This is a genomic window from Streptomyces sp. NPDC018947 (genome assembly GCF_044390505.1).
Lineage (GTDB): Bacteria > Actinomycetota > Actinomycetes > Streptomycetales > Streptomycetaceae > Streptomyces.
Genome location: NZ_JBIRZD010000008.1, coordinates 54623 through 283682 on the forward strand (window position 1 = coordinate 54623; position 229060 = coordinate 283682).

The following is a 229060-nucleotide window of genomic DNA, read 5'->3' on the forward strand; positions in this document are numbered from 1 at the left end:
GAGGCGGCCCGCCGCCTCGGGGCGTCCGCGGCGGACTGCGTGGTCGTCGAGGACGCCGCTCCCGGGGCCGCCGCCGCGCACGCGGCCGGGATGCGCTGCATCGCGGTCCCGTACGTCGCCGCGCAGGCCGACGCCCCCGAGTTCGCCACCGCCGGGCTGCTGGTGCGCGGCGGGCAGGCGGAGTTCACCGCGCGGGCGGCGTACGACTGGCTCGCGGGGGCGACGCGGTCGTCCTGAGCGGGGCCGCGGTCCGGGCGAGGCGGTTGCCCGCTCGGGTGGCCGTCTCCCCGGTCCTGCCCCTGAACGCGCTCGCCTCGGGGCGGGGGCCGTGGACGCGCCGCGTGCGCTACTTGCGGCGGGGCCTGCCGCGTCGGCCGCCCTTGGCGGTGCCGCCCGAGCCGCGCCGTGCGCCGCCGCCGGTCGGTTTGCCGGGGGCCTGCTTCCTCCCCGCCGCCCGGGTGCTCCGCGCCGGCGTCGCGCGCTCGTCCTTCGCCTGCGCGGGGGCGGGCCGCCGGCCCCGGGTGCTGTTGACGGTCCGGCCGCGGACGATCCCGATGAACTCCTCCACCAGGTCGGTGTGCGCGTCCTCGGGCCACGACAGCGCCACCGCGGAGCCGGGTGCGTCGGTGACCGGCCGGTAGGTGAGGTCCTTGCGGTGGTGCAGGCGGGCCAGGGAGAGGGGGACGACGAGGACACCGATGCCCGCCGCCACCAGTTCGACGGCGTCGGCGGTGGTGGCCGGGCGCTCGAAGGCGGGCTTGCCCGGCGGCCGCTCCCAGCCCAGTACGTCGTCCAGGGGGTGCAGCGCGATCTCGTCGGCCAGGTCCCCGAGGGTCACCTCGTCGGCGGCGGTCACCAGATGGTCCTTGGGGACGACCACGACCGTGGTCTCGGTGTAGAGGGGGATCGCGCTGAGGACGGTCCGGTCGACGGGCAGCCGCACCAGTGCGGCGTCCGCGTCGCCGCCCAGCAGGACACCGCTCGCCTCGGCGGCGGGAACCTGGGTCAGGGAGAGCGGGACGTCTGGCTGCCGCTCGTTCCAGATGCGCACCCACTTGTCGGGCGTCACCCCCGGAACGTACGCGAGCCGGAACGAGGGGGAGTCTTCCGAGCCTGTCACCGGGCCAGGTTACCGGGCGTGGTCGGGAGCCGCTCACACGCTCGATACCCTTGAGACCATGACGTCGCACCAGAACACCCAGACCATGAAGCCCGCGACCGCGGCGAAGAAGCTGGGTGTGTACCTCGAGGCCACACCCGCCGAGTTCCGGGAGGGCGTCGTCACGCGCGCCGAGCTGAACGCGCTCCAGGCCGACCCGCCGGCGTGGCTGCGCGACCTGCGGCGCGACGGCCCGCACCCGCGGCCGGTGGTCGCGGCCAAGCTGGGCGTCTCCATCGCGGGCCTGCGCCGTGCCGGGATCGACGAGGCGCTCACCACGGCCCGGATCGAGGAACTGAAGCAGGAGCGGCCCGAGTGGCTGGAGCGCGAGCAGGCGGTCCAGGCCGACGTGCGCAAGGAGGCCGCCCGCGTGAAGCAGCTCCACGCCGAGCGCGCCGAACGCGCCGAGCGCGCGGAGCGGTAGCGCGCGGCGGGCCGTGAGGCGGTGCCGCGACGGGCCGTGAGGCGGTGCCGCTGCGGGCCGTGAGGTCGTGCCGCGGCGGGCAGCGGGGGGGGTTCCGGGCGCGCCCGGGTCACTCCTCGGCCTTCTGCTCCGTCATGCTCCAGGCGTACTGCAGCCAGTCCGACACCGCCACGGCGGTCAGGCCCGCGCACACCAGCCGGGCCGCGCGCGGGGCGACGGCGTAGGTACCGACGAGGCCTCCCGCCACCCAGGCCGAGGTGCAGAACGGGCAGGAGACCAGGTCGCCGACCGCGTGGCGCAGCCCGCCGCCGCGCGGGGCGTCCATCACCTCGTTGGCGTTGCTGTCACGCTCCCGCCGGGTGAACGGCGCCCGCAGGAAGCTGGTGACCTTGTCCTTGGTCAGCAGCCGGGACGCCTTGAACGTCGCCGCCCCCAGCAGGGCCACGTCCCAGGCCGGCACGGTGTCGGGCAGTCGCAGACCCCGGCGCCGCGCCACCGCGGCGAAGACGCCCGCTCCCGCCGCGAAGGTCGTCGCGAGCACCGCGTATCCCGCGAGCGGAGTGTCGTCCTCGGCGCCGTAGCCCTGCTCACCGTCCGTCATGGATGCCTCCTCCTCGCGGCCGCCGTTGTGGGGGCCGCCTCGTCGACCGGGGGCGGGTGCCCTGTTCGGGCCGCCTCCAACGCGCGGGGACGGGCGTCTCGACGCATGCGTGCGCCGTCGCCGTCAGCCGGTCGGTCGCCGTCAGCCGGTCGCCGGCCCGCCGAAGAGGTCGGCGCAGTCCGTCGTCAGTGCGGCGCGCAGGCTGTCGGCCCGGTCGCGGGGCACGGCTTCGGCGAGGGTGGAGAGCACCGCGCCCGCGTCCCACTCGGCAGTGCGCGGGCGGGCGCCGGTCTGCTGGGCCACGCGCCGCAGGAACTCCTCGCGTCCGAAGGCCTCGGGGCGTCCCCGCTCCAGGCGCAGCGCGTCGTCGAGGGGCGCCGGGAGGTGCGCGGCCAGGGCTGCGGCCTCCTCCGGTTCGACACGGGAGGCGATCACCCACAGCACGGCCGTGCTGACCTGTTCCGCCTCCTCGTCGCTGTGGTACTCCCCGCGTTCACGGACCCGGGTCAGGAACTCGTCCAGCCGCACCGCGCCGCCTCCTTCCGCCGGTTGCCGCCCGGCCACGGGTGCCCCCGGCCTGCCGGGGGAAACGACCCGGTGTCGACGGCTCACCGGCGTGCGCGCACCGCGTCGGCGGCGTCGGTCACCCGCGTCACCGCGTCGTCCGTGAACAGCGCGCGTCCGGCGGCGATCCGCCGCCGCCGGTCCGGGCCGGGGGCGGTCAGCCGCCGCAGCGCGCCGAGCAGCGCGGTGTCGTCCTCGGCCGGCTCCGAGACGCCCAGCGCCGCCATCCGCCGGACGCCGTCCGCGCCGTGGCCCGGTATCGGACGGTGCCCGACGACCGGCAGTCCGGCGGCGAGCGCCTGGACGGCGGTCTGGCCCGCGGCGTTGTCCACCAGGGCGCGCACGGCGTGCAGCAGGCCGGGCATGTCCGTCACCCAGCCGAGGGCGAGCACGCCCGGTACGGCCGTCAGTTCGCGGCGCAACCGGGCGTTGTCCCCGCACAGCACGACGGGGAGGAAGCCGCCGCCGGCCAGTGTGCGAACGGTGGCCGGGAGGCGCGAGCCGACCCCCCAGGCACCGGCGGACAGCAGGACCGGAGTCCGTCCGGGACCGTGCCGGTCGAACAGCCGGCGCCACTCGTCGGCTCCGGGGGCGTCGGCGAAGAACTCGGGGGCCACCACCGGGCCGCAGGTGCCCGCGGGCCTGCCGGTGCTCCGCCGCACCTCGCGCGCCGCGTCGTCGGTGAGGCACAGACAGTGGTCGTTGCCGGGATGGAGCCACTGGCGGTGCACGGCGAAGTCGATCACGAGCACCACGCTGGGCACGCCCAGCAGACCGCGGGCGCGCAGATGTCCGGTGAGCTGGGCGCCGAGGTGGAAGACGGGCACCACCACGTCCGCGCCCATGCGGTCGGCCAGCTCCCTCAGCCGGTCCCCGGCGAGCCGGGCCAGGGGCGTCCCGCTGGGCCGGCGCCCGGGGCCGGGGCGCAGGAACAGGCCGTACAGGGCGGCGTACGCCCAGGGGAAGTGGCGTACCGAGCCGCGGTAGAAGAGCCGCAGGGCGCCGCCGAGGCCGTAGGGCAGGAGCGTGAGGACGTCCACGATCCGGGCCTCGCCGCCGCGCTCGCGGACCCGGCGGGCCAGCTCCTCGGCCACGGTGTCGTGCCCGGCGCCCATGCTCGCGCTGACCAGCAGGACACGGCGGGCGTCCCGTGGGGCGCGCGGGGGCCCGGTCCGGCGGGGCGCGGATGAGCTGCGACGATGCACGGCGCTTCAGGTTGCCCGGCCGTCGGGTTCCAAACCGGAACGGAGCGGGGCGTTTCGGGCCCTCCCTCCGGGATACTCCTTGACCGCCCGTCCGGCCGGACGCCGGAGGTCCCCCGACCCGCCGGTCGGCGGCTTCCCGGTGTCCGCCCCGAGCCAAGGTGGTCCCCATGGTCGATGCGTTCTCCCGCACCCGGTCCGCCCCCGGACCGGGGCTCTTCGCTCCCGACGCGGACCGCGCGAGGCCACGGACGCCCGCGGGTGAGCGGGGCACGAGGACCCGTACGGCCCTGGTGACCGGAGCCTCCTCGGGGATCGGCGCGGCCGTGGCCCGGCGGCTGGCCGACGAGGGCGACTGGCGGCTGGTGCTCACCGGGCGCGATCCGTCCCGGCTGCGCGAGGTGGCGGAGGACGCGTCCGCCACCGCCTTCGCCGCCGACCTGACGCTGCCCGGCGCCGAACGGAAGCTCGCCGACTTCGCGCTGGCCACGGCGGGTCGGGTGGACCTCCTGGTGGCCGGTGCCGGGATCGGCTGGGCCGGAGAGTTCCGCGACATGCCCCCGCACGCCATCGACGAGGTCTTCGACATCGACGTGCTCGCCACGCTGCGGCTGGTGCGGCTGCTGCTGCCGGGCATGATCGAGGCGGGCTCGGGCCGGGTGGTGCTCATCGGCTCGCTGGCGGGCTGCGTGGGAGTGCGCGACGAGGCCGTGTACTCCGCCGCCAAGGCCGCGCTCGGCGCCTTCGCGGACGCCCTGCGCTACGAACTGCGCGGCACGGGTGTCGGGGTGACCCATGTGGTGCCCGGTGTCGTCGACACGCCCTTCTTCGAACGGCGCGGTGCGCCCTACCGGCGGTCCAGGCCGCGTCCGGTGCCGGCGGAACGGGTCGCCGACGCGGTGCGCAGGGCCGCGGCGCGGGGCCGCGACGAGGTGTACGTGCCGGGCTGGCTCCGGTTGCCGTGCCGGGTCCGCGGCGCGGCACCCGGCCTCTACCGGCGGATGGCCGCCCGGTTCGGATGAGCTGGAGCCCGCCGCGGTGAGTGTCCTCACCGTCGTCCTCGCCCTGCTCGCGGCGCTGTCCAACGCCGCGGCGTCGGTACTGCAGCGCCGGGCCGCAGCACAGGACGAGGACCGCGCGGGCGCCGTCCACACGGTGGTGCGCTCGCTGCTGCGGCTGGTCCGCGACCGGTACTGGGTCGGGGGCGCGGCGCTGCTCGCCCTGACGACGGTGCTTCAGGCGGCCGCGCTGGCGGTGGGCAGCCTGGCCGTCGTCCAGCCGCTGATGGCGACCGAACTGCTGTTCACCCTGGTCGTCGGGAGCGTGGTCTTCCACCGGCGCCCCGACCTGCGGACCTGGCTGGCCTTCGTGGCGCTGGCCGTGGGGCTGGCGTTGTTCCTGGGCGCCGCCTCCCCGGCGGCCGGGCACGACACGGCGACGCCGGGGCGGTGGGGCTGGGCGGGCCTGGCGCTGTTCTGCGTGGTGACGGGCTTCGCCGCCGTCGGCAGCGCGGTGCGCGGCGCGCCCCGTGCCGCCCTGTTCGGGTCGGCGTCCGCGGTGGCGTTCGGAGGTACGGCGGCGCTGCTCAAGGAGGTCACCGGGCGGTTCCCGCAGGGGGTGGGCGCCGTGCTGACGCAGTGGCCGCTGTACGCCACGGGCGTCGTCGGCGTGATCGGCTTCCTGCTCCTCCAGAGCGCGCTGCGGGCCGGGACGCTCGCCGCGTCGCAGCCCGCGCTGACCCTCGGGGACGCGCTGACCAGTGTGGCCCTCGGCTGGGCCCTCTTCGGCGAGGAGATCGTCCTCGGGGTGCGGGTCCTGCCCGAGCTGATCGGCATCGCGCTGATCGGCCTCGGCAGCGTGGGCCTGGCCCGGGCCCCCTCGGTCCACGGCACCTGGGACACCGCACCCGCGGCGCGTGACGGCCCGGGGAAGGGGCGGCGGCAGGAGCAGGAGCAGAAGCAGACGTGATGACGGGGGCCCGGTGGGGCGGGGGCGGGTGGCTGACGGGGCTTGGACTTTCGGGCTGTGCGGTGAGGGGCCGCACGACGGGTTGGGGCGGCACGACCGGTGGGGGGCAGCCGGCCTGCGGGACACAGGGGTGGTGCGGGACGGCCGGTGAAGGGCGGGGCCACACCGCCGGTGCCGGACGGCCGGGGCGGGGCGGGGCGGGGTCACACTGCCGGGGCCACAGGCCGGGGTGGGACCGCTGGGGCAGGAGGGGGCCACACGGCCGGAGTGGTACGGCAGGGGCGGGGGCGGCCCGGACGGGGGCAGGGACTGCCCTGGACGGCCGACGGACCGCACGACCGGCACCGGACGACCCGCACGTCCCGCACGACCGGTGGGGACCCGCGCATCGGCCCGACGGCCCCCGGGCCGATGCGGCACCGCGTGGACTGGCGGAAAGTGGAGACGATCCCCCGGGCGTCTCGGGGAGACGGGAGGCAGAACCGATGGGGACCCGACCCCGAACCGCGGCCGGGCGGGCGGCGTGCGCCGTCGTGCCGGTCGCCGCCGCGCTGGCCCACATCGGTCCGGCCGCGACCTGGCTGCCGGAGCTGCGCCGGCGCCGGTTCCCGGAGCTGTCCGGGCTGGGCCGGGCCGGCCATGTCGCCCTCACCTTCGACGACGGCCCGCACCCGACGTCCACGCCCCGCTTCCTGGACGCGCTGGACGGCCTCGGCGTGCGGGCGACGTTCTTCGTCCTCGGCGAGAACGTCGCCCGGCACCCCGCGACCGCCCGCGAGCTGGTGCGCCGAGGCCATGAACTCGCCGTCCACGGCTGGTCGCACGACCGTCCCTGGCTGCCCTCGCCGTTACGGGACGCCCGCGAGCTGCTGCGGGCCGCCGAAGCGGTCGGCGAACTCATCGGCGGCGCGCCGCTCTGGTACCGGCCGCCCTACGGCATCCTCACCTCCGGCCGGTGGGCGGCCGCCCGGCGGGCGGGACTGCGCCCGGTCCTGTGGACGGCGTGGGGCAAGGACTGGCGGGCCGACGCCACGCCGGCCTCCGTGCGGGCGACCCTCGCGGCGGACCTGCGTGGTGGCGGCACGGTCCTCCTCCACGACACCGACCACGCCTCGGCACCGGGAAGCTGGCGGTCTGCCCTCGGCGCGCTCCCGGGCCTCGTCGCCGACTGCCGCACGGCGGGCCTGACCGTGGGGCCACTGGCCGAGCACGGGGTGGGCGGGGGCCTCGACCGGCGCGGTGGGGCCGCGGTCGCTGCCGCGCCGACCACCGGGGCCCGCCGCGGCCGCGGGGTGCCTTCCCCCACCGCCGAACGGTGACGCGCGTCCCGGTGACGTCGGGGACCGCACCGTTTCGGCCCCCGGCGCCGGGAAAGCCGTAGCGCATGAGCCACCGTGCCGACCCGCCCGAGCGGGCGCCGGACGCGTCGTCCACTCCGCCGTGGGTGCTGCGGGAGTACGCCGTGATCGCCGACGGGGAACGGGGCGCGGTCCTGGATCCCGACGGTCGGATCGTGTGGCTGTGCGCGCCGCGCTGGCACGACGACGCCGTGTTCTCCTCGCTCATCGGCGGCCCCGGGCACTTCACGCTCCGGCCGGCCGACCCGTGGCACGTCTGGGGCGGCTACTACGAGGAGGGCTCCCTCATCCGGGTCAGCCGCTGGGTGACCTCCGGCTGCCTGGTCGAGTGCCGCGAGGCCCTGGCCATGCCGGCCCGCACGGACCGGCTCGTCCTGCTGCGCCGGATGCGGGCGGTACGCGGGGAGCCGCGCCTGCGCCTGACGCTGGACGCGCGGCCGGGCTTCGGCATCGGGCGGATGCAAGACCCCCGCCGCCAGGACGGCGTGTGGTCGGCCGGCGCCGAGGGACTGCGGATGCGGCTCCTCGGGGCGCCGGACGCCGTGTGGCGGCCCGAGGAGGGGCTGACCGGCGAGTTCCGGCTGCGCGAGGGCGAGTCGCACGACCTCGTGCTGGAGCTGTCCGTGACACCGAGGGCGGAGCCGCTCGACGCGGACGCGCTGTGGCGGGCCACCGAACGGGAGTGGCAGCGGGCGGTCCCCGACTGCTCGCGGCTGATCGCCCCGCGCGACGCCCGGCACGCCTACGCCGTGCTGCGCGGGCTGACCAGCGTCTCCGGCGGCATGGTCGCCGCCGCCACCACGTCCCTGCCGGAGCGGGCCAACAGCGGGCGCAACTACGACTACCGGTTCGCCTGGCTGCGCGACCAGTGCTACGCCGGTCTCGCCGTCGCCGCGCACGGACCCCACCCTCTGCTGGACGACGCGGTGCGCTTCGCCGCCGAACGCCTCCTCGAGGACGGCGACGGACTCCACCCCGCCTACACGGTCGACGGCGACCGGGTCGGCGCCGCACGCTCCCTGCGGCTGCCGGGCTATCCCGGCGGTACCGACCACATCGGCAACGACGCGGGCGCCCAGTTCCAGTTGGACACCTTCGGAGAGGCACTGCAGCTCTTCGCCGCGGCGGACGCGCACGACCGGCTGACCGAGGACGCGGAACGGGCCGCGGCGGTCGCCGTGGACGCCGTGGAACGGCAGTGGCAGCGGCCCGACGCCGGACTGTGGGAGCTGGAGGAGCGGTGGTGGACCCACTCCCGGCTGAGCGTGGTGTGCGGTCTGCGGCGGATGGCGGACGTGCTGCCCGGCAGCGCGGGGCGGCGCTGCGGCGACCTCGCGGACACGGTGCTGCGGGAGACCCGGCGCCGTTGTCTGCGCCCCGACGGACGCTGGCGCCGGGCCGCCGACGACGACGGTCCGGAGGCCGCCCTGCTGGTGCCGATCGCCCGCGGCTGCGAGTCCGACGACGACGGCGCCGCCACGCGCGAGTACATCGAGTCCCGGCTCACCGAGGACGGCTACCTGTACCGCTTCGAGCACCCGGGCAAGCCGCTCGGCGAGGCGGAGGGGGCCTTCCTGCTGTGCGGGTTCACCATGGCGCTCGCCGCCCACCGGCTCGACGACCGCCTCGGCGCGTTCCGCTGGTTCGAACGCACCCGGGCGGCCTGCGGACCGTCGGGCCTGTTCGCCGAGGAGTACGACGTGCGCCGGCGCCAGCTCCGCGGCAACCTCCCCCAGGCCTTCGTGCACGCCGTAATGCTGGAGTCCGCGGTGCGCCTGGCCGGGGTGGCGACGGTGCCGTGAACCGGAGTGCCGGCCCCGGCCGTCGGGCCGCCACCCCGGGCAGTGCCTCCGCCGACGGACAAGACGTCGACGACGGTGACGACGGTGACGACGACGGACTACCGGCCTTCCTCGGCCCAGCGGTGGCGTTCGCCGGCGATGTCAGGCATCCGCCGCTCCCCCGCCGGGCACCGGTGCCGTCAGGACGCGGTCCGGCCGGATCGGCAGGGCGCGGTGGCGTACGCCCGTCGCGTGCCAGACGGCGTTGGCCACGGCCGCCGCGGCGCCGACGATGCCGATCTCGCCGATGCCCTTGATGCCGACCGGGTCGTCCGGGTCGGGGTCGTCGATCCAGTCCGCCTCGATGTCCGCCACGTCGGCGTGCGTGGCGACGTGGTAGCCGGCGAGGTCGGGGCCGTACAGGGCGCCGGTGGACCGGTCCCGGACCGCCTCCTCGTGCAGGGCCATGGACAGGCCCCAGATCATGCCGCCGACGAGCTGGTTCCGGGCGGTGAGCGGGTTGACGATGCGGCCCGCGGCGAAGATGCCTAGCATGCGGCGCACCCGTACCTCGCCGGTGGCGGTGTCCACGGCGACCTCGGCGAACTGCGCCCCGAAGGAGTGCCGTTCCTTTCGCGTGAGCGCGCGCAGGGCGGCAGTGGTGTCGGAGCGCACCGTGATGCCCTCGGGCGGGATGCCGGTGCCGAGCGTGAGCCGTTCGCGCAGGTCGGCGGCCGCGGCCGTGATCGCCCAGGCCCAGGAGCGGGTGCCCATGGAGCCACCGGCGATCATCGCCGGTCCGAAGTCGCTGTCCCCGATGCGGACACGCACCCGCTCGGGCGCCACCTCCAGGGCGTCGGCGGCGATCAGGGTGAGGGCGGTGCGGGCGCCGGTGCCGATGTCGGCGGCGGCGATCCGCACGGTGAAGCGGCCGTCGGCCTCCGCGGTGAGCAGGGCCGTGGAGGGCCCGGCGCCCGCGGGGAACGAGGCGGCGGCCGTGCCGGTGCCCAGCAGCCAGCGTCCGTCGCGGCGCGTGCCGGGGCGCGGGTCGCGGTCCGCCCAGCCGAAGCGGCGGGCGCCCTCGCGGAAGCAGGCGGCCAGGTTGCGGCTGCTGAACGGCTGCCCGGAGACCGGCCCCGCCTCGGGCTCGTTGCGCAGGCGCAGCTCGATCGGGTCGACGCCGCAGCGCTCGGCGAGTTCGTCGAGGGCCGCCTCGATGGCGAACGAGCCCGGAGCCTCGCCCGGCGCGCGCATGAAGGTCGGGGACGGCACGTCGAGGCGGACGACATGGTTGGCGGTGCGGTGGGCGTCGGCGTCGTACATCACCCGGGCCACGGCGGCCCCGGGTTCGACGAACTCGTACACCCGCGAGGTCTGGTTCAGCGAGCGGTGTTCCAGGGCGCGGAGCGTGCCGTCGGCGTCGGCGCCGAGCCGGACGCGCTGCGCGGTGGGGCTGCGGTATCCGCCGAGGGTGAACATCTGGCGGCGGGTCAGGACGACGCGCACCGGGCGCTGCAGCACGGTCGCGGCCATCACGGCGGACACCTGGTGCGCGCGCAGGCCCTTGCTGCCGAAGCCGCCGCCGACGTGCTCGGAGCGCACCCGGACCGCGGACTCGTCGAGGGAGAACATCTTCGCCAGCTCGGTCCGCACCCAGGTGGTGCCCTGGTTGGAGTCGACGACCTCGAGACGGCCGCCGTCCCAGAGCGCGGTCGCCGCGTGCGGCTCCATCATGTTGTGGTGCTCTTCGGGCGTGGTGTACCGCTCGTCCACGACGACCGCGGACGCGGCGAGCCGGGCCTCCAGGTCGCCCTTCTCGGTCTCGGCCGGCATGTGGCCCTGCGCGGGGTAGGCGTCGGGGTGGCCGGGGTCGAGGGTGACGTCGTGCGGTTCCTCGTCGTAGGTGACGGTCAGGGATTCGGCGGCCTCGCGGGCCTGCTCGGGTGTCTCGGCGACGACGAGGGCGACGGGCCAGCCGGAGTGCGGTACCCGGTCGTTCTGGAAGACGGCGGCGGTCGGGTCCGGCGGGCCGCCCAGAAAGCCGATGTAGTCGGTCTCGAGGCGCGGGGCGTTGCCGTGGTGGAGGACGGCGAGCACCCCCGGCATGCCGAGGACGCGGTCGGTGTCGAGGGAGCGGATACGGCCGCGCGTGACGGTGGACAGCACGAGCCAGCCGTGGGCGAGGTCGGCGAAGGGGATCTCACCGGCGTAGCGGGCCGCCCCGGTGACCTTGTCGCGGCCCTCCACGCGGGTGTGCGCGGTGCCGACCGCGCCCTGTACCGGCGTACGGCCGGGCGTGGCGGTGCTCATCGGGTGGCCTCCTCGGCGAGTTCGGTCAGCACGGCGACCACGAGATTGCGCATGAGGGTCACCTTGTAGGCGTTGCCGGGCAGGGGCCGGGCGGCTGCCAGTTCGGCGTCGGCTGCCGCGGCGAAGGTGTCGCCGCTGGCGGGTGCGCCCGTCAGCACGGCCTCGGCGGCGCGGGCCCGCCAGGGACGGGAGGCGACGGCGCCGAGGGCGAGCCGCGCCTCGCGGACGACGCCGTCCTCGATGTCGAGCGCGGCGGCGACGGAGCCGATGGCGAAGGCGTACGAGGCACGCTCGCGCACCTTGCGGTAGCGGGAGCGGGCTGCGACGGGGGCGGGAGGCAGGGTGACGCCCGTGATCAGCGCGCCGGGCGGCAGCGCGGTCTCGCGGTGCGGGGTGTCGCCGACGGGCAGGTAGAGGTCGGTGAGCGGCAACGCGCCGGGTCCGTCTGCGCCTTCGTAGGTGACGACCGCGTCGAAGGCGGTCAGGGGGACGCCCATGTCCGAGGGGTGCACGGCGACGCAGTGGTCGGAGGCGCCCAGCACGGCGTGGTTGTGGTGCTCGCCGGTGACGGCGGGGCAGCCGCTGCCGGGGACGCGCTTGTTGCACGGCTTGGCGACGTCGGTGAAGTAGCCGCAGCGGGTGCGCTGGAGCAGGTTCCCGCCGACGGTGGCCATGTTGCGGAGCTGCCCGGAGGCGCCGGCCAGGACGGCCTGGCTCAACGCCGGGTAGCGGCGGCGGACTTCGGGGTGCGCGGCGAGGTCGCTGTTGGTGACGGTGGCGCCGACGGCGAGTCCGCCGTCACCGGTCGCTTCGATGCCGTCCAGCGGGAGCTCGCGGACGTCGACGAGGAAGGCGGGGCGTTCGACGCCGGCCTTCATCAGGTCGACGAGGTTGGTGCCGCCGCCCAGGAACCGGGCGTCGGGGTCCGCGGCGAGCAGGGCCACGGCCCCGGTGACGTCGTCGGCGCGGCGGTAGCCGAATTCCCTCATGCCGCACCCTCCTCGGCTTCGGTCGCGGTCGTCCCGTGGGTGCCGGCCGCGCGGGCGACGGCCTGGAGGATCGAGACGTAGGCCCCGCAGCGGCACAGGTTGCCGCTCATCCGCTCGCGGATCTCCTCGGGTGTCAGGGGCGGCGGACCGGCCTCGGGCCGTACGTCGTCGGTGACGGCGCTCGGCCAGCCGGCCGCGTGCTCCTCGATCACGGCGACGGCCGAGCAGATCTGGCCGGGGGTGCAGTAGCCGCACTGATAGCCGTCGAGGTCGAGGAAGGCCTGCTGGACGGGGTGCAGCCGGTCGCCCTCGGCCATGCCCTCGATGGTGGTGATCTCGCGTCCTTCGGCCGCGACGGCGAGGTGCAGACAGGCGACGGCGCGCCGCCCGTCGATCAGCACGGTGCAGGCGCCGCACTGGCCCTGGTCGCAGCCCTTCTTGGTGCCGGTCATGTCGAGGCGTTCGCGCAGGGCGTCGAGCAGGGTGGTGCGGTGGTCGACGGTCAACTGGTGCTTCTGGCCGTTGACGTTCAGGATGACGGCACTGGACGTCGACGTGGGCGCTGGGGCCATGGTCAGCCTTCTTTGGTGTCCGATGACGGTTGACGGGTGCCGAGCCGGAGGAGGCCGTGCGCTTGCGGTGCGGTCGGTGAGGTACGCGGTGCGGTCGGCGGCGGGCGGATGCGGACAGGGGGGCGCACCGGGGGCGACCGTCTGGTCGCGCCGGCAGCGTCCACCGCTATGGTGAAGGGACAACCGGACAACTGTCCGCTCGGAAAACGTAACGGACAGCTGTCCGCTTAGCAAGGATGAGATTCGGCCATGCCCCGGAAGGAGGACGAGTTGCCGCAGCCGAAGAAGGACGCCCCCCTGCGCTCGGACGCCCAGCGCAACCGCGAGCGCATCCTGAAAGTGGCCACGGAGGAGCTGACACGCTGCGCGGACGCGCCGTTGAGCGCGATCGCCAAGAAGGCGGGTGTCGGCCAGGGGACGTTCTACCGCAACTTCCCCCACCGCGAGGCACTCGTTCTGGAGGTCTACCGCTACGAGATGCAGCAGGTGGCCGACGCCGCCCCGGAGTTGCTCCGGACCCGGGACCCGGAGCAGGCCCTGCGCGAGTGGATGGACCGTCTCGCCCGGTTCGCCATGACCAAGGCCGGCCTGGCGGACGCGATCCGGCTCGTCACCCGTGCGCCCGGCGGCCCGGCCAAGCCGCGGCCCACCCCGGTGACGGAGGCGGCGGCGCTCCTGCTGCGGGCGAACGAGGAGGCGGGCACGATCCGTCCCGGTGTGAGCGCGGACGACTTCTTCCTCGCCATCGCCGGGGTGTGGCAGGTCGACCCCGACGACGACTGGCAGCCGAGGATCGCCCGGCTCCTGGACTTCGTCATGGACGGACTGCACGCGGGCGCGCCCGGCCGGTGACCCGCGCCCCGCGCACGCGCTAGGCGCCCGTCTCCCCGCCGGCCGGGCCGAGCCCGGCGGGCCGGCCGCGGAAGCGGTACCGGCGTTCGGGGCGGCCCGCCACTCCGTAGCGCAGGGAGACGTCCGCGCTGCCGACGGTGTGGAAGTACTCCAGGTAACGGCGGGCGCTGACGCGCGAGACGCCGGTCAGCGCGGCGCACTCGCTGGCGGACAGCGTGCCCTCGGCCTCGCGCAGGGTGCGTTCGACCAGTTCGGCGGTCTCCACGCTCATGCCCTTGGGCAGCGCCGGGACGGGGACGGCCGGTGCCGCCGCCCCCGCCAGTACGCGGTCCACGTCGGCCTGGCTGCGCACGACGGTGCCGAGCATCCGGCCCCGCTGGACGGCGTAGCGCTCCAGGCGGGACCGCAGGTCCTCGAAGTCGAAGGGTTTGAGCAGGTAGTCGACGACGCCGTGACGAACGGCGCCGCGCACCGCGTCCGACTCCCGGGCCGCGCTGATGACCATGACGTCGCAGTCGTGGCCGGCGGCGCGCAGCCGCGGGATGACGTCCAGGCCGAACAGGTCGGGCAGGTAGAGGTCGAGCAGGACCAGATCGGGGCGCAGCTCGTCGACGGCGGCGAGGGCCTGTTCGCCCGTCCCGGCGACGCCGACGACCCGGAACGGCTCGACGCGTTCGACGAAGGCCCGGTGGACGCGGGCCACCATGAAGTCGTCGTCGACGACGAGCACACCGATCGCGCCGGCGGGACGGTCCTGGTGGGCGCTCGGGGTCGTTCCCGTCGTAGCGGCCGTGCCGCCCGTACCCCTCATCGTGCTGCTCCTTCCGCCACCGCGTCCGTGAGGTGGCTGACGGTCATGCGTGCGGTGAACACGGCCCCCTCGGGGGTGTTGGTCACCGAGATCTCGCCGCCGTGGCGTTCGCAGACGAGCCGGGTCAGCGCCAGGCCGATGCCGCGCTCCCCCTGCCGGGCGGCCTTGGTGGTGAAGCCGTGGGAGAAGACCTCGCGGGCCAGTTCGGGCGCCACCCCGGGGCCCGAGTCGCGCACCACGATCTCCACGCTCGAGGCGTCCTGCCGCAGCTCGACCTCGACCCAGGCCGCGTCGGCGTCCCCGTGGGCCGCGGCGGCCTCCACGGCGTTGTCGACGAGGTTGCCGACGACGGTCGCCACGTCGGCGGCGTCCCCCGGTGCGAGCCGGTCCAGCGCGGTGCTCTCGGAGATGCGCAGGGCGACCCTCCGCTCGGCGGCGAGCGAGGACTTGGCCATGAGCAGCGCGGCGACGGCCGTGTCGCGCACCCGGCGGCTCAGGGTGACGTCGAGGGACTGGCGGCGCTGGGTGAGCGCGCGGATGTAGCGCACCACCTCCTCCTGCTCGCCGATCTGGATCAGCCCGGAGATGGTGTGGAGCTGGTTGGCGAACTCGTGGGCCTGGGCGCGCAGCAGCTCGGAGGTGCTGCGGAAAGCGCCGATCTCCCGTTCCAGCCGGGCCAGTTCGGTGCGGTCGCGCAGGGTGGTGACCGAGCCGAGCGGTCGGCCGTCCTTGGCGACGGTCATGCGGTTCATCACGAGGACCCGGCCGTGGCGGACGACGACCTCGTCCCGCCGGCCGGCCGTGCCCGCCTCCGCTCCCGTGCCGGCCAGCACGTCGCGCAGCCGGCCGTCGATCCCCAGGCCGTCCAGGCTCTGGCCGACGCAGTCCTCGGGAAGGCCGAGCAGGCGCCGGCCCATCTCGTTGACCAGGGTGACCCGGTGCTGCGGATCGAGGGCGACGACACCCTCCGCGATGCCGTACAGCATCGCCTCCCGGTGCTCGGCGAGTCCCGCGATCTCGCGGGGCTCCAGGCCGAGGGTCTGCCGTTTGACGCGCCGCGCGAGCAGCCAGGAGCCGGCCGCACCGAGAGCGCTGGCGATGCCGAGGTAGGCGGGCAGGTACGAGGAGGCCCCGCCGAGCCGCTGCCACAGGGTCGGGTCGGCCTCCCCGACCATCACCGTGCCCAGCGGCCGGCCGAGGGTCTGCCGGGTGTCCCCGAGCACCGGCACCTGGGCGACGAGTTCGCGGCTGCCGCGCAGCGTCAGCGGTCCGGACCAGCCGCGACCCCGGACGGCGCCCTCTCCGAGGGGCAGCGCGGTGCCGATCATCGTCGGGTCGGTGGAGCTGACGACACGGCCGGCGGCGTCGGCCACCGTCACCGACGTGACCCCGGACTGGGTGAGGGTGGAGTTGACGAGCGGGGCGAGGGCTTCCTGCGGTACGGGGCGCCGGAGCTGGCTGCGGACCAGCGGGGTGGCCGCCAGTTGTTCGGCGAGCGCGGTGACCCGGCGGCCCTCGACGCGGTTGAACGTGGCCTTCGACTGGGCGAGCGAGACGGCGGCCACCGCGAGCAGCACCACGACGACGATGGCGAGCTGGAGGACCAGCGTCTCGCCCGCGAGGGACTGGCGGCGGAAGGTGGGGGCCACGGCGTACTCGATCTCGGCTGAGGGGTGTGGGGGCGGGGTGCCGGGTCGCCATCATGGCGCCGGCCTGCGGTGAAGGAAAGGGATGTGCCGTCTTCGCAATGAACCGGCGACGCGGATGCGATGTACTGACGGGGCGTCGGCCGCTCACCTGCGGCGCGCGGGCGTGCCGCGCGGCGTGACCGGCCGGTGCCGTCCGCGCCGTGACCGCAAAGACCACAACCTCCCTTGGTTCCGCAAGGAAGACACGCCACCGGGGCGCGGGCACCATGTGGCCCACCTCACCCTCCCCACAGGGTCCCCGTACCGCTCTACCCAACCGACAGGTGGTGGCATTCGTGCGCCTGCGCACCCCCCTTGCTCTGCTCGGGGCCGCCGTGCTCGTCCTCGCCGGTCCCCCGCTGCTCTCCACGGGCAGCGAGTCCGAGACCGGCACGCAGATCCCCGGCCTGCGCTTCATGGTCCCCAACACGCCCGGCGGTGGCTACGACATCACCGCCCGCACCGCGGCGAAGAACGCCGAGGACGCCGGCCTCACGCACAACATCGAGGTGTTCAACCTGCCCGGCGCCGGAGGCACCGTCGGCCTCAGCCGGCTGGTGAGCGAGCACGGCAACGGCAAGCTCGCCATGTCCATGGGGCTCGGTGTCGTGGGGGCCGTCCGCTCCAACCACGCGCCCAAGACCCTCGCCGACACCACGCCGATCGCGCGGCTCACCGAGGAGCAGGACGTGGTCGTGGTCGCCAAGGACTCCCCGTACCGGACGATCGACGAGCTGATCACCGCCTGGAAGAAGGACCCGGGCAAGATCCCCGTCGGCGGCGGTTCGTCGCCCGGCGGGCCCGACCACCTCGCGCCGATGCTGATGGCGAAGGCCGCCGGGATCTCCCCGAAGTCGGTCAACTACATCCCCTTCGACGGCGGCGGCGAGCTGCTCGCCTCGATCCTCGGCAACAAGGTCGGCTTCGGCGTCTCCGGCGTCGGCGAGTACCTGGACCAGATCAGGGCGGGCGAACTGAGAGTGCTCGCGGTGACCGGCCCGGAGCGCGTCGACGACCTGAAGGACGCGCCGACGCTCAAGGAGTCCGGCTACGACGTGGACTTCACCAACTGGCGCGGCATCGTGGCCCCGCCCGGCCTGTCCGACGCGGAGCGCGACAAGCTGATCCGCCTGGCCGAGAAGCTGCACGACTCCCCCGAGTGGCGCACCTCCATGGAGCAGAACGGCTGGGACGACGCCTTCCTGACGGGCGAGGAGTTCGGCGCGTTCCTGGACGCCCAGGACAAGCGCGTGGTGTCGGTGCTGAAGGAGCTGGGACTGTGACGACGACGCGGACCGAGACGCCCGCCGAGCCGGCCGCCGGGCGGCGTTCCTGGCTGCGCGACCACTCCGAACTCGGTGTGTGCGTGCTGCTGCTGGCGCTCGGCGTGCTGGTCCTGACCGACGCGCTGACCATGGACGTCGACATCACCCAGCGCGGGCCGGTCGGCCCGAAGACGGTTCCGGTCGTGGTCGGCGCGGGCCTGCTGGTGATCGCCGCGCTGCTCGCCGTGGACGTCCTGCGGGGTGGCCGGGGCCAGGCGGAGGGCGGCGAGGACGTCGACCTGTCCGAGCCGGCCGACTGGCGCACCGTACTGCTGCTCGCCGGGATCTTCCTCGGCGCGGCCGTGCTGATCGAGCCGGCCGGCTTCCCCGTCGCGGGGGCACTGCTGTTCTGGGGCGCGGCCTTCGCCCTCGGCAGCCGCCGCGTGGACCGCGATCCGCTGATCGCCGCGGTGCTGTCCCTGATCACCTACGTCGTCTTCGACAAGCTTCTCGGAGTGCCGCTGCCCGGCGGTCCGCTGATGGGAGTGCTGTGACATGAACGCCCTGAACTCCCTCCTGGACGGCTTCGGCACGGCCCTCACCCCGCTCAACCTGCTCTGGGCCGCCCTCGGCGTCCTGCTGGGCACGGCCATCGGCGTGCTGCCCGGCATCGGCCCGGCGATGGCGGTCGCCCTGCTGCTCCCGGTGACGTACGGACTGGACCCGGTCGCCGCGTTCATCATGTTCGCGGGCATCTACTACGGCGCCATGTTCGGCGGTTCGACGACCTCCATCCTGCTCAACACCCCCGGCGAGAGCGCGGCCGTGGTCGCGGCGATGGAGGGCAACCCCATGGCCAAGGCGGGGCGCGGCGCGCAGGCGCTGGCGGCCGCCGCCATCGGTCACTTCGCCGGCGGCATGATCGGCACCGTCCTGCTGGTGGCGCTGGCGCCGACGGTGGCCGACCTGGCGGTGGACATCGGCGCGCCGGACTACTTCGCCATCATGGTGCTGGCGTTCATCGCCGTGACGTCGGTGCTGGGCTCGTCGCGGATCAGGGGTCTGGCCTCGCTGCTGATCGGCCTGACGATCGGGCTGGTGGGCCTGGACCAGATGACCGGCCAGCAGCGTCTGACCTTCGGTTCGCTGCAACTCGCCGACGGCATCGACGTGGTGATCGTCGCGGTCGGCCTCTTCGCCATCGGCGAGGCGCTGTGGGTCGCGGCCCATCTGCGGCGCGGGGCGGCCGAGCCGATCCCGGTGGGACGCCCGTGGCTGGGGCGCGGGGATGTCCGGCGGACCTGGAAGTCGTGGCTGCGCGGCCCGTTCATCGGGTTCCCGTTCGGCGCGATCCCGGCGGGCGGCGCCGAGATCCCCACCTTCCTGTCCTACGTGACGGAGAAGCGGCTGTCCAAGCACAAGGACGAGTGGGGCAAGGGCGCCATCGAGGGCGTGGCCGGCCCGGAGTCGGCGGCCTCCGCCTCGGCGGCGGGCACGCTGGTGTCCATGCTGACGCTCGGCCTGCCGACCACCGCGGTCGCCGCGGTCATGCTGGCCGCCTTCCAGCAGTACGGCATCCAGCCGGGTCCCCTGCTGTTCGAGCGCGAACCCGAGCTGGTGTGGGGCCTGATCGCCTCCCTGTTCGTCGGCATGGTGCTGCTCCTCGCGCTCAACCTGCCGCTGGCCCCGCTGTGGGCCAAGCTGCTGCGCATCCCGCGGCCCTACCTGTACGCGGGCATCATGTTCTTCGCGGCGGTCGGCGCGTACGCCGTCGGCGGCGAGGTCGTCGACCTGGTGATCCTGCTGGCCATCGGCCTGGTCGGCTTCGGCATGCGCCGCTACGGTCTGCCGGTCCTTCCCGCCGTGCTCGGCGTCATCCTCGGCCCCAACGCCGAGCAGCAGTTGCGCCGCGCCCTCCAGATCAGCGACGGCAGCGTCACGGGCCTGGTGAACACGCCGTTCGCGGTGACGGTGTACGCGGTGATCGTGCTGCTGCTGGCGTGGCCGCTGCTGAGGCGGGCGGTGGTGCGCGGGCGGGAGCGTGCCGAGGCCTGACCACGCCCCCCTGGAGGCGGGGTCGGGCGAGGCCGGGGACGCCGGGTGGCACGGCGTCCCCGGCCCGCTGTCAGTGGCCGGTACCACAATGGGCCCATGATCGAGAGCGGCCTCAACTGGCAACAGTTCCTGCGGCGTTGGCAGGACGAGTGGATCCCGGACACGGACGAGGCGGAGGACCTGGAGGCGGGCGGCCTCACCCTCTCCGATCTCGCGCTCGCCGCACCGCCCGCGACGGAGGAGGAGATCGTCGCGGCGGAGGAGCGCCTGGGCACCCGGCTGCCTCCGTCCTACCGAAACTTCCTCAAGGCCAGCAACGGCTGGCGGGTCGGCGCTCCGGTGTCCATATACCAGTTGGGCGCGGTTCACGAGATCGACTGGTTCGGGGATCCGTCCGGCATGGGCGAGATCTGCCGGCGGGCGCTGACCGACCGGTCGACCGAGCAGGAGGTGCTGCTGGCCGGCATGTGGGACCGGGCCCTGCGGCTGGAGACAGACTCGGACATGTCGCACGCCCTGCTGGACCCGGGCGACACCGACGAGGACGGCGAGTGGGCGCTGTACCTGTACCAGGGGTGGAGCGGCGAGCTCCCGGAGCGGTACCCGTCGTTCCGCACCTACATGGAGGAGACCTACCGGGAATTCCACGCGGACCGCGCGGGCATCCCCGGCTTCGTGAACGACACCACGCGCGCCCTGGACGCCGACGTCGAGCGCGCGCGGCGGGAAGCGCTGGGCGGACGGTGGGAGACCGCCCGCGAGCTGCTGGCCGAGGCGCGGCGCTACGGACGGCCGTCCGCGCACGGCCTGCTGCGGCAGATCGAGACGCTGTCGCACAGGGGCGGCGGGCTCGGCTTCGGTGACCTCGTGGCCGATCCGCGCTATACGGACGATCTGGTGCCGGCGACGGCCGCCGCCCACCTGGCGCAGCACCGCCACGGTGACTTCCCCGACCGGCCGGCACTGGGTGCCGAGACCGGCGAGGCCGTGCGGGCCGCCGCCGACGCGGTCTTCGCCCGGGTGCGCGACCGCTCCTACCGCTACGAGCCGAGCGGGGCCTTCGGGCGGGCGGTGGACGAGGCACGGGAGGCGGCCCGGTGGGGGGACACGGACGGGGCCTGGCGGGTGATCCGCGCCGCGCTGCCGTCGTGGTCGCCACCGGGACCGGATCTGCTGGCACCTCTCGGGCTGCTCGCGGATCCCGTACTGGGGCCCGTGGTGACGCCGGAGCGCGGCAGGGAATTGCTGGCCACGCCGCGAGCGGGCCGGCCGGGCGCCCTGCCGGAACCGGTGCCGGACCTGGATCCGCCCGGGCTGTGCTGGCTGACGGACACGCCCCGGTTCAACGCGCCGTACGACTCCTACCGGTGCCTGTGGGCCGAGGGCGTGGAGCCGCAGGCGCTGCCGTCCCTGATCGGGGAGGACGGGAGCGCGGGACTGACCGCTCCGCCCGGCCGCCGGGACCCGTGGACCCACCGCGGTCCCCGGCCGCGGGACGAAGCGGCGCCGTGGGAGGACCGGGCCGTGCTGTCCGTGGGCCGGACGGGCACCGGGTGGGCGTTCGGCTTCGACATGGCTCCGCGCATGTCGCCCGTCGGAACCTTCTTCGTCTCCCCGGCCGCGGCCGCCTCGCGCGACGGACGCGCGGTGGTGCTGTGGGCACGCAGGGCACGGACCGGCGGCCTGTCGGTGTTCCACCTGTCGGTCGCCCGGCACGGCGAGGAGCTGTACGCCTTCACGCTGCGCGGCACCGACGTCACGCGCTCAGGGCCGGTCCCCGGGACGCTCGATCCGGAACGGCTCCTCGACGGCGTCGGCGAGGAGGCGCACGAACAGCGCCTGCTGGCCGCCGTGGAGGCCGAGTTCGGCCTCGCCCTCCCCCGGCTCGCCCTGGCCGAGGGCATCCTGCCCGAACTGACCACCCGCTCCTGGAACCGCGCACCGCGGCGGGGCGAGGCGTACGCCTACGCCACGGTCCGCGTCGGACCACGCACGCGGCCGAGGCCGCACACCACCGGGTGAGGGCGCGGCCTCCCCGCCGGGCCGGGCGGGGAGGCCGACGGGCCCGGTGGGTCCGTCAGACGGCGCGCAGGTCCTGCGACCACGCCGTGATCACCGCGACGACGGCCGGCTCGCCGTCGGCGGAGCGCCCCAGCCAGACCGGCCAGGTCCCGTCGCCTTCCGTGCAGAAGGAGACGAGGTCGCTGCCGCTGTCGTCGTCGGTGACCCGCACGCAGCCGTCGGACAGGCACTCGGCCACTCCCTCCGCCTGGTCCCTGAAGTAGCTCAGGAACCTCTCGGACAGCACCGGCCAGGCGGCGGCGTCCGAGAAGCAGCCGGTCGCGCCGTCGGTGCCGAAACCGTAGGCGTGCCCGTCGAGGAGCAGCCGTGGGTCGTCGTCCGCGCTGAGCCCCATCTCCCAACTGACCACCGGTTCGTCGCGGACGACCAGGCGCACGACGGGTTCTTCGACGGCGGCGACCCGCTCGCCCATGAACTCGTACTCCCCGACGAGCACGGTGGTCTCCAGGGGGTACTCACCGGGGGGTATGCGCTCGGTGAGCTCTCTCGGGTCGTCGGGTTCCATGCCGTCCGCGACGACGAGCCTGCCGCTCGGGACCCGGAGGGTCGCGATGTGCCGGACCCGGTCGACGGTCAGCTCGCCGATGTGGTCGGAAACGAACCGCTCGCCGGGCCGGAACAGCGCGTCCAGGTCCAGTCCCGGACGACCCGGGCGGGGCGGCCTCCACACGTCCCCGCGGGCCGCGGGCATCTCGCCGGCCATGCCGTTCGCCGTCGGTACGTCGGCGGGAGCGGGCGCGGCCCCCCGCGCACGGTGCGCCCGCACGCCGAAACGCGACCGCGGATACCAGCGCCTCCCCTCCGGCACGTCGGCGACCGTGTGATACGAACCGCCGCCCTCTCCGCGCTCCTCGAGGATCTTGCCTCCCTTTCCGCCCGGGTACAGATCCAGCGTCATCCGCCAGGCGTCGGGCGCGCGGTCGGGCTGCTCCGGGGAGGCGTACCGCCGCTCCACGTACTGCCGCAGGAACAGCCGGTCGGGTTCGAGGAGCCGCAGGTCCACCTCACGGGTCCGGCGCCCCCATTCGTCGTAGACCCACTGCCCGACGTAGGAGTCGCGCCAGGCGACGAGGTGGACCTCGGTCGGCACCGCGCGGCCGGCCTCGCGGAGGACCACCACGTACGGCTCGCCGTCGCGGTCGCGTGCCGTCGCCTCCTCGGGTGTCAACAGCCCGAACTCGACGCGGGCGCCCGCGTCCCAGCCCTCCGCGTACGAAACATCCCCGACGGCCACGTGCGGCCCCCCGTCCCGGTCGATCCGATGAAGGGCACCGTAGCGGTCCCCTCTGACACCGGCCCCGGCCCGCCCGTGCGGCGGCACGCGTGCTCCCAGCAGGTCGCGCAGCAGCTCACGGCTTGCGATCGTTCCGGTCGGCGCACAGCGCTTGCACTAGATCACCACGGTCCGGGCCGTCCGGAAGACGACCGACGACGTCGCTCCGTTGTCGTTCGGGCCACCCACCTGGCTTACCCAGGAACTTCACTCGCAGCCCGGCGTGAAGCGGCGGTTGCTGCCGTCGTCACCGTCGCACCCGCCGCTCTTTCCTCACTCAGTCGCGGCCACGACCGGTGTAGAGCTCCAGTTCTCCGTCGAGTTCTACGGCGAGGACGGTGCAGTGCGGGGCGATGTCGGCCTGCGGGGGCGCGTCCATCCACAGCACGCCGGGGACGTCGTGCAGGCCGCCGGTGACCCGGTGGGCGAGTTCGGTCCCGGTCCCCAGCACACTGACCCGGCGTACCGCGTTGCGCAGTCCGCGCACGGAGACCGTCTCGCTCGGCGGATCGAAGCAGGCCAGGTACAGCGTGCGGCGGTCCGGGGACAAGGTACTCGGGCCGTAGTGGTGCCCCGGCGGCAGTCCGGCGACGCTGCCGTGGACGGCCGCGGAGTGGCGCCGAATCCAGTCGCCGAGCCCTTCGAGCCGCCGGGCCTGCTCCACCGGGATGGTGCCGTCCGCTCGCGGGCCGACGCCGAGCAGCAGGTTGCCTCCCATGCCGATCGTCTCTGCGAAGTACCGCACAAGCTGTCCCACCGTCTTGTGGTTGCCGTCCTGCGGCCGGTACCCCCAGGAGTCGTTCACGGTCAGGCACAGCTCCCAGGCGGTGACCGGCGCGGACATGGGCAGTCCTTGCTCGGGGGTGGCGTAGTCCCCGTGGCCGAGCAGGCGGGCGTTGCACACCGTGTCCGGCGACAGGTCGCGGATCGTCCGGGCCAGTTCGGACATCCGCCACTGTTCCGCGGAGCGTTCCCACTCACCGTCGAACCAGAGCAGGTCCGGCCTGAATCGGGTCAGCAGTTCCCGCACCTGCCCGTCCCGGTAGTCGAGGTAGCGGTTCCAGGCGCGCGAGTCCTCGGCCCCCGGGGCCGGGGAGACGTAGGGGCTGTCGACCAGCTCGGGGTGCGGCGGCCGGGGGTGCCGCACGGTGGCGTAGTCGGGATGGCTCCAGTCGGAGTGCGAGTAGTAGAGGCCGGCCTTCAGACCCTCTTCGCGCATCGCGTTCACGTATTCGGCGACCAGGTCGCGGCCCGCGGGTGTACGGCGGACCACGCTGAGATCACCGAACCCCGTGTCCCACAAGGACACTCCGTCGTGGTGGCGAGCCGTCAGGACGGCGTAGCCGGCACCGGCGCGGGCAAAGAGCCGTGCCCAGGCGCCGGCGTCGAAGGCGGAGGCGGTGAAGCCGTCGAGCTGGCGCATGTACTGCTCGTGCGGCATGACGGAGTCGAAGAAGGCCCAGGATTCGGGCACTCCCTCGACCGCGTAGATGCCGTAGTGCACGAAGACGCCCAGTTTGGCCTCGGTGAACCAGGGCTGCATGGTCATGGAACCGTTCCTCGCAGATCTTGGGGAAGACATCGTGCCGACGAGCCCGGCCGGCGGCCGCACAGGTGTCCCGGGTTCCGTGCGCCCGCGGGGGCTCACTCCGATGGACTTCGCACGCACCTGGCGGGATCGCCTTCAGAGCGTGGCTACCTCTCAGCCTCTTGCTGCACGGCGACGACCTCGGTGGGCGCGGCTTCGGGCCCGATGCCGGTGAGGCCGTCCATGCGTCGGGGCGAAGAAGGCGTGCGTTGGCTTGGGAGGACTCCTCGTCCGTCAGGTGGCCCTCGGTGTGCCAAGAAGCAAGCTGTGCCAGTTCCTGTGCGACCCCGCTGGTGCCTGGGGCGTCAGCCGGGGACTGACCGTCGATCGTGGGCTGGTGGGCGGCAGCGCGGCACGCCACCGGCCCACCGGCCCCGTGCGCTTCGAGGGTTACGGCAGTTGCACGAACGGCGACAGGAAGGCGCGCGCTCCCGGAGTGTCCAGCCGGTAGGTGACATTGGTGGCGTAGCACGGGCCGTCGCCGGTGATGGTCGTCGCCGCGAGGACGCGCTTGCCGCCGATGACGGCGAAGTTGGGTCCGCCCGAATCGCCGTAGCAGGCACCTCCGTTGCCCTGCGGCGCCGTCATGGCGAGGCGCACCCAGGCGTCGTTGAGGGAGTCGAAGCTCACCGGCGCCTTCATCCTGACACCGCCACCCGGGTGAGTGTGGCCACCCGGTCCCTTCACTGCCTCCTGGGTGCCGTATCCGGCGACGACCCAGTCGGTGGAGTTGAGCTTCTTCGAGCCGAGTGCGGCGAGCTGGTTGGCGGTCGGCAACGCGGCCGGGGTGAAGGACCAGCGTGACTTCATCTGCGCGGCGGGGAGTTCGACGACCGAGATGTCGTGCGTGTCGGCGGCGGGTCCCGGGTAGTCGGGATGGCTGTGGGCCGTGCCCTGGACGGCGACGGCTCTCGCCTGGGCGGCGGGGTCACCGGGGTACTTCTTCGCGGCGGCGTCCAGGCCGGCCTGGACGTCCTGGTCGAGAGAGACGTGGAATCGTACGTTGTCCGGCCAGTCGGTGGTGCAGTGAGCGGCCGTCAGGAATGTGTCCGCGTCGATCATCGTGCCCGAACAGACCCAGTCGACGCGGTCCGGGGTGGCCGGGTCACCGTCGTCGTCCCAGGTGGCCACGAGGGCGCCGACCTCGGTGCGCTCGGGGGCGGGGGTCGCGTTGTAGGAATTGATCGCGGACGAGGGCGACGCGATGGCGAGCACGGTGGCGCAGGCGGCCGCGGTGACGGCGGTGGCACGTATGGCGGTCAAGGAGAAGCCCTTCGCTGGGTATGAATCGGGTGTTCCTTCTGTGGAGGGTGGGGGCATTGAAGCGCTTGTGATCGTCTACGGCAAGACAGTCCGCGGGTCCACCCGGATCGGCAGGCCGATCCGGCCTCTCCGGCCGGACAGTGCGCAGGAGATGGCGTGAGCGCCACTCCGGCCGGCCGTCGAGGGCACTGTCCACCAGCCCCGCAACACCAGCAGTCCGCGGCGCGCGGTTCGGAGGCCGGCCCGGCGGCCGAGCTGGGCAGCGGTGGATCGATGCCGCCGCCGAAGGCGCGCTCGCGCGTGGAGTGCAGGGCGTTCCGGGTGCCAGGAGTCGCTTCCCCCGCCGGACACGGGACGAGCGGGCGGGCGCCGCATGCGGGGCGGGTGCGGGTCGCTCACTGTGGTCACGGCGGGGCTCACTCGGCGGTGATGTGGGTCAGGTCGGCGAGAATCTCGGAGGCGACGACGGGGTCGATCTCGCCGAGACGGTGCGGGTACGTGTGGTTGCGCCAGTAGTCGCCGGGGGTGGTGTCGATCCATATCGTCTCGAGGGTCTGGTCGGGGAACTCGTCGACCATGCCGACGGCGATGCCGCCGTCGAGGGCGATGACGAGATGGCGGTCGCGGGCGATCGGGCGGGAGAACCAGCGTTCCACGCCGTTGTCCTGGGGCGTGCCGCGTTCCCAGCCGCGCTTGGTGAGGCCGAGGAGTTTGCCGACGGGGACGGTGACGCCCTCGAAGCGGGTCAGCCGGTGGCCGGTGGCCTCCTCGTCGGTGAAGGCGTGCACGGGGCGCCCGAGCTGCGGGAAGGGCTGGAGGATCTCGTAGTCGGCGAAGAGGTCGGCCCAGGCCTCGAGTTCGTCTCCCAGACGGAGGGGGTGGGCGAGGCGCACGGTGGCGTCGGCGGGGAGGGTCCATGCGTCGTCGTGGACGTCGGCGAGGGTGAGGTCCTCGGCGACACGGAACGCGGTCACCATGCCGTCACCGTCACCGAGCCAGACCAGACGGCGCACCAAGTGGCGCAGAAGGGGGTGTTCGACGAGCAGTTCGCGGAACTCGGCGGCGGTCCAGGAGCGGCCGGTGATCATGGCGGACTCCAGGCGGCGCAGCTGGTCGGAGGCAATGGTTCGGACCTCCTTCTTGAGGGCGGCGAACCGCTTGCGCTCGGCGGGGGCGAGTTCCGGGTCGTCCTTGACGCCCGGGGCCGGCAGGGCCTTGCGGAGCTTGCCGGTCTCGTCGCGGACACAGGGGCGGAGCTGTTCGTCGAAGGTGACGGTGAAGCGGCGCGGGCCGTAGTCGATGACGGTGCTGCCGTCGTCGGCGAGGCCGAGGTCGGGGACCAGCCGGTCGGCGAGCTGGTCGGTGGTGAGGCCGATTCCTTCGGCGACCTCGTCGATCTTCTCCCGGGCTCGCTTCTTGAGGGCCTTGAACGGCACACGCTGGGAGATGCCGTGCAGATGACGCAGGGCGGTGTCGGTGCCGATCGCAGCGAGGACGGTGAGGCCCTCGACCGCCCGGTGGTGGGCGTTCTCACCGGGCCAGGCACGCACGAGGGGGGTGAGACGGCGGACGGTCTCGTCGTCGCCGAGGAGGCCGAGGGCGTGGAGGGCCCAGCTGTCCTTGGCCGGCATGCCGTGGAACCGCCACGTCGTGAAGAGGGCCCAGGCGAACTCGGCGAGGGAGTCGGCGTCGCAGTGCTCGGTGACGGTGGCGACGCCGGGGTAGACGTCACCGGGCTTGGAGATCTGCAGCATGGTCGTCACGTGGCGGACGGCGTCGGCGGGCAGGGCGCCGCGGCCGCCGGTGAGCCGGATCTGCGGGAACAGGGCGGGGTCGGCCCAGGTGCAGGGGGAAGGCATTTTCGCCGGGAGGGCGGCCTCCAGCGGATCGCCGGCGAGGAGGTCGGCGACGATCACCTCGGCCTCGGCGCCGCAGCCGGCGGCGATCTCCCGCACGGCCTCGGCGCCCAGCTCTACGGCGAGTTGCCGCAGGGCGTGTTCGGCGTGGGTGCGGGGCGTGCCCGCCGGGCCGACGGCGTCGGGAACGAGGAGGGCGGCCGCGGCCCGGCCGTGGCGGCGGAGCCAGGCGAGAACCGTGGGCCTCAGCGACTGGCGGCGCACCAGCCACTCGGCCATCTGCCGGGCCACCTCGACGCTGCGGTACGGCAGCAGCAGGCCGCAGGCGGTGGCCGGGTAGCGAGCGGCGAGTCGGCTCAGCATCGGCAGGGCGTGCAGGCCGTGGCGGGCGGCGACGGGCCTGAGGTGGCTCTCGGTGTCCCAGACGTGCTCGGGGGCGAAGGCGTCGAGCAGTGGGCGTACGACGTCCTCGGGGCCGGTGACGAAGAGGCGGGCGGCGTGGATGTTGCCCCGCCACGTCCCCTGCTGCATCTGCTGGATCTCGCGGGACCAGTCGTGCTCGCGCCACCAGGGGGTTTCGGCGACGACGGTGGCCGCCCAGGCCTCCTGCTCCCCGGGCTTCCAGGCCACCTCGGCCTGCGGCGCCCCGGGGAGGTCGCGGGCCACGCGGGCCTTGCGGCTGGTGCGCTTCCGGGTCCACGGCGGGGCGACCAGCAAGGCGGGGAGCGCCTCCGCAGGTGCTTCCGCGTCCCGTTCGCCCCGCTCCAGCAGCGGGGCGACGACGGCTGCGGACGCCTCGGGCAGGGAGGGCAACATCTCCGTCGTGAGCTCCAGGTGGGTCACCACGTGCAGGGGCAGCAGCATCCGGGAGAGGGACGCCTGTTCGCTGTCGCCCGCCGCGGCGGCGGAGAGCAGCCGCAGGGCCCGCCGCGGGTAGCGGTTCATGGCGTCGAGCAGGGCGGGGCGCACATTGCGGTCGCCGCCCTTCTTCAGCAGCAGGCGGAAGGCGTCGTCGGTGGGCAGTTCGGCGGCCCAGCCCGCGACCTCCCGGTGTCCGTCGGATCCGTAGGCTCGGTCGAACGCGTCCTCCAGCAGGGACCCGACGGCGGGACCGAGCCGGTTCGCGAGGGTGGCGAGCAGTTGGAGGTTCCAGCCGTTCCAGCCGAGTCGTGCTCCTTCGCCGATGCGGGCGATCTGCTCCGGCCGGTACAGGGAGAGCAGGAGCATGCGCCGCAGGACGGAGTCGTTCGGTATCGGGCCGTCGCAGCATTCGTCGACCCAGGCATGCTCCTCGGGTACCAGGTAGGAGACCACGATGCGGCGCTCGGTGCTGTCCCGGAGGCCGGCGAGGGCCTCGACGGTCCGCCGTCGGGTCTCCTCGTCGACCGCCGCGAGCAGGTCCCGGACACGGGCGGCGGTCTCCCACACGTAGTGGGTCTGGTAGCCGGTCGCTCTCCGCAGCGCCGCGTCGTACCGTCGGGAACCTGCCTGCATGTAATGGGGATTGACGCATCCCAGCTCCACGACGGCACGGGCGGCGAACGGCAGGCCGTGTTCGGTCACGCAGGCGTCGACGAGCACGTCCACCATCGTGCAGTGCCAGCCAACGGCGATCTCCACGGCGGCTCCGAGCGGGGAGGGACTGCCCTCCCGGTGGGCCCGGCCCTCCTTCACCAGCTCCGGGTCGCTGCCGGAGGAGGAGAACATCTCCTCGAACCAGGCCGCCTCCTGCGCGTAGCGGCGAGCGGCCTTCTCCACCGCGTCCTCGGCCGGCTTCGCGCCGGCCCGGAGCACGGGCAGGGCCCGCAGCCAGGCGGCGGGCATCTCGAACCGGTCCTCGTCGGCGATTTCCTGGTGCATGGCGCTGTTCCTCCCCGTCACCCGTTGCACGGGGACCTCATGAGCAGTTACCGATCACGCTAGACCTCGGCACTGACAACGGTCGGGCCCGTGCGCGCCCGGGCGGCGGCACCTCCGCATCGCAGTAGACGGGCTCGTCGGAGCAGGTCTTGGTCCATTCGACGGTGAGGGTGTCGGTGCTCGGCCGAAGCGGAGGAAGGTTCTCTCCCGCCGCAGCGATGCCCGGGGTGGCGGCGAGCAGCACGGCTGCCAACCCCGTGGCCGGGACGGCCGTTCTGGCTCGCGCGTACGGAATCCGCGTGCGCTCGTCGGGCGGCTCAACCGCGCTGAGCGCGGATGAGGTCGCGGTACCACGCGAAAGACGCCTTCGGGGTGCGGACCTGGGTGTCGTGGTCGACGTGGACGAGACCGAAGCGCTGGTGGAAGCCCTCGGCCCATTCGAAGTTGTCCATCAGGGTCCAGGTGAAGTAGCCGCGCACGTCCACGCCGTGGGCCACGGCCGCGTCGACGGCCCGGAGGTGGGTGTCGAGGTAGTCGATGCGGTCGAGGTCGAGGACGGTGCCGTCCGCGTCGACGACGTCCTCGACCGAGCAGCCGTTCTCCGTGATGTACACCGGCGGGAGTGCCGGGTATCGCTCCTTGAGGCCGACGAGCAGTTCCCGTAGACCGTCGGGGACGACGGGCCAGTCGAAGGCGGTGCGACGGTAGCCCTCGATGGGGGCCTCTTCGAACGGCAGCCCGTCGGACACCGGCGCCTGGATCCGGGTGGGGTTGTAGTAGTTGATGCCGAGCGCGTCCAGGGGGGCCGAGATCAGTTCGAGATCGCCGTCCCGGACGGAGCCGCCGAGGGTGGCGTCCGCTCCGAAGGCCGACAGGTCGGGGTAGGCGCCCGTGAGGATCGGGTCGTTGAACAGGCAGTTGTGCAGGTTGTCATAGGCTCGCGCCGCGGCGCGGTCGGCGGCGGCGTCCGAGGCGGGCCAGACCGGGGTGCAGTTGTTGGCGATCATCACCTGGAGGCCGCGTGCCCGCAGCTCCCTCAGCGCCAGGCCATGGCCGAGCATCTGGTGATGGGCGACCGGCAGGCAGTCCAGGAACAGGGTGCGGCCCGGTGCGTGGGTGCCGAGGCCATAGCCCCAGACCATGTGGATGAACGGCTCGTTGAGGGTGATCCACTTCTGGACGCGGTCGCCCAGACTGTCGGCCATGACGGCGGCGTACTCGGCGAAGCGGTGCGCGGTGTCGCGGTTCAGCCAGCCGCCGTCGTCCTCGAGGCCCTGGGGGATGTCCCAGTGGAACAGGGTCGGGACAGGTTCGATGCCGCGTGCGAGCAGACCGTCGACCAGCCGGTCATAGAAGTCCCGGCCCTGGAGGTTGACCTCGCCCTTGCCGGTCGGCTGGATCCGGGGCCAGGCGATGGAGAATCGGTAGCCGGTGAGGCCCAGCTCAGCCATCAGCGCGAGGTCCTCCTCGTACCGGTGGTAGTGGTCGCAGGCCACGTCACCGGTGTGCCCGTCGCGGATCACGCCGGGGCGGGAGGTGAAGGTGTCCCATACCGACGGTCCGCGACCGTCCTCCTCGGTGGCGCCCTCGATCTGATACGACGCCGTCGAGGCGCCCCAGATGAAGTTCGCGGGCAGATGGTCCAGTGTCACGTCCAACCTCCTGAAACATGAGCAAGGCTCACGTTAGCCCGTTCGGTGGGATGATGGAAGCGTGAATCAAGACCGCACTGCAGGGACCCTTCGCCGGCTGCCGGTCCAGAAGCGCAGCGCCGAACGCTTCGAACGGCTGCTGGACGCCTGCGCCGAACTCCTGGACGAGGTCGGCTATGCCGCACTGACCACCAAAGAGGTGGCACGCAGAGCCGGGGTGCCCATCGGCACCCTCTACCAGTTCTTCTCCGACAGGGAGGGGCTGATCAGCGCGCTCGCCGCCCGCAATCTGGAGGCGTTCCTGGGGTGTGTCGCGGCCCGTTTGGAGCGCGAGGCGCCCGACGGCATCTCGGGCATGGTGGATGTGACCGTCGACGAGTTCGTCGCCATGCGCCGGACGATCACCGGTTTCGGTGTGGTCGACTTCGGCGCGGCGGGACAGGACCACATCCTGGAGCCGCTCCTGGACAACAACGCCGCGGTCGCCGGACGGCTGCGCTCACTGACCGCCTCCCTGACCGGTGTCCAGGACGACGCCGACCTCGAGATCGCTGTGCGGGTGGCTCTGGAGTGCGCGGACAGCGTGCTGAAACTGGCCTTCCGTACCGATCCGCAGGGCGACCCCCAACTGATCGCCGAGTGCAAACACGTCCTCAACAGCTACCTGAACGGCCGGCTCCGGTGACCGGCAACCAGCTTTAGTCGAGGCGTGCTTCGCGGCCGACGGCGCGAACGGCTGGAGCCGCTCGGACGCTGTCGCTGCTCACGTCGAGCCATGCCCTGGATCTGCCCCGACAACGTCCAGCCCTTGGCCTCCACGGAAAGCACCGGCGCCTCCGTCACCGACGTGCTGCCGGAGGACACCGTCACCCTCCTGAGCGCTAACGAACGCCTTTGACCTTCCAGACCAATACCGCGCCCAGAGCGGACATGGCCGCGGAGCAGAGGAACAGTGAGCGGTAGCCCCCCAGACTGCCGAGCACAGCCGAGGCGATCGGCGGAACCAGAACGTACGGCAGGGAAGTCATCAGGTTGGCCAGGGCCATGTCCTTGCCGCGGTCCGCCGAGGAAGGGAGCACCTCGGTGACCAGGGCGGTGTCGACGGCCAGGTAGACACCGTAGCCCAGGCCAAGGATGACGGCCGCGACCAGCGTCATGGCCCACGTGGGCGACAGTGCGAGCGGGACCGCGGCGACGGCCATCGTGACACCGCCGAGGAAGACGAGCATGCGGCGCTTGCCCAGCCTGTCGGAGAGCCAGCCGGTGAGTACGACCGTCGAGATCGTGGCCAGGCAGTTGACGCCGATCACGATGAGCAGGCCGTCCCGGGTGGACCGGCCGGGAAACAACCGCTCGTAGTGCAGTACGTCGTCCAGGAAGTAGGGCATGTAGAGCGTGCCCATTCCGTAGCCCAGCCCCATGATGAACCGGGAGCTCATCGCCCAGACGAAGTCGGGGTGCTCGCGCGGGCTGATCCGGTAACCGTCCAGGAAGGTACGCAGCGAGAACGGCTCACGGTGGCGGAGGGGAAGGGGCGGGTCCTTCATGGTGGTCGCGAACAGCAACACCAGCAGCAGCAACGCGGCCATCATCATGTACTGCGCGGAGAAGCCCGCGACCAGCCCGAGCAGCAGGCCGCCCGCGATCATGCCGCCGGCCTGCGGAACCATGGCCCAGCCCAGCACCACACCGCGCTGCTCGACCGGGACCTGGTCGGGCACCACCGGGGAGAGTCCGGCACCGATGATCATGAAGGCCGCGGACAGCACGAGAGAGCCGATCGCGACACCGGCGACCGTCGTCTGGATCCCGATGCAGACCAGTGCTGCCATGCAGGCCAGCGAGCCGAGGATCAGCCACGGCCGACGGCGGCCGAACCGGCTGGTGGTGCGGTCGCTGAGGGCGCCGGCCAGTGGCGCGAGGACGATTCCCGAGATCGCTCCCATCATGCTGACCCAGGCGTAGCTGCCGACCTTTCCCGCCGGGTCGATCCGGGCGATCTGCTCGGGTATCAGGAACGTGGTCGGCGCCTGCATCGGGATGAACATCCCGACATTGGCCAGGACGTACAGGGCGACCCAGCCGGAGCCGACCTTGCGGACGGGCTCGGCGAGAGCCTCTGGGCTCCCGGCGCGCTCGAGGGCGGGGCTCATCGGGGCACTCTCCTGAGGTGGAGGAGCTCGCTCGTCCAGTCGAAGGTCAGCAGCGGCGGGAGACCGTGGCTGAGCAGGACGGCGCCCTCGTGGACCGCGCCGGTGGCCTCGTCCCGGTAGCGGGAATCGGGGTCGAGTCCCTTCAGCCGGGTGCGGGCGACCGAGCGGGTCAACGCGGACGGCTGGAACCGGAAGACGACGACCTCGTCCTCGGTGAGGTATTGCACGGCGTCGTGCTCCAGGCGGTACTGGACGCCGCCGTGCACCACGGGCCGGATCCGCTTGTACTGCCCGACCAGCATCCGGGCCCAGGCCAGATCCTCCTTGCTCCAGTCCCGCAGGTTGCCGCCGATGCCCATCGCCCCCGCCATCGAGACATGGAAGCGGTAAAGGATCGAGGTCGGGCGGGCGGTGAAGCTGTGCGGGCTGTCGGTGACCCAGGCACCCATGGTCCGGGCGGGCAGCATCTGGCCGTGGCCGCGCTGGATGGCGACCCGGTCGGCGGCGTCGGTGTTGTCCGACGTCCAGATCTGGTCGGCGCGGGCCAGCACGCCCAGGTCGGCCCGGCCGCCACCGCCCGCGCACGACTCCAGGTACAGGCCGGGACGGGCGGCGCGCAGCCGGTCCATCACCTCGTAGACCCCGCGCGTGTGCTCGATCCAGACCCGGTCGGAGTCGGCGGCCCCTGGCTGCCCCGCCTCGCTGAAGGGCCGGTTCATGTCCCATTTGAGGAAGACCACGTCCAGCTCGGTGACGGTCCTGACCAGCCATTCGACCGCCCATTCGCGGACGTCGCGGCGGGCGAAGTTCAGCACGTGCTGGTTGCGACGCTGCGTGCGGGTACGGCCGTCCTGGCAGAGGATCCAGTCGGGGTGCGCACGGAAGAGGTCGCTGTCGGGGTTGACCGCCTCGGGCTCCACCCACAGGCCGAAGCCCATGCCCAGCGCGCGGACGTGGTCGGCGAGCGGGCCCAGACCGTTCGGGAAGCGGTCGGGATTGGGCCACCAGTCGCCCAGCCCGGCCATGTCGCTGGTGCGGGTGCCGAACCAGGCGTCGTCCACGACGAAGACCTCGACGCCGAGACCCGCGGCCAGCTCGGCCAGCTCCGTCTGCTGCCTCTCGCCTATGTCGAACCCGGTCGCCTCCCAGGAATTGAAGATCAGCGGGCGTTCGGCAGGACGAGTGGGAAGCACCTCGCGTTCGACGTAGGCGTGCCAGCGGCGGCTGGTGCCGCCGAAGCCGTCGGGGGCATACAGCCCGGTGAAGACCGGGGTCTCCAGACGCTCGCCGACGCCCAGCTTCCAGACCAGCCCCTCGTGTCCGAACCCGCCGGTCCACGAGGCGCGGCCGTAGGGGTCGCGGCGCAGGGTGATCCGGCGGCTGCCGCTCCAGGCCAGGGCCGCGCTCCAGACCTCGCCGTGCTCCTCGGCGGCGTCCCGCGCGTCGAGCATCAGCCAGGGTCCGGCGTGCTGTCCCGTGATGCCGAGGCGGCTGGTGAACACGGTCTCCCCGACGGGCACCCGGTCGCGCTGGAGCTGGAACTCCCGGCCCCACTCCCCCACCACATGACTGACCCGGTAGTCGTCGCGAGCGGGAAGCGTCCAGGCGGCGGAGTCGAACCGCAGGACGTCCACCGGCTCGTCCGCGGTGAGGACGGCCCAGCGCTCGATCTGGTCATGGCCTTCCCGGATCCGGTAGTTCAGGTCGAGCGCGAGGGAGCGGACCCGATCGGTGAAGGAGAGCGTGAGCCGGCCGTCGTCGGCCGTGTGCGAGACGAACCGCCACTCGAAGCCGCGGACACCGTCGTCGAACCGGACGGTCAGCGACGGCGCCCCGAAGCGCAGGCCGCCCTCGACGACGTACTCCTCGCCCCCGGGGTCGTCGCCGCCCGGGTCCCCTTCGGGCAGGTCGGCCGCGATGACGACGGCCTGCTCCAGGGTCAGCGGCCGGCCCCAGTGCACGTGCCGGGGGACGTCGTCGGCGTCCAGCCGGAAGGTGTAGGAGGTGCCGGGAGTGCTCAGAAGCCAGAGGCGGGCTGCGGGGTCGTGAGTGATCACTCGAATCCTCGAAGGTGAGTCGGGCGCATGTCGTACTCATCCACCGGGGCGGGCCGGATCAGGTGAGCCGATCCGGCCGGCCCCGTGCCTCAGTCGGCGTAGACGCCGACCTCACGGAGTGAGTAGCCCCACTGGGTGCCGCGCTCCAGCCCCTTGACGCGTACGTGGCGCGCCTGAGTTCCGGGGAAACGTGCCGTGTCCAGACCGCCGTCACCGGAGGCTGTTGACCACACCGTTCTCCAGTTCGTGCCGTCTTCCGACAGCTCGACGCGGTACGACTTCGCGTACGCCCGCTCCCAGTCGAGGGTGACGCGCTTGACCGGCTTCGCGGATCCGAGGTCGATCCGCAGCCACTGGTCGTTGTTCCACTCGCTGGCCCAGCGGGTGCCCGTGTCGCCGTCCACCGCCTTGCCGGGCCTGAAGCTGACGACCGGGTTCCACCACTCCGACGAGGACGCCGTGGCGGCCGCGCCCGCGGCGAGGTTCGTCCCGGTCTCGTACTTCTCGGTGTTCGCCCAGGTGCGCAGGTAGGACTCGGCTCCTGAGAAGAGGTCGTCGACGATCCCCTGGCCTCCGACGATCCGGATGTCCTCGATCCAGTCCGGGACCATGCCGTAGTGCGCACCGCCGTCGGTGTTGAAGTCCCACGTGCGTTCGCCGGTGGTCTGCTTGTCGATCACGGAGCCGCCGTCCGTGCTGCGGAAGGGGTACTTCACCGGGTTCGGGGTGTCCGCGCCCCGTGGCGCCGGCCAGCCTCCGACACCGTTCATGTCGGTCCCGTAGCCGTAGCCGACCTTGTACTTCGCGCGCAGCGCCTCCGTGCGCCCGGCCTCCGCGCTGAACGCCTCGGAGCCGCTCATGTACTGGGCGGCGAAGCCGCCGAGCTTGTAGAGGCGTTCGGTCCAGCCCAGGTCCATCCAGCTGTGCGAGGAGATGGCGCCCGGGTACGACTCGGACTCGAGGATGTCGAAGGCTTGATCCGCGGCCTTGACGCTCATGTGGTCGAGTTCCAGCATCATGTGGCGTTTCATCATGCCGCGCACCGCGTACGCACCCAGGTCGGTCAGCCCGCGGGTGTTGCACTGCGCACCCGAGGCGTACGAGGGGACGGCCACGCCCTTCGGGAGCTGCTTCTCCGCCTCCGGTGCCGCCGCGTTGCCGATGGGGTTGTCGTGCTGCGGGCCACGGCAGTTCTCCGTCTTCCAGAACGTGCCGGTCGACAGGAACTGGCCCACGTTGATGGCCGTGCCGAGCGCGCCGGAGTCGTAGCGCACCCCGCACAGGGCGTTGTCGAACTTGTGGCACAGGAACATGCTGCTGACGCCCAGTTCCTTCAGCTCGTCCAGGCCCCGGTCGATGTCCGCCTCGCTGCACTGCGCGACGTCCAGGATCTGCTTGCAGCCGAACGGCTCCGAGGTCTCGACGCCAAGGACGACGGCCAACTTGCCCTGCTCGACGACCTCTCGGGCCTGCGCGCTGTCCGTGACGATCCGGAACCAGCCCTTGCCCGGGCCGCCGTACATCTTGTCGACGAAGGCCTGCATGTCGTACGTCTTCTTCGCCTCGAGACGAATGGCGGTCATCTCGTCGCAGCTGCGGTCCTTGAAGAAGTAGACCGAGCAGATCACGCCGTTGGTGACCAGGTCGTTGACCAGCACCCGCTGGCCGCCGCGCCATGCCCGCTCGATCCAGGCGTAGTAGTTCTGCTGGTGGGTCAGCGAGTCGTGGGCGGGCCAGTCCTTGAACGTGGGCCAGCCGACCGGGTCGTGCTTGCCGTCGCCCTTGGTGACGAAGTCGAAGATGGCGAGCGAGCCGTCGGGGTAGTGCTCGGGGCAGTCCTTGAGCGCGTCGGCAACGCCCTGCTCCGAGAACGGCTTGCCGCAGATCAGCCGGCCGCCGAAGCCCTCGTTGGACATGATGTGGTCGTGGGCGTCGACGAAGCCCCTGACGCGCCCCTGGGAGTCGGTGCCCTTGAAGGGCTCGCCCGTGACGTTGATCTGCGCGTCGGGCATGGGCCGCGCGGTCGGGGACCACCAGTCGGTCCCCGCCGCGGAGCTGGGCAGCGGGGCGAGTACGAGGGCCATCACGGCGAGGAGCAGTGACGCCACCGTGAGAGATCCGAGTCTGCGGCGCTGAGGTTGAACCATGGTCATCGCATGGATCCTTAAATGTGAGCAGGGCTCATGTTTCGCTCTTACGTTAGAGACGCGAGCTCGCAACGCCAACCCCCTGACGGGGGGCTGTCGAAGATCGCTCCACCGGGGGCCCTCATGCCCGAGAAGGCGCGGGCGGCGAACACGCCGGAAAGTCAGCCGGGGCGCCCCGTCGGGCCAGGGTGATCAGCCTCTGGGCGAGGAAACGAGCCTTCGGGTGTGAGGCACTTGTTCGGGGGTGGCGGCCACCAGCACGGACGGGGCCGGTGCGAGGCCGGCGTACGCGTGCGGGGCGAGAGGCGTGCCGGCTGTCGGCGCGGCCTGGGACCCGGTTCCGGCCCCTGCCATGACCGCCCTCGGCGGCGCGCCCCATGAGGAGGTCACCCTTGACCGCTTGGTGGATGAACTTTCAGGGCGCTCGCAGGAAGGCTCTGTCCGCCACCCGACCACGCAGAGTCCTGGCCCGGCACGGTCGTTCGGCGCGGCCGGACCTCACCGATACGGTCCCACCGAAGCGAATCCCTAGCCGAGGAAGCTCAGCCGCACCTGCCGCCTCGGGTTGTCCCTGTTCGTGTCCACGAGGCACACCGACTGCCAGGTGCCGAGTTCCAGGCGGCCGCCGATCACCGGCAGGGTGGCGTGCGGGGGGACGAAGGCGGGCAGGACGTGGTCGCGGCCGTGGCCGGGGCTGCCGTGGCGGTGCTGCCAGCGGTCGTCGGCCGGAAGCAGGGTGTGCAGGGCGGCGAGCAGGTCGTCGTCGCTGCCCGCGCCGGTCTCGATGATCGCGATTCCCGCGGTGGCGTGCGGGACGAAGACGCTGAGGAGGCCGTCGCGGCCGGCCGCCGCCTCGCGCAGGAAGGACTCGCACTCGCCGGTGATGTCGGCGACGCGCTCCGCGGAGCCGGTGGCGAGGTTGATGACGCGGGTGGTGAAGGCATCTGGCATGGCCCCATCCTGACGCACCCGGCGCGTGACCGGTGGGAGCCCCGGGCCGGGACTCCGGCCGTCGGGAAGATCGGGAGCGTACGCACCGTTGGTAGAAATGTGAACAACACACGCGAGGTCGAGGTCGTCGTCATCGGTGCCGGTCAGGCGGGGCTTGCCGGGGCCTACCACCTGCGGCGCACCGGGTTCGAGCCCGAGCGCGACTTCGTGGTGCTCGACCACTCCCCCGGCCCCGGCGGCGCCTGGCAGTACCGCTGGCCGTCGCTGACGTACGGCAAGGTGCACGGCATGCACGCCCTGCCCGGCATGGAGCTGACCGGCGCCGATCCGGGGCGGCCGTCCTCCGCGGTCGTCTCCGAGTACTTCGCCGCGTACGAGCGCACGTTCGACCTGCGGGTACGACGCCCCGTCGATGTGCGCGCCGTGCGCGAGGGGGGCGACGGGCGGCTGCTCGTGGAGACCTCGGACGGCACCTGGTCGGCGCGGGCGCTGATCAACGCGACCGGCACCTGGGACCGCCCCTTCTGGCCCCGCTACCCGGGTCAGGAGACCTTCCGCGGACGCCAGTTGCACACCGCGCAGTACGCCGGGCCCGAGGAGTTCGCCGGGCAGCGCGTGGTCGTGGTGGGCGGGGGCGCCTCGGGTACGCAGCACCTGCTGGAGATCGCCCCGTACGCCGCCTCCACCACGTGGGTGACCAGGCGGCCCCCCGTGTTCCGCGAGGGGCCCTTCGACGAGGACGCCGGCCGCGCCGCCGTGGCGCTCGTGGAGGAGCGGGTGCGCCAGGGGCTGCCGCCGAAGAGCGTGGTGTCGGTGACCGGGCTGCCGCTCAACGACGCGATCCGGGAGGGCCTCGCGTCCGGCGTGCTGGACCGGCGGCCCGTGTTCGACCGGGTCGTCCCCGACGGGGTCGAGTGGAGCGACGGCCGGCGGGTGGCCGCCGACGTCATTCTGTGGGCCACCGGGTTCCGGGCCGCCATCGACCATCTGAGGCCGCTGCGGCTGCGCGAGCCGGGCGGCGGCATCCGCGTCGAGGGGACACGCGCGGTCGCCGACCCGCGGATCCATCTCGTCGGCTACGGGCCGTCGGCCAGCACCATCGGCGCCAACCGGGCCGGGCGCGCGGCCGTACGGGACATCAGGCGGCTGCTGGCCGAGGCGGAGCCGGCCGCCGCGTGACGCCCCGCCGGGTCACCCCGCCGCGGCCTTGGCCGCCGCCGCCGAGGCGCTCTGCCGGTTGCGGTTGAACTCGGCCACATTGCGCTGGTGCTCGGCGTAGTCGGCCGTGAAGCGGGTGTCGCCCGGCTTGACGGTGACGAAGTACAGCCAGTCGCCCGGCGTCGGGGCGATCGCGGCCCGCAACGCGTCGTCGCCCGGATTGTCGATGGGCGTGGGCGGCAGCCCCATCCGCTGGTACGAGTTGTAGGGGCTCTCGATCCGGGTGTCCTCGGTGGTCGTCGCGAGGGTGGAACGGCCCAGGGCGTAGTTGATGGTGGAGTCCATCTGCAGCGGCATCCCCCGCTCCATGCGGTTGAAGATCACCCGGGCCACCTTGCCCATGTCGTCCTTGGTCGCGGCCTCCGCCTGGACGATGCTGGCGATGGTGACCGCCTGGTAGACGTTCAGCGCGTTGCGCTGGGCGCCGGCGGCGACCGGGGCGCCGTGGAACTTCCTGTTCGCCGTCTCGACCATGGCCGCCAGAAGCTTCTCCGGGGTCGGCTGCTCTCCGAGCGGATAGGTCGCCGGGTAGAGATAGCCCTCGGGGTTGCCCTCGGCGTCGTTCGGCAGTTTCAGCTCGGCCCTGGCCAGGGACTTCTTGGTGGTGCCCGCGGGCAGGGCGAGGGTCTTGTCGACCGCCTCGTAGACCTGTGCCGCGCGCCAGCCCTCCGGGATCACCAAGGACGTGGGCCGGGATTCGCCCTCGTCGTCCGTCATCAGCAGCGGCACCGCCACGGCGGTGCCGGCCACGACCGCTCCGGCGGCGATCAGTGCGACGCGACCCCGGCGGGTGAGGCGCACCGCGCCTCTGGGGGGTCTGGGGCTTCTCGGGATCCTCGCCCGTGACGGAGTGTTCATGTGCATGCGGGCACGGTAACCTTCATATCACCGCAAACCCGGCATATTTTCATCTCGTCGGCTCAAGTCGGGCGTCCCGCCGCACGAGGGCCGCGTAGCGCCCGTCCTCCTTCAGCAGCTCCTCGTGCGTGCCCTGTTCCGCCAGGCGCCCGGCGTCGAGGACGACGATGCGGTCGGCGCCCCGGACGGTGGACAGGCGGTGCGCGATGGTGATGGTGGTGCGGTTGGCGGACAGGGCGTCGATGGCGTCCTGCACGGCGGCCTCGGTGCGGGTGTCCAGGGCGCTGGTCGCCTCGTCGAGGACGAGGACGGGCGGGTCGCGCAGGATCGTGCGGGCGATGGCCAGGCGCTGCTTCTCACCGCCGGAGAAGCGGTGGCCGCGCTCGCCGACCACGGTGTCGTAGCCGTCGGGCAGGGCCGCGATGTGGTCGTGGATCTGGGCCGCCCGCGCCGCCGCCTCGAGTTCCTCGTCGGTGGCGTCGGGCTTGGCGAAGCGCAGGTTCTCGGCGACCGAGGCGTGGAAGAGGTAGGTCTCCTGCGAGACGACGCCCACCGCCCGGGCGAGGGTGTCGAAGTCGAGGTCGCGCACGTCGACGCCGTCCAGGGTGACCCGGCCGCCCGTCACGTCGTACAACCGCGGCACCAGGTGGCCGAGCGTGGACTTGCCGGCGCCGGTCGGCCCGACGACGGCGAGGCTGCTGCCCGCGGGCACGGCGATGTCGACGCCGTCGAGGATCGGGCCGCTCTTGCCGTCGTAGCGGAACTCGACGTTCTCGAACCTGATCTCGCCCTTGATCTGGTCGAGGTGGACGGGCTCGTCGCGCTCGGTGATGTCGATCGGCAGGTCGAGGTACTCGAAGATGCGCTGGAAGAGGGCGAGGGAGCTCTGGATCTGGACGCCGGTGGACAGCAGGCTCACCGTCGGGCGGAACAGGCCCTGCTGGAGCGAGACGAACGCGACGATCGTGCCGAGGGAGACCTCGGGGCCGCCGAACTGGAGGGCGATGCCCGCGGTCCAGTAGATGACGGCCGGCATGGCGGCCATGACGATCGTGATGACGGCCATGCGCCAGCGGCCCGCCATGTTCGACCTCACCTCCAGGTCGACCAGGCTCTCGGACTCGTCGGAGAAGGCACGGGTGAGCGAGTCGGAGCGGCCCATGGTGCGGCCGAGCAGGATGCCGCTGACGGAGAGCGACTCCGTGACCGTCGCGGCCATGGCGGCCATCTGCTTCTGGCGCCGAGTGGTGATCTTCCGGCGCTCCCGGCCGACCCGGCGGCTGATCCACACGAACACCGGCAGCAGCAGGAGGGAGACGACGGTCAGACGCCAGTCGAGGACGACCATGGCCACGATCGTGGCGACCACGCTGGTCAGGTTGGAGACCAGGGAGGTCGCGGTGGAGGTGACGGTGGCCTGCATGCCTCCGATGTCGTTGGCGATGCGGGACTGGACCTCACCGGTGCGGGTGCGGGTGAAGAAGGCGAGGGACATGCGCTGCAGGCGGTCGTAGACGGCGGTGCGCAGGTCGTGCATGACGCGCTGGCCGACCGTCGTGGAGATCAGCGTCTGCAGCACGCCGAAGACGCTGGTGAGGACGGCGCCGAGGATCATGCCGAGGGCGAGCAGGCTCAGCAGGCCGGTGCGCCCCTCGGGGATCGCCACGTCCAGGATCTCCCTGAGCAGGAAGGGCGTGGCCACGGAGACCAGCGACGCCGCGCCGACGAGCAGTCCGACGACCGCGAGCCGGCCCCGGTAGGGACGGAAGAGCCTGAGGATGCGGCGCACCTGCCGGGGCTGTTCCCCAGCGCCTGCGGGCGGCGTCCAGATGGGTGCGCGGTCGGGATGCATGAGCCTCCTACGGGTCGGCGAACGGGAGGTCGGCGGGGCGGACGGGAAGGCCGGGGGGCTCCTCGGATCGCCAGCCCGACGGACCATAGCTCATTGTTACCTATACTCACAATGAACGTCGTGCTGTTATTGTTCCCGCATGACCGCCCCCGATCCCGACGGCCCGCTCGCCGAGCAGTTGCTGCGCCTCACCCGCAGGGTGCACCGCATCCAGAAGCGCCACCTCGAACGCCGCGCCCTCGGCATCACTCCGGCGCAGTCCCGGCTGCTGCGCACCCTGGCGCACTACGGCTCGCCGCCCCGGATGGCCGATCTGGCCGAGCGCCTGGAGGTCGTGCCGCGGGCGGTGACGACGCTGGTCGACGGGCTGGAGGCGGCCGGGAAGGTACGCCGGGCACCCGATCCGGCCAATCGCCGGGTGATCCGGATCGAACTCACGGACGACGGGCGCGCGACCCTGCGGGAGGTGCACCGCGCCCGCAGGCTGGCGGCGGAGGAGATCCTCGCCCCGCTGACCGAGGAGCAGCGCACGGTGCTCGGCGGGCTGCTGGACACGCTGGTCGACGGGCCGGAGGCCGGGCGCGGCGGGCACGATCAGGGCGGGTGCGGGGCCGGTCAGGCCGAGTGCGGCGCCGGTCGGTGACCGGGGCGGGCGCGGCGCCGGTCGGTGACCGGGGCGGGCGCGGCGCCGGTCGGTGACCGGGGCGGGCGCGGCGCCGGTCGGTGACCGGGGCGGGCCGGATCAGGCCCTCAGGTCCGCCCGGTCCCCCATGACCACCACGGGGTGCTGGTCCGGCTCCAGCGTGCGCAGCAGGTACTCCATCCCCGCCTTGGGGAGGCTCACGCAGGCGGACGTGCCGCTGCCGTGGTCCATGTGCAGCCAGATCCCCCCGCCCTTGGCGGCGCCCTCGGGCCGGGTGGGGTCGTTCGGCGGGGTTCCCTGGACCCGGTTGTAGTCGATGGCGATGACGTAGTCGAAGTCGTGCCAGTACGGCTTCGCCCACCAGCGCGGCGCCGCGAAGGACGGGGAGCGGGTGTAGGGCAGTCCCGTACCGGGGCCGGGCGCCGGGTCGGGGAGCACGCCGCCCGCGTCGCTGAGCGTGAAGACACCGACGGGGCTGCGGTCGTCGTTCTCGTGGTGGTCGGTGGACCACCCCTTCTTCCCGTTGTGCCCCGCCCAGCTCCGGTCGCGGTGCCAGGCGGAGCCGTGCTTCGTGTACAGCACGACCGTGGACGCGGCCGAGTCCTTGCCCTCGCCGTACACCGCGACGACCTGACGGGACTCGGCGGGGATGCGCTCCCGCAGCCGGTCGCCGACGCCGGGGATCTCCGTGGGGTCCGCCGACGGGGCCGCGGACCGGGGTGCGCCGCCGTCCGCACCGTGCCCCGAGGGGCCGCCGCCGCAGGCGGACAGCGCCGTCAGAAGGGACGCGACGGCCACCGTCACCACCGCCGTACGCCTGACTCCACCGCTTCGCATCCGTCCATGGTCGCACTCGCCGCCCCGAACCCTCCCTCCCGCGTCGGGGGTTGCCCGGCCAGACGGTCGGCGGCACCTGTAGCCGGATCCGCACCCCGGACGGAAAAACCGCTTGATTTTGGGCATGTGGCGACGCGAACCTTTCACGGTTTGCAGCCTGTTGATGCCGTGTGTGCGCGGCATCCCCCTGACACGAGCCACTGGGACGCCATGCAGATCCAAGACCTTCCGTATCCCGACCCGGGTGTGCCCGACGCACGCTCGGGCCCCCGATTCCTGTGGTGGTTGTTCCGGAACCAGCTCGGTGGCCAGCTCAAGTCGCTGGCCTGGGGCCTGCTGCACTTCGCCTCCGTCTCCGCCCTGCCGTTCTGCGTCGGCCTCGCCGTCCAGGCCGTCGTCGACGGCTCCGGCAGCAGGCTCGCCGTCGCGGGCGGGCTGATGGCCCTGTGCTGTGCCGGCAACGCGCTCGGCGACACCTTCCTGCACCGCACCGCCGTCACCAACTGGATCACCGCCGCGGCCCGCGTCCAGCAACTGCTGGCCCGCAAGACCGCGATGCTCGGCTCGGCACTGACCCGCCGCGTCGCCGCCGGTGAGGTCGTCGCGGTGTCCACGGGCGACGTCGAGAAGATCGGCTGGTTCGTCGAGGCAGTGTCCCGCTTCACCGCGGCCGCGGTGACCGTCGTGCTGGTCTGCGTCGGCCTCGTCGTCTACGAACCCTCCCTCGGGGCCGTCGTCGCCGTGGGCCTGCCGGTACTGGCCCTCGCCGTACTGCCCCTGCTCCCCCGGGCCACCCGCCGGGCCGACGTCCAGCGCGAGAAGGCGGGACGCGCCACCGAACTGGCCTCGGACACCGTCGCCGGGCTGCGCGTGCTGCGCGGCATCGGCGGCGAGGAACTCTTCCTCGACCGCTACCGGGGCGCCTCCCAGGAGGTGCGCCACGCCGCCGTCCGCAGCGCCCGCATGTGGTCCCTGATCTCCGCGATCCAGGTCCTTCTGCCGGGGCTGCTGCTGATCGCGGCCGTCTGGCACGGCGTTCACCTGGCCCGCGAGGGCCGCATCGGCGTCGGCGAACTGGTCACCGTCTACAGCTCCGTCATGATCCTCACCTATCCGCTGCGGCACTTCGAGGAGATCGCCATGGCGTACTCCTTCTCCCGGCCCTCGGCCAAGCGGGCCGCGCGGGTGCTGGCGCTGGAGCGGGCCACGGACACGGCGGGTTCCCGCGCCGCCGAGGCACCGGCCGGCGACCTGTACGACCCCGGCACCGGGCTGCTCGCTCCGGCGGGGCTGCTCACCGCGGTGGTGTGCGGCGACCCCGACGCGGCCGGCCGCCTGGCGGAACGGCTCGGCGGACACCCCTCCCAGGAGGGCACCTCGGCCCTGCTGGGCGGCGTACCGCTGGACGAGCTGCCGCTGGACTGCGCCCGCACCGCCGTGCTCGTCCAGGACAAGGACCCGGTGCTGCTCTCCGGCACCCTGCGCGAACTGCTCGACGTGCCCGCGTCCGGCGCCGTCGCCGCCGGGGACGCGCTGGACGCCGCCCAGTGCCGGGACGTGCTGGCGGCGCTCTCGCAGGGCTCGCTGGACGCAGACGACCCCATGGACGCCCGCATCACCGAACGGGGCCGTTCCCTCTCCGGCGGACAGCGCCAGCGGCTCGCACTGGCCCGGTCCCTGATCACCGACCCCGAGGTGCTGGTCCTGGACGAGCCGACCTCCGCCGTGGACTCGCACACCGAGGCGCGCATCGCGGAGGGCGTGCGCAGGCTGCGGGCGGGGCGCACGACGGTGGTGTTCACCTCCTCGCCGCTGCTGCTGGACCGCGCGGAGCACGTCGTGTTCCTGCACGACGACAAGGTGGCCGCCGTGGGCACCCACCGGGACCTGCTGAGCGGCGAGCCCGGGTACCGCGCCGTCGTCACCCGGGAGACCGACGAGGAGACGGCCGCGCGGCACGGCGGGGACGGCGCCGGAAGCCCGCAGGACCGCGAAGTCCTCGGCGAAGGCGTCCCGCACCAGGACGGCGTACGGCACCCGGACGACGACCCGGACGAGCACGGTGTGCTGCGCCGGGGCGACGACCCGTACCGGCTGGAAGAGATCGAGGAGACGGCATGATCGGCGTGGCCCCACCGTCGTACGACCCGGCGGCCCCCACGACGGCGAGCACCCTGCCCGTCGGGGCCCCCGCGACCGTACGCGCCTACGCGGGGGAACTGCTGCGCCGGCACCGCCGGGCCTTCCTCCTGCTCGTCACCGTCAACACCGTCGCCGTGATCGCCTCCATGGCGGGCCCCTACCTGCTGGGCGGGCTCGTGGAGCGCGTCTCGGACGGCACCCGCGAGCTGCGTCTGGAACTCACCGTCACGCTCTTCGTCCTCGCGCTCGTCGTGCAGGCCGTGTTCGTACGGGAGGTGCGGCTGCGCGGTGCCGTGCTCGGCGAGCGGATGCTGGCCGACCTGCGCGAGGACTTCCTCGTACGGTCGGTCGGATTGCCGCCGGGCGTACTGGAGCGGGCCGGGACCGGCGACCTGCTGTCCCGGATCACGACCGACATCGACCGGCTCGCCAACGCCATGCGCGAGGCCGTGCCCCAGCTCGCCATCGGCGTGGTGTGGGTGGTGCTGCTGCTGGGCGGACTGGTGGTCACCGCACCGCCGCTCGCGCCGGCCGTGCTGCTCGCCGTACCGCTGCTGGTGATCGGCTGCCGCTGGTACTTCCGTCGCGCGCCCTCCGCCTACCGCTCGGAGGCCGCCGGGTACGCCGCCGTGGCCGCCGCGCTCGCCGAGACCGTGGACGCGGGGCGCACCGTGGAGGCCCACCGCCTCGGCGCCCGCCGCATCGAACTGTCGGAGCGCCGGATCAAGGAGTGGACCGCGTGGGAGCGGTACACGCTCTGGCTGCGGTCGGTGCTGTTCCCGGTCATCAACGTCACCCATGTGACCGTGCTCGCCTCCGTCCTGCTCATCGGCGGTGTGTTCGTCCTGCAGGGCTGGATCGGGGTCGGCCAGCTCACCACGGCCGCGTTGATCGCCCAGATGCTCGTCGACCCGGTCGGGCTGATCCTGCGCTGGTACGACGAGCTCCAGGTCGCCCAGGTGTCGCTGGGCCGGCTGGTGGGCGTGCGCGACATCGAGCCGGACGCCGGCGACCCGGCACTGGAGCCCGAGGGCCGGCACGTGCGCGCCGACCGGGTGCACTTCGGCTACCTGGAGGGCGTGGACGTCCTGCGCAAGGTGTCGCTGGAGGTCGCCCCCGGCACCCGGGTGGCGCTGGTGGGGCCCTCGGGCGCGGGCAAGTCCACGCTGGGCAGGCTGCTCGCCGGCATCTACGGTCCCCGGGACGGCAGCATCACCCTGGGCGGCGCGGAGCTGTCCCGCATGTCCGCCGAGGGGGTCCGCTCGCACGTCGCCCTCGTCAACCAGGAGCACCACGTCTTCGTGGGCTCCCTGCGCGACAACCTCCGTCTCGCCCGCACCGGTGCCACCGACGCCGAACTGTGGGCGGCGCTGGGGGCGGTCGACGCGGACGGCTGGGCCCGGGCTCTCGAGGAGGGCCTGGACACGGAGGTCGGCTCCGGCGGATCCGCACTCACTCCGGCGCAGGCCCAGCAGATCGCGCTCGCCCGGCTGGTGCTGGCCGACCCGCACACCCTGGTGCTGGACGAGGCGACGTCCCTGCTCGACCCGCGGGCCGCGCGGCACCTCGAACGGTCCCTGGCCCGGGTGCTGGACGGCCGCACCGTGATCGCGATCGCCCACCGCCTGCACACCGCCCACGACGCGGACGTCATCGCCGTCGTGGAGAACGGCCGGATCACCGAGCTGGGCAGCCACGACGAGCTGGTCGCGGCGGACGGCGCCTACGCGGCGCTGTGGCGGTCCTGGCACGGCTGACGGGGTCCGCGCCGTCGGGCCGCTCCGCTCGGTCGGCCGGGCGGGGTGACCCGGCCGAAGCAGGGGCGGAACGCGGGGCCGGCCCGGTGGTTCGGCCCCCCGCGTACCACCGGGCGACGCGGGGACCGGTCGTGAGATCGGCGCGGCCGGGCCGGGGCGGGTCCGCGGGAGCCGTACCCGGCCGGGGGCCCGGTGAGGACGCCGGGCCCCCGGCCGGGGTCCGTGGCGTTGCGCGGTGCCGAACGGGGGTGGAAGGCTGGGAGGAGGCACCGGCTCGGGGAAGACCCGGGAACCGTGTGGTTCGGCGACGGGTCAGGCCTGTGCCCCGTGCAGCGGCGGCCCGCCGCCTTCCACGGTGAGAAGGGGTCCGCCCCCACCCCCTGGAGGTACCCGTGAACAGCGCCGACGGATGGGGAGATGACGTCTACCAGCCCGACGCTTCCGAGCAGAGGGAGGACACCGGGCTGCTCGACGCGGAGGACACCCTCGAGTACGACGGTGTCGACGACCCCCTCGACCGGGGCTGGTCCCCGCCCGAGCGCCCCTGGGCGGTGGAGCACACCGGCGTGACGGCCGAGGAGCGCCACCGGGGCGAAACGCTGGACCAGCGGCTCGCCGAGGAGCAGCCGGATGTGCCCGCTCGCGACGGCGACGGGCTCGGTGACTCCGAGGACACCGACGGAGAGCTGCTGGACGACGAGGTGGGCGCGGACCGCTCGGGGCGGCTCGTCGCCCCCGACGAGGGCGCGCACGAGGACGAGGAGCCCGCGCTGGTCGCCACGGACGTGGGCATCGACGGCGCGGCGGCGTCCGCCGAGGAGGCCGCGATGCACGTCGTCGACGAGGATTCCCTGCCCGGCTGACGCCACCGGCCCCCGGCCTCCGGCCGCCGTGTCCCGATGATCCGTGCCGTACAAGGAGCAGCGATGCAGCAGGACAAGCACCCCGACTACCGGCCCGTCGTCTTCCGGGACCGTGCCGCCGGGTACGCCTTCCTCACCCGGTCCACCGCGACGAGCGACCAGACGATCGAGTGGGACGACGGCGAGACGTACCCGGTGGTGGACGTGGAGATCTCCTCGGAGAGCCACCCCTTCTACACCGGCAAGGCACGGACGGTGGACTCGGAGGGGCGGGTCGCCCGTTTCGAGCGGCGCTACGGGGGCGGTGAGGGACAGGACGCCGGCGGAACCGGCTGAGCGCCCCGAGCCCGCGTCCGGGGCGCCGTGCCTCGTCCGGGACGCCCACGGCTCCGGGCCCGCGGGCCGGCCGGGCTCCGGGCCCGCGGGCCGCTCAGATGAAGTTGAGCGCCGACGCGCAGCCCACTCCGCCGAGCACCATGAAGGCCGGCATCAGGACCTTCAGCTCCACCCAGCTCCCCGCCCGGAACCGCATGGCCTTCGGCGGACCGACGGGGTACCAGCGCTTGCGGCCCACCGGTATGGGCCACAGGATCGGGCAGCCGGAGACGGTCAGGGCGTCGCCGATGTCGTGGACCAGCGCTCCCAGCACGATCGGCAGGCCCAGCCACAGGTACTCCTGGCCGGGCGCGGTGAACAGCCAGTCGGCTCCGCCGGCCGTCCGGTCCAGGGTGCCGGCGATGATCCACGCGCTGGTTGCGGCGAGCAGCCAGACCAGCACGTCGGCGCTGGAGCCGCGGGTCGCCCGCCACAGCAGGCCCTCGATGGCCAGCACCATGTGCACGAAGAGGATCCCGAGGACCGCCCAGCGGCCGCCCGTGACGGCCAGGGCCGAGGTCCCCGCGCCGATCAGCACCGCCCACAGCCAGGTGTGCGTCAGGGTGCGGTGCCCGCCGGAGCGGCGCGGGTCGCCCTGCTTCTTCGTCGCCTTGTAGACGGCGTACGACAGCTTGTCGACGATCTCGCACAGCCAACGGGAGACGGGTCCGAAGGCCCGGGAGATGGTGGCCGCCTTGTGGTCCAGGTCCGGGGCGAGGGCGGCACCGGCGCAGATCAGGGCCCCGGCGAGCAGCACCGGCCAGGGCATCGGGTGTCCGGCCGCGGCGGTCGCCGCCCCGACGCCGAGCCAGGCAGCGGCGCCCGACAGTGAGTGTGCTGGTCCCATCATCGCCGTTGCCCGCCCCATTCCTCTTGTGCCGCTGTCCAGTTGTCCGGCTCCGCTGATGTGCCGTCGGCGACCCAGCGTAGCGGTCATGATCTTCGTGACGGCAGCCGATTCCCGCATCCCGGCCCGGGCCGGGCAAGATGGGGGCGTGACCCTCATCGACCAGCTCCCGCCGAACGCCGATCCCGACGCCCTGTACGAAGCCTTCGAGTCGTGGGCCCAGGAGCGCGGTCTCACGCTCTATCCCCACCAGGAGGAGGCGCTGATCGAGGTGGTCTCCGGGGCGAACGTGATCGTGTCGACGCCCACCGGCTCCGGCAAGAGCATGATCGCCGCCGGCGCCCACTTCGCCGCCCTGGCCCGGGACGAGGTCACCTTCTACACGGCTCCCATCAAGGCGCTGGTGTCGGAGAAGTTCTTCGAGCTGTGCAAGCTGTTCGGCACCGAGAACGTCGGCATGCTCACCGGCGACGCCTCGGTGAACGCCGACGCCCCCGTGATCTGCTGCACCGCGGAGGTGCTGGCCTCGATCGCGCTGCGCGACGGCAAGCACGCGGACATCGGCCAGGTCGTCATGGACGAGTTCCACTTCTACGCGGAGCCGGACCGGGGCTGGGCCTGGCAGATCCCGCTGCTGGAACTGCCGCAGGCGCAGTTCGTCCTGATGTCGGCCACGCTCGGTGACGTCTCGTTCTTCGAGAAGGACCTCACGCGCCGCACCGGCCGCCCCACGGCGGTGGTCCGCTCCGCGACCCGCCCGGTGCCGCTGTCCTACGAGTACCGCTACACGCCGCTGACCGAGACGCTCACCGACCTGCTGGACACCCGGCAGGCGCCCGTCTACATCGTGCACTTCACGCAGGCCCAGGCCGTGGAGCGGGCGCAGGCGCTGATGAGCATCAACATGTGCACGCGCGAGGAGAAGGAGAAGATCGCCGATCTGATCGGCAGCTTCCGCTTCACCACCAAGTTCGGCCGCAATCTCTCCCGCTACGTACGGCACGGCATCGGCGTCCATCACGCCGGCATGCTTCCCAAGTACCGGCGCCTGGTGGAGAAGCTGGCGCAGGCCGGTCTGCTGAAGGTGATCTGCGGGACCGACACGCTCGGCGTGGGGGTCAACGTCCCGATCCGCACGGTGCTGTTCACGGCCCTGACCAAGTACGACGGCAGCCGTGTGCGCACACTGCGGGCCCGCGAGTTCCACCAGATCGCCGGCCGGGCCGGGCGCGCGGGCTTCGACACGGAGGGCTTCGTCGTCGCCCAGGCGCCCGAGCACGTCATCGAGAACGAGAAGGCGCTCGCGAAGGCCGGAGACGACCCCAAGAAGCGGCGGAAGGTCGTCCGGAAGAAGGCCCCCGAAGGGTTCGTGGCCTGGTCGGAGAGCACGTTCGAGAAGCTCATCGCCTCCGAGCCGGAGCCGCTGACCTCCCGTTTCCGGGTGACCCACACGATGCTGCTGTCGGTGATCGCCCGGCCCGGCAACGCCTTCGCCGCGATGCGGCACCTGCTGGAGGACAACCACGAGCCGCGCAAGCAGCAACTGCGGCACATCCGGCGAGCGATCGCCATCTACCGGTCGCTGCTGGACGGCGGCATCGTCGAGAAGCTCGACCAGCCCGACGCCGAGGGCCGCATCGTCCGGCTGACCGTGGACCTCCAGCAGGACTTCGCGCTGAACCAGCCGCTGTCCACCTTCGCGCTCGCCGCGTTCGAGCTGCTGGACCCCGAATCGCCGTCCTACGCCCTGGACATGGTGTCCGTCGTGGAGTCCACGCTGGACGACCCGCGGCAGATCCTCGCCGCCCAGCAGAACAAGGCGCGCGGTGAGGCCGTGGCCGCGATGAAGGCGGACGGCGTCGAGTACGAGGAGCGCATGGAGCGTCTCCAGGACATCACGTACCCGAAGCCGCTGGAGGAACTGCTCTTCCACGCCTACGACACCTACCGGCGCAGCCACCCCTGGGTCGGTGACCATCCGCTGTCGCCGAAGTCGGTCATCCGCGACATGTACGAGCGGGCGCTGACCTTCACGGAGCTGGTCTCGCACTACGAGCTGGCCCGCACCGAGGGCATCGTGCTGCGCTACCTCGCGAGCGCCTACAAGGCCCTCGACCACACCGTCCCGGACGACCTCAAGTCCGACGACCTCCAGGATCTGGTGGAGTGGCTGGGCGAGATGGTGCGCCAGGTCGACTCCAGTCTGCTCGACGAGTGGGAGCAGCTCGCCAACCCCGAGGTGATGACGGCCGAGGAGGCCCAGGAGAAGGCCGACCAGGTGCGGCCCGTCACCGCCAACGCGCGTGCCTTCCGCGTCCTCGTGCGCAACGCGATGTTCCGCCGTGTCGAGCTGGCGGCCCTCGACCAGGTGGAGGAGCTGGGCGAGATGGACGGCGACGCCGGGTGGGACGCGGACGCCTGGGGCGAGGCCATGGACGCGTACTGGGACGCGTACGACGACCTCGGCACCGGTCCCGACGCCCGCGGCCCGAAGCTGCTGGTGATCGAGGAGGAGCCGAAGAACGGTCTGTGGCGCGTGCGGCAGATCTTCGACGACCCCGACGACGACCACGACTGGGGCATCAGTGCCGAGGTCGATCTCGCGGCCTCGGACGCCGAGGGCCGTGCGGTCGTCCGCGTCACCGATGTCGGCCAGCTCTGACCACAGGAGAACCCCACCGATGACGAATCCGGCCGAGAGCCTCGTCGCCCTGCTCGACCTGGAGCAGATCGAGGTCAACATCTTCCGCGGCCGCAGCCCCGAGGAGTCGCTGCAGCGGGTGTTCGGCGGCCAGGTGGCCGGGCAGGCCCTGGTCGCCGCCGGGCGTACCACGGAGGGCGACCGCCCGGTGCACTCGCTGCACGCGTACTTCCTGCGCCCGGGTCGCCCGGGCGTGCCGATCGTGTACCAGGTCGAACGGGACCGGGACGGGCGGTCGTTCACGACCCGCCGGGTCACCGCCGTGCAGCAGGGCCGCACGATCTTCACGCTCACCGCCTCCTTCCACAAGCCTGAACAGGGGAGCTTCGAGCACCAGTTGCCGCCGGCGCGCAAGGTTCCGGACCCGGATTCGCTGCCGACGGTCGCTGAGGAGATCCGGGAGCACCTGGGTGCGCTGCCGGAGCAGTTGGAGCGGATGGCCCGCCGCCAGCCCTTCGACATCCGCTACGTCGACCGGCTGCGCTGGACCGCCGAGGAGGTCGAGGGCGCCGAGCCGCGCAGCGCGGTGTGGATGCGCGCCGTCGGACCGCTCGGCGACGATCCGCTCGTGCACACCTGCGCGCTGACCTACGCCAGCGACATGACCCTCCTGGACGCCGTGCGCATCCCGGTGGAGCCGCTGTGGGGGCCGCGGGGCTTCGACATGGCGTCGCTCGACCACGCCATGTGGTTCCACCGGCCGTTCCGCGCCGACGAGTGGTTCCTGTACGACCAGGAGTCCCCGATCGCGACCGGCGGGCGGGGACTCGCCCGCGGGCGGATCTACGACGTGGAGGGACGCCTGCTGGTCTCGGTCGTCCAGGAAGGGCTGTTCCGGGCCCTGTAGGTCACGCTTCCGCGCGCCGGAGCCGGCCGAGCAGCCCGCGGAAACGTCCGCGTTCCTCGGCCGGTTGCCGTCGCGGCCCCGGGCCGGGTGCCTCCGCCACCGGGTGGGGGGCACGCCGCCGGGCCGGCCGTTCCGGGTGAGCCGCCGGGTACGGGAGGGCCGCACCGCGACCCGGGTGCGTGGACCGGTGACGCGCCGGATGCCGTCCGGGGGGCGGCGGGGGGCGGTGCCCGGCTTCTGCCGAGGCCGTGACCGTCCTCGAGCCGTGTCCCTCTCCCCTCGGTGCTCCCGGCCCCGGACTCTGCCCGAGCGATGCCCTCGCGACCTCGGCGGACGGGGAACGCCCCCACAGGACCGGGCGGGGTGCCGGACGGTGTTCGCGGGCGGTTTCCACCGCGCGCGCCAACTCCGCCCGGAGGCGTCCGGTTTCGTCAGGGCCGGTCGCTGTCACGAGCCTTTCGGCGATCTCCGCTGCCGGGGAGCCCGGTGAGCCGTGGCGCGGCACGGCCGGGCGGAACCGGCTCAGGTGGGAGCGCTCGTAGGGGTCCCCGACCGTCTGCGAGACGTCGTCCGCGGTGAGCAGCGAGGCCACGGCGGCGGCCCGGGCCCACGGATCGTCCGCCTGGCGGAGCAGCGACTCCAGGTACCGGCCCCGCCAGTTGCGCGCCCGCAGGTCCAGTTCCTCCGTCAACTGGTCCCTCAGTCCCTCCGGCATGCGCCCCTTCAGCAGCGGCGTGTTCCGCTCGTCGGCCGCGAACCGGCGCAGGTCGTCGGCGAGATACAGCCACACGACGGCCCGATAGCGGTTGAGGTAGAACTTCGCGGGCACCAGCAGGCCCAGCCTGGCCAGGCGTGTGAACCGCGCCTTCGTCACGTCCATGAGGGCAGCGCCCTCGGTCGTCCCCACCGTCCGCACGGCGGCCCGCAGGGTGCCGGGAAATCCCTCGCCCGCGCGGATCCGCTCGATCTCGGCGCGTGGCACGCGCCGGCCGCCTCCGCCGTCGTCGGGCGCGGTGCGGATGCGTCCCAGCCGTACCGCGATGGCGAACTCGGCGCGCTTCAGCCCGAGTTCCCGGGCCGCCCGGCTCGGCGCGACCGAGGACTCCCGGTCGCCGGCGACGCGGCCGGCGGTGGGCGTGGCTTCGTGCGTGACGGTCTTCCCGGACATGCTCGTCTCCCCCGTGGAGTGTGCGGGCGGACGCCGTTTGCGCCCGCCTGACACAAGACCGTAGCCGCTGCCGGATCATCCCGTGCGGGCCTGTGGACAACGTCGCCCGCACCGCTTCCACCTGTGGAAACGCCAGGTCAGAGCTCCGTCGACGGGTTCCGGCCGGGCTGTCGGGCATCGACGTCGAGGTGCTCGCCGACCCGGTTGACGAGCAGCGTCATCTCGTAGGCGATCTGTCCGATGTCGGACTCCGCGCCGCTGAGCACGCACAGGCAGCTTCCCGAGCCCGCGGCCGTGACGAACAGCACCGCGTCGTCGAACTCGATCACCGTCTGCCGCACCCCGCCGGCGCCGAAGTGGCGTCCCGAGCCCTTGGCCAGGCTGTGGAGTCCCGACGAGACGGCCGCGAGATGCTCGGCGTCCTCCCGCCGCAGCCCCGTGCTCGCGCCGGTCACAAGCCCGTCGTTGGACAGGACCAGCGCGTGCCGTACGTGGTCCACGCGCTCGGTCAGGTCGTCCAGCAGCCAGCCGAGCCCCTGCTTCTGCGCCATGATCCGTTCTCCCCCTGTTGTCCCCGTATGCATTCGTCTCCCCCTGCCCGGGGGATCTGCCCGCCAGCCTTCACCACACCCGTGCCCCGGGCAAGCAGGATGGGTTCATGGCACAGAAGATGACCGACGATGAGTGGCGGGCGTTCGTCTCGGAGGGCACCCGCACGGCGAAGCTCTGCACCGTTCGCGCGGACGGCAGCCCGCACGTGGCACCGATCTGGTTCCTGCTGGACGGGGACGAGGTGGTGTTCAACACCGGGAAGGAGACGGTGAAGGGGCGCAATCTGGCCAGGGACGGCCGGGTGGCGCTGTGCGTGGACGACGACCGGCCGCCGTTCTCCTTCGTCGTGCTGCACGGTCGCGCGCGGCTTTCGGAGGACCTCGGCGAACTCCGGCACTGGGCCGCGCGGATCGGGGGCCGCTACATGGGCGAGGAGCGCGCCGAGGAGTTCGGAGCCCGGAACGGCGTACCGGGCGAGCTCCTGGTCCGCGTCACCGTCGACAAGGTGCTGGCGCACCGGGACGTCGCGGAGTGAGACCACCGCCCGGTGAACCGCTACGCCGCCCCCGGAGCGGGGCCACGGGGGCGGCGGGGCGCTCAGCGCACGGAGTCCAGCAGCCGGGCGGTGTGCATCCGCCCGGCGTACTCGACCAGCCGGATCAGTACCTCCTTGCCCGAGTCGCGTTCCCGTGCGTCGCACAGCACCACGGGTGTCCCGCCGTCGAGGTCGAGGGCGCGCAGGACGTCCCGGGCGTCGTGGCGGTGGGCGCCCGTGAAGCAGTTGACGGCCACCACGAAGGGGATGTGCCGGTGCTCGAAGTAGTCGACCGCCGGGAAGCAGTCCTCGAGGCGCCGGGTGTCCGCGAGCACGACCGCGCCAAGGGCGCCCTGGGCGAGCTCGTCCCACAGGAACCAGAAGCGGTCCTGGCCGGGCGTGCCGAAGAGGTACAGGGAGAGCCCGGACCGGATGGTGATGCGGCCGAAGTCCATGGCGACGGTCGTGGTGACCTTCTTGTCGACACCGCCGGTGTCGTCCACCCGTTGACCGGCCTCACTGAGCAGTTCCTCCGTGCGCAGCGGCCTGATCTCGCTGACCGCGCCGACCAGGGTGGTCTTGCCCACGCCGAATCCTCCGGCGACGAGGATCTTCAGCGCCAGCGCGGTCGGGTCGACGCCGGTGGCGTCGCAGTGTTCGGAGACCATCGATCACTTCTCTCGGGAGTCGCGGCGACGGACGGCGGCCGCGGGTGTGTGCGGCGGTGCCGGCGTGCGCGGGCGAGTTCTGCGGGTGGGCGGTTCGTCGGGAACGTTGGTCGCGGTCGGGGGGCTTCGGCCCGCTCCCGGGCCGGGGGCTCTACAGGGCGCGCAGCCCGTTGATCACCTCGCGCAGGATCCGTTCGTCGGGAAGCTGCGCGGGCGGCACGGGGCGGGTGACGGTCACGGCGCCGCGTTCGACCAGGTCGCCGAGGAGGACGCGGACGACGCCCACGGGCAGGTCCGCCTCGGCCGCGAGTTCGGCGACCGACTGGGTCTCGGCGCACAGCTCGACCAGGGCCCGGTGCTCCGGTCCGAGCGCGGTCCGGTCGGCCCCCGACGCGCCCGGGGCCGCCGTCACGAGGGCGATCACGTCGAACCGCACCCCCACGGCACCGGGCCGGGTGCGGCCGCCCGTCATCGCGTAGGGGCGGACGAGAGGCCCGGCCTCGTTGTCGTACCAGTGGCTGCCCGGCGGGTGGGGGGCGCCGTCCGTCATGTCGTCGGTCATCTGCGCGTACCGCCCTGGCGGGTCATCCGGCGGCGGGCGGCCGGGCCGTCGAGCGCGGCGCGGTGTAGAGGTGTTCGCCGACGCGCCTGACCAGCCGCGCCATCTCGTAGGCGACCAGACCGATGTCGGCGGTGACGGCGGTGAGGAGGGCGAGGCAGGAGCCGTCGCCCGCGGCGGCCACGAACAGGAAGGCGTCGTCCATCTCGACCATGGTCTGGCGCACGCCCCCGGCGCCGAAGTGCCGCCCCGCGCCCTTGGCGAGGCTGTGGAAACCGGAGGAGACGGCGGCCAGATGCTCGGCGTCCGCACGTCCGAGACCTGATGACGCGCCCACGGCGAGCCCGTCGTTCGACAGCACCACGGCGTGCCGCACCTCGCTCACGCGCACGACCAGGTCGTCCAGCAGCCAGTCGAGTTCACCGGTCCGCCGGTCGGGCGTCGTGCGGGGGTCCTGGATCATGCGGGGTCTCCTTCGCTGGTGACGTGGCTGGTCTCCGCGCCGGGCGGGGCACCGCGGCCGGGTTGCCCGCCGCCGCCGCGTGTCCAGCCGTCGCGGTAGGCGGCCATGCGGTCGCGTACGAGTTCGGGGGTGCGTTCGTCGTGGTCGTGCGGTGGGCGGGGTTGCCGGGGCTCCTGCGGCCGCCCGTCGCGCAGTTGGGGGGCGAGGCTGGCCTGGCGCACCCGGCGGGGAAGGGCGTCGGGCCCGGTGGAGCGGTCGGGTGACGGGGCGGAAGGGCCGTCGGGTGAGCGGTGCAGTCGCAAGGCGGAGACTCCTGTCGGCCGACTGGTCGTCGCGCTGTCCGCCGCCGGTGCGGCTGCCGGGGCCGGGACGGGGGTCACCGGCGCGGGGCGCCCGGCCGGGGCGGGGGCGGGCTCCTGGCGGGGGATGCCCGCGGGCACCCGCGCGTACCCGCCGTCCCCGTGCTGTCCGGCCTCCCCCGGCGTCCCCGGGGAGCGTCGTGCCTGCGTCCCGAGCGGCCGGGGCCCCTCGGGCAAGGGCCTCGCCTCGACGGGCGAGCGCCGGTCGCCCTCGGGGGAGGGTCCGGCCGCCGTGCCGTGCAGCAGGGCGGTGGGCAGCAGGACGACGGCGGTGGTGCCGCCGTAGGGCGAGGTTCTCAGGTGGACCTTGATGCCGTGCCGGGCCGCGAGCCGGCTGACCACGAACAGGCCCAGCCGGTCGCTGTCGAAGAGGTCGAGGGCCTCCGAGTGGGCGATGCGCCGGTTGGCCTCGGCGAGGGTCTCCGGGCCCATGCCGAGCCCGCGGTCCTCCACTTCGAGCGCGTAGCCGTTGCCGACGGGCTCGCCGGTGACCCTCACGCGCGTGTGGGGCGGCGAGAACTGCGCGGCGTTCTCGATGATCTCCGCGACGAGGTGGGTGAGGTCGGCGACGGCGGCACCGACGACGGACGCGTCGGGCAGTTGCCGCAACTCCACGCGCGCGTAGTCCTCGACCTCGGAGACGGCCGCACGGACCACGTCGGTCAGCGGGACCGGCATCCGCCAGGCCCGCCCCGGGGCCGCGCCCGAGAGGATGATCAGGCTCTCGGCGTGGCGCCGCATGCGGGTGGTGAGGTGGTCGAGACGGAACAGGTCGCTGAGTTCGTCGGGGTCCTCGGAGCGTCGCTCCATGCTGTCGAGGAGGGTGAGTTGGCGGTGGACGAGGATCTGGCTGCGGCGGGCGAGGTTGACGAAGACCCCGGAGATGCCGCTGGCGAGTTCGGCGCGTTCCACGGCGGCCCGCAGGGCGGCGCGGTGCACGGTGCCCAGGGCCTCGGCGACCTGGCCGGTCTCGTCCTCGGCGGGCGTTCCCGGCGGGGCCTCGGACCGGACGTCGATCTCCTCGCCGGCCCGCAGTCGGCGCATCGCCTCGGGAAGCTTGTGCCGGGCGATCTCCAGGGCGCGGTTGCGCAGGCTCACCAGCTCGACCACGAGCCCGCGGCCGATGCGCACGGAGATGACGAGCGACGCGGCGACGGCGAGGAGACCGAAGAGGACCGCGGCCCCTGCCGAGGTGAGCACGCCGCGGGTGAACGGGTCGGCACGGTCCGCGACGCCGCGACCCGCGTCCCGCTCGATCTCCCTCATGCCGTCCCGCACACGCGCGTGCGCGGTGTCCCAGACGTGCGGCGGGGCGGCCGCCCGGATCGCGCGGTCGTCGGTCGCGGCGTCGAGCAGCCGGTCCTCGGTGTCGCCCACCGTCGTGTAGGCGGGGCCGTCGGCGAGTCGGTGCCAGGCGGCGCGTTCCGAGCCCCGCAGGTCGGCGACGGCGGACTCGGTGAGGGCGCGGCGGACGCCGACGGCGCCGGTGAACAGCCGCCGGCGCTCCCCGTCCAGGCCGCCGCCGAGCCGGGCGGAGGCGAGTACGGCGTCCTCCTGGGCCAGGGCCTCGCCCGCGCGGGCGAACTCGACCAGCACGCGCGCGTCGCTGCCGAGATCCGCGTCCTGGACGTCGCTGAGCGCACCGCCCACCGTGAAGGCCGTCGCGATGGCCGCCGTGTACCGCCGGTACGTCTCCTCCCAGTCGGCTCGGCGGTCGAGCACGGCGGTGCGCAGGGGGCCGAGGCGTTCGGCGCCGGTGACGAACGCCTCCAGGCGCCGGGCCACTCCGGTGGGCAGTTCCTCGCTGTCGGCGACGGTGCTGTGCTCGCCGAGCCGGAGCCTGCCGACGGCACGGTCGGTGTGGGCGGACAACGCCTCGTAGTCGCCGGCCGGCACCGCGGACGGATCGGTGGCGCGGCGGACGGCCGCTGTCCGCTCCGCCTGCAGAGCGGCGACGGCGGCGCTCACGGGTGCCCTGACCTGGACGTCCACGCGCTGGATCTGCCGCAGCCCGGCGACGTCCTGGGCGGTGGTGACGGTGGCGTAGCCCCACAGGGCCAGGAGGGAGACGACCGGCACCATCAGCAGGCAGACGATCTTGGCGCGCACGGTGCGCGGACGCATGCGGCTGCGCCACGCGCGCGTGGCGGCGGCGTTCGGCGCCTCGCCCGCGGTGTCCGCCGGGCCCTCGTCGGCCGGCGGTCCGGCGTGCGCGCGACGGCCGCGCGCGGGAGGCGGGGACGACGCATCGGCGCCGGCCGCCCGGTCCGCGGGGGTGGTCGCGGGGCTCGTACGGGGTGTACGCATGGCCTCCTCGCTTCTGACTCGTTCGCTGCGGGGCATCAGGGCCGGGCCCCCGGTCCTCTGGTGCCGGGACCGCCGCTACCCTGCGGCGCTGCCGGCGGGCTGCTGCGCCGAGGCGGACGCCTCGCGCTCCCCCGCCGTCGGTGACAGTGCGACGAAGGCCGAGGTCAGGAAGAGGTAGGACCCGAGGCCGACGGCGAGGGGGAAGATGAACTGCATCGCCGTGGCCCCGGGCAGGGCCTCGCCGGACGGGGTGACCCGCACGCTCACCGCGAACATCCCGGTGTAGTGCATGCTGCTCACGGCCGCTCCCATGAGCAGGGAGGCGAGGGTGACCGCGAGGGGCGACCTGATGTTGAGCGCGGCCCACAGCGCCGCCGTGGCCGCGGCGACGGCGATCACGACGGAGAGGGCCACCCGTGTCGGGTCGTAGGCGACGTCGCCGTGCAGGCGTACGGCGGCCATGCCGAGGTAGTGCATGCTGGCGACGCCGAGGCCCGTGGTGAGTCCGCCGAGCAGCAGGGCCCGTGGGCGGTCGCGGCCGTAGCCGACCGCGAAGACTCCGGCGCAGACGACGGCCATGGCGACGAGCAGGCTCATGAGCGTGAGCGGGACGTCGTAGCGGATGTCGGTGCCGCCGACCCGGAAGCCGAGCATGGCGACGAAGTGCATCGTCCAGATGCCGGTGCCGATGGCCGTGGCGGCGGTGAGGAGCCAGTTGCGGCGCGAGCGTCCGGTGGCGCCGAGGGCGCGCACGGTGCAGCGCAGTCCGAGGGCGGCGCCGGTGCAGGCCATCGCGTACGACAGCGCGGGTGTCAGCCAGCCCAGGGCGGCGTGGTCCAGGTGTCCCATGGCTCAGGGACGCTAGACCCGGCGAGGGCGCCCAACGGGGGCTCATTTCGAAAGGTGTCGGAATATGACACCGAGATGTGCTGGAACGATCGCGTCAGGGTCGAACATGTGCGCAACGGTTGTCACCCGTGCCGGTGAGGGATCATGCGAAGCATGAGCGACGACCATACGCACGTCCAGGAGTTCTTCACCGCCCGCGCCGCCGACTGGGACCGCCGCTTCCCCGACGACGGCCCCGCCTTCGCGGCCGCCGTCGCCGAGCTGGGTCTGCGCCCGGGCGACCGGGTGCTCGACGCCGGATGCGGCACCGGGCGGGCCCTGACGCCGCTGCGGGCCGCCGTGGGCCCGTCCGGAACCGTCCTCGGGGCCGATCTGACCCCGGCGATGCTCCGGGCCGCCGTACGCGCCGGGAGGGACCGGGAAGGGCGGTTGCTGCTGGCCGACGTGGCGGCGCTGCCGCTGCGCGCGGGGTCTCTGGACGCCGTCTTCGCGGCGGGGCTGATCGCGCACCTGCCCGATCCGGCGGCGAACCTGCGGGAGTTGGCGCGGGTCGTGCGTCCCGGTGGTGTGCTGGCGCTGTTCCACCCGATCGGCAGGGCGGCGCTCGCGGCCCGGCAGGGACGGCGGATCACCCCGGACGACCTGCGTGCCGAGCCCAACCTCCGGCCGCTGCTGGCCGCTTCGGGCTGGCGCATGACGTCCTACGCCGACGAGGACACCCGGTTCCTCGCCCTGGCGGTCCGGGAGGGCTGACGCTCGACGCTCAGACCGCTCCCGCGACGGCCTCGGTGAACGCGTCGGGGTTGTCGAACATGACGTTGTGCCCGGCGTCCGGCACGGTCACCACCCGCACACCGGCGGCCTCCAGGGCTTCCCGGCCGTCCAGGTCGCCGCTGAGCGCGCCCTGCAGATACACCCGGTCGACGCTCAGCCCTTCGAGAAGGGTGCGCATCACGGGCCGCGATCCGTGACGGAGCCCGACGGCGGAGCGGTGCAGGGCACGCGGGTCGGCCAGCCTCATCGTGGCCGCCCACAGGGGGCCGACGCCGTCCAGCACGCGCGCGTGGCCGCCGTTCACGAAATCGTTCTCCGTGTGGGAGGCGATGCCGCTGCTGCCCGCGGTCGGCGGCGGGAAGGCGTCGAGGTTGGCCTCGGTGAGGACCAGGCGGGACACCAGATCCGGCCGCCGGTGGGCCAGGACGACGGCGACCGAGCCGCCCATGCTGTGCGCGATCAGTTCGGCACCGGTCACACCCGCCGCGTCCAACGCCGCCGCGAGCGCCCCGGCGTGGTCGTCGAGGGTGTAGCCGAAGTCCTGGGGACGGTCACTGAGGCCGTGGCCGGGCAGGTCGACGAAGAGGCTGCGCCGGCCAGCGAGTTCGGGCCGGGACGCGATGTGCGCGTGGTAGACGGACGACATCGCCCCGAGCCCGTGCACGTACACCCGCGCGGGTTCCTCCCCCGGCGTCTGCGTCCAGCGGATCCGGCTGCCCCTGCCGTCGAACTCGGCCTCTTCCATCTCACCCTCCCTCGTCGTGCGGGCATGACGTTTCCCGCACGCCAAGAGAATACATCGGCCTCGATGTATTGCCGTCCCGATGTAGCGAGGAGCAGATGTAGCGAGGAGCAGATGTACGAGGTGCTCGATGTACCGCGGTCGTGCGCGAGAATGCGGGCATGCTGGAGCTCGCCATCCTCGGTTTCCTCTACGACGCCCCGCTGCACGGCTACGAACTGCGCAAGCGGATCAGCGCGCTGACCGGACACGTGCGTCCCGTCGCCGAGAGCACGCTCTATCCCGCGATCAAGCGCCTGGAGAAGGCGGGGCTGCTCGCCCGCACCACGCAGCCGGGCTCGGTCGCCGCCCCGCGTCACGTCCTGACACTCACCGAGGAGGGCAGGCGGGAACTACGCCGCCGGCTCGCCGAGCCCGCGCGACGCGACATCACGGACGAGAACCGCTGGTTCACGGTGCTCGCCTTCCTCCGGCACCTGGACGACGCCCCCGCCCAGGCGGCCGTACTGCGCCGCAGGCTGGCCTTCCTCGAGGAGCCCGCGAGCTTCTTCTACGACGGCGACCGGCCGCTCGTCGCCGAGGAGCTGGACGATCCCTTCCGGCGCGGTGTCCTGACCATCGCCCGGGCGACGTCGCGGGCCGAACTCACCTGGCTGCGGGAGACGATCGACTCACTCGACGGGTGACGTGCCGCCCGGGCGGCGCACCGGGCAGCCTCCCGTGCCGGGGACCGGGCGAGTGCCCAGCTCCGCCAGCCGGTAGCCCTCGGGGTAGCCCTTGACCTCCCTGTTCTGCCGGGCGAAGTGCGGGGCGCGGCGCGGTGGCATCAGGCGGACCACGCGCCCCCGCAGCCGGACCGCGCGGCGCACGAGGGCGCGGGTGGCGGGAGCCGGCGGGGTGTAGCGGAAGGCGCGCAGAAGGGGCTCGTCGAGCAGGGCGAGTGTGCCGGTGCGCAACAGGGGTGCGAGGGGGCGCGGGTACCAGGAGGTCATGAGGTCGAGCGTGGCGTCGGCGACGCGGCGTCCGCCCTCGTCCCAGGCGAAGTGGGCCTCTTCGTAGGCGTCGAGGCAGGCCTCGAACTCCTCGTAGGACTCCGGGATGTCCTTGATGCCCATGTGCTGTCCCAGCGTGCGGTAGTACACGGCACAGGCGACGGTCTCGTGGCGGGACATCCTGCGCCATCCGTAGGCGTCGATCCAGCGTTTGGGTGTCACGACGAACGTGCACAGGACGTACCGCATGTCCTCGTCGCCGATGTCGTAGCTGCGGTGCATCTGGTTGATCCGGCGGATCGCCGTGCGCCCTTGTTCGCTGCCGAATCCGTGCTCGACGACCGCGTCGAGCAGCAGCACGGTGTCGTCGTACCGCTTCTGGGCGCGGTCGGTGAGTTCCGCCGTCTCTGCCAGCAGCCGGCCGATGCTCGGGACGGCGTAGGTGCGGTAGAGGGCGAGTTCGAGGGCGCGGGTGAAGTCCCAGGGGAACTCATGGACCGAGGAGAGCCGGTAGATCTCCCAGGCGTCCCGGTACGGGTCCAGCCGCCGGATCTCCGCCAGCCGTTCGAAACGCTTCACCGTGGCCGTCCCCTTCTGCCGTAGGAGCTGCAACTCTACGTTGAGAAGCAGGAGATGAGAGCTCGGCCAGGGTGACGGCAGGGGAGGGTGGTCAGCTTGTTCGGCAGGACTCGCGAGACCTGGAAGAGATGGACCGGCACGCGGCGCGCACAGGAGAGGACGGAGCGGGAGGCACGCTCGCACAATCTGTTCGAGGCCGCCGCGGCGTACGTCACGGCGTGCGCGGACGACAACCAGGAGGGCATCGACGAGGTGGCGGGATGGGTGTCACCGGAGGCGCTGTCCTTCGGGGTGAACGAGCTCGCCTGCCGGGCGGTCGTCGCGCTCGCGCGGGAGCGCGGTGAATCGCCCCGGGACGTGGCGCGTGCGCTGCTGGGGCTGCCGGCGGCGTGACGCGCGCAGGTCCTGTGAAGGTCGGTCGAATCGCCCCCGCCAGCCGGAGAACCGCAGCTCGGGTGCGTCGGGGACCCGTGACAAGCGCCTCCTCGCCGCACTAGGGTGCGCGCCGTTGGACGAACCGATGGGGAGGCTGGGATGGCCGGGACGGACGAGGACGCCGTCGCCGCCGCGGACGACGCGCTCTACGTGCTGACGGCGGTGCTTCTGACGCCGGCGAAGTTCCCGAGCGTCCTGGGCGACGACTACCCGGAGGCGTGCGCCGCTCTCGGGCTCCCGCCGCTGGCCGACGGCTACGGCCTGGTGCTCGGCCAGGACGGGGACGGTGCCCGGTGGACCGTCGTCATCGACGACGCCTCGCTGGTCGCCGTCGCCGTGGCCTCCTGGGACTGCGGGATGGAGTACGACCTGTCGCCGGACGAGCGTACGGTCGTCAGTGTCCTGCCCGGCTGGCCCCTCGCGGTCGCCGTGGCGGCGCCGGACGTGCCCGCGCCGCACGATCCCGGCCCGGGGTCCGCCGACCGGCCCGCGCTGGCGCCGCCGGACACCTCGGTCTGGGGGCCCGCCCAGCGGCGTCTGGGGGCCGACGAGATCGCCCTCCAGTGGGCGCGGTGGCGGGATCAGGTCGACGACGCCGACTTCCCGGAACCGGCCGGTGAGGCGAGCGGCGGTGCGGACCGGGAGCCTTCGGCCGATGCCGAGGGCGCCGGTGCCGACTCGCGGGCGGACGGTGCGGAAGGGACCGGTGCCGCGGGGCACGGCGGGGTCCGGCGGGTGCTCGCGGAGGCGCGTGCCTACGTCGACGCGCCACCGCCGCTCGGCCGCGTCCGGTCGTCGTTCGCGCCGGGCGACGCGCGGACCCTGCGCGCCGACGGCCCCGGCTGGTCACTCGTCGCCAGGACCGACGACATCGCCTTCGTGCTGCTGGACGAGGAGCCCGGGGAGGTCCTGCCGGTGGGCCGTGGACCGGAGCTGCCCGGACTCCTGGAAGCCCTCGACCGGATGGCCGTCCGGCCGAGCTGATCGGGCCGTCGCCCTTCGAGCCTCCGCTACGAGACGTGTTCCTCCCGTCTGCGCCCGGTGTCACCGGTCGGCGTACGACGCGCTGAGCCCGATGGGTGGAGCCGGGCGCCGCGCCGCCCGCCGACCGCGCGGGGGTCCGCGGACGGCGGCGTGGTCAGCTCCTGCGACCCGGCCGGGAGGACCGCGACAGAGCGTCGAGGCCCGCCGGACGGGCCGCGGGCATCAGCGGCCGAGTTCCTTGCGCGTGACGCGGCGCAGCCTGCGCCGCTGCGAGGGGTCGAGCGTGAGGTACGCGGCGGCCGGGACTCCGAGGATGATCAGCAGGGCGGCCCACCAGGGCAGCCAGATGAGCAGGATGAGCCCGGCCGCCACACCCCCAGCGGCGATCTTGGCGTTGTTCGACATGGTGCGCCTCCTTAGCGGCCACTGCCGCACTCTGTTCTGAGAACGGGCCCGCGCTTCCCGCGGTTCCGCACCTCGCCCCTGAGAGAACCCTGAGACCTGACCTCTACCCGCCCCCGCCCGGCCCGCTCCCCGTCGCCGGGACTCCGCCGATCGGGTGGCGGAGGACAGGCCGCACCCTCGACCCTGAAGCATGGTGTACAATCGGCGCCCGCATCCCCACTAGTCAAATTTGAGGACTACGTCATCACCGCGCAGACGACGCTTCACCACCCTCCCCCGGATCCTTCGGAACTCTCCCGCTGCTGTGCCGTGTTCCTGCCCGGCGACCCGGCACGGACCGGCACCGTCGCCTTCTGGCGGCCGGACGGAGCGGACCCGCCGTCCGTCGCGCCGGGGACCGTCGAGGAGCTGACGGTCGTGGTGCCCGACGGCGACGGCGTGGCACCGGCCGACGTGCCCGCCGCCCTGCTGCCGGTGAGGGCCGCACTGCCGGTCCTCACGCGCGCGCGTGCCGACGCCCACGGCCATCGGGCCGCCGTGTTCTGGGGTGCCGTCGCCGTCGAGGCGCTGCACCTGCTGGCGCGGGGTCTGCTGCTGCCCGGCCTGTCGGCGTCCGACCACGACGCCTGGCGGACGGGTCCGCTGAGCGCCCAGGAGGTCCAGCGGCTCCGCCATCTGGCCGCCGCCATGCCCCCCGAGGCGCACGCGACCCCGGTGGACGGCGCCGGGCCCCCGCGGCTGCCCGACCCGGAGCGGCTGGTCCGCGCCTTCCTGGACGCCGTCGCGGACACGCTGCCCCGCTCCCCCGCCGCCGCGCTCGTGACGGGCGGCCCCGCCTACGCGGCGCCCCAGCCGCAGAGACTGCCCGAGCTGCGCGCCTGGGCCGCCGACGTCGCCGCGGCCCACGACACGGGCGTACGGCTGTCGCTGCGCGTGGAGGTGCGGAATCCGCGGGGCGGCTCCGAGGACGCGCCGCCGGCGTTCCGGGTCGTTCCGCAGGTGCACTCCATGAGCGATCCGTCGCTCGTCGCGGACACCGCCGCGGTGTGGGCCGGTGGGGTGGAGGACGCGTTCGGCACGCGTGCGCGTACGGACACCCTGCTCGCGCTCCGCCGCGCGGCACGGGCGTGGCCGCCGCTGGCGCCGCTGCTGGCGGCGGCGGTGCCGGAGGCCGTCGACCTCGCCGACGAGGAGGTCGGCGAGCTGCTCGGCGCGGGCAGCCGCGCGCTCGCCGGCGCCGGGATCGACGTCCACTGGCCGCGCGAGCTGGTCCGCGAGCTGACCACCCGCGCCGAGGTCGGACCGGCCGACGACGAGCCCGGACCGGGCCGCCTCTCCCCGTACAGCGGGACGTCGTTCCTGTCCGCCGACGCGCTGATCGCCTTCGACTGGCGGTTCACCCTGGGCGACACGAGCCTCACGCGCGAGGAGCTGGACCGGCTCGCCGAGTCCGGGCGGCCCGTGGTGCGGCTGCGCGACCAGTGGGTCCTCGTGGACCCCGAGGAGGTGCGCCGGGCCCACGCGCGCGAGGACCGCAAGGTCACCCCCGTGGACGCGCTCGCCGCGGCGCTGACGGGCTCGGCCGAGGCCGACGGGGGCCACGTCGAGGTCCGGCCCACCGGCTGGCTGGCGGAACTGCGGGAACGGATCACCGACCCGGAGGGACAGGACACCGTCGCACAGCCGGCCGCGCTCGACGCCACGCTCCGCGACTACCAGCGGCGGGGCCTGAACTGGCTCGCCCGCATGACCTCGCTTGGCCTCGGCTGCTGCCTCGCCGACGACATGGGCCTCGGCAAGACCATCACCCTGATTGCCCTCCACCTGCACCGTCAGACCGACGCTTCGGCCGCCGGCCCCACCCTGGTGGTCTGTCCGACGTCGCTGATGGGCAACTGGCAGCGCGAGATCGAGCGGTTCGCGCCCGGCACGCCCGTGCGCCGCTTCCACGGCACCCGGCGGGAGCTGGCGGACCTGGCCGACGGCGAGTTCGTGCTGACCACCTACGGCACCATGCGCCTGGACGCGGAACGGCTGGCCGCCGTGGCGTGGGGCATGGTCGTGGCGGACGAGGCGCAGCACGTGAAGAACCCGTACTCGGAGACCGCGCGGCAACTGCGCTCCCTTCGCGCACGCGCGCGCGTGGCGCTCACCGGCACTCCGGTGGAGAACAACCTCTCGGAGCTGTGGGCGATCATGGACTGGGCCACACCGGGGCTGCTGGGCCGGCTCGGCACCTTCCGCATGCGGTACGCGCGGGCCGTCGAGAACGGCCAGGACCCGGCGGCGGCGGAGCGGCTGGCCCGCCTCGTACGGCCGTTCCTGCTGCGGCGCCGCAAGTCGGACCCGGGGATCGCTCCCGAGCTGCCGCCCAAGACGGAGACGGACCGCCCCGTGCCGCTGACCCCGGAGCAGGCGGGCCTGTACGAGGCGGTGGTGCGCGAGGCGCTCGCGGAGATCTCCGGGAGCGGCAGCATGGCCCGGCGCGGACTGATCGTGAAGCTGCTGACGGGCCTGAAGCAGATCTGCAACCACCCGGCGCAGTTCCTCAAGGAGGACCTCGCGGACTCCCCGAGGATCGCGGGCCGCTCGGGGAAGCTGGAACTCCTGGACGAGCTGCTCGGCACGATCCTCGCCGAGGACGCGAGCGTGCTCGTGTTCACGCAGTACGTGCGCATGGCCAGGCTGCTCGAACAGCACCTGGCCGCCCGCGGTGTGCCGTCCCTGCTCCTGCACGGCGGGACGTCCGTCTCGGAGCGGGAGGCGCTGGTGCGGCGGTTCCAGGACGGCGAGGTCCCGGTGTTCCTGCTGTCGTTGAAGGCGGCGGGCACCGGGTTGAACCTCACGCGCGCGGAGCACGTCGTGCACTACGACCGGTGGTGGAATCCGGCCGTGGAGGCGCAGGCGACGGACCGCGCCCACCGGATCGGCCAGACCCGTCCGGTGCAGGTCCACCGGCTGATCGCGGAGGGGACCGTCGAAGACCGCATCGCGGCCCTGCTGCACCGCAAGAGCGCGCTCGCCGACGCCGTCCTGGGAGCCGGCGAGGCGGCGCTCACGGAGCTGACGGACGCGGAACTGGCCGACCTGGTCGAGCTGCGCGGAGGTGCGCGATGAACCACCACGACGGTGACACGGAACGGACGTTCGCCCCGCTGCCGCCCGCGCACGGGAGGGGATTCGCGCAGACCTGGTGGGGCCGGGCCTGGCTGTCGGCGCTGGAGGACGCGGCCATGGACGGCAAGCAGGTGAAGGCCGGGCGCCGCCTCGCGCGCGCGGGAGCGGTCGGTGCGGTCTCGGTGCGTCCCGGGCGCATCACGGCGGTCGTCCGGGACCTTGACGGGTCGCCCCACCGCGCCGATGTCCTGCTGGAGCAGTTGTCCGACGAGCAGTGGGATCGCTTCGTCGACATGGCGGCCGAGCGGTCCGGTCATGTGGCGGCGCTGCTGGACCGGGAGATGCCGCCGCATCTCGTCGAGGACGCGGCGTCGGCCGGCATCGACCTGCTGCCCGGCATGGGCGATCTGGAGCCCGAGTGCGACTGCGGCACCTGGGACCACTGCGGGCACACCGCCGCGCTCTGCTACCAGGTGGCGCGCCTGCTGGACCAGGATCCCCTCGTCCTGCTGCTGATGCGGGGACGCGGTGAGGAGGCCGTACTGGCCGCGCTGCACGGGCGCGACGGCGCGCCCGCCGAGGAGACGGCCGGCGACCCGGAGGGCGTGGACGCCGCCGAGGCCTACGCGGCGGGGGCCGTGCTGCCTCCGCTGCCCGCGCCTCCCGCCGTTCCGGACGAGCCGGGTGAGCCGCCCCTCCTGGACACCGGGACGGAGCCCGCGCCCGGTGCGGACCCGGCGGCGCTGTCCTTCCTGGCCTCCCGTACGGCGGCGGAGGCGCACCGCCTTCTCGCGGAGGCCCTGCGCACCGGGCAGGACAGCCCGGCCGCCGGCGCGGAGCTGACGGCCGCGCAGGACGCGGTGAGGCTGGCCGCGGGCGAGCCCGGAGCGGCCACTCGGGACCGTCTCGCCGAAGGGTCGGGCCGCGACCCGGAGGAACTGGCCGCGGCGGTAGGCGCGTGGCGGCTCGGTGGCGCCGCCGCGCTGTCGGTGCTGGAGGAGGAGTGGACCGTGCGGGGCGAGAGGCTTGCACGCGCGCGTGCGGCACTGGAGGCGGCGTGGGACGGCGACGAGGGGCCCGCCCTGCGCACGCGCGCCAACCACTGGACGGTCGCCGGCTCACCGCACCAGCTCCGCCTGGACCGCGAGGGCCGTTGGTGGCCGTTCCGCGAGGAGGGCGGCCGCTGGGTTCCCGTGGGCGGCCCGGCCAAGGATCCGGCGACGGCCCTGGCGTGGGCGGCGCACCCGTCCGGGGACGAGCAGTGACGCCGTGAGTCTCCCGCGGCGGTACGGGCGTCGGGCCCGTACCGCCGGGTCGGCCGCGCGGTCACCCGGCCGGGGCCGTCGCGGGCTCCTGGGCGGGCGCCGCCCGGTCACGCGAGGCCGCCCCGGTGCGGGCTCGTACGGCGGGCCCGCGGATCGCCACGCGGCACGGCGGGGCGGTACCCGTCGGCCCACCGAGCCCGCCGGCCACGAAGCCCGTGCCGTGCCCGAAGCCCGCCGCTCACGGAGCCGGCGCCGCGTCGGAGGTACGGCCCGGTCGCGGCGCTACGGGGCCATGGAGCCGGCCCGCCGCAGCAGGGGCAGGACGTGGTCCGTGACGGCGGGTGCGAGGCGGATGTCGGTTTCGTGTCCGGTGATCCACCGCATGTCCGCCAGCTCGGCGGCGGGCCGGGGCGTCCGGTCGATCCGGGCCTCGAAGAGCGTCAGACGCATCGGCACGTCCTCCAGGACCGCGACCGACTCGACCTCGGCCAGCAGACGGGGTCGCCGGGGCTCGACCCCCAGTTCCTCGTCCAGCTCGCGGACCAGGGACTCCAGCGGCTCCTCCCCCGCGTCGGGCTTGCCTCCGGGCAGGTAGAAGACGTCCGGGGCGGCACGCTTGCTCACGACGAGCAGGCGCCCCTCCCGCACGATCGCCGCCGCCACGACGGCGAGCGGCTCGGCCTCACCGGAGCCCGGGGCAACCCTCACTCCACGCTCTTGTGTCATGCCCGTCATCCTCCCAGGCGCCCGGAATGCCCTGACGGGGGCCTCCCGCACGCCGGGCGCACGCGCCGCTCCGGCTCCTCCCCGGGGGACGGGGCCGGAGCGGTGTCGCCGGGGGCTCAGCGGACGCCGAGGAGGTGGTCCATGGCGAGCTGGTCGAGGTGCTCGAAGGCCATGCCCCGCTCGGCGGCGGCGTCGACGTCGAACGTGTCGAAGGCCGTGACGTCCTCCAGGAGCCCCTCGAGCCCGTCGGGGGCGGTCGGCAGCGCGAGTTCGTCCAGGCGGGCCGCGGCGAGGGCCTCCCGCACGGCGGGGTCGGCGCGGAAGGCGGCGGCCCGGTCCTTCAGGACGAGGTAATTGCGCATGCAGCCGGCCGCCGACGCCCACACTCCGTCGAGGTCCTCCGTGCGCGGCGGCTTGAAGTCGAAGTGCCGCGGCCCCGCGTACCCGGCGCGCTCCAGCAGGTCGACGAGCCAGAACGCGGCACGCAGGTCACCGGCGCCGAAGCGGAGGTCCTGGTCGTACTTGATGCCGGACTGGCCGTTGAGGTCGATGTGGAACAGCTTGCCCGCCCACAGGGCCTGCGCGATGCCGTGCGGGAAGTTCAGACCCGCCATCTGCTCGTGCCCGACCTCGGGGTTCACGCCGTACAGGTCGGGACGCTCCAGCCGTTCGATGAACGCGAGCGCGTGTCCCACCGTGGGCAGCAGGATGTCGCCGCGCGGCTCGTTCGGCTTCGGCTCGATCGCGAACCTGATGTCGTACCCCTGCCCGGTGACGTACTCGCCGAGCAGGTCGAAGGCCTCCTTCATGCGCTCCAGGGCGTCCCGTACGTCCTTCGCGGCGCCGGACTCCGCACCCTCGCGACCGCCCCAGGCGACGTACACCGAGGCACCCAGTTCCACGGCCAGGTCGATGTTGCGGATCGTCTTGCGCAGCGCGTAGCGGCGCACGTCCCGGTCGTTCGCGGTGAAGGCGCCGTCCTTGAACACCGGGTGCGTGAACAGGTTCGTCGTCGCCATCGGCACCTTCATGCCGGTCGCGTCGAGCGCCTGCCGGAACCGCTTGATCCGGGCCTGCCGCTCCGAGTCGTCCGAGCCGAACGGGATCAGGTCGTCGTCGTGGAACGTGACGCCGTACGCGCCCAGCTCGGCCAGCCGCCGCACCGACTCGACCGGGTCGAGCGCCGGACGGGTGGCGTCGCCGAACGGGTCCCGGCCCTGCCAGCCGACCGTCCACAGGCCGAACGTGAACTTGTCCTCGGGAGTGGGCTGGTAGCTCATTTCACGGCTCCTCGGCTCGCTGGCGCTTATTTCGTCATGGCGATTTACAAATTAGTATGCACACGCGGTTCCGGGAAGGGAACAAGGTGCCCCCGCAGGGTCGTGTCCGAGTCGTCCGGGTCAGCCGCGAAGTCCCCCCAGGAGAGGGAGTAGCCCGATGTCAGCAGCCGAGGGTCCGCTCGTCGTCGGTGTGGACTCGTCCACCCAGTCCACCAAGGCGCTGGTCGTGGACGCGGCCACCGGCCGGGTCGTCGCGAGCGGCCAGGCACCGCACACCGTGTCCTCCGGCGCGGGCCGCGAGAGCGACCCGCGGCAGTGGTGGGACGCCCTCCGCACGGCCCTGCGCCAGTGCGGTGAGGCGGCGCACGAGGCCGCCGCCGTGTCGGTCGCCGGACAGCAGCACGGTCTCGTCACGCTGGACGCCGACGGCGAACCGGTGCGCCCGGCGCTGCTGTGGAACGACGTGCGCTCCGCTCCGCAGGCCCGCCGGCTGGTGGAGGAGCTGGGCGGCGCGAAGGTCTGGGCGGACCGCACGGGCAGCGTGCCCGGCGCCTCGTTCACGGTCACCAAGTGGGCCTGGCTGGCCGAGCACGAGCCGGAGGCGGCGCGCGCCGTCAGGGCGGTGCGTCTCCCCCACGACTATCTGACCGAGCGGCTCACCGGCGAGGGGACCACCGACCGCGGTGACGCGTCCGGCACCGGCTGGTGGGCGTCCGGGCCCGAGTCGTACGACGAGGACGTCCTCGCGCGCGTGGGGCTCGATCCCGCGCTGCTGCCCCGCGTGGTCCGGCCCGGCGAGGTGGCCGGGACGGTGCGCGACAGCCACGATCTGCCGTTCTCCAGGGGCACCCTGGTCGCCGCCGGCACCGGGGACAACGCGGCGGCCGCGCTGGGCCTCGGCCTGCGCCCCGGTGTGCCGGTGATGAGCCTCGGCACCTCCGGCACGGTGTACGCCGTGTCACGCCGCCGGACCGCCGACCCGACCGGCACCGTGGCGGGCTTCGCCGACGCGCGGGGCGACTGGCTGCCGCTGGCCTGCACCCTCAACTGCACGCTCGCCGTCGACCGCGTGGCGGCCCTGCTGGGGCTGGACCGGGAGGCCGTCGAGCCCGGCACGGACGTCACGTTCCTGCCCTACCTCGACGGCGAGCGCACTCCGAACCTGCCGCACTCCTCCGGCCTGCTGTACGGGCTGCGCCACGACACGAGTGCCGGGCAACTGCTCCAGGCCGCCTACGACGGCGCGGTCCACTCGCTGCTCGGTGCGCTCGACCTGGTCCTCGACGCGGACGCCGATCCCTCCGCGCCACTGCTGCTGATCGGCGGCGGCGCGCGCGGGGCGGCGTGGCAGCGGACCGTACGACGCCTCTCGGGACGTCCCGTCCGGATTCCCGAGGCGAAGGAGCTGGTGGCGCTCGGCGCGGCGGCGCAGGCGGCCGGTCTGCTGACCGGGGAGGACCCGGCGGCGGTCGCCCGGCGCTGGAATACGGCCGCGGGTCCGGTGCTCGACGCCGTGGAACGGGACGAGGCGACGCTGGCCAGGATCGCCGGGGTAGTCTCCGACGCGGGGCGGCTGCTGGAACGGGACGGGGGTGCCCGCTGAGGGCGGGGCGATTCCGCACGAGGTTGCCGGCAGGCGCCGCCGGAGGACGTTCCGGCCGGGGCGGTGAGGATGCCGGACACCGGGGCCGGTGACGGACCCGGCCGCCGGGGATCGCCGGACCGGTGGTGCGCCGGGTGGCACTGTTCCGGCCGATCGACGGACGTCGCCGTCGCGGTCCTGCGCCGGGCTTGCGGTGACGGCCCCGGGCCCGCGAGCCGCCGTGCCGACCCGAAACCGACCGAGACCCGACGAGTACCGAACGAGGACTGACGGAGGCATGACCGCACCGCCGCACGAAACCCGTCCGCCCCGCCCGGGGCGGGCGCTGCCGGACACCCAGCAGGGCATGCGCCGCCGCAACCTCGCCCGGGTGATGCACACCGTCAGCGCCGAGGGGCCGCTGTCCCGGGCCTCGGTCGCCTCACGGATCGGACTGACGCGTGCGGCGGTGTCGACCCTCGTGGACGAGCTGATCCGCTCGGGACTGCTGGAAGAACTGGGGCCCGAACGTCCCGGACGGGTGGGCCGGCCCGGCTCGGCGCTCGCCGTCAGCGCGCGGGGGCCGGCGGGGATCGGCGCGGAGATCGGGGTCGACCACCTCGCGGTCTGCGCGGTGGACCTGCGCGGCGAGGTGCGGGCGCGGGCCGTCCGGCACGGCAGCCATCGGGGCAGCTCACCGGAGCCGGTGCTCGAGCAGCTCACCGGCCTGGTGCGCCGGGTCACCGACGAGGCGGAGGCCGAGGGACTGTGGCCGGCCGGGGTCGCGGTGGCCGTGCCGGGTCTGGTGGCGCGGGACGGCCGCACCGTCGTCCACGCCCCGAACCTCGACTGGCACGACGCCGATCTGGGCGCCCTGCTGCCGTGCGACGTGCCGTTGACCGTGGACAACGAGGCCAACTTCGGCGCGCTCGCCGAGCTGTGGCTCGGGGACGGCACACCGCGGGACTTCCTGCACGTCTCCGCCGAGATAGGCATCGGTGCGGGTGTGGTCGTCGACGGGCGCCTGCTGCGCGGGACCCGGGGGTTCGCGGGCGAGCTGGGACACGTGCCCGTGTATCCGGACGGGCCCGAGTGCGCCTGCGGCGGCCGGGGCTGCCTTGAGCAGTACGCCGGTGAGGAGGCGGTGCTGCGCGCGGCCGGGGTGGAACCGGGCGAGGACCGCGTCGGCGTGCTCGCGGGCCGTGCCGCCGAGGGCGACGAACGCGTACGCCGTGCCCTGCGCGAGGCGGGGACCGCGCTCGGTGTCGCACTGACCGGCGCGGTGAACCTGCTGGACCCGGAGAGCGTGGTGCTGGGCGGAGCGCTGGCCGGTCTGGCGCCCTGGCTGCTGCCCTCGCTGCGGGAGGAACTGGCCCGGCGCACGGCCGGCCCGGCCTGCCCCGTCTCCGTGTCGGCGCTGGGACCCGAGGGACCGCTCCTCGGGGCGGCCCACTCGGTGATACGCGGGGTCCTGGACGACCCGGCGACGGCGGTGGCCGGGCGGGTCTGACACGGGGAGGGTCTGAGGGGGGACGAACGGCGGCAGGGCCCTCACCCGGCCCTCGGGGGGCGACCCGGCCCCGGACAGGACCGGCCCGGACAGGGGCCGGCCGTGCCCGGCGTGTCCCGTGTGGGCCAGGTCAGTGAGCCGGCGGAGCCCGGCGCGTCCAACCCGGCAGGCCGGGGAGTCCTGGCTACCTTGCCGGTACTGGCCGGTCCGGCCGGAGCAGCAGACCAAGGACGGAGGCCAGGCCCCGGAAAATGCCAGAACCACGCCCCGCCCCGTACCCCACTCACTCGATCGTGTGAGCGACGTATCCACAAGTCCCCGGCCGTCCACCGAAACGCGACGCGCCCTTATGCCCAACCCGCCACGCCCGTACCGTGATTGAGGCGGACGCACCGTGTGAGCGCGACACGGGCGCACCGCAATGCCCGGCAGTGCACCTCGCTTCGGCCCCGCTCCCCGCAACCGACCCGTCGCACCACCGTCGGCCACCGTACGCGGCCGGACGGCCACGCCCCGGAACAGCGCATCCCCACGAGCGCACCCACTCCCCCCACAACGAAAGGCGGTACTCCCCCATGGAAACGGAAAGGGCTTCAGCGCATCCGACCAGGCGGCGGCTCCTTCAGGGCGCCGCGCTCGCCACCGTCCCCTCCGTACTGCTCTCCGGCACCGGGGCCGCCGCGCGGCCGCGGGCCGTCGACTACCCGTCCGCGGAGTGGCAGCCGGCGAGCACGTCCAACTACAGCCGGTCGAACCGCCCCATGACCTACCCCGTCGACTACGTCGTCGTCCACGTCACGCAGGAGACGTACGCCGACACGCTGTCCATCTTCAGCAACCCCGACAGACAGGTGTCCGCGCACTACGTCGTCCGGTCCGCCGACGGGCACGTGGCCCAGTGCGTGCGCGAGTCCGACATCGCCTGGCACGCGGGGAACTGGGACTACAACACCCGCAGCATCGGCATCGAGCACGAGGGCTGGGTGGACCAGCCGGAGTACTTCACCGACGCCCTGTACGAGGAGTCGGCGCGCCTGACCGCGGCGATCTGCACCCGGTACGGCATCCCCAGGGACCGCGAGCACATCATCGCCCACCACGAGGTACCGGGCAGCGACCACACGGACCCGGGGCCGCTGTGGGACTGGACCCGGTACATCAGATTGGTCAACTTCGCCTGACGCCGGGCGGACGGCCACATTCGGGTGACGGGGCCGGTCGAAGAGGTTGTCCGTGCCCTTCCGGAGCGTGACGATGTCCCCAGTCGCATCGCCGCGCGGGGAGGGCCGAGTTGACCGATTCCTGGCTGGCTCTGGAACCTGGGGCCGATCCTGTCGAGCGCGCACGGACGCTGCGGCGCGCGCACGAGACGTTCACCGAGGCGGGCACGGTGCCGCGCCCGGTGCGCGCCGTGGTGGCGGAGTCGTGGCGGCGGTCGGTCCGGGCGGGGGTCGGCCCGGACGGCACCGCGAGCGTGGAGCTCATGGACGACGACCTCGGCGCCTACCGGGCCGAACACCCGCTCGCGCGGGTGATGCCGCTCTTCCGCGAGCTGCTGGGGACGTTCGCGGCGGACGGCGAGCATCTGCTGGCGGTGTGCGACGAGCACGGCAGACTGCTGTGGGTCGAGGGCCATCCGGCCACCCGGCGCCGTGCGGGGCGGATGAACTTCGTGCCGGGTGCCCGGTGGGCCGAGTCCGCGGTCGGCACCAATGCGCCGGGCACGGCGGTGGCCGTCGGCCGGCCGGTGCAGGTCTTCGCGGCCGAGCACTTCATCCGGAAGGTCCAGCCGTGGACGTGCGCGGCGGCCCCGGTGCACGATCCGCGCACCGGGCGGGTGCTGGGCGCCGTGGACATCACCGGCGGGAACGGGCTCGCGCATCCGCACAGCCTGGGCTTCGTCCAGGCGGTCGCGCGGGCCGCCGAGTCCCACCTGGCACTGCTGACACCGCGGCGGCCCGACACCGGGGCGGCCGAGCTGACCGCACTGGGCCGTGACGAGGCGCTGCTGAGCCGCGGCGGCCGCCGGGTCCGTCTCAGCCGGCGGCACAGCGAGATCGTGGTCCTGCTGGCGCACCGGCCGGAGGGCCTGACCGGCGACGAGCTGCTGTGCGCGCTCTACGAGGACGAGGCGGTGACGCCCGTGACGCTGCGGGCGGAAATGGCCCGGCTGCGCGGGGTGCTGGGGCCCGGAGTGCTGGCGTCGCGGCCGTACCGGCTCACGATGCCCGTCGAGTCGGACGCCGCCGTGGTCGAGCGGCGGCTGCGGGCCGGTGCGGTGACGGGGGCCGCGGCGGTGTACGGGGGTCCGTTGCTGCCCGCCTCCCAGGCTCCGGCGGTGGTGCGGCACAGGCGCCGGCTCGCGGACGGTCTGCGCACCGCGCTGATCGCCTGCCGTGACCCCGACCTGCTGGCCGACTGGGCGCACGCGCCGTGGGGCGAGGACGACCTCGACGTCTGGCGCGCACTTGCGGCCGTCCGGCCCACCGCCGCGGTCCGGTCACGGCTGGCCGCGCTGCAGCGCGAGCTGGGGCTGCCGGCCCGGTGACCGCCCGCCCGTGACCGGCGCGCCGACCCGAGCGCCGCCGCCACGGCACGCAACGTCCGCGCAACCTCGCGGTCCCTAGCCTCGCCGAGAGCTGTCCGACGGCGGGCAGCGCACGATGAGGGAGGCAGACCAGGATGACCCGTTACGCGGCGCCCGGCACCGAGGGCGCGATCGTCTCCTACGAGTCGCGCTACGACCACTTCATCGGCGGCGAGTACGTGCCGCCGGTGCGCGGGCAGTACTTCGAGAACCCGTCCCCCGTGAACGGGCAGCCGTTCACCGAGATCGCGCGCGGCACGGCGGAGGACGTGGAGCGGGCGCTCGACGCGGCGCACGAGGCGGCCCCGGGCTGGGGACGCACCTCGGTGACCGAGCGTTCCGACATCCTGCTGAAGATCGCGGATCGCATGGAGGCGAACCTCGAACGGCTGGCGGTCGCCGAGACCTGGGAGAACGGCAAGCCGGTGCGCGAGACGCTGGCGGCCGACATCCCCCTGGCCATCGACCACTTCCGCTACTTCGCCGGCGCGGTCCGGGCGCAGGAGGGCTCGCTCGGCGAGATCGACGACGACACGGTGGCGTACCACTTCCACGAGCCGCTGGGCGTGGTCGCGCAGATCATCCCGTGGAACTTCCCGATCCTGATGGCGACCTGGAAGCTCGCCCCGGCGCTGGCCGCCGGCAACGCGGTGGTGCTCAAGCCGGCCGAGCAGACGCCGGCGTCGATCCACTTCTGGCTGAGCCTGGTGGCGGATCTGCTGCCGCCGGGTGTCCTGAACATCGTCAACGGCTTCGGCGCGGAGGCGGGCAAGCCGCTCGCGTCGAGCCCGCGGGTGGCGAAGGTGGCGTTCACCGGGGAGACCACCACGGGCCGGCTGATCATGCAGTACGCCTCGGAGAACATCAAGCCGGTCACGCTGGAGCTCGGCGGCAAGTCGCCGAACATCTTCTTCGACGACGTCTGGGCCCGGGACGACGACTTCCGGGACAAGGCCCTCGAGGGCTTCACGATGTTCGCGCTCAACCAGGGCGAGGTGTGCACGTGCCCGTCCAGGGCGCTGGTCCAGCGCGGCCACTACGCCGAGTTCATGGAGGCCGCCGTCGCCCGCACCGAGCTGATCAAGCCCGGCCATCCGCTGGACACCGACACGATGATCGGCGCCCAGGCGTCCAACGACCAGTTGGAGAAGATCCTCTCCTACCTCGACATCGGCCGGCAGGAGGGCGCGAAGGTACTCACCGGCGGTGAACGCTTCGAGCACGAGGGCGAGTTGAAGGGCGGCTACTACGTCCAGCCCACGATCTTCGAAGGACACAACCGGATGCGGATCTTCCAGGAGGAGATCTTCGGTCCGGTCGTGTCGGTCACGGCCTTCGACGACTTCGACGACGCGATCAGGACGGCGAACGACACCCTGTACGGCCTAGGCGCCGGGGTGTGGACCCGCGACATGAACACCGCGTACCGCGCGGGCCGCGCGATCCAGGCGGGACGCGTCTGGACGAACTGCTACCACGCCTACCCGGCGCACGCGGCGTTCGGCGGCTACAAGCAGTCGGGGATCGGCCGGGAGAACCACAAGATGATGCTGGAGCACTACCAGCAGACCAAGAACCTGCTGGTGAGCTACTCGCCGAAGAAGCTCGGGTTTTTCTGAGCCGCTTCTGCGAGACACGTCACCATGCTCTGAGTGCGGTCGAGATCGCGAGCCGTCGGGCGGTGGTGCGGTGGGCGGCACCTGATGACGTCCCCCGCACCACCTCCGCGACAGTGAGCGGCGATCAAGCTGTCCATGGCTGGGCGTGCGAGACCGCGAGGCTCCCGAGTCGCCTCGCCGTCGACTGGCGTGCGGATCTCCATGCGGACCTGGGCGGTCCGTCACTGCCACCGATGCCTGACGAACACGTCTGGGGGACCCTTCGCGATCGTGCCGTCGACTCCCGCTGGTACGCGGCCCGGTACGCCCGAGATCATGACTGACCCGTGGGTCTCAGAACCTCACCGTGAACCCGTGCGTCAGGCCCAGGAGGCGGAGAGTCGAGTGGCCGGGGATGCCGTCGGCGTCCGTTCCGTGGAAGCCGCAGCGACGCTGCCAGGCCGAGTAGGCAGCCTTGGTCTTCGTGCCGAAGGAGCCGTCCGCCCAGGGGGCGGCCAGGAGGCCCTCGGCCACCAGGGCCCGTTCCACGGGGAGGACGTCCGCGCGGTGCAGGGCCGAGCCCTGCGCGGCGGTCGGGTCCCTGCGGGCCGCGGCGATCACGTGGGACAGCTTCACGACGACGCCCGCGTCGGACGGGAGTTCGCCCGCCGCCAGCAGGGCGGTGCGCGAGACGGCGCCGGGATCCCAGTGGTCGTTGCCGGGGACGTTCGCGTGGCCGTAGTGACCGCCGGACGACAGCCATACGCTCCGGGACCGAGGGGCCGGCATGCCCGGTGAGGCGGCCAGGTCACCGGCCGGCCATCGGTCGGGGACGCCCCAGGAGCGGATCGCGGCGAGGAGCGCGGCGAAGCGCGGGCCCGGCTTCCAGTAGTCCGTGAACGGTCTGTTCGCGCGGGCCAGGACCTCGACCTGGACGCACACGCGTCCCGTCCGGTTGGTGCGCGTGGAGCCGTCGTTGCGCAGGGCGCGGGCACTGCGGTCCAGCGGCCCGAACTGGCCCAGGCGGTCGGTCGTGGGGTCGTACAGGAGATGCGGCTCGGCGTGGATGCTCATGAGGTACGCGCCGACCGACTCGAAGGCCGCGTCGCCGGCACCGCTCTCGGTGGTGTGCCACACGGCCCGGGCCGGTGCGTCAGGTGTGTCCATCGGTCCGCCGATGGTTCCGTCGCCGAGTCGCTCCGCCCCGGAGATCCAGCTGATGGTCATGAGCAACCTCCCCCTCTTGTCGGTCCGGAGGGCAGAGGCTGACGGGAGTGCCGTGCGAACCGCGTGTGAAGCACCTGCGGGGAAGGTGACGTTCACGTGCACCCATGCACGCATCTTGCGTTGAACCGACGTTTGTGGACTTCTGGAACACTCCGGCCCAACACTTCGGAAACCGGCGCAGCGTCGCGCCGGAGGGGGGATTCTCGATGACGGAGGACAAGGGATGGGACCTGCACGTCCTGGGAGGTCTGGATGTGCGGTGCGCGGGGCACGCCCTGCCCGTGGGAGGGGCGCGGCAGCGGGCGGTACTGGCCACCCTGCTCATGTCCCGGGGAAGATCGGTGCCGTTGGCCATGCTGGTGGACGCGGTCTGGGAAGGGCGGGAGCCGGCCAGCGCCGTCAACACGCTGCAGACCTACGTCTCACGGCTGCGGGCCGTCTTCGCCGCACCGGCCCAGGCTCCGGCGGCCGGGCCCTGCATACGGGGAGTCCCGGGCGGCTACCGGCTCGAGGTGCAACCGGATCAGGTCGACGCGCTGCGGTTCGAGCGGCTGCTGACCGCCGGCGGGCACGAACTCGCCGCGGGACGCGCGCAGTCGGCGCACGAGCTGCTGACGACGGGCCTCGCGCTGTGGCGGGGACCGGCGTACGGGGACCTGAACGCGCTCACCGCCGTCCAGGCGGAGGCGTGCAGGCTGGAGGACCTGCGGGTCCGGGCCGTCGAGCTGCTCGCGGAGGCGAACCTGACGCTGGGGCGGCCCGAGGCGGCCATCGCCGGTCTCCAGGGGCTCGCCCTGGCGTACCCGCTGCGTGAGGGAGTACTGGCCAGGCTCATGAGCGTGCTCCACCAGGCCGGGCGGCGGGCCGACGCGCTGGCGACCTACCGGGACGCCCGGCAGCGCATGATCCACGAGCTCGGCGTCGAGCCCGGGGCCGAGCTCAGCGGCGTACACCAGCGCATCCTCGGTCGTTAGCCGTCACCCCTCATCCCTTCGCATCACATGCCCTGCACGTGTTCTGCACGTTCTCTGCACAGTCACCGGTCCAGACTCGGCGGGCTCGTCGCCGGGACGCTCCCCGGCGGCCGGCCTGCCACGGACGGGGCCCGCGGGCGCCGCCGGAAGGGGGACATGAGGACATGGGGCTGCCGTTGGTGCTCTGCGGGCCCGTACTGCGCCGGGTGGACGCCGAGTCGGTGACCGTCTGGCTCGCGCTGCGCGAACCGCGCCGGGTGACGTTGACGGTGTACGCGGACGACGACACCGACGGCGCGGGTTCCGGCGAGCTGATGAGCGGCCACCGGGACACCGTGCGGCTGGCCGCGCGCTGCCACGTGGTCGCCGTCACGGCCCGCATGGAACAGGGCGCCGCCCTGGCCTGGGGCGAGATGTACCGGTACGACGTGCGGTTCGAGACGATGCCCGGGCAGGCGGCCGCTCCCACGCAGACGCTGTACTCGCCCGGCGCGGTGGCCGACACCAAGGAGGCCGCGCGTCACCGCCTCACCTACTGGGGGATTCCCGGTGCCCCCGCCCTGCCCAGCTTCACCACACCCCCGGACGACCTGAACAAGCTGCGTGTCCTGCACGCTTCCTGCCGGAAGCCGCACGGCGGCGGTGTCGACGGCATGGCCACGATCGACCAGATCCTCACCACCGACATCACCTCGCGCGAACGGCGCCCGCAGCAACTCTTCCTGACGGGCGACCAGATCTACGCCGATGACGTCGCCGACGTGCTGCTGCACGTCATCGGGGAGACCGCCACGGAACTCGGCGCCGTCGCCGAGGTGCTGCCGGGCGTTCCCCCGGGCGATCCGCGTCTCGCCCCGGGCAGCCGGCTCCCCCTGATCAAGGGCCCGGCCGGGCTCAACTCCGACGAGGGCCGCAGCCATCTGATGGCGTTCGCGGACTTCTGGGCCATGTACCTGCTGGCCTGGTCGGAAGTGCTCTGGCCGGAGACCTGGCCCGACTTCGCCACCGCCTGTCCGACCGCCGCCGCCCGACTGGCCGCGCTGCGCGCCGAGCAGGAACCGACCGCCGCCGAGAAGAAGGAGCTGGAGGAACTCGCCAAGGGCGAAAAGAAGTTCGGGGAGCAGCTCAAGGAGCTGGACTCGTTCCGGCGGACCCTGCCCGACGTCCGCCGGGCACTGGCCAACATCCCCAGCTTCATGATGATGGACGACCACGAGGTCACCGACGACTGGTACATCATGCGCCGCTGGGTGGACCGGGCGCTGCGTTCGCCCCTCGGCCGCCGGGTGATCCAGAACGGCCTGGCCGCCTACGCGGTCTGCCAGGCATGGGGCAACACCCCCGAGCGGTTCGACCCCGCGCGGGAGGGCGGGCAGCGCGGTGCCGAGCTGCTCACCGCACTGTCCACCTGGGACCGCCGGGCCGGGGGGACCGAGAACTGGCTGCAGAACCGGCTGAGCCTGCCGACGACCCAGCCCCTCGGCGCGGACGGCGTGCCCGCGCGCCACCCCGACGCGATGGACTGGCACTACACGATCGACTGGGCCAAGCACCGGGCGATCGTCCTCGACACCCGCACCTGGCGCGCCTACCCGCCGGGTCCCGACGACCCCGCCGCGCTCCTCTCGCCGCAGGGCCTGCTCCGGCAGATATCCGACCTCCCGGCGAACGCGGAGGAACCGCTCACCTTCCTGATCTCGCCCGCGCCCGTCGTCGGCAACCCGTTCATCGAGGAGTACCTCCAGCCGGTCCTCGCCAGGCTCCCCAAGAAGTCCGCGAACATCTTCACCTCGCCGGACGAGGAGGGTCACTGGGGCCGCCTCTTCGCCGACAGCGAGGCCTGGGGCACCAACGAGGACTCCTTCGAACGGCTGCTGGCCCGGTTGTTCACCCGGGGCAGCCCGTCCGCGCCGTCCCTGCGCCGCCGCCTGATCGTGCTGAGCGGGGACGTCCACTATGGGTTCGCCGCGACCCTGCGGTACGCCGGGGCTCGGCCGTACCTTCTCGAACGGGAGCAGCAAACCTACGGCGTACTGGTCCAGTTCACCTCCAGCTCCCTGAAGAACGAGGAGCTCAAGACCCTGGCCATGCACCACCAGCTGACCCGCGAGTTCGAGCGGCAGGCGGTGATGAACGCCGGGGTCCTGCCGACCACGGGCAAGGTCGGCTGGCGCAACCCCACCGGCGCCCTGATGGCCATCGGCACGAACGGCGCCGGTGTGTGGACGGTGAAGGGCTCCCCCGCGCTCGGCAAGGAGACCCTCGTCACGGTCCTCGTGAGGACCCCGGAGTGGCGTTACGGTCTGAAGTTCCTCAGCCACCGGGAAGCCGAGCCGTCCGACGCGCGGGCCCCGCTCCCCCGCCCCACCCGCCCCGTCCCCGGCAGCCGTACCGACGCGCTCGCCCAGCGGTCCATTGCGGCCCGTGACCACAGCGCCGGGTACTGGCTCTGGGGCAGCGGCAAGGACGTCGTCGGCGTCACCAACATCGGCGAGGTCGAGGTCGACTGGCGCCCCGGCGCCCCCAAGCAGGCCGTCCAGCACCTGTGGTGGCGGCCGAGGGCCGACAAGCCCGCCGGCCCGCTCACCCGGTACGTGGCCGACCTCGCGTACGCCGGCTTCCAGCCCGACCCACGCCACCTGGCCCTGCTCCTCGACCGGCTCGGCGGACCCGTCCCCGCCCAGGACGCCTGGGTGTACGTCCGGCCCGTCGGAGGGCTGCAGCCGCTGCTGCTGCGCACCCGCGAGCAGGGACTGCTGTACGAGGCGCCCCCGCAGTCGGCCGGTTCGCCCGACCCCTGGCGCTACGCGGTCCCGTACCGGCCCGAGCCCGGCCTCACCGCGGAGGTCGCGTACAGCTTCGGCGCCCATCCGCTGCCGCCGGACGTCCTCGCCGACGCGTCGCTCTACCAGCTCCGTACGGTGCCGAGCGGGCCGCCCGGCGACGACGAGCCGGTGGGGATCACCCTTCCGGACCGGACGCTGGCGCTCACCACACCTTCCGAGCTGTCGGTCTGGCCGCTGCTCCGGGAACCTCCGGCGGCGGACCACGCCACGCGCGGGCTGCCGCAGGGCGCGCAGCTGTGGACCGACCCGGGCGGCGTCGGCGGCACCCTCACCGTCACCGAGGGCGCCCCGGCCCCGGCAGGGCCCGCGCCGGTCAGCCGCGGGCTGCGCGTCGAGGGCACGGCGGGCCCGGGCGCCGTCGAGGTCCTGCTCCAGGTGCGCACCCTCGCGGGCGCGCGGGTGCCGCTCGTGGCGGAGAGCGACGGCTGGGTGCGGGCCGTCCTCGGCACCGACCAGGGCGGCCGTCGCAGCTTCCGGGCCGTGCTCCAGCCGGCGGCGGCCGATCCGCCGCTGGGCACCGTACGCATCTTCGTGGACGCCCCGGGTCTGCCGGTCGGCCACACGGACGCGTTCACCGTCCAACTGTGCGGCGTGCAGCTGGACCTGCGGACGGAGCCGCAGAGCGAACCGGCGCCGGCCGACGAGCGGATCGTGGTCGACTTCGGCACCTCGCCGCTGGCCGGCGCCCGCACGCTGGCCGGGGAGGCCCGCGCCCGGCGCATGGTGATCCATCCCCTCCAGAACCGGGTGCGCCCCATCGTGGACCTCGGCAACTACGTGCTCCGTCCGCAGATGCCGCTGTGGCTGGGCGAGGTGCAGCTGCTCGGGCTGGCGGCGGACGAGCTGACCGGTCTGCTCCAGCGGCGCTTCTTCCGCGCCCACGGGCTGTCCGGCGCTCCGCCGCGCAGCGACCGCCTGCGCCTGGAGTTCTCCTGGCGGCTCACGCTCGGCTGGGACGGCCCCGACATGAACGCCCGGGCGACCCCCGCAGAGCTGAATCCGGGGATCCACCACGCGTACCACCACGACTCCGGAAACGTCTCCTGCGCCGTGGAACTCGCCTACGGCTCCGACGGAGCGCTGCTCACTCCCGCCGGTGCCCGCCTGGTGCCCGGTCCGGGCGGCGAGCTCCCCGGAGCCTACCGGCCCGCCCCCGTCCCCGGGCCGCCGCCCAACGGCGAGCGGCACCTCCCGGAGGTGCGTCTGGGCCGGCCGCGCGGCTGGGGACGGCAGTCCGGCGCGCCCCGGTATCCGTCGCTGGTCATGGAGTTCGCCCCGCGTGTGGTCGAGGACGGGCGGGAGCTCGTACGGGGCGGGGACGGCGGGCTGAGCGTCGGATCGCTGACCGTCGACGGGCAGCCGCTGGACGGCGGGGACCCTCCGCTGCTGCGGCTGCCCGACTTCCGGGTGACCGGCACCAACCCGGCCGATCCCCAGGCCGTGGCCGCCCTGGTCGCCGAGCTGGTCGACCGCTACGTGGCGGCGTACGGCGGCGCGACACGGGTGCGGCTGCTGTCGAAGGAGTGCTGGCGGACCACCGTACTGAAGATCGTCACCGCCGAGAGCGGCCCCCCCGGCACCCAGCACTTCGAGACCCGCGCCTCCCATCGTGCGGCGCACGCGGGCGGGAGCTGGTTCTACGGCCGTGAGCAGGGCATGCCCCGGTTCGGCCCGCCGCACAGCTACGGCCTCGGTCAGCTGGACAACTCGCAGCGCGGCGGGGCCACCCCCGACGAGGTGTGGAACTTCCTGGAGAACCTGCGGGGCGTCGTCGAGACGGTGATGGGCGAGAAGGCCACCCGCGCCTACGAGCATCTGGGCGCCGCGCGGTTCCCCGACGACCGACGGCACCGGGCGATCTACCAGCGGGAGATCGTCCGCCGGTACAACGGCGGCTCCGAGTTCGCCGTCGTGGACGGGGTCTGGCAGATCAGCCCGAGCCTGGCGCCCACGGAGGACGGCAAGCCGAATCCCCGCCTCGCCTATCCCGACCGGGTCCTCGGCACGGTCGTCGAATACGCCAAGCCCTGGCCCATCGCCTTCACCGCGGACTACTTCCCACCCGAGACGGGGACCCCATGACCGAACCTCAGGGAGACAACGCGCAGGGATGGCTGCTCGAAGAGCTGACCGCCCTGCTGGCCCCGCTCGACCTCGCGGCCGTCAACCCGGGCCGCCGCAAGGAACTCCTCGACGAGCTCGGCTGGGACCTGGCCGCGGTCTCCGGCATGCCGGCGGAGGAGTTCACCCAGTGGCTGGCGGCCGTGGCGGAACTCGTCGGGCGCCTGGCCGAGCTGGCGAAGAACCCGCCGTCGAGCCTCGACGAGCTGAAGACCGCGCTCGAATCCGCCCGGGGCGCGTTCGACACGGTACGGAATCTGCCCCCGGCGCTGCGCTCGGGTCCGCGGCTGCCGCCCGCCGAGCTGCTCGCGGAGGACCTGGTCACCCATCTGACGGTCCGATTCCTGGAGACCCGGCACCCGCTCGGCTGTCTCGTTCTCGTCCTCCTCGGAGTGCTCACGCCCGCGGCGGACCGCCCCGCCGACCCGGCCTTCCCGGCCCCGCCGCTGCTGCCGGTCCGGCTGCCCCGGTCCCGGCCGCGACTCGACCTGACGCGGCTCACCGATCTGGTCTCCGATCCGGTGGGCACCCTGGCCGCGCTCTACTTCCCGGCCGGACTCGATTCGGCCGCCTCCGTGCGCGCGGGCACGGACCTGCTGTTCCCGCGTCTGAAGGCGCTGTTCGACCACCTCGGTCTGCCTGCGCTGTACGGGCTGCCGCCGGGCGCCGGTCCCGATCTCGGGGAGGTCGGCGCCGAGCTGGCCGCGGGCATGCTGACGCTGGGCCGGAGAACGCTGGTCGACGGGGTCGAGGTCCGCGCCGGCGCGACGATCGGCCTGGACTCCGCCGAGGAGGGCGGTCTCGGTCTGCTCGTCGTGCCCTCGGCGGCGGTGTCGCGGGAGTTCGACGCCGGCGGATGGCAGGTCGCCTTCCGGGCCGAGGCGGGCGAGCTGCCCTTCGCCCTCGGCCCGAGCGGCCTGACGCTCCCCGAGGGGGTCCACGGTGCCGTGTCGGCCTCCGTCACCGCGGAGCGTCCGGGGACGAAGGGACGCCCCGCCGTGCTGCTCGGCAGCGTCTCGGGGACGCGCCTGGAGATCGGCGGCATCCGGCTGAGCGCCGGTTTCCGGTTCGATTCCGACGGTGAGGAGAACGACGCCGAACTCTCCGTCGACTTCGACGACGCCGTCCTGGTCGTCGTCCCCGGCGACGACGCCGGCCCCCTCCAGCACCTCTTCCCCGAGGAGGGGCTGCGCATCGAGGCGGACCTCGGCCTGGGATGGTCGCTGCGCCGGGGCCTGACCCTGCGCGGCGGCGCGGGCCTCGACGTGACCCTGCCCGCCCACCTCTCGCTGCCCGGCCTGGACGTCGACGGTGTCCACATCTCCCTCACGGCCGGTACGGAAGGGCTCGCCCTGTCCGTGACCGCGGGCGCCGTGCTCCGCCTGGGCCCGGTCACCGCCGCCGCCGACCGCGTCGGCATCACCGCCCGCCTCGGCTTCCCCCGGGGCGGCGGCAACATCGGTCCCGCCGACGCCGACCTCGTCTTCCAGCCGCCGGCCGGCCTCGGGCTGGCCGTCCGCTCGGGACCGCTGACCGGCGGCGGCTACCTCTTCGCCGACCACGAGCGCCACCAGTACGCCGGTGTCCTGGAGCTCCGCTTCCAGTCCCTCGCCGTCAAGGCCGTCGGGCTGCTCAGCTCGACCCCGTACGGCTTCTCCCTCCTGGTGATCGTCTCGGCCGAGTTCCCCCCGCTCCAGATCGGCTTCGGTTTCACCCTGGACGGGGTCGGCGGGCTCCTCGGCATCAACCGGTCCACCGACCTCGAAGCCCTGCGGTCGGGGGTCCGCTCCGGCGGCCTGGACGCCGTCCTCTTCCCGCCCGACCCGGTGGGACGGGCGGCCGAGATCGTCTCGACCGTCGACAAGGCCTTCCCGGCGGCCGAGGGCCGCTACGTCTTCGGCCCGATGGCCCGGCTCGGCTGGGGCAGCCCCACCCTGCTCACCCTCGACCTGGCCCTCATCCTCGAACTGCCCAGCCCTGTCCGGCTGCTGGTCCTGGGCCGGCTGCGGATGGCCCTGCCCGACGAGCAGCACGCCGTGGTCCGGATCAACATGGACGTGCTCGGCGTGGTCGACTTCGATCGGCGCGAGGCGTCCGTCGACGCAAGCCTGTTCGACTCGCAGGTGGCGGGCTTCGCGCTCACCGGGGACATGGCCATGCGCGCCTCGTGGGGGTCGAGCCCCTCGTTCGCCCTCGCCGCGGGCGGCTTCAACCCGCGCTTCCAGCCGCCTCCCGGTTTCCCCGCCCTCAAGCGCATGACCATCGCCCTCGCGAGCGGCGACAATCCGCGCGTCCGACTGGAGTCGTATCTCGCCCTCACCTCCAACACCGTGCAGTTCGGCGGCCGGATGGAGGTCTACGCCAAGGTCTCCGGGTTCAGCATCTCCGGCATGCTCTCGCTCGACGCGCTGGTCTGCTTCGACCCCTTCGGCTTCACCGTCGACATCGGCGCGATGGTCGACGTCCGGGCCGGCGGCACCTCACTGCTCGCGGTGATGCTCTCCCTCACGGTCACCGGGCCGCGGCCCTGGCGGGTCACCGGCCAGGCCAAGTTCACCCTCCTCTTCTTCAAGGTCACCATCCCGGTCCGGCTCACCGTCGGCGACGCGCGGCCGTTGCCGCCGCCGCCCTCGGTGGGGGTCTCCGCCCTGCTGGCCGAGGCCTTCGCCGATCCGCGCAACTGGAGTGCCCAGCTGCCCTCCGAGGGGGCCGAGGCGGTCACCCTGCGCCGGATCGAGCCGCAGGCGGGCGAGGTCCTCGCCCACCCCCTGGGCACCGTGACCATCGTCCAGAAGACCGCCCCGCTCGGCGTGCGCGTCGACCGCTTCGGCAACGCGCCGGCCTCGGACCCCGGTGTCCACCGGGCCGTGGTCTCCCTCGGCGGCGCCGCCACCGCCGCGCCCGAGACCGTCACGGAGCTGTTCGCCCTCGGGCAGTTCCAGGAGATGACCGAGGAGCAGAAGCTCGCCGCCGCCTCCTTCACCCGGCTCCCGGCCGGCTACCGGTTCGGCGGCACCACCCGCCGGTTCGACCCGGAGGCGCCCGCCGCCTACGTGCCCGCGTACGAGGAACTGCTCGTCGACGACGTGCGCCGCCCGGCCGCCCGTACGGCCGTCGCTGCCCCGCTCACCGGCGCTGAACTCGGCCTCCTCGCCCGTGCCGGCTCCGCCGGGCGGGCCCCGATCCGCTCCGCGGGCACCGCCGGCTACCGGCCGCGCACCGCCCGGCCCCTCATCACCCTGGTGGACGCATGACAGCCCGACTCACCTTCCTGGCCTGGGTCCGCGAAGGACTGGCCGCGCAGACCACCACGGCGGACCCGTTGTCCGGACCGCTGCCCCAGAACGCCACCGTGCACGCCCGGGTGCGGGTCGACGAGCAGCCGCAGACCGGGATCGACCTGCGTCTGTACGGCCCCGGGGCCGTCACCGGCATCGACCGCCGGCAGGTGATCCGCAGCGAGCCTCCGCAGGGCACCGGCCGGTTCGAGCCCAACCACCTCGTGTGCGTCGAGTTCGACGAGCCGGGCCTGCCCTGGGAGTTCACCCCGGCCGCGCCTGACGCCCAGGGCCGACTGCGTCCCTGGCTGGTGCTCGTCGTCGTCCCCGCCGACCGCGCCGTCCTGGCCCCGGGCAGCCCTCTGCCCACGGTCGACATCAAGGACGCCGACCTGCCGGATCTGGCCGAGTCCTGGGCCTGGGCGCACGCCCAGGTGGCGACCGTCGGCGAGGAGTCCGTCGCGGACGCGCTCGCCGGTCTTCCCGAACGAACCCTGTCCCGGCTGGTGTGTCCGACCCGGCTGCGGCCCGGCACCCGCTATCTCGCCACCGTGGTCCCGGCCTTCGACGCCGGTGCGCGGGCCGGTCTCGGCACCGTACAGGCCGACGGGAGCGCACCTCTGCGCCCGGCGTGGGAGAGCGGGGCCCGGCACGCCTACCTGCCGGTTTACCACCACTGGGAGTTCGCCACCGGCCCGGAGGGCGACTTCGAGGCGCTGGCCCGCCGCATCCAGCCCGCCGGACTGCCGCAGGCGAGCACGCTCGGCCCCCTGGAGCTCGGCCCCGAGGGAGTCCCCGGACTGCCGGACGCGACGCCGACCGTCACCCTGTCCCGGGGCGGCGCCCTGCGCCCGCCGGGCAGCACCCCGACGCCCTGGCCCGAGCCCTCCCGCCAGGCGTACGAGCAGCTCATCACCCGGCTGACCGGGCACCCCGCCGACCGGCTCGGTCCGCCCCTGTACGGCGCGGTGCAGGCCGCCGCCGACACCGTGGAGCAGGCTCCCTCGTGGGTGCGCGAACTCGCCCTGGATCCGCGCCACCGCGTGGCCGCCGCCCTCGGCGCCCAGGTCGTCCGCGACCAGCAGGAGGAGCTCATGGCGGCGGCCTGGGAGCAGGCGGCCGACGCGCAGCGGGCCAACCAGGCCCTGCGGCAGACCCAGCTGGCGAGGGAGCTGAGCCTGTCCCAGTACAGGCGCAGGTTCGCCGGGCGGCCCTCGGGGGCGCGGGCGGGAGCCGCCGCGAGCGCCGCCTTCGGGGTCACACGGCTGCTCCAGCTCAGCGGTCCCGTCCTCGACCAGATCGATCTGCCCGGCGGCCGGGGCAGCGCCGCGGACGCCTGGAAGGACAACAGCACCGTCGGGGCGACCCTGTCGACGCCGTTCCGGCGCGCCACCCGCACGACCGGGCCGCTCGGCCGGCGCCTCGGCGGGGCGCAGGCGTCCGTCGCCGAGGCGGTGGCCTCGGGTGCCGCCACGGCGACCCCGCCGCCCGCCCCGCCCGACGGCACCGTGCGCTTCGACGACGTGGCGGGGTCCCGGGTCCGGCTCGACCTCGTGGACCCCGACGGCCTGGGACGGGCTCCCCGCTGGTGGGACCCCGTCCCGCCGCAGGTCGCGGCTGCGGCGGAGGCGGCGGCCGAGACGGAGCGGGCGGCGGAGAACCGGACCGAGGAGGCGGGCACGGCGGAGGCCACGGCCGTGCCGTCCGCAACCATCCCCATCCCGAGCGCGACCCCGATGAACGCCCGCCTCTACGACGACAACACGCTGTTCGTCGGCGGCCAGGACCACAAGCTGTACGCGCTGGCCCACGACGGCGCGGAATGGCGCTGGCAGCACCACTGGGACGACACCGGCGGGCGCGCGTATGCGCCGCTCGGCCGGGTGACCCGTACCTCGTCGATGATGCTCTACGACGCCTACGGCATCACCGAGCGGCGCTGGAACGGCGACCAGTGGGCGTGGCTCACCAAGGCGAGCGGCCGGATGACCTCCCTGGGCGGCAGCCTCGTGATGCGCCAAGGGCGTTCGGTCATCGGCTGGGTGTGGACGGGCATGTCCGGGAACCTGTTCGGCGAGGCCCGCCGGACCCTGCGTTCCTGGGAGTGGACGACCCAGTCCCCGGGCAGCCGGCTGTATTACTTCTCCGGGGGTTTCGGTGCGCCGCAGCGGAACGAGACCCGCTGCTGGGTGCTGGGCGGCACGGCCCAGGCCACCGCGCTGTGGCAGTTCGACTGGGTGTACCGGCCCGGCGGGTCGCGCTGGGAGTGGAAGGAACACGGCGCGCCGCCGAACGCCCTGGTCCAGGACCTCGGCCCTTCCGTGGACGACAACAAGCTGTTCCTGACCACCCGCGACGGGCGGCTCTTCGAGCGGTACTACTCCAACTGGACGTGGTTCTGGGTGGATCACGGCACCCCGCCCGGCACGACCTGCCGGAACATCCTCGGCGGGGCGTCCGGCTCCCCGGACGTCTTCGTCTCCGGCGCCAACGGGCGGCTCTACCAGCGCACCTGGACCGGCGGCTCGTGGCAGTGGCGCGAGCCCGGTCTGCCGCCGGGGTACGGCGCGGTGCGGCCGATCGCCTGGATGCCGTCCCGGCGTACCGTCTTCGTCGCCACCGCCGACTCCCCGTACGGCGAGCGCCTGTGGTCGGCCTCCGAGTCGAACGGCGTGTGGACCTGGGTGGCCAACCACGGGGTCCCGGCCGACCAGCGGGGCAAGGGAGGCTACCGGGACGAGCCCGTCGCCCGACCGGAGTGGAAGCTGCCGCTCGGATTCATGTCGGACCTGGTCGTGGCCGGGATCGGCAACCCGCAGGGCGAGAACGCGATCCACCACCGGGTCGGCCGCGACCTGGGGTTCGCGGGTGAGGTACGCGGGGGCTGGGCGGCGCGTCAGACCAAGCCGGGCTGGACCGGCGGCGAGAGCCAGGGTCTCGGCATCGCCGTGGGCCAGGTCACCGCTGCGGGGCGGCCCGACCTGGTGGCCGCGTGGATCGACAATCCCACGGGCCCCAACCGGCTGTACTACCAGCTCGGTCGCGAGCTCGACCGCGACGGCGCGGTCACCGGCGGCTGGAGCGCGACCCGTGCGGCGCCGATCCCGGTGAACGACGCCGTGTACGGGGCCGACGCCGCCCTCGCCGATCTCGACGGGGACGGCCGGCCCGAGCTGGTCGTGGCCTACGCGACCCCCAAGGGCCTCTACTACCGCATCGGCTGGGGCCTGGACACCGACGGCAAGGTCACCCGCGGCTGGACCGACTCCCTCCGTGTCCCCTGGAGCGGCGGCCCCGTCAGCGCCGTCGGCATGGCCCTCGCCGACACCAACGACGACGGCCTCCCCGACCTCGTGGTGGCGCTCGCCAGGCCCGAGGGCGCCACCTCCCGCGTCCAGTACACGGTGGGGCGCCGGATCAACGCGCGCGGTCTGCCCGCGGGCGGCTGGACCTCCTGGCGGCCGGTCGGCGGTGGCCCCGTGCCGTCCGGCCTGTGCGGGCTGGGTCTCGCGGTCACCGACATCACCGGGTCCCGGTACGCCGACCTGATCGTGCTGCATCTGCACGACGGGCCGGGGGAAACCCCCGACCAGGCGTTCTTCCGGCTCGGCGAGGACTTCGACCGGATCGGCGGCGGCGGACGGCAGTGGACCGCGTCACGGCCGGTCCCCGACTGGCCGGATCCGTACAGCCAGGGCACGGCCGTGGCCGTCGCCGACCTGGACCCGGCGCTCACCGACCGTCGCAAGCGCATGGGCGACGCCTTCATCGAGGCCGCCGTCCGTCACCAGAAGCGCGTGCTCGCCGCGATGGACCTGCCGCAGGGCGAGCGGCCCAGGCCCGTGGACCGGCTTCCGGACGTGGCCCAGCAGGTCCGGGGCGGGCTCGACCCGACCGCCGCCATCACCTCGTCACTGGCCGCCCGGCTCTCCGTACCGCTCGCGCCGCCCGCGGCCGGCCTCGCGGCCGCCGCGGCGCCCGACCCGCTGCGGCAGCTGTCCGTCACGCCCCGCTTCGACCGGCCCATGTACGAGGCCCTGCGGGACCTCGGGCAGGAGCTGCTGCTGCCCGGCGTCTCGGCGGTTCCGCCGGACTCGGCGGTGCTCCTGGAGCCGGACCCCGTCTTCATCGAGGCGTTCCTGACCGGCCTGAACCACGAGATGAGCCGCGAGCTGCTGTGGCGCCGCTATCCGACCGATCCGCGCGCCACCTTCTTCCACCGGTTCTGGGACAACCACGAGGTGCCGGGCGCGGGACCCGACATCGGGCCGCTCGCCGACTGGTCCCCGGCCGGGCCGCTGGGCAGCCACGGCTCGTACGGCGCCGACTGCCTGGTCCTGGTGCTGCGCGGCGAGCTGCTGCGCCGCTACCCGGGCACCTCCGTGCACCTGCGGCGGGCGATCCGGGAGGAGGGGACCGGGCGGCGCGTGCCGGGGACCGAGACCCGGCCGCCCCGGTTCTCCGGCCGGATGGAGCCGGACCTGTGGTTCTTCGGCCTGCCGGTGCGGGAGGCCGACGCCCGCGGCGGCGGGGAGGACCCCGGCTGGTACGTGGTCCTGGAACAGCCGCCCACCGACCTCCGGTTCGGGCTCGACGACCCCGCGGGCCCCGGTGGCGCGCCGACGTCCTGGGCCGACCTGCACTGGGGGAACCTGGCGCCCGACTCGGCCGCCGCCGAGCGGCTGCGGCACGTCCCGGCCACCTCGGTGCTGTCCACCCTGCGCCTCGACGGCCTCGAATGGGGGCGCAACAGCGCCCACTTGGCCCGCATTCTGCTGCGGCGGCCCTTCCGGGTGATCCGGCACGCCTCCGCCCTGCTGCCCCAGCGACCCGCCGCACTCCGTGAGGACCCGCGATGACCCCCGCACCCGATGTGACCTGGCCGCTGCCGGCCCAGTGGCCACTGGCCCTGCTGCCGGTCCGTCTCGAGACCCGCTTCACCGACACCCACCTGCTGGTCCGGGTGCTGCCCGACACCGTCCACGTGGACGCCCACGAGCCGCGCCTCACGTCCGAGGAGCGGTCCTGGGGCGGCGACTACTGGGACGCGCCGGGCGCCGAACCGTGGCGGCTGCTGTGCGAACTCGCCGGTGCGGAGCGGGCCGTCTGGATCGCCCGGGTCACCGAGCCCTACCTCGACGGCACCACCTGGAAGCGGCCCGTGCCCGCTCCCCGAGACCTCGACGAGGACTGGACCCGGCCCGCGCTCGCCCGGGCCCTGCCCACCCGCTGGTACGCCACCGCCCGCCGGGGCGCCGAGACCGCCTACGGCAGGTCGCCGGAGCGCACCGCCACCCCGCAGGTCGGACCCGACCCGCGCCTCGACCTGGCCGGAACCGAGCCGGAGACGCCGCCCACGGGCCCCGGCATGCGCTGGCTGACCGACTTCGACGCCGCCGTCGACGCCGGCATGGCGCTGCGCGTGGAGCTCTCCCCCGCGATGCGCAGGGACGGGGCCGTCGACCGGCTGGTCGTGTACGGCGTGGACGAGCGGTCCGACGCCGACGCGGGGGCCCGCACCCTCGGCAGGCTGTTCGACGCCCACTTCCACTCCCACGGCCTCGGTTTCGTTCCGCCCGGCACCCCCACCAACAACACGCCCGACGCCCGTTCCGGCTACGACCCGCGCGACCCGGCCGCCGTCGCCGACCTGCGGGTACGCGGCGCCGAGGACTCCGAACCGGCGGACCTCGACAGCAACGCCCGGGCCACGGCTCTGGCGCTGGGCGTGCGGCTGCGCGCTCAGGTCGGCGACGACCTGCACGACGCCCGGGGCGGGGCACCCTCGGCATCGCCCACCGCGCTCGCCCGGGCCCGGCACGCCGCCGAGCCGCAGGCGGCCGACGGCCGGCACATGAACACCGCCACCTGGTCGGCGAGCTGGGGCTACTACCTCAGCCAGCTCCTGGACGGCGTGCTGGACGAGGACGACCTCGCCTTCACCCGCCGCCATTTCGTCGACCACGTCCGCGCCGCCGGACCGCTGCCCGCTCTGCGCGTCGGTGACCAGCCGTACGGAGTGCTCCCCGTCCTCGCCTCACGCCGCCCCTGGGGCGCGCCGGGCCGGCAGCGGAAGCTGTGGGAGGTCCTCGACCACCTGCGCACGGCCCACTGGCGGCCGCAGGCGGAAAATCCGCAGGCCGTGCCCCGGATCAGGCGGGACGATCCGGATCCGGACCAGACGATGCTGCGGATCCTCGCCATGGAGCCGGTGACCGCCGAATGGCGGGCCCGTTCGATGCTCGGCCTGGAGTACGTCACGCACCTGTGGCGGTTCGGAAGCCTGCGGATGCGCGGCGGGTGGCGGGCCGACGACGCCTTCCTGCACGACGGGGTGCTGGCCGCCCTCGGCATCCGTACCGAACCCCGGGTCTCCCGGGCCACGTTCGCCGACGAGGCGCACCTGGTGACCGGTCCGTACGCCGCCGAGACCGGCGTCCTCGAAGCCCTCCTCGAGCGGGACTACGACTGGAACGAGCTGCGCTGGTGGATCGAGGACGACCCGGCCGGCACGCCGCTGGTGGCGATGGTCCTCAACCAGGCCGCGCTCGGCGAGTGGGTCACCGCCGCCCGCCGCTGGCAGCGGCTGCACGCGCCCCTGCCCTCGTACCTGGAGCCGGAGCTGATCGACGTCCGGCCCAACACCTACGGCCGTCCCGAGCTGGAGAGCTGGCCGTTCACCCGGCAGCTGACCCGGACGGTGACGGTGGGCGGCACCACCCGGACGGTCGACGCGCATCTGCGGGCGCTGCCCGCCGCCGACCCCTCGGTGCGTGACGTGCACGAGTTCCGTGCCGCCGTCACCCACTTCACCCGGCGGCCGCCGCAGACGGCGCTGCGGCAGTTCGCCGGTTCGCTCGACCTCGCCTCGCACCGTCTGGACGCCTGGTTCACCTCGCTGGCCACCCAGCGCCTGTCCGAGCTGCGGGCCGTCCGGCCCTCCGGGGTCCTGCTCGGCGGCTACGGCTGGCTCCAGGACATCCGGCGCGCCCAGCCGGTGATCGTGCCCGGCACGGACCCCACGAAGCCCGGCTACCGGCCGGTGCCCGGCGAGGAGGGCCTCCTGTACGAGGGGGCCGCGGACGCGGGTCACATCCACGCGCCGTCCACGGCGCAGGCGGTCACCGCGGCGGTGCTGCGCAACGGCTACCGCAGCCACCCGCGAGGCCAGGGCGCCAATCCCCTCGCGGTGGACCTGAGCGCCGACCGCCTCCGGCAGGCCGAGTGGCTCCTCGACGGCGTCCGGCAGGGCCAGCCTCTCGGGGCCCTGCTCGGCTACCGCTTCGAGCGCCGCCTCCAGGAACACCCGCTCCGCCCGGGCCTCGAGGGGTGCCTCACCGCACTGCGCCGACAGGCCCCCGTCACCACCACCGGACACGCTCCGGACGAGGGCGCCCGCGAGGTCGTCTCCCCGCACGGGGTGGTGGACGGCCTCGTCCTGCACCACAAGTACGCGGCGGGCACCCTTGTGCTGCCCACGCTGCCCACGGCCGAGCACGAGGCCCTCACCGGGCTGCTCGACTCGCTCGGCGAGCTGATCGACGCCGTCTCCGACGCCCTGCTCGCCGAGAGCGTCCACCACGCCGTCCAGGGCAGTCCCCTGCGCGCCGGTGCCACCGTGGACGCACTGTCCCGGGGGACCGTCCCCCCGCCCGAGCTGGAGTTCGCGCGCACTCCGCGCACCGGGACGGCCCTCACCCACCGGGTGGCGCTGCTCGGCAACGCGGGGGCGCCGGCCGCCGAGGAGTGGCCGGTCACCGACCGGCAGCTGCGGGCGGCGGCCGAGCCCGCCCTCAACGGCATCGTCGGCGGGCTCCTTCCCCGACCGGCCGAGGTCCACTGCGAGGTCCGCTGGGAGGACGGCACGCTGCGCACCGTCGACCTCACCGCCCTGCGCTGCTCGCCGCTGGACTACCTGGCCCTCGCCGACCGGCCCGAGGAGCTGTACCAGCGTGTCCTGGGCAGTGCCGAACCCCGGGACGGGCGGCGCCCCGTGGAGGTGACCGGCACCGTCGAGCGCCCGGACGGGGCGGTGTCCCTGGCCGAGTTCGTCGAGTGCCTGGGCGCCGTCCGCTCCCTGGTCGGCGGGGCCCGCGCGCTCGGCCCGGCCGATCTGCGAATCGCCGGTACGGAGGAGGCCGCCGGTTTCGACGTGTCCGACCTGGAGCGCCGGGCGGACGCCGCGTCCGCCGCGCTCGCCGACGTCGACAGCGCCCTGAACGGCGACCCGGATCTCGCGGTGGAGCTGGACCGGGCCGCCAACCTGGGGGTGATCGGCGCCTATTGCCCGCCGGACGCGGATGCGGACCGGCTCGCGACCGCGGTCACGGCCGTCCTGGCGGAGCTCGCCCGGCGCCGCCAGGCACTCGCCGCGCTCGCCGAGGGCTTCGACCGGGCGGCCGCCACGCCGGCCGCCCGCGTCGAGCACGACACGGCGCGGATGACCGCCGTGTTCGGCCCCGGGACGCGCGTGCTGCCCGGCTTCCTGGCCGGCTCCTCCGACACGCTGCGGACCGCCCTCGCGGAGAGCACGGCCACGCAGGGCGGCGACCCGCACGCGGTGCGGACCTGGCTCACCCGGGCCGCCCGTGTCCGCCCCGGACTCGACCGGTACGAGCAGGCCGTCGGTTACGCCGACGCGCTGCGCGGAACCCCGCGGAAGGCTCCGCTGGTGGTGCAGCTCCCGTACACACCGGGCGAGCGCTGGGTGGGGCTCCCGGGCGACGGCGCCGGGGCGAAGCCGCGCACCGGCCTCGTCCTCGACACCGCGCCCGGACTCGACACCTCCCGCCCGTTGTGCGGCCTCGTGATCGACGAGTGGACGGAGGTGCTGCCGAACGCCGAGGAGACCACCGCCATCGCCTATCACGCCGAGACCCCCGGCCAGTCGGCCCCTCAGGCGATCCTGCTGGCGGTCGCCCCGGCCGGAACCCCGCAGTGGGGCTCCACCCTCCTGGAGGAGACCCTGCTCGACACCCTGGACCTCGCCCACGTCCGCGCCGTGGACATCGAGGCGCTCAGCGGCGTCGGGCAGTTCCTGCCCGCGCTGTCCTTCCCCCTCAACCGTGACGGCGAGACCGCCTCCACCGACTTCTCCCGCCTGGGCGTACGAGACTGACCGAAGGACGGATACCACCCATGCCCTCCATCACCTCCTGGACCCGTCTGGAGCCACGGGCCCGGCTCGACGCCCTCGACGGGGGCCTCCAGGCCCAGGTGCACGACCCGCTGTGGCTGCTGTCCCGGCAGTGGCAGCTCGGCGAGTTCACCGGCGAGGACGCCGGCAGCCCCGTCTCGGTGCGGCTGCGGGCGAAGGTCGCGCCGCTGACCACCTGCCGGCCGCCGGGCGGCGAGCCGGAACCGTACCGGCCGGGCCGTCCGCTGGAGGCGGCGGTCGAGGCGGAGGACGGCGGCGGGCTGTCGGGGCTGCGGGCGGCCGTGGACAGCGGCCGGCACTGGCTGCGGCTGCTCGCCGCCGAACCCGGCCTCGCCCCGTACGCCAGGGCCTTCCTCACCCACTGCCCGCTCACCGCGCGGGGCGGCGACCTCGACCCGGACACCGGCCGCTGGCTGGCCCTGCACCGCCGCCGGGCGCCCGACGGCGGGCTTCTGGCCCCCGTGCTCACCGCCCTGGCCCGTGGCACGCTCCCGGACTGGCTGGAGGCCCCGGCGGACCACGTGCCCGTACTGGCCCGGCTCGCCTCGTCCTGGCTCGCCCATGTCGCGACGTGCTGGCCCGAGGGCGAGGCGGCGGAGTACTGGCGTCCGGAACGGATGGAGTACCGCTTCACCCTCACCGCCCCGGGAGCCGAACTCACCGCGCCCGAGTACGACGGCGCCCGCCTCGACTGGTACTCCTTCGACCTGGACCCGGCTCCCGGCGAGGGCAGCGAGGTCGTCGCCGGCTCGCTGCCCGCCCCGGCGACGTTCGCCGGTGCCCCGGCGCCCCGCTGGTGGGAGTTCGAGGACGCGCGGGTCGACCTCGGGTCGCTGACGGCCGAACGCCGCGACCTGGCCCGCCTGCTGCTCGTCGAGTACGCGGTGGTCTACGGCAACGACTGGTACGTGATGCCGCTGCGGACCCCGGTCGGTTCCGTCGTCCGCGTCGACTCCCTGGTGGTGACGGACAGCTTCGGGCGCCGCACGCTGGTGCGGGCGGCCGGAGCCCTCCAGGGCGACGGCCAGGACTGGAGCCTGTTCCGCCACAGCGGCTCGGACGGCGGGCGGGCCGACCGGATGCTGATCTCGCCGACGCTGCCCGTCTCGCTCCAGGGCGAACCGCTGGAGGTGGTACGCCTCTTCCGGGACGAGGGCGCGAACCTGGCGTGGGCGCTGGAGGAGTCGGTCGAGGGCGCCGCCGGCCGCCCGGTCCACCGGGTGCAGGAGCCCGCGCCCGTCCCCGCGCCCGTGCCCGGCCGCTACCGGCTCGCCTCCTCGGTCCCCGCCCACTGGTTCCCCCTCGTCCCCCAGGCGCCTCGGGGCGGCGGCCATCACCTTCGCCGGGGAACCATGCCCTCCCCCACCGGTGGCCCCGATCCCCTGCCGCGGGGCACGCTGCTCACCCCGGGCGCCGACCTGCTGCTGCACGAGGAGGAGGTCCCCCGCGAGGGGGCGGAGATCACCCGCGCCTGGCAGTACGCCCGTTGGTCCGACGGCTCGACCCACACCTGGATCGGCCGCCGCAAGCGCCCGGGCTTCGGCGAGGGCAGCAGCGGGCTGGTGTTCGACACGGTGGACTGACGCGGCGGCGTCTCCCCTCCGCCGCACGAAGGGCGACGCCTACGAGACAGCTCTCAGACAGGAACCTGCTGGTGTCGTACTCGCCGAAGAAGCTGGGCCTCTTCTGGACGCGAAGGCCGGCGACACGAGGAAGAAGCGCCTGACCAGGGTCGATGCCCGGCAGGCCCGCAGCCTCGTCAGCCCGCGAAGGCGGGGAGTACGAGCCGGTAGGTCCCGTAGTCGACGAGCCCGGCGATCGCGGCGACGACCACGAACACGGTCAGTACGCCCGCCCGTTCGCCCCATCCGGTGCGGACGACCGCGGTCTGCGGCTTCCTCGGGTGGTAGGCGACCTGCACGGGCTTGCCGTTGTTGCTGCCGCTGATGTAACGGGTCACGCCGTCGATGGCCGTGTAGGCGTTGGTGGTCGTGCCGTTCCGGTAGACCTGCCGCGCCTCGACGGTGATGCCGTGGCGGCGCAGGTACCACTCCTGCCACGTGGACGTCAGCCCCGCCCACGTGGCGAAGGTGGCTGCCACCGCGAGCTCCCCGAGCAGCAGGGTCGCGATCGCCCTGCCCCAGTTCCCGCCGGCCACCCCGACAAGGACGGCGAGGACCGCGACCGCTACGACGGCCGTGTACGTGGCCCACTTGGGGGGTGCGGCAAGTCCGGCCCGTGTGTCTTCGTCGGCCTCCTCCTCGTCGTCGCCGGAGACCAGGCTCCGGGTCACGACGAGGGTGGCGCCGTCGATCGTCTCCTCGGCGCGCTCCGGCAGCGCGGCGTTCACCACGTCGGCGAAGACGGAGGCGGCGGCCGCGCTCACGTCCTCGACCCGGTACACGGTCGGCACGGTGCCCGCCGGGGCCGTCAGCTCGACGGCGACGTCACGCCTCTCGGCACGGACGCGGGCGATCGCCGCGTACGGGATGCGCAGCTCGTCGGTCGGGCGGCGCAGCAGCAGCTCCTCGCCGTCGGAGCGGAGTTCGGTGCCCTTGTCGCCCTGGAGGACGGGTATGGGCGAAGAGATCGACATGCGCGTGATCGTAAGGCGCGGGGTCCGCGCCGGTGAAGGGGATGTGGGGGTTTCTACCAGGACCCGTGGTGTCGTACGGTCCGCCTGTGAACTTGGTGACCGCAGTGCTGGTTTGTTTCCTCGTCGTGTCCGTGCCGGTCTTCCTCTTCGGTCTGCTGCTGATGGCGGGTGAGCGGGAAGAACTGAAAAAGATGACGGACCTGAACGAATCCGGTGTCGAGGTACAGGCGCGCCTGGTGAGCCTGCGGCCGATCAACACGAGGGGCACGGGGTCCGCCGTGTACGAGTTCAGCACCGGGGACGGTCGGACCGTCCAGCACGGAGCGGGCGTCTCGATGGGCCCGGCGCATGTGATCGGCGACCTGTACCCGTTGGTCTACGACCCGCACAACGTGAAGCGCGTGCACATGGGGACGAAGGCGACGGTCCGCAAGGAGCGCAAGTGGCGCAGGGGCAGCGTGCGCGGCGCGCAGCGGACCGCTGTCCTGTCCCTCGCGGTGGGCGTGCTGGCGACGGTGGGGCTGATGGTCAGCCCCTGATCGGGGATCACACCGGCGTGGACTCGGGGCGCCCACGCCGGTGTGACCGTTCATGCCCGAGACCTGCTCGGGTCCGTCATGCGCCGCGGCGGGACCTCAGAAGTCGTCCGCGCCGCCCCGGAGTTCGGGGGTCCAGTAGCCGGTGAGGGCCTTGGCCGGGTCGACGGCGATGCCCTCGCTGCCGGGGGCGGTGACGGCGATGACCGTCGAGTCGCCCTCGAGGGTGACGGAGAACGCCGACACGGGCTCGTTCTCCTCGTCGACCCCGCCGTCCGACAGCTTCACCAGGGCGTAGGCCGGAGCCCCCGCCTCGAGCACGACCGGGGTGGCCGGCTTGCTCTTGGCGACGGCCGGCACGTCCTGCTTGTGGCTCTCCAGGAACTGGACGTGCGGAAAGCCCGCCAGCCGGCAGGAGTGGCCGGAGGTGTTCTTCGCCGTGAGGACGATGTGGGTGTAGGGCGGACCGTCCTGCGTGGCCGCCGTGACGGTGACGTCCCGCGCGCCGCAGAGCGGGGTGGACGTGGTCACCTGCTCGCCGGTCGAGCCGGTGGTCCCCGCGGAGCCGCCGGCGCCGGTGGATCCCTTCGCGCCCGCCGAGCCGGTCGAACCCGCCGAGCCGGTCGAACCCGCCGGGGCGGACGCGCCGGCGCCCTGGGCGTCCGGCGACTTCGCGGTCGCCGAGGAGGCAGCCGTAGAGGCCTCCGAGGACGCCGACTTGGAGTCCCCGTCGCTCTGGCAGGCGGTGAGGGACAGGACGAGGGCCGTGCCCGCGGCGGCGAGCAGGGCGGAGCGGTGGCGAAGCGTGTTCATGATTTCCCCGTTGTGAAGATCGATGACGTGCGTGCGGTGGCGGTTCGGCGTCGGGTGGTCGTGCCGTTCACGGCCCCGCGCGGGGTCCGTCCCCAGGCGGATCGTCGAGGCTTCGCTGCCTGGACTTTCCGTGCCCGGAGGCGTCCCCCGCCTGCACCCAGTCGATCACTTCCGGTCTCCGCGTCCCAGGCGGTTCTCCCGGCAGAAGTATCGTCCGCCATACTTCTGCCGGGGGCTTGCATCCGGACGAGCCGGACATCGGGAGACATCGACGGTGCGGGACGGCACGCCTGTGACGGGGGACTTCGGGCAGCGGCTGCGCCACCTGCGGGTGCGTGCCGGGCTGAGCCAGGAGGCTCTCTCGCACGCGGCCGGGGTGAGCGTCAGGGCCCTGGCCGACATGGAACGCGGGCGCACCCGGGGGCCGCAGCGCCGTACGGTCCAGGTTCTGGCTGAGGCACTGGGGCTGGACGACGACGAGGCGGCGAACCTGGAGAGGTCCGCGGCCCTGGGCCGTCCACGGCCCCGGACGGCCACGGCCCCGGCCGCCCCCGGCACCTTGGCCCTGCCGCGCGACATCCAGGACTTCACCGCCCGCGTCCCGGCTCTCGCCCAGCTCCTCGACCTGGCCCAGGACGCCGATCCGGGCAGGCCGGCGGTCGCCGTGGTCGCCGGGCAGCCCGGTCTGGGCAAGACCGCGTTCGCGGTGCACGCCGCGCACCGCCTCGCCCCGCACTTCCCCGACGGACAGTTCGCCCTGGACCTGCACGGCATGGATCCCGAGCCGACGACCCCCCGGGACGCCCTCGCCCGGCTCCTGGGCGCGATCGGGGTCCCCGACGCCGCCATCCCGGCCGGCACCGACGACCGTGCGGGCCTGTGGCGGTCCATGGCCGGCGACCGGCGTCTGCTCCTGCTGCTGGACAACGCCGTCGACGAGTCCCAGGTCGGCCCCCTGCTGCCCGGCACCGGCCCGTCGCTGACCATCGTCACCAGCCGCCACTCCCTGGCGGGTCTGGAGTCCGTGCACCGCAGCGATCTGTCCCTGCTGCGGCGGGAGGAGGCGGTCGAACTCCTCACCCGTATCGTCGGACCGGAACGGGTGCAGGCGGAGGCACAGGCCGCACGCGACCTCGCCGACCTGTGCGGGCACCTGCCGCTGGCCGTCCGGATCGCCGGGCAGCGGCTCCTCAGCCGCCCGCACGAACGCCTGGGCAAGCTCGTCGCCCGCCTCGCGGCCGAGAGCAGGCGGCTGGACGGCCTCCAGGCCGGAAGCCTGCGCGTGCGCGCCGCCTTCGCGCTCTCGTACCGGCAACTCCGTCCGGAGTCACGGACGTTCCTGCGCCGCGCCTCGCTGGCCGCGGGAGTGGACTTCAGTCCCGAGACCGGCGCGCTCCTGGCCGACCTGCCCCACGACGAGGCGGTCGCCTGCGCGGAGGAGCTGACCGACGCCGGGCTGCTCCAGAGTGATTCCGCCACCGAGCGCTACCGCTTCCACGACCTGCTCAAGCTCTACGCGGCCGAGCAGGTCGCGGCCGAGGACGGTCCCGCGGTCCGCGACGCCGCCCTCGACCGGACCGCGCGATGGATGCTGCGCCGGGCCACCGCCGCCGCGCTGCACTTCGACGTCGAGCACGACCGGACCGCTCCCCACGACGGACCGGAAGAGCACGACGCCCCCGCCCCCCACGGCGACCCGGACCCGGACGGGGCTCCCGTCGGCCGGGACGACGCGCGGGCCTGGCTGGAGGCCGAGCGGTCCCAGTGGCTCGCCGCGCTGCGCCTGGCCCACGGCACCGGCCTCCATCGGCAGGTGCTGGACGCGGCGGAGGCGATGCACTGGTTCTCCGACCTCAACCAGCACTGGGAGCAGTGGGTGGAGGTGTTCCAGCTCTCCGCCGACTCCGCCCGTTCGCTCGGCAGCAGGCGGGAGGAGGCGGTGCACCTCAACTACCTCGCCTGGGCCTACAACCTGTGCGTCGCCGATCCCCCCGCCGCGCTCACGGCCGCCGACACCGCGCTCGTGGCGGCCCGCGACTGCGGGGACGGACTGCAGGAGGGCTGGGCACTCGGCTACGGCGCGGGCGCGCTCCACCGGCTGGGCCGGGTGCCGGAGGCGCACGCGCGGCTCGGCGAGGCGGCCCGCCGTCTGGCCTCGCAGGACTCCCCGCAGGCCCGGCTGGCCGAGCTGACGATCCTCAACTCCCTCGGCACGCTGCTCCGCCAGGCCGGCCGGGCGGCGGAAGCGCTGGAGGTCCACCGCCGCAGCGAGGAGATCTGCCGCGCGGGGATCCCGGGCCGGATGGACGACCTGATCGCGTTGTACCTCGCGGTCGCCCAGCAGCAGATCGGCAACGATCTGGCGGCGCTGGAACGCTGGGACGAGGCGGAGCCGCCGCTCCGCCGGGCCCTCGCCGCCTTCGAGGCCGCGCAGATGCCGGCCTGGGCCGGACCGGCCCGGCTCGACCTGGGCCAGACGCTCGGTGCCACGGGGCATCCGCAGGCCCGGGAGATGCTGCTCGCCGCCCGCGACGCCCTCGCCGCGCTGAAGAGCCCGCGGCAGGCCGAGGCCACCGCCGCGCTCGCGGCGCTCGACGAAGCCGCGGCCTGAGGCGGGGCCCGGCCGTTCCCTCAGCCGGCCGACCCGCCACCGGTGCGGCCCGGGGCCTGCCCTCCATGGAACGACCGAACCCGCCGGTCGAACCCCGCCGTCGAAGCCGCCGGTCGCGCCGGCAGGGTGCCCCGCACGGCCGCGTCCGCACGCGCCCGAGGCACCCTGCCGGTCCGTTCGCAGCCTCAGTTCTCCTCGTTCTCGAAGGTGCGCAGCAGATCCGCGGCGACGCTCAGGGCGATCGTCGCCGGTTCCTTGCCGTTGATGTCGGGCAGCCCGATCGGCGTCTTGATCCGCGCGATGGCGGCCTCCTCGTGACCGCCCTCGGTGCTGAGGCGTTTACGGAACCGGACCCACTTGGCAGCCGACCCGATCAGCCCGATCGAGCCGAGGTGGGAGGTGCGCAGTGCGGCGTCGCACAGGGCCGCGTCCTCGGCGTGATCGTGGGTCATGATCAGGACGTGGGTGCCGTGCGGCAGGTCCTCCAGCACCTCCTCGGGCAGCAGCGGCGTGTGGTGCACATGGACCTGGGCCACCGCATCGGCCAGTACGCCGAGCCGCTTGTCGGCGAGGACGTCCGCGCGGCTGTCGATCAGATGGAGGTCGAGGTCCTGGCGTGCCAGGATCCGCGCCAGTTCCAGCCCGACGTGCCCGACCCCGAAGATCGCCACCGCCCGCACCACCGGCAGGGGTTCGAGCAGTACCGACACCGTGCCTCCGCAGCACTGCACCCCGTGCTGGTTGGTGACCTTGTCGTTCAGGGCGAAGTCGAGCAGCTCGGGCTCCGGCCGGGACCCGGCGATCATCTCCCGGGCCCGGTCGACGGCCACGGCCTCGACGTTGCCGCCGCCTATCGAGCCCCACGTCTCGCTCCGCCCCACGACGAGCTTCGCACCGGCGTCGCGCGGGGCGTGGCCGCGCACGGTCGCCACGGTCACCAGCACGCCGGGCTCCCGGCGCGCCCGCAACCGTGCGACCGCGGCGACCCATGTCATGTCAGGCACCGCTCAGCACTGCCGCGCCGGCGCGACCGCCGTCGGCGACGTCGCCGCCCTCGGCCCGGCCTCCGGCGGCGACTGCCGTGCGCACGTGGCCGACTGTCGGAGTCCCGCCCCGGCGGGCCGCCTCGATCGCCCAGTACACCGCCTCCGGCGTCGCGGGCGAGGCCAGGTCGACGCTGACGCCGGACGGACCGAACGCGGCGACGGCCTGCCGCAGCGCTTCCCGCACCGAGAACGCCAGCATCAGCGGCGGCTCGCCCACCGCCTTCGACCCGTACACCGCGCCCTCCTCGGTGGCGTTCTCCAGCAGGGTGACGTTGAACTCCTCGGGCATCTCCGAGAAGCTCGGCAGCTTGTAGGTGCTCGCGGCCTGGGTCAGCAGCCGGCCGCGGCCGGGCCCGTCGCCGGTGTCCCAGCGCAGGTCCTCGAGGGTCAGCCAGCCCGCGCCCTGCACGAAGCCGCCCTCGACCTGACCGATGTCGATCATCGGGGAGAGGCTGTCGCCGACGTCGTGCACGATGTCCACCCGCCGGACGCGGTACGCGCCGGTGAAGCCGTCGACCTCCACCTCGGTCGCGGCGGCGCCGTAGGAGAAGTACTTGAACGGCGAGCCCCGGAACGACTTCGCGTCCCAGTGCAGCCCCTCGGTCCGGTAGTAGCCGGCCGCCGACAACTGGACGCGCTGGAAGTACGCGGTGCGCACCAGGTCGTCCCAGGCCAGCTCCTCGTCGCCGCCGAGGACCCGGGCGACGCCCTCGGTGATGCGCACGTCCGAGGCGTTCGCGCCGAGCTGGGTGGCGGCCACCCGCAGCAGCCGCTCGCGCAACTGCTCGCAGGCGTTCTTGACCGCCCCGCCGTTGAGGTCGGCGCCGGAACTGGCGGCGGTCGCGGAGGTGTTGGGCACCTTGTCGGTGCGCGTCGGGGCGAGGCGCACCTTGTGCAGCGGGATGCCCAGCGTGGTCGCGGCCACCTGGAGCATCTTGGTGTGCAGGCCCTGGCCCATCTCGGTGCCGCCGTGGTTGATCAGGACGGAGCCGTCCTTGTAGATCAGCACCAGCGCGCCGCCCTGGTTGAAGGCGGTGAGGTTGAACGAGATGCCGAACTTGATGCCGGTGATCGCGAGCGCCCGCTTGGTGTGGGGGTGCGCGGCGTTGAAGGCGGCGATCTCCCGCCCCCGGTCGGCGAAACCGGCGTCGTCGAGGACCTGCTGCCAGACGGTGGAGATCCGCTCGGCCTGCGTGACGGGCTGCCCGTACGGCGTGGTCTGGCCCTGGCCCGGCCGGTAGAAGTTGCGCTCCCGCAGCTCCCTGGGGTCGAGGCCGAGCAGCGGCGCGCAGCGGCCGAGGATGTCCTCGATGACCAGCATGCCCTGGGGCCCGCCGAAGCCGCGGAAGGCGGTGTTGGAGACGGTGTTGGTCCTGGCGATCCGGCCGGCGACGCGCGCGTTGGGGATCCAGTAGGTGTTGTCGATGTGGCACAGCGCGCGGGCGAGCACCGGCTCGGAGAGGTCCAGGCTCCAGCCGCCGTCCGCGGTGAGGGTGGCGTCCAGGGCCTGGATACGGCCGTCCGCGTCGAAGCCGATCTTCCACCGCGCGTGGAATCCGTGCCGCTTGCCGGACATGGTCAGGTCCTGGGTGCGGTTGAGCCGGAAGCGGACCGGGCGGCCGGTCAGCTTGGCGCCGAGCGCGGCGACGGCCGCGAAGCCGTGCGGCTGCATCTCCTTGCCGCCGAACCCGCCGCCCATCCGCAGGCACTGCACGGTCACCTCGTGGGCGGGGACGCCGAGCACGTGGGAGACGATCTCCTGGGTCTCCGACGGGTGCTGGGTGCTGCTCTGGACGAAGAGCTGCCCGTTCTCGTCGACCTGGGCCAGCGCCGCGTGGGTCTCCAGGTAGAAGTGCTCCTGTCCGGCGAACTGGAACTCGCCGGTGAACACGTGCGCGGAGTCGGCGAAGCCGGCGTCGACGTCGCCGGTCGTCATCAGGGGCCGGGCGCCGTGGTAGCTCCCGGCCTCCATGGCGTCCTGGAGCGTGATCAGGGAGGGCAGTTCGTCGAGTTCGACCTCGACGGCGGCGGCACCGAGCCGGGCCGCCTCCAGGGTCTCGCCGAGCACCCAGGCGACCGCGTGGCCGTGGAACATGACCTCGTCGGGGAAGAGCGGCTCGTCGTGTTTCATTCCGGCGTCGTTGACGCCGGGCACGTCCTCCTTGGTCAGGACGCGCACGACACCGGGCACGGCGAGCGCGGGCCCGGTGCGCAGCGCGGTGATCCGGCCGCGGGCCTGCATCACCTGGACCGGGTAGGCGTGCAGCACGTCCTTGGTGCGGTGGACGAGGTCGTCGGTGTAGAGCGCGGTGCCGGTGACGTGCAGGACGGCGCTCTCGTGCGGCAGCGGAACGCCGACGACGGGCTTTTCGGGACGCTCGGACAGGTGGCTCATGACGGCACCGCCTCGGTGTTCTGTGCGTACAGCTTCAGCAGGCTCTGGCCGAGCATCGCGGAACGGTAGAGGGAGCTGGCGCGATGGTCGTCCATCGGCGTGCCCTCGCCCCGCAGTACCCGGGCCGCGGCCTCGACGGTCTCCGTCACCCACGGCCTGCCCTCCAGGGCCGCCTCGGTGGCGAGGGCGCGGATCGGGGTGGCGGCCACGCCGCCGAGGCCGATGCGCGCCTTGCGGACGGTGCCGTCCTCGATGTCGAGGGCGAACGCGACCGCCACGCTGGAGATGTCGTCGAAGCGCCGCTTGGCGATCTTGTGGAAGGCCGTGACGGGCGACAGCGGCAGCGGGACGCGGACGGCGCGGATCAGTTCGCCGGGGCGCCGCACGCTCTGCCGGTAGCCGGTGAAGTAGTCGGCCAGCGGGACCACGCGCTCGCCGTCGGCATCGGCGAGGACCAGCGACGCCTCCAGCGCCAGCAGCGCCGGCGGGCTGTCGCCGATGGGCGAGCCGGTGCCGAGGTTGCCGCCGAGGGTCGCGCTGTTGCGGATGAGCCGGGAGGCGAACTGCGGGAACAGTTCGGCCAGCAGGGGGACTCTGCCGGCGAGGCGGCGTTCGATCTCGGTGAGGGACAGGGCCGCGCCGATCTCGACGACGTCGGACCCGAGGCGCAGCTCGCGCAGTTCGGGCAGCCGGTCGACGGCGACCGCGCAACCTGCCCGCCGGGCACGGATGTTGACCTCCACGCCCCAGTCGGTGGAACCGGCGACCACCACCGCGTCGGGCCGCTCGCGCAGCAGCCGCAGGGTCTCGGCCAGGGTGCTCCGGCGCACGAACACGCTGTCGCCCTGGACGTATTCGGTGGCGGCCGGCTCGGGGGCGGCCTGCTCGCGTCGCCGCGCCAGCGGATCGTCCTCGGCGGGTTCCCCGACGGCGAACGCGGCGTCGCGGATCGGGCGGTAACCGGTGCAGCGGCACAGGTTTCCGCTGAGCGCGTGCAGGTCGAAGCCGTTCGGTCCGTGCTCGCCGTCGGTGCCGTCGGCCGGGTCCTGGTGCGCGCGGCGGCCGGGACGGTAGTACTCGGCGGCCATGCTGCAGATGAATCCCGGCGTGCAGTAGCCGCACTGCGAGCCGCCGCGGACCGCCATCTCCTCCTGCACCGGGTGCAGGCCGGCAGGTGTGCCTGCCTCGCCGGGGGCGGCGAGGCCCTCGGAGGTGACGACCTCCTGGCCGTCGAGCGCCGCCACCGGGACCAGGCAGGCGTTGACCGCCACCCAGTCGGTGGGCTTGTCCACTCCGGGACGGGCCACCAGCACCGAACAGGCGCCGCACTCGCCCTCGGCGCAGCCCTCCTTGGCGCCGGTGAGGCCGCGCTCGCGCAGGAAGTCCAGCGCCGTGGTGTGGGCCGCGGCCGGAGCGATCGGCGTCTCTTCCCCGTTGACCGTGATCCGCGCCGCTACCATGCCGGACCCTCGCTCTGGTGTTCGATGGATCGAGTCATCATGTTCGCCAATGTCAGGCAGCTTTCTGTGTCGAGACGCGCCGGCCGGAAGACGCGGGCGCAACACGGCACGCGACAGCGACGTGCCAGAAGGAGGTGTGACGGGAGATCCCCGGACGTGCCGCACAGGGGCACACCGGGACGGCGTGCTCAGCAGCCGTGCGCGATCCGCCCCGGAACCCAGACCGTGCGCTGGGCGAGGCGACCGAGATCGGAGCAGGTGTTCATCCGCTGGTCGCCTCCTTTCGCCGGTCATGGGTGGACGGTCACCGCAAGCTAGTGGCTGGGGTCACCGAAATCAAGAGGCCGGATCCCGCGTTCCCGGGATCCGTGCGGGTGCGGGCGCGGTCCGCCGCGACGGCCGGACGCCGGGACGCTTCCGTCGACTCGGGCGAGTTGCGGGGGACTTCGGGAGAGGACCGTAGACTCGGGGCGTGGCATTCACGAGCACCCCGCACTGCTGCTTCCTGTGACCGGGAGGTCCTGAGGGCGACGCCGGACGGCATCGCCCTCCCAGGCGTGCCTGCCGGTGCTCTCCGCGCGGGCACGGTCCCCTCCCTCCCACCGTCGCCCGGAGTGCCTCGTGCCCGTTCTTCGCCCTGCCCTCGTCTCGGTCCTCGACCTGCTGCGCTGTCCGACGTGCCGCGCTCCCCTCCGTCCCGGCGGTGGGGCGCTGCACTGCCCGGCGGGCCACACCTTCGACGTCGCCCGCCACGGCTATGTGAGCCTGCTGACGGGCTCCCGCGCCACCAGCGGTGACGACGCCGCCATGGTCCGGGCCCGGGACCGGTTCCTGTCCACGGGCGCCTACGGGCCCGTCCGCCGTGCCGTGGCACGCCTGGCGGCCGGCGCCGTGACCGGCCGGGGAACGGTCGTGGACGTGGGGTGCGGCACGGGCTACTACCTGGCCGGAGCGCTCGACCGGCTGCCCGGCGCCCGGGGAGTCGGGCTGGACACCTCGGTGCGCGCGTTGCGCGCGGCGGGCCGGGCCCACGAGCGGGCGGCCGCGGTGGCCTGGGACGTCTTCCGCCCCTTCCCGCTGGCCGACGGGGCGGCCGACGTCGTACTGAACGTGTTCGCGCCCCGGAACGCGCCCGAGTTCCACCGGGTGCTCCGCCCGGCGGGCCGGCTGATCGTGGTGCGTCCCACCGCGCGGCACCTGGCCGAACTGCGCGGCCCGATCCCCTCGATGGTCACGGTCGACCCGGCCAAGGAGGAGCGCCTGCGCCGGGCGCTGGGCCCCTTCTTCGACGCCGCCGCCACCGAAAGGGTCGAGTACCCCCTCCGCCTGACCGGTCGGCAGGCCCTCGACCTCGTGGGGATGACGCCGAGCGCGCGCCATGTGGCGGACCTGGGTGACGGACTCCTCCCGCCCCACCGGGTCACGGTGTCCGTCCTGGCCACTTCCTACCGGCCCCGGACGGGTTAGAGGGCGGGGCCCGCGGCCCCTCGGTCCGGGCGTCGCGGGTCCGGTCACCGGTCCCGCGACCCGTGGCTCCGATCCACTACCGTGCCCGCCGTGGACCTCTTCTCACGCTCCTGGGCGGCACTGCGCGCGGTCGTCGACGCGCTGCCGGACGAGGACTTCGCGCAGCCGTCCGGCTGCGCCGGGTGGCTCGTGCGGGATCTGGTGTGCCACCTCGTGATCGACGCGCAGGACGTCCTGATCACCCTCGTCACGCCGGCCGACGCGGAGCCGACCGTCGACGGGGTGACGTACTGGCAGGTCGGGGACCGGCCGCCGGCCGGAGACGACCCGCTCGACGCGCTCGTCGTCCGGCTGGCCGCCGCCTACGGGGAGCCGGGGCTGCTGAGATTCCACCTCGACGACGTCGGCTCCGCCGCCGGGCGTGCCGCCGGACTCGCCGACGCGGCCGCCCTCGTGGGCACGCGTGGCGAGGTCCTCACCGTGGGCGACTACCTCACCGCGTACGTCATGGAGTGGACGCTGCACCACCTCGACCTGATCGCGCACCTCCCCGGCGCGCCGGAGCCGCCGGCGGACGCCCTGGCCCACTGCCGGGCGACACTCGAGAAGATCGCCGGCGCGGCGTTCCCGGCGTCGTTCGGCGACAGGGACGTGCTGCTGGTCGGTACCGGGCGACGGGCCCCGGGCGACGCGGAGAGGGAGGCCCTGGGCGGGCTCGCCGCGCGGCTGCCGTTCGTACTCGGCTGACGCGGACCGGAGTTGACCCTCGACCTGGTCGAGGGCCCAGGGTCGGGGTGTGGAGAACGACATGCGAAGCATCGGGGAGTTGGCCCGCGACAGCGGCCTGGGCGTGAGCGCCCTGCGGTTCTACGACCGTGCCGGAGTGCTGGTGCCCGCCCGGGTGGACCCGGTCAGCGGCTACCGCTGGTACGCGCCGGAGCAGGTGGAGGAGGCCGGGCTGCTGGCACGGCTGCGGCGGGCCGCCATGCCGCTGGCCGACATCCGGCTCGTCCTGGCCGGCTGGTCCGGGGCGGACACGGAACTCGTGCGCACGCTCCTCGACGCGCACCTGTGCCGTCTCGAACGGGGGCTGTCCGGCGCCCGCGAGGAGTTCTCCGCGCTTCGATCCCTTCTCGATCAACGGGAGAACCCCATGACCTCGCTGCGCACCGGCACCGTCCGGTTTTCCGTCCCCGCGTCCGACCTGGCCGGCGCGTTGGACGCGGTCCGCTTCGCCGCCGCCACCGACCCCCGGCTGCCCATGCTCGGCGGCGTCCTGTTCGACCTGGAGGACGGCGTGCTGCGGCTGGTGGCCACCGACCGGTACCGGCTCGCCGTCGCCCGCGCCGGTGCCGCCGGGCACGACGGGCCTCGCGTGCAGGGCATCGTCCCCGCCCCGCTGGCCGACGCGATGCGGGCCCTGCTGAACGGCACGGAGGCCGTCGGGCTCACCGTGGACGGTGACCGTGTGACGCTGGAGGCCGGGGACCGGCAGACGGCAGGGCGGTGCCTGGCACACGACTTCCCCGACTACCGCCGGCTGGTCCAACTGCCGTCCGGACGCCGGACCCTCGTCGACGTGCCGCGCCTGCGGAAGGCACTGGAGACCGGCCCCGTCCGCGCGGGCGAGGGGCTGGAGCCGGGCGGCGCGTCCCGGGACCTCAGCGTGCTCGGGACGGACGGCGACGGCACGGTGGTCGTCTGCGGGGACGGCGACGACGCCCCGGACCGGGTGGCCGTGGACCGCGCGTTCCTGCTGGACGCCCTCGCGGCGGGGGCACGGGACCGGCTGGTCCTGGAGTTCGGCGCCCCCACGGCGCCGCTCGCGATCCGCCGCACCGACGACGAGGAGACGTTCTCCCTGCTGATGCCCGTACGCCTGGAGAGCTGACCGCCGACAGCCGTTGTCAGTGCCCTGTCCTAGAGTTCCCAGCACTTGATCACAGCGGTGCGGGGAGGCACGTATGGGGTGGGTGACGGCAGGGGACTACGAGGTCGCCCTCGAGAGCGGGAAGGTGGTGTGCCGCAACGCCGCCGGACGGCGGCTGAAGTCGGTGCCCGCCAAGCTCGCGGACGATCCGGCCGTGGTCGGGCTGCGGCAGCTCACCGAGTGGCTGGAGCGGCACGAGCGCCAGTGCCTGAGCGACGTCGAGCGGTGGATGCTGCGGTCGCTGCCCGTGCCCCTGGCCGTCCTCACCCGGGTGTGGCCCGACCCCGCCTGGCAGTCCGCCCTGCGCGACCTCGTGGTCACCGGGGCGGACGGCGAGGTCGCCGGGTTCCTGCGCGACGCGGACCCCGAGCGCGGGCTCGGCCTCGTCGACCTCGACGGCGACACCGTGCGCATCGCCCCCGGCCTCGTCCGCCTTCCGCACCCCGTGCTCCTGGAGGACCTGGAGGACCTGCGGGAGTTCGCCGTCGAACTCGGTGTGGAGCAGCGCGCCCAGCAGCTCTTCCGCGAGGTGTGGCACCGGCCCGCCGCGCTCGACGCCGAGGCCGTCTCCGTCGAGGAGTACGCGGGCGGCTCCTTCCAGCAGTTGCGGTTCCTGCACGGACGGGTCACCCAGCTCGGCTACCGCGTGCGCGGCGGATACGCCGTCTGCTCCGTGCGCGAGGAGGGGCGCGGCGTCGAGGCCCGCGTCTGGGTCGGCGACTACGACGGCTACGAGGAGACGGAGACGGGCCCCCTGATGTGGGCCGACGCCGCCGGGCAGGTCCTGAAGCTCGGCCGGATCGGGCCCGTGGCCTGGTCGGAGGGCATGCGGATGGCCGCGGCGCTGTACGCCGGGCGCGACATCGAGGACGAGGAGCAGGCGGCGTGAACACCCCGCACGAAGCGAACACCACCGGCGGGCGCTCCGCCGCCCCCGGCTCCGAAGCGGCCGCGTACGACGAGGCGACCGCCGCCGCCCTGCTGGAGGCGGGTGCCGTCCTGCCCGCGGGAAGCAGTGGCCGCGAGGACGCCGACACGCTCACCGTCCGCACCTACACGCATCCCGCCCTCGACGGCCGCAGCGTCGTCCGGCTCGTGCCGGGCACCCTCGGCGACGCCGAGGACCTCGCGCTCGAATTCCTCGGCCTGGTCCGGGAGCCGGAGACGCCCGAGGTCGGTCAGGTCCGGCGGGAGACCCTCGGTTTCCCCGCGTGGGCCCTGGTCAACGACCCGGCGAACGGACATCACGCGCTGGCCCTGGTCAAGGACGTCGAGCGGCTCGCCCGGCAGGCCAAGTCCCGTCCCGGCAGCGCCAAGGAAGGTTTCGAGGAACTCGGTGAACGGCTCGGCCGGGCCGTGCCGCACTTCCTGCCCACCTTCTACGAGCAGGCCGCCCGTATCTTCCTCCAGTACGACAACACCACCTACGCGGGCGCCTTCTTCGGCAAGGCCCGCGACGCCGAGCGGGTGCACGCCCTCGCCGTCGACGAGGAGCGGCAGCGGGCCGTCTTCCTGGAGTTCGCCTTCGCGGGCGCGCTGACCGTCAAGGCGCTGAAGCAGCACGTGAAGGACCTGACCGCGCGGCTCGACGGCACCCACCCGTGGGAGCAGTTCCGGCAGCTGACGGTGGAGCGCTGCGCGGCGGGCATGCCTCCGTACGCGTCGCTCCCGCAGGACGCGCGCACCCTCATCAAGGCCGCGGGGCTGGACCGCACCGAGGCGGAGTGCGACCTCGTCGCCGACCTGCTCGCCTCCCCCGCCGCCGTGCGGGCGCCCGCCTCCTTCTGGTCCGCCTACCGCACCACCCTGCCCGTCCTGGCCGCACGGCGGCCGGGCGTGCGGGCCCGCCTGCTGGAGATCATGCCCGCCGGGCTGGACCGCACGACCGGGGCCGACGAGTTCTGGCTGGAGCTGCTCACCGAGTGCGGCGCCGACCGGCTGCTCACGGGCGAGGCAGGCGGCACCGGCGGGACGGACGGCGCCGACGCGGCCGGGAGCGTGGACGCGGCCGACTGGCTGAGCCGGTGGGCCGCCCACCGCAAGCACGGCGGCACGGTCACCGACGGCTCGTCGGCCACCTTGGACCTCGTCGCCCGGATGGCACCGCGGCTGCGCGCCGACGGACGGCCCGTCGACCTGTTCACCGGCCGCCGGCACGCGGGCGTCGACGTCGACCTGCTCGACCTGTGCGCCGCCGAGAACGTCCCCCTCGCCCTCCCGGACCCGGGCACCGAGGTCCACATGCGGCTGAACCACTGGGTGCTCTCCGTCCGGCCCGGGCGGCGCGACCTGGCCGCCCTCGCGGCGGACCCGCGACTGCGTCCCCTGCTGCTGCGCGCCGTCGGCTCGGTGGGCGGCGACCGGAACGGGGGCCGGGCGCTGGAACTCGTCGCGGAGCACCCCGTTCTCGGCGACGTGCTGCGCGAGTGGCTGGACGGCGCGGTCGGGGAACTCACCGGCGCGGCGGGCCTGCCCGGTGCCCGTACGGCGCTGGGCCGGCTGGCCCCCTTCCGTTCCGTCGCCCCGCGTGTCAATCCCGGGGCCGTCGCCCGGGTCGCCGCGTACGCGACGGCTCCGCTGCTCGGACGCACCCTGCGGGCCGGCATCCTCGACGAGCTGGGCTGGCCCGCGCTCGACAAGGCGCTGGGGCTTCTCGACTCCGAGCCGCGCAAGGACCGCGACAACGCGCTGACGGTGAACGAGGCCTGGCCCTTCCTGATCCTCGGCCGGGCGGGCAGGGCGATCGTCGTCGGCCCGGACGGCATCGCGCTGGACCACGAACTGCGCCTGCCGGCCGACCTGGACCGCTGGCAGCGTCCCCAGTTCCGCTACGTCGACGGCGAGCTGCTGGTCGTGTGGTGGAAGGACGGCAAGCAGCAGGGCTACTGGTCCGCCCGGCCGTCCGAGACGTTCACGCTCACCGGCGAGCAGGTGGTCCGCGGATGGCACGACCGGAGCACCGGCACCCCGTCGATCCCCCTGCCCGGCGGCGGCCGGGCCACCGGGGGACGCACGCTGCACGCCGGCGACACCGTCCTGCCCGCCTCCCGGCCCGTCATCGGCGACGGCACCCTGCTGTGGCGCCAGGGCAGGCAGGGACGGCAGCGGGTGTGGCTGGAGTACGACCCGGAGACCGGCACCCACGGCCGCGCCTCCCTGCCCGCCTTCCTGCGCTCCGGCATCCGTGACGACGCGAGGCTGCTGCAGGACGAGTGCGAGACGCTGCCGCTGCGACCGGGCCTGGAGGCGACCCCGTTCGGCACCGACGGAACCGTCGTCGGCCGCTGGGTGCGGGCCGAGGACGACGCCGAGGAGCTGTGCACGACCACCGGCACGCCCGACGGGCGCACCGTCACCCTGCGCACGTCCCGGCGCGGGCCGCGAGCCGTTCCCCTGGGCGCGCTGCGGCTGCCCGGGGGCGCCGGGCCGGTCGTGACCAGCGCGCACCGGCGGATCTCCCTGTTCGCGCCGGACGACAGCACCGCGGGCGGTGAACTCGGCCACGTCACGCAGAACGAGCGGGGCGGGACGTTCGCCGCGGGCACGCCGTTCGTGCCGCCGGTCGCGTTCTGGCACGCGCTGCGGCCCCGGGACGAGGCCGCGTCGGCCGTACTGCGCTCCCTCACCGACGAGCGTGCGGCCGAGGTGCTGCGGGAGGCGGCGCGGGCGCTGGCCGAACGCCAGGCCCAGGTGGCCGCGGCCGCCCGTGCCGACGCGGCGGCGAACGACGCCGACGGCACGCCCGGCGCCCGGGGCTCCGGCGGGAGTCCCGGTACGGCGGTGGACGCCGACGGCAAGCCCGTCGTGCCGAGCGTCGACGACGTCGTGCGCCGGGCCGTGTCCCGGTCGCTGCCCGACCTCGCCGACAAGCGGATGCTGGCCGGCGTCGCGGGCCTGGTGCGCACGACGCTCCAGGTCGCCGACCAGGCCACCGCGTTCGTGACGCCGCCCGAGGAGAAGCCGAAGCCGGACCGCCGGCTGCTCGAGGGCATGTTCGCGGACTACCGCCCCGAGCACGGCACCGACGAGATCCTGCGTGGGGCCACCGCCGGACTGACCGGTCTGTGGGGAGGCTACGGCGGCAGGGACCAGTGGCACACGCTCCGTCAGATCCGCGCGGTGAACCACGTGCTGTCGGGGAAGCCCGCCGACGGCAGGAAGCTGCCCGACCACTCCCGCCTCGCCGCCCTCGGCGACGGGTGGCACAGCGAGGAGCACACGGTCCCCGGCATCGGCCTCGTCTGGCCGCCGCTGCTGGCCGTGCTGCGCGCGCTCGCCTACCGTGCCGCCACGCCCGCCCTTCCCGCGGCCGAACGCGAAGCCCTGCTGCTGCTGCTCGATGCACTCGCCGAAGGGCCCCTCACCGCCCCAGGGAACGCCCTGCGCGAGGTCGTGCTGAGCGAGCCGCGCGACAACCGGCAGCGCATCGGGCAGGTGATGCGGCACGACGGCCGTACCGTCGTCGTCATCGGCTGCCAGAACACCGACTACGTCCGCGACCGTGTCCACTGGCTCGCCGTCGACCACGATCCGACGGGCGTGTTCGGAGCCGTCGCCCACTTCGCCCTGGAGCGGGAGACGCGGTACACCCCGGCCCTCACGGCCGACGAGCTCACCGCCTTCACCCGGCTGGTCCGGGAGAAGGACGCCGCTCCCTGGCAGCCCGAGGCGCCCGCCGCGCTCGCCGAGGCGACCGGCGGGGCTCTCGGCCCCGTCCAGGCCGCGGTGCTGCTCGCGGGTCACCCGTCGGACGCCGGGGCCGAAGCGCTGGCCGTGACCGGCCTGAAGCCGCGTCAGTTCGGCGCGGGCAAGGGCATGCTCAGCTCGGTGACCGAGGAGGACCGGGCGGCGCTCATCGGCGCCCTGCTGCCCGAGGACCCCGCCGACCTGTGGACGTCCGGTCCCGGCACCGGGGCGGCGGGCCGGACGTGGGCCGAACGCCTCGGCTCCCTCGTCCGGGTGCCCGAGGACATGGCCGCCTGCATCGACGGGCTGCCGATCGGGTACGCCGAAGCGGTCCTCAACCCGTCCCGCACCGCGTGGCTCAGCCGCACGACCGTGCAGCGGCCGGACAAGGACGGGCGCCTGGTCGCGGAGGATCCCGCCGCGCTGCCCGGAAGCCACCACCTGACCGGCGCGGTCGCCGCCCTCACCTCCCTCGCCTACGCCCTGCCCTACGGCCACCGCCTGCGTGCCGCCCTGCCCGACGGCCTGGCCGCGCTGCGGCTCCGCCTCACCGACCCCGCGCTGCTGCTCGACCTGAACGTCGGCTGGACCGAGAAGGGCGGGTACACCGCCGGGGAACTGCGCAAGGCGTACGGGCTGCCCGCCACCGGCGGCGCCGACGCGGACGGCACCACCTGGGTCGGGGAGGCGCTCGCGCTGCGTCCCTGGCACGGCGACCACGAGATGGTCCTGATACGCCCGGCCGGCCTCACCGGCCCGGACGACGCCGTCCTCGGACTGCTCGACGGACTCGTGGGCCACGGGCGCGCGACGGGCCTGCGGGCGCTGCGGACCGTCCTCGGCGACGAACCGGCCCGGGCCCTCGCCGCCGGCCAGGACCCCGGGGGACCCGTCGGCTACGCCCAGGACCCCCTCGTCGGCGCACCCGAACTGGTCTCCGAGGCCGCGGCGACGCTCGGCCTGGGCGAGGACGCGGCGGTGCTCTACCTGCAACTGCTCTCCCTGCCCGATCCGACGGACCGCAACGTGGCCCGCTGGACCGGCTGGAAGCCCGCCCGGCTGAAGAAGGCACGCGCCGAACTCGCGGCGACCGACCTCGTGGTGGAGGCCAAGCGGGCGCGTGCCGGACGCTCGCTCTTCCTGCCCTGCGGCTGGCGCGACCTCAAGTCCCCCGCCCTGCCGGTGGAGACGTGGAAGGAGGCCCTGTACCCGGTGCCCGAGGGGCAGCGGGCCGTGCCGCCGCTGTCCGTGCCCGAGCTGTTCGCCCGCGCCTGGGACCGGGTCCGCTCCGGCGACACGCCCGCCTACGAGGAACTCGTCACCCGGCCCGCGCGAAAGGGCCGCCGCCGATGACCACCGCTCCGAGCCCCCTGGAAGATCCGTCGATGACCACCACCCTGTCCCCCGACACCGCCCGCCAGATCGTGCCGCCCGAGGACCGGTACGCGACCGAACTGGCCTTCCTCGCCGCCTACGACGCCGGGCCCCGCCCGCCCGCCTGGCGGCTGACGCCACGGGCCGTCGTCACGTTCGTCATGGGCAGCGACGGCCGGGCGCTGCGGCTGCCCGACGACGCCGGGGCGCCCGAGGGGGTGCCGCGCCGCCTCGTGGTGGAGGGCAAGTTCGTCGGCGACCGCGCGCTGGTCGAGCGGTGCGTCGTCACCCTCGCCGGTGAGCGCGGCCTGCTGCTGGTGGGCGAGCCGGGCACCGCCAAGTCCATGCTGTCCGAGCTGCTGTCCGCGGCCGTGTGCGGCACCAGCGGCCTGGTCGTGCAGGGCACGGCGGGCACCACCGAGGACCAGCTCAAGTACGGCTGGAACTACTCGCTGCTGCTGGCCCAGGGGCCCAGCCGGCAGGCACTCGTGCCCTCGCCCGTCCTGACGGCGATGGCCCGCGGTGGCATCGCCCGGGTGGAGGAGGTCACCCGCTGCCTGCCGGAGGTGCAGGACTCCCTGGTCTCCCTGCTCTCCGAACGGCGCATCGCGGTACCCGAACTCGCGGGCACGGACGACGCCCTGGCGCACGCCGCACCCGGGTTCAACCTCATCGCCACGGCGAACCTGCGCGACCGGGGCGTCTCGGAGATGTCCGCCGCGCTCAAGCGCCGCTTCAACTTCGAGACGGTCGGCCCCATCCCCGACCTCGACGCGGAGACGGCGCTGGTGCGCAGCCAGGCACGGGCCTCGGTCGAGCGGGCCGGGGCGCCCTTCCGGGTGGACGACGCCGTGCTCGAGGCGCTGGTCACGGCCTTCCGCGACCTGCGGGAGGGACGGTCGGCGGAGGGCTGGGAGGTGGAGCGGCCGTCCACCGTGATGAGCACGGCGGAGGCGGTGTCCGTGGCGGGCGCGCTGGGGCTGGCGGCGGCCTACTTCCCCGGCGACCGCGACGTGCTGGGGCTGCTGCCCGGGCATCTCCTCGGCGTCGTGCGCAAGGACGACCCCGCCGACGCGGCCCGGCTGCGCGGCTACTGGGACGGTCCGGTGCGGCGGCGCGCGGAGCAGGGGTCGGCCACCTGGCGCACCCTGTGGGACCTGCGCACGGTACTGGAGGACTGACGGCCGTGTCCCTCACCCTCTCCCCCGGCGAGGCGGTCGACGCCCTCACGGATCCGGCGGCGCCCTACCTCATCGGCGTACGGCACCACGCGCCGTCGCTGGCCGCGGCGGTACCGGCGCTGCTGGACGGGGCCGCACCCGACGTCCTGCTGGTCGAGCTGCCCGCGGAGATGCAGGAGTGGCTGCCCTGGCTCGGCCACGACGACACCCGGGCGCCGGTCGCCCTGGCGGCCGCGCCCGCCGAGGGGGACGGGGGGCCGGCGTTCTATCCGTTCGCCGACTTCTCGCCGGAGCTCGCGGCCGTGCGCTGGGCCGCCCGGCACGGGGTCCCGGTCGTCGCCTGCGACCTGCCGCTGGCCGACCGGGCGTGGCGCGGCGGCAGGGGCCCGGCGACGGAGTCCGGGCGGCACGGTCTCACCCGCGCCCTGCGGGCCCGGCTGACCGGGCGTCCCGGCGAAGACCTCTGGGACCGGCTGGTGGAGGCGACGGCGCCCGGCTCCGGCCCGGAGGCGCTGCGCCGGGCCGCGCTGCTGACGGGCTGGGCGCTGCGCGAGGAGGCCGCCGCCTCGGGCGGGGTGCCCGAGCTGGACCTGCGGCGAGAGCGGTGGATGCGGGAGCGGATGTCCGCCGCCACGGCACGCGGTGAGCGGGCCGCGGTGGTCGTCGGCGCGTTTCACGCACCGGCGCTGGTGCACCCCTCCGGGGAGGCGGATGCCGGCGAGGGCGGCGCGGACGCCGAGGGCCGGATCGAGGCCGGACCCGGCGACGGGACGTGGACGACCTCCCTCATCCCGTACACCTACGCCCTCCTCGACGAGCGGTCGGGCTATCCGGCGGGCATCCGGGACCCGGAGTGGCAGCACGAGGTGCTGCGGGCGGCCGGGGACCCCGTCGCGCTGGAGGAGGCGCTGACCGGCGCGGCCGTGCGGGTGTGTGCCCAGCTGCGTGCCCTCGGGCATCCGTCGGGGCCCGCGGACGCGCGGGAGATCACCCGGTTCGCCTCGGACCTCGCACGGCTGCGGGGGCTGCCGGCGGCGGGCCGGGGCGAGTTGGTCGAGGCCGTGCAGACGGTCCTCGCGCATGGCGAGCCGTACGGCAGGGGCCGCGCCGTCGCCCAGGCGATGGAGCGGGTGCTCGTGGGCACGCGCAGCGGCCGTCCCGCACCGGACGCTCCGCGCAGCGGCCTCGCCCCCGCGGTGGAGGCGGAGCTGTCGTCCCTCGGGCTGCCGGGACCCACGGCCGAGGAGCCCGGCGGCTCGAAGCCCCGGGACCTGCGCCTGGACCCTCGGCGCTCGGACCTCGACCGCCGGCGCGACCTGCTGCTGCGCCGGCTGACGGTGTGCGGGGTGCCGTACGGGGAGCCGCGGGAGGTCGCCGGGGCGGGCGGCGCGGAGGCGCTGACCACCCGCTGGGAGGTGCGCTGGACACCGGCGACCGCGGCGATGCTGTCCGCGGCCGGCGTACGCGGGGTGACTTCGGCCCAGGCGGCGGAGGGGGTGCTGCGCGAGCGGTGGCGGTCGGAGCGACGGGAGGGCGGCCCCACGCCGGCGCAGACGCTGGACGGACTGCGGCAGGCGGCGGAGTGCGGCCTGCCCGAACTGACGGACGCACGGCTCGCGGAGGCCGCCGAGGTGCTGCCCGGTGCCGCCGCGCTGTCCGAACTCCTCATCGGCCTGGGCCTGCTGGACCGGTTGCGGGCGGGCCACTTCGCGGGGCTCGGCGGCGAAGGGGACCGTACGGCACGGGCCGCCGCCGTGGCCGAGCTGCTCACCTCGGCGGCGGTGCGTCAGGTGGACGGACTCACCGGCGCCGAGGACCCGGCGGACGCCCACGCCCTGCTGGAGCTCGCGCACCGGGCGGACCTCCTCGGCGGTGTCCGGTTGACCGACGCCCTGGCGCGGCTGGCGCGGGACGGGTCGCCGCTGATGCGCGGTGCCGCCGGGGCCGTCCGGGTGCTGCTCGGACACGAGGAGCCCGGGGTGCTCGGCGCGCGCGTCGCCGCGTGGGTCGACACGGCCCACGACCCCGCGTCCCGGTCCGCGCTCACCGCGCGCCTGACCGGTCTGCTGACGGCCGCGGGCCCGCTGCTCGAATCGGCGGCCCCCGCGCTGGAACCTCTGCTGAACCGCGTGTCCGAGCTGCCCGACCGGGCCTTCCTGGACCGCCTGCCCGCCCTGCGCGCAGGCTTCGACACGCTGAGCCCCGCCGCCCGCGACCGGCTCCTCGCCACGATCGAGGAAGAGCTGTCGACACGTCACCTTGCCGACACGGGTGGGGTCGATCCCGTCGTCCTCGCCCGGTGGACCGGTGCGGACCTCGCGGCGCGGGCCGCGCTCGGCACGCTCGGCCTGCTGCCCCCGCCCGCTCCCGAGGCCGACGGGGCGGAGGCGTCAGGGCCCGCGGCCGACGGCACGGAGACATTCGGAGCCGCAGCCCCGGCCCCGGGGCCCCTGGTGCCGCCCACCGCGGCCCCGGCTCCCCGCCTCACCGTGCCGCCCGACGCGACCGAGGAACGCCTGCTGGCGCCCGCCGACCGCTGGCGCCTCGTCCTGGGCCGCCGGGGCGACCGGCTGCCCCCGTCGGCGGCCGCACTGGCGACGGCGCTGGACGAGCTGTACGGCCGCGGGCGGGGCGAGGGCAGCCGGGGCGACATGACCGGCCCCGGCCACGGGGCCGGCCGGGAGGCTCCGTACCCGGGCGCGCGGGAGTGGTCCGAGGATCTGGCGGCGCTGTTCGGGCCGGGCATCCGCGAGGAGGTGCTGGCGGCCGCGGCCGATTCGGGCCGTACGGACGTCCTGGCCGAACTGGACCCGGAGAGCGTGCGGCCCTCCGTCGACCTGCTACGCACCGTGCTCCGGCACGCGGGAGGCCTGCCCGAGAAACGTCTGGCCGCGCTCCGGCCGCTCGTCCGGCGCCTGGTCGACGCGCTGACCCGGCAGCTCGCGACCCGGCTGCGCCCCGCGCTCCACGGTACGGTCCTGCCCCGTCCGAGCCGCCGGCCGGGCGGCGGCCTCGACCTGGCCCGTACGCTGCGGGCCAACCTGGCCTCCGCGCGCCGCGGTCCGGACGGCACCGTCCAGGTCGTCCCGGAGCGCCCCGTCTTCCACACCCGTGCCCGGCGCGCCGCCGACTGGCGGCTGATCCTGGTGACCGACGTGTCGGGCTCCATGGAGGCGTCCACGGTGTGGGCGGCCCTCACCGCCTCGGTACTGGCCGGGGTGCCCACCCTGTCGACGCACTTCCTGGCGTTCTCCACGAAGGTCATCGACCTCACGGACCACGTCGAGGACCCGCTGTCCCTACTGCTCGAGGTCAGCGTGGGCGGCGGCACCCACATCGCGGCGGGTCTGCGCCACGCCCGCGAGCTCGTCACCGTGCCGTCGCGCACCCTCGTGGTGGTCGTCAGCGACTTCGAGGAGGGCCATCCGGTGGGCGGTCTGCTCGCCGAGGTGCGCGCCCTGGTGGGGGCGGGATGTCATGTCCTGGGCTGCGCGAGCCTCGACGACGCGGGCCGGCCCCGGTACTCCACCGGTGTCGCGGGGCAGCTCGTCGCGGCGGGGATGCCGGTCGCCGCCCTCAGTCCGCTCGAACTCGCCCGCTGGGTAGGGGAGAAGATCGCATGAACCCGCAACTCCCGCCGGTCGACCCGTCGGTGACCGCCGAACTCGTCGCGGCACTGTCGCCCCGGCTCCGCAAGCGGCTGGACGCGGGCGTGGCCAAGATCGCGGGCCGGCCTGCGGTCCGCGAGGGCGACGTGGTGCGCATCGCCGTGGACGACGACACCGACCTCGAACTGCACGCTCCCGGCGGCGTGGTGACCGGCGCGGACGGGATCCGCTGCCGCTGCCTGCTGGCGCCCGACTGCCTGCACCGCGCCGCCGCGGCCTCGGCGGCACCCGTCGCCGACCCGACGGAGCAGACAGTCGCCGGACCGACGGAACCACCGGTCACCGACCCGACGGAGCCACCGGTCGCCGCGCCGCAGGAGCCACCGGCCTCCGGACCGTCGGCGGCACCGGGCACGGACCTCTCGCGACCGGCGGCCACGGCCGCGAAGCCACCCCGGGACCGGGACCGGTCGTCCCGGGCCCCGGCCCCGGTGTCCCCCCTCCCCTCCCCCACGGCCCGGGCCACCGCCCCCGACGACGCGGCCACCCCCGAGCAGCGCACCGCCGCGCTCGCGCTGCGCGAGGCCGCTGCCGCCGTGCTGGAGGCCGGTACGGACGGCGCCGGTGCCGTGGTCCAGGCCGAGTTGCTGCACGCGGCGCACACCGCGCGGCTCGCGGGGCTGCCCCGGGCGGCGGGGCGCGCGGTCTCCGTCGTCACGGCGCTGCGGGCGGCCCGCGGCGCCGACCCGGCCTACCGTCTCGCCGACCTGGCCACGGCGCTGGGCGACCTGCTGCGCCTCGCCCACCGTCTCCCCGACGCCACGGGACCGGAGCTTTCCGCGCTGCGCGGCAGCCCGCGGCAGCCGTACCGTCCGAACGGTTCGCTGCGTCTGTACGGGCTGTTCTCCGAGCCCGTCCTGACGGCGACGGGCTACGCGGGCGCCGTCACCTGGACCGCCGACGCCGCGGGCACGTTGTACACGGTGTCCGACGTCGCGCCGGGCGGCGCCGGCCGGGCCACGGGTGCCGCCGGGCGCGCTGTGCGCATCGGCGACACGACCCTGACCCACCGCGAACTGTCCCGCGCGGGGCTCGTCGTGTCCGGTGCGACCGTCTCCCCGACGGGCCGGCTGGGCGCGGGCGCGGGGGTCCGGGCGGTGCGCGCGTCCGGCGCCTCGTGGCACGCCGAGCCGCTCGACCGGCTGTGGGCGGTACCGGTGGCCGAGCAGATCGCCCGTGCGCTGACGACCGACGAGGACCTGCTCTTCCTCGACGTCACGCTGACCGGCACGGTGCGCGAGGCGGCCGGTGAGTGCCTGGTCGCCGACTGCGGCGGACTGCCGCTGCGTCTCGCCGCCGCCCACGACGACCCCGCGCTCCCCCACCGTGACAACCTGCGCCGCCTCGCGTCCGCCGTGGGTGCGCGCCTGCGGGTCGTGGTCCGTCTCACCCCGGCCCCGTTTCCCCGCGCGCTGCTGCTGGCGGTCAGCCACCCCACCGACCCCGATGCCCGTGTCGACCTGGGCCTGGACCGGCTGCTCCACGCCGACCTGCCGGCTGCACCGGTGCGGTCCGAGGACGTCCCGGCGCCGCCCCCGGGCGACGAGGCCCCGGTGCATCTGCTGCGCCGACGGGTCCACCAGGCGGCTTCGGGCGGGCGGCGTGTGCTGGCCTTCCCCGACGGTCGCGACGCCGACGGCCGGCGGCTGCGCCGGTGCGGTCTCGCCACCGCCGCGGATCTCCTGGACGAGCTCCACGCGGCGGCGGCGGTGCGTGCCCGCGATTCCTTCGGCCGGCTTCTCCCGGCCGACCCCGGCCGCTTCGCCCGCGCCTGGCTCGCCGCCGCCGTCTACACCGGGGAACTCGACCGCGCCCTGTGCGCCGCGGCGTGGGGCGCCGGCCTCCCGGACGACGCGGGACGGGAGGTGTCTTCCGCCTGAGGTCCGGTGCCGGGCGGGGCGCCGGGGCCGGGTGACCTCACGTGCCGGTTACAAATCGCTCAACCTCTGGTTGCCGCGCGGTGATCGGGCCACGATGGGGGGTATGACTCTGGCTCAGCGCGCCTTCGAGCGGCTGCACGCCTGGCCCGACCTCACGAAGGCTCCGGCCAGTTGCGGAACCGGACGGGCGCTGCGCTCCGTCCGTGACGAGATCGTCCACTTCCACTCCGACCGGGACGTGGACCTCCACCTGACCCATCGGGCCATACAGCGCTTCCAGTACGACCTCGGCGGGTCCAGCGCCATCCGCCTGGTGCCCGGCTCCCGCTGGGTGACCGTGCACCTCGACTGCGACGCGGACGTCGACCTCCTGCTGAGCCTGGTGAGCATCGCGCTGAAGGCCCATCAGACCCGGCCCCCGGCTGACCCGCCCTCGGGATGCAACTTCCACCGCGTCACGGTCCTCCCCCGCTCGGCGGCCGGGGAGATCTGAGACGGCCGCGCTGCGGCGCCCCGAGCCGGAGGGGGCACCGCCGCGTCGGAGGGCCGCCGTACGGGGTCAGTGGTCCGCGGGCCGCTCTCCCGTGCGGCGGATCCCGGCCGCGGCCGGCCGCGCCGAGCAGGCAGAGGACGCCGGTGACGGTCACGGCCGTGTGGACGCCGTTCATGCATGCCTGCCCGCTGCCCTCCACCACGGCGGTACGCAGAGCGGCCGGCATGTCGTCGGAGACGGGCGCCACGCCCATCGCCACGGCGTCCTCGGCCTCCCGCAGCCCGTCGGCCACCTCCGGGGGCACCCCGGCGCCGGTCGGCTCGCCGGTGAGCGTGGAGCCGGCCCTGCCGCTGAACCCGCCGGGCCGTGCAACGCGCTCGCAACCTTCGCCGTGCTGGGATGCGGGGATGGGCGACACATACGAGGAGGCGGCGCGCGTCGAGCTGACCGCGTCGGCGGCCGATCTGCTGCGGCGCCTGCGCGCGGCGCACGGTCCGTTGATGTTCCACCAGTCCGGAGGGTGCTGCGACGGCAGCGCCCCGATGTGCTACCCGGCCGGTGAGTTCCGCACGGGGGCGGCGGACGTCCTGCTCGCGGAGCTGGAGGTCGAGGGTGTAGAGGAGCCGGTGGAGTTCTGGATGTCGCGCAGCCAGTACGAGGTGTGGAGCCACACCCGGCTGATCGTCGACGTCGTCGAGGGCCGGGGCAGCGGCTTCTCGCTGGAGGCGCCGGAGGGGGTGCGCTTCCTCGTCCGCTCCCGCGTCGTCGGGGCTTAGGGCAGGCCCTGCCGACGCGTCGCCGGGCCCCCGTCGGCGGGGGGTTCGATGCCCCAGGCGACGGCCCGGGCGGCGGCGGCCGCGCGGTTGGGGAGGTCCAGCTTGGCGAGGATGTGCTCGATGTGGGTCCCGACCGTGCGGGGCGTGACGCACAGCCGCTCGGCGATCTCCCTGTTGGTGCGGCCGGTGGTCAGCTGGGCCAGCACCTCGACCTCCCGGGGCGAGAGCCCGCCGGGCCGCCGCGCGTCCGCGTCGGCCTCCCCGGACGGCGCGCCCGCCCGGGCGACGGCCTCGGCGAGGGCCTCGGTGAGCAGGGTGACCGCGGCGCGCGCCGGATCGGGCGCGCGCCGCGGCCGGCGGGTGCTGACGTTCAGCATGCCGACGTACCGGCCGTCGGCGGCGAACAGGCACTGGGCCACGCCGTCCTCGATGCCGAGGGGGCTCAGCACGTCCCGGAAGCCCGGGGAGGCCGCCAGCAGGTGCCCGGGGACGTCCCTGAGCCAGAGACCGCCGCGGGCCGGACTGCGGAGCACCGGGAAGACCGGGTCGCGGTGGAGCCGGGTCTCGATGTAGGCCGTGGCGTCGTCCGGGTAGCTCCCGGCCAGGGTGGTGTGGCGCCGGCGCAGCGGGTCCCAGCGGGCCAGGGAGGCGTGGTCGTACTCCATCACCTCCGCCAGCGTCGTCAGGACGGTGTCGAGGCCGGCCGCGCCGCTGGTGGCGCGCCTGGCGGCCTCGCGGACGTGGACGGCGGCGTCCAGGACGTCCGCCGTGCTCCGCTTCGCTGCCATCCCCCAAGGATGATCATGTGCCCGGAATACGTCAATCACGCAGGGCGTCGTGCACGACCCGCCCGTCCATGACGGTGAGGACGACGGGCATGTCCGGGATGTCGTGGGGGTCGGCGGCGAGCAGGTCCCCGTCCAGCACGCAGAGGTCGGCGACCTTGCCCGGCTCCAGGGAGCCCTTCCAGTCGTCGGCGAAGTCCTGCCAGGCGGCGTCGATCGTGTACGTGCGGAGCGCCTCGGCCAGGCCGATGCGCTGCTCGGGTCCGCTGACCCGGCCGGCGGCCTTCGACTCGCGCAGCACCATGGTGGCGACGCCCTGCCGCCAGTCCGGGTGGGTGACGGGGGCGTCGGACCCGCTCGCGACCCGCACGCCGGCGTCGAGGGCGTCGCGGTAGGGCCAGGCGTACGCGGCCCGTTCGGCGCCGACGAAGTCCTCCTCCATGTCGGCGACGGTCCACTTGATGGTGGGGTTCATGTTGGCCCCGAAGCCGTGCTCGGCCAGCAGCCTCATGCTGTGCGGGGTGAGGAAGTCGCCGTGGATGACGTAGTGGCGGGCGTCGGGCCGGGGGCACTCGGCAGCGGCCGCGGCGAAGGCCTCCGCGACGGTGTCGCCGGCCCGGTCGCCGGTGACGTGGACACCGAGCTGGTGTCCGGCGGCGTGGGCGTGGCGGATCATGGCGCCGATCTCGGCGACCCGGTCGTCGTCGGTCTCGCCGCCGACGCACAGGGAGCCGCAGCCGCCGCCGATGTACGGCTCGTGCATCCAGGCCGTCTTGTTGGGGACGATGCCGTCCGCGAAGATCTTGACCCCGTGGATCGCCAGTCGGCGCGGATCGGTGTCGCCCTGCTCGCCGAGGGTGTCGAGGGTGCGGGCGAACTCCTCGGCGGTGCTCGTCATTCCGGTGGGCAGCAGCAGGACGCCGACCCGCGCGGTCAGTTCGCCGTCGGCCAGCAGCCGGCGGTAGACGTCCAGGGTCTGCGCGCCGAGCGCGCCGCGCATGATGCCGTCGCCGCCGGGGCCGAGCCCGGGCTCGGTGTAGCTGGTCACGCCGAGCCGGGCGAGCGTGGCCAGGTTGGACCTGATCGCGTCGGTCCGCTCCTGGCGGCTGAGCGGCGGCAGCGCCTTCTGGATCAGCTCCTGGGCCCCCTCGTGGAGCAGCCCGGTGGGCTCGCCCGTCTCGTCCCCGACTATGGCCCCGCCGGGCGGCGCGACGGTGTCCCGGTCGATCCCGATGAGTTCCAGCGCCTTGGAGTTGACCCAGGTGGCGTGCCCGGAGAAGGAGTACAGGACGACGGGGTGGTCCGGGCTCACGGCGTCGAGGTCGTGCCGCGAGGGCTGCCGCGACGGGTCGGCGACGCACTCGTCGAGGTAGCCGGTGTCCCAGCCGTGTCCGGTGATCCACTGCCCGCTCGGGGTGCGCCCGACGGCCTCCCTCACGGCCTCGGCCACGTCCGCGAGGGAGGACACGGCGGGATGGCCGAGGTCGAGGGAGAGCGGCGGCGTCGACATGCCGAACGCGCATCCGTGCAGATGGGAGTCGTTGATGCCGGGGAGGAGGGTGGCGCCCCGCAGGTGGATGACGCGGGTATCGGGTCCGATGAGCGGCTCGACGTCGTCCCGCCCCCCGACGGCGCTGATGATCCCGCCGGTCACCGCCAGGGCCGAGGCGACGGAGAACTCCGCGTCGACCGTGACCACCCGCCCGCCGAGGAACACCAGGTCGGCATGCATGTCCACAAAGGTCCTTCCGGGAAATCGGGGGCACCGCGGCCACCCGTGAACGATCTCCCGAGGACTATGAACCAGGCCCCCGCCCCCGCACATCGGTCATTCCACCGATACGCGCTCCTGCCCTGCCTCCCCCTGCCCGGCCTCCCTCACGGACTGAGGCTGCCGACGATGTCCGCCGTGGCCGTCAGGCCGCTGTGGATGGTCGGGGCGATGCTGGTGCCGGCCAGGTAGAAGCCGAGCAGCAGACAGACCAGCGCGTGCGAGATCTTCAGCCCGCCGTTGCGCAGGAAGAGCACCGCCAGGATCGTCAGCAACAGCACCACAGAGATGGAAATGGCCATCGTGAACCTCCTCCGCCACGTCCACTTCGCGGCGTTCGGCCGTAAGTGTGGCGTAACGGAGGGTTGGTCCGGGCGGCTGACCTGTCCGCCGAACGAGTGGTGTTCCGGCGGCGTCTACGCGGTGCCGTGGGCGTCGAGGAACGCCTCGAGGCCCGCGAGGTCGTCGGTGTTGAGGTGGTCGACGCCCGCGGCGAGCAGTTCGCCCCACACCGCGTCCCGGGCGGGACCCGGCAGGTCGGGGGTGGCCCAGAAGCGCACCCGCTGTCCGCGTCCGTGTGCCGCGGCGACGATGCCCCGCAGCTTGCGCCGCTCGGCCTCGGGGAAGGCGCCGACGCCCTGCCAGGTGAAGTTGAGCGACCAGTTGTCGCTGATCAGCGGCACGAAGGAGGCCGGGGCCGTGGTGCCGAGGTCGGCGAGGCGGCCGTCGTAGAAGGCCCGTCGCCGGGTCTGGGCGGCCATGGGCGCGCGGGCGGCCCGGTCACCGGAGACGACGACGGTCACCGGGCCGGGGTGGACCCTGCCGTGGGCGAAGGTGGTGAACAGGTGCTGGTAGCGGGCGAGCCGGCGGTCGAGCGCCAGGTAGGCAGCCGCCCCGTCGGTCTTGATGTCGACGAGGAGTTGCAGGGAGCGCCGGTCGTGCCGGTAGACCCTGCCGTGGTGGGCGCGGACCCGGGCGGCGAGGGGGTCGAGGTAGAGGGACTCCAGGGTGCGGGACGGGTCGAGGTCCTCGGGGTCGTGGGCGACGAGGAGTCGGCCGTCGGCGAGGTGGATGTCGGCCTCGACGCTGCCGAAGCGGTGGTCGAGGGCGTCGAGGAGGGGACGGGTGTGCTCGTAGTCGTTGTGGGCGTGCGCGCGCCACAACGGGCGGGGCCCGTGCCTGCCTTCGCCCGCCAGCGCGGTGCCGGCGGGGAGGGCGGCCGCGCCCGCGAGGGCCGCGCCGAGGGTGGTGAGGGCTCTGCGTCGGGTGGTGAGGGCCATGCTCTGCCTCCCTGGAGGTGCCGTACGGGACGCCTGTGAGTATGGGGTCCCGGGACGCTCAAGGAGCAGAGCCGTGCGCGGAGTTGGCCGGACCGCCGCCGGTCGTTCACTTCCGCGGTCGCACGGGCGGTGCCCGCCCCTCGAGGAAGGGGAGGGCACCGCTGCGGCCGGCGGGGTGTCAGGGGGCGGGCAGGTCGGCCAGTTGGGCGAGGGCCTCGCGGTGGGCGCCCGCGGTGCCGTAGGCGATCGAGTCGGCCTTGGCCCGCTTCAGGTAGAGGTGGACCGGGTGCTCCCACGTCATGCCGATGCCGCCGTGCAGTTGCAGGGCCTCCTCGGCGGCGTGGACGGCGACCTGGGACGCGTACGCCTGGGCCACGGCGACGGCCACGTCCGTGTCCTCACCGGTGGCCAGGGCGTCGGCCGCGTTGCGGGCGGCGGCGCGCAGGCCCGCCACCTCCAGCCACAGCCGGGCGAGCCGGTGCTTGAGCGCCTGGAAGCCGCCGACCTGCCGGTTGAACTGCTTGCGCTGCTCGAGGTGGTGGACCGTGTCGGCCAGCAGCCGGTCGGCGAGGCCCAGTTGCTCGGACGCCAGCAGTCCGGCCCCGGCCCGCAGGGCACGCCGTACGGCGCCTTCCGCGTCGCCGATGGCGCGTCCGGGCGCCGCGTCGAGGACGACCGCCGCCACCGGGCGGGTGAGGTCCAGGGACGTGCTCGGCGCGATCGTCACGGCGTCGGGGTCCACGGCGTACAGGACGCCGTCGTCCGCCGGGACCAGCAGGACGTCGGCCGCGCCGGCGTCCGCGATGCCGGTCAGCTTCCCGTGCAGCGTGCCGTCCTCCACCCGGACGACCGCGAAGGCGGCGCCCGGCGCGGTGTGCAGTCCGACGGCGAGGGCGCCGATCCGGCGGCCTGCGGCCAGTTCGCCGAGCAGGTCCTCGGCACCGCAGGCCAGCAGCGCCTCGGTGGCGACGACGGCGCTGGTCAGATAGGGCACGGGCGCGACCGAGCGGCCCAGTTCCTCCAGGGCGACGGCGGCCTCCCGGTGCGTGGCTCCCTGGCCGCCCGACTCCTCGGGCACCAGCAGCCCGGCCAGGCCCATGCCTTCGGCCAGCGCCTTCCACAGGGCTCGGTCGTGGGGCGTGCCGGACTCCGTGCGCGCGATGACGCCGGCCGGGTCGCAGTGGTCGGTGAGCAGGTCCCGGACGGCGGCGCGCAGCGCCTCTTCCTCCTCCGAGTAGAGCAGATCGGGCTGTGCGCTCATCGGGCCAGGTCCTTCCAGGCGACGTCCTTGTCGGTGCGCGGCTCGGCGGGCAGGCCGAGGACGCGCTCGGCGACGATGTTCAGCAGGATCTCGCTGGTCCCGCCCTCGATGCTGTTGCCCTTGGAGCGCAGATAGCGGTAACCGGCGTCGCGGCCGGTGAAGTCCACGAGTTCGGGGCGGCGCATGGTCCAGTCGTCGTACAACAGGCCCTCCTCGCCGAGGAGTTCGACCTCCAGGCCGCTGATCTCCTGGTTGAGGCGGGCGAAGCCGAGCTTCATGCCGGCGCCCTCGGGGCCGGGCTGGCCCGCCACCAGTTGCTGGCGCAGGCGCACTCCGGTGAGCCGGGCGACCTCGGCCTCCACCCACAGGCCGAGCAGCCGCTGGTGCAGGTCGTGGGTGCGCAGGCCGGGGCGCTCGCGCCAGGTCGCGGCGACCTTGCCGATCATGCCGCCCTCGCGGGGGACCGGAGTCCCGCCGATGGCGACGCGCTCGTTGTTGAGCGTGGTCTGCGCGACCCGCCAGCCGTCCCCGACCTCGCCGAGGCGCAGGGAGTCGGGGATGCGGACGTCGGTGAGGAAGACCTCGTTGAACTCGGCCTCGCCGGTGATCTGGCGCAGCGGCCGGACCTCCACGCCGGGGTCGGTCATGTCGCACAGGAAGTAGGTGATGCCCCGGTGCTTGGGCAGGTCCGGGTCGGTGCGGGCGATGAGGATGGCCCAGCGGGCGAGGTGGGCGCTGGACGTCCACACCTTCTGCCCGTTGACGACCCAGTCGTCGCCGTCGCGCACGGCGCGGGTGCCGAGGGCGGCGAGGTCGGACCCGGCGCCCGGCTCGCTGAAGAGCTGGCACCAGACCTCCTCGCCCGTCCACAGCGGGCGCAGCAGCCGGTGTTTCTGCTCCTCGGTGCCGTACCGGAGGATCGTCGGCGCGGCCATGCCGAGACCGATGCCGATGCGCCGGGGGTCGTTGTCCGGGGCGCCGGCGGCGGCCAACTCGGCGTCGACGACGGCCTGGAGGGAGCGGGGGGCGCCGAGTCCGCCGAGCCCTTCGGGGAAGTGCACCCAGGCGAGTCCGGCGTCGAAGCGGGCGCGGAGGAAGTCGAGCCGGGCGGTGCCGGCCGGGGGGTACGCGGCCAGGAACTCCTGGGTCCGGCGGCGCAGTTCGGCGGCGTCGGTCATGCGCCGGCTCCCTTCTCCGGGACGACGGCCACCCTGCCGGTCGTCCTGCCGTCGGCCACCCGCTGCACGGCGGCCGCCGCTTCCTCGAGCGGCACCCGCTCGCTCACCAGCGGCTTGACCGCGCCCCGGGACGCCAGCTCGGTGAGCTGTTCGTGGCACTGCCGGACCAGGGCGGGGTTCTTGGTGGCGTAGAGGCCCCAGTGCAGGCCGAGGACGGCGTAGTTCTTCACGAGGGCGTGGTTCAGGGCCGGGCTGGGGATGGTGCCGCTGGCGAAGCCGACGACGACGATGCGGCCCTCGAAGGCGACGGTCTTGGCGGACTGGGTGTAGGCCTCGCCGCCTACGGGGTCGTAGATCACGTCGGCGCCCCAGCCGCCGGTGGCCTCCTTCACGGCGGCGACGACGTCCTCGGTGTGCCGGTCGACGACCACGTCGCAGCCCAGTCCGCGGGCGACGGCGGCCTTCCGCGCGCCGCCGACGACCCCGATGACCTTCGCGCCGGCGGCCTTGCCGAGCTGCACGGCCGCGCTGCCGACCCCGCCCGCGGCGGCGTGCACGAGCAGGGTCTCGCCCGCCTCCAGCCGGGCCCGGCGGTGCAGTCCGAACCAGCCCGTCTGGTAGCCGATGTGCAGGGCGGCGGCCTCGGCGTCGTCCAGGGCGTCCGGCGCGGGCAGCAGGGCGCCGGCGTCGGCGACGGCGTACTCGGCGAAGCCGCCGTGCGGCAGCACTGGGGTGGCGATGACGCGGCGCCCGTCCTGCGTCTCGCCGCAGACCTCGACACCGGGCGTGAACGGCAGCGGCGGCCGGACCTGGTACTGGCCCCGGCACAGCAGCGCGTCGGGGAAGTTGACGTTCGCGGCGCGGACCCTGAGCAGGACCTGGCCGTCGCCGGGCGCCGGCGGCGCCGTGTCGGTGAGGCGCATCACCTCGCTCGGCTCGCCGTTCTCGTGCACCTGCCATGCCTGCATACGGGGCCTCCACGCGGCTGTCGGTCCGGGGCTCCCTCGCATACTAAGCGGTCGCTTGCTCATCGGGGAACAGGCCGGAGCGGGAAGGGGCCAAGAGCGCCTGCGTCAGGGCCGGGCCGGCCGGGCGCGCACGTGCATCCGCTCGCCCTGCGGGCCGAAGAGGCTGAGGAACTCGACCGGCCCCTCCCCCGTCGACCCGAACCAGTGCGGCACCCGGGTGTCGAACTCGGCCGCCTCGCCGGCGGCGAGCACCACGTCGTGCTCGCCGAGCACCAGGCGCAGCCGGCCGGAGAGGACGTACAGCCACTCGTAGCCCTCGTGGGTCCGCGGGTCCGGCTCCTGCGCGCGCTGCGGCTCCAGCACCTTGAACGCCTGGAGCCCGCCCGGCTGGCGGGTCAGCGGCCAGTGGGTGCGGCCGTGGCGAACGATCGGCCGGGCACGCACCCGGGGGTCGGTGACGGGCGGGGCGCCGACCAGCTCGTCCAGCGGCACCTGATGGGCCTGGGCGATGGGCAGCAGCAGTTCGAGGCTCGGCTTGCGCTGCCCCGACTCGAGCCGGGACAGGGTGCTCACCGAGATGCCGGTCGATGCGGAGAGCGCGGCGAGGGTGACCTCACGCTCCTTGCGGAGCTGCCGCAGCCGCGGCCCGACCCCGGCGAGGACGTCGTCTGCAGTCATGCCGTTCATTGTTGCAGAAACGGCAAACGCATTTGTCGATCCGATGGTGCCCGGGCGACCTTCTGACGAGGAGGTGGTCACCATGACCGAGAAGCGGGACCTGTCGGAGAAGTACGAAGTGATCGTCGTCGGCGGCGGAGCGGCCGGGCTGTCCGCCGCGCTCGTCCTCGGCCGGGCCCGGCGGCACGCGCTGGTCGTCGACGCGGGCGAGCCGCGCAACGCGCCCTCGGACCACATGCAGGGGTATCTGACCCGGGACGGCATGTCGCCCGCCGAGTTCCTGGCGCTAGGCCGCGAGGAGATCGCGCGCTACGGCGTCGAGCTGGTGCGGGACCGCGTGGTGGACGTGACCCGCGGCGAGGACTTCGCGGTGGAGCTGGCGGGCGGGCGGACCGTGCGGGCCCGGCGGCTGATCGTCACCACCGGGCTCAGGGACGAGCTGCCGGACGTCCCCGGGGTGGCCGAGCGGTTCGGGCGGGACGTGCTGCACTGCCCGTTCTGCCACGGCTGGGAGGTGCGCGGGCAGGCCTTCGGTGTCCTCGCCACCACTGCGCAGAGCGTCCACCAGGCGCTCATGGTGTCCGGGTGGTCGGACGACGTGACGCTGTTCCTGCACACCGTCCCCGAGGAGGAGCTGACCGACGAGGACCTGCGCCGGCTCGCCGCGGCCGGGGTCAAGGTGGTGTCCGGCGAGGTGACCGGAGTGCGCGTCGAGGACGACCGGCTCACCGGCGTCCGGCTGGCCGGCGGCGCCGTCCACGACCGCTCGGTGCTGTTCGTCGCCCCGCGCGCCGTCCCGCGGACCGGCCTGATGGAACGGCTGGGCGCGGAGCTGCGGGAGACCCCGTTCGGCGCCTACCCCGTGGTCGACCCGACGGGGCGGACCACGGTCCCGGGCGTGTGGACCGCGGGCAACGCGATGGGCTTCGCCGAGCAGGTCGTCCACGCGGCGAGCGGCGGCTACCGGGCGGCCACGGCGATCGTCGGCGACCTCCTCATGGCCGACCTGGACGCACGCATCGACGCGTAGTGCGGCAGGCGGGCCGACGGGGGCGGGGGACGGCCGGCTTCCGCCTCCCGTGCCCGTCCGGCGAGAGGCCGGTCGCCGGACGGAGCCGCGCACCGGCTGCTCGAAGCCGCCGGTCCGGGAAGACCGCCCACGCGGGCTCCGGCCGCTGGGCCCCGGGCGGAGCGCGGGGCGGCCGGGGAACGGCCGCTGTCCGGCTCCGGCACCCGCGGCGGCGCGGGGCAGCCGGCCCATGGTCGCGGGCTCCGGACCAGGACCGGCAAAGCCCGCCCGCGACGGACCGCTGGGCGGCCCGTGCTCCCGGCCGTGCCCGGCACGCGCGGCGACGGCCCCGGCCGGCCGCCCCGCGCCTCCGGGTCGCCCGGTCCCCGGCGGGGAGACCCAGCACCGGACCGCTCCGCCGGGTACCGCGCCCGGCACCTCGCCCGGCACGGCGAAGCCCCCCGCAGGTGTGCCGGCGCCGCCGTCGGTGCACCATTGCTGCATGCTGCTGGCCCGGCTGACCGAGGTGTCCCGGGAGGTCGCCGCCACTTCGGCGCGGTCCCGGAAGACCGCCCTGCTCGCGGAGCTGTTCCGGGAGGCGGAGGCGCAGGACGTGCCGATCGTCATCCCCTATCTCGCCGGACGCCTCCCCCAGGGCCGGATCGGCGTCGGCTGGAAGGTGCTGGGCGAGCGCGTCGCACCGGCCGGCGAACCGAGCCTGACCGTGCGCGAGGTGGACGCCCGGCTCACGCGGCTCGGTGCTGTCTCCGGGCCCGGTTCCCAGGCCGAGCGGTCACGGCTGGTCGGCGAGCTGATGGCCGCGGCCACCGAGGACGAGCAGCGGTTCCTGCTGGGGCTGCTCACCGGCGAGGTGCGCCAGGGCGCCCTGGACGCGGTGGCCGTGGAGGGGCTGGCACGGGCGACCGGCGCGCCGGCGGCGGACGTGCGGCGCGCGGTGATGCTCGCGGGTTCGCTGCAGTTGGTGGCCGAGGCCCTGCTCGCCGACGGCCCCGGTGCCCTGGACCGGTTCCGGCTGACGGTCGGACGCCCGGTCCTGCCGATGCTGGCGCACAGCGCGTCCTCGGTCGCCGAGGCGGTCGGCAAGCTGGCTCCCTGCGCCGTCGAGGAGAAACTGGACGGCATCCGCGTCCAGGTGCACCGCGACGGCGGCACCGTACGCGTCCACACCCGCACCCTGGACGACATCACGGTCCGGCTCCCCGAGGTCACCTCGGCGGTCCTCGGGCTGCCCGGCCGGCGGTTCGTCCTGGACGGCGAGGTGATCTCCCTCGGCCCGGACGGGCGGCCCCGCTCGTTCCAGGAGACCGCCGGACGCGTCGGCTCCCGCACCGACGTGGCCACGGCGGCGCGGACGGTCCCCGTCTCCGTCGTGTTCTTCGACGCGTTGTCCGTGGACGGCCGCGATCTGCTCGACCTGCCGCTGACCGAGCGGCACGCGGAGCTGGCCCGGCTGGTCCCGGAGCCGATGCGGGTGCGCCGCGCCCTGGTGGCGGGCCCCGACGAGACGCCCGCGGCACAGGACTTCCTCGCCGCCACGCTGGAGCGCGGTCACGAGGGCGTCGTCGTCAAGGCGCTCGACGCCGCCTACAGCGCGGGCCGGCGCGGCGCGTCCTGGCTGAAGGTCAAGCCCGTGCACACCCTCGACCTGGTCGTCCTCGCCGCCGAGTGGGGCCACGGCCGCCGCACCGGCAAGCTCTCCAACCTGCACCTCGGCGCCCGCGCCGCCGACGGCTCCTTCGCCATGCTCGGCAAGACCTTCAAGGGCATGACCGACGCGCTGCTGACCTGGCAGACCGCGCGCCTGCGCGAGCTGGCCGTCGAGGAGCACCGCTGGGGCGTGACCGTACGCCCCGAACTCGTCGTCGAGATCGCCTACGACGGCCTCCAGCGCTCCACCCGCTACCCGGCCGGCGTCACCCTCCGCTTCGCCCGCGTCGTGCGCTATCGCGACGACAAGCGGCCCGAGGACGCGGACACCGTGGAGACGCTGCTCGCGGCGCACCCCGGAGCGGCCCCGTGAGGCGAAGCGCGGGCCTGCTGCTGCACCGCCCCGGCGACAAAGGCACCGAGGTGCTGCTCGGCCACATGGGCGGCCCCTTCTACGCCCGCCGCGACGCCGGGGCGTGGACGATCCCGAAGGGCGAGTACGACCCGGCGGAGCCCGCCTGGGACGCGGCCCGGCGCGAGTTCGAGGAGGAACTCGGGCTGCCGCCGCCCGACGGCGAGGCCGTTGCGCTCGGCGAGGTCCGCCAGTCGGGCGGGAAGATCGTGACGGCGTGGGCCGTGGAGGCCGACCTCGACCCGGCGACCATCGCCCCCGGCAGCTTCCGCATGGAGTGGCCGCCGCACTCGGGCCGGACCGAGGAGTTCCCCGAGCTGGACCGGGTGGCCTGGTTCACCCTGGACCGGGCGCGCGAGGTGATCGTGAAGGCCCAGGCCGCGTTTCTCGACCGGCTGGCTGAGCACTCGAACTGAACAGAGGCGGCCCGCGGCGACGGGCGCGGCGGGTCGTGCCGCGGCCCGCCCGCGTTGCGGCACCCCCCGCCGCGCGCCAAGGTCGAAGCACGAGTCTGCACCCAGGGAGGTCGGCCATGCCCATCGCGACGGTGAACCCGGCGAGCGGCGAGACGCTGAGGACGTACGAGGCCATGGGCGAGGAGGAGATCGAGCGCCGGCTCCAGCTCGCCGAGGCCACCTTCCGCACCTACCGGACGACGGCGTTCGAGGAACGGGCACGGCTGATGCACCGGGCGGCCGACCTGCTGGAGGCGGACCAGGACGAGATCGGCAAGGTCATCACCACGGAGATGGGCAAGCCCGTCAAGCAGGCCCGCGCGGAGGCCGCGAAGTGCGCGAAGGCGATGCGCTGGTACGCCGACCGCGCCGCCGGTCTGCTGGCGGACGAGGAGCCCGCCGAGTCCGACGTCAAGGACTCCGGCGCCTCCCGCGCCCTGGTCCGCTACCGTCCGCTCGGCCCGGTGCTCGCGGTGATGCCGTGGAACTTCCCGCTCTGGCAGGTGATCCGGTTCGCGGCGCCCGCGCTGATGGCGGGCAACGTCGGCCTGCTCAAGCACGCCTCGAACGTGCCGCAGACCGCGCTGTACCTGGAGGACCTGTTCCACCGGGCGGGCTTCCCCGAGGGCTGCTTCCAGACACTGCTGATCGGCTCGGCCGCCGTGGACGACGTCCTGCGCGACGAGCGCGTGCGGGCGGCGACGCTCACCGGCAGCGAGCCGGCCGGACGCGCGGTGGCCTCCACCTCCGGGGAGATGATCAAGAAGACGGTGCTGGAGCTGGGCGGCAGCGACCCGTTCGTCGTCATGCCGTCCGCCGACATCGACCGGGCGGCCGAGGTGGCGGTGACCGCGCGGACGCAGAACGCCGGCCAGTCCTGCATCGCCGCCAAGCGGTTCATCGTGCACGCGGACGTGTACGACGCCTTCGCGGAACGCTTCACCGAGGGCATGAAGGCGCTGCGGGTCGGCGACCCGATGGCCGAGGAGACGGAGGTCGGGCCGCTCTCCAGCGAGCAGGGCGTGAACGATCTGGTGGAGCTGGTCGACGACGCGGTGCGCGGCGGAGCACGGGTGCTGTGCGGCGGCGAACGCCCCGACGGGCCCGGCTGGTACTACCCGCCGACCGTGCTGGCCGACATCACCCGCGGGATGCGCATCCACCGGGAGGAGGCCTTCGGCCCGGTCGCCACGCTGTACCGGGCGGCCGACCTGGACGAGGCGGTGCTGATCGCCAACGACACGGACTTCGGGCTCAGTTCCAACGTGTGGACCCGCGACGACGCCGACGTGGACCGCTTCGTACGGGACCTGGAGGCGGGCGGTGTGTACGTCAACGGGATGACGGCGTCCCATCCGGCGTTCCCCTTCGGCGGCGTCAAGCGGTCGGGCTACGGGCGGGAGCTGTCCGGGCACGGAATCCGCGAGTTCTGCAACATCACCACGGTTTGGCACGGGGCGTGACGGTTGCGGAGCTACGATCCCTTTCTGTGACCCGCGAAGTGACCCTGCCTCTGATCGTCGACGACCGCGGAACCCTCCAGGTGTCCGCGGCCGACGTGAGCAAGCTGCTGCGCACGGTGGGGGGCCGGTGGCTGCGGCTGGTGGAGACCGGCGAGGAGAACCTGGACGAGGACACCGTCGCGGCCCTCACCATCGAACTCGCCAAGCTGGCCGACCGCATCGACGTCGCCTGCATCGCCCACAGCAGCGGCCGCTCCTCCTGAGCCGCCCGCCACCGCGCCGCCCGGCCGGTCCGTTCGGAGCAGTCCGGCGAGAGACCGCCGTCCGACGGGGTGATCGTGGACGGGACACACCTCCACGAGGTGGACGGCGTTCCGGACGGGTGGGACAGGCATGTGGGAAGAGACGCTGGAGCAGACGGTGCCGCCCGTGCGGGAGTGGCCGGCCGCCGATCTTCCTGGCTCCGATTTCGACCCGGTGCTCTCCGAGTTGATGCGCGAGGGCCCGGTCACCCGGATCTCGCTTCCCAACGGCGAGGGCTGGGCGTGGCTCGTGACCCGCCACGACGACGTGCGGACGGTCACCGGCGACCCACGGTTCGGCCGTGAGGCGGTCGTCGACCGGCAGGTCACCCGGTTCCCCCGGCACTTCGTCCCGGCGCGCGGCGCGGTCGGCTTCCTCGACCCGCCCGAACACACCCGGCTGCGCCGCGCGGTGGCCGCCGCGTTCACCGCCCGGGGCGTCGAGCGCGTGCGCGAGCGGTCCCGCGCGCTGCTCCACGGGCTCGTCGACGCCCTGCTGGAGGCGGGTCCGCCCGCCGACCTCGTCGAGGCGGTGCTCAGGCCCTTCCCCATCGCCGTCACCTGCGAGCTGATGGGCGTGCCGGCCGCCGACCGGCCCCGCGTGCACACCTGGACCCGGCTCGTCCTGTCCCCCGCCCACGGCGCCGAGGCCGGCGAGCGGGCCAAGCACGAGATGACCGCGTACTTCGACGGTCTCGTGGAACTGCGGGCGGACGGCGTCGCGGAGGACGTCACCTCCCTCCTCGGCGCCGCCGTGGGCCGCGGGGAGATCACGCGGGAGGAGGCGGTGGGGCTCGCGGTGCTGCTGCAGCTCGGCGGCGACGCGGTCACCGACAACAGCGGGCAGATGTTCCACCTGCTGCTGAGCCGCCCGGAGCTGGCCGCGCGCCTGCGCGCCGAGCCGGAGATCAGGCCCCGGGCCGTCGACGAGATGCTGCGCTGGATTCCCCATCGCAACGCGGTGGGGCTCGCGCGGATCGCGCTGGAGGACGTGGAGCTCGGCGGGGTGCGGATCCGGGCGGGCGACGCGGTCTACGTGTCCTACCTGGCGGCGAACCGCGACCCCGAGGTCTTTCCCGACCCGGACACGATCGACTTCTCCCGCAGCCCGGGCGCGCACGTGTCGTTCGGCTTCGGCCCGCACTCCTGCCCGGGCGCGTCGCTGGCCCGGATGGAGGCCGAACTGCTCGTCGGCACGCTGGTGGACCGGGTGCCCGGGCTGAGGGCGGCGGTGCCCCCCGAGGACGTGCCCTTCAAGAAGGGCACGCTGATCCGGGGACCAGTGGCGCTGCCCGTGACCTGGTGAGCGGCCGGCGGCGGGGAGCACCGGCCTCGGCGCGGCCGTGACCGCGCGACGAGCCGCGGCCGCCGCGCCGTCCAGGGCCCGTCGCGGCGCCTACCGGATCGGCATTCCCGAAAGCGTACGGGCGATCACCAGCCGCTGGATCTCGCTCGTCCCCTCGAAGATCGTGTAGATGGCCGCGTCCCGGTGCATCCGCTCCACCGGGTACTCCCGCGTGTACCCGTTGCCGCCGAGGATCTGGACCGCCTGGGCGGTCACCTTCTTCGCCGTCTCGCTGGCGAAGAGCTTGGACATCGAGCCCTCGGCGGCCGTGAACGGCTTGCCGTTGATCGCCATCCAGGAGGCCCGCCACACCAGCAGGCGGGCCGCGTCGACGGACGTGCGCATGTCCGCGAGCTGGAAGGCGACGCCCTGGTTGTCGATGATCGGGCGCCCGAACTGTTCACGCGTCCGGGCGTATTCGAGGGCGACCTCGTACGCGGCGCGCGCGGTGCCGACCGCCATCGCGCCGACCGCCGGCCGGGACGCCTCGAACGTGGCCATCGCCGCGTTCTTGACGCGCTCGCCGCCCTTCCTGGCCTTCTCCCGGGCACGGGCGAGGCGCGCGTCCAGCTTCTCCTTGCCGCCGAGCAGGCAGGAGCCGGGGACGCGCACTTCCTCGAGGACGACCTCGGCGGTGTGGGAGGCGCGGATGCCGTGCTTCTTGAACTTCTGCCCCTGGGACAGTCCCGGGGTGTTCGGCGGCACGATGAAGGAGGCGTGGCCCTTGGAGCCCAGCTCGGGGTCGACCACGGCGACGACGACGTGGACGTTGGCTATGCCGCCGTTGGTCGCCCAGGTCTTGGTGCCGTTGAGCACCCACTCGTCCTTGGCCTCGTCGTACACGGCACGCGTGCGCATGGAGGCCACGTCGGAGCCGGCGTCGGGCTCGGAGGAGCAGAACGCGGCGACCTTCACGTCGCTGGCGTCGCCGTACATCTGGGGGATCCAGGTGCCGATCTGCTCCTCGGTGCCGTTGGCGAGGACGCCGACGGCGGCGAGACCGGTGCCGACGATCGACAGGGCGATGCCGGCGTCGCCCCAGAACAGCTCCTCCATGGCCATCGGGATGCCGAGGCCGGTCGGGTCGAAGTACTGCTGGGCGTAGAAGTCGAGGGAGTAGATGCCGACCTTGGCGGCCTCCTGGATGACCGGCCAGGGAGTCTCCTCACGCTCGTCCCATTCGGCGGCCGCGGGGCGGATGACGTCGGCGGCGAAGCCGTGCAGCCAGTCCCGGACCTCCTTCTGTTCGTCGTTGAGCTCCATGGTGAACCCGGCCATGTCCCCTCCAGTGGCGCACATGCGTGTTACTTGCGGTAACAGGAGTCTGTTACCGGTTGGTAGGAAAAGTCAACTCCCGAGCACCCCTCGGCCTCCCGTTCGAGGGGCGGCCCCCACCAGGTGTTAGTTTGCGCAGGCGTCACCGAATCAGCACGGGTGGGGAGAGCTCATGGACACCACGCAGCGGACCGATCAGCAGCGGTCCGCCGACCGCCGACGGCGCGAGCTGCTGGAGGCCGCCGACCGAGTGGTGCTGCGCGACGGCCCGCAGGCATCGATGAACGCCATCGCCGCCGAAGCGGGCATCACCAAGCCGATCCTCTACCGGCACTTCGGCGACAAGAGCGGCCTGTACGCCGCCCTCGCCCAGCGGCACACCGACGCCCTCCTCGACTCGCTGCGCACCGCCCTGGACGCCCCGGCGGACCGGCGCAAGCGCGTCGAGGCCACCCTGGACACCTATCTGGCCGCCATCGAGGCACGACCCCAGGTGTACCGCTTCCTGATGCATCCGGCGGAGGGCACCACCGCCGCCGGCGACCAGGCCGAACAGGGCTTCGACGTCGGCAAGCACTCGGCGCCGCTGCTGCGGCGGATGGGCGAGGAGCTGGGCAAGGTCATCGAGGAGCGCCTCGACATGGGACCGGGCAGCGAACGGCTGGCCCGGGTGTGGGGGCACGGCATCGTCGGCATGATGCACGCCGCCGGGGACTGGTGGCTGGGCGAACGCCCCTGCTCCCGCGAGGAGTTGGTGACGAGCCTGGCGGAGCTGCTGTGGGGCCGGCTGTCCGAGGCGGAGGACAGGGTGGGCGGCCCCGGGTTCTGACACCACGGCGCCGAGGGCCGGGCACCGGAACCGCCCGCGCGGGCGTTCAGCGGTTCCAGGGCGCCCGTGACACCTGCCGCAGCAGCCTGCGGTGGCGCCATCCCGTCAGCCGGTCGGCGTAGACCCGGCCCTCGAGATGGTCGTACTCGTGCTGGAGGCACCGGGCGAAGAACCCCGTGCCCCGCACGGTGACCGGCTCCCCGGTCACTGTGAAGCCCTCGACGACCGCGACGTCGTGGCGCTCGGTGCCCGCCTCCAGGCCCGGCAGCGACAGACAGCCCTCCGGGCCGCGCACCACCACCCCGCCGGTCTCCACCAGCCGCGGGTTCACCACGTGGCCGAGGTGGCGCACGTCCTCGTCGTCGGGGCAGTCGTACACGAAGACGCGTACCGGCTCGCCGATCTGGTTGGCCGCCAGACCCACGCCGCGGGCGGCGTACATGGTCGCGAACAAGTCCTCCACGAGCGCCGCGAGTTCCGGGCCGGAACCGGTGGCCTCCGCGCAGGGCTCGTGCAGGACGGGGTCGCCGAGGAGACTGAGGGACCGTACGCGCCCGTGGACGCCCGGGATGGAACCGTGTCGCATGACGGTCAGAGTAAGGTCCCTGTGTTCACCGGCGGCGCGCGCCCACCGCCGGGAGCTCGCGGCCGGTGCCGCGATTCGGGAGTGCGAATGGATCTCGATAGGCTGATGCCCACACCACGTGGCCGTCAGGCTTCACAGGCTTCAGGCGCGGCGCGTACGGCAAGGAGGATCGAGAACTGATGGCAGGCAACTCGGACCCGCTCACGCCGCGGGCCAAGCTGGCCGTGACCGCGGGCAAGGCGGTCGCGGCGGCGTCCCGTGCCGCGGGGCGCGGCAGCGGTTCGGTGATCGGCGGCCGGGTCGCGCTGAAACTCGACCCCGACCTCCTCGCCCGGCTCGCCCAGCACCTGGACGTGACCCTCGTCTCGGCGACCAACGGCAAGACCACCACCACCCGGCTCATCGCCGAGGCGCTCAAGGCGGCCGGCCCGGTCGTGTCCAACGCGCTCGGCGCCAACATGCCGGCCGGCATCACCTCCGCCCTCGCGGGCGGCTCGGACGCCCGGTACGGCGTCATAGAGGTCGACGAGAAGTACCTCGCGGGCGTCGCCCGGGACACCGACCCGAAGTGCATCGCGCTGCTCAACCTCTCCCGCGACCAGCTCGACCGCGCCGCCGAGACCCGCATGCTCGCGGAGAACTGGCGCGAGGGCCTGGCCGGTTCGAAGGCCGTGATCGTCGCCAACGCCGACGACCCGCTGGTGGTGTGGGCCGCGTCCTCCTCCCCCAACGTGATCTGGGTCGCCGCCGGGCAGATGTGGAAGGACGACGCCTGGTCCTGCCCGTCCTGCGGCGGTGTGATGCAGCGTCCGGGCGACGACTGGTTCTGCGGCGAGTGCGGCTTCCGGCGCCCCACGCCGAGCTGGGCCCTGTCCGGCGACCACGTCATCGACCCGCACGGCTCCGCCTGGCCGATCCACCTCCAGCTCCCGGGCCGCGCCAACAAGGCCAACGCCGCCTCCTCGGCGGCCGTCGCGGCCGTCTTCGGCGTGCCGCCGCAGGTCGCCCTGGAGCGCATGTACCAGGTGCAGGCGGTCGCCGGGCGCTACGACGTGGTGCAGTTCCAGGGCCGCGACCTGCGCCTGCTGCTCGCCAAGAACCCGGCGGGCTGGCTGGAGACCTTCTCGCTGATCGACCCGCCGCCCTCCCCGGTGATCCTGTCGGTGAACGCGCGCGGCGCCGACGGCACCGACACCTCCTGGCTGTGGGACGTGGACTACACGCGGCTCACCGGCCACCCGATCTGCGTGATCGGCGACCGCAAGCTGGACCTCGCCGTCCGCCTGGAGGTCGCGGGCCAGCAGTTCCAGGTGTGCGAGGACCTCGACCAGGCGGTGCAGCTCTGCCCGCCCGGCCGGATCGAGGTCATCGCGAACTACACCGCCTTCCAGGACCTGCGCCGCCGCGTCGGCAACTGACCGCGTAACCTCAGGGGACTCTCGTGAGCGACAACCAACTGCGGATCGTCTGGATCTACCCGGACCTGCTCAGCACGTACGGCGACCAGGGCAACGCCCTGGTAGTGGAGCGCCGGGCCCGGCAGCGCGGACTCGACGTGGCCCGGCTCGACGTGCGCAGCGACCAGCCGATCCCGACCTCCGGCGACATCTATCTGATCGGCGGCGGCGAGGACCGGCCGCAGCGGCTCGCGGCCGAGCGGCTGCGCCGCGACGGGGGCCTGTACCGGGCGGTGGAGAACGGCGCGATCGTCTTCTCCGTCTGCGCCGGCTACCAGATCCTCGGCCACGAGTTCATCAACGACCTCGGCCAGCGCGAGCCGGGCCTCGGCCTGCTCGACGTGGTCTCGACGCGCGGCGAGGGCGCCCGGTGCGTCGGCGACGTCCTCGGCGACATCGACCCGCGCCTCGGCCTGCCCCCGCTGACCGGCTTCGAGAACCACCAGGGCGTCACCCACCTCGGCCCCACCGCCCGCCCGCTCGCCCAGGTCCGCTTCGGCAACGGCAACGGCACCGGGGACGGCACGGAGGGCGCGTACAACGACACGGTCTTCGGCACCTACATGCACGGACCCGTGCTCGCGCGCAACCCACTCATCGCGGACCTGCTGCTGAAGCTGGCCCTCGACGTGAACGCGCTGCCGCCGACCGACGACCGCTGGTACGAGGCGCTGCGCAACGAGCGCATCGCGGCGGCCCAGCAGCCCGCCTGACACCCCGGGCACCGGCCCGTCTGATGACGCGTCCGCACAGGTGAGCGGGTGCGTCCAGCAGGCGGACGCACGGTTCGGCCCCGCCGCCCGGTACCGCTAGGGTGGCGGGGAATCGAACCGGACAGCGCGGTCCGGACCCGTGCCACGTTGAGAAGGTTTTTCGGGCTATGCGCATTGGTGTCCTCACGTCCGGCGGTGACTGCCCCGGTCTGAACGCCGTCATCCGGTCCGTCGTGCACCGTGCCGTCGTCGACCACGGCGACGAGGTCATCGGTTTCCGGGACGGCTGGAAGGGCCTCCTGGAGTGTGACCACCTCAAGCTCGACCTGGACGCGGTCGGCGGCATCCTCGCCCTCGGCGGCACCATCCTCGGCTCCTCCCGGGTCCGCCCCGAGCATCTGCGGGACGGCGTGGAGCGGGCCCGTGGCCACGTCGCGGAACTCGGGCTCGACGCGATCATCCCGATCGGCGGCGAGGGCACGCTGAAGGCGGCCCGGCTGCTGTCCGACAACGGCCTGCCGATCGTGGGCGTGCCGAAGACCATCGACAACGACATAGCGGTCACCGACGTCACCTTCGGCTTCGACACGGCCGTCACCGTCGCCACCGAGGCCCTCGACCGGCTCAAGACCACCGCCGAGTCCCACCAGCGGGTGCTGATCGTCGAGGTCATGGGCCGGCACACCGGCTGGATCGCCCTGCACTCGGGCATGGCCGCCGGCGCCCACGCCGTCGTCGTCCCCGAGCGGCCCTTCGACATCGACGAGCTGACCGCCAAGGTCGGCGAGCGGTTCTCGGCGGGCAAGCGGTTCGCCATAGTGGTGGCCGCCGAGGGCGCCAAGCCGAAGCCCGGCACCATGGACTTCGACGAGGGCGGCAAGGACGTCTACGGCCACGAGCGCTTCGCCGGGATCGCCCGCCAGCTCTCGGTCGAGCTGGAGGAGCGGCTCGGCAAGGAGGCCCGGCCGGTGATACTCGGACACGTCCAGCGGGGCGGCACGCCGACGGCGTACGACCGGGTGCTGGCCACGCGCTTCGGGTGGCACGCGGTGGAGGCCGTGCACCGCGGGGAGTTCGGGATGATGACGGCCCTGCGCGGCACGGACATCGTGATGGCGCCGCTGGCCGAGGCCGTGGAATCGCTGAAGACGGTGCCGGACGCGCGGTACGACGAGGCGGAGTGCGTGCTCTGACCAGCCGGTCGCGTCCACTTGACCGCCCCCGGTGACAGCCGTCGCCGGGGGCGGTTCTAGTCTGGTGCGGACAGACAGCGCTCAATCCCCACGAAACAGGAGCCGGCGGATGGATCACAGCGGGCACGGCATGACGATGGATCTGCCGCCGTTCACGCTGGGGCGGGGTCTCGGCTGGTCGGCGGACCCCTTCTTCCTCATCGCCTGCCTGGTGGGCCTGGCGCTGTACGCCTGGGGTGTGGTGCGGCTGACGCGGCGCGGCGACAAGTGGCCGGTCGGCCGGACGGTCGCCTTCGTCACTGGTGTGCTGAGCATCGCGCTGGTGATGTGCACGAAGCTGAACGACTACGGCATGGTCATGTTCAGTGTGCACATGGTGCAGCACATGGTGATCAGCATGGTCTCGCCGATCCTGCTGCTGCTCGGCGCCCCGATCACCCTGGCGCTGCGGGCGCTTCCCACGGCGGGCCGGGGCCGCAAGGGTCCGCGCGAGCTGCTGCTGATGCTGCTGCACAGCCGGTACATGCGGATCATCACGCACCCCGTGTTCACGATCCCGATGTTCATCGCGAGCCTGTACGCGCTGTACTTCACCCCGCTCTTCGACTTCCTGATGGGCTCCAAGGTCGGGCACATCGCGATGATGGTGCACTTCCTCGCCGTCGGCCTGGTCTTCTTCTGGCCGATCATGGGTGTCGACCCGGGCCCGCACCGGCCGGGCTATCTGATGCGGATGCTGGAGCTGTTCGCCGGCATGCCCTTCCACGCGTTCTTCGGCATCGCGCTGATGATGGCGTCCTCCCCCATGGTCGAGACGTTCGAGAACCCGCCGGCGTCACTGGGCATCGACACGCTGTCCGACCAGAACGCCGCCGGCGGCATCGCCTGGGCGTTCAGCGAGGTCCCGTCCGTGCTGGTGCTGCTCGCCCTGGTGTTCCAGTGGTACGCGTCCGACCAGCGCCAGGCCCGGCGCACCGACCGGGCCGCCGACCGCGACGGCGACAAGGAGCTGGAGGCGTACAACGCCTACCTGGCGTCGCTGAACGCACGCGGCTGAGCGGCGGCCGGGTCCGCGGGGCCCTCGCCGTTGCCCGGAAACGGGCCCCACTTCCCGCCGGACGCACCGCGCGGCGGCGGAACGGGGCACCATGGAGGGCAACGGACCTGAGGAGGGTGTCGCGATGCCCGGTTCCACGGACAGTTCCACGAAGACGATGGGGGCGCTCACCATCGGCGGCCTGGTGGCGGTGACCGCCTACACGGTGGCGCTCGGCAGCAACGGCTGGCTGTGGTTCGGCTGGGTCGTCCTGGGCCTGATCACCGTCGGCATGGTCGCCACCCGCAGCACCTGATCCCGGCCCGCCCGGGCGCGGGCACGCGCGGTCGCCCGGGCGTCCTCAGTCGCGGCCGAGCCGTCCGGCCGAGTGCACGCCCGGCTGGTACTTGGGCAGCCGGGCGGTGATCTTCATGCCGGCGCCGACGGCGGTCTCGATGACCAGGCCGTGGTCGTCACCGTAAACCTGGCGCAGCCGCTCGTCCACGTTGGACAGGCCGATGCCGCCCGACGGGCTGACCTCGCGTGCCAGGATGCGGCGCAGCAGGCCGGGGTCCATGCCGGCGCCGTCGTCCTCGATGACGACCAGCGCCTCGGCGCCCGCGTCCTGCGCGGTGATCTGAATGTGGCACTTGTCGGACTTGCCCTCCAGGCCGTGCTTGACGGCGTTCTCCACGAGGGGCTGGAGGCAGAGGAAGGGCAGGGCGACCGGCAGCACCTCCGGGGCGACCTGGAGGGTGACGGAGAGGCGGTCGCCGAAGCGGGCCCGCACCAGCGCCAGGTAGTGGTCGATGGCGTGCAGCTCGTCGGCGAGGGTGGTGAAGTCGCCGTGCCGTCGGAACGAGTAGCGGGTGAAGTCGGCGAACTCCAGCAGCAGCTCGCGGGCGCGCTCGGGGTCGGTGCGCACGAAGGACGCGATCACGGCGAGCGAGTTGAAGATGAAGTGCGGGGAGATCTGGGCCCTGAGCGCCTTGATCTCGGCCTCGATGAGCCGCGTGCGGGACTGGTCGAGGTCGGCCAGTTCGAGCTGGACCGACACCCAGCGGGCCACCTCCCCCGCCGCCCTGACCAGCACGGCCGACTCGCGGGGCGCGCAGGCGACGAGGGCGCCGTGCACCCGGTCGTCCACGGTGAGCGGGGCGACGACCGCCCAGCGCACCGCGCAGTCGGGTGTGTCGCAGGTGAGCCGGAAGGCCTCGCCGCGGCCGGTCTCCAGCGGGCCCGCGAGGCGTTCCATGATCTGCGTGCGGTGGTGGGCGCCGACACCGTCCCAGACCAGGACGTTCTCGCGGTCCGTCAGGCACAGCGCGTCCGTGCCGAGCAGGGAGCGCAGTTTGCGGGCCGACTTGCGGGCGGTCTCCTCGGTGAGACCGGCCCGCAGCGGGGGTGTGGCCAGGGAGGCGGTGTGCAGGGTCTGGAAGGTGGCGTGCTCGACCGGGGTGCCGAGCCCGCCGAGGTGCTGGGGCCGGGCCGTGCGCCGCCCCAGCCAGAAGCCGGCGGCCAGCAGGGGCAGCACGGCCACGACCAGGCCCGCCAGGAAGCCGCTCATGGAGTCCTCTCCCTGCGCGGCTCGTCGGCGCGCCGCTCCTCGGTACGTCGTTCCTCCGTGCGCCGTTCCTCGGTACCGAGTTCTTCCGGCAGGTGGAAGCGGGCCAGGATCGCCGCCGTGCCGGCCGGCACCCGGCCCGGCGTGGCCAGCGAGACCAGGATCATGGTCAGGAAGCCCAGCGGCACCGACCACAGGGCGGGCCAGGCCAGCAGCGCGTGCAGGGCGCCGGCGCGGCCCGGGAGGCCTCCCATGGTCGCGGCGACGGCGATCAGCGCGGAGCCGCCGCCCACGAGCATCCCGGCCGCCGCGCCCGGCGGGGTCAGCCGCCGCCACCAGATGCCGAGGACCAGCAGGGGGCAGAACGAGGAGGCGGACACGGCGAAGGCGAGGCCGACGGCGTCGGCGACCGGCAGCCCGCCGACCAGGGCGCTCGCCGCCAGGGGCACGGCCATGGCGAGGACGGTGCCGAGGCGGAAGTGCGGCACGGCGCGGGACGGCAGCACGTCCTGGGTCAGGACGCCCGCGACGGCCATGGTCAGCCCGGAGGCCGTGGACAGGAACGCCGCGAAGGCGCCGCCGGCGACCAGGGCGCCGAGCAGGTCGCCCCCCACTCCCCCGATGACCCGGTCGGGCAGCAGCAGGACGGCGGCGTCGGCGTCGCCGGTGAGGGTCAGCTCGGGTGCGTAGAGGCGGCCGAGGGCGCCGTAGACGGGCGGCAGCAGGTAGAAGGCGCCGATCAGGGCGAGGACGGCCACGGTGGTGCGGCGGGCGGCGACGCCCGTCGGGCTGGTGTAGAAGCGGACGACGACGTGCGGCAGGCCCATGGTGCCGAGGAAGGTGGCGAGGATCAGCCCGTACGTGGCGTACAGCGGGCGTTCCGTGCGGCTCTCGGCCCGCGAGGGCGACAGGGCGTCGTCGGCCCCGCGTCCGGCGGCGGGGACCGGGGTTCCCCCGGCGAAGGTGAGCCGGGTGCCGGCCTCGATGCGGTGGGTGCCGGCGGGCAGGTGGAGCGGGGTGCCGTGCAGGGCGCGGCCGTCCACGGTGCCGTCGGCGGTGACGGTCAGGGGCCGGTCCAGTTCGAGGGTGAGGGTGTCCTCGACGGTGACGGTGCGCCGGTCGCGGAAGGACGCCGGTTCCTCGAAGGCGCGGCCGGGGGCGCCGTCGCCCTGCCAGGCGAGGACGAGGAAGAGCGCGGGGACGAGCAGGGCGGTCATCTTCAGCCAGTACTGGAAGGCCTGGACGAAGGTGATGCTGCGCATGCCGCCCGCGGCGACGATGGCGATGACGACGACGGCGACGATCACGCCGCCCAGCCGGTCGGGCGCGCCGGTCAGCACGGTCAGGGTCAGTCCGGCGCCCTGGAGCTGGGGCAGCAGGTAGAGCCAGCCGACGCCGACGACGAAGGCGCCCGCCAGTCGGCGTACCGCCTGGGAGGCGAGCCTGGCCTCGGCGAAGTCGGGCAGGGTGTAGGCGCCGGAGCGGCGCAGCGGGGCGGCGACGAACAGCAGCAGGACCAGGTATCCGGCGGTGTAGCCGACGGGGTACCAGAGCATGTCGGAGCCCTGGACGAGGACCAGGCCGGCGATGCCGAGGAAGGACGCGGCGGAGAGGTACTCGCCGCTGATGGCGGCGGCGTTGAGGCGGGGGCCGACGGTGCGGGAGGCGACGTAGAAGTCCGAGGTCGTGCGGGAGATGCGCAGGCCGAACGCCCCGACGAGGACGGTGGCGAGGGCGACGAGGGCGACGGCGGGTACGGCGTAGTTCGGGTTCACGGGCGGGTCATCGGTCCTCGACGAGCCGGACGAAGTCGCGTTCGTTGCGTTCGGCGCGGCGCACGTACCAGCGGGCGAGCAGGACGAGCGGGGCGTACAGGCCGAAGCCGAGGACGGCCCATTCGAGGCGGCGGGCGTCGGGCAGCACCGCGAACAGCAGCGGCAGCGGGCCGACGAGCAGCCCGAGCACGGCGAGCACGGCGAGGCCCGCCCTGAGCTGGCTGCGCATCAGGGAGCGTACGTAGGTGTGGCCGAGGGTGGTCTGCTCGTCGATCTCGGTGCGCGGGCGGTAGTAGCCGCGCGGACGGAGGCGGGAGTGGGGAAGGGTGCGCCGGGGCGGGGCGGTGACGGTGACGCGGCGTTCCGCGGGGTCCTGGGGCACGTCTCACGGCCTCCGCATGAGCAGGTCCCGCAGTTCGCGGGCGTGGCGGCGGCTGACCTGGAGTTCCTCGGTGCCGACCAGGACGCTCACGGTGCCGGCGTCCAGGCGGAGCTCGCCGATGTGGCGCAGGGCGACCAGGTGGCGGCGGTGGATGCGGACGAAGCCGCGGGCGCGCCAGCGCTCCTCGAGGGTGGACAGGGGGATGCGGACGAGGTGGCTGCCCCGGTCGGTGTGCAGGCGGGCGTAGTCGCCCTGGGCCTCGACGTGGGTGATGTCCTCGACGGGCACGAACCGGGTGACGCCGCCGAGTTCGACGGGGATGTGGTCGGGGTCCGGTTCGTGCACGGGTATGCGCGGGGCGGCGGCGGTGCCGTGCTGTTCGACGACGCGGCGGACCGCCTCGGCCAGCCGTTCCGTGCGGACGGGTTTGAGGACGTAGTCGACGGCCTTGAGGTCGAAGGCCTGGACGGCGAAGTCCTCGTGCGCGGTGACGAACACGACCAGCGGCGGCCGGGCGAAGCCGGTCAGCAGCCGGGCGAGGTCCAGTCCGTCGAGGCCGGGCATCTGGATGTCGAGGAAGACGACGTCGATGGCCTCGGGGCCGTGCGGGCCCGACTCCAGGGCCCGGTTGATGCGGCGCAGCGCCTCGGTGGCGTCGCCGGCGCCCTCCGCGCTGCCGATCCGGGGATCGGCGTTGAGCAGGTAGAGCAGTTCCTCCAGCGAGGGGCGTTCGTCGTCGACGGCGAGGGCGCGCAGCATGAACGTGGAGTGTAGGTGGAATCCGGACGCCTGGACATGTGCCTGCGTGCGCGTTCCGGCCGGGGCGGGGCGGCGGGGCACCGGGTGGCTACAGTGCGGGCATGAACAGCAGGCCCTCCTCCTTCGACGAGCTCGACCGGAAGATCGTCACCGCGCTGATGGACAACGCCAGGACGTCCTTCGCGGAGATCGGCGCGGAGGTCGGGCTGTCGGCGACGGCGGTCAAGCGCCGGGTGGACCGGCTGCGGGAGACGGGCGTGATCACCGGGTTCACGGCGACGGTGCGGCCGTCGGCGCTTGGCTGGCGCACCGAGGCGTACGTGGAGGTGTACTGCGAGGGGGCGGCGCCGCCGAGGCGGCTGGCGCAGGTCGTGCGGGAGTATCCGGAGATCGCCGCGGCGATGACGGTGACGGGCGGCGCGGACGCGCTGCTGCACGTGCGGGCGCGGGACGTGGAGCACTTCGAGGAGGTGCTGGAGCGCATCCGGGCGGAGCCGTTCATCCGGAAGACGATCAGTGTGATGGTGCTGTCGCATCTGATTCCGGACAGTCCGGAGGCCGGGGCCAGCCAGCCGGCTCCGAAGGGCGCAGCAGGCGTGCGCGAACCTGGTACATGACGCAGCGATCGTGCGCCAACACGCAGCTCCTCTCGCTTGTCGCCCGTCGGGATCGCTTCCTACCGTGGTGTCATTCCCTCGTCACCGTCCGTCAGGAAGCGGAGGAACCCCTCTGTGTCCGACTCCCGTGTGCCGCGCCGGCGGCGCTTCCTCGTCTGCGAACCCAGACACTTCGCCGTGCAGTACGCGATCAACCCCTGGATGGACTCCGCGGAGCCCGTCCACGTGGGGCGTGCGCTGACCCAGTGGCGCACGCTGATCGACACCTACCGTCGCCACGGTCACACCGTGGAATCCGTCGCTCCGGTCCCCGGCCTGCCCGACATGGTCTTCGCCGCCAACGCCGGGCTCACCGTGGACGGCCGGGTCTTCGGCTCGCTCTTCCACGCGCCCGAGCGGCGCCCCGAGTCCATCCCCTACGAGACGTGGTTCAAGGGGGCGGGCTTCGACGTCCACCCGCCCGAGGCGGTCTGCGAGGGTGAGGGCGACCTCGTGCCGGTGGGCCGCTGGATCCTGGCGGGAACCGGTTTCCGCACCACCCCCGAGGCGCACCGCGAGGTGCAGGAGTTCTTCGGGCGGCCGGTGGTCTCGCTGACACTGGTGGACCCGTACTTCTACCACCTGGACACGGCCCTGTTCGTCCTGGACGACGGCCACGAGGGGGGCGACGGGAACATCGCCTACTACCCCGGGGCCTTCTCGCCGGGCAGCCTGGAAGTGCTGGAGCGGCTGTACCCGGACGCGGTGATCGCCACCCGGGCGGACGCCATGGAGTTCGGGCTCAACTCGGTGTCCGACGGCCGGCACGTGTTCATCTCGCCCGGGGCCCGGGAACTCGCCGATCAGCTCGCGGGCCTCGGCTACGAACCCGTCCCCGTCGACCTGTCCGAGTTCTTCAAGGCCGGTGGCGGCATCAAGTGCTGCACCCACGAGATCCGGGAGGCCCGGTCATGACCGCACCCGCACGCACCCGCGGCTCCGCGGAGCTGATCCGCGCGGAGGAGCCCGTGCTCGCCCACAACTACCATCCGCTGCCCGTGGTGGTGTCCCGTGCGGAGGGCGCCTGGGTCGAGGACGTGGAGGGCCGCCGCTACCTGGACATGCTGGCCGGCTACTCGGCGCTCAACTTCGGCCACCGCCACCCGGCGCTGATCGAGGCCGCGCACCGCCAGCTCGACCGGCTGACGCTCACCTCGCGCGCCTTCCACAACGACCGGCTGGCGTCCTTCGCCGAGAAGCTGGCCGCTCTGACCGGCACGGACATGGTCCTGCCGATGAACACCGGCGCCGAGGCGGTGGAGAGCGGCATCAAGGTGGCCCGCAAGTGGGCGTACGACGTGAAGGGCGTCCCGGCCGACCGGGCGACGATCGTGGTCGCGGCGGACAACTTCCACGGCCGTACGACGACGATCGTGAGCTTCTCGACGGACGAGACCGCCCGACGCGGCTTCGGTCCCTTCACGCCCGGCTTCCGGATCGTGCCGTACAACGACCTGGCGGCCCTGGAGGCGGCGGTCGACGAGACCACGGCGGCCGTGCTGCTGGAGCCGATCCAGGGCGAGGCGGGCGTCAACATCCCGGACGACGGCTATCTGGCGGGCGTGCGGGAGGTGACCCGCAGGGCGGGCTGCCTGTTCGTCGCGGACGAGATCCAGTCGGGCCTCGGGCGCACCGGGCACACGCTCGCCGTCGAGCACGAGTCGGTCGTCCCGGACGTGGTGCTGCTCGGCAAGGCGCTGGGCGGCGGCATCGTGCCGGTGTCGGCGGTGGTCGGCCGCCGCGAGGTGCTGGGCGTGCTGCACCCCGGTGAGCACGGCTCGACCTTCGGCGGCAACCCGCTGGCGGCCGCGGTCGGCACGGCGGTGGTGGAGCTGCTGGAGACGGGCGAGTTCCAGCGCCGGGCCGCCGAGCTGGGCGCGGTGCTGCGCGAGGGCCTGACGGCGCTGGTCGGCAAGGGCGTGGTCGGCTTCCGGGCGCGGGGCCTGTGGGCGGGCGTCGACGTGGACCCGGCGATCGGCACCGGCCGTGAGGTCAGTGAACGGCTGATGCGCGAGGGCGTGCTGGTCAAGGACACCCACGGCTCCACGATCCGGCTGGCGCCGCCGCTGACGGTGACCGGCGAGGAGCTGGAGGGCGCGCTCAGGACGCTGGAGAAGGTCCTGACGTCCTGAGAGCGGCCCTCAGGGAGCGGCCCGGCCCCGGTCGAGCCGCTCCACGTGGTCCACGTTCCCCAGGTCCTCGGCGTCCTGGCTCGCCTCACCGGCGAACCAGGCGTCGAGGATCTCCCGCAGCAGCGGCGCCGAGGTAAGCCGCAGGCTGAGGGCGAGCACGTTGGCGTCGTTCCAGCGGCGTGCCCCGTCGGCCGTGTACGCGTCGGTGCACAGGGCCGCCCGCACTCCCGGCACCTTGTTGGCGGCGATCGAGGCGCCCGTGCCGGTCCAGCAGCACACCACCGCCTGGTCGGTCTCCCCGGCGGCGACGTCGCGCGCCGCCCGTTCCGAGCACACCGCCCACTGGGGGTCGCTCCCGGGCTTCAGGGCGCCGTGCGCCAGTACCTCGTGCCCCCGTGCGCGCAGCTCCTCGACGAGGAGCCTGGCCACGGGTTCGTCCATGTCGGAGGAGACGGCGATGCGCATGTGCGAAGGGTACTCACTCGGGCCCGCTCACCTCATCGGCGCAACCGCATGACTGACGTCACGCCCATACCCAGGATGATCGGGGGAACGGTACGACCCGAGAAACGTACGACCGAGCAGCCCTCCGCGAGGAGGGTCTGCGCGTGGAAAGGGAGGCCGCCACGTCCCCCACCGACAACGGCCCAGAACCCGACACCGCCGCGGTCCGCCGCCACCCGGCGCTGTTCCGGGCCATCAAGCGACGGCAGAACCCTCGGCTGCGCCGGTCGGACATCACCGTCACGGACGAGGCCGCGGTCAAGCGCGCCGTGAAGGCGGCCTCTCTCGGCAATGCCATGGAGTGGTTCGACTTCGGCATCTACGCCTATCTGGCGGGCACCATCGGCCGCGTGTTCTTCCCGTCCGGGAGCGACACCGCGCAGTTGCTGTCCTCGTTCGCCACGTTCGCCGTGGCGTTCCTGGTGCGGCCGCTGGGCGGCATGGTCTTCGGCCCGATGGGCGACAAGATCGGCCGCAAGAAGGTGCTCGCCCTGACGATGATCCTCATGGCGATCGGCACGGCCGCCATCGGGCTCATCCCCAGCTACGACGCGATCGGCTTCTGGTCGCCGCTGCTGCTGATCGTCTTCCGCCTGCTCCAGGGCTTCTCCACGGGCGGTGAGTACGGCGGAGCGTCCACCTTCATCGCCGAGTACGCGCCCGACAAGCGGCGCGGTTTCTTCGGCAGCTTCCTGGAGCTGGGCACGCTGGCCGGGTACACCGGTGCCGCCGGTCTCGTCACCGCGCTCACCGCGTGGCTGGGCAGCGACACCATGGACGCCTGGGGCTGGCGCATCCCGTTCCTGATCGCGGCGCCGCTCGGCGTCATCGGCATCTACCTGCGGCTGAAGCTGGACGACACGCCCGCGTTCCTGAAGCTGGAGGACTCCAGCGTCCACATCTCGGAGGCGGCGAACGCGGTGGAGACCACGGCGCGGGGCGACCTCGCCAAGATCTTCCGCACGCACTGGCGGGCCCTCGTGCTGTGCATCGCCCTCGTCGGCGCGTACAACATCACCGACTACATGCTGCTGTCGTACATGCCCACGTACCTGTCGGACGAGCTGGACTACAGCGAGAGCCACGGGCTGCTGATCCTGGTGGCCACCATGGTGCTGCTGATGCTGATCATCAACCACGTCGGCCGGCTGTCCGACCGCTTCGGCCGCAAGCCCGTCCTGATGACCGGGATGGTGGGCTTCTTCGTCCTGTCCGCGCCGGCCTTCCTGCTGGTGCGGGAGGGCAGCCTGCTCGCCGTCTCGGGCGGCATGCTGATGCTCGGCCTGTCCCTGGTCTGCCTGCTCGGCACGATGTCGGCGGCGCTGCCCGCGATGTTCCCCACGAACGTCCGGTACGGGTCCCTGTCGGTCGGCTACAACCTGTCGGCGTCCCTGTTCGGCGGCACCACGCCGCTGGTCATCACGGCGCTGATCGGCGCGACCGGCTCCGAGATGATGCCCGCCTACTACTCCATGGCCGCGGCCCTGGTCGGTGTCGTGGCGGTGGCCTGCATGAAGGAGACGGCCCAGCAGCCGCTCGAGGGTTCCCCGCCGTCGGTGCAGACCGAGGAGGAGGCCGCCGAGATGGTGGAGGCGCAGGCGCCGGCACCGAAGTTCTGAGCCGGCGCGCCGGGGTGCGCGACGGGGCGGCGGGACGAGGCGTCCCGCCGCCCCGTCGCCTTGTTCCGGCCCGGGCACTTCCGGGCCGGAAGGGGACGGGCCGGGCTACGATCGATCGCCCGGACGTGAAGGACCGCACCCGAATCGGAGACCCGCCGTGTTCTACTACGTGCTCAAGTACGTACTGCTCGGCCCGCTGCTGAGGCTGGTCTTCCGCCCCAGGATCGAAGGGCTCGGCCATGTGCCGGACTCGGGTGCGGCCATCGTCGCCGGGAACCACCTGTCGTTCTCCGACCACTTCCTGATGCCGGCCGTGCTCCGTCGCCGCATCACCTTCCTCGCCAAGGCCGAGTACTTCACCGGGCCCGGTCTCAAGGGACGCCTGACCGCGTTCTTCTTCCGCAGTGCCGGGCAGATCCCGGTGGACCGCTCCGGCAAGGAGGCGGGGCAGGCCGCGATCCGCGAGGGTCTCGGTGTGCTGGGCCGGGGCGAGCTGCTCGGCATCTATCCGGAGGGCACGCGCTCGCACGACGGCCGGCTCTACAAGGGCAAGGTCGGGGTCGCGGTGATGGCGCTGCGGGCCGGGGTGCCCGTCGTGCCGTGCGCGATGATCGGCACCTTCGAGGCCCAGCCGCCGGGCCGGAAGATCCCGCGGCTGCACCCCGTGGTGATCCGCTTCGGCGAGCCGCTGGACTTCTCCCGCTACGCCGGGATGGAGGGCGAGAAGGCCGTGCTGCGCGCCGTCACCGACGAGATCATGTACGCGATCCTGTCGCTGTCCGAGCAGGAGTACGTCGACCGGTACGCGGCGGACGTCAAGGCCGAGGAGGCGGAGCGGGCGGCGAAGGACCGCAGGTTCCCCCGGCTGCCGCGCCGTTAGGAGCGTGTCGTCTGCCGTCGGCAGAAGGGCGTGCCCGGCGGTCCCCGGAGCGCCTACGGTCCCCCCATGACACGAGCTGTGGTGGTCGGAGCGACGGGGCAGATCGGGCGGGTGGCCGTGGGGGTGCTGGCCCGCGAGGGCTGGGAGGTGACGGCCGTCTCGCGCGGCGGCGGACGTGACGCCGACTGGCCCGGGGACGTACGGGTGGTGCGGGCCGACCGGGAGGACGACGCGGCGCTGTCCGCGGCGGTCGGCGACGGCTGCGACGTCCTGGTGGACATGGTGGCCTTCGGCGCCGGGCACGCGCGGCAGCTCGTCTCGCTCGCCGGGCGCGTCGGCTCGGCCGTGGTCATCTCCAGCGTCTCGGTCTACGAGGACGCCCGGGGCCGGAACTTCGACACGCAGGCCGAGCCCGGAGGCTTCCCCGAGTACCCGGTGCCGGTCACCGAGGAGCAGCGCACGGTCCGGCCGGGGGACAGCTCCTACAGCACCCGCAAGGCGGCTCTGGAGCGCGAACTCCTGGCGGCGGGCGACCGGTTGCCGGTGACGCTGCTGCGGGCGGGCGCGATCCACGGGCCGCACTGCCGGACCCCGCGCGAGCTGTACTTCGTCAAGCGCACCATGGACGGCCGGCGTCGGCGTGTGCTCGCGTACGGCGGTGCGAGCCGCTTCCATCCGGCGAGCGTGCACAACATCGCCGAGCTGATCCGGCTGGCCGCCCCGCGGCCGGGCACGCGCGTCCTGAACGCCGTCGATCCGGAGGCGCCGCCGGTGGCGGAGATCGCGGCGGCGATCGACGCGGTGATGGGCGTCCGGGCGGAGGACGTGCTCGTGGACGGCGCGCCGCCGGCGCCCGGTGTCGGCGACACCCCGTGGTCGGTTCCGGCGCCGGTGGTGTGCGACATGACGGCGGCGGCACGGCAGTTGGGGTACCGGCCGGTGGTCCGGTACGCCGACTCCCTGCCGGACACGGTCGCCTGGATCGAGGAGCGGCTCGCCGGGCGGGACTGGCGGGAGGCGTACCCCGAGATGGCCGAGGCCTACGGCGACCTGTTCGACTACGCGGCGGAGGACGCCTGGCTGGCCGCGCGGCCCCTCTGAGGGCAGACGAAAGGGGGCGGCCGGCAGGGCCGGCCGCCCCCTGTGCTCGTCCGCGGGTGCTACGGCTTGGGCGTGGCGTGCGGGGCGCAGGTCACGTCCCGGGCGTCCAGCTCGCCGGTGAGCAGGTAGGCGTCCACCCGGTCGTTGACGCACGGGTTGACCAGGCCGGTGACGCCGTGGGATCCGGCGTCCCGCTCGGTGATCAGGCGGGAGCCCTTGAACCGCTGGTGCAGCTCGACGGCGCCCTCGTACGGGGTGGCCGCGTCACGCTCGGACTGGACGATCAGCACGGGCGGAAGTCCCTTGCCGGTCTTGACGTTCAGCGGGGTCTGCTGCTTGACCGGCCAGGTGGCGCACGGCAGGTTCATCCACGCGTTGGCCCAGGTCATGAACGGGTGGTCGCGGTGCAGCCGGGTGTTGTCGCGGTCCCAGGTGCGCCAGTTGGTGGGCCACTTGGCGTCGGCGCACTCGACCGCGGTGTAGACGGCGTTGCCGTTCTCCGAGGAGGCGTTGCCCACGGTGTCGGTCATGTCCGGGGCGGCGGCGTCGACGAGCGCCTGGGTGTCACCGGCCACGTACTTGCTGAAGATCGCCGCAGTGGGGGCCCACGCGGAGTCGTAGTACGGGGCGCCCTGGAAGAAGGAGATCAGCTCGGCCGGGCCGACGACGCCCCCGAGCGGCGCCTTCTCGGCGGTGGCGCGCAGCTTGAGCCACTGCTCCTGGACCTCGGCGCGGGTGTCGCCGAGGTGGTAGGTCGCGTCGTTCTTGGCGACCCAGTCCTGCCAGTCCTTCCAGCGGCCCTCGAAGGCGACGTCCTGGTCCAGGTTGGCCTGGTACCAGATCTTCTCGCGCGACGGGTTGACGACGCTGTCGACGACCATCCGGCGCACGTGGTCCGGGAAGAGGGTGCCGTAGACCGCGCCGAGGTAGGTGCCGTAGGAGACGCCGAGGTAGTTGAGCTTCGCCTCGCCGAGGGCGGCGCGGATGACGTCCAGGTCCCGGGCGGTGTTCGGCGTGGTCATGTGCGGGAGCATCTCGCCGCTGCGCTCGAAGCAGCCCTCGGCGTACTCGCGGGCCAGCTTGCGCTGGGCGAGCTTGTCGGCCTCGGAGCGGGGCACCGGGTCCATCTTGGGCGCCTTGACGAACTCCTGCGGGTCGACGCAGGAGATGGGCGCGGACCTGCCGACGCCGCGCGGGTCGAAGCCCACGAAGTCATAGGCCTTGGCCGTGTTGGCCCACACCGCGTTCTTGTTGGTGACGCGGGCCGGGAAGCGCAGGCCGGAGCCGCCGGGGCCGCCCGGGTTGTAGATGAGGGCGCCCTGGCGCTCGGACTTCGAGCCGGTGTTGCCGATGCGGTCGACGGCGAGCCTGATCTGCTTGCCGTACGGCTTGGCGTAGTCGAGCGGCACGGTGACGTAGCCGCACTGGATGGGCTTGGGCAGGTTCCAGTCGGCGGGGCAGTCCTGCCAGTCGACGCCGGCCTTCGCCGCACGGTCGGCGGCGATGGCGGCACCGCGGGCCTCGCGGTCCTGGCCCTGCCCCTGCCCGTGGGCCCGGCCGACGGCCGGACTGGCGCCGGCCGCGGGTGCCGTGACGGTGCCGGCGATCAGCGTGGCGGTGACGAGTGCTCCGGCCGTGCCGAACGCGGCGGCTCTCCGGTGCAGCCTTGTCTTCCTCAAGTGGCCCTCCCCCTACAGGATGTGCGACGAGTACGGGGATCCTCGCGGCTGTGCGTTCCCCGGGAACAGGGGAGGCGCCACTTCTTTGCCAATCCGATAAACGGAGACTCGTGTCCGCCCGTCGGCGGGCTCGGTCCATCGAGGCCAGCGCCCCGTCCGGCAGCCGTCGCAGCCGCCGCGCGTCCGGGGCCACGGCCGTGTCCAGCGCAGCCGGCCCCGCGAGCGGCATGGCGGCCGCTCCCCGACCGGTCGGGCGGGCGGCCGGCGGACCGGTCGCGAACCGCGGTCGTTCGACGGCGACTTGGCCGACGGCGGACCGGCCGGCCGGTCCGGCGGGGCCGTCAGCCGCCCGGGGACGGCGGGCCCGCAGGCCGGTTCCGGTCGAGGACCAGCCAGCCGTGGATCCGTACGGAGAGACGGCTGGTGAGCCGCCCCGGTTCCTCCCCGGCCCGGCCGAGCACCTGCTCCTCGCGCAGCACGAGCCCGGCCGTGGGCGCGAGTTCGGCGAAGGTGGCCACCCGGAGGTCGCCGCGGTTCAGCGGAGATCAACCGCCCTCGACTGCGGGGCGACGGGTGGTTCGCCGCGCTGCGCCTCGGCGTCGGCGGCCATCCGGGCGAGGCCGGAGCCGACGCGGGGCGAGGTCGGTCTTGTCGACGATGAACAGGTCGGCGGTGGAGAGGCCGGGGCCGCCCTTGCGGGGGACCGGCGGCAGACCGTTCGCATGCCCGCGACGCGTTCCGACGTCTTCGCGCGCTGCCGCACACCTTCTTCCCGTTCCCCGGACGTTCTCGACCCAAGGCCGGAAACGGGCCATTCGGCCTACCCCCTTTCGGCGTAGGAACACCTCGAATTTCCCGCTCGCCGAGCTTGCGCACTCCGCGCCTCGGCTGGCGGAATTACTCATTCCGCCGCTGGTCCGGGCGTCGGCGCCGCGCGGGGCGGAGAGCCGGCCGGGCAGGTGTCCACCCGAACGGCCGAGCGGTGAGTAACAACACAAGTGCCCCGTTCCGTTGGGATTTTCCGACTTCCATGAGCCAAGATCCGTTACTGACGACAAGCCCCCGCCGCAGCGGCGGGGCGGTCCGGGCGGACGCCGAGTCCTGCCGCCGCCCGGACGACCGGTCGACAGGAGTGGATCGGCAGGAGTGGAGGACCCGAGCACGACGGGTCGCCGGAACGGTCACGCCACGGCCGGGCCGAGCAGCCCTTGGGGTGAAGCCGCACACGCGGCCGGGCAACTTCGCCAGCCCGAATCCGACAGGTCATCCTTCACAGGCGGCTGACGAAGGGTTGCGCATGACTGCGCTCAATCGTGTCCCGTCGCTCATGGCCCGTGCCGGTACCGCCTCGGCCCTCACCATCGCCGCGGTGGGTGGCTCGCTCGTGGTTCCCGGTGCCGCCGGCGAGGCCGCCGCGGCCACCCATGCGACGAAGGCCCTCAAGATCGCGGCCTCCAAGAAGGGCTCCCCCTACGCCTGGGGCGCCACCGGGCCGAACCGGTTCGACTGCTCCGGGCTGACCCTCTACTCGTTCAAGAAGGCCGGCAAGAAACTGCCGCGCACCGCCGCGCAGCAGTACAACAAGACCCGGCACATCTCCGCCAAGAGCCGCAAGGCCGGAGACCTCGTGTTCTTCCACTCGGGCAGCAGCGTGTACCACGTGGGCATCTACGCCGGAAAGGGCAAGATCTGGCACGCCCCGAAGACCGGGGACGTGGTACGGCTCCAGAAGATCTGGACCAAGAGCGTCTGGTACGGCCGGGTGAAGTGACCCTCCCGGGGAGTCGGCGGCACCCTGACGCGCCGTCACCTCCCCGGGCGTCCGGCAGCAGGGCGTGAGGCGGATGCGTGCGCACAGGAGTGGCGCGGCGCTCGGCGGTTACCCGTGAGGGCATGGCCGAGCACCGTCGCTGCACCGCACGCAACGAGACCCCGCTGGAGCGCGCCGACCGCAACTTCGTCGAGCTGCTCCAGGAGCTGCGCGTCACCCAGACCGGGGTGCAGATCCTCTTCGCCTTCCTGCTGTCCCTGGCGTTCACCTCGCGCTTCCCCGAGCTGGACACGGTCCAGCGCGCCGTCTACGTGACCACGCTGCTGCTCGCGGTGCTCGCCGCGGCGCTGTTCACGGCCCCGGCCGCGCTGCACCGCTCGCTCTTCCAGCGGGGCGCCAAGCCGCGCATCGTGCGGGTGTCGTCGCGGCTCGCCACGGTGGGCCTCGGCGTGCTGGTGCTCGCGTTCACCGGTGCGGTGATGCTCGTCGTCGACGTGACCACCGGCCGGGCCGGCGGACTCGCCGCGGGCGGGGCGACCCTGGCGGTCTGCCTGGGCCTGTGGGGGCTGCTCCCCCATCTGGTCCGGCGGACCCATCTGAGCGGCCGAGGCCGCGCCGGGGAACGGCGCCCGGACGCGTCGGACTCCGCCGCCTCGGCCCGGCGCGGCGCGCCCCGCCGTGCGCCGGTCCCGGCACGCCGTACGCCGGCCGCCTCCCGGCGCGCACCGGCCGCCGCGCGCCGGATGCCGCCGGCGCCTCACCGCTGAGGGTTCTTTCCCCCAGCGGGCTCGCTCCGGGGCCGGCCCACGGCTGTGACAGCGGGCTCCGCCGTCACCGGACCGTCCGGCGCCGTCCAGGGCAGTTCGATGGAGACGGTCTTGCCGCCCTCGCGAGTGGGCCGCACCCGCAGCCTGCCGCCGAACTCCGCCGTCAGCCAGCGGATGATCACCATGCCCCGGCCGTTGTCCTGCTGCACCGCGGCGGGCAGGCGCTTGGGGAAGCGCGGGTGGCTGTCGGTGACGCCGACGCGCAGCCGCTCGTCCCGTTCGAGGACGAGGTCCACCGTGAAGGTGGGTGACTGGCCGAAGGTGTGCTGGACCGCGTTGGTGGCCAGCTCCGAGACGATGAGCCGGACGGTCTCGGCCATCTCCGCGTCCGCGGGCAGGCCCCACTCCGCCAGCGTGGCCATGGCGTAGGTGCGGGCGGCGGCCACCGAGGCGGGATCGCTCGGCAGAGTGACGGATGCTTCCAGGTGGTCTGCCATGGCGACGTCGTCCCTTTCCCACGGGACCGCAGGCCGACACGGAGCGGATGGTTCGAGTACGGTCCCGGACTGGTGCTTCACCGCCAGACTGCCATCACGACCCGCTGAAGGGCGGCGATCCACCGGGATATGCATATATCTGTCGCTCGAAGCGGTGAACTCTGCGACGGCAGACCGTTTTTGGGCGGCTCATAAGGAGTAAAGGAGTGGCCCATGCAGCACGGTCCCGTGGTGCGCCGCCGGAAACTGGGTGCGGAGCTGCGCGCCCTGCGCACGGCGGCGGGGATCACCAGCGGCGAGGCGGCCCGGCTGGTGGGCTGGCACCAGTCGAAGGTCAGCCGGATCGAGACCGGGACGAGCGGGGCGAAACCGGCCGATGTGCGCCTGCTGCTGGACGCCTACGGCGTGGACGATCCGCAGTTGCGGGAGTTGCTGGCGGTGCTGGCGGGATCCGACGGCACGGGCGGCCGGCACCACTGGTGGCAGGCCTATCGCGGCGTACTGCCCCCGACGTACCGGGACTTCATCAGCCTGGAGTCCCAGGCGAGTGCGATGCGCACGCTGGAGACCACCGTCGTCCCCGGTCTGCTGCAGACGCCGGAGTACGCCCTCGCGGTGACGCGGGCGGCGGTGGACGGACTGCCCGAGGAGCGGCTGGACACGCTGGTGGAGGTGCGGCTGGCCCGCCAGGACGTGCTGCGGGCCGATCCTCCGCTGGCGCTGCACGCGGTCCTCGACGAGGCGGTGCTGCGCCGGGAGGTGGGCGGTCCGGGCGTGATGGCCCGCCAGCTCGAACGGCTGGTGGAGGCCGCGCGGCTGCCCCATGTCCGCCTCCAGGTGATGCCGTTCGCCGCCGGGGCCCACATCGGGGTCACCGGTCCTTTCGTAATTTTTTCATTTCCGAACACTTCTGATCTCGACGTGGTAGTTCTCGACCATTTGACGAGTAGCCTCCACCTCGAGCGGAAAGAAGACCTAGAGGCCTACACCGAGGCCTTCAACGCCCTTGTGCACCACGCCCTTTCGCCCGAGGAATCGTCGGACTACATCGCCGCGACAGCGGCCGGCGCGTAAGGAGGCACCATGTCCGCACCTCCACGGAACGTCCCCTCGTGTACCGAACTGCCAGACGTGCGGTGGCTGCGCAGCAGCTACAGCACCGGAGCCAACAACTGTGTGGAGACGACCCGTCCGTCGGCCGGGCCCTGGGCCGGGCTGCTCGCCGTGCGCGACTCCAAGGACCCGGCCGGGCCCGCGCTGCTCTTCTCCCCCGGGAGCTGGGCGTCGTTCACGGCCGCTCTCCACGACGGCTGATCCGGCCCGCCACGCCGCTCACCGGGTGCGTCGCGCGAGCACGGCCGTGCCACGCCGACTCATGGCCGCGTTTCGCCGATCACCCGTACAGCGCGCTCGATCTGCTCCGCGGAGAGGTCCGCGCGGGCGGTCAGCCGGAGCCGGGAGACACCGTCGGGCACGGAGGGAGGGCGGAAGCAGCCCACGGACAGGCCGGCCGCACGGCAGTCGGCCGCCCACTGGACGGCCTCCTCCGGAGAGGGGGCCCGCACCGAGACCACCGCGGCGTCGGGACGTACCGCGTCCAGGCCCGCGGCGGTCAGGCGCGCGTGCAGTCCCGCCGCCACCGCGCGTGCCCGCGCCGCCCGTTCGGGCTCACGGCGCAGCAGCCGCAGGGCCGCCAGGGCCGCGCCCGCCGCCGCGGGGGCGAGCCCGGTGTCGAAGATGAACGTCCGGGCCGCGTTCACCAGGTGCTCGATCACCCGGGCGGGGCCGAGCACGGCGCCGCCCTGGCTGCCCAGGGACTTGGACAGGGTCAGCGTGGCGACCACGTCGTCGGCACCCGCCAGCCCCGCCGCGTGCGGGGCTCCCCGGCCGCCCTCGCCGAGGACGCCGAGGCCGTGGGCGTCGTCGACGACCAGCCCGGCGCCGTGCTCCCGGCACGCCTCGGCGAGCCCGGCCAGCGGAGCGGCGTCGCCGTCGACGGAGAAGACCGTGTCGGAGACGGCGACGGCGGGCCCCTCGTGCGCCGCCAGCACCTTGCGCACCGCCTCGGGGTCGGCGTGCGCCACCACCTGGGTGGTGCCCCGGGCCAGTCGGCAGCCGTCGATCAGGGAGGCATGGTTGCCCGCGTCGGAGACGACCAGGGAGCCGTGCGGCGCCAGCGCGGTCACCGCGGCGAGGTTGGCGGCGTAGCCGGAGGAGAAGACGAGGGCGGCCTCGAAGCCGCAGAAGGCGGCCAGTTCGCGTTCGAGTTCGGCGTGCAGGTCCGTCGTTCCGGTGACGAGCCGGGAGCCGGTCGCGCCGCCGCCCCAGACGCGCGCGGCCCGCGCCGCGCCCTCGGTGACCTCCGGATGCCGGGCCAGGCCGAGATAGTCGTTGCTCGCCAGGTCCAGCAGCGGCGAGTCGGCCGGGCGGGGCCGCAGAACCCGTACGAGACCGGCCCGGCGGCGTGCCCCGGCCTGCTCGTCGATCCAGCCGAACGCCATGCGTCGGTCCTCCGGAGTTTTGTAGGCAGTGGACAGACACTAGCGGCACGACGGGCCGTGCGAGGTGTGGCGATACCCACACAGTGATCTGTCACTGTTGTGCGAACTCTCCTTGGCCCCGGGTGGCCCCGTAGGACAGGATCGGCTCTCATGGACCTGCTGAACACGCTGGTGGACAAGGGGCTTCGGCGCGAGTCGCCGACCCGCGAGGAGGCGCTGGCCGTCCTCGCCACTTCCGACGACGACCTGCTCGATGTGGTGGCCGCGGCCGGCAAGGTGCGCCGGCACTGGTTCGGCCGGCGGGTGAAGCTCAACTATCTCGTGAACCTCAAGTCGGGCCTGTGCCCCGAGGACTGCTCGTACTGCTCGCAGCGGCTCGGTTCCAAGGCCGGGATCCTCAAGTACACGTGGCTGAAGCCCGACGAGGCCTCCGAGGCCGCCGCCGCGGGCGTGGCCGGTGGCGCCAAGCGGGTGTGCCTGGTGGCCAGCGGGCGCGGGCCCACCGAACGGGACGTGGACCGGGTCTCCGAGACGATCAGGGCCATCAAGGAGCAGAACGAGGACGTCGAGGTGTGCGCCTGCCTGGGGCTGCTCGCCGACGGCCAGGCGGAGCGGCTGCGCGAGGCGGGCGCCGACGCCTACAACCACAACCTCAACACCTCGGAGTCGACGTACGGCGACATCACGACGACGCACACGTACGCCGATCGGGTGGACACGGTCAACAAGGCGCACGGCGCCGGTCTGTCCGCCTGCTCGGGGCTGATCGCGGGCATGGGCGAGAGCGACGAGGACCTGGTCGACGTGGTCTTCTCGCTGCGTGAGCTGGACCCGGACTCGGTGCCGGTCAACTTCCTGATCCCGTTCGAGGGGACGCCGCTGGCCAAGGAGTGGAACCTGACCCCCCAGCGGTGCCTGCGCATCCTGGCGATGGTCCGCTTCGTCTGCCCGGACGTGGAGGTGCGCATCGCGGGCGGCCGTGAGGTGCACCTGCGCACGATGCAGCCGCTGGCGCTGCACCTGGCCAACTCGATCTTCCTCGGTGACTACCTCACCAGCGAGGGCCAGGCGGGCAAGGCCGACCTGGACATGATCGCGGACGCCGGTTTCGAGGTGGAGGGCGCCGGCGAGACGACCCTGCCCGAGCACCGGGTGGCGGACCGGGGCGGCTGCGGCTCGCAGGAGAGCGGCGGAGCCTGCGGTTCCGCCGGTTCCGCCCCTGCCGAGGGCGGCGGGGCCTGTGGATCCGCCCCCGTGACCGAGGCTCCCGCCAACGGGGCCCGCACCGACCTGGTCACCGTCCGCCGCCGTGGCGCCGGGACGGACCTCGCGCCCAATGCCTGAGCCCGCGCTGACGGTGGACGAGCTGCTGGCCCTCGACCGGCGGCACGTCTGGCATCCGTACGGACCCATGCCCGGACGGCAGGACCCGCTCGTCGTGGAGTCGGCGAGCGGGGTGCGGCTGCGCCTGGCCGGCGGCTCGGGCGAGCTGGTGGACGGGATGTCGTCCTGGTGGTCGGCGATCCACGGCTACAACCACCCGGTGCTGAACGAGGCGGCGCGCGAGCAGATGGAGCGGATGAGCCACGTCATGTTCGGCGGGCTCACCCACGAGCCCGCCGTGCGGCTGGCCAAGCTGCTCGTCGACATCACCCCCGACGGGCTCGAGCACGTCTTCCTCGCCGACTCGGGATCGGTCTCCGTCGAGGTCGCCGTCAAGATGTGCCTCCAGTACTGGCGTTCGCTGGGCCGCCCCGACAAGCGGCGCCTGCTGACCTGGCGCGGCGGCTACCACGGCGACACCTGGCAGCCCATGTCGGTGTGCGACCCCGAGGGCGGGATGCACGAGCTGTGGAGCGGGGTGCTGCCCCGTCAGGTGTTCGCGGACGCGCCGCCCGCCGCGTACGACGAGGCGTACGCCGAGCACCTGGCGTCGGTGATCGAGCGGCACGCCGACGAGCTGGCCGCGGTGATCGTCGAACCGGTGGTGCAGGGCGCGGGCGGGATGCGGTTCCACTCCCCCGCGTATCTGCGGGTGCTGCGCCAGGCGTGCGACGCGCACGGCGTGCTGCTGGTCTTCGACGAGATCGCCACCGGGTTCGGGCGCACCGGCGCCCTGTTCTCGGCGGACCACGCGCAGGTGACGCCGGACGTGATGTGCGTGGGCAAGGCACTGACCGGCGGATATCTGACGATGGCGGCCACGCTCTGCACGTCGCGGGTGGCCGAGGGCATCTCCCGGGGCGAGGTCCCGGTGCTCGCGCACGGGCCGACGTTCATGGGCAACCCGCTCGCCGCCGCCGTGGCCTGCGCGTCCATCGGGCTGCTGCTCGGGCAGGACTGGGCGGCGGAGGTCAAGCGCGTCGAGGCGGGCCTGCGCGAGGGGCTGGCGCCCGCCGCCGCGCTGCCGGGCGTGACGGACGTACGGGTGCTCGGCGCGATCGGCGTGGTGCAGCTCGACCACGCCGTCGACATGCGGGCGGCGACCGAGGCTGCCGTGCGCGAGGGCGTGTGGCTGCGGCCGTTCCGCGACCTGATCTACACGATGCCGCCGTACGTCACGGGCGACGCGGACGTGGCACGCATCGCCCGCGCGGTGTGCGCGGCGGCACGGGAGGGATGAGATGCCGGTACTGGTGATCACGGGGACGGGCACGGAGGTCGGCAAGACGGTGGCGACCGCCGCCGTCGCCGCGGCGGCGCTGGCGGCCGGCCGGTCGGTGGCCGTGCTGAAGGCGGCGCAGACGGGCGTCGGGCCCGACGAGCGCGGGGACGCCCAGGAGGTCGCGCGCCTCGCGGGCGCCGTCACGGCCGCCGAGGTGGCCCGCTATCCCGAGCCGTTGGCGCCGGGCACGGCCGCGCGACGGGCCGGGCGTGCCCCGGTGCGTCCCGGGGAGGTGGCGGAGGCCGCGGGCAAGCTGGCCACCGAGCACGACCTGGTGCTGGTCGAGGGGGCGGGCGGGCTGCTCGTCCGGTTCGACGAGGAGGGCGGCAGCCTGGCGGACGTCGCGGCCCTGCTGTCCGCTCCCGTGCTGGTGGTGGCGTCGGCGGGGCTCGGCACCCTGAACACGACGGAGCTGACGGCGCGTGAGCTGGGTGCGCGCGGTCTGGAGCCGGCGGGCGTGGTGATCGGGAGCTGGCCCGAGGAGCCGGACCTCGCCTCCCGCTGCAACGTGGCGGACCTGCCGGCCGTCTCCGGGGCGCCCCTGCTCGGCGCTCTGCCGGCCGGCGCGGGCGCCCTCGCCCCGGCCGCCTTCCGCTCCGCGGCCCCGCACTGGCTGGCCCCGCGCCTGCACGGCACGTGGGACGCGGAGGCGTTCCGGGCCCGGGAGGGGGCGTGAGGGGCGTTCGGGGGCGGTGACCGCGGAGCCCCGGCCGGGGGCGCGGGCGGGGCGGTCGGTGAGGCGCTCCGCGCTGCCGGCTGTCCTGTCCCGGGCCCTGGGCCTGCCTCGTGGACTGGGGCGGACGCCTGCGGCCCCCTCGCGGGAGGCCCGACGGGGCCGGCGGGCGGCTGTCGGGGGCGGAGGTCACAGGGTGCTCGGTGCTTCCCGGCGTCCCGTACGGGGGCGCCCCCGGTCGGCCCACCGGCGGGTACGGGGCCCGGCCGGGCGGCGTCCGTCCCTCGGCGGCAGCGGGCCGGGCGCGCGGGATGAGCCCGTAGAGGGAACGGGCCCGGCACACGGAACGGGCCGTCCGCCGTCGCGCAGGCGTGCTCGTCCGGCGGTGCGGGGCCGGACCGGTGGGCGAGGTGGGGGGCCGTGGGCAGGTGCGGGAGGCCCGGGCGGGGGACAATCGCCGTAAGGCGTCGCCCCGTGAGGGAGGTCCCATGCCGTCGCGATCCGTACGCTCCCGCGCCGTGCCGCAGGACGCCGTGCACCACCCGCTGTTCGCCCGGTACTACGCCCGGGCCAGCGTCACCGCCGAGACCCGGATGGGCGTGGCCCGGGTGCGCGAGCGGCTGCTCGCCGGGCTGTCCGGGCGGGTGATCGAGGTCGGCGCGGGCAACGGCCTGAACTTCGCGCACTATCCGGGCGCCGTCTCGGAGGTCGTCGCCGTCGAACCCGAGCGTTCCCTGCGCCGGCTCGCCGCGGAGGCCGCGCGGCGAGCCCCGGTCCCGGTCGACGTGGTGCCGGGTACGGCGGAGGCGCTGCCGGTCGAGAGCGAGGGCTTCGACGCGGCGGTGGTGTCGCTGGTGCTGTGCAGCGTCCGCGACGTGCCGCAGGCGCTCCGCGAGCTGCGGCGGGTGCTGCGGCCCGGCGGTGAGCTGCGGTTCTTCGAGCACGGGCGGGGCGGCGGGCGGCTGATGACCTTCACCCAGCGGGCCATGGACCGTACGGTGTGGCCGCCGCTGGCCGGGGGCTGCCATGTGTCCCGGGACCCGATCGGGTCACTGCGGGAGGCCGGGTTCACCCTGGGCCCGTACCGGCGGATGATGATGCCCGAGAAGGGACCGGTGCTGCCGATGTCGTACTGCGTCCTGGGCGCCGCCTGGCGACCGTCCGGGACGGCCGCGTAGGTCCGGTACGCGGTGCGCCACACGCTCCACCGGCGCAGTTCGCGGGCGATGTCCTCGACCGACGCCTCGCCGCTCTTGACCAGCAGGGCCAGGTGGCGCACCCGCTCGGGCGTGGTGGTCACCTGGAGTCCGCCGGCGACCGGACGGGCGTAGGCGACCGCGGAGGCGAACAGGGCGTCGGAGCGCTCCGGCGCGGGGACGCGGACGAGGAGCCGCAGCGGCGCCGCGGCGCGGGAGTGCGGGCCGTCGTGGACGGGGACACCGCATATCGGCGCGGTGGCGGGCGACGGCGGCGACGAGGGCGTCCCAGCCGGTGGCCCGCGGGTCTCCCGGGGGGCGCTGCTCGGCGAGCATCGGCAGCCGGGAGAGGTCGACGGTGAGTTGGCTCAAGGGCTCAGCGGCGGCTCCCGCCGGCCTCCTCGGCGACGACCTTCTCGTACTGCCGCGTGAAGTCCGCGGCGGCCTCCACGAAGGTGTGCCCGGCCTCGTCGGTGTCCTGGCGCACCGGCTCCTCGATGTACCGGTTGACGCTCGGCGAGGGCGCGGGCACCGCCGTGCTGGCGGTGCGCGGTCCCGGGTGATTGACTCGCCGGGTCCGAAGTCACCTGCCTGCGAGGAGAGTTCATGTCGCGTCCGTTCCGCTTCGGAGTCAACATGATGGCCTCCGCCCCGGCCGGGGAGTGGAGCGCGAAGTGCCGGCGGGCCGAGGAACTGGGTTACGACGTGATCCTGGTGCCGGACCACCTCGGCATGGTCGCGCCGTTCCCGGCGCTGGTCGCGGCGGCCCGGGCCACGGAGCGGCCCAGGGTGGGCACGTTCGTGCTCAACGCCGGCTTCTGGAACCCGGCGCTGCTCGCCCGGGAGGTGGCGACCACGGACGCCCTGACCGGCGGGCGTCTCGAGCTGGGGCTCGGCACCGGCTACGTGCGGGCGGAGCACGACACGGCGGGGCTGCCCTTCGGCTCGCCCGGCGAACGCGTGGACCACCTGCGGCGCACGGTCGAGGAGCTGGAGCGGCTGCTCGCCGACGAGGAGTACCAGCCGCGGCCCGAGCAGCGGGCCGGGGTGCCGCTGCTGATCGGTGCCAACGGCGACCGGATGCTGGAGCTGACCGCCCGGCACGCCGACATCGCCGCGTTCACGGGCGGCCGTACGGTGTCGGGGCACGCGACCGGGAAGCTCGCGCCCATCACGGCCGGTGAGCTCGACGAGCGCGTCGCCCGGTACCGGGAGCTGGCGGCGGACCGCGAGGAGCCGGCCGAGCTGAACCTGCTCATCCAGATGGTGGTCGTCACCGACGACCGCGAGGCCGCCGTCCGCCCCCTGCTGGAGCACGTGCCGCATCTGACCGACGACCAGGCGCTGGAGCTGCCCATCGTGCTGCTGGGCACCCTGGAGGAGATCACCGCGCAGGTACGGGCGCAGCGCGAGCGGTACGGGTTCACGTACCTGACGGTGCTGGAGCCGTACATGGAGGCCTTCGCCCCCGTGATGCGGGCACTGCGCGCAGGCTGACGGTCCGCATGCCGGAATTCCCGACGGGCCGCCCGGCGCGCGTGGTGGGATCGCGGCATGAGTGAGCTGCGGATACGGGCCGCCGGCCCCGAGGACCTGGACGCCGTGCTGGCCTTCTGGAAGACGGCCGCCGAGGGCACGAGCATCAGCGACGACCGGGACGGGGTGGAGCGGCTGATCACCCGCGACCCCGAGTCGCTGATCCTCGCCGAGCTGGGCGGGGAGACGGTCGGCACGGTGATCGCGGGCTTCGACGGCTGGCGCTGCCATCTGTACCGGCTGGCGGTGCACCCCGACCACCGGCGCCGGGGCATCGGCTCGGCCCTGCTCGACGCCGCCGGGGAGCGCTTCGTACGGCTCGGCGGGCGGCGCGCGGACGCGATGGTGCTGGTGCGCAACGAACAGGCGCAGCATGCGTGGCGGGCCGCCGGGTACGCGCCCGAGGAGCAGTGGCGGCGCTGGGTCAAGCCCCTCACCGGCTGACGGCCGCGCCCGGGGAAGGCGGTGGGCACCGGCGCATGGGCACATGCCGCGGCGCACGACATCGCGCGAACCTCCACGTCCTGTCCGATCATGGAATCGAGGTGACCCGATGACCGAAGTGCTCCTGCTGCTGGTGGCGATCCTGCTCTCGCTCGCGTGCGGCGCCTTCGTCGCCGCCGAGTTCTCGCTGACCACCGTGGAGCGCGGTGAGCTGGAGCGGGCCGCCGCTCGGGGCGAGCGGGGTGCGGCGAGCGCCCTGAAGGCCGTACGGAATCTGACGTTCCAGCTCTCCGGGGCGCAGCTCGGCATCACCGTCACCAACCTGGTGGTCGGCATGCTCGCCGAGCCGTCGGTCGCGGCGCTGATCGCGGGGCCGCTGCGCAGCGCGGGGATGTCGCGGTCGGCGGCGTCCTCGCTGGCGCTGGTGCTGGGCACGGCCCTGTCGACGGTCTTCCTGATGATCGTCGGTGAGCTGGTGCCGAAGAACTGGGCGATCTCCTCGCCGCTGGCCGTCGCCCGGCGGGTGGGCGGTCCGCAGAGCTGGTTCAGCACGGCGTTCCGGCCCTTCATCACCCACCTGAACAACACGGCCAACCGCGTCGTGCGCCGGCTCGGCGTGGAGCCCGCGGAGGAGCTGGCGTCGGCGCGCGGGCCGCAGGAGCTGGCGGCGCTCGCCCGGCACTCCGCGAAGGAGGGCGCGCTGGAGCCGGACACCGCCGAGCTGTTCGTGCGGACCCTGAACCTCGCCGACCTGACGGCGGAGAACGTGATGACCCCGCGCGTCCAGGTCGTCGCGCTGGACTGGCGGGCGACCTGCGAGGACGTGGCCAACGCGACGCGGGCGACCGGGCTGTCCCGGTTCCCGGTCTACCGGGACAGCCTGGACACGGTGGTGGGGACGGCCCACGTCAAGGACGTGCTGACGGTGCCCGCCGAACGTCGGCCCAGGGTGCCGGTGGCCGAGCTGATGCGCGAGCCGCTGCTCGTCCCGGAGACGCTGACCGTCGACCGCCTCCTGGACCGGCTGTCCGGGCGGCGCACCATGGCCGTGGTCATCGACGAGTACGGCGGGACGGCGGGCGTGGCCACACTGGAGGACATCGTCGAGGAGGTCGTCGGCGAGGTCCGCGACGAGCACGATCCGCACGAGGCGCCCGAGCTGGACCCGGCGGGCACCGACGAGCAGGGCCACGCGCTGTACTGGGCCGACGGCGCGGCCCGCGTGGACCGGCTCGCCCGGCTCGGCCTGCGGGTGCCGGAGGGCCCCTACGAGACGGTCGCCGGGCTGGTCGCGGCCCGGCTGGGGCACATTCCCGCCGTCGGGGACACGGTGGAGGTCGCCGGCTGGCGGCTGGACGTCGTGGACGCCGCGGGGCGCCGGGCCGCGCGGGTGCTGCTGCACGCGCCGCTCGACGACGACCCTCCGGGCGGCGGCGACGCCGAGGACGGGGAGGGAGGACGGTGACCGCCGTACAACTGCTGATCGGTCTGGCGACGCTCGTCGTCAACGCCTTCTTCGTGGGCGCCGAGTTCGCGCTGATCTCGGTGCGCCGCAGCCAGGTCGAGCCGTACGCCGAGGAGGGCGACCGGCGGGCGAAGAGCGTGCTGTGGGGGCTGGAGCACGTGTCGGCACTGCTGGCGGCGGCCCAGCTCGGTATCACGCTGTGCACCCTGGTCCTCGGCATCGTCGCGGAGCCGGCGATCGCGCATCTGCTGGAGCCGGTGTTCCACGCGGTGGGCGTGCCGGCCGGGGCGGGGCACGCGGTGTCCTTCGTGATCGCGCTGGCGCTCGCGACGTATCTGCACATGCTGCTCGGCGAGATGGTGCCGAAGAACATCGCGCTGGCCGAGCCGGTGCACAGCGCGCTGCTGCTCGGGCCGCCGCTGGTGGGGCTGTCCCGGGCGCTGCGGCCGGTGATCTTCACGGTCAACGCCTTCGCCAACACGCTGCTGAAGCTGCTGAGGGTCGAGGCGAAGGGCGAGGTGGCGGCGACCTTCACGGACGCGGAGCTGGCCGAGATCGTGAAGGACGCCGGGGAGGCCGGCCTGATCGACGACCGGGCCCGGGAGCGTCTGCACGACGCCCTGGAGCTGGGGCGGCGGCCGGTGCGGGACGTGGTGCTGCCGCTGGAACGCGTGGTGCACGCGCGCGTGGGCATCACACCGGAGCAGTTGGAGCGGCTGTCGGCCGACTCCGGGTTCTCCCGCTTCCCGGTGGTGGACGACGGGCGGCGCATCGTGGGCTATCTGCACGTCAAGGACGCCCTGGACGCCTCCCCGCGGGATCTGCCGTTCCGGCTGCGGGACATGCGGCCCATCGCCCGGGTGCGGGAGAGCACACCGCTGGACGACGTGCTCACCGCGATGCGGGGCAGCCGCACGCACCTGGCGGCGGTGCTCGGTTCCGACGGGCGGCTGGCGGGGCTGGTGACCATGGAGGACGTGCTGAGGGAGCTGTTCGGGCGGCGCCCCTGAACCCGCACCGCGGGGGCGACCGACCGGCGGGTATGTGCCAGGGGCTACCATTTCTGTCGCCATGCAGACGAATCCCACCCACACCAGCCTCGTCGCCGTCGGCGACTCCTTCACCGAGGGCATGTCCGACCTGCTGCCCGACGGCTCCTACCGGGGCTGGGCCGACGTCCTCGCCGCGCGGATGGCCGCCCGCACGCCCGGTTTCCGGTACGCGAACCTGGCCGTGCGCGGCAAGCTGATCGGGCAGATCGTCGACGAGCAGGTGGACGTCGCCGCTGCCATGGGCGCCGATGTGATCACGCTGGTCGGCGGACTGAACGACACCCTGCGGCCCAAGTGCGACATGGGGCGGGTGCGGGATCTGCTGACGCAGGCCGTGGAGCGGCTCGCGCCGAACTGCGAGCAGCTCGTGCTGATGCGCAGCCCCGGCCGCCAGGGCCCGGTGCTGGAGCGGTTCCGGCCGCGCATGGAGGCGCTGTTCGAGGTCATCGACGACCTCGCCGCCCGGCACGGCGCCGTGGTCGTCGACCTGTACGCGGCGCCCTCGCTCGCCGACCCGCGCCTGTGGGACGTGGACCGGCTCCATCTGACCGCCGAGGGGCACCGCCGGGTCGCGGAGGCCGTGTGGCAGGCGCTCGGCCACGAGCCGGAGGACCCCGGCTGGCACACGCCGATGCCGGCGACGCCGCCGCCGGGCTGGCTGCTGCGCCGCACCGAGGACGTCCGGTTCGCCCGCCGGCACCTGCTGCCCTGGATCGGCCGCCGGCTGACGGGCCGCTCCTCCGGGGACGGCCTGCCGCCCAAGCGCCCGGAGCTGCTGCCCTTCGAGGACCTGGCCTGACCCGCGGCCGCCCGGCGGGGCCTTCGTGCCATCCGACGAACGACCCCGAGCCGGCCCTCGGCCCCGGCCCGGTGGCCCCGGACGCGCGGAGCCTCGTGGGGCGAACCGGGGCCGGGCGCCTCGGGAAGCGCGGCTGCCGGCCGACGGCACCCCCGCGGTGGCCGGGAGGGGACGCCGTCGGCCGGCCGGGCGGGCCGCGTCAGGCGGCCAGCATGCCCGACGCGTCGATCACCTGACGGATCGCCCGGCCCGAAGCCAGCTCCTCCATCGCCGCGTTGATGTCGGCCAACGGCAGGGTGCCCGTGTGCATCCGCTCCACCGGCATCAGACCGGCCCGCCACAGGTCCAGGAATCGGGGTATGTCGCGGCGCGGAACCGCGTCACCCATGTACGAGCCGAGCAGGGACTTGCCCTCGCCCGCGAACGCCAGGGCCGGGACCTCCAGCACCCGGCCGGGGGCCGGCAGGCCCACCGAGACGGCCTTGCCGCCCCGGGCCAAGGCCGTCAGGCACTGGGCCATCACCTCGGGGCTGCCCACCGCCTCCACCGCCAGCTCGGCTCCGCCTCCGGTGAGTTCCCGGATGCTCTCGACCGCTTCGCCGGGCGCGTACGCGTGGGTCGCGCCCAGTCGGAGGGCCAGCTCGCGCTTCTCCCGGACCGGGTCGACCGCGACGATCGGATACGCGCCCGCCGCACGGGCGCCCAGCACCGCGGACAGACCCACGCCGCCCAGGCCGTAGACCACCGCCGACTGGCCGGGGCGCAGGGCCGCCGTGTTGATGACGGCTCCGGCGCCGGTCAGCACCGCGCAGCCGAACATGGAGGCCACGGTGAACGGGATGTCCTTCGGGATCGGCACCACCGATTCCTGGGCGAGCACGGCGTGCTCGGAGAACGCGGAGACGCCGAGCTGGTGGTGGACCCGGGCACCGGAGGCGTCGGTCAGCAGCGACGGGCCGTGCAGCAGCGCACCCGATCCGTTCGCCGCGGCCGCCTGTGCGCACAGGGCGGGCCGGCCCGCCGCGCAGTCGGCGCAGAAGCCGCAGCTCGGCACGAAGACCAGAGCCACGTGGTCACCGGGGCGGACCCGGCCGACACCCGGTCCGGTGTCCTGGACGACGCCCACCGCCTCGTGGCCCAGCACCATCGGCAGCGGGCGGACCCGGTCGCCGTTGACGACCGAGAGGTCCGAATGGCAGAGCGAGGCGGCCGCGATCCGCACCAGCACCTCGCCCTCTCGCGGGGCGCCCAGCTCCAGTTCCTCCACCTCCACCGGACGGGTGTCGCCGTAGGGGCGGGCCGTGGACACGCCGCGCAGCACCACCGCACGGGTCTTCATGCCCGCACCTCCGGGCGCGGGGCGCAGCGCAGCACCTCACGGGTCTCCAGCAACGGGACCACCGTGCCGAGAACGATGTCCTGGAAGTGCGGGGTGGCGCAGTGTGCGGCGAAGTCCGCTTCGGAGGCGTACTCCTCGTACAGCACGATCGTCCGCGGGTCCTCGGTGCCCTGGTGGACGCGGTAGGCGAGGTTGCCCGGCTCCTGTCGGGAGGCGGCGGCCATGGTGTCGAGCAGGGGGAGGACGGTGTTCTCCTCGCCCTCCTTGGTGCGGTAACGGGCGACGACGACGTATGACATGGGAGGTCTCACTCCTGGGGTGGTGCGGCGGGCCTCTTCAGGGCGGAGGGCGGGACGGGCGGCACCTCGTCCCGGCGCAGGTGCCAGAGGCGGGGGTCGGACGTGGCGGCGGCGACGGACCCGAGGGCCAGCGCGAGCGCCACGTCCGCGGGGGTCTCCACGAAGCCCGCGGCGACCGACGGGGACATCGCGCGCTGTGCCTGCGCGCTCATCCGGGCGACGATCGGAGCGGGCATGATTTCGACCAGGTCCGGCGCCCCGCGCGAGATCGCGTCCGTGGAGCGGCGCAGGTTGGACCGGTCGGTGACGAACACCTTCATCATCGTCAGCAGGCCGAGTGGCCGCCCCTTCTCTATCAGCGAGAGCCGGGTACTGACCACGCCGTGGGCACCCATGTTCTTGATGAACTCCAGCGCGCCCCGGTCCTGGGCCAGACCGGGGCTGCTGTCCACGTTCACGAACACGGTCTTCCCGGCCCGGCCCAGCGCCGGCACGACCTGGGGAAGCTGCCCCACCGCGAGCGACGCGACGATGCACACCCTGGCCGGCGCGGTCAGGAACTGCCGCAGCGGCTGGGTGCCGACGACCGACGCGACGACCGGGACCTCGGCGAACACGGACGCGAGCCGGGGGTCGAGTGCGGCGCCTGATCGGGACGGGAAAGAGGTCATGGCAAGGGCCTACCTGGGGATCAAGGGTTCCGTGGCGGCTGAGGTCAGCTCAGCGGAGAGGTACCGAATGGGCTGGGAAGGCCCAGCTTGCCAGGGTTGAGAATGCCGGCCGGGTCCAGGGCGTTCTTCACCGCGACGAAGGTCGCGAAGCCCGCGCCGAGGGATTCCTCCAGGTAGGGGCCGCGCAGCAGACCGCAGCCGTGGTGGTGGCTGAGCGCCGCGGCGTGCTTGACGAGCACGGCGTTGGCCGCGTCCCACACCGCTCGGTACCACGCGCGGCGTGACTCGGGCGCCACGTTCCCGCGGAGCGAGAAGTAGACGCAGGCGCCGTCGGTGTACGCGTGCGACTGGTGGGCCGAGGCGGCCAGGGTGCCGTCCACCCCCTGGATGGCGGCGACCACCTCGTCGTAGATCACCGGGAGGTCGGTCCAGGACGCGGCCATCTCCAGGGTGTCGGCGACGAAGCCCGGACCGGGCGTGAAGCCGTCGGCGGACTTGCCGACCAGCATCCGCTCGTCCAGCCAGCGCTCGAAGACGGCCCGGCTGTCCAGCTCGGGGCCGTACTCCTCGCAGATCTCCTTCGCCACCCCGATCGAGGCGTCGACGATCGCCGGGTCGCCCTCGTCGGCGATGAGCAGGAGGTTGGTCTCCGGGTGGCCGAAGTGGGTGCCCGACTCCAGGGTGTCGTACAGGCGCAGGACGGCCGGGGTGGCGCCGCGCTGCATGATCCTGCGGCAGGCGTCCAGGCCCTCCGCGAACGTCCTGAAGCCGTAGGCGGCGGCGGAGGCGTACTCCGGCAGCGGGTGGACCCGCAGCCGGGCCGAGACGATGACGCCCAGGGTGCCCTCGGAGCCGACGAAGAGCTGGCGCAGGTCCGGTCCGACCGCGGCGCGGGCGTAGTCGCCGTAGGTGGCCCGCGTGCCGTCGGCGTGCACGACGTCGACGCCGACGACCATGTCCTCGATCTTGCCGTACCGGGTGGAGAGCTGGCCGGCGCCGCGGCAGGCGATCCAGCCGCCGACGGTGGAGACGGCGAACGCGGAGGGCCAGTGGCCGGTGGTGACGCCGTACTCCTCCTGCAGTTGCTTCTCGAAGAGGTCGCCGAACATGCCGGCCTGGACGTTCACGATGTTCGACTCGGCGTCGAAGCCGATGATCCGGTTCAGACCGCAGACGTCCAGGACGACGCCGCCGAAGACGGGGAGCGCGGCGCCGGTGACGTTGGAGCGGCCCGCGGACGGGGTGACGGGAATGCCGGCCTCGTGACAGATCCGCAGCACGGCCGCGACCTGGTCGGGGTCGGCGGCCTCGACGATCACGGCGTTCGGGGTCGCGGGGCGGCCCTCGGTCTCGCCGATCATCGATCCGGCCCACCAGTCACGGGTCCGGGTGACGACCTCCTCGCGGGAGGTGTGCACCGCGTGCGCGGCCTCGCGCAGCGCCTCGACCACGGTCCCGGGAACCTCGACCGGGTCCTTCTGGAGCGCGGGGGCGCCGTCGCCGACCGGGGTGTTCTGCGCCCACTTGGCGAAGCTGGGGGCACCGACGGTGTAGTTGCCCCGGTTGAACGGGTGGGTGATGGTCTGACGGCTGATCATGCTGCTGCCCCTTCGAGGAGTACGGACTTTTCGTGACGGACTGCTGCGAGGTACTCGGCGACCGAGCGCTCCACCTCCGCTTCCGTGAGGTTCAGTTCCCGGCCGAGGATCGCGCCGACGGCCTCGGCGGCGTCGACGGAGGCGTCCCGGGCGAACAGCCGGGCGCGTGTACGGCGGGAGAGGACGTCGTCGACCGACCGGGCCAGCTCGGCGCGGGCCGCGTACACGACCTCGGCCCTGGTGTACGGGAGTCCCGCGACGATCGGCTCGGCCAGCGAGGGGTCGTCCTGGATGAGGTCGCCGACGAACCGGGCCTCGGTGCCGAAGCGCTCGCCCAGGTGCGCGGCGATGCCACCGGACGCGGCGACGGCCTCGGCGTCGTAGCCGGCGCCGCCGAGGAGCGGGAGGTCGGTGGTGCGGCTCCTCCCTCTGCGCCCGAGCACCGTCATCACCTTGTCGATGACGAGTTCGCCCATGTGCCGGCTGGTGGTGAGCTTGCCTCCGGTCACCGTCACCATGCCGGTACGGCCGATGGTGATGTGGTGGTCGCGGCGCATGTCCAGGGTGGCCCCCTCCTTGCCGCCGACCAGCGGACGCAGACCGCCGATGGAGCCGACCACGTCGTCCGGGGTGAGCTTCCCCTCGAAGGCGGTGTTGGCGCCCTCCAGCAGGAAGTCCATCTCCTCGCGGGTGCAGTGCACGTCGTCCGGGGAGCCCTGGTAGTCCTCGTCGGTGGTGCCCAGTACGACGCTGTTGCCCCAGCGGGTGCAGGTCGCGCGGCGGGCCCGGCCGGGGATCGGCACGGTGACCGTGCAGTTGATCCGCACCTTGTCCCACGGCACCACGATGTGGACGCCCTTGGCGGGCCGGACCTGCGGCTTGTGGCCGTCGTCCGCCTTCGCGTCCAGTTCGTCGGTCCACACCCCGGTGGCGTTGACCACGGCTCGGGCGCGGATGTCGATGGTGTCGCCGTCCGCCGAGACCCGGGCGCCGGACACCTTGCCCGTCCGGGTCAGCAGGCCCTCGGCCTTCGCCCCGTTGAGGACGGTCGCCCCGAGCGCGGCGGCGGTGCGGACGACGGTGAGGACGAGGCGGGCGTCGTCGGTGCGGGCGTCGAAGTACATCAGCCCGCCCTTGAGGTTCTCGGCGCGCAGCGTCGGCGCCTGGGCGAGGACCTCGGGAACGGTGAGCCGCTGGTGGAGCTTGCCGATCCGCCATCCGCCGACCAGGTCGTACGTCCACAGCAGACCTTCGAAGCCCTTGGCCAGCCGGGCGTCGAAGACGCCCTCCTTCTCCAGTATCGGAAAGAGGAACGGCAGCCGGTGCACCAGGTGCGGGGCGTTCTTGCGGAAGCGGTGACGCTCCAGGAGCGAGTGGCGGACCAGGTTGACGTTGCCCTGCTCGATGTAGCGCAGGCCGCCGTGCACCATCTTCGACGACTTCGACGAGGTGCCGGAGGCGAAGTCGTCCTTCTCGACCAGGGCCGCGCGCAGCCCGCGCGAAGCGGCGTCGAGCACGGCGTACGCCCCGGTGATGCCACCGCCGACGACGAGCACGTCGTACGTGTCGTCGGCCAGCCGGCGCTTGAGGGCCGCCCGGTCGAGGAGCAGGGGCGTACGGCGGGTCGCCGCGGCGTCGCGCCGCGGTTTCCGGGCGGGCATGGTGATCACAACATCAACTCCTGGTGTTCCGGTTCGGCGGCCCGGGCGTCGTGTGCGGGCCGACGGTGCGACGACCGGGGCCGTCAGTGGGGGGTGCGAGGTTCGGGCGCGGCCTCCCGTGCGGGGAGCAGCGCGGGGTCGTTCAGGTGGGCGATCAGCACGTCGCGCCAGGCGGCCCGCTGCCCGGCGCGCTCGGCCGCCGTGATCGACGGCTCGAAGACCCGGCCGTGCGGCTGTGCCTCGACGACCTCTTCGAGCGAGGACCACAGGCCCTGGGCGACCCCGGCCAGATAGGCGGTGCCGCGCAGGCTGGCGGTGGCGGAGTCGGCGACCCGTTCCAGGGGCAGGCCGGTCAGGTCGGCCTGGATCCGCATCAGCGGGTCGCTGCCGGAGACGCCCCCGCCGACCCGGAGCCGGGTGAGCGGCGTGCCCATGGTGTCGGCGACCCCCTCGATCAGGTCGCACACCGAGTGCGCGATCCCGTCGAGCACGGCGCGGGCGAGGTCGGCACGCGTGGTGGCGAGGGTGAGCCCGGTGAGGGAGGCGGTGGCCTCGGGGTGCCAGACCGGCGTTCGGACCCCGGCGAGCGCCGGGACGAAGCGCGGTGTGCGGCCCGGCCTGGTGGGAACCCGGCCGGCTTCCTCACCGAGTTCCTTCGGCGAGGCGAACAGTCCCAGGTCGTCGCAGAGCCAGCGCAGCGCCGAACCAGCGGTGGAGGTGTACGCCTCGAGGCTGTAGTGGGTGACGTCTCCCTGCCGCCGGCCGGGGTGGGCGAGCACCCCGGAGATGTCCGGCCGGGGCAGCGCGGGCGTGGTGCCGGTCGCGGCGTCGACGAACGCGCCGGTCCCGTAGACGCACATGCCCTGCCCGGCGGCGAGCCCGCCGAGTGCGACGAGCGCGGCGTGCTGGTCGCCCATGGACGCCGCCAGCGGGACGGCGATGCCGAGGGCGGCCGGGTCGGTCGTGCCGAACCCGGCGTCGTCGGAACGGAGTTCCGGCAGCAGGTCGACGGGGAAGCCGAGGTGGCCGATCCATTCCTCGTCCCAGGCGTGGCGCTCCAGCAGGTAGCCGCCGGTGGACGCGGCGTTGGTCGGGGTGGTCGCGTACACGGTGCCGCCGGTGAGGCGCCAGATCAGCCAGGTGTCGACGGTGCCGAAGAGCAGCCGTCCCGCCCGGTGCGCGTCGGCGACCCCGGGGTGCGTGGCGATCTGCCGGGCGGCCCACAGGAACGGGGAGCGGGCTCCGACCGGCCGGCCCTGCCGGGCCAGCAGGGGGGCGTCCCACTCCGCTTCGTACGCCGTGAGCTCGTGCGCGTACCGCCGGTCCTGCCAGACCACGGCGGGCAGCAGCGGCCGTCCGGTGACCCGGTCCCACAGCATCGCCGTGGCCCGCTGTGTGGAGAGCGCGACCGCGGTGATCCCGATGCCCTCCTCCCCGGCCCGGCCGACGGCCCGGCGCGCCACCTCGAGGGTGGCGGTCCAGATCTCCATGGGGTCCTGCTCGACCGAGAGGTCGTCCGGGTGGCCGACCTCGATCGAGCGGTAGAACACCTCGTGGGCGGCGCCCGAGTCGAGGACGACTCCGGCCCGGGTGCCCGTGGTGCCCTCGTCGATGGACAGCACACCACGCCGGGGGCCGGCGCCGGGGAACGTCTGCGTCATTGCAGCCCTTTCATTGCGGGCATCGCGAGCGAGCCGTACGGAGGGATACGAGGAGGAGGGGAGGACCGCGCGGTGCGGCGGGTCAGCGCGCGGTCACGGAGTGGGCCGCGGCCGTGTCGCGGACCCGCCCCGCGGCTTCGTCGGGCGAGGCCGCCTTCGTCGGGTCCCACTTGATCATCAGGCAGGTGATCAGGCCGAGCAGCGGCACGACGGAGAGCACCAGGAACGTGTCGGCGAGTCCGAGCGATTCCTTGATCTGCGGGAACAGGTACAGCCCGGCGACACTGCCGAAGCTGCCGACCATCCCGGTGATACCCGTGCCCAGTGCGCGGATGTCACTGCTGTAGGAGAGTGCGGCAATGGATTTGCCGTTCGCGCCGGGTCCCGCCGAGTGACAGAGAATGAACAGCACCGGCAGCAGGAATGCCACGGCCGTGGGCACCTTCTCGAAAGTCAGTCCCATCGCCACCAGGGCCACGAAGACCCCGGCGAAACCGGCGGCGGAGCTGAGGCGCAGTCCCATGCGGCGGCCGAAGTAGGCGGACAGCAGCCCGCCCGCGATACCGAAGGCGTTGAACACCATCGAGCCGACGGTGGCCTTCTCGAAACTCTCGCCGAAGATCGCCAGACTGATCAGTGGCAGGTACCAGCCGACCGCGAAGTACTGCATCGACTGCCCGAGCGAGATCACCGAGGAAAGGATCGTGCGCGGCAGGTACTCCCCCTTGAACAGGAGGCCCGCCTGGCGGAAGCCGACGGCGGGTTCCGCGGCGCCGGCGCGGGTCGTCTCGTCGGGAGCACCGGCGACGGCCTTGATCCCGTAGATCCGGTCCAGGTTGGCGACCGACTCCTCCAGCCGCCCCTTGCTCGCCAGCCAGGTGGGGCTCTCCTTGAGCATCAGCGCCTGGCCCAGCAGCAGCGCGGCGGCGACGACCGCGGCCGAGCCGACCGACCAGCGCCAGATGTCGGCGCCGACGTCCAGGTTGAAGAAGACCAGGGCCAGCGCGAGGTTGCTGGTGGTGGCGACGTACCAGACGGCCTGCCACAGGTTCAGCCGGCCGCGCAGCTTCGCCGGCGTGTACTCGGCGAGCAGGGCCATGGCCACCGCGAAGTCGATGCCGTACGCGACACCCACCAGGACTCGTCCGAGCCAGACGAGGGTGAAGTCACCGGCGAACGCGGCGAGGAGGGCGCCCGCGATCGCGAACACCTTGGCGATGAGCAGCGGGGGAACGCGGCCGATGCGGGTGGCGAGCCAGCCCCCGAACGGGTTGAAGACGATGGCCAGGGCCGGAGCGGTGGCCGTGAGGATCGAGACCTGGGTGCTGGTGAGCTCCATCTGGGACGTCATCGGCCCCAGGCCGGCGCTCAGCGCCGCGTTCGAGTAGGCGTCGAGGAACAGCCCGCCGAACACGAGGAGCCAGATGACGTGCGCCCTGCCGGTGATCTTTCCCAGCCCATCGATGAGCGCACCGACGTCGGCGACGCCTTTGACGCTCGGACGTTGTGCCATGAATCCGCCTTCGAGGAAGACCCATCGGCGGCACGGGAGGGAACGAAAAAAGGCACGACGAAACCACCGACAGGTGGTCTGTGTCTATGCCTGTCAAAACACTGCGGAAAGCGCCGCAGCACGTGAACCACTGGAACTACCGAGTACGCAGTGAGATTAAGAACGGGCCCGGAGAAACGTCAAGGGTTTCAGCCAGGTTACCGAAACGTGACGGGTCCGAACTGGGGCCGCTGCGACGGCCCCGGGAACGGTAGCCCAGCCCGGAAGGCGTCCGACCTGGGCTTTCCGCACCGCGTGACCGTTCGGAGCCTCCTGGGACGCCGGGTAAACTCCGTACACGTGACTTCCGCTCCCGCCAAGCCCCGCATCCCGAACGTCCTCGCCGGACGCTACGCCTCCGCCGAGCTCGCCACGCTCTGGTCGCCCGAGCAGAAGGTGAAGCTCGAGCGGCAGCTCTGGCTCGCCGTGCTGCGCGCCCAGAAGGACCTCGGCATCGAGGTGCCCGACGCCGCGATCGCCGACTACGAGCGCGTCCTGGACCAGGTCGACCTGGCTTCCATCGCCGAGCGCGAGAAGGTCACGCGGCACGACGTGAAGGCGCGGATCGAGGAGTTCAACGACCTCGCCGGGCACGAGCACGTGCACAAGGGCATGACCTCCCGCGACCTGACGGAGAACGTCGAGCAGCTCCAGGTCCGGCTGTCGCTGGAGCTGATCCGCGACCGTTCGGTGGCCGTCCTGGCCCGCCTCGGCAAGCTGGCCGGCGAGTACGCCGAGCTGGTCATGGCCGGCCGCTCGCACAACGTGGCCGCCCAGGCCACGACGCTGGGCAAGCGCTTCGCCACCGCCGCCGACGAGCTGCTCGTCGCGTACGGCCGGGTGGAGGAGCTGCTCGGCCGCTACCCGCTGCGCGGCATCAAGGGCCCGGTCGGCACCGCCCAGGACATGCTGGACCTGCTCGGCGGGGACGCGGGCAAGCTCGCGGAGCTGGAGCAGCGGATCGCCGCGCACCTGGGCTTCTCGCAGGCGTTCACCTCGGTCGGCCAGGTCTACCCGCGCTCGCTGGACTACGAGGTCGTCACCGCGCTGGTGCAGCTCGCCGCGGCGCCGTCGTCGCTGGCCAGGACGATCCGGCTGATGGCGGGCCACGAGCTGGTCACCGAGGGCTTCAAGCCCGGCCAGGTCGGCTCCTCCGCGATGCCGCACAAGATGAACACCCGCTCCTGCGAGCGCGTCAACGGCCTCATGGTGATCCTGCGCGGCTACGCGTCGATGACCGGCGAGCTGGCGGGCGACCAGTGGAACGAGGGCGACGTGTCCTGCTCGGTGGTGCGCCGGGTCGCGCTGCCGGACGCGTTCTTCGCGCTGGACGGCCTGCTGGAGACGTTCCTGACCGTCCTCGACGAGTTCGGCGCCTTCCCGGCCGTCGTGGCCCGCGAGCTGGACCGCTATCTGCCGTTCCTCGCCACCACCAAGGTGCTGATGGGCGCGGTGCGGGCCGGCGTCGGCCGCGAGGTCGCCCACGAGGCGATCAAGGAGAACGCGGTGGCCTCCGCGCTGGCGATGCGCGAGCAGGGCGCCGAGCGCAACGAGCTGCTCGACAAGCTGGCCGCCGACGAGCGCATCCCGCTGGACCGGGAGCAGCTCGACGCCCTCATGGCCGACAAGCTGTCCTTCACCGGTGCCGCCGCCGATCAGGTCGGCGTCGTCGTCGGCCGGATCGAGGAGATCGTCAAGCAGCACCCGGCCGCCGCGGGCTACTCGCCCGGAGCGATCCTCTGACCCGCTTCACCCGCGCCGAACTGGAGGCCGCCCGCGACCGTCTCGTACCGGACGTCGTCGCGGACGGCCTCCGCGTGCTGTTCTGCGGCATCAACCCCGGCCTGCTGTCCGCGGCGACCGGCCACCACTTCGCCCGTCCGGGCAACCGGTTCTGGCCCGTGCTGCACCTGTCCGGCTTCACGCCCCGGCTGCTGAAGCCGTCGGAGCAGGAGGAACTGCTGTCGTACGGGCTCGGCATCACCAACGTCGTCGCGCGGGCCAGTGCCCGGGCGGACGAGCTGACGGCCGAGGAGTACCGGGAGGGCGGCCGGCACCTGGCGCTGAAGGTGGCGCGGCTGCGGCCGCGTTGGCTGGCCGTGGTCGGTGTCACCGCCTACCGGGCGGCGTTCGACGACCGGCGGGCCCAGGTCGGGCCGCAGGAGCGGACGATCGGGGGCACGCGGGTGTGGGTGCTGCCCAATCCGAGCGGACTGAACGCGCACTGGACGGCGGCCACGATGGCGGAGGAGTTCGCCCGGCTGCGGGCCGCGGCGGACGGGGAGGTCCAGGTCCCGCCGTTCGGATCACGCCGCGGAAGCGGGACCGGGGCGTAGCCGGTTCCCCGCGGCCTGGTCCGAACGACGCGCCCCGGGCCGACGCGGCGGACGCGGGAATCCGGGCCCGCCGGCTCCCGGAGACGGGCCGCACCGTCGCGGCGGACGCGCAGGCCCGGGCGGTCTCCCGAGCGGCGCGCGCGGTGCGGGCGTTGGTCGTCATGGCGGTGGCTCGTCCGTGACGACCGCCAGGAGCTGTATCTCGTCCGTCTCGTCGCGGTCCGCGACGGCCAGCGCGACCCAGCGGGCCGTTCCCCGCGCCTCCCAGAGGTACGCCACGCGCGCGCGTGCGCTGAGGGCGGCCCACGGCTCGGGTATCTCCTCCCCCTCGGTGCGCAGCAGGACCGTCTGGAGGTTCCAGGGGTCCGTCTCGCCCCAGCGTGCGGCGAGGCGTTCGCAGAGGGCGTCCCGGTCCTTCTCGTACTGCCCGGACGTCAACGCCCGTTCCGCACCGTCGCCGCCGCGCAGGCCGTGGCTGCTCTCCAGCGCCACGACGAAGCACCCGGGACCCGCCGTGCCGCCGTGCGACGGGCCGTGCTCCGCCGGGAAGGGCCGGAAGCACAGCTCGTCGATGACCGCGATGTGCCGCGCGATGTCCATGCCGTCCAGTAAACCGGCCGCCACTGACAATTGGCGGGGCGTCAGCGGCCCCCCGGCTCAGGCGTCCCGGCGGCTCAGCCGCCAGGCTCCCGCCAGGACGGCCGCCGCCGTCCACAGCCCGGTCACCGCGAGGCCGGTCCACGGGCCGAGGGTTCCGTCGGGCGTCTGGTACAGCACCACTTGGCCCGCCCGGTCCGGCAGGAAGTCGGTGGCGCCGCCGGCCACGTCCCCGATCACGAAGGAGACGACGAGGATGAACGGGATCAGCGTGGACAGGGTGGCCACACCGCTGCGGAACACCACGGTGAGACCGGCCGCGAACAGGGCCATCAGCATGACGTAGACGCCGCAGCCCACGACCCCGCGCACCTGCTCGCCCGCGGTGAGCCCGCTCGCCGCCGTACCGAGCCCGGCGCGCGCCGCGAGGAGGGCGGCGAGGGCGCTGACCAGCCCCACGGCGAGGGACGGTACGGCGATCGCCACCAGCTTGGCCGCGAACCACCGCCCGCGCCGGGGCACGGCGGCCAGGGAGAGCCGGATGCCGTTGCCGTGGTACTCCGAGGAGACGGCCACGGCGCCGAAGGCGATGGCGGCGATCTGGCCGGGCATCACCCCGGACAGGGCCATGAACAGGGGGTCGAAGTCCGGGTCGGAGGTGTCGGACACCCCGGCCAGCGCGGAGAAGGCCGTCGTGACGGCGAACACGGCCAGCAGTGTGCCGTACAGCGAGCGCAGGGTGCGCACCTTGAGCGCCTCGGAGCGGAGCACGGGCGTGAACTGCATGGTCAGACCTCCTGAGGCTGGGCGGGCGGTGCGGTGAACTCGGTCTCGGCGGCGGTCAGGTCCAGGTAGGCCTGCTCCAAGGTGCCCTCGTCCGAGGCGAGTTCGAGGATCGGGACGCCCGTGCCGGACAGGGCCCGGCCGATGTCGTCCACGCGCGCGTGGTCCACCGTCCAGGACCCGTCGTCGTGCTGCACGGCGTCGTGTCCCCGGCGGGCGAGGGCGGCCCTCAGGGCGGTGGCGTCCGTCGTGCGGATCCGGACGCGGGGCCGCACGCGCGCGTCGATGAACTCCCGCATCGGGGTGTCGGCCAGCAGGCGGCCCCGGCCGAGGACCACCAGGTGCTCGGCGAACGACGCGGTCTCGTTCATCAGATGACTGGAGACCAGGACGGTGCGCCCCTCGGCCGCGAGCCGGCGCAGCAGCTCCCGGATCCAGATGATGCCCTCGGGATCCAGCCCGTTGGAGGGCTCGTCCAGCATCACCACACCGGGGTCGCCCAGCAGCGCGGCGGCGATGCCCAGCCGCTGGCGCATGCCCAGGGAGTACGTCCTCACCCGGCGGCGCGCCACCGACGCGATGCCCGTCTCCTCCATCACCTCGTCGACCCGGCGCGCGGGGATGCGGTTGCTCGCCGCCAGGACACGCAGATGGTCCCGTCCGGTGCGCGAGCCGTGGGCGGCGTTCGCGTCGAGCAGGGCGCCCACGTGGCGCAGCGGCTCGTCGAGGGAGGCGTAGGGGTGTCCGCCGACGGTTGCGGTGCCGGAGGTGGGCCGGTCGAGGCCGAGGACCAGCCGCATGGTGGTGGACTTGCCGGCGCCGTTGGGGCCGAGGAATCCGGTGACGCGGCCGGGGCGCACGGTGAAGGTGAGGTCGTCGACGGCTCGTCGGGTGCCGTACTCCTTGGTGAGGTTCTGGACGTCGATGCTGGTCATGGCAGCAGCGTGCCGTCCGGTGAGGGGGCGGGGCCTCCCCCGCCGGTGGAGATCGTCTCCCCCGGGCGGGGGAGGCCGTGCGTCGGCGGCGGCTGGCACGATGACGCCATGGTCCGCTTGCTGCGCCCGTTCGGCCGGGTGGTGACGTACACACGATGGCTGCATCTGTTCATGGCCGTCGTGTGGCCGGCCATGTGGATGTACATCGACGACAGTTGGGTCTTCTCGTCGGCGGTGCTGCTCGCGCTCGCGGGTCTGGTGCCGGCGATGCGGGTGGTCGAGGGGATGCAGGCCAGGCTGCTGCTGACCGGTCACCGGCCCGACGGCGAGAGCATGGACATCGTCGTCGCCCCCTCCTCCACCTGGGGGGACCGCGGGCGGACCGTGCTCTGGCTGGAGGCCCGCCTGGTCATCGGCTGCTGCGTGTCGATGCTCACCGTCCAACTGCCCGTCCTCGCCCTCGACCTGGTGGCGGTGGCCCGGGGCGGACAGCAGGACGACGGCGGCATCGTCCGTCTGCCGGGCCACCACTGGTGGTACGCGTGGGTGTCCCCGCTGCCGCTGTTCCTGCTCGCCGCCGTCGTCGTCGGCGCGGGCGGGCTGATCACCCGGCTGGCCCGCCGCCTCCTCGGCCCCTCCCCCGCCGAACGCCTCGCGGCCCTGGAGGAGCGCACCGAGCAGCTTCTGGAGCGCAACCGCATCGCCCGCGAGCTGCACGACTCGATCGGGCACGCGCTGACGGTCGCCGTCGTGCAGGCGGGCGCCGCACGCGCCGCGGGCGACCCGGACTTCACCGACCGCGCCCTGGCCGCCATCGAGGAGACCGGCCGGGCCGCGCTGGAGGACCTGGAGCGGGTGCTCGGTGTGCTGCGGGAGGCGGAGCGGCCGGTGAGCGCCCGGCCCACGCTCGCGGACGCCGACCGGCTGCTGGAGTCCGCCCGTGCCTCCGGCGCGAAGGTGGACGCCGAGGTGACGGGACCGCTGGAGACACTGCCGGGCCCGGTGACCCGTGAGGGGTACCGCATCCTCCAGGAGGCGCTGACCAATGTGCTGCGGCACGCGGGTGCCGTCCCCGTGCGGGTCCGCGTCCACGCGGCGGACGGCGCCCTCACCCTGTCGGTGCGCAATCCGCTGCCCGGCGGGGAAACCGCTCAGGGGCGCGGCAGCGGTCTGCGCGGCATACGCGAACGCGCCGCGCTGCTGGGCGGGCGGGCGCGCACGGGGCCCGACCCCGCCGGCGACTGGCAGGTGCACGTCGAGCTGCCCGTGGGCTGATCTACGCTGGGCGGATGCCGGTCAGAGTGCTCCTCGTCGACGACGAACCCCTCGTACGCGCGGGCCTGCGCGCGGTGTTGGAGGCGCAGCCGGACATCGAGGTGGTCGGGGAGGCGGCCGACGGGGCCGCGGTGATCCCCTTGGTGCGGCAGGTGCGGCCGGACGTGGTCGCCATGGACGTCCGGATGCCGCTGCTCGACGGCATCGAGGCGACCCGCGCGCTGCTGCGGACGGTGCCCGAGCCGCCGAGGATCCTCGTCGTGACGACCTTCGAGAACGACGAGTACGTGTACGAGGCGCTGCGCGCGGGCGCCGACGGGTTCCTGCTGAAGCGGGCCCGGCCGGCGGAGATCGTGCACGCGGTGCGGCTGATCGCCGAGGGCGATTCCCTGCTGTTCCCCGCGTCCGTGCGGCAACTGGCCGCCGAGTACGCGGACGGCGGCGGGAACCGGGCGGCCCGCGCCGTGCTGGAGCGGGCGCGGCTGACCGAGCGGGAGGGCGAGGTGCTGCGGCTGATGGCACGCGGGCTGTCCAACGCTGAGATCGCCGCCCGGCTGGTCGTGGGCACGGAGACGGTCAAGTCGCATGTGAGCGCGGTGCTGGGGAAGCTGGGGGCACGGGACCGCACGCAGGCGGTGATCACGGCGTACGAGTCCGGATTCGTGGCCCCGGGCTGAGGCACCCCGTGGGGCCGGGGACGGACGGCCCGGCGCTCACCCGGGCACGGGGGCCGAGTACGATCCGGCGAACACGCGCTCGAGCTGGGAGGACGGACGTTGGGCGGGCTGACCGGCGGGGATCCGTCGCTGCTGCGGAGGATCAACTCCGCGGTGGTGCTGCACGCGCTGCGTGCCACGGACTGTGCGACGCTGACCGAGATCACCCGGGTGACGGGGCTGTCCCGGCCGACCGTCGAGGGGGTCGTCGAAGGGCTCATCGAGGCCGGGCTGGTCGTCGAGAAGGCCGCCGACGAGGGCGTCGCCCGGCGGCAGGGGCGTCCGGCGCGGCGGTTCCGGTTCCGAGCGGAGGCAGGTCATCTGCTGGGCCTGGAGATCGGTCCGCACCGCGTCGCCGCGCTCCTCGCCGACCTGGACGGCCGGGTGATCGGCGCCCAGGCGAAGGACGTCGCGGAGACCGCCGGCGCCGACGAGCGTCTGGAGCGGCTGCGCACCGCGGTCGCCGAGCTGCTGCGCCGGGCCGGTGTGGCGCGCGGCTCGCTGCGGGCGGTGGGCGCGGCGACGCCGGGGATCGTGGAGGCGGACGGCACGGTGCGACTGGGCACGGCGCTGCCCGAGTGGACGGGGCTGCGGCTGGGCGAGCGGCTGCGCCGTTCCTTCAAGTGCCCGGTGCTGGTGGAGAACGACGCGAACGCCGCCGCGGTCGCCGAGCACTGGAAGGGCGCCGCCACCGAGTCCGACGACGTGGTGTTCGTGCTGGCCGGGCTGAGTCCGGGCGCCGGCGCGCTGATCGGGGGCCGGCTGCACCGGGGGTACGGCGGGGCGGCCGGTGAGATCGGCGCGCTGCACCTGCTGGGGCGGGACGTGACGCCGGAGACGCTGCTGTCGACCACGGACCAGCCGCTGGATCCGCTGGACGAACAGGCGGTCGCCAGGGTCTTCGCCGAGGCGCGGGAGGGCGACCGGCGGGCCCGTGCCGCCGTCGAGCGTTTCATCCAGCGGCTGGTGCACGACGTGGCCGCGCTGGCGCTGGCCCTGGACCCGGAGCTGGTGGTCGTCGGCGGCTGGGCGGCCGGACTGGACGGCGTACTGGAGCCGCTGCGGCGGGAGCTGGCCCGCTACTGCCTGCGGCCGCCGAGGGTGACCCTGTCCCTCCTCGGCGAGGCCGCCGTGGCGACGGGCGCGCTGCGGCTGGCGCTGGACCATGTGGAGGAGCAGCTCTTCGCGGTGGAGGGTGCCACGGCACGCCGCTGACCCCCTCCGGGTGTTCGGGGGCGGCGGCCGGCCCTCGGGCCGCTGGAGGCCGGCAGTCCTGTCGGGCCGTGCACACCGGCCCGCGCGGGTGTGTCGCGGCCGGGTGCCGCCGGGCCCGCACGTGCCGTCCCCGGGGCGCCTCGCGGGTTCGGGCACCGGGGAGGCGCGACCGGCCGCGGCGGCTGGGCGGGCACGCAATGGTCACTACTCAGGACGCCTGTGTCCGCGGGCCGTGGTGGATCTGCACGTCGCCGGAGTCCCCGAAGGTCAGGCGGCAGGTGTCCGCGCGGTACGTGGCGACGGAGAGCGCGGCCGTGCGGCCCCCGGCGAGGTAGCGGGTGGTGACGACCAGGACCGGGGCCCCGGGGAGGCGGTCCAGCTCGCGGGCGTCCTCGGCGCCGGCCGAGCCCAGCTCCACCGCGTTCTCCTGGCCCTCCAGCTCCAGCCGCTGCAGCTCGCGCAGCACCGCACGCGCGCGTGCCGCGCCGGACGGGGCGTCGATGGCGGTGAGGTCGGGCACCGAGGCCCGCGGGATGTGGAGCAGCTCGGCGGCGACGGGCTGGCCGTGGGTCACCCGGGAGCGGCGGACGGTGTGCACGGGCTCGTCCCGCTCGGTCCCGAGGGCCTCGGCGACGGCCGCGGGGGGCGCCGCGAGGACGCAGTCGGCGGGCTGCCAGGCGTCGTCGGCCGTGCCGGGCCAGGCGTGGTCGCGGGCCCCGACGGACACGCCCACGCGGGGCGGCGCGACGGTCGTGCCGACGCCGCGGCGGCGCTGGAGCCTGCCTTCCAGCTCGAGCTGTTCCAGGGCCTGGCGGAGCGTGGCGCGGGCGACGCCGAAGCGGGCGGCGAGGTCACGCTCGTTGGGCAGGATCTCGCCCACGGAGAACTCCGAGTCCAGTGCCTCGCTGAGCACCGTCCTCAGATGCCAGTACTTCGGTTCCGGTACCGATTCCAACTGCGTGGTCCCCACCCTGTCCTCCGCAATCGCCGTCGTCCGGCAGCGTTTTGGCGCCCTTGTTTATTAAAGGTTGTTGCAGTTCTCTGCGACGATAGGGCGGCCCACCCCCTTGGTCAAGACCAATCCTCGATCCCTTGGCCACGGCAGGGGCGCGGTGCGGGGTGGTGTTCACGGGCTGTTCGTACGGGGTCGTACGGGCGACACGACGGCGAAGCCCCCGTCACGGGACGGGGGCCGGGCCGGCGCGGCCGGACACGGCGGGCGCGCCCGGGACGTCAGCCGGGCGTCAGACGGCCGACAGTGACCGCAGTTTGTCCGGGTTGCGGATGATGTACACCAACTGGATGCGCCCGTCGGCGACGTCGATCTGGATGACGGAGTCCGGCTTGCCCGCCGAGAGGATCAGCAGGGCCGGGCCGCCGTTGAGCTCCAGGAAGCGGAAGCCGACGTCCGGGATGCCCTTCCGGGCGACGCCGAGGAAGAAGCGGGCCACCTTGTCGGAGCTCTCCAGCACCCGCAGCGGCGCCCGCGACTTGCCGCCGCTGTCCCCCACCAGCCGGGCGTCGGGGGCGAGCATCGCCATGAGGCCCGCGAGATCGCCGTCGGCCGCCGCGGCGAGGAACCGCTCGGTGAGGTCGCGGCGCTGCGCGGGGTCGACGTCGTAGCGGGGCCTGCCCTCGTCGACGTGCTTGCGGGCCCGGCCGGCGAGCTGGCGCACGGCGGCCTCCCCGCGCTCCAGCATGGCGGCGATCTCGGCGTACGGGTAGCCGAACGCCTCCCGCAGCACGAACACCGCCCGTTCCAGCGGGGACAGCGATTCCAGGACGACGAGCACGGCGAGCGAGACGGAGTCGGCGAGCACGGCGCGCTCGGCGGTGTCCGGGACGGCGTCGCCGAAGTCGGTGACGTAGGGCTCGGGCAGCCAGGGGCCGACGTACGTCTCGCCCCGCGACTTGATCTGGCGCAGCCGGTCCACGGCGAGGCGGGTGGTGACGCGCACCAGGTAGCCGCGCGGTTCGCGGATGTCACCGCGGTCGGCTCGGGACCAGCGCAGCCAGGCTTCCTGGACCACGTCCTCGGCGTCGGCGAGGCGGCCCAGCATGCGGTAGGCGACGCCCAGGAGGACGGGCCGGTGCTCTTCGAAGACGTCGGTGGCGGTGTCGGTGGTCACCGTTCCATCCCAGCGGACGCGCCCGGCGCTGTCCAGGCGGAATCGCCGCGCCGGCGGGGCCCGCGCGGGCCGGGCCGCGCACGGGCCACCCGCCGGTGTCCCGTGGTGCCGGGCCGCCGGCCGCCCCGCGAGGACCAGCCCTCCGTAGAGTGAGGCCGATCGCGCACCGGGGGGCACGTCATGACATCGGCACCGACCGCGCCGGAGGGCGGCACCGGCGGACCGGCCGCCGCCTGGGAACTGCTGCTGCCCGCCGCGTCCGCGCCGGCCCGCTCGCGCGGACGCGCCCTCCAGGCCGCCCTGCGGGAGGCCGTACGCGCGGGACGGCTGGCTCCGGGGACACGGCTGCCGTCGAGCCGGGACCTCGCCGCCGACCTCGGGGTGTCGCGCGGGCTGGTGACGGAGGCGTACGAGCAGCTGACGGCCGAGGGCTATCTGCGCAGCGGCCGGGGTGCCGGCACATGGGTGGGCGACGCGGTGCGGGCCGTCCGCCCGCGCGCGCGTGACCTCGCCCGGCGTTCCCCCGGCGCCCGCGTCGACTTCGTGGCCGGGACCCCGGATCTGTCGCTCTTCCCGCGCTCGGCGTGGGCGGCCGCGCAGCGGGGCGTGCTGACGGAACTGCCGCACGAGGGGCTCGGCTACCCCGACCCCCGCGGGCTGCCCCGGCTGCGCACCGCGCTGGCCGAACTCCTCGGCCGGCGCCGGGGCGTGGTGGCGGACCCGGAGCGGATCGTGGTGGTCTCCGGCGTGGCCCAGGCGAGCGCGCTGCTCGGCGCGGTGCTCCACGCGCGCGGGACACGCGCCGTCGGTGTCGAGGACCCCGGCAGCCCGCAGCACGGCGCCCTGTACGCGTCGGCGGGCGTGGCCACCGTGCCGCTGCCGCTGGACGAGGAGGGGCTCGCACCCGGCCCGCTGCGCGCCTCGGGCGTCCGCGCGGTCGTGACGACGCCGGCGCACCAGTTCCCCACGGGGATCGCCTACTCGGCGCGGCGGAGGGCCGAACTGCTGGACTGGGCGCGGTCCGTGGACGGGCTGATCCTGGAGGACGACTACGACGGCGACTTCCGCTACGACCGGGCCCCCGTGGGCGCGCTCCAGGGGCTGGACGCGGAGCACGTCGCCTACACGGGCTCGGTGAGCAAGTCCCTGGCGCCGGGGCTGCGGCTGGGCTGGCTGCTGGTACCGGAGTGGCTGGCGGACGAGGTCGTCGAGCGCAAGCGGACCACGGACCTCGGGCACCCCTCCCTCGACCAGGCGGTGTTCGCGCGCTTCCTGGAGCGCGGCGACTACGACCGCCAACTGCGCCTGTGCCAGCGCGTCTACCGCGAACGGCGCGACGCGCTGGTGGCCGCGCTGGACGAGCACGTCCCCGGCGCGCGGGTCTCCGGGATCGCCGCCGGCCTCCACGCCATCGCCACGCTGCCCGGCCGCCACGGCCCCCCGGAACGCTTCCTCGCGCGCGTGGCCGACGCCGGTGTGGCGGTGCGGTCCTTGGCGGAGTACGGGCACGCGGACGGCGGTCACGGTGCGGACGAGGCGGTGCGTCTGGTGCTGGGGTACGCGCACCTGCCGCCGGCGCGGATCGCCGAAGGGGTGCGGCTGATGGCCCGGGCGGCGCGGCCCGGCGCCCGGTGAGGCCCGTGTCACCGCCCCGAGCGGGCTCGCGCGGCCGGTTGTTCACCCGGGGTTCGCGTGCGCGCCGCGCCGCCCCAGTAGGTCTGTCTGCGCACACCGGCCGGATCCCGTCCCTGGAGGCGTATCCATGTCCCACCGTCCGTTCTCGCGTCGCGGCGTGCTGCGCGGCTCCCTCGCCGCGTCGGCGGCCCTGACCCTGCCCACCGCCCTCGGAGCGGCACCGGCGTTCGCGCGTTCCGGCCGGCCGGCCGCGGGCTGGGGCGTGCAGACGGGCGACGTCGGCGCGCACTCCGGGCTGGTGTGGGTGCGCTCCGACCGGCCCGCCCGGATGATCGTCGAGACGTCCGCGACCGAGTCCTTCCGCGCCCCGCGCCGGTGGCACGGCCCGCTGCTCGGCCGGGACACCGACTTCACCGGCACCACCCGGCTGCACGGACTGCCGCCGGGCGAGCAGATCCACTACCGGGTGCTGCTGGCCGACCCGGACGACCCGCGGCGCACGGGCGAACCGGTCGCCGGCACCTTCCGCACGGTCCCGGTGCGCCGCCGCGACGGGGTGCGCTTCGTGTGGTCCGGCGACCTCGCGGGCCAGGGCTGGGGCATCAATCCGGACCTCGGCGGCTACCGCATCTTCGACGCGATGGGCGCCCTGGACCCCGACTTCTTCCTGTGCAGCGGCGACAGCGTCTACGCCGACGGACCCATCGCGGCGACGGCCGCCCTGCCGGACGGGAGCACCTGGCGGAACATCACCACCGAGGAGAAGTCCAAGGTCGCCGAGACCCTGGCCGAGTTCCGGGGGAACTTCCGCTACAACCTGCTCGACGAGAAGCTGCGGCGCTTCAACGCCCAGGTCCCCTCCGTCGTCCAGTGGGACGACCACGAGGTGCGCAACAACTGGTACCCGGGGCAGGTGATCGCGGACACGGACGGCCGCTACACCGAGAAGAGCGTGGACGTGCTGGCCGCCCGCGCCCGGCGCGCGTTCGGCGAGTACTTCCCGGTCTCCACCCTGCGGTCCGGCGCGCGGGAGGGCCGGGTGTACCGGGTGCTGCGGCAGGGCCCGCTGCTGGACGTGTTCGTCCTCGACATGCGGACGTACCGCAACGCCAACTCCACCGGCGACCAGAGCGTGGATCCGCAGGGCATCCTGGGCCGCGAGCAGTCGGAGTGGCTCAAGCGGGAGCTGGCGCGCTCGCGGGCGGTGTGGAAGGTGATCGCCGCCGACATGCCGATCGGCCTGGTCGTGCCCGACGCCACCGAGGGCAGGCCGAACGTCGAGGCGGTGGCGCAGGGCGACCCGGGGGCGCCGCTGGGGCGTGAGCTGCAGATCGCCGAGCTGCTGCGCTTCGTCAAGCACCGGCGGATCACCGGCACGGTGTGGCTGACGGCCGACGTGCACCACACCTCGGCCCAGCACTACCAGCCCTCGCGGGCCGCCTTCGGCGACTTCGAGCCGTTCTGGGAGTTCGTCTCCGGTCCGCTGAACGCGGGCGCGTTCCCGGCCAGCAGGCTCGACGGCACCTTCGGTCCGGAGCGGGTGTTCGTGAAGGCGCCGACCGCGTCCAACGTCTCGCCGGCGGGCGGCTACCAGTTCTTCGGCGAGGTCGACATCGACGGCGACAGCGCCGAGATGACGGTGCGGCTGCGCGAGCAGGACGGCACGGTGCTGTTCACCAAGGTGCTGCGGCCGGGGCTGGTCGGCCAGTAGGTCCCGTAACCTGGGTCGTGCCGCGCACCGGCGTCATCCCCCGGTGCGCGGCCGGGTGTTGGGCCGGCCGGGGCGTCGCGGGGCGGCCCGCGCGGCGAGGTGCCCGCGGTAGGACGAATGTCCCGGAAGCGCTCTTTACCCATCGGTCACAGGGCGTTCGTGACCACGCAACACCATTCCTGCACAGTGGTCGCATGGGTCGAGACATGTCCGAAGTGACGCAAGCCGTGGGCCGGACCGTCGAGCACGGGCTCGGGACGCCAGCCTTCATGATCGTGGCGTCGATGGCCGCCCTGCTCGCCACGGCGGGCTTCCACACATGGTGGGTACGGCGCCACGGCCACGCGCCACCCGCGGACGACGCCGGCGCCCGGCCGCCGGCCGTCGAGCCGCCGGCCGGTGCGGCCGGTCCGGCTGCGTCCGCGCCGGAAGGGGGAGCCGCCGCGGAGGAGAGCGCGCTGTGGCGGATGCGGACGACGGTGCGGGACGCTCCGGGGTCGCTGGCCGTCCTGTGCGCGGCCCTCGCCGACCGCGGGGTGGACATCCTGAGCCTGCAGACGCATCCGCTGGCCGACGGCACGGTGGACGAGTTCCTGCTCCGCGCCCCGGGCGGACTGACCGGTACGGAGCTGGCCGCGACGGTCTCGGCGGCGGGCGGCGCGGACACCTGGACCGAGCGGGCCGACGCCCACGACCTGGTCGACGCACCGGCCCGCGCCCTCGCGCTGGCCGCCCGTACGGCCCTGGATCCGGCGGAACTCCCGCTCGCGCTGCGGCAGTTGCTGGGCCGCTGCACCGTCCGGTCGCTGCCCGCGCGGGCACCGGGAGCCGACGGCGTCCCGGCCGAGGGAACACTGGAGGGCACCGTGCTGCGGCTGCGTGCGCCGGAGGGCGGCGTGATCACCGTGGAGCGGCCGTATCTGCCGTTCACGCCCGCCGAGTTCGCGCGGGCACGGGCGCTGGCCGAACTGGACGCCCGGCTCGGTCCGCGCCTCCCGCGCGGCCGGGACGTACTGACGCTGCCCCAGGGGAGCGACATCACCGTCCGCCGGGCCGACAGCCGGGACCTGCGGGCGGCGAAGGCGATGCACGAGCGGTGCTCGGAGCAGACGCTCGGGATGCGCTACCACGGTCCGGTCGGGGACGCCGACCGGTACCTGAACCATCTGCTCAGCCCGCGCCACGGCCGCACGCTGGCCGTGCAGACCGCATCGGGCCGCATCGTCGGGCTCGGCCATCTGCTGTGGGACGGGGACGAGACGGAGGTCGCCCTGATCGTCGAGGACGCCTGGCAGCGCCGGGGCATCGGGAGCGAACTGCTCTCGCGGCTCGTGGCGACGGCGGCCGGGGCGGGCTGCGCGAGCGTGTACGCGCTCACCCGGGCGTCGAACACCGGCATGGTCGCCGCGATGCGCGGCCTGGGGCTCCCCCTCGACTACCAGGTCGAGGAGGGGACCCTGGTCATCACCGCGCGCCTGGACCCGGCGTCCCCGGCGGCGGCGCGGCCGCCGCACGGGGAACGCGTGGGCAGGGAGTAGGACGGGGGCCGGCGTCGGCGGGACGCCGGCGCCGTCACTCGGCCCCGGCGAGGACCTCCCGCGACGAGACCGCCTCCGTCCGCTCGCCGAGGGCGGCGTCGAGGTCGGCCCACAGGTCCTCGACGTCCTCCAGGCCGACCGACATCCGCAGCAGCCGGTCGCTCACCCCGGCACCGCGGCGGTCGTCGGCGTCGACGATGCGGTGGCTGATGGACGCCGGGTGCTGGATGAGCGTGTCGACGCTGCCGAGGCTCACGGCCGGCGTGATCAGGCGGACCCGGGCGATCACCTCGTGCGGGTCGCCGTGCACCTCGAAGGAGACCATCGCGCCGCCCACGCGCGGATAGTGGACGCGGGCCACCCGCGGGTCCGCGGCGAGGCGTCCGGCCAGTTCGGCGGCGTTGGCGGAGGCGGCACGGACCCGTACCGGCAGCGTGGACAGGCCGCGCAGCAGCAGATAGCCGGCCAGCGGGTGCAGCACGCCGCCGGTGGCGAAGCGGACCTGCCTGAGCCGTCCCGCGAACTCCTCGTCGCAGGCCACCACGCCGGCCAGCACGTCCCCGTGGCCGCCGAGGTACTTGGTGGCGCTGTGCAGCACCAGCCGTGCGCCGTGCTCGGCGGGCCGCTGGAGCACGGGCGTGGCGAAGGTGTTGTCGACGAGCAGCGGCACGGACCCGCAGGCGTGGGCGACGGCCCGCAGGTCCACCTCGGCCAGCGTCGGGTTGGCCGGGGTCTCCACGATCACCAGTCCGGTGTCCGGGCGCAGGGCGTCCGCGATGCCGGCCGGGTCGGTCCAGGTGACCTCGGAGCCGAGCAGCCCGGCGGTCAGCAGGTGGTCGCTGCATCCGTACAGGGGCCGTACGGCGACCACGTGCCGCAGCCCCATCGAGGCGCGCACCAGCAGGACGGCGCTGAGCGCGGCCATGCCGCTGGCGAACGCGACCGCCGACTCGGTGCCCTCCAGCCGGGCGAGCGCGGTCTCGAAGCGGGCGACGGTCGGGTTGCCGAGGCGGCCGTAGACGGGCGGGCCGTCCGGGTCGGCGCCGGTGGCGGCGAAGGCGTCGATGCGGGCGGCCTCGCCCCGGCTGTCGTAGGACGGGTAGGTCGTGGACAGGTCGATGGGCGGGGCGTGCAGTCCCTGGCGGGCGAGGTCGTCGCGGCCGGCGTGCACGGCCTCGGTGGCCAGTGCCCTGGGTGCGGTGGTGCGTACGTCGTCGGATGGTGACGTGGGCATGCTCGCAGAGTCCATGGGCGGAAGAGTGAACACCGAACGGTCCGGTGGGGGCGGTCCCCGTGTACCGTTCGGCACATGGCCGATTCTGTCGTACTGGATCCGGTGGATCTCCACCTGCTGCGGCTGCTGCAGAACGACGCCCGGACCACCTACCGCGATCTCGCGGCCCAGGTCGGGGTGGCGCCGTCCACGTGCCTGGACCGGGTGGCCCGGCTGAGGCGGGCCGGGGTGATTCTCGGCCACCGGCTGGAACTGGACCCGGCGAAGCTGGGGCGCGGGCTCCAGGCGCTGCTCTCGGTGCAGGTGCGCCCGCACCGGCGGGAGCTGGTCGGCCCGTTCGTGGAGCGGATCCGGGCGCTGCCCGAGTCCCGCACCGTCTTCCATCTGACCGGACCGGACGACTACCTCGTGCACGTCGCGGTCGCGGACATGACGGACCTGCAACGGCTGGTCCTGGACGAGTTCACGTCCCGCAAGGAGGTGGCCCGCGTGGAGACCCGCCTGATCTTCCAGCAGTGGGAGTGCGGGCCCCTGCTGCCGCCCGTCTCCCCCGGTGCCACGCCCTGAGCGAAATCCGGCGGCCCCCTGCACCGGACCGCGCGGAGCGGGCTGACGCGGCACCGGTATCCGTATGAGGATGTCCGCATGTCAGAGACCAAGAGCCCGCTGCCCCGCGAGGTCGCCGACGCCTATGTCGACGACCTCATCGCCCTCGACCCGGTGACCGGTACGTATCTCGGTGTCGCCGAGAGTTCCAGCCGACTGCCCGACTTCTCCCCGGCGGGGCAGGAGGCCCTCGCGGAGCTGGCGCGGGCCACCCTCGCCCGGCTCGACGAGGCGGAGCGCAGGCCCGGCGGGGACAGCGACGTGGAACGCCGGTGCGCCCGGCTGCTGCGGGAGCGCCTCACCGCCGAACTCGCCGTCCACGAGGCGGAGGAGGGCCTGCGCTCGGTCGGCAACATGGGCACGGCCGCGCACTCGGTGCGCGAGGTCTTCACGGTGACGCCGACCGGGACGGACGAGGACTGGGCGCGGATCGCCGAGCGGCTGCGCGCGGTGCCGGCCGCGCTCGCGGGGTACCGCGAATCCCTCACCCTCGGCCTGGAGCGCAAGCTGTACGCGGCGCCGCGTCCCACCGCGACCTTCGTCGAGCAGCTCGGCGAGTGGGCGGACACGGGCGAGGGGCGCGGCTGGTTCGAGGACTTCGCCGCCGCCGGACCCGAGGCGCTGCGCACGGAGCTGGACGAGGCCGCCCGGGGCGCGACCGCGGCGGTGGTGGAGCTGCGGGACTGGATGCGCGACGTGTACGCGCCGGCGATCGAGGGCGCCCCGAACACGGTGGGCCGCGAGCGCTACGCCCGCTGGTCGCGCTACTACAACGGCACCGACCTGGACCTGGACGAGGCGTACGCGTACGGCTGGGCCGAGTACCACCGGCTGCTCGCCGAGATGAGGCTGGAGGCGGAGAAGATCCTGCCGGGTGCCGAGACGCCCTGGGTGGCGCTGGCGCACCTGGACGAGCACGGCAAGCACATCGAGGGCGTCGACGAGGTCCGCGACTGGCTCCAGGGCCTGATGGACCAGGCGATCGAGGCGCTGGACGGCACCCACTTCGAACTCGCCGAGCGGGTGCGGAAGGTGGAGTCGCGGATCGCCCCGCCCGGCAGCGCCGCGGCCCCGTACTACACGCCCCCGTCGGAGGACTTCTCGCGCCCCGGCCGCACGTGGCTGCCGACGATGGGCCAGACCCGCTTCCCGGTGTACGACCTGGTCTCCACGTGGTACCACGAGGGCGTGCCGGGTCATCACCTCCAGCTCGCGCAGTGGGCGCACGTCGCCGAGGACCTGTCCCGCTACCAGGCGTCGGTCGGCATGGTCAGCGCCAACGCCGAGGGATGGGCGCTGTACGCGGAGCGGCTGATGGACGAGCTGGGCTTCCTCACGGACGCGGAGCAGCGGCTGGGTTACCTGGACGCGCAGATGATGCGGGCCGCGCGGGTCATCGTGGACATCGGCATGCACCTGGAGCTGGAGATCCCGGCGGACTCGCCGTTCCACCCGGGTGAGCGGTGGACTCCGGAGCTGGCGCAGGAGTTCTTCGGCGCGCACAGCAGCCGTCCGGCGGACTTCGTGGAGAGCGAGCTGACCCGGTACCTGACGATCCCGGGCCAGGCGATCGGCTACAAGCTCGGCGAGCGGGCGTGGCTGCTGGGCCGGGAGAAGGCCCGCGAGCGGCACGGCGACGCCTTCGACGCGAAGGCGTGGCACATGGCGGCCCTCTCCCAGGGCTCGCTGGGCCTGGACGACCTGGTGGACGAGCTGTCCCGGCTCTGAGGGCCGGGACGGCCGTTCAGCGCCAGGAGCCGCCCTCCGCGTCGATGACCTGACCGGTGATCCTTCCCCCCACCGTCCGGCGGGGAAGCGCTCGACGATGACGCCGTCGACCTCGCCTGTCGGGGAGCCGGTGTCCACGGGGCCGGGGTCGACGGCGTTCACGGTGACCGCGTGCTCGGCGAGGGCCGTGGACAGGGAGCGGGTGATCGAGGCCAGTGCTCCCTTCCGGAGCGCGCGTGGGCGGTCTCGCCGGGCATGCCGCCCGCGATGTCCCGCCCACCGCGTTCAGGCCCCGCCGCGCTGGCGCAGTGCGGAGCCCGAGCGTCCCTTCACGACCTCCAGTTGGGCGTGGACGCGGCGGCGCAGGTCGGCCACGTGACTGACGATGCCGACGCTGCGGTCCCTCTCGCGCAGTGCGTCGAGGACGTCGAGGACCTCGTCGAGGGTCTGGTCGTCGAGGCTGCCGAAGCCCTCGTCGATGAAGAGGGTGTCCAGGCGGACGCCGCCGGCCTCGTCGGTGACCACGTCGGCGAGGCCGAGCGCGAGGGCGAGGGAGGCGAAGAACGTCTCGCCTCCGGAGAGGGTCGCGGTGTCCCGTTCGCGGCCGGTCCAGGCGTCCACGACGTGCAGGCCGAGGCCGCTGCGGCCGCGTCCGGTGCGGTCGTCGGAGTGGACGAGGGTGTAGCGGCCGGAGGACATCCGCCGCAGCCGGGCGGTCGCGGCGGCGGCGACCTGTTCGAGGCGGGCCGCCAGCACGTACGACTCCAGGCGCATCCTGCGCTCGTTGTCCGCGGAGGTGCCGGCGGTGAGGGAGGCGAGGCGGGCGACGCGGTCGTACTCCTCGCGCAGCGGGGCGAGCCCGCGCGCCGCGGTGGTGGCCCGGGCGGACAGCCGGCCGAGTTCGGCGCAGCAGCGGGCGGCGGCGTCGCGTGCCGAGGCTGCCTCGCGCAGCCGCCGGCCCGCGTCGGCCGCCGCGCGTTCCGCCGAGGCGGGGTCCGCGGGCGGCCGCCGGGCGGCGTCGGCGGTGTCGGCCTCGGCGAGGACGGCGCGGACGGCGGCCTCCTCGGTCTGCCAGGCGTCGAGCCGTCGCTGGAGCTCGCGGTGGGCGGCGTCGTCGAGGAGCGCGGCGGCCGCCTGTCGCGGTGTGTCGAACCCGGCGCGGAACGCGGCGTCGGCGAGGCGGGCGTCGGCGTCCTTGAGCCGCCGGGCGGTGTCCTCGGCGGCGCGGACCGCGTCGGCGGCCTCGGTGAGCCGGGCCGCCCGCAGCTCCAGTTCGGCGGCCCGGGCGGCCACGCTGTCGGCGGTGCCGCGGGCCTGGGCCAGCTCGTCCTCCAACGCCGACTGCTCGCGCTGCATCCGGTCCCGGCCTGCGACGCGGGAGGCGGCCCGGACGGCCGCCTGCTGCCGGGCGGCGACGCGCTGCTCGCGTTCGTGCTCGGCGCGGCGCACCTCCTCCTGCGCGGCGTGCAGTCCGGAGGCGAGGGCGCGGGCGTGCGCGTAGCGGCGCTCCAGTTCCTCGGCCTCCTCGGCCAGTTGCCGTGCGGGGGTGTCCCCTGCCTCGGCGGTGGCGGCGGCGAGTGCCTCCCGTACGGCGGCGAGGTGCCGTTCGGCGACGGCCCGCCGCTCGTCGGCCTCCTGGTGGGCGGCGAGGGCGCGTTCCTCCGCCTCGCGGCCCACGTGCCCGGCGACCCGGCGTGCGGGGGCGGGGTGTTCGGTGGCGCCGCACACGGCGCAGGGCTCGCCGTCGGTGAGGTGCGCGGCGAGTTCGGCGGCGATGCCGTTGAGCCGCTGCTCCTTGAGGTCGAGCCATCGGGCGCGGGTCTCGAGCGCGTGCTCGGCCGCCGCCTGTGCGCGCCGCCGGGCCTCGTCCGCCTCGGTGGCGAGCCGGTCCCGTTCGCGGGCCGCGTCCAGCCGCCGTCGCGCGGGGTCGCGCTGCACCGCGAGCTGCTCGGCGCGGGTGGCGGCCTCCTGGGCGGTGTCGACACTGGCCTGCAGGCCGTCGCGGTGCGTGTCCCAGCCGGCCAGCCAGGTGTCCGCCTCGTGCAGGGCCTCCTCGTCGGCGCGGTCCTGCCGGTCGAGCCGGGCGCGTTCCTCGGCGAGTTCGGCGAGGCGCCGTTCCGCCCTCCGGGCCGACTCCAGCGAGCCCAGTTCCTCGGCGGTACGGCGCGCGGCGGCGGTCAGTTGGGCGGCGCCGGCGCCGGCGAGGGCGGCGGGCAGCAGCGCACGGGCGCGTGCCTCCTCGCCGGCCGCCCGCCGGTGGTCGGCGTCGGCCGCGTCCCGCAGTTCCAGCGCGGGGGCGACCGCCTCGGCCTTGCGGGCCCGCCGCATGCGTTCCTCGTCGGCGCGGTGGGCGTCGGCCCGCTCCGCGAGGCGCGCGGCCCGCTCCCGCGCCTCGCCGAACCGCCGCTGGAGCCGGTCGAGTTCGCGTGCGTCCGCCAGGTCGCGCTCGGCGGCGGACCGGGCGGACTCGGCGGCGTCGAGCCGGCAGTCGGCGACGGCCAGCAGCTCCCCGGCGGTGCTGCGGGCTACGGCGGCCGCGGTGAGCACGGCCTCGGCCAGTCCGGGCTCGCCGGGGGCCAGTTCCGGCAGGACCATGGCGTCGCCCGCGGCCTGCTGCATGCGGTGCGCGTCGGCCAGCAGTGCCGCGTCCCCCTCGCGCACCCGCGCCTCGGTGGTGCGGCGCCGCTCGGCGAGGCGCTTCTCGACCTCGGCGAAGCGCCGGGTGTCGAAGAGCCGGCCGAGCAGCTTGCCGCGTGCCTCGGCGTCGGCGCGCAGGAAGCGGGCGAAGTCGCCCTGGGGCAGCAGGACGACCTGGCAGAACTGCTCGCGGCTCATGCCGAGGAGCTGGGTGATCTCCTCGCCGATCTCCTGGTGGGAGCGGCTGAGGTCCTTCCAGGTCCCGGCCGTCGCGTCGTACTCGCGCAGCCAGGTCTGGGCCTTGTCCACGGTGGTGCCCCTGCCGCGCAGCTTGGGGCGCTCCCAGGGCGGCTGCCGGGTGACCTCGAGCCGCCGTCCGGCGACGGTGAGTTCGAGGCGCACCTCGGTGCGGGTGCCGACGGCGGCGTGGTCGCTGCGCAGCGTCATGCCCAGGCCGCTCTGGCGGGCGCCCGGCACGGAGCCGTACAGCGCGTAGCAGACGGCGTCGAGGACGGAGGTCTTGCCGGCGCCGGTGGGGCCGTGCAGCAGGAAGAGCCCGGCCGCCGACAGCTCGTCGAAGTCGACGCTCTGCGACCCGCCGAACGGCCCGAAGGCGGTGATGTCCAGCCGGTGCAGCCTCATCGGGCCACCTCCCGCACGGTCTCGTCCGCGCGGACCGCGTCGAAGGTGTCCCGCAGCACGGTCTGCTCGTGGGCGTCGGGCCCGGCGCCGCGCACGTGCGCCACGAAGTCCTCCGCGATCTGCTGGTCGCTGCGGCCCGCGAGGCGCCGGGCGTAGGACACGGCCGGGTCGTCCGGGGCCCGCTCGGGGTCGAAGACGAGGCTGAGGGTGTGCGGGAAACGCCCGGTGAGCCGGGCCATGGGGTCGGCGGGCCGCACCGCGTCGGTGAGGGTGGCCTCGACCCACGCCTCCTCGTGCCGGGTCAGCTCCGGGTCGGCGAGCAGCTCCTCCAGGGTGCCGCGCAGCCGGGCCAGGGGGCGCGGCACCGGGCAGTCGAGGCGCTCGGCGGTGACGGAGCCGTCGGCGCCGAGGTCGACGAGCCACATGCTCTTGCGGTGGGCGGCCTCGGAGAAGGAGTACGGCAGCGGGGAGCCGGAGTAGCGGACGCGTTCGGTGATCGTCTGGCAGCCGTGCAGGTGCCCGAGCGCCACGTAGTCCACTCCGTCGAAGACGCCGGCGGGCACGGCGGCGACTCCGCCGACGGTGATGTCCCGCTCGCTGTCGCTGGCCTCGCCGCCGGTGACGAAGGCGTGCGCGAGGACGACGGAGCGGGTGCCCGGAGCGCGGGCGGCCAGGTCGGCGCGCACCCGGTCCATGGCGGCGGCGAGGACGCTCTCGTGCCCGGCCCTGTCCACCGCGAACTCTGCTCTCACCAGGGCGGGTTCGAGGTAGGGCAGCCCGTAGAGGGCCACGTCCCCGTGCGCGTCGGACAGCACCACCGGGGTGCCGCATCCCGCCGGGTCGGTACGCAGGTGGATGCCGGCGCGGTCGATGAGCCCGGCGCCGACGCCGAGGCGGCGGGCCGAGTCGTGGTTGCCGGAGATCATCACGGTGGGGACCCCGAGGGCGGCGAGCCGGTGCAGGGCGTCGTCGAACAGCTCGACGGCGGCGAGCGGGGGCACCGCCCGGTCGTAGACGTCGCCCGAGACCACCACGGCGTCGACGCGGTGCTCGCGCGCGGTGGCGACGAGGTGGCCGATGAAGGCGGCCTGGGCGTCGAGCATGTTCACCCGGTGGAACGCCCGGCCGAGGTGCCAGTCGGAGGTGTGCAGCAATCTCACGAGTCCGCTCCGCCCCGCACGCCCACTCCCACCGCAGCCTCACCTCAGCACGAACGGCCACCTGGTGGCGGCCGGCTCGCACCACGCTAATACGTTCGCGCACCTCTCTTCCCGCGAACACCCGCCCACCCGGCGCCGGTTGGCCCACCTTGTGGTGATACGTCCGCTTCTGTGCATCCCGGTGGTGAGCTTCCCGACGGGCGTCCCGTCCTCAGACGTCCCCGTACGTCTCCCCGCCCACCTCGAACCCGGCGGATCCGGCGGTCGCGTCCGCCAGCCAGGCCCGGAAGGCGTCCACCTCGGCGTCGGGCAGACCGATCTCGATGGTGACGGCCTCGGCGTACCGCACGTCGCGCACCAGGCGTCCGGTGGCGCGAAGGTCGTTCTGGAGCTTTCCGGCCCGCTGGTGGTCGACGGTCACCGTGGCCAGGCGGAACCGGCGCCGGGTGAGGGTGCCGACGGCGTCCAGGGCCTCGCCGACCGCTCCGCCGTAGGCGCGGATGAGACCGCCCGCGCCGAGCTTGACGCCGCCGAAGTAGCGGGTGACGACGGCGACGACGTACCGCATGTCGCGGCGCAGCAGCATCTGGAGCATCGGGACGCCCGCCGTGCCGCCGGGCTCGCCGTCGTCGCTGGCCTTCTGCACGGCGGCGTCGGCGCCGATGACGTACGCCCAGCAGTTGTGGTTGGCGTCGGCGTGCTCCTTGCGCACGGACGCGATGAACGCCTGGGCCTCCTCCTCGGTGGCCGCCGGGGCGAGGGCGCACAGGAAGCGCGAGCGGTTGATCTCGGTCTCGTGCACGCCCTCGCGGGCCACTGTGCGGTACTCGTCCTGCATCCGGCCAGCCTAGTCCCCCTGGTCATCGGTGCTCCGGGGACCGCCCGGCGCCCGCCTCAGACCGGGGATCCCAGGTCGCGGGTGAGGTCGAGGCCGAGGAGCCGGTCGGCGTAGGCGAAGGTCTCGAAGCGGGCACCGTCCGCGAGGTCCGGGTCGGTCTCCACCCGGCGCAGTTCCCGCAGGAGGCCGGGGGTGTCCAGGTCGTCCTCCCAGGCGGCCCGGAGCCGGTCGCGCACCTCGCAGGGGACGGGACGCGAGGGCTGCCGCGCCCAGACGGCGACCGCCCGGCGCAGGCGCGTGAGGGTGTCGCGGGCGTCGTCCAGCACGGCCGCGTCGAGCCGCACCGGGGTGCTGCGGTGCCGCTCCAGCAGGGCGAGGCGCAGCACGTCGGCACCGGCACCGGCCACGGCGTCCCGGGCGGCCGGGTCGACGGGGGCGACGGTGAGCGTGGGGGCGGTGGCGGCGTCCGGGAGCGGTTCGCGGCCGGACCCCGCACCGGCCGGACCCCCGCCGCCGGCCGCGGTGGCACCGGCGTCACCGACGCCCGAGACGTCCCCGCGCACGACGCGGAGGGTCTGGCCCCTGCCCGGGCCGCCGGGGCTCTCCTCGAAGGGACGGACCCCCAGGGCCGCCGCGTCCGCGCGCAGCTCCTTCCGCGCCTCCGCCCCCTCCCCGGTCAGCAGCGCCCACACGGGGGTGCCGTCGAGTTCGAGGGTGCGGACGAGGACGTCGGCGACGAGCAGCACGCGCAGGCCGGTGGTGTCTCGGCCCGGCGCGTGCGCCTCGACGCGGGTGAAGCCCCGGCGGGCGGGGGCGGCGGGGACGGGTACGCCGGTCCGGGCGTCGATGATGCGCAGCACGGGGCGAGCGTAGGCGGGCCGCGCCCCGCGCGCACCGGCGCGCGCCGGACGGCCCTGGGGAATCACCGCGTACCGTCGTCCGTTGTCGCAGGCGACAAGCAGAAGACGACACGTCCAGGAGGCCGCTGGTGTACGGCGACGAGGCAACCGTTCGCAAGACCCTCACCGAGCTGGGTGACACCTGGGCCGTGGTGGGCCTGTCGTCCAACCGCCGGCGCGCGGCGTACGGCGTCGCCGATGTGCTGAAGCGTTTCGGCAAGCGGGTGGTGCCCGTGCACCCCAAGGCGGAGACGGTGCACGGGGAGCAGGGCTACGCCTCCCTCGCCGAGATCCCGTTCGACGTGGACGTGGTCGACGTCTTCGTCAACAGCGACCTGGCCGGGGCGGTGGCCGACGAGGCGGTCGCCAAGGGCGCCCGGGCGGTCTGGTTCCAGCTCGGCGTCGTCGACGAGGCCGCGTACGAGCGGACCCGCGCGGCGGGTCTGGAGATGGTGATGGACCGCTGCCCCGCCATCGAGATCCCGCGCCTGCGCTGACGCGGACCGTTTCCGGCGGCGGCCCCCGCCGCCACAATGCCCGCGTGACCGTCAGCGCTGCCGGCGGGCCCGGAAGCACACCGAGTGCGAGTTCCGGTTCGGCGGGGAGCGGCACCCGGTTCCGGTACACGGAGCTGACCGGACACCACCACTTCGTCTCCCCGCAGCAGTTCCTGGTGACGGACCTGGTGCGCGAGTACGCCGATGTGCGCGGCGGCGAGATCCGGTTCGGCGTCCGGGACGTGCGCCTGCACGGCCTGGACACCGACCGCCCCTCGGTGTCGTACCTGTGCCCGGACTCCGGTGAACGCCGGGTCGTGCACGCCGGGTTCATCGCGGGGTGCGACGGCGCGCACGGGGTGACCCGCGCCGCGCTGCCGCCCGCGCACACGCGCGTCGCCCGTTTCGACTACGGCATCGGCTGGCTGGCGCTCCTCGCCGAGGCGCCGCCGTCCTGCGACCACGTCGTGTTCGGCACGCATCCGCGCGGCTTCGCGGGCCATATGCAGCGCGGCCCCGACGTGACCCGCTACTACCTCCAGTGCCCGCCGGGGGACGACCCGGAGAACTGGCCCCACGAACGGGTCTGGGCCGAGCTGCGGGAACGGCTCGGCGCGGCCGACGCCCCGCCGCTCAACGAGGGGCGGCTGATCGAGAAGCGCGTGCTGGACATGCGCAACCACGTGGTCGAACCCATGGCGTACGGGCGGCTGTTCCTCGCCGGGGACGCCGCCCATCTCACCGCCCCCATCGCCGCCAAGGGAATGAACCTCGCCCTGCACGACGCCTTCCTGCTCGGCGACGCGCTCGTCGCCCGGCTGACCGAGGTCGACGGACGGGGACTGTCCGGCTACTCGGCGGCCTGTCTCGCCCGGGTCTGGGACTACCAGGAGTTCTACCAGTGGCTCTCGGAGGTGTACCACGGTCCGGCCTCGGCCGATCCGTACCGCGCGGGCACGGCGCCGGCACGGCTGCGGCGCCTGTTCGACTCCCCCGTCGCCGCGGCGGCGTTCGCCGAGCAGTATCTCGGCACGACGACCGGCGGCTGAGCACGCGGCCCGGTCGCGGCAGTACCGGTCACCCCGGGTCAGGCGACGCCCAGGCCCTCCAGCAGCACGGCCCCGGGCAGCTCCGCGAAGGCCTTGCCCGGCACCAGCAGCTTGCCGCGCCGGCGTCCGCTGCCGACCAGGACGTACGGCAGGTCGACGACGGCGGGGTCCACCAGCACCGGCCAGCCGGCGGGCAGGCCGACGGGGGTGATGCCGCCGTACTCCATGCCGGTCTCGCCGGTGGCCGTGTCCATCGAGGCGAACGACACCTTGCGCGCGCCCAGATGGCGGCGTACGACCCCGTTGACGTCGGCCCGGGTGGTGGAGAGCACGACGCACGCGGCGAGCGTGGTCACGCTGCCCCGCCTGCCCGCGACCACCACGCAGTTCGCGGACTGTTCCAGCAGGTCACGGCCGTAGTGCTCAACGAAGACGGAGGTGTCGGCCCACTGCGGGTCGGTGTCGACGTAGAGGATCCGGTCGGCGGGGACGCTGCCGTGCCAGTGGCGCACGGCGTCGGCGACCGGGGCGGTCAGCTCGTCGAGGCGGTCCGGGGCGGGGGTCGCGCTGTCGAAGTTCCCGATGGGTGCGTGCATGGCCGCACGCTAACAACACCGGACCGTCCCGTGGACGGCCGTCTCAGCGGACGGGCGGCACCGACACCGCCATGATCATCTCCATCGGTTCGTCGCCCTCGTTGCCGTAGGTGTGCGGGGTGTCGGCCTCGAAGGAGGCGCTCGCGCCCGTGGGCACGCGGTGGGCGACGCCGTCCACGGTCAGCGTCAGCTCCCCGGCGACGACGTGCACGAGTTCGACGGTGCCGGCGGGGTGCGGGTCGGAGGGGCTGGCCTCGCCCGGCATCAGACGCCAGTCCCACATCTCCACGGGGCCGGGGGCCTCGGTGCCGGCGAGCAGACGGTTGTAGCTGCCCGCGTCCGTGCGCCAGAGCCGGACGGCCTGCTCGGCGGGGACGACGCGGACCGCGGGGCCCTGCGCGTAGTCGAGCAGCGTCGTGATGCTCACGCCGAGCGCGTCACCGATCTTGACGACCGTGCCCAGGCTGGGATTGGTCCGCGCCTGCTCGATCTGGATGACCATGCCGCGGCTGACACCGGCCCGCGCGGCCAGCGCGTCCAGGGTGAACCCGCGCTCGGCCCGCCAGCGTTTGACGTTCCGGGCCAGGGACCGGGTCAGCAGGTCGAGGTCCGACACATTCCGTCCATGAGGTGAATGACAGGGGTGCGGCGCACTGAACTGCGGTGCACTGCACCTGATCGTTCACCGAACTGTACTGCGCGCCCGCGAGCCGGCGCTCACCCCTCCGCGGCGGGCTCCGCCGGTTTCCTGGCGGCATCGTCGTCGAGTTCGGCGAGGCGGGCCACCGCGTCCTCGTCGAGGCGGGAGAGCGCCCGCAGTTGCTCCGGCGTGACCCCGTCGGGCACCGGCACCGGGGCGGGGGTGCGCAGCGGCGGCTGCCAGCCTCCCCCGGGCGTCCAGCGGCGTACGACGCGGGCCGGGGCGCCGGCCACCACGGCGTGGTCGGGGACCGTCCCCCGGACCACCGCTCCGGCGGCGACCACCACGTTCCGCCCGACGCGCGCGCCGGGCAGGACGACCGCGCCGGTGCCGATCCAGCAGCCGGGGCCGATCTCCACCGGCTCCATGCGGGGCCACTGCTTGCCGATGGGCTGGTGGGGGTCGTCGTAGGAGTGGTTGGTGGAGGTGACGTAGACGTACGGGCCGAAGTAGCAGTCGCTGCCGATGGTGACGCCGGTGTCCGCGATGACGTGGCTGCCGCGGCCGAGGACGACGCCGTCCCCGATGCGCAGGATCGGGTCGGGCCCGAGGTCGAGGTCGGGCATGAGCCCGGCGGTCAGCGTGACCTGCTCGCCGATGATGCAGTGCGCGCCGAGGTGGATCCAGGGTTCGCCGAAGACCGTGCCGAGCGGGAAGGCGAGCCGGGTGCCCGTGCCGAGGGCGCCGAAGCGGAAGCGGCCCGGGTTCGCGGCGGTGACGGAGCCGGTGCGCTGCACCCAGGCCCAGCCCGCGTGGACCGCGCGCTGCGCGAGTCGGCTGGACCAGGACGAGAACGTGTTCTTGCGCTTCGGCACCCGCTCACGGTACTCAGCGCGCACCCCGGCGCAGACGCCACGACCCTGTGATCTTCACCCCACCGGGTGGCGTACGGTGCCCTACAGCACCGGACCAGGAGGCGATGATGACGCACAACGCGCTGATCAAGGGCATCGGCGGCAAGGAACCGGCCGTGGACGCGGAGACGTTCGTGGCACCGACGGCGACGGTCGTCGGGGACGTGACGCTGCGTGCGGGGGCGAGCGTCTGGTACGGGGCGGTGCTGCGCGGCGACGTCGAGCGGATCACGGTCGGCGCGGGCAGCAACGTCCAGGACAACTGCACCCTCCACGCCGACCCCGGTTTCCCCGTCACGGTCGGCGAGCGGGTCTCCATCGGGCACAACGCGGTGGTGCACGGGGCGACCGTGGAGGACGACTGCCTGATCGGCATGGGCGCCACGGTCCTCAACGGCGCGGTGATCGGCGCCGGTTCGCTGGTGGCCGCCCAGGCGCTGGTGCCGCAGGGGATGCGGGTGCCGCCGGGCTCGCTGGTCGCCGGGGTGCCGGCGAAGGTCAGGCGGGAGCTGACGGAGGAGGAGCGTCAGGGCATCACGCTGAACGGAACGATGTACACGGAGCTGTCGAAGGCGCACCGCGAGGCGCACGCGTAGCTCCGCGGCCGAGCGGCCGGGTGCCGCGGGGGCCCACCCGCAGCGGGACGGCGGCGCCCGGCCGCGCGGCCCCGGCGGGTCGCGCTACTCGCCGGCGGGGACCGGCTCCGCCTCGGGCCGGGCCTTCGCCGCCTTGCGCTTGACGATCACCATCGAGGCGATGCCGATGGCGACGGCGGCGACCAGGCCCAGCCACGAGAAGCGCTTCAGCCAGGACTCGGCGACGACACCCACGTAGTAGATGACGGCGGTGGTGCCGCCCGCCCAGAGGATGCCGCCCAGGACGTTGGCGATCAGGAACTTCCAGTACGGCATCCGCAGCACGCCGGCCAGGGGGCCCGCGAAGATGCGCAGCAGGGCGACGAAGCGGCCGAAGAACACGGCCCACATGCCCCACTTCTGGAAGGACCGTTCGGCGGTGGCGACGTGGCCCTCGCTGAAGTGCCTCGGGAACTTCTTGCCGAGCCAGGCCAGCATGGGCCGGCCGCCCCTGCGTCCGATGGCGTAGCCGATGGAGTCGCCGATCACCGCGCCGGCGCTGGCGCAGGCACCGAGGATCAGCGGGTCGACGCCGCCGTGCTGGGAGGACAGCAGGGCCGCCGAAACCAGGATGATCTCGCCGGGCAGCGGAATGCCGAGGCTCTCCAGACCGATGACCAGTCCGACCACGGCGTAGACGGCGGCCGCGGGCACCGTGTCGAGCCACTCCTGGACGTGCAACGCCCCATCCTCCGTTTTCGCGTCCCTGCCCGTGCGCGGGTGAGGCCCGCCGCTTCCCGGGTGCGCCTCGATCGAGGCGCACCCGGGAAGCCTACCGGTCCGCGGGGCCGTGCCCGTCGGGGGTCCGCGTCACCCCCGTCGGCTCAGCCGTTGGGGCGCAGGGTCCACACGACGGTCATCTCGCCGGTGACGGCGCCGTCCTCGCGCCGGATGGCGACGGTCACCGGGAACTCGGGGCGCCTGCCCTCGTCCAGTTCGGCGACGACGTCGGCGACGGGGCGGCCGAGGGTGGCGGTGGCGGTGACGGGGCCCAGGGCGATCTTCTTGAACGCGATCTCGGCGGTGACGGGCAGCGGCACGGCCCGGGAGAGCTGGTCGCCGAAGGCGGCGAGGACGATCGCCCCGCTGGCCGACTCGCCCAGGGTGAACATGGCTCCGGCGTGCGGTCCGCCGACGTGGTTGCGGTACTCGCTCTGGTCCGGCAGGGCCAGGACCGCCTTCTCGGGGGTGGTCTCCAGGTACTCGAGGTTCAGGGTTCGGACCATCGGCACCGTGGCGGCGAGCAACTCGCCGATCGACATCTGATCTGCGCTCATGCCGGGAGGTTACCCGTCAGTAGCATCCGGTCGCCAGGGGGCTCGGGTGATCGCCGTATGCTTGCCGCCCATGTGGCCAGGAGAGCAGCCGCCCACCGGCGGGCAGAACCCGCGGCGGAACAACCCGTACCAGCGGCCCGGCCACCGGCACCACCCGTCGCACCAGGGCGGGCCGGCCCCCTGGGACGCCCCCACCGTGACGGCCGGTCCGCCGGCCGGGGGCGGGCCGGGCGGGCGCCGCACGAGGGTGGTGGCGATCGTCGCCGCCGCGGCCGTCGTGGCGGTCGCGGCCGTCACCGGGGCCGTACTCCTGGGCGGTGGCGAGGACGACCGGGCCGCGCCGGATCCGGCCGCGCCCTCCGCGTCCGCCTCCCCTCCCCCGGCCGACCCGCGCGACGCGGACGGCGGCCCCGGCGCGACCGTGCCCGGCTGGAAGGCGGTGGTGAATCCCGGCCTCGGTGTCGCCTTCGACGTACCGGCCTCCTGGCAGCCGCAGTCGCCCGACTGGGTCACCTTCGTCACGGAGGACGACGACCCCGACGACAGGCCGCTGGTCGCCATGAAGGCCCCGGCCGTGCTGGAGGAGCGGTGGTGCACCGCGGACGACGACAGGGACGGCTCGGCCGACCACACCCCCCTGGCCTCCGCGGGGACCCGGGGCAACAACGGGGCGCGGAACACCGGGGAGATCGCGCGGACGGACTCGGCGCAGTGGGTCTACGGCGCCTTCGCCCAGCCCGACCGGCAGAGGATCACCACGGGCCCGGTGACGTCCTTCACCACCGCCTCCGGCATCACGGGCAGCCTGGCCACGTCCCGGTCCTCGGGAGTGGAGAAGAGGGGCGCGTGCGACACGGACGGCAAGGCCACGACGTTCGCCTTCAAGTCCGCCGACGGCGATCTGGTCTCCTGGTCGTTCGTCGGACCCACGGGGGTCGGTGACGAGGTGCCGGACGCCACCGTCCGTGACATCGCGTCCACCGTCCGGGAGTTCACCCCCTCCGAGTCCTGACCGGCCGCACCCCGCCGCGCCGCGCGGTGCCCACTTCGGTACGTCCCTGACAAGGGCCGGTGACCGAATCGTGTCCTGCGCGGCACTAGGGTGACTGCACATGTGGCCAGGACAGCAGCCGCCCGGGGGCGAGCAGAACCCGCAGCAGAACAACCCGTACCAGCAGCCGGGGTACCAGCAGCCGAATCCGTACCAGCAGCCCGGTTACCAGCAGCAGCCCGGTCCGTACGGGCAACAGCCGGGGTGGGGGCCCGCGCAGCCCGCCGGCGGGCCGCAGCCGGCCACGGTCGTCGGCACGGGCGGCGGTGGCGGGGGCGGTGGCGGCAACCGCACGAAGCTGGTCGCGATCGTCGCGGCGCTCGCCGTGGTGGTGGCCGCCGGTGTCACCGGGTTCCTGGTGCTCGGCGGCGACAAGGACGACACGGCGGACGACGGCAAGGACAAGAAGCCGTCCGCGAGCGCGTCCGCGGCCAAGTCCGAGTCCCCGGCCGCCGATCCGAGCGCGTCCGCCGGCGGTGACAACCCGCGCGACGACGGCGAGCTGACGCCGACCGTCGCGGGCTGGAAGGTCGTCGCCAACCCGCGCTTCGGCACGATGTTCGACGTGCCTCCCGACTGGGAGATCGACAGCACCGACACCAGCGTCGGCTTCGAGTGGGAGGAGGACGGGAAGATGGAGCGCACCTCCGTCACCGCCCCGGCCTACCTCAAGTCCGAGTGGTGCACCGAGGACGCCAACAAGGACGGCCGCAAGGAGAGCACCGCTCTCGCCACCGCCGGCACGCGCGGCGAGGACGGCGCCAAGGACGCCGCCATGGCGGCCGAGACCCGGGTGCCGTGGTGGATCTACGGCGGCTACACGGAGCCGGACCGCAAGAGCGTCAAGTACGACAAGCCGAAGGCCTACACCACGGCCTCGGGCATCGTGGGCAGCGTCGCCACGGCCCACTCGGAGGGCACCCCGCAGAAGGGGAAGTGCGACAGCGAGGGCAAGGCGATCACCTTCGCGTTCAAGAACGGCGCGGGCGACTTCGTCACCTGGAACCTCTACGGGGCCAAGGGCGTCAAGGACGAGATCCCCGAGGCCACGGTCCAGAAGATCCTGAGCACCGTGCGCCTGACCGAGGAACCGCCGACCGGCGCGTAGCCGGCCTCGGGTGCGGCGCCGGCCCCCGGTGCCGCACCCGCGTGCGTCCCGCCCGCGCCCGGGTGCCCGCCCTCGGCTCAGCCGATGCCGAACGCCCCGGCGGGCGGCTCGGGCGAGGGCAGCGCGTCCTCGTCCCGCACCGGCCGCGCGTCGCCGATGAACTCCCGCAGGGACGCGCCGTGTTCGACGCGGGCCGGGAAGGCGTCGGCGGCGGTGCGCCGGGCCAGGGCCGCCGTGTCGAGCGGCCGGTGCGCGGCGACGAGCACGGCGTTGCCGAACCGGCGTCCGCGCAGCACGCCCGGTTCCGCGATGAGCGCGGACTCGGCGAAGAGCGTGGCGTACCCGGCGAGCTGGGAGCGCAGGAAGGCGAACGGCGCCGCGTCGGCCAGGTTGACCAGAAGGACGCCGCCGACCCGCAGGACCCGCTCGGCCTCCCGGGCGAAGTCGGCGGAGGCCAGGTGCGCGGGCACCCGCGAGCCGCCGAACACGTCGGCGACGATCACGTCGGCCGAGTCCGCGGGCGCCGCCTCCAGCCAGGCGCGGGCGTCCGCGCCGTGCGTGGTGACGTCGGCGCCGTCGGGCAGCGGCAGGTGCTCGGCGACCAGGTCCAGCAGACCTCGGTCGGCCTCCACGACGTCCTGCCGTGAGCCGGGCCGGGTCGCGGCCACGTAGCGCGGCAGGGTGAACGCGCCCCCGCCGAGGTGCACCACGTCCAGCGGGCGGCCCGGCTCCGCCACGACGTCCAGGACGTGGCCGAGCCGGCGCGCGTACTCGAACTCCAGGTGCGTCGGCTCGTCCAGGTCGACGTACGACTGGGGTGCCCCGTCGACGGTCAGCAGCCAGGCCCGCCGCCGGTCGACGTCGGGCATGAGCTTGGCGGTGCCGTGGTCGGTGACGCGGCTGACGGGTATGGCTTCGTTCACCTCCTCATTGTGCCCGGGCCCCGCACCCAGCGAGGGGCACGGGACCGCCGCCCGCGGGAGCGGCGGCCCCGCCGTGCCTCGGCCTCACCCCACGGCCGTCACGGTTCCGGCCCCGACGGTCCGCCCGCCCTCGCGGACGGCGAACCCGAGCCCCGGCTCCAGCGGCACGTCCCGCCCCAGCTCGACCGTCATCGTGACGGTGTCACCGGGCCGAGCGACGGCGCCCTCGCCGAGGTCGACGTTCCCGACCACGTCGGCGGTGCGGATGTAGAACTGCGGCCGGTAGCCGGTGTAGACCGGCGTGGACCGTCCGCCCTCGCGCGCCGACAGCACGTACACCTGCGCCGTGAAGCGCCGGGCGGGCACGACGCTGCCGGGCGCGGCGACCACGTGACCGCGGCGCACCGTGTCGCGGGCGACACCGCGCAGCAGCAGCGCCACGTTGTCCCCGGCCTGGGCCTCCTCCATCGGCTTGCCGAAGGTCTCCACGCCGGTGACGACCGTCTCGGTGTCCGCCCCGAGCACCTCGACCCGGTCGCCGACGCGGACGGTGCCGCGCTCCACCGCGCCGGTGACGACCGTGCCGCGGCCGGTGATGGTGAGCACGTTCTCCACGGGCAGCAGGAACGGCGCGTTCAGATAGCGTTCCGGGACGGGCACGTAGGTGTCCACGGCGTCGAGCAGCGCCTCGACGGACGCCGTCCAGCGCGGGTCGCCCTCCAGGGCCTTCAGCCCGGAGACCCGTACGACGGGCACGGCGTCGCCGCCGTAGCCGTGCGCGGTGAGCAGCTCGCGGACCTCCAGCTCGACCAGGTCGGCCAGCACGGCGTCCTCCCCGTCGTCCACGGCGTCGGCCTTGTTGAGCGCGACGACGATGTGGTCGACGCCCACCTGCCGGGCGAGCAGCACGTGTTCGGCGGTCTGCGGCATGATCCCGTCGAGCGCCGAGACGACGAGGATCGCCCCGTCGAGCTGGGCGGCGCCGGTGACCATGTTCTTGACGTAGTCGGCGTGACCCGGCATGTCCACGTGCGCGTAGTGCCGGGTGTCGGTCTCGTACTCGACGTGCGCGATGTTGATGGTGATGCCGCGCGCCGCCTCCTCCGGGGCGCGGTCGATGCGGTCGAACGGCACGAAGGTGCCGGCGCCGCGAGCGGCGAGGACCTTGGTGATGGCGGCGGTCAGGGTGGTCTTGCCGTGGTCGACATGGCCCATCGTGCCGATGTTCAGATGCGGTTTGGTGCGGACGTACGCCGTCTTGGACATGGCGGTACCTCGAAGCCTCGTGGCGGTGGTGGGACCCCGGTGACCGGCCGACCCTCCCCCTGCGGGGTCCGCCGGACGATCCGGGGAGGGTCAGCTTCGGGCGCCGTCGGCGGCGGCCGGGAAGAAGGAGTGGACGGCAGCCTTCGGGGCGTCCGCGACCGCGGACGCTGCGAGGTGGAAGGCGTACCGGAACATGGCGCCGATCCTCGCGGACGCCCCGGCCCGCGTCGAATGGTTTTCGGCGCCCGGGAGTTCGGGATCCGGACAGTCGTGAGACGTGCCATACGGCGATCACACGCATGTGTCGGTTAGTGTCACCGGATGCTCGATGCCACCACCCGCTCTGGGGGCACCGTCACGGCCTCTCCCCGGGCCGCCGCAACGGAGCTCGCCGTCGCCACGGCCGCACCCGCCGGTCCCGCCGGCCGGGTGACGAGAGTCCTCCTGTCTCCGTGGTCCCGTTTCGGCCTGCTCGTCGCCCTGCTCGCGTCGGCCGCGACGACGGTCGTGCTGTTCGAGCCGCAGAACCTCCTGACGAACGGCTGGCCGCCCCAGCTCGGGGGCGCCGCGGCGGCGCTCGCGTACGCGGTGGCGTACGGGCTGTGCACCGTCGCCTTCGTGCCGCGCCCGCTGCTGAACCTGGCCGCGGGCGCCCTGTTCGGCTCGCAGCTCGGCCTCGCCTCCGCCCTGGCGGGGACGGTGCTCGGCGCCGGAGTCGCCTTCTGCCTCGGCCGGGTGCTCGGCCAGGAGGCGCTGCGCCCGCTGCTGCGCGGCAAGTGGCTGAAGGCCGCGGACGAGCAGCTCAGCCGGCACGGCTTCCGGTCGATGCTGGCCGCGCGGCTGTTCCCCGGGGTGCCGTTCGTCGCGGCCAACTACTGCGCGGCCGTCTCCCGCATGGGCCTGCTGCCCTTCCTGCTGGCGACGGCGCTCGGCTCGATCCCGAACACGGCGGCCTACGCCGTCGCGGGTGCCCGCGCCTCGACGCCGACCTCGCCGGCCTTCCTGATCGCCCTGGCCTGCATCGCCCTGCCGGGCCTCGCGGGCGCGGCGGTGGCCTGGCGCCGACGCCACCGGCTGCGCGGGCGCTGAGTCCGCGTCGGGGTCCCGTACACCAGTCCGGCGCGGGTCCACAGCGCGCCGGGCCGGACGGTGCCGGGCCCAGTGACGAGCCCCACAGCGGAACGGATGCCTCCGCCCCGTGTCACCTGGTCTTCACCCAGGGGCGCTACGCTGCCCCTCGACACGCCTGATCCTGATCACCGCAGACAGCGGTTCGGTGTGTCCATCGACCGTTCCTCGATCGGCACTTGGACTCCGTAACTTCATGTCTTGGTTTGAATCCCTCATCCTCGGACTCGTCCAGGGGCTGACCGAGTTCCTCCCCGTGTCCTCCAGCGCGCACCTGCGGCTGACCGCGGCGTTCTCCGGCTGGCACGATCCGGGCGCGGCCTTCACGGCGATCACCCAGATCGGCACGGAGGCCGCCGTGCTCATCTACTTCCGCAAGGACATCGGGCGGATCCTCACGGCCTGGACCCGCTCGTTCACGGACAAGGAGATGCGCCGCGATCCCGACGCGCGCATGGGCTGGCTCGTGATCATCGGTTCCATCCCGATCGGTGTGCTCGGCCTGACGCTGAAGGACCAGATCGAGGGACCGTTCCGGGACCTGCGGATCACCGCGACCATGCTGATCGTCGTCGGTGTGATCATCGGCGTGGCGGACCGGATGGCCGCGCGTGACGAGCAGGGCGGGCGGCACCGCGCGCCGAAGCGGCGCAAGGATCTGGACAGCCTGGGCGTCCGGGACGGTCTGATCTACGGCCTCTGCCAGGCCATGGCCCTCATCCCGGGTGTCTCCCGCTCCGGCGCGACCATCAGCGGCGGCCTCTTCATGGGGTACCGGCGCGAGGCCGCGGCCCGGTACTCGTTCCTGCTGGCGATCCCCGCGGTGCTGGCCTCCGGCCTGTTCGAGCTCAAGGACGCGATGGAGAGCGACCACGTGTCGTGGGGGCCGACGCTGTTCGCCACGGTCATCGCCTTCGCCAGCGGTTATGCGGTCATCGCCTGGTTCATGAAGTTCATCTCCACCAAGAGCTTCATGCCCTTCGTCTGGTACCGCATCGCGCTCGGGATCCTCATCATCGCCCTGGTCGCGGCCGGTGTCCTCAGCCCGCACGCGGCGGAGTCGGCGGGCTGAGAGGGGGCTCGACCGGCCCCCGCGGTGCCCCGGGAGGGGCGGCGGGAGAGGCCGTGGGAGAAGCTGGGGACGAGGCATATGCCTGCGTAGCCGTCCGGTAGCGCAGTGTCAGTGCTTGCCCCTAGGCTTGTCCGCATGTCCCCCGATTCCGTGACCCCTGGTTCCGTGCGGTCCGCCGCGGAGCTGAACGACCGGATCCGCGCCCTGTGGCGGCACGCGGGCGGATCCCTGTCGGCGCAGGAGCGCGTGGAGTACGAACTGCTCGTGGTCGAGTGGGCCTCCGCGATCCGCTCCGAGATCATCGAGGCCGCCTGAGCGGCCGGGGCCGCCGGAGCCGGGCGGACCTCCGGACCCGCGGTCCGCCGGCACCGGCCGAAGGGGCCTCAGCGTCCCCCTGCCACCCGCAGCACCGTCCCCGTCGTGTACGAGGCGTCCGGCGACATCAGCCAGGCGATCCCCGCGGCGACCTCCTCGGCCCGCCCCGCGCGTCCGAGCGGTACGGCCGCCCCCATCCGCCGGGCCCGGTCCGGGTCGCCCATCGCGGCGTGCATGTCGGTGTCGGTGACGCCGGGCGCGACGGCGTTGACCCGGATCCCCTGCGGGCCGAGCTCCTTGGCGAGGCCCACGGTCAGCGCGTCGACACCGGCCTTGCTCGCCGCGTAGTGGACGTACTCCCCCGGGCTGCCGAGGGTGGCCGCACCCGACGACACGTTGACGACGGCGCCGCCCCCGTGCGCGGTCATGAGCTGTGCGGCGCGGCGGGCGCACAGCAGCGTACCCAGCAGGTTGACGTCGAGGACCCGGCGCAGGTCGGCGGTGTCGCTGTCGGCGAGGCGTCCCAGCGGTCCGGTCACCGCCGCGTTGTTCACGAGGCCGGTCACCGGTCCGAGCCGTTCCTCGGCCACCGTGAAGAGCCGCTCGACGTCGGCCTCCACCGAGGTGTCCACCCGCACGGTGACGGCGCGGCCGCCCGCCGCGCGCACCCCGGCGGCGACCTCCTCGGCGGCCTTCTCGTCCCGGACGTAGCCGACGGCCACGTCGTGTCCGTCGGCCGCCAGGCGCAGACAGGTGGCCGCGCCGATGCCCCGGCTTCCTCCGGTGACCACGGTGACGGGACGCGTCATGAGAACCTCCTGCGGCTCCAGGGCTGCGACTCGGATCGGCGGAGCACGACCGGTCGGCCATTTGATCGATCATCGATCATCCTAGGCCCGGATCGCTCAGCCGCACAGATGCGCGAGGGCACCGTCCTCCAGGAGAAACGGCCGTTCCTCGGGCAGCAGTTGGGCGGCCCGCTCGTCCTGACCGTCCCGCACCAGCCCGTGGATCTCGGCGGCGAGCGGTGTCACGTCCTCGATGCCCACGATCCACTCGTCGGCGTACCGCGCCGCCGCCTCCCCCGCGAGTCCGAGCTGAAGCGACCGGTACGGCAGCGGGGCGAGGCGCAGATCGCGCTCGGGGTCCCACTGCACCCGCGCGGGTGCCTGCCGCAGCCGCTGCCGCCAGGTCTCCTGGTCGCCGTGCAGTTCGGGGACGTAGTGGGACAGACAGGCGTTGCGCAGGGCCCAGACGAATCCCTCCCGTTCGATCTCGACGGCGAGGACGGTCTCCTGGTCCTGCTTGGTGCCCCAGCCGCAGCGGTACATCATCCACAGGAAGGACGGCTTGACCCAGGTCATGCGGTCGCGCTTCCAGGACGAGGGGAACCGCCCGTCGCGGGCCGCCGGGCGGCCGATCTCCGGGCGGTAGGCCTGGTAGACCGTGACGGTGGAGTCGGTCTGGCGGGCGCGGATGCGGAAGCGGGGCTCCTGAACGGTGTCCCGGCCCGGTTCTCGTCGATCATTCATGACGGACAGCGTCGGTCCCCGCACCCGCCCCCGGCCACCGAATATCGACGGCGGGCCGGCGTCCGCCCGGCCTCCGGGCGTCCGGTGTGATCAACTGAACGGAGCGTGCACACTGAAGGCACCACGGGGTAGGGAGCCGCCCATGAGAACGCTCGGCCACTGGCTCACCTCCCCCTGGCGTCGCTCCGCCGTCGCCGTGCTCGCCGGCGCCCTGCCCGTCCTGGCCTTTCCCGGCCCGTCGCTGTGGTGGTGGGCCTGGGTGGCCCTGGTCCCCTGGCTGTCGCTGGCCCGGTCCGCGCCGACCGGCAGGCGGGCCGCGTACGACGGCTGGTGCGCGGGGTTCGGGTTCATGCTGGCCATGCACCACTGGCTGCTGCCCAGCCTTCACGTGTTCACGTTCGTCATTGCCGCCCTGCTGGGCGCGCTGTGGGCGCCGTGGGGCCTGCTGGTGCGGCGGCTGCTGGGCGGGGCGCCCTCGGGCGGCAGGATCGCGGCGGCGCTCGTGGTGCTGCCGTCGGGCTGGCTGGCGGTGGAGCTGGTCCGTTCCTGGCAGGGGCTCGGCGGGCCCTGGGGCATGATCGGCGCGAGCCAGTGGCAGGTCGCCCCGGCGCTGCGGCTGGCCTCGGTGGGCGGGGTGTGGCTCGTCAGCTTCCTGGTGGTGGCCGTCAACACGGCCCTCACCGTCCTGGTCGCCGTGCGCCGGGCCCGGGTGGCGGCCGCGGCCGGTCTCGTCGCCATCGCCTCGTGCGCCTCCGCCGCCTGGCTGTGGTCGCCGCGCCCCGACACCGGTGAGCGCGTGGCCATCGCCGTGGTCCAGCCCGGTGTCGTCGCCGGACGCGCCAGTGCGGACCGGCGCTTCGACCGTGAGGAGCAGCTCACACGCGGGCTGGCGGACCGGGGCGCCGACCTGATCGTCTGGGGCGAGAGCAGCGTCGGCCGCGACCTGGCCGACCGGCCCGACCTGGCCCGGCGGCTCACGGCGCTGTCCCGGGAGACCGGTGCGGACATCCTGGTCAACGTGGACGCGCGGCGCTCGGACAAGCCCGGCATCTACAAGAGTTCGGTGCTGGTCGGCCCGGACGGCCCGACCGGCGACCGGTACGACAAGATGCGGCTGGTGCCCTTCGGGGAGTACGTCCCGGCCCGCTCGCTGCTCGGCTGGGCCACCTCCGTCGGCAAGGCGGCCGGCGAGGACCGCAGGCGCGGCACGCGGCAGGTCGTGATGGAAGTGGGCCACGGGCTGCGCGTCGGCCCGATGGTGTGCTTCGAGAGCGCCTTTCCCGACATGAGCCGGCATCTCGCCGCCGACGGCGCCGATGTGCTCCTCGCCCAGTCGTCGACGTCGACGTTCCAGGACACCTGGGCGCCCGCTCAGCACGCCTCGCTCGCCGCGCTGCGGGCCGCGGAGACCGGCCGCCCGATGGTCCACGCCACGCTGACCGGCGTCTCCGCCGTCTACGACGCGAACGGCAGGCGGATCGGCTCCTGGCTCGGCACCGACGCGAGCACCGCGCGGATCTACGAGGTCCCGCTCGCGCACGGCACCACGCCCTATGTCCGTCACGGCGACTGGACGGTGAACGGGGCGCTGCTGATCCTGGCAGGCTGGGCCGCGGCCGAGGGCGGGCGGGCGCTGCTGATCAGGCGGAGGGGTCGAGCACCGCGCGTACCACCCGCTCGCACAGCTCATCGGTCTCCAGCGCGTCCCGGGCGCTGAGCACCGTGCCCGCGCGCACGGCGTCGAGGAAGGTGAGCACCGCCTGCTCGATCCCGCGCTGCCGGGCCACCGGCACCCAGTCGCCGCGCCGCCGCACCGTCGGCTGGCCCTTGTGGTCGATGACCTCGGCGAGGTTGACCACCTGGCGCTTGGTGTCCTGGCCGGAGACCTCGAGGATCTCCTCGGCGGATCCGCTGAGCCGGTTCATGACGCCGAGCGCGGTGAAGCCGTCCCCGGCGAGCTGGAGCACGACGTGGTGGAGCAGGCCGTCCCGGACGCGGGCGCGCACGGTGACGTCGTCCACCGGTCCGGGCGCCAGGAAGCGCAGGGTGTCGACGACGTGGATGAAGTCGTCGAGGATCATCGTGCGCGGCTCCTCCGGGAGCCCCGTGCGGTTCTTCTGCATGAGGATCAGGTCGCGCGGGTGCTCCGCGCACTGCGCGTACCCGGGGGCGTGGCGCCGGTTGAAGCCGACGGCGAGGCTGGTGGCCCGCTGCTCGGCGAGCGCCACCAGCCGCTGGGAGTCGGCGAGTTCGTAGGCGAGCGGCTTGTCGACGTAGGTCGGTACGCCGGCCTCCAGCAGCCTCGTCACGATCTCGGGGTGCACGGCCGTCGGCGCGTGCACGAAGGCGGCGTCGAGGCCCTGGTCCAGCAGGGATTCGAGGTCGGCGTGGCGCTGCCGTGCGGGCAGGCGCAGGCCGTCGGCGACGCGGGCGAGGGTCGCCGGGGTGCGGGTCTGCAGGTGCAGTTCGAGGCCGGGCAGGGCGCCGAGCACCGGGAGGTAGGCCTTCTGCGCGATGTCGCCGAGTCCGATGCAGCCGACCTTCACGGGGTGTTCTCCTCTAGCGCTCGCCTGCCCGGGTCCGCTGCGAAGCATACGGGGCCTGCGGAGGCCGCCAGTCGGCGATGCCGTCGAAGCCGCGCAGGACCAGCGCGGGGCCCGTCCTGGACAGCGCGCCGATCACGGTGTCGCGCACGGCGACCACGGCGCGGCTGCGGGACATGTTGAGCCGGGCGACCCTGACGGCCTGCCGGGTGATGGCGGTCGTACGGGGCAGCCGGGCCGCCGTGTAGGCCGCGAGGTCGTCCTGGTGGTGGGCGAGCACGATGGCGTCCTCGACGGCCTGGTTGCCGCCCTGGCCGAGGGTGGGCGGCATGGCGTGCGCGGCGTCCCCGACGAGGGCGGTGCGGCCCCGGTGGCAGGCGGGCAGGGGCTCGGCGAGGTGGTGGACGTCGTGCCGCAGGACGTCCTCGGGGCGGGCGGCGGCGAGGAGCGCGGGGACCGGCTGGTGCCAGTCGCCGTAGCGGTGCAGGAGTTCCGCCCTCTCGTCGGCCGCGTGCCCGCCGGCCGGGGTGACGGCGGCGGCGTAGGCGTAGACGCGGCCGTCCTTGAGCGGGTGCGTGCCCCAGATGCGGCCCCGGCCCCAGGTTTCGTGGGAGGCGAACTCCACGCCGGGCAGCGGGATGACCAGCCGCCAGGTGGTGAAGCCGGAGTAGACGGGCCCGGGGTGGCCGGGGAACAGGGTGCGGCGTACGGCGGAGTGGATGCCGTCGGCGGCCACGACCAGGTCGGCCTCCATTTCTCCGTCGGGCGTGCGCACGCGGGCCGGCCGGTCGCGGTCGCCGGGGTCGGCGAGGGTCGCGGCGAGCCCGGTGCGGACGGTGCCGGGCGGCAGCCCCGCGGCGAGGAGGTCGACGAGGGTGGCGCGGTGCAGCAGCACGAGGGGACCGCCGAAGCGGGCCGCGGCGGCTTCGGCGTCGGAGCGGGAGATCCAGCGGCCGCGCGGGGTGCGCAGGCCGCCGTCGCCCTGCCAGGCGGCGAGGTCGCGGATCTCGTCGCCGAGGCCGATGACGTCCAGGGCGCGCAGGGCGTTGGGCGACAGGGAGATGGC

Annotated in this window: 185 protein-coding genes, 6 pseudogenes and 1 riboswitch (2 of these 192 cut by a window edge); of the genes and pseudogenes, 100 read left to right on the top strand and 91 right to left on the bottom strand. The window is 74.0% G+C overall.

The window, feature by feature from the left end:
• On the top strand, positions 1 to 237 hold the 3' end of the coding sequence (locus tag ACH499_RS16930; RefSeq protein ID WP_399016504.1) for an HAD family hydrolase. It extends 459 nt beyond the left edge of the window; 237 of the gene's 696 nt are visible here — the last part of the coding sequence; the start codon falls outside the window, past its left edge; it ends in the stop codon at positions 235 to 237.
• Between the two features lie 109 nt (positions 238 to 346).
• Here ACH499_RS16930 and ACH499_RS16935 read toward each other — a convergent pair whose 3' ends face one another.
• Positions 347 to 1120: a LysR family substrate-binding domain-containing protein gene (locus ACH499_RS16935; RefSeq protein ID WP_356202701.1), complete on the bottom strand. Its 774-nt coding sequence runs from the start codon at positions 1118 to 1120 to the stop codon at positions 347 to 349.
• A 58-nt stretch (positions 1121 to 1178) separates the two neighbouring features.
• Between ACH499_RS16935 and ACH499_RS16940 the strand changes: the two genes are divergently transcribed.
• Positions 1179 to 1583 carry a DUF5997 family protein gene (locus ACH499_RS16940; protein WP_356202703.1) on the top strand — a complete coding sequence of 135 codons (405 nt, stop codon included), beginning with the start codon at positions 1179 to 1181 and terminating at the stop codon, positions 1581 to 1583.
• A gap of 109 nt (positions 1584 to 1692) precedes the next feature.
• On the opposite strand, the gene ACH499_RS16945 is transcribed toward ACH499_RS16940, so the two are convergent.
• From ACH499_RS16945 to ACH499_RS16955, 3 genes are all read right to left on the bottom strand, one after another.
• The gene (locus ACH499_RS16945; RefSeq protein WP_356202705.1) at positions 1693 to 2184 is read right to left on the bottom strand and encodes a DUF1360 domain-containing protein; all 492 of its coding nucleotides are present in this window, start codon (positions 2182 to 2184) and stop codon (positions 1693 to 1695) included.
• Between the two features lie 141 nt (positions 2185 to 2325).
• Complete coding sequence (locus ACH499_RS16950) at positions 2326 to 2712, bottom strand: DUF2267 domain-containing protein (protein ID WP_356202706.1); 387 nt, start codon at positions 2710 to 2712, stop codon at positions 2326 to 2328.
• An 80-nt stretch (positions 2713 to 2792) separates the two neighbouring features.
• Entirely contained in the window at positions 2793 to 3863 is a 1071-nt protein-coding gene (locus ACH499_RS16955; protein WP_399016834.1) for a galactosyldiacylglycerol synthase, read from the bottom strand.
• A 257-nt stretch (positions 3864 to 4120) separates the two neighbouring features.
• Between ACH499_RS16955 and ACH499_RS16960 the strand changes: the two genes are divergently transcribed.
• The 4 genes from ACH499_RS16960 to ACH499_RS16975 all read left to right on the top strand — a co-directional run bounded on the left by ACH499_RS16960 (position 4121) and on the right by ACH499_RS16975 (position 9078).
• Positions 4121 to 4972, top strand: a complete 852-nt coding sequence (locus ACH499_RS16960; RefSeq protein WP_399016507.1) for an SDR family NAD(P)-dependent oxidoreductase — start codon at positions 4121 to 4123, stop codon at positions 4970 to 4972.
• Positions 4973 to 4988: 16 nt separating this feature from the next.
• A complete protein-coding gene (locus ACH499_RS16965; RefSeq protein WP_399016509.1) occupies positions 4989 to 5918 on the top strand; it encodes a DMT family transporter in 930 nt (309 codons plus the stop codon).
• A 485-nt stretch (positions 5919 to 6403) separates the two neighbouring features.
• Complete coding sequence (locus ACH499_RS16970) at positions 6404 to 7237, top strand: polysaccharide deacetylase family protein (RefSeq protein WP_399016511.1); 834 nt, start codon at positions 6404 to 6406, stop codon at positions 7235 to 7237.
• Between the two features lie 65 nt (positions 7238 to 7302).
• Positions 7303 to 9078, top strand: a complete 1776-nt coding sequence (locus tag ACH499_RS16975; protein WP_399016513.1) for a glycoside hydrolase family 15 protein — start codon at positions 7303 to 7305, stop codon at positions 9076 to 9078.
• A 141-nt stretch (positions 9079 to 9219) separates the two neighbouring features.
• Here ACH499_RS16975 and ACH499_RS16980 read toward each other — a convergent pair whose 3' ends face one another.
• The 3 genes from ACH499_RS16980 to ACH499_RS16990 are packed head-to-tail and all read right to left on the bottom strand — an operon-like array spanning position 9220 to position 12928.
• A complete protein-coding gene (locus tag ACH499_RS16980; RefSeq protein ID WP_399016515.1) occupies positions 9220 to 11367 on the bottom strand; it encodes a xanthine dehydrogenase family protein molybdopterin-binding subunit in 2148 nt (715 codons plus the stop codon).
• Complete coding sequence (locus tag ACH499_RS16985; protein ID WP_399016517.1) at positions 11364 to 12356, bottom strand: FAD binding domain-containing protein; 993 nt, start codon at positions 12354 to 12356, stop codon at positions 11364 to 11366. The genes ACH499_RS16980 and ACH499_RS16985 overlap by 4 nt, the downstream gene beginning before the upstream one ends.
• On the bottom strand, positions 12353 to 12928 hold the full coding sequence (locus ACH499_RS16990) for a 2Fe-2S iron-sulfur cluster-binding protein (protein WP_399016519.1): 576 nt from the start codon (positions 12926 to 12928) through the stop codon (positions 12353 to 12355). Before ACH499_RS16990 ends, ACH499_RS16985 begins: the two co-directional genes overlap by 4 nt.
• 270 nt (positions 12929 to 13198) lie before the next feature.
• On the opposite strand from ACH499_RS16990, the gene ACH499_RS16995 reads away from it, so the two are divergent.
• Positions 13199 to 13780: a TetR/AcrR family transcriptional regulator gene (locus tag ACH499_RS16995; protein ID WP_356202892.1), complete on the top strand. Its 582-nt coding sequence runs from the start codon at positions 13199 to 13201 to the stop codon at positions 13778 to 13780.
• A gap of 19 nt (positions 13781 to 13799) precedes the next feature.
• Here ACH499_RS16995 and ACH499_RS17000 read toward each other — a convergent pair whose 3' ends face one another.
• Both ACH499_RS17000 and ACH499_RS17005 read right to left on the bottom strand, forming a co-directional pair.
• Positions 13800 to 14591 carry a response regulator gene (locus tag ACH499_RS17000; RefSeq protein ID WP_399016521.1) on the bottom strand — a complete coding sequence of 264 codons (792 nt, stop codon included), beginning with the start codon at positions 14589 to 14591 and terminating at the stop codon, positions 13800 to 13802.
• Positions 14588 to 16240, bottom strand: a complete 1653-nt coding sequence (locus ACH499_RS17005) for an ATP-binding protein (RefSeq protein WP_399016523.1) — start codon at positions 16238 to 16240, stop codon at positions 14588 to 14590. The genes ACH499_RS17000 and ACH499_RS17005 overlap by 4 nt, the downstream gene beginning before the upstream one ends.
• 335 nt (positions 16241 to 16575) lie before the next feature.
• Between ACH499_RS17005 and ACH499_RS17010 the strand changes: the two genes are divergently transcribed.
• From ACH499_RS17010 to ACH499_RS17025, 4 genes are all read left to right on the top strand, one after another.
• A complete protein-coding gene (locus ACH499_RS17010) occupies positions 16576 to 17562 on the top strand; it encodes a tripartite tricarboxylate transporter substrate binding protein (protein WP_356202894.1) in 987 nt (328 codons plus the stop codon).
• The gene (locus ACH499_RS17015; RefSeq protein WP_356202726.1) at positions 17559 to 18098 is read left to right on the top strand and encodes a tripartite tricarboxylate transporter TctB family protein; all 540 of its coding nucleotides are present in this window, start codon (positions 17559 to 17561) and stop codon (positions 18096 to 18098) included. The genes ACH499_RS17010 and ACH499_RS17015 overlap by 4 nt, the downstream gene beginning before the upstream one ends.
• Position 18099: 1 nt before the next feature.
• Positions 18100 to 19599 carry a tripartite tricarboxylate transporter permease gene (locus ACH499_RS17020; RefSeq protein ID WP_356202728.1) on the top strand — a complete coding sequence of 500 codons (1500 nt, stop codon included), beginning with the start codon at positions 18100 to 18102 and terminating at the stop codon, positions 19597 to 19599.
• Positions 19600 to 19695: 96 nt separating this feature from the next.
• The gene (locus tag ACH499_RS17025; RefSeq protein ID WP_399016526.1) at positions 19696 to 21621 is read left to right on the top strand and encodes an SMI1/KNR4 family protein; all 1926 of its coding nucleotides are present in this window, start codon (positions 19696 to 19698) and stop codon (positions 21619 to 21621) included.
• A 55-nt stretch (positions 21622 to 21676) separates the two neighbouring features.
• Here ACH499_RS17025 and ACH499_RS17030 read toward each other — a convergent pair whose 3' ends face one another.
• The 5 genes from ACH499_RS17030 to ACH499_RS17050 form a co-directional block, all read right to left on the bottom strand.
• Positions 21677 to 22915, bottom strand: coding sequence for a DUF4241 domain-containing protein (locus ACH499_RS17030; RefSeq protein ID WP_399016528.1), 1239 nt, complete (start codon positions 22913 to 22915; stop codon positions 21677 to 21679).
• A 316-nt stretch (positions 22916 to 23231) separates the two neighbouring features.
• Positions 23232 to 24503, bottom strand: coding sequence for an alpha-L-fucosidase (locus ACH499_RS17035; protein WP_399016530.1), 1272 nt, complete (start codon positions 24501 to 24503; stop codon positions 23232 to 23234).
• Positions 24504 to 24932: 429 nt separating this feature from the next.
• Positions 24933 to 25805 carry a trypsin-like serine protease gene (locus ACH499_RS17040; protein WP_399016532.1) on the bottom strand — a complete coding sequence of 291 codons (873 nt, stop codon included), beginning with the start codon at positions 25803 to 25805 and terminating at the stop codon, positions 24933 to 24935.
• Positions 25806 to 26221: 416 nt separating this feature from the next.
• Positions 26222 to 29521, bottom strand: coding sequence for a DUF4132 domain-containing protein (locus ACH499_RS17045; RefSeq protein ID WP_399016535.1), 3300 nt, complete (start codon positions 29519 to 29521; stop codon positions 26222 to 26224).
• Positions 29522 to 29838: 317 nt separating this feature from the next.
• The gene (locus ACH499_RS17050; RefSeq protein WP_399016537.1) at positions 29839 to 31173 is read right to left on the bottom strand and encodes a GH1 family beta-glucosidase; all 1335 of its coding nucleotides are present in this window, start codon (positions 31171 to 31173) and stop codon (positions 29839 to 29841) included.
• 61 nt (positions 31174 to 31234) lie between these two features.
• Between ACH499_RS17050 and ACH499_RS17055 the strand changes: the two genes are divergently transcribed.
• The gene (locus ACH499_RS17055) at positions 31235 to 31858 is read left to right on the top strand and encodes a TetR/AcrR family transcriptional regulator (protein ID WP_399016539.1); all 624 of its coding nucleotides are present in this window, start codon (positions 31235 to 31237) and stop codon (positions 31856 to 31858) included.
• A 196-nt stretch (positions 31859 to 32054) separates the two neighbouring features.
• On the opposite strand, the gene ACH499_RS17060 is transcribed toward ACH499_RS17055, so the two are convergent.
• The 4 genes from ACH499_RS17060 to ACH499_RS17075 all read right to left on the bottom strand — a co-directional run bounded on the left by ACH499_RS17060 (position 32055) and on the right by ACH499_RS17075 (position 38481).
• Positions 32055 to 33326 carry an MFS transporter gene (locus tag ACH499_RS17060; protein ID WP_399016541.1) on the bottom strand — a complete coding sequence of 424 codons (1272 nt, stop codon included), beginning with the start codon at positions 33324 to 33326 and terminating at the stop codon, positions 32055 to 32057.
• Positions 33323 to 35383, bottom strand: coding sequence for an alpha-galactosidase (locus ACH499_RS17065; RefSeq protein ID WP_399016543.1), 2061 nt, complete (start codon positions 35381 to 35383; stop codon positions 33323 to 33325). Before ACH499_RS17065 ends, ACH499_RS17060 begins: the two co-directional genes overlap by 4 nt.
• Positions 35384 to 35472: 89 nt before the next feature.
• Entirely contained in the window at positions 35473 to 37536 is a 2064-nt protein-coding gene (locus tag ACH499_RS17070; protein WP_399016545.1) for a discoidin domain-containing protein, read from the bottom strand.
• Positions 37537 to 38058: 522 nt separating this feature from the next.
• The gene (locus ACH499_RS17075; protein WP_356202745.1) at positions 38059 to 38481 is read right to left on the bottom strand and encodes a secondary thiamine-phosphate synthase enzyme YjbQ; all 423 of its coding nucleotides are present in this window, start codon (positions 38479 to 38481) and stop codon (positions 38059 to 38061) included.
• Positions 38482 to 38580: 99 nt separating this feature from the next.
• Between ACH499_RS17075 and ACH499_RS17080 the strand changes: the two genes are divergently transcribed.
• Positions 38581 to 39660 carry an NAD(P)-binding domain-containing protein gene (locus tag ACH499_RS17080; RefSeq protein ID WP_399016547.1) on the top strand — a complete coding sequence of 360 codons (1080 nt, stop codon included), beginning with the start codon at positions 38581 to 38583 and terminating at the stop codon, positions 39658 to 39660.
• A 12-nt stretch (positions 39661 to 39672) separates the two neighbouring features.
• Here the strand turns inward: ACH499_RS17080 and mltG are convergent, their stop codons facing one another.
• A complete protein-coding gene (gene mltG / locus ACH499_RS17085; protein WP_399016549.1) occupies positions 39673 to 40563 on the bottom strand; it encodes an endolytic transglycosylase MltG in 891 nt (296 codons plus the stop codon).
• Positions 40564 to 40606: 43 nt separating this feature from the next.
• Positions 40607 to 42409, bottom strand: a complete 1803-nt coding sequence (locus ACH499_RS17090) for an ABC transporter ATP-binding protein (protein WP_399016551.1) — start codon at positions 42407 to 42409, stop codon at positions 40607 to 40609.
• A gap of 139 nt (positions 42410 to 42548) precedes the next feature.
• On the opposite strand from ACH499_RS17090, the gene ACH499_RS17095 reads away from it, so the two are divergent.
• On the top strand, positions 42549 to 43052 hold the full coding sequence (locus ACH499_RS17095) for a MarR family winged helix-turn-helix transcriptional regulator (protein ID WP_399016553.1): 504 nt from the start codon (positions 42549 to 42551) through the stop codon (positions 43050 to 43052).
• Between the two features lie 99 nt (positions 43053 to 43151).
• Here ACH499_RS17095 and ACH499_RS17100 read toward each other — a convergent pair whose 3' ends face one another.
• On the bottom strand, positions 43152 to 43889 hold the full coding sequence (locus ACH499_RS17100) for a hypothetical protein (protein WP_399016555.1): 738 nt from the start codon (positions 43887 to 43889) through the stop codon (positions 43152 to 43154).
• Between the two features lie 210 nt (positions 43890 to 44099).
• On the opposite strand from ACH499_RS17100, the gene ACH499_RS17105 reads away from it, so the two are divergent.
• The 4 genes from ACH499_RS17105 to ACH499_RS17120 all read left to right on the top strand — a co-directional run bounded on the left by ACH499_RS17105 (position 44100) and on the right by ACH499_RS17120 (position 48987).
• Complete coding sequence (locus ACH499_RS17105) at positions 44100 to 46010, top strand: ABC transporter transmembrane domain-containing protein (protein ID WP_399016557.1); 1911 nt, start codon at positions 44100 to 44102, stop codon at positions 46008 to 46010.
• Entirely contained in the window at positions 46007 to 47788 is a 1782-nt protein-coding gene (locus ACH499_RS17110; RefSeq protein WP_399016559.1) for an ABC transporter ATP-binding protein, read from the top strand. Before ACH499_RS17105 ends, ACH499_RS17110 begins: the two co-directional genes overlap by 4 nt.
• 392 nt (positions 47789 to 48180) lie before the next feature.
• Positions 48181 to 48651 carry a DUF5709 domain-containing protein gene (locus ACH499_RS17115; protein ID WP_356202758.1) on the top strand — a complete coding sequence of 157 codons (471 nt, stop codon included), beginning with the start codon at positions 48181 to 48183 and terminating at the stop codon, positions 48649 to 48651.
• A 63-nt stretch (positions 48652 to 48714) separates the two neighbouring features.
• On the top strand, positions 48715 to 48987 hold the full coding sequence (locus ACH499_RS17120; RefSeq protein ID WP_356202760.1) for a type B 50S ribosomal protein L31: 273 nt from the start codon (positions 48715 to 48717) through the stop codon (positions 48985 to 48987).
• A 94-nt stretch (positions 48988 to 49081) separates the two neighbouring features.
• Here ACH499_RS17120 and ACH499_RS17125 read toward each other — a convergent pair whose 3' ends face one another.
• Positions 49082 to 49876, bottom strand: coding sequence for a metal-dependent hydrolase (locus tag ACH499_RS17125; protein ID WP_399016562.1), 795 nt, complete (start codon positions 49874 to 49876; stop codon positions 49082 to 49084).
• A gap of 145 nt (positions 49877 to 50021) precedes the next feature.
• Here ACH499_RS17125 and ACH499_RS17130 point away from each other — a divergent pair, with 145 nt between their 5' ends.
• Positions 50022 to 52535, top strand: coding sequence for a DUF3516 domain-containing protein (locus tag ACH499_RS17130; protein ID WP_356202763.1), 2514 nt, complete (start codon positions 50022 to 50024; stop codon positions 52533 to 52535).
• Between the two features lie 19 nt (positions 52536 to 52554).
• Entirely contained in the window at positions 52555 to 53421 is an 867-nt protein-coding gene (locus tag ACH499_RS17135; protein ID WP_399016565.1) for an acyl-CoA thioesterase, read from the top strand.
• A gap of 1 nt (position 53422) precedes the next feature.
• Here ACH499_RS17135 and ACH499_RS17140 read toward each other — a convergent pair whose 3' ends face one another.
• A complete protein-coding gene (locus ACH499_RS17140; RefSeq protein ID WP_399016567.1) occupies positions 53423 to 54589 on the bottom strand; it encodes a DUF6397 family protein in 1167 nt (388 codons plus the stop codon).
• Positions 54590 to 54726: 137 nt separating this feature from the next.
• Positions 54727 to 55140 (bottom strand): roadblock/LC7 domain-containing protein, encoded by a 414-nt coding sequence (locus ACH499_RS17145; protein WP_356202766.1) that lies wholly within the window; start codon positions 55138 to 55140, stop codon positions 54727 to 54729.
• A gap of 107 nt (positions 55141 to 55247) precedes the next feature.
• Here ACH499_RS17145 and ACH499_RS17150 point away from each other — a divergent pair, with 107 nt between their 5' ends.
• Positions 55248 to 55676 (top strand): PPOX class F420-dependent oxidoreductase, encoded by a 429-nt coding sequence (locus ACH499_RS17150; RefSeq protein WP_356202768.1) that lies wholly within the window; start codon positions 55248 to 55250, stop codon positions 55674 to 55676.
• 62 nt (positions 55677 to 55738) lie between these two features.
• Here the strand turns inward: ACH499_RS17150 and ACH499_RS17155 are convergent, their stop codons facing one another.
• From ACH499_RS17155 to ACH499_RS17175, 5 genes are all read right to left on the bottom strand, one after another.
• Positions 55739 to 56344 carry an ATP/GTP-binding protein gene (locus tag ACH499_RS17155; protein WP_356202770.1) on the bottom strand — a complete coding sequence of 202 codons (606 nt, stop codon included), beginning with the start codon at positions 56342 to 56344 and terminating at the stop codon, positions 55739 to 55741.
• A 151-nt stretch (positions 56345 to 56495) separates the two neighbouring features.
• Positions 56496 to 56906, bottom strand: coding sequence for a DUF742 domain-containing protein (locus ACH499_RS17160; protein WP_399016570.1), 411 nt, complete (start codon positions 56904 to 56906; stop codon positions 56496 to 56498).
• Positions 56907 to 56928: 22 nt separating this feature from the next.
• On the bottom strand, positions 56929 to 57366 hold the full coding sequence (locus ACH499_RS17165) for a roadblock/LC7 domain-containing protein (protein WP_356202772.1): 438 nt from the start codon (positions 57364 to 57366) through the stop codon (positions 56929 to 56931).
• Complete coding sequence (locus ACH499_RS17170; protein ID WP_399016572.1) at positions 57363 to 60032, bottom strand: nitrate- and nitrite sensing domain-containing protein; 2670 nt, start codon at positions 60030 to 60032, stop codon at positions 57363 to 57365. Before ACH499_RS17170 ends, ACH499_RS17165 begins: the two co-directional genes overlap by 4 nt.
• Positions 60033 to 60107: 75 nt before the next feature.
• A complete protein-coding gene (locus tag ACH499_RS17175) occupies positions 60108 to 60881 on the bottom strand; it encodes an MHYT domain-containing protein (protein ID WP_399016574.1) in 774 nt (257 codons plus the stop codon).
• 153 nt (positions 60882 to 61034) lie between these two features.
• Between ACH499_RS17175 and ACH499_RS17180 the strand changes: the two genes are divergently transcribed.
• On the top strand, positions 61035 to 61634 hold the full coding sequence (locus ACH499_RS17180; RefSeq protein ID WP_399016576.1) for a class I SAM-dependent methyltransferase: 600 nt from the start codon (positions 61035 to 61037) through the stop codon (positions 61632 to 61634).
• A gap of 10 nt (positions 61635 to 61644) precedes the next feature.
• Here ACH499_RS17180 and ACH499_RS17185 read toward each other — a convergent pair whose 3' ends face one another.
• Positions 61645 to 62400: an alpha/beta fold hydrolase gene (locus ACH499_RS17185; protein ID WP_399016578.1), complete on the bottom strand. Its 756-nt coding sequence runs from the start codon at positions 62398 to 62400 to the stop codon at positions 61645 to 61647.
• Positions 62401 to 62558: 158 nt separating this feature from the next.
• Here ACH499_RS17185 and ACH499_RS17190 point away from each other — a divergent pair, with 158 nt between their 5' ends.
• Positions 62559 to 63083: a PadR family transcriptional regulator gene (locus ACH499_RS17190; RefSeq protein ID WP_399016580.1), complete on the top strand. Its 525-nt coding sequence runs from the start codon at positions 62559 to 62561 to the stop codon at positions 63081 to 63083.
• On the opposite strand, the gene ACH499_RS17195 is transcribed toward ACH499_RS17190, so the two are convergent.
• The gene (locus ACH499_RS17195) at positions 63069 to 63968 is read right to left on the bottom strand and encodes an oxygenase MpaB family protein (protein ID WP_399016582.1); all 900 of its coding nucleotides are present in this window, start codon (positions 63966 to 63968) and stop codon (positions 63069 to 63071) included. The genes ACH499_RS17190 and ACH499_RS17195 overlap by 15 nt on opposite strands.
• Positions 63969 to 64064: 96 nt before the next feature.
• Here ACH499_RS17195 and ACH499_RS17200 point away from each other — a divergent pair, with 96 nt between their 5' ends.
• Positions 64065 to 64361, top strand: coding sequence for a hypothetical protein (locus ACH499_RS17200; RefSeq protein ID WP_399016584.1), 297 nt, complete (start codon positions 64065 to 64067; stop codon positions 64359 to 64361).
• Between the two features lie 141 nt (positions 64362 to 64502).
• A complete protein-coding gene (locus tag ACH499_RS17205; protein WP_356202785.1) occupies positions 64503 to 65387 on the top strand; it encodes a hypothetical protein in 885 nt (294 codons plus the stop codon).
• Between the two features lie 222 nt (positions 65388 to 65609).
• Here ACH499_RS17205 and ACH499_RS17210 read toward each other — a convergent pair whose 3' ends face one another.
• Positions 65610 to 65792: a hypothetical protein gene (locus ACH499_RS17210; protein WP_356202787.1), complete on the bottom strand. Its 183-nt coding sequence runs from the start codon at positions 65790 to 65792 to the stop codon at positions 65610 to 65612.
• A gap of 243 nt (positions 65793 to 66035) precedes the next feature.
• On the opposite strand from ACH499_RS17210, the gene ACH499_RS17215 reads away from it, so the two are divergent.
• Both ACH499_RS17215 and ACH499_RS17220 read left to right on the top strand, forming a co-directional pair.
• A complete protein-coding gene (locus ACH499_RS17215) occupies positions 66036 to 68909 on the top strand; it encodes a DEAD/DEAH box helicase (RefSeq protein WP_399016836.1) in 2874 nt (957 codons plus the stop codon).
• The gene (locus tag ACH499_RS17220; RefSeq protein ID WP_399016586.1) at positions 68906 to 70174 is read left to right on the top strand and encodes an SWF or SNF family helicase; all 1269 of its coding nucleotides are present in this window, start codon (positions 68906 to 68908) and stop codon (positions 70172 to 70174) included. Before ACH499_RS17215 ends, ACH499_RS17220 begins: the two co-directional genes overlap by 4 nt.
• A 282-nt stretch (positions 70175 to 70456) precedes the next feature.
• Here ACH499_RS17220 and ACH499_RS17225 read toward each other — a convergent pair whose 3' ends face one another.
• Positions 70457 to 70900 (bottom strand): NUDIX domain-containing protein, encoded by a 444-nt coding sequence (locus tag ACH499_RS17225; RefSeq protein ID WP_399016588.1) that lies wholly within the window; start codon positions 70898 to 70900, stop codon positions 70457 to 70459.
• Positions 70901 to 71016: 116 nt separating this feature from the next.
• Positions 71017 to 72180 carry a xylose isomerase gene (xylA, locus tag ACH499_RS17230; protein ID WP_399016590.1) on the bottom strand — a complete coding sequence of 388 codons (1164 nt, stop codon included), beginning with the start codon at positions 72178 to 72180 and terminating at the stop codon, positions 71017 to 71019.
• Positions 72181 to 72337: 157 nt separating this feature from the next.
• On the opposite strand from xylA, the gene xylB reads away from it, so the two are divergent.
• From xylB to adh, 5 genes are all read left to right on the top strand, one after another.
• Positions 72338 to 73783 (top strand): xylulokinase, encoded by a 1446-nt coding sequence (gene xylB, locus ACH499_RS17235; protein ID WP_399016592.1) that lies wholly within the window; start codon positions 72338 to 72340, stop codon positions 73781 to 73783.
• Positions 73784 to 74060: 277 nt separating this feature from the next.
• Entirely contained in the window at positions 74061 to 75272 is a 1212-nt protein-coding gene (locus ACH499_RS17240; RefSeq protein WP_399016594.1) for an ROK family protein, read from the top strand.
• Positions 75273 to 75847: 575 nt separating this feature from the next.
• A complete protein-coding gene (locus ACH499_RS17245) occupies positions 75848 to 76453 on the top strand; it encodes an N-acetylmuramoyl-L-alanine amidase (protein ID WP_356202797.1) in 606 nt (201 codons plus the stop codon).
• Positions 76454 to 76563: 110 nt separating this feature from the next.
• The gene (locus ACH499_RS17250; RefSeq protein WP_356202798.1) at positions 76564 to 77820 is read left to right on the top strand and encodes a GAF domain-containing protein; all 1257 of its coding nucleotides are present in this window, start codon (positions 76564 to 76566) and stop codon (positions 77818 to 77820) included.
• Between the two features lie 134 nt (positions 77821 to 77954).
• Positions 77955 to 79478 (top strand): aldehyde dehydrogenase, encoded by a 1524-nt coding sequence (gene adh / locus ACH499_RS17255; RefSeq protein WP_399016597.1) that lies wholly within the window; start codon positions 77955 to 77957, stop codon positions 79476 to 79478.
• Positions 79479 to 79811: 333 nt separating this feature from the next.
• On the opposite strand, the gene ACH499_RS17260 is transcribed toward adh, so the two are convergent.
• On the bottom strand, positions 79812 to 80684 hold the full coding sequence (locus tag ACH499_RS17260; RefSeq protein ID WP_399016599.1) for a peptidoglycan-binding protein: 873 nt from the start codon (positions 80682 to 80684) through the stop codon (positions 79812 to 79814).
• A 206-nt stretch (positions 80685 to 80890) separates the two neighbouring features.
• Here ACH499_RS17260 and ACH499_RS17265 point away from each other — a divergent pair, with 206 nt between their 5' ends.
• The 6 genes from ACH499_RS17265 (at position 80891) to ACH499_RS17290 (ending at position 100643) form a co-directional block, all read left to right on the top strand.
• Positions 80891 to 81658 carry a BTAD domain-containing putative transcriptional regulator gene (locus ACH499_RS17265; RefSeq protein WP_399016601.1) on the top strand — a complete coding sequence of 256 codons (768 nt, stop codon included), beginning with the start codon at positions 80891 to 80893 and terminating at the stop codon, positions 81656 to 81658.
• Positions 81659 to 81822: 164 nt separating this feature from the next.
• Positions 81823 to 86586: a hypothetical protein gene (locus ACH499_RS17270; protein WP_399016603.1), complete on the top strand. Its 4764-nt coding sequence runs from the start codon at positions 81823 to 81825 to the stop codon at positions 86584 to 86586.
• Positions 86583 to 89879 carry a DUF6603 domain-containing protein gene (locus ACH499_RS17275; protein ID WP_399016605.1) on the top strand — a complete coding sequence of 1099 codons (3297 nt, stop codon included), beginning with the start codon at positions 86583 to 86585 and terminating at the stop codon, positions 89877 to 89879. The genes ACH499_RS17270 and ACH499_RS17275 overlap by 4 nt, the downstream gene beginning before the upstream one ends.
• Complete coding sequence (locus ACH499_RS17280; protein ID WP_399016607.1) at positions 89876 to 94762, top strand: hypothetical protein; 4887 nt, start codon at positions 89876 to 89878, stop codon at positions 94760 to 94762. Before ACH499_RS17275 ends, ACH499_RS17280 begins: the two co-directional genes overlap by 4 nt.
• Entirely contained in the window at positions 94759 to 99021 is a 4263-nt protein-coding gene (locus ACH499_RS17285) for a hypothetical protein (protein WP_399016609.1), read from the top strand. The genes ACH499_RS17280 and ACH499_RS17285 overlap by 4 nt, the downstream gene beginning before the upstream one ends.
• A gap of 20 nt (positions 99022 to 99041) precedes the next feature.
• Complete coding sequence (locus tag ACH499_RS17290) at positions 99042 to 100643, top strand: hypothetical protein (protein ID WP_399016611.1); 1602 nt, start codon at positions 99042 to 99044, stop codon at positions 100641 to 100643.
• A 176-nt stretch (positions 100644 to 100819) separates the two neighbouring features.
• Here the strand turns inward: ACH499_RS17290 and ACH499_RS17295 are convergent, their stop codons facing one another.
• Positions 100820 to 101656: a hypothetical protein gene (locus ACH499_RS17295; protein WP_399016613.1), complete on the bottom strand. Its 837-nt coding sequence runs from the start codon at positions 101654 to 101656 to the stop codon at positions 100820 to 100822.
• A gap of 86 nt (positions 101657 to 101742) precedes the next feature.
• Between ACH499_RS17295 and ACH499_RS17300 the strand changes: the two genes are divergently transcribed.
• A complete protein-coding gene (locus ACH499_RS17300; protein ID WP_399016615.1) occupies positions 101743 to 102195 on the top strand; it encodes a DUF3592 domain-containing protein in 453 nt (150 codons plus the stop codon).
• A gap of 96 nt (positions 102196 to 102291) precedes the next feature.
• Here ACH499_RS17300 and ACH499_RS17305 read toward each other — a convergent pair whose 3' ends face one another.
• A complete protein-coding gene (locus ACH499_RS17305) occupies positions 102292 to 103005 on the bottom strand; it encodes a DUF4232 domain-containing protein (RefSeq protein ID WP_399016617.1) in 714 nt (237 codons plus the stop codon).
• 274 nt (positions 103006 to 103279) lie between these two features.
• Here ACH499_RS17305 and ACH499_RS17310 point away from each other — a divergent pair, with 274 nt between their 5' ends.
• On the top strand, positions 103280 to 105616 hold the full coding sequence (locus ACH499_RS17310) for a helix-turn-helix domain-containing protein (protein ID WP_399016619.1): 2337 nt from the start codon (positions 103280 to 103282) through the stop codon (positions 105614 to 105616).
• 185 nt (positions 105617 to 105801) lie between these two features.
• Here ACH499_RS17310 and xdhC read toward each other — a convergent pair whose 3' ends face one another.
• From xdhC to ACH499_RS17325, 3 genes are read right to left on the bottom strand one after another with little or no spacing between them, the layout of a single operon-like run.
• Positions 105802 to 106611 (bottom strand): xanthine dehydrogenase accessory protein XdhC, encoded by an 810-nt coding sequence (gene xdhC / locus ACH499_RS17315; RefSeq protein WP_399016621.1) that lies wholly within the window; start codon positions 106609 to 106611, stop codon positions 105802 to 105804.
• Between the two features lies 1 nt (position 106612).
• Complete coding sequence (xdhB, locus tag ACH499_RS17320) at positions 106613 to 109057, bottom strand: xanthine dehydrogenase molybdopterin binding subunit (protein ID WP_399016623.1); 2445 nt, start codon at positions 109055 to 109057, stop codon at positions 106613 to 106615.
• Entirely contained in the window at positions 109054 to 110517 is a 1464-nt protein-coding gene (locus tag ACH499_RS17325) for a xanthine dehydrogenase small subunit (RefSeq protein ID WP_399016625.1), read from the bottom strand. The genes xdhB and ACH499_RS17325 overlap by 4 nt, the downstream gene beginning before the upstream one ends.
• Before the next feature lie 621 nt (positions 110518 to 111138).
• Between ACH499_RS17325 and ACH499_RS17330 the strand changes: the two genes are divergently transcribed.
• The 10 genes from ACH499_RS17330 to ACH499_RS17375 all read left to right on the top strand — a co-directional run bounded on the left by ACH499_RS17330 (position 111139) and on the right by ACH499_RS17375 (position 127972).
• On the top strand, positions 111139 to 111984 hold the full coding sequence (locus ACH499_RS17330; RefSeq protein WP_399016627.1) for a putative RNA methyltransferase: 846 nt from the start codon (positions 111139 to 111141) through the stop codon (positions 111982 to 111984).
• Positions 111985 to 112074: 90 nt separating this feature from the next.
• Positions 112075 to 112731, top strand: coding sequence for a maleylpyruvate isomerase N-terminal domain-containing protein (locus tag ACH499_RS17335; RefSeq protein ID WP_399016629.1), 657 nt, complete (start codon positions 112075 to 112077; stop codon positions 112729 to 112731).
• Positions 112732 to 112792: 61 nt separating this feature from the next.
• The gene (locus tag ACH499_RS17340) at positions 112793 to 113875 is read left to right on the top strand and encodes a MerR family transcriptional regulator (RefSeq protein ID WP_356202828.1); all 1083 of its coding nucleotides are present in this window, start codon (positions 112793 to 112795) and stop codon (positions 113873 to 113875) included.
• 73 nt (positions 113876 to 113948) lie between these two features.
• A complete protein-coding gene (locus tag ACH499_RS17345) occupies positions 113949 to 114803 on the top strand; it encodes a DUF4132 domain-containing protein (RefSeq protein ID WP_399016632.1) in 855 nt (284 codons plus the stop codon).
• Positions 114800 to 119953: a hypothetical protein gene (locus tag ACH499_RS17350; RefSeq protein ID WP_399016634.1), complete on the top strand. Its 5154-nt coding sequence runs from the start codon at positions 114800 to 114802 to the stop codon at positions 119951 to 119953. The genes ACH499_RS17345 and ACH499_RS17350 overlap by 4 nt, the downstream gene beginning before the upstream one ends.
• Positions 119954 to 119985: 32 nt before the next feature.
• Positions 119986 to 121155: an AAA family ATPase gene (locus ACH499_RS17355; protein ID WP_399016636.1), complete on the top strand. Its 1170-nt coding sequence runs from the start codon at positions 119986 to 119988 to the stop codon at positions 121153 to 121155.
• 5 nt (positions 121156 to 121160) lie between these two features.
• Complete coding sequence (locus tag ACH499_RS17360; RefSeq protein ID WP_399016638.1) at positions 121161 to 124778, top strand: DUF5682 family protein; 3618 nt, start codon at positions 121161 to 121163, stop codon at positions 124776 to 124778.
• Positions 124775 to 126703 (top strand): hypothetical protein, encoded by a 1929-nt coding sequence (locus ACH499_RS17365; RefSeq protein WP_399016640.1) that lies wholly within the window; start codon positions 124775 to 124777, stop codon positions 126701 to 126703. The genes ACH499_RS17360 and ACH499_RS17365 overlap by 4 nt, the downstream gene beginning before the upstream one ends.
• Positions 126704 to 126806: 103 nt before the next feature.
• Positions 126807 to 127196 carry a luciferase family protein gene (locus ACH499_RS17370; RefSeq protein ID WP_356202838.1) on the top strand — a complete coding sequence of 130 codons (390 nt, stop codon included), beginning with the start codon at positions 126807 to 126809 and terminating at the stop codon, positions 127194 to 127196.
• A gap of 407 nt (positions 127197 to 127603) precedes the next feature.
• Positions 127604 to 127972 carry a DUF779 domain-containing protein gene (locus ACH499_RS17375; RefSeq protein WP_356202840.1) on the top strand — a complete coding sequence of 123 codons (369 nt, stop codon included), beginning with the start codon at positions 127604 to 127606 and terminating at the stop codon, positions 127970 to 127972.
• Here ACH499_RS17375 and ACH499_RS17380 read toward each other — a convergent pair.
• From ACH499_RS17380 to ACH499_RS17415, 8 genes are all read right to left on the bottom strand, one after another.
• On the bottom strand, positions 127969 to 128760 hold the full coding sequence (locus ACH499_RS17380) for a LuxR C-terminal-related transcriptional regulator (RefSeq protein ID WP_356202841.1): 792 nt from the start codon (positions 128758 to 128760) through the stop codon (positions 127969 to 127971). The genes ACH499_RS17375 and ACH499_RS17380 overlap by 4 nt on opposite strands.
• A 31-nt stretch (positions 128761 to 128791) precedes the next feature.
• Entirely contained in the window at positions 128792 to 130489 is a 1698-nt protein-coding gene (locus ACH499_RS17385) for an amidohydrolase (RefSeq protein ID WP_399016644.1), read from the bottom strand.
• 146 nt (positions 130490 to 130635) lie between these two features.
• Positions 130636 to 130830, bottom strand: coding sequence for a hypothetical protein (locus ACH499_RS17390; protein ID WP_356202844.1), 195 nt, complete (start codon positions 130828 to 130830; stop codon positions 130636 to 130638).
• Between the two features lie 114 nt (positions 130831 to 130944).
• The gene (locus ACH499_RS17395) at positions 130945 to 131808 is read right to left on the bottom strand and encodes a phosphatidylinositol-specific phospholipase C/glycerophosphodiester phosphodiesterase family protein (protein ID WP_399016646.1); all 864 of its coding nucleotides are present in this window, start codon (positions 131806 to 131808) and stop codon (positions 130945 to 130947) included.
• A gap of 178 nt (positions 131809 to 131986) precedes the next feature.
• Positions 131987 to 133069 carry an acyl-CoA dehydrogenase family protein gene (locus tag ACH499_RS17400; RefSeq protein ID WP_399016648.1) on the bottom strand — a complete coding sequence of 361 codons (1083 nt, stop codon included), beginning with the start codon at positions 133067 to 133069 and terminating at the stop codon, positions 131987 to 131989.
• On the bottom strand, positions 133066 to 134247 hold the full coding sequence (locus ACH499_RS17405; RefSeq protein ID WP_399016650.1) for an acyl-CoA dehydrogenase: 1182 nt from the start codon (positions 134245 to 134247) through the stop codon (positions 133066 to 133068). The genes ACH499_RS17400 and ACH499_RS17405 overlap by 4 nt, the downstream gene beginning before the upstream one ends.
• Positions 134244 to 135215, bottom strand: coding sequence for an NADPH:quinone oxidoreductase family protein (locus tag ACH499_RS17410; RefSeq protein WP_399016652.1), 972 nt, complete (start codon positions 135213 to 135215; stop codon positions 134244 to 134246). The genes ACH499_RS17405 and ACH499_RS17410 overlap by 4 nt, the downstream gene beginning before the upstream one ends.
• A gap of 105 nt (positions 135216 to 135320) precedes the next feature.
• Positions 135321 to 135893: a helix-turn-helix domain-containing protein gene (locus ACH499_RS17415; RefSeq protein ID WP_399016654.1), complete on the bottom strand. Its 573-nt coding sequence runs from the start codon at positions 135891 to 135893 to the stop codon at positions 135321 to 135323.
• Positions 135894 to 135975: 82 nt separating this feature from the next.
• Between ACH499_RS17415 and ACH499_RS17420 the strand changes: the two genes are divergently transcribed.
• The 6 genes from ACH499_RS17420 to ACH499_RS17445 all read left to right on the top strand — a co-directional run bounded on the left by ACH499_RS17420 (position 135976) and on the right by ACH499_RS17445 (position 142508).
• Complete coding sequence (locus tag ACH499_RS17420) at positions 135976 to 136923, top strand: NAD(P)/FAD-dependent oxidoreductase (RefSeq protein WP_399016656.1); 948 nt, start codon at positions 135976 to 135978, stop codon at positions 136921 to 136923.
• Between the two features lie 481 nt (positions 136924 to 137404).
• On the top strand, positions 137405 to 138943 hold the full coding sequence (locus ACH499_RS17425) for an ATP-dependent DNA ligase (protein ID WP_399016658.1): 1539 nt from the start codon (positions 137405 to 137407) through the stop codon (positions 138941 to 138943).
• A complete protein-coding gene (locus ACH499_RS17430) occupies positions 138940 to 139398 on the top strand; it encodes an NUDIX domain-containing protein (RefSeq protein ID WP_399016660.1) in 459 nt (152 codons plus the stop codon). Before ACH499_RS17425 ends, ACH499_RS17430 begins: the two co-directional genes overlap by 4 nt.
• A 116-nt stretch (positions 139399 to 139514) precedes the next feature.
• Positions 139515 to 140900, top strand: coding sequence for an NADP-dependent succinic semialdehyde dehydrogenase (locus tag ACH499_RS17435; RefSeq protein WP_356202859.1), 1386 nt, complete (start codon positions 139515 to 139517; stop codon positions 140898 to 140900).
• A 26-nt stretch (positions 140901 to 140926) separates the two neighbouring features.
• A complete protein-coding gene (locus ACH499_RS17440; RefSeq protein ID WP_356202861.1) occupies positions 140927 to 141163 on the top strand; it encodes a DUF6213 family protein in 237 nt (78 codons plus the stop codon).
• Between the two features lie 130 nt (positions 141164 to 141293).
• Positions 141294 to 142508, top strand: a complete 1215-nt coding sequence (locus ACH499_RS17445) for a cytochrome P450 (RefSeq protein WP_399016663.1) — start codon at positions 141294 to 141296, stop codon at positions 142506 to 142508.
• 90 nt (positions 142509 to 142598) lie between these two features.
• Here the strand turns inward: ACH499_RS17445 and ACH499_RS17450 are convergent, their stop codons facing one another.
• Positions 142599 to 143825, bottom strand: a complete 1227-nt coding sequence (locus ACH499_RS17450; protein ID WP_399016665.1) for an acyl-CoA dehydrogenase family protein — start codon at positions 143823 to 143825, stop codon at positions 142599 to 142601.
• A gap of 169 nt (positions 143826 to 143994) precedes the next feature.
• On the opposite strand from ACH499_RS17450, the gene ACH499_RS17455 reads away from it, so the two are divergent.
• Positions 143995 to 144651 (top strand): TetR family transcriptional regulator, encoded by a 657-nt coding sequence (locus tag ACH499_RS17455; protein ID WP_399016667.1) that lies wholly within the window; start codon positions 143995 to 143997, stop codon positions 144649 to 144651.
• A 46-nt stretch (positions 144652 to 144697) separates the two neighbouring features.
• On the opposite strand, the gene def is transcribed toward ACH499_RS17455, so the two are convergent.
• Positions 144698 to 145237, bottom strand: a complete 540-nt coding sequence (def, locus tag ACH499_RS17460; RefSeq protein WP_365602144.1) for a peptide deformylase — start codon at positions 145235 to 145237, stop codon at positions 144698 to 144700.
• A gap of 179 nt (positions 145238 to 145416) precedes the next feature.
• Here def and ACH499_RS17465 point away from each other — a divergent pair, with 179 nt between their 5' ends.
• From ACH499_RS17465 to ACH499_RS17485, 5 genes are all read left to right on the top strand, one after another.
• Positions 145417 to 146655: a MurT ligase domain-containing protein gene (locus ACH499_RS17465; protein WP_356202868.1), complete on the top strand. Its 1239-nt coding sequence runs from the start codon at positions 145417 to 145419 to the stop codon at positions 146653 to 146655.
• Between the two features lie 23 nt (positions 146656 to 146678).
• Positions 146679 to 147407 (top strand): glutamine amidotransferase, encoded by a 729-nt coding sequence (locus ACH499_RS17470; RefSeq protein WP_356202870.1) that lies wholly within the window; start codon positions 146679 to 146681, stop codon positions 147405 to 147407.
• A 167-nt stretch (positions 147408 to 147574) separates the two neighbouring features.
• Entirely contained in the window at positions 147575 to 148600 is a 1026-nt protein-coding gene (locus ACH499_RS17475; protein WP_399016670.1) for a 6-phosphofructokinase, read from the top strand.
• A 109-nt stretch (positions 148601 to 148709) separates the two neighbouring features.
• Entirely contained in the window at positions 148710 to 149657 is a 948-nt protein-coding gene (locus ACH499_RS17480; RefSeq protein ID WP_399016672.1) for a cytochrome c oxidase assembly protein, read from the top strand.
• A 124-nt stretch (positions 149658 to 149781) separates the two neighbouring features.
• Positions 149782 to 149952 carry a hypothetical protein gene (locus ACH499_RS17485; RefSeq protein ID WP_225635017.1) on the top strand — a complete coding sequence of 57 codons (171 nt, stop codon included), beginning with the start codon at positions 149782 to 149784 and terminating at the stop codon, positions 149950 to 149952.
• A 45-nt stretch (positions 149953 to 149997) separates the two neighbouring features.
• On the opposite strand, the gene ACH499_RS17490 is transcribed toward ACH499_RS17485, so the two are convergent.
• From ACH499_RS17490 to ACH499_RS17505, 4 genes are read right to left on the bottom strand one after another with little or no spacing between them, the layout of a single operon-like run.
• On the bottom strand, positions 149998 to 151203 hold the full coding sequence (locus ACH499_RS17490) for a histidine kinase (protein WP_356202876.1): 1206 nt from the start codon (positions 151201 to 151203) through the stop codon (positions 149998 to 150000).
• Positions 151200 to 152975, bottom strand: coding sequence for a cation acetate symporter (locus ACH499_RS17495; RefSeq protein ID WP_356202878.1), 1776 nt, complete (start codon positions 152973 to 152975; stop codon positions 151200 to 151202). The genes ACH499_RS17490 and ACH499_RS17495 overlap by 4 nt, the downstream gene beginning before the upstream one ends.
• A 7-nt stretch (positions 152976 to 152982) precedes the next feature.
• Positions 152983 to 153357 carry a hypothetical protein gene (locus ACH499_RS17500; protein ID WP_399016675.1) on the bottom strand — a complete coding sequence of 125 codons (375 nt, stop codon included), beginning with the start codon at positions 153355 to 153357 and terminating at the stop codon, positions 152983 to 152985.
• 3 nt (positions 153358 to 153360) lie between these two features.
• Positions 153361 to 154116: a LytR/AlgR family response regulator transcription factor gene (locus ACH499_RS17505; protein WP_399016677.1), complete on the bottom strand. Its 756-nt coding sequence runs from the start codon at positions 154114 to 154116 to the stop codon at positions 153361 to 153363.
• A 101-nt stretch (positions 154117 to 154217) separates the two neighbouring features.
• Here ACH499_RS17505 and ACH499_RS17510 point away from each other — a divergent pair, with 101 nt between their 5' ends.
• From ACH499_RS17510 to rocD, 3 genes are all read left to right on the top strand, one after another.
• Positions 154218 to 154733, top strand: a complete 516-nt coding sequence (locus ACH499_RS17510) for an Lrp/AsnC family transcriptional regulator (protein WP_356202882.1) — start codon at positions 154218 to 154220, stop codon at positions 154731 to 154733.
• 114 nt (positions 154734 to 154847) lie between these two features.
• Positions 154848 to 155687 (top strand): dimethylargininase, encoded by an 840-nt coding sequence (gene ddaH / locus ACH499_RS17515; protein ID WP_356202884.1) that lies wholly within the window; start codon positions 154848 to 154850, stop codon positions 155685 to 155687.
• Complete coding sequence (rocD, locus tag ACH499_RS17520; RefSeq protein ID WP_399016680.1) at positions 155684 to 156904, top strand: ornithine--oxo-acid transaminase; 1221 nt, start codon at positions 155684 to 155686, stop codon at positions 156902 to 156904. The genes ddaH and rocD overlap by 4 nt, the downstream gene beginning before the upstream one ends.
• A 9-nt stretch (positions 156905 to 156913) precedes the next feature.
• Here the strand turns inward: rocD and ACH499_RS17525 are convergent, their stop codons facing one another.
• Complete coding sequence (locus tag ACH499_RS17525) at positions 156914 to 157369, bottom strand: RpiB/LacA/LacB family sugar-phosphate isomerase (protein ID WP_399016682.1); 456 nt, start codon at positions 157367 to 157369, stop codon at positions 156914 to 156916.
• A gap of 143 nt (positions 157370 to 157512) precedes the next feature.
• Here ACH499_RS17525 and proP point away from each other — a divergent pair, with 143 nt between their 5' ends.
• The 3 genes from proP to ACH499_RS17540 all read left to right on the top strand — a co-directional run bounded on the left by proP (position 157513) and on the right by ACH499_RS17540 (position 161008).
• A complete protein-coding gene (proP, locus tag ACH499_RS17530) occupies positions 157513 to 159027 on the top strand; it encodes a glycine betaine/L-proline transporter ProP (RefSeq protein ID WP_356202889.1) in 1515 nt (504 codons plus the stop codon).
• A 157-nt stretch (positions 159028 to 159184) separates the two neighbouring features.
• Positions 159185 to 159907 (top strand): lysophospholipid acyltransferase family protein, encoded by a 723-nt coding sequence (locus tag ACH499_RS17535; RefSeq protein ID WP_356204296.1) that lies wholly within the window; start codon positions 159185 to 159187, stop codon positions 159905 to 159907.
• Between the two features lie 66 nt (positions 159908 to 159973).
• Positions 159974 to 161008 (top strand): NAD-dependent epimerase/dehydratase family protein, encoded by a 1035-nt coding sequence (locus tag ACH499_RS17540; protein ID WP_399016684.1) that lies wholly within the window; start codon positions 159974 to 159976, stop codon positions 161006 to 161008.
• A 59-nt stretch (positions 161009 to 161067) separates the two neighbouring features.
• On the opposite strand, the gene ACH499_RS17545 is transcribed toward ACH499_RS17540, so the two are convergent.
• The 3 genes and pseudogenes from ACH499_RS17545 to ACH499_RS17555 form a co-directional block, all read right to left on the bottom strand.
• Entirely contained in the window at positions 161068 to 162687 is a 1620-nt protein-coding gene (locus tag ACH499_RS17545) for an alpha/beta hydrolase (protein WP_399016686.1), read from the bottom strand.
• Positions 162688 to 162820: 133 nt separating this feature from the next.
• Positions 162821 to 163214, bottom strand: a pseudogene (locus tag ACH499_RS17550) (urease accessory protein UreD); the annotation flags it as partial.
• 29 nt (positions 163215 to 163243) lie between these two features.
• Positions 163244 to 163391, bottom strand: a pseudogene (locus ACH499_RS17555) (urease accessory protein UreG); the annotation flags it as partial.
• 378 nt (positions 163392 to 163769) lie between these two features.
• Positions 163770 to 163981: riboswitch (cyclic di-AMP (ydaO/yuaA leader) on the top strand.
• Between the two features lie 3 nt (positions 163982 to 163984).
• Here ACH499_RS17555 and ACH499_RS17560 point away from each other — a divergent pair.
• The gene (locus ACH499_RS17560) at positions 163985 to 164458 is read left to right on the top strand and encodes a C40 family peptidase (RefSeq protein ID WP_356204290.1); all 474 of its coding nucleotides are present in this window, start codon (positions 163985 to 163987) and stop codon (positions 164456 to 164458) included.
• Between the two features lie 122 nt (positions 164459 to 164580).
• Positions 164581 to 165225 (top strand): DUF6328 family protein, encoded by a 645-nt coding sequence (locus tag ACH499_RS17565; RefSeq protein ID WP_399016688.1) that lies wholly within the window; start codon positions 164581 to 164583, stop codon positions 165223 to 165225.
• Here the strand turns inward: ACH499_RS17565 and ACH499_RS17570 are convergent.
• A complete protein-coding gene (locus ACH499_RS17570; protein WP_356204286.1) occupies positions 165216 to 165722 on the bottom strand; it encodes an ATP-binding protein in 507 nt (168 codons plus the stop codon). The genes ACH499_RS17565 and ACH499_RS17570 overlap by 10 nt on opposite strands.
• Positions 165723 to 165935: 213 nt before the next feature.
• Between ACH499_RS17570 and ACH499_RS17575 the strand changes: the two genes are divergently transcribed.
• Complete coding sequence (locus ACH499_RS17575) at positions 165936 to 166796, top strand: helix-turn-helix transcriptional regulator (protein WP_356204284.1); 861 nt, start codon at positions 165936 to 165938, stop codon at positions 166794 to 166796.
• A gap of 9 nt (positions 166797 to 166805) precedes the next feature.
• A complete protein-coding gene (locus ACH499_RS17580; RefSeq protein ID WP_399016691.1) occupies positions 166806 to 167036 on the top strand; it encodes a DUF397 domain-containing protein in 231 nt (76 codons plus the stop codon).
• A gap of 59 nt (positions 167037 to 167095) precedes the next feature.
• Here ACH499_RS17580 and ACH499_RS17585 read toward each other — a convergent pair whose 3' ends face one another.
• Positions 167096 to 168223: an 8-amino-7-oxononanoate synthase gene (locus ACH499_RS17585; protein ID WP_399016693.1), complete on the bottom strand. Its 1128-nt coding sequence runs from the start codon at positions 168221 to 168223 to the stop codon at positions 167096 to 167098.
• Between the two features lie 150 nt (positions 168224 to 168373).
• Between ACH499_RS17585 and bioB the strand changes: the two genes are divergently transcribed.
• From bioB to ACH499_RS17605, 4 genes are all read left to right on the top strand, one after another.
• Positions 168374 to 169567: a biotin synthase BioB gene (gene bioB / locus ACH499_RS17590; protein ID WP_399016695.1), complete on the top strand. Its 1194-nt coding sequence runs from the start codon at positions 168374 to 168376 to the stop codon at positions 169565 to 169567.
• Positions 169560 to 170846, top strand: a complete 1287-nt coding sequence (locus tag ACH499_RS17595) for an adenosylmethionine--8-amino-7-oxononanoate transaminase (RefSeq protein WP_399016697.1) — start codon at positions 169560 to 169562, stop codon at positions 170844 to 170846. Before bioB ends, ACH499_RS17595 begins: the two co-directional genes overlap by 8 nt.
• 1 nt (position 170847) lies before the next feature.
• A complete protein-coding gene (gene bioD, locus ACH499_RS17600; RefSeq protein ID WP_356204275.1) occupies positions 170848 to 171564 on the top strand; it encodes a dethiobiotin synthase in 717 nt (238 codons plus the stop codon).
• Positions 171565 to 172049: 485 nt separating this feature from the next.
• Complete coding sequence (locus tag ACH499_RS17605) at positions 172050 to 172739, top strand: class I SAM-dependent methyltransferase (RefSeq protein WP_399016699.1); 690 nt, start codon at positions 172050 to 172052, stop codon at positions 172737 to 172739.
• 20 nt (positions 172740 to 172759) lie between these two features.
• On the opposite strand, the pseudogene ACH499_RS17610 reads toward ACH499_RS17605, so the two are convergent.
• Both ACH499_RS17610 and ACH499_RS17615 read right to left on the bottom strand, forming a co-directional pair.
• Positions 172760 to 173129 (bottom strand): annotated as a pseudogene (locus ACH499_RS17610) (fic family toxin-antitoxin system, toxin component); the annotation flags it as partial.
• A 4-nt stretch (positions 173130 to 173133) separates the two neighbouring features.
• Positions 173134 to 173289 carry a hypothetical protein gene (locus ACH499_RS17615; RefSeq protein ID WP_399016701.1) on the bottom strand — a complete coding sequence of 52 codons (156 nt, stop codon included), beginning with the start codon at positions 173287 to 173289 and terminating at the stop codon, positions 173134 to 173136.
• 74 nt (positions 173290 to 173363) lie between these two features.
• On the opposite strand from ACH499_RS17615, the gene ACH499_RS17620 reads away from it, so the two are divergent.
• The 5 genes and pseudogenes from ACH499_RS17620 (at position 173364) to ACH499_RS17640 (ending at position 178053) form a co-directional block, all read left to right on the top strand.
• On the top strand, positions 173364 to 174254 hold the full coding sequence (locus tag ACH499_RS17620) for an LLM class F420-dependent oxidoreductase (protein ID WP_399016703.1): 891 nt from the start codon (positions 173364 to 173366) through the stop codon (positions 174252 to 174254).
• Positions 174255 to 174278: 24 nt separating this feature from the next.
• Positions 174279 to 174737 (top strand): annotated as a pseudogene (locus tag ACH499_RS17625) (GNAT family N-acetyltransferase); the annotation flags it as partial.
• Positions 174738 to 174846: 109 nt separating this feature from the next.
• Entirely contained in the window at positions 174847 to 176202 is a 1356-nt protein-coding gene (locus tag ACH499_RS17630; RefSeq protein ID WP_399016705.1) for a hemolysin family protein, read from the top strand.
• Positions 176199 to 177212, top strand: coding sequence for a hemolysin family protein (locus tag ACH499_RS17635; RefSeq protein WP_399016707.1), 1014 nt, complete (start codon positions 176199 to 176201; stop codon positions 177210 to 177212). The genes ACH499_RS17630 and ACH499_RS17635 overlap by 4 nt, the downstream gene beginning before the upstream one ends.
• Positions 177213 to 177273: 61 nt before the next feature.
• Positions 177274 to 178053, top strand: a complete 780-nt coding sequence (locus tag ACH499_RS17640) for an SGNH/GDSL hydrolase family protein (RefSeq protein ID WP_392832381.1) — start codon at positions 177274 to 177276, stop codon at positions 178051 to 178053.
• A 199-nt stretch (positions 178054 to 178252) separates the two neighbouring features.
• Here the strand turns inward: ACH499_RS17640 and ACH499_RS17645 are convergent, their stop codons facing one another.
• The 7 genes from ACH499_RS17645 to ACH499_RS17675 form a co-directional block, all read right to left on the bottom strand.
• Positions 178253 to 179392, bottom strand: coding sequence for a zinc-binding dehydrogenase (locus tag ACH499_RS17645; protein WP_399016709.1), 1140 nt, complete (start codon positions 179390 to 179392; stop codon positions 178253 to 178255).
• Positions 179389 to 179691, bottom strand: a complete 303-nt coding sequence (locus ACH499_RS17650; protein ID WP_356204260.1) for a putative quinol monooxygenase — start codon at positions 179689 to 179691, stop codon at positions 179389 to 179391. Before ACH499_RS17650 ends, ACH499_RS17645 begins: the two co-directional genes overlap by 4 nt.
• A gap of 8 nt (positions 179692 to 179699) precedes the next feature.
• The gene (locus ACH499_RS17655) at positions 179700 to 180362 is read right to left on the bottom strand and encodes a glycerol-3-phosphate responsive antiterminator (protein ID WP_399016712.1); all 663 of its coding nucleotides are present in this window, start codon (positions 180360 to 180362) and stop codon (positions 179700 to 179702) included.
• A gap of 44 nt (positions 180363 to 180406) precedes the next feature.
• The gene (locus ACH499_RS17660; RefSeq protein WP_399016714.1) at positions 180407 to 181960 is read right to left on the bottom strand and encodes an FAD-binding oxidoreductase; all 1554 of its coding nucleotides are present in this window, start codon (positions 181958 to 181960) and stop codon (positions 180407 to 180409) included.
• Positions 181957 to 183630: a glycerol-3-phosphate dehydrogenase/oxidase gene (locus ACH499_RS17665; RefSeq protein ID WP_356204254.1), complete on the bottom strand. Its 1674-nt coding sequence runs from the start codon at positions 183628 to 183630 to the stop codon at positions 181957 to 181959. Before ACH499_RS17665 ends, ACH499_RS17660 begins: the two co-directional genes overlap by 4 nt.
• A gap of 74 nt (positions 183631 to 183704) precedes the next feature.
• The gene (locus tag ACH499_RS17670) at positions 183705 to 185282 is read right to left on the bottom strand and encodes an FGGY family carbohydrate kinase (protein ID WP_399016716.1); all 1578 of its coding nucleotides are present in this window, start codon (positions 185280 to 185282) and stop codon (positions 183705 to 183707) included.
• A gap of 82 nt (positions 185283 to 185364) precedes the next feature.
• Entirely contained in the window at positions 185365 to 186795 is a 1431-nt protein-coding gene (locus tag ACH499_RS17675; RefSeq protein WP_399016718.1) for an MFS transporter, read from the bottom strand.
• A 339-nt stretch (positions 186796 to 187134) separates the two neighbouring features.
• Between ACH499_RS17675 and purB the strand changes: the two genes are divergently transcribed.
• Both purB and mug read left to right on the top strand, forming a co-directional pair.
• A complete protein-coding gene (gene purB, locus ACH499_RS17680) occupies positions 187135 to 188577 on the top strand; it encodes an adenylosuccinate lyase (RefSeq protein WP_399016720.1) in 1443 nt (480 codons plus the stop codon).
• Entirely contained in the window at positions 188574 to 189170 is a 597-nt protein-coding gene (mug, locus tag ACH499_RS17685; protein WP_356204304.1) for a G/U mismatch-specific DNA glycosylase, read from the top strand. Before purB ends, mug begins: the two co-directional genes overlap by 4 nt.
• A 159-nt stretch (positions 189171 to 189329) precedes the next feature.
• Here the strand turns inward: mug and ACH499_RS17690 are convergent, their stop codons facing one another.
• From ACH499_RS17690 to ACH499_RS17700, 3 genes are read right to left on the bottom strand one after another with little or no spacing between them, the layout of a single operon-like run.
• Positions 189330 to 189770, bottom strand: a complete 441-nt coding sequence (locus tag ACH499_RS17690) for a hypothetical protein (RefSeq protein WP_356204246.1) — start codon at positions 189768 to 189770, stop codon at positions 189330 to 189332.
• 57 nt (positions 189771 to 189827) lie between these two features.
• Positions 189828 to 190553, bottom strand: coding sequence for an ABC transporter permease (locus ACH499_RS17695; RefSeq protein ID WP_399016722.1), 726 nt, complete (start codon positions 190551 to 190553; stop codon positions 189828 to 189830).
• 2 nt (positions 190554 to 190555) lie between these two features.
• Positions 190556 to 191485 (bottom strand): ABC transporter ATP-binding protein, encoded by a 930-nt coding sequence (locus ACH499_RS17700; RefSeq protein WP_399016724.1) that lies wholly within the window; start codon positions 191483 to 191485, stop codon positions 190556 to 190558.
• 108 nt (positions 191486 to 191593) lie between these two features.
• On the opposite strand from ACH499_RS17700, the gene ACH499_RS17705 reads away from it, so the two are divergent.
• The 3 genes from ACH499_RS17705 (at position 191594) to ACH499_RS17715 (ending at position 194691) form a co-directional block, all read left to right on the top strand.
• A complete protein-coding gene (locus tag ACH499_RS17705; RefSeq protein WP_399016726.1) occupies positions 191594 to 192760 on the top strand; it encodes a sensor histidine kinase in 1167 nt (388 codons plus the stop codon).
• A gap of 14 nt (positions 192761 to 192774) precedes the next feature.
• Positions 192775 to 193437, top strand: a complete 663-nt coding sequence (locus ACH499_RS17710; RefSeq protein WP_356204238.1) for a response regulator transcription factor — start codon at positions 192775 to 192777, stop codon at positions 193435 to 193437.
• A 99-nt stretch (positions 193438 to 193536) separates the two neighbouring features.
• Positions 193537 to 194691, top strand: a complete 1155-nt coding sequence (locus ACH499_RS17715) for an ROK family transcriptional regulator (RefSeq protein ID WP_356204235.1) — start codon at positions 193537 to 193539, stop codon at positions 194689 to 194691.
• A gap of 208 nt (positions 194692 to 194899) precedes the next feature.
• On the opposite strand, the gene ACH499_RS17720 is transcribed toward ACH499_RS17715, so the two are convergent.
• Both ACH499_RS17720 and ACH499_RS17725 read right to left on the bottom strand, forming a co-directional pair.
• Entirely contained in the window at positions 194900 to 195661 is a 762-nt protein-coding gene (locus ACH499_RS17720; RefSeq protein ID WP_399016728.1) for a GntR family transcriptional regulator, read from the bottom strand.
• Positions 195662 to 195935: 274 nt separating this feature from the next.
• Complete coding sequence (locus ACH499_RS17725; RefSeq protein WP_399016730.1) at positions 195936 to 196820, bottom strand: RNA polymerase sigma-70 factor; 885 nt, start codon at positions 196818 to 196820, stop codon at positions 195936 to 195938.
• 180 nt (positions 196821 to 197000) lie between these two features.
• Between ACH499_RS17725 and ACH499_RS17730 the strand changes: the two genes are divergently transcribed.
• The 3 genes from ACH499_RS17730 to ACH499_RS17740 all read left to right on the top strand — a co-directional run bounded on the left by ACH499_RS17730 (position 197001) and on the right by ACH499_RS17740 (position 201704).
• Positions 197001 to 198455 (top strand): PLP-dependent aminotransferase family protein, encoded by a 1455-nt coding sequence (locus ACH499_RS17730; RefSeq protein ID WP_399016732.1) that lies wholly within the window; start codon positions 197001 to 197003, stop codon positions 198453 to 198455.
• Between the two features lie 127 nt (positions 198456 to 198582).
• Positions 198583 to 200166, top strand: a complete 1584-nt coding sequence (locus ACH499_RS17735) for an alkaline phosphatase D family protein (RefSeq protein WP_399016734.1) — start codon at positions 198583 to 198585, stop codon at positions 200164 to 200166.
• Positions 200167 to 200372: 206 nt separating this feature from the next.
• Positions 200373 to 201704 (top strand): GNAT family N-acetyltransferase, encoded by a 1332-nt coding sequence (locus ACH499_RS17740; RefSeq protein ID WP_399016838.1) that lies wholly within the window; start codon positions 200373 to 200375, stop codon positions 201702 to 201704.
• A gap of 34 nt (positions 201705 to 201738) precedes the next feature.
• On the opposite strand, the gene ACH499_RS17745 is transcribed toward ACH499_RS17740, so the two are convergent.
• Entirely contained in the window at positions 201739 to 202953 is a 1215-nt protein-coding gene (locus ACH499_RS17745) for a PLP-dependent transferase (RefSeq protein ID WP_365601499.1), read from the bottom strand.
• A gap of 60 nt (positions 202954 to 203013) precedes the next feature.
• Here ACH499_RS17745 and ACH499_RS17750 point away from each other — a divergent pair, with 60 nt between their 5' ends.
• Both ACH499_RS17750 and ACH499_RS17755 read left to right on the top strand, forming a co-directional pair.
• Entirely contained in the window at positions 203014 to 203505 is a 492-nt protein-coding gene (locus tag ACH499_RS17750) for an Lrp/AsnC family transcriptional regulator (protein ID WP_356204222.1), read from the top strand.
• Positions 203506 to 203583: 78 nt separating this feature from the next.
• Positions 203584 to 205272 carry a DUF885 domain-containing protein gene (locus ACH499_RS17755; RefSeq protein ID WP_356204220.1) on the top strand — a complete coding sequence of 563 codons (1689 nt, stop codon included), beginning with the start codon at positions 203584 to 203586 and terminating at the stop codon, positions 205270 to 205272.
• A gap of 16 nt (positions 205273 to 205288) precedes the next feature.
• Here ACH499_RS17755 and ACH499_RS17760 read toward each other — a convergent pair.
• The 5 genes and pseudogenes from ACH499_RS17760 to ACH499_RS17780 form a co-directional block, all read right to left on the bottom strand.
• Positions 205289 to 205550 (bottom strand): annotated as a pseudogene (locus ACH499_RS17760) (SDR family oxidoreductase); the annotation flags it as partial.
• A 7-nt stretch (positions 205551 to 205557) separates the two neighbouring features.
• Positions 205558 to 208551, bottom strand: a complete 2994-nt coding sequence (locus ACH499_RS17765; protein WP_399016736.1) for an AAA family ATPase — start codon at positions 208549 to 208551, stop codon at positions 205558 to 205560.
• Positions 208548 to 209711, bottom strand: a complete 1164-nt coding sequence (locus tag ACH499_RS17770; protein WP_399016738.1) for an exonuclease SbcCD subunit D — start codon at positions 209709 to 209711, stop codon at positions 208548 to 208550. The genes ACH499_RS17765 and ACH499_RS17770 overlap by 4 nt, the downstream gene beginning before the upstream one ends.
• Before the next feature lie 211 nt (positions 209712 to 209922).
• The gene (locus ACH499_RS17775) at positions 209923 to 210549 is read right to left on the bottom strand and encodes a YigZ family protein (protein WP_399016740.1); all 627 of its coding nucleotides are present in this window, start codon (positions 210547 to 210549) and stop codon (positions 209923 to 209925) included.
• A 56-nt stretch (positions 210550 to 210605) separates the two neighbouring features.
• Complete coding sequence (locus ACH499_RS17780) at positions 210606 to 211409, bottom strand: hypothetical protein (protein ID WP_399016742.1); 804 nt, start codon at positions 211407 to 211409, stop codon at positions 210606 to 210608.
• A 128-nt stretch (positions 211410 to 211537) separates the two neighbouring features.
• Between ACH499_RS17780 and ACH499_RS17785 the strand changes: the two genes are divergently transcribed.
• Positions 211538 to 211945, top strand: coding sequence for a CoA-binding protein (locus tag ACH499_RS17785; protein WP_399016744.1), 408 nt, complete (start codon positions 211538 to 211540; stop codon positions 211943 to 211945).
• A gap of 64 nt (positions 211946 to 212009) precedes the next feature.
• Positions 212010 to 212994: pseudogene (locus ACH499_RS17790) on the top strand (4-hydroxybenzoate 3-monooxygenase); the annotation flags it as partial.
• 38 nt (positions 212995 to 213032) lie between these two features.
• Here the strand turns inward: ACH499_RS17790 and ACH499_RS17795 are convergent.
• The 3 genes from ACH499_RS17795 to ACH499_RS17805 form a co-directional block, all read right to left on the bottom strand.
• Entirely contained in the window at positions 213033 to 213590 is a 558-nt protein-coding gene (locus tag ACH499_RS17795) for a YbaK/EbsC family protein (RefSeq protein ID WP_399016746.1), read from the bottom strand.
• A 43-nt stretch (positions 213591 to 213633) separates the two neighbouring features.
• Positions 213634 to 214206, bottom strand: coding sequence for a helix-turn-helix domain-containing protein (locus tag ACH499_RS17800; RefSeq protein ID WP_399016748.1), 573 nt, complete (start codon positions 214204 to 214206; stop codon positions 213634 to 213636).
• A gap of 101 nt (positions 214207 to 214307) precedes the next feature.
• Positions 214308 to 215105, bottom strand: coding sequence for an acyltransferase (locus tag ACH499_RS17805; protein WP_399016750.1), 798 nt, complete (start codon positions 215103 to 215105; stop codon positions 214308 to 214310).
• 107 nt (positions 215106 to 215212) lie between these two features.
• Here ACH499_RS17805 and ACH499_RS17810 point away from each other — a divergent pair, with 107 nt between their 5' ends.
• On the top strand, positions 215213 to 215740 hold the full coding sequence (locus tag ACH499_RS17810; RefSeq protein ID WP_356204198.1) for a gamma carbonic anhydrase family protein: 528 nt from the start codon (positions 215213 to 215215) through the stop codon (positions 215738 to 215740).
• A gap of 84 nt (positions 215741 to 215824) precedes the next feature.
• Here ACH499_RS17810 and ACH499_RS17815 read toward each other — a convergent pair whose 3' ends face one another.
• Positions 215825 to 216460, bottom strand: a complete 636-nt coding sequence (locus ACH499_RS17815) for a DedA family protein (RefSeq protein WP_356204196.1) — start codon at positions 216458 to 216460, stop codon at positions 215825 to 215827.
• Positions 216461 to 216603: 143 nt separating this feature from the next.
• A complete protein-coding gene (locus ACH499_RS17820; RefSeq protein WP_356204302.1) occupies positions 216604 to 217041 on the bottom strand; it encodes a DUF4442 domain-containing protein in 438 nt (145 codons plus the stop codon).
• A gap of 85 nt (positions 217042 to 217126) precedes the next feature.
• On the opposite strand from ACH499_RS17820, the gene ACH499_RS17825 reads away from it, so the two are divergent.
• Both ACH499_RS17825 and ACH499_RS17830 read left to right on the top strand, forming a co-directional pair.
• Entirely contained in the window at positions 217127 to 218068 is a 942-nt protein-coding gene (locus tag ACH499_RS17825; RefSeq protein WP_399016753.1) for a hypothetical protein, read from the top strand.
• Between the two features lie 100 nt (positions 218069 to 218168).
• Positions 218169 to 219215 carry a hypothetical protein gene (locus tag ACH499_RS17830; RefSeq protein WP_356204193.1) on the top strand — a complete coding sequence of 349 codons (1047 nt, stop codon included), beginning with the start codon at positions 218169 to 218171 and terminating at the stop codon, positions 219213 to 219215.
• Between the two features lie 77 nt (positions 219216 to 219292).
• Here ACH499_RS17830 and ACH499_RS17835 read toward each other — a convergent pair whose 3' ends face one another.
• Both ACH499_RS17835 and tuf read right to left on the bottom strand, forming a co-directional pair.
• Positions 219293 to 220138 (bottom strand): spermidine synthase, encoded by an 846-nt coding sequence (locus ACH499_RS17835; protein WP_399016755.1) that lies wholly within the window; start codon positions 220136 to 220138, stop codon positions 219293 to 219295.
• 84 nt (positions 220139 to 220222) lie between these two features.
• Complete coding sequence (gene tuf / locus ACH499_RS17840; RefSeq protein ID WP_399016757.1) at positions 220223 to 221404, bottom strand: elongation factor Tu; 1182 nt, start codon at positions 221402 to 221404, stop codon at positions 220223 to 220225.
• Positions 221405 to 221725: 321 nt separating this feature from the next.
• On the opposite strand from tuf, the gene ACH499_RS17845 reads away from it, so the two are divergent.
• From ACH499_RS17845 to ACH499_RS17855, 3 genes are all read left to right on the top strand, one after another.
• On the top strand, positions 221726 to 222493 hold the full coding sequence (locus ACH499_RS17845) for a VTT domain-containing protein (RefSeq protein ID WP_356204187.1): 768 nt from the start codon (positions 221726 to 221728) through the stop codon (positions 222491 to 222493).
• A 235-nt stretch (positions 222494 to 222728) separates the two neighbouring features.
• A complete protein-coding gene (locus ACH499_RS17850; protein WP_399016759.1) occupies positions 222729 to 223604 on the top strand; it encodes an undecaprenyl-diphosphate phosphatase in 876 nt (291 codons plus the stop codon).
• Positions 223605 to 223739: 135 nt separating this feature from the next.
• Positions 223740 to 223919, top strand: coding sequence for a hypothetical protein (locus ACH499_RS17855; RefSeq protein ID WP_356204183.1), 180 nt, complete (start codon positions 223740 to 223742; stop codon positions 223917 to 223919).
• Between the two features lie 68 nt (positions 223920 to 223987).
• Here the strand turns inward: ACH499_RS17855 and ACH499_RS17860 are convergent, their stop codons facing one another.
• Together ACH499_RS17860 and ACH499_RS17865 are read right to left on the bottom strand one after the other, a co-directional pair.
• Positions 223988 to 224728, bottom strand: a complete 741-nt coding sequence (locus tag ACH499_RS17860) for an SDR family oxidoreductase (protein WP_399016763.1) — start codon at positions 224726 to 224728, stop codon at positions 223988 to 223990.
• Between the two features lie 96 nt (positions 224729 to 224824).
• Complete coding sequence (locus tag ACH499_RS17865) at positions 224825 to 225451, bottom strand: DUF4291 domain-containing protein (RefSeq protein WP_399016765.1); 627 nt, start codon at positions 225449 to 225451, stop codon at positions 224825 to 224827.
• A 142-nt stretch (positions 225452 to 225593) separates the two neighbouring features.
• Here ACH499_RS17865 and lnt point away from each other — a divergent pair, with 142 nt between their 5' ends.
• Positions 225594 to 227168, top strand: a complete 1575-nt coding sequence (gene lnt, locus ACH499_RS17870) for an apolipoprotein N-acyltransferase (RefSeq protein ID WP_399016767.1) — start codon at positions 225594 to 225596, stop codon at positions 227166 to 227168.
• Here lnt and ACH499_RS17875 read toward each other — a convergent pair.
• Entirely contained in the window at positions 227092 to 227997 is a 906-nt protein-coding gene (locus ACH499_RS17875) for a Gfo/Idh/MocA family protein (RefSeq protein WP_399016769.1), read from the bottom strand. The genes lnt and ACH499_RS17875 overlap by 77 nt on opposite strands.
• A gap of 13 nt (positions 227998 to 228010) precedes the next feature.
• On the bottom strand, positions 228011 to 229060 hold the 3' portion of the coding sequence (locus ACH499_RS17880) for an FAD-dependent monooxygenase (RefSeq protein WP_399016771.1). It continues 132 nt past the right edge of the window; 1050 of the gene's 1182 nt are visible here — the last part of the coding sequence; the start codon falls outside the window, past its right edge; it ends in the stop codon at positions 228011 to 228013.

What these genes read in the sequence shown, in the direction of transcription:
- ACH499_RS17655 (WP_399016712.1), bottom strand. Translation starts at nt 180,362, where the DNA reads ATGACCTCTTTCCCGTCCCGATCAGGCGCCGCACTCGACCCCCGGCTC.
- ACH499_RS17070 (WP_399016545.1), bottom strand. Translation starts at nt 37,536, where the DNA reads ATGACCATGGTTCAACCTCAGCGCCGCAGACTCGGATCTCTCACGGTG.
- ACH499_RS17675 (WP_399016718.1), bottom strand. Translation starts at nt 186,795, where the DNA reads ATGGCACAACGTCCGAGCGTCAAAGGCGTCGCCGACGTCGGTGCGCTC.
- ACH499_RS17755 (WP_356204220.1), top strand. Translation starts at nt 203,584, where the DNA reads ATGTCAGAGACCAAGAGCCCGCTGCCCCGCGAGGTCGCCGACGCCTAT.
- ACH499_RS17420 (WP_399016656.1), top strand. Translation starts at nt 135,976, where the DNA reads ATGACCGAGAAGCGGGACCTGTCGGAGAAGTACGAAGTGATCGTCGTC.
- xylA (WP_399016590.1), bottom strand. Translation starts at nt 72,180, where the DNA reads ATGAGCTACCAGCCCACTCCCGAGGACAAGTTCACGTTCGGCCTGTGG.
- ACH499_RS16940 (WP_356202703.1), top strand. Translation starts at nt 1,179, where the DNA reads ATGACGTCGCACCAGAACACCCAGACCATGAAGCCCGCGACCGCGGCG.
- ACH499_RS17740 (WP_399016838.1), top strand. Translation starts at nt 200,373, where the DNA reads ATGTCCGAAGTGACGCAAGCCGTGGGCCGGACCGTCGAGCACGGGCTC.
- ACH499_RS17570 (WP_356204286.1), bottom strand. Translation starts at nt 165,722, where the DNA reads ATGGCAGACCACCTGGAAGCATCCGTCACTCTGCCGAGCGATCCCGCC.
- ACH499_RS17455 (WP_399016667.1), top strand. Translation starts at nt 143,995, where the DNA reads ATGGACACCACGCAGCGGACCGATCAGCAGCGGTCCGCCGACCGCCGA.
- ACH499_RS17150 (WP_356202768.1), top strand. Translation starts at nt 55,248, where the DNA reads ATGGCACAGAAGATGACCGACGATGAGTGGCGGGCGTTCGTCTCGGAG.
- ACH499_RS16980 (WP_399016515.1), bottom strand. Translation starts at nt 11,367, where the DNA reads ATGAGCACCGCCACGCCCGGCCGTACGCCGGTACAGGGCGCGGTCGGC.
- ACH499_RS17560 (WP_356204290.1), top strand. Translation starts at nt 163,985, where the DNA reads ATGACTGCGCTCAATCGTGTCCCGTCGCTCATGGCCCGTGCCGGTACC.
- ACH499_RS17735 (WP_399016734.1), top strand. Translation starts at nt 198,583, where the DNA reads ATGTCCCACCGTCCGTTCTCGCGTCGCGGCGTGCTGCGCGGCTCCCTC.
- ACH499_RS17425 (WP_399016658.1), top strand. Translation starts at nt 137,405, where the DNA reads ATGCTGCTGGCCCGGCTGACCGAGGTGTCCCGGGAGGTCGCCGCCACT.
- ACH499_RS17345 (WP_399016632.1), top strand. Translation starts at nt 113,949, where the DNA reads ATGGGGTGGGTGACGGCAGGGGACTACGAGGTCGCCCTCGAGAGCGGG.
- ACH499_RS17415 (WP_399016654.1), bottom strand. Translation starts at nt 135,893, where the DNA reads ATGACTGCAGACGACGTCCTCGCCGGGGTCGGGCCGCGGCTGCGGCAG.
- ACH499_RS17865 (WP_399016765.1), bottom strand. Translation starts at nt 225,451, where the DNA reads ATGAATGATCGACGAGAACCGGGCCGGGACACCGTTCAGGAGCCCCGC.
- ACH499_RS17705 (WP_399016726.1), top strand. Translation starts at nt 191,594, where the DNA reads ATGGTCCGCTTGCTGCGCCCGTTCGGCCGGGTGGTGACGTACACACGA.
- ACH499_RS17450 (WP_399016665.1), bottom strand. Translation starts at nt 143,825, where the DNA reads ATGGCCGGGTTCACCATGGAGCTCAACGACGAACAGAAGGAGGTCCGG.
- ACH499_RS17405 (WP_399016650.1), bottom strand. Translation starts at nt 134,247, where the DNA reads ATGACCGACGCCGCCGAACTGCGCCGCCGGACCCAGGAGTTCCTGGCC.
- ACH499_RS17285 (WP_399016609.1), top strand. Translation starts at nt 94,759, where the DNA reads ATGACCCCCGCACCCGATGTGACCTGGCCGCTGCCGGCCCAGTGGCCA.
- ACH499_RS17745 (WP_365601499.1), bottom strand. Translation starts at nt 202,953, where the DNA reads ATGGACTCTGCGAGCATGCCCACGTCACCATCCGACGACGTACGCACC.
- ACH499_RS17060 (WP_399016541.1), bottom strand. Translation starts at nt 33,326, where the DNA reads ATGAGCCCCGCCCTCGAGCGCGCCGGGAGCCCAGAGGCTCTCGCCGAG.
- ACH499_RS17565 (WP_399016688.1), top strand. Translation starts at nt 164,581, where the DNA reads ATGGCCGAGCACCGTCGCTGCACCGCACGCAACGAGACCCCGCTGGAG.
- ACH499_RS17290 (WP_399016611.1), top strand. Translation starts at nt 99,042, where the DNA reads ATGCCCTCCATCACCTCCTGGACCCGTCTGGAGCCACGGGCCCGGCTC.
- ACH499_RS17480 (WP_399016672.1), top strand. Translation starts at nt 148,710, where the DNA reads ATGGATCACAGCGGGCACGGCATGACGATGGATCTGCCGCCGTTCACG.
- ACH499_RS17595 (WP_399016697.1), top strand. Translation starts at nt 169,560, where the DNA reads ATGCCTGAGCCCGCGCTGACGGTGGACGAGCTGCTGGCCCTCGACCGG.
- ACH499_RS17775 (WP_399016740.1), bottom strand. Translation starts at nt 210,549, where the DNA reads ATGCAGGACGAGTACCGCACAGTGGCCCGCGAGGGCGTGCACGAGACC.
- ACH499_RS17025 (WP_399016526.1), top strand. Translation starts at nt 19,696, where the DNA reads ATGATCGAGAGCGGCCTCAACTGGCAACAGTTCCTGCGGCGTTGGCAG.
- ACH499_RS17390 (WP_356202844.1), bottom strand. Translation starts at nt 130,830, where the DNA reads ATGGCCATTTCCATCTCTGTGGTGCTGTTGCTGACGATCCTGGCGGTG.
- ACH499_RS17145 (WP_356202766.1), bottom strand. Translation starts at nt 55,140, where the DNA reads ATGGCGCAGAAGCAGGGGCTCGGCTGGCTGCTGGACGACCTGACCGAG.
- ACH499_RS17105 (WP_399016557.1), top strand. Translation starts at nt 44,100, where the DNA reads ATGCAGATCCAAGACCTTCCGTATCCCGACCCGGGTGTGCCCGACGCA.
- ACH499_RS17325 (WP_399016625.1), bottom strand. Translation starts at nt 110,517, where the DNA reads ATGGTAGCGGCGCGGATCACGGTCAACGGGGAAGAGACGCCGATCGCT.
- ACH499_RS17845 (WP_356204187.1), top strand. Translation starts at nt 221,726, where the DNA reads ATGCTCGATGCCACCACCCGCTCTGGGGGCACCGTCACGGCCTCTCCC.
- ACH499_RS17670 (WP_399016716.1), bottom strand. Translation starts at nt 185,282, where the DNA reads ATGACGCAGACGTTCCCCGGCGCCGGCCCCCGGCGTGGTGTGCTGTCC.
- ACH499_RS17000 (WP_399016521.1), bottom strand. Translation starts at nt 14,591, where the DNA reads ATGAGGGGTACGGGCGGCACGGCCGCTACGACGGGAACGACCCCGAGC.
- ACH499_RS17700 (WP_399016724.1), bottom strand. Translation starts at nt 191,485, where the DNA reads ATGACCAGCATCGACGTCCAGAACCTCACCAAGGAGTACGGCACCCGA.
- tuf (WP_399016757.1), bottom strand. Translation starts at nt 221,404, where the DNA reads ATGTCCAAGACGGCGTACGTCCGCACCAAACCGCATCTGAACATCGGC.
- ACH499_RS17155 (WP_356202770.1), bottom strand. Translation starts at nt 56,344, where the DNA reads ATGGTCTCCGAACACTGCGACGCCACCGGCGTCGACCCGACCGCGCTG.
- ACH499_RS17810 (WP_356204198.1), top strand. Translation starts at nt 215,213, where the DNA reads ATGACGCACAACGCGCTGATCAAGGGCATCGGCGGCAAGGAACCGGCC.
- ACH499_RS17245 (WP_356202797.1), top strand. Translation starts at nt 75,848, where the DNA reads ATGGAAACGGAAAGGGCTTCAGCGCATCCGACCAGGCGGCGGCTCCTT.
- ACH499_RS17795 (WP_399016746.1), bottom strand. Translation starts at nt 213,590, where the DNA reads ATGCACGCACCCATCGGGAACTTCGACAGCGCGACCCCCGCCCCGGAC.
- ACH499_RS17100 (WP_399016555.1), bottom strand. Translation starts at nt 43,889, where the DNA reads ATGCGAAGCGGTGGAGTCAGGCGTACGGCGGTGGTGACGGTGGCCGTC.
- ACH499_RS17135 (WP_399016565.1), top strand. Translation starts at nt 52,555, where the DNA reads ATGACGAATCCGGCCGAGAGCCTCGTCGCCCTGCTCGACCTGGAGCAG.
- ACH499_RS17170 (WP_399016572.1), bottom strand. Translation starts at nt 60,032, where the DNA reads ATGCGTACACCCCGTACGAGCCCCGCGACCACCCCCGCGGACCGGGCG.
- ACH499_RS17435 (WP_356202859.1), top strand. Translation starts at nt 139,515, where the DNA reads ATGCCCATCGCGACGGTGAACCCGGCGAGCGGCGAGACGCTGAGGACG.
- ACH499_RS17410 (WP_399016652.1), bottom strand. Translation starts at nt 135,215, where the DNA reads ATGCAGGCATGGCAGGTGCACGAGAACGGCGAGCCGAGCGAGGTGATG.
- ACH499_RS17355 (WP_399016636.1), top strand. Translation starts at nt 119,986, where the DNA reads ATGACCACCACCCTGTCCCCCGACACCGCCCGCCAGATCGTGCCGCCC.
- ACH499_RS17850 (WP_399016759.1), top strand. Translation starts at nt 222,729, where the DNA reads ATGTCTTGGTTTGAATCCCTCATCCTCGGACTCGTCCAGGGGCTGACC.
- ACH499_RS17365 (WP_399016640.1), top strand. Translation starts at nt 124,775, where the DNA reads ATGAACCCGCAACTCCCGCCGGTCGACCCGTCGGTGACCGCCGAACTC.
- ACH499_RS17620 (WP_399016703.1), top strand. Translation starts at nt 173,364, where the DNA reads ATGTCGCGTCCGTTCCGCTTCGGAGTCAACATGATGGCCTCCGCCCCG.
- ACH499_RS17305 (WP_399016617.1), bottom strand. Translation starts at nt 103,005, where the DNA reads ATGAACACGCTTCGCCACCGCTCCGCCCTGCTCGCCGCCGCGGGCACG.
- ACH499_RS17175 (WP_399016574.1), bottom strand. Translation starts at nt 60,881, where the DNA reads ATGGGACACCTGGACCACGCCGCCCTGGGCTGGCTGACACCCGCGCTG.
- ACH499_RS17580 (WP_399016691.1), top strand. Translation starts at nt 166,806, where the DNA reads ATGTCCGCACCTCCACGGAACGTCCCCTCGTGTACCGAACTGCCAGAC.
- ACH499_RS16975 (WP_399016513.1), top strand. Translation starts at nt 7,303, where the DNA reads ATGAGCCACCGTGCCGACCCGCCCGAGCGGGCGCCGGACGCGTCGTCC.
- ACH499_RS17650 (WP_356204260.1), bottom strand. Translation starts at nt 179,691, where the DNA reads ATGTCATACGTCGTCGTCGCCCGTTACCGCACCAAGGAGGGCGAGGAG.
- ACH499_RS17190 (WP_399016580.1), top strand. Translation starts at nt 62,559, where the DNA reads ATGCTGGAGCTCGCCATCCTCGGTTTCCTCTACGACGCCCCGCTGCAC.
- ACH499_RS16985 (WP_399016517.1), bottom strand. Translation starts at nt 12,356, where the DNA reads ATGAGGGAATTCGGCTACCGCCGCGCCGACGACGTCACCGGGGCCGTG.
- lnt (WP_399016767.1), top strand. Translation starts at nt 225,594, where the DNA reads ATGAGAACGCTCGGCCACTGGCTCACCTCCCCCTGGCGTCGCTCCGCC.
- ACH499_RS17165 (WP_356202772.1), bottom strand. Translation starts at nt 57,366, where the DNA reads ATGATCCAGGACCCCCGCACGACGCCCGACCGGCGGACCGGTGAACTC.
- ACH499_RS17275 (WP_399016605.1), top strand. Translation starts at nt 86,583, where the DNA reads ATGACCGAACCTCAGGGAGACAACGCGCAGGGATGGCTGCTCGAAGAG.
- xdhC (WP_399016621.1), bottom strand. Translation starts at nt 106,611, where the DNA reads ATGACATGGGTCGCCGCGGTCGCACGGTTGCGGGCGCGCCGGGAGCCC.
- ACH499_RS17540 (WP_399016684.1), top strand. Translation starts at nt 159,974, where the DNA reads ATGACACGAGCTGTGGTGGTCGGAGCGACGGGGCAGATCGGGCGGGTG.
- ACH499_RS17825 (WP_399016753.1), top strand. Translation starts at nt 217,127, where the DNA reads ATGTGGCCAGGAGAGCAGCCGCCCACCGGCGGGCAGAACCCGCGGCGG.
- ACH499_RS17160 (WP_399016570.1), bottom strand. Translation starts at nt 56,906, where the DNA reads ATGACCGACGACATGACGGACGGCGCCCCCCACCCGCCGGGCAGCCAC.
- ACH499_RS17370 (WP_356202838.1), top strand. Translation starts at nt 126,807, where the DNA reads ATGACTCTGGCTCAGCGCGCCTTCGAGCGGCTGCACGCCTGGCCCGAC.
- ACH499_RS17400 (WP_399016648.1), bottom strand. Translation starts at nt 133,069, where the DNA reads ATGAGCGCACAGCCCGATCTGCTCTACTCGGAGGAGGAAGAGGCGCTG.
- ACH499_RS17695 (WP_399016722.1), bottom strand. Translation starts at nt 190,553, where the DNA reads ATGCAGTTCACGCCCGTGCTCCGCTCCGAGGCGCTCAAGGTGCGCACC.
- bioD (WP_356204275.1), top strand. Translation starts at nt 170,848, where the DNA reads ATGCCGGTACTGGTGATCACGGGGACGGGCACGGAGGTCGGCAAGACG.
- xylB (WP_399016592.1), top strand. Translation starts at nt 72,338, where the DNA reads ATGTCAGCAGCCGAGGGTCCGCTCGTCGTCGGTGTGGACTCGTCCACC.
- ACH499_RS16945 (WP_356202705.1), bottom strand. Translation starts at nt 2,184, where the DNA reads ATGACGGACGGTGAGCAGGGCTACGGCGCCGAGGACGACACTCCGCTC.
- ACH499_RS17045 (WP_399016535.1), bottom strand. Translation starts at nt 29,521, where the DNA reads ATGCACCAGGAAATCGCCGACGAGGACCGGTTCGAGATGCCCGCCGCC.
- ACH499_RS17855 (WP_356204183.1), top strand. Translation starts at nt 223,740, where the DNA reads ATGTCCCCCGATTCCGTGACCCCTGGTTCCGTGCGGTCCGCCGCGGAG.
- ACH499_RS17640 (WP_392832381.1), top strand. Translation starts at nt 177,274, where the DNA reads ATGCAGACGAATCCCACCCACACCAGCCTCGTCGCCGTCGGCGACTCC.
- ACH499_RS17525 (WP_399016682.1), bottom strand. Translation starts at nt 157,369, where the DNA reads ATGCGCATCGCCGTCTCCTCCGACATGGACGAACCCGTGGCCAGGCTC.
- ACH499_RS17280 (WP_399016607.1), top strand. Translation starts at nt 89,876, where the DNA reads ATGACAGCCCGACTCACCTTCCTGGCCTGGGTCCGCGAAGGACTGGCC.
- xdhB (WP_399016623.1), bottom strand. Translation starts at nt 109,057, where the DNA reads ATGAGCCACCTGTCCGAGCGTCCCGAAAAGCCCGTCGTCGGCGTTCCG.
- ACH499_RS17120 (WP_356202760.1), top strand. Translation starts at nt 48,715, where the DNA reads ATGCAGCAGGACAAGCACCCCGACTACCGGCCCGTCGTCTTCCGGGAC.
- ACH499_RS17340 (WP_356202828.1), top strand. Translation starts at nt 112,793, where the DNA reads ATGCGAAGCATCGGGGAGTTGGCCCGCGACAGCGGCCTGGGCGTGAGC.
- bioB (WP_399016695.1), top strand. Translation starts at nt 168,374, where the DNA reads ATGGACCTGCTGAACACGCTGGTGGACAAGGGGCTTCGGCGCGAGTCG.
- ACH499_RS17265 (WP_399016601.1), top strand. Translation starts at nt 80,891, where the DNA reads ATGACGGAGGACAAGGGATGGGACCTGCACGTCCTGGGAGGTCTGGAT.
- ACH499_RS17375 (WP_356202840.1), top strand. Translation starts at nt 127,604, where the DNA reads ATGGGCGACACATACGAGGAGGCGGCGCGCGTCGAGCTGACCGCGTCG.
- ACH499_RS17075 (WP_356202745.1), bottom strand. Translation starts at nt 38,481, where the DNA reads ATGCCAGATGCCTTCACCACCCGCGTCATCAACCTCGCCACCGGCTCC.
- ACH499_RS17475 (WP_399016670.1), top strand. Translation starts at nt 147,575, where the DNA reads ATGCGCATTGGTGTCCTCACGTCCGGCGGTGACTGCCCCGGTCTGAAC.
- ACH499_RS16990 (WP_399016519.1), bottom strand. Translation starts at nt 12,928, where the DNA reads ATGGCCCCAGCGCCCACGTCGACGTCCAGTGCCGTCATCCTGAACGTC.
- ACH499_RS17860 (WP_399016763.1), bottom strand. Translation starts at nt 224,728, where the DNA reads ATGACGCGTCCCGTCACCGTGGTCACCGGAGGAAGCCGGGGCATCGGC.
- ACH499_RS17020 (WP_356202728.1), top strand. Translation starts at nt 18,100, where the DNA reads ATGAACGCCCTGAACTCCCTCCTGGACGGCTTCGGCACGGCCCTCACC.
- ACH499_RS17205 (WP_356202785.1), top strand. Translation starts at nt 64,503, where the DNA reads ATGGCCGGGACGGACGAGGACGCCGTCGCCGCCGCGGACGACGCGCTC.
- ACH499_RS17035 (WP_399016530.1), bottom strand. Translation starts at nt 24,503, where the DNA reads ATGACCATGCAGCCCTGGTTCACCGAGGCCAAACTGGGCGTCTTCGTG.
- mltG (WP_399016549.1), bottom strand. Translation starts at nt 40,563, where the DNA reads ATGCACATGAACACTCCGTCACGGGCGAGGATCCCGAGAAGCCCCAGA.
- ACH499_RS17575 (WP_356204284.1), top strand. Translation starts at nt 165,936, where the DNA reads ATGCAGCACGGTCCCGTGGTGCGCCGCCGGAAACTGGGTGCGGAGCTG.
- ACH499_RS17090 (WP_399016551.1), bottom strand. Translation starts at nt 42,409, where the DNA reads ATGCATCCCGACCGCGCACCCATCTGGACGCCGCCCGCAGGCGCTGGG.
- ACH499_RS17505 (WP_399016677.1), bottom strand. Translation starts at nt 154,116, where the DNA reads ATGCTGCGCGCCCTCGCCGTCGACGACGAACGCCCCTCGCTGGAGGAA.
- ACH499_RS17820 (WP_356204302.1), bottom strand. Translation starts at nt 217,041, where the DNA reads ATGTCGATCGGCGAGTTGCTCGCCGCCACGGTGCCGATGGTCCGAACC.
- ACH499_RS17385 (WP_399016644.1), bottom strand. Translation starts at nt 130,489, where the DNA reads ATGCATGCCGACCTGGTGTTCCTCGGCGGGCGGGTGGTCACGGTCGAC.
- ACH499_RS17485 (WP_225635017.1), top strand. Translation starts at nt 149,782, where the DNA reads ATGCCCGGTTCCACGGACAGTTCCACGAAGACGATGGGGGCGCTCACC.
- ACH499_RS17830 (WP_356204193.1), top strand. Translation starts at nt 218,169, where the DNA reads ATGTGGCCAGGACAGCAGCCGCCCGGGGGCGAGCAGAACCCGCAGCAG.
- ACH499_RS17645 (WP_399016709.1), bottom strand. Translation starts at nt 179,392, where the DNA reads ATGAAGACCCGTGCGGTGGTGCTGCGCGGCGTGTCCACGGCCCGCCCC.
- ACH499_RS17445 (WP_399016663.1), top strand. Translation starts at nt 141,294, where the DNA reads ATGTGGGAAGAGACGCTGGAGCAGACGGTGCCGCCCGTGCGGGAGTGG.
- ACH499_RS17765 (WP_399016736.1), bottom strand. Translation starts at nt 208,551, where the DNA reads ATGAGGCTGCACCGGCTGGACATCACCGCCTTCGGGCCGTTCGGCGGG.
- ACH499_RS16960 (WP_399016507.1), top strand. Translation starts at nt 4,121, where the DNA reads ATGGTCGATGCGTTCTCCCGCACCCGGTCCGCCCCCGGACCGGGGCTC.
- ACH499_RS17730 (WP_399016732.1), top strand. Translation starts at nt 197,001, where the DNA reads ATGACATCGGCACCGACCGCGCCGGAGGGCGGCACCGGCGGACCGGCC.
- ACH499_RS17220 (WP_399016586.1), top strand. Translation starts at nt 68,906, where the DNA reads ATGAACCACCACGACGGTGACACGGAACGGACGTTCGCCCCGCTGCCG.
- ACH499_RS17140 (WP_399016567.1), bottom strand. Translation starts at nt 54,589, where the DNA reads ATGTCCGGGAAGACCGTCACGCACGAAGCCACGCCCACCGCCGGCCGC.
- ACH499_RS17660 (WP_399016714.1), bottom strand. Translation starts at nt 181,960, where the DNA reads ATGATCAGCCGTCAGACCATCACCCACCCGTTCAACCGGGGCAACTAC.
- ACH499_RS17180 (WP_399016576.1), top strand. Translation starts at nt 61,035, where the DNA reads ATGAGCGACGACCATACGCACGTCCAGGAGTTCTTCACCGCCCGCGCC.
- ACH499_RS17210 (WP_356202787.1), bottom strand. Translation starts at nt 65,792, where the DNA reads ATGTCGAACAACGCCAAGATCGCCGCTGGGGGTGTGGCGGCCGGGCTC.
- ACH499_RS17690 (WP_356204246.1), bottom strand. Translation starts at nt 189,770, where the DNA reads ATGGACATCGCGCGGCACATCGCGGTCATCGACGAGCTGTGCTTCCGG.
- ACH499_RS17710 (WP_356204238.1), top strand. Translation starts at nt 192,775, where the DNA reads ATGCCGGTCAGAGTGCTCCTCGTCGACGACGAACCCCTCGTACGCGCG.
- ACH499_RS17225 (WP_399016588.1), bottom strand. Translation starts at nt 70,900, where the DNA reads ATGACACAAGAGCGTGGAGTGAGGGTTGCCCCGGGCTCCGGTGAGGCC.
- ACH499_RS17605 (WP_399016699.1), top strand. Translation starts at nt 172,050, where the DNA reads ATGCCGTCGCGATCCGTACGCTCCCGCGCCGTGCCGCAGGACGCCGTG.
- ACH499_RS17490 (WP_356202876.1), bottom strand. Translation starts at nt 151,203, where the DNA reads ATGAGCGGCTTCCTGGCGGGCCTGGTCGTGGCCGTGCTGCCCCTGCTG.
- ACH499_RS17125 (WP_399016562.1), bottom strand. Translation starts at nt 49,876, where the DNA reads ATGATGGGACCAGCACACTCACTGTCGGGCGCCGCTGCCTGGCTCGGC.
- ACH499_RS17510 (WP_356202882.1), top strand. Translation starts at nt 154,218, where the DNA reads ATGAACAGCAGGCCCTCCTCCTTCGACGAGCTCGACCGGAAGATCGTC.
- rocD (WP_399016680.1), top strand. Translation starts at nt 155,684, where the DNA reads ATGACCGCACCCGCACGCACCCGCGGCTCCGCGGAGCTGATCCGCGCG.
- ACH499_RS17380 (WP_356202841.1), bottom strand. Translation starts at nt 128,760, where the DNA reads ATGGCAGCGAAGCGGAGCACGGCGGACGTCCTGGACGCCGCCGTCCAC.
- ACH499_RS17185 (WP_399016578.1), bottom strand. Translation starts at nt 62,400, where the DNA reads ATGGAAGAGGCCGAGTTCGACGGCAGGGGCAGCCGGATCCGCTGGACG.
- adh (WP_399016597.1), top strand. Translation starts at nt 77,955, where the DNA reads ATGACCCGTTACGCGGCGCCCGGCACCGAGGGCGCGATCGTCTCCTAC.
- ACH499_RS17395 (WP_399016646.1), bottom strand. Translation starts at nt 131,808, where the DNA reads ATGGCCCTCACCACCCGACGCAGAGCCCTCACCACCCTCGGCGCGGCC.
- ACH499_RS16955 (WP_399016834.1), bottom strand. Translation starts at nt 3,863, where the DNA reads ATGGGCGCCGGGCACGACACCGTGGCCGAGGAGCTGGCCCGCCGGGTC.
- ACH499_RS17240 (WP_399016594.1), top strand. Translation starts at nt 74,061, where the DNA reads ATGACCGCACCGCCGCACGAAACCCGTCCGCCCCGCCCGGGGCGGGCG.
- ACH499_RS17110 (WP_399016559.1), top strand. Translation starts at nt 46,007, where the DNA reads ATGATCGGCGTGGCCCCACCGTCGTACGACCCGGCGGCCCCCACGACG.
- ACH499_RS16970 (WP_399016511.1), top strand. Translation starts at nt 6,404, where the DNA reads ATGGGGACCCGACCCCGAACCGCGGCCGGGCGGGCGGCGTGCGCCGTC.
- ACH499_RS17260 (WP_399016599.1), bottom strand. Translation starts at nt 80,684, where the DNA reads ATGACCATCAGCTGGATCTCCGGGGCGGAGCGACTCGGCGACGGAACC.
- ACH499_RS17630 (WP_399016705.1), top strand. Translation starts at nt 174,847, where the DNA reads ATGACCGAAGTGCTCCTGCTGCTGGTGGCGATCCTGCTCTCGCTCGCG.
- ACH499_RS17295 (WP_399016613.1), bottom strand. Translation starts at nt 101,656, where the DNA reads ATGTCGATCTCTTCGCCCATACCCGTCCTCCAGGGCGACAAGGGCACC.
- ACH499_RS17585 (WP_399016693.1), bottom strand. Translation starts at nt 168,223, where the DNA reads ATGGCGTTCGGCTGGATCGACGAGCAGGCCGGGGCACGCCGCCGGGCC.
- ACH499_RS17270 (WP_399016603.1), top strand. Translation starts at nt 81,823, where the DNA reads ATGGGGCTGCCGTTGGTGCTCTGCGGGCCCGTACTGCGCCGGGTGGAC.
- ACH499_RS17095 (WP_399016553.1), top strand. Translation starts at nt 42,549, where the DNA reads ATGACCGCCCCCGATCCCGACGGCCCGCTCGCCGAGCAGTTGCTGCGC.
- ACH499_RS17465 (WP_356202868.1), top strand. Translation starts at nt 145,417, where the DNA reads ATGGCAGGCAACTCGGACCCGCTCACGCCGCGGGCCAAGCTGGCCGTG.
- def (WP_365602144.1), bottom strand. Translation starts at nt 145,237, where the DNA reads ATGCGACACGGTTCCATCCCGGGCGTCCACGGGCGCGTACGGTCCCTC.
- ACH499_RS17750 (WP_356204222.1), top strand. Translation starts at nt 203,014, where the DNA reads ATGGCCGATTCTGTCGTACTGGATCCGGTGGATCTCCACCTGCTGCGG.